Source organism: Algibacter lectus, from assembly GCF_004368925.1.
GTDB lineage: Bacteria > Bacteroidota > Bacteroidia > Flavobacteriales > Flavobacteriaceae > Algibacter > Algibacter lectus.
Genome location: NZ_SORL01000007.1, coordinates 403,700 through 634,385, shown reverse-complemented (window position 1 = coordinate 634,385; position 230,686 = coordinate 403,700). Strand labels below are relative to the sequence as shown.

209 protein-coding genes, 1 other RNA gene and 1 pseudogene (1 of these 211 only partly in view) are annotated in these 230,686 nt (G+C 32.5%); 120 read left to right on the top strand and 91 right to left on the bottom strand.

Features of this window, described 5'->3' with window-relative positions:
• Both miaE and DFQ06_RS03745 read right to left on the bottom strand, forming a co-directional pair.
• Positions 1 to 290, bottom strand: the 5' end (the start) of a protein-coding gene (gene miaE / locus DFQ06_RS03750) for a MiaE family protein (protein WP_042501210.1). The gene continues 292 nt to the left of window position 1, outside the view; only the first 290 of its 582 coding nucleotides appear in the window; its start codon is at positions 288 to 290; the stop codon falls past the left edge of the window.
• A 1-nt stretch (position 291) separates the two neighbouring features.
• On the bottom strand, positions 292 to 861 hold the full coding sequence (locus DFQ06_RS03745) for a DUF4738 domain-containing protein (RefSeq protein WP_133966094.1): 570 nt from the start codon (positions 859 to 861) through the stop codon (positions 292 to 294).
• A gap of 177 nt (positions 862 to 1,038) precedes the next feature.
• On the opposite strand from DFQ06_RS03745, the gene DFQ06_RS03740 reads away from it, so the two are divergent.
• From DFQ06_RS03740 to DFQ06_RS03730, 3 genes are all read left to right on the top strand, one after another.
• Positions 1,039 to 2,226 carry a DUF3095 domain-containing protein gene (locus DFQ06_RS03740; RefSeq protein ID WP_317129987.1) on the top strand — a complete coding sequence of 396 codons (1,188 nt, stop codon included), beginning with the start codon at positions 1,039 to 1,041 and terminating at the stop codon, positions 2,224 to 2,226.
• Between the two features lie 194 nt (positions 2,227 to 2,420).
• On the top strand, positions 2,421 to 2,897 hold the full coding sequence (locus tag DFQ06_RS03735; protein WP_042501204.1) for an Hsp20/alpha crystallin family protein: 477 nt from the start codon (positions 2,421 to 2,423) through the stop codon (positions 2,895 to 2,897).
• Between the two features lie 144 nt (positions 2,898 to 3,041).
• Positions 3,042 to 3,518 carry a hypothetical protein gene (locus DFQ06_RS03730; RefSeq protein ID WP_133966090.1) on the top strand — a complete coding sequence of 159 codons (477 nt, stop codon included), beginning with the start codon at positions 3,042 to 3,044 and terminating at the stop codon, positions 3,516 to 3,518.
• A gap of 438 nt (positions 3,519 to 3,956) precedes the next feature.
• On the opposite strand, the gene DFQ06_RS03725 is transcribed toward DFQ06_RS03730, so the two are convergent.
• The gene (locus DFQ06_RS03725) at positions 3,957 to 4,499 is read right to left on the bottom strand and encodes a DUF4240 domain-containing protein (protein ID WP_159140038.1); all 543 of its coding nucleotides are present in this window, start codon (positions 4,497 to 4,499) and stop codon (positions 3,957 to 3,959) included.
• A gap of 279 nt (positions 4,500 to 4,778) precedes the next feature.
• Complete coding sequence (locus tag DFQ06_RS03720; protein WP_042501193.1) at positions 4,779 to 6,512, bottom strand: DNA polymerase III subunit gamma/tau; 1,734 nt, start codon at positions 6,510 to 6,512, stop codon at positions 4,779 to 4,781.
• Positions 6,513 to 6,912: 400 nt separating this feature from the next.
• Here DFQ06_RS03720 and rnpB point away from each other — a divergent pair.
• Positions 6,913 to 7,256, top strand: an RNA gene (rnpB, locus tag DFQ06_RS03715) — RNase P RNA component class A.
• Positions 7,257 to 7,328: 72 nt separating this feature from the next.
• On the opposite strand, the gene rsmD is transcribed toward rnpB, so the two are convergent.
• From rsmD to DFQ06_RS03700, 3 genes are read right to left on the bottom strand one after another with little or no spacing between them, the layout of a single operon-like run.
• On the bottom strand, positions 7,329 to 7,868 hold the full coding sequence (gene rsmD, locus DFQ06_RS03710) for a 16S rRNA (guanine(966)-N(2))-methyltransferase RsmD (RefSeq protein ID WP_133966087.1): 540 nt from the start codon (positions 7,866 to 7,868) through the stop codon (positions 7,329 to 7,331).
• Positions 7,868 to 8,698 carry a DUF3822 family protein gene (locus tag DFQ06_RS03705; RefSeq protein WP_133966085.1) on the bottom strand — a complete coding sequence of 277 codons (831 nt, stop codon included), beginning with the start codon at positions 8,696 to 8,698 and terminating at the stop codon, positions 7,868 to 7,870. Before DFQ06_RS03705 ends, rsmD begins: the two co-directional genes overlap by 1 nt.
• The gene (locus tag DFQ06_RS03700) at positions 8,682 to 9,419 is read right to left on the bottom strand and encodes a hypothetical protein (RefSeq protein ID WP_174564426.1); all 738 of its coding nucleotides are present in this window, start codon (positions 9,417 to 9,419) and stop codon (positions 8,682 to 8,684) included. The genes DFQ06_RS03705 and DFQ06_RS03700 overlap by 17 nt, the downstream gene beginning before the upstream one ends.
• 130 nt (positions 9,420 to 9,549) lie before the next feature.
• Here DFQ06_RS03700 and DFQ06_RS03695 point away from each other — a divergent pair, with 130 nt between their 5' ends.
• The 8 genes from DFQ06_RS03695 (at position 9,550) to DFQ06_RS03660 (ending at position 16,679) form a co-directional block, all read left to right on the top strand.
• Entirely contained in the window at positions 9,550 to 10,986 is a 1,437-nt protein-coding gene (locus DFQ06_RS03695) for an ATP-dependent DNA helicase (protein ID WP_133966083.1), read from the top strand.
• Between the two features lie 159 nt (positions 10,987 to 11,145).
• Positions 11,146 to 11,712 carry a DUF4126 domain-containing protein gene (locus DFQ06_RS03690; RefSeq protein WP_042503522.1) on the top strand — a complete coding sequence of 189 codons (567 nt, stop codon included), beginning with the start codon at positions 11,146 to 11,148 and terminating at the stop codon, positions 11,710 to 11,712.
• A gap of 105 nt (positions 11,713 to 11,817) precedes the next feature.
• Entirely contained in the window at positions 11,818 to 12,546 is a 729-nt protein-coding gene (kdsB, locus tag DFQ06_RS03685) for a 3-deoxy-manno-octulosonate cytidylyltransferase (protein WP_074935801.1), read from the top strand.
• Positions 12,537 to 13,241: an HAD family hydrolase gene (locus DFQ06_RS03680; protein ID WP_133966081.1), complete on the top strand. Its 705-nt coding sequence runs from the start codon at positions 12,537 to 12,539 to the stop codon at positions 13,239 to 13,241. The genes kdsB and DFQ06_RS03680 overlap by 10 nt, the downstream gene beginning before the upstream one ends.
• A 1-nt stretch (position 13,242) precedes the next feature.
• On the top strand, positions 13,243 to 13,860 hold the full coding sequence (locus DFQ06_RS03675; RefSeq protein ID WP_042503526.1) for a CatA-like O-acetyltransferase: 618 nt from the start codon (positions 13,243 to 13,245) through the stop codon (positions 13,858 to 13,860).
• Between the two features lie 48 nt (positions 13,861 to 13,908).
• Positions 13,909 to 14,991, top strand: coding sequence for an iron-containing alcohol dehydrogenase family protein (locus tag DFQ06_RS03670; RefSeq protein WP_133966079.1), 1,083 nt, complete (start codon positions 13,909 to 13,911; stop codon positions 14,989 to 14,991).
• 1 nt (position 14,992) lies between these two features.
• Positions 14,993 to 15,541, top strand: coding sequence for a 1-acyl-sn-glycerol-3-phosphate acyltransferase (locus DFQ06_RS03665; protein WP_074935805.1), 549 nt, complete (start codon positions 14,993 to 14,995; stop codon positions 15,539 to 15,541).
• Between the two features lie 391 nt (positions 15,542 to 15,932).
• Positions 15,933 to 16,679 carry an NYN domain-containing protein gene (locus tag DFQ06_RS03660; RefSeq protein ID WP_042495309.1) on the top strand — a complete coding sequence of 249 codons (747 nt, stop codon included), beginning with the start codon at positions 15,933 to 15,935 and terminating at the stop codon, positions 16,677 to 16,679.
• An 11-nt stretch (positions 16,680 to 16,690) separates the two neighbouring features.
• Here the strand turns inward: DFQ06_RS03660 and DFQ06_RS03655 are convergent, their stop codons facing one another.
• From DFQ06_RS03655 to gcvT, 6 genes are all read right to left on the bottom strand, one after another.
• Positions 16,691 to 17,665 (bottom strand): Gfo/Idh/MocA family protein, encoded by a 975-nt coding sequence (locus tag DFQ06_RS03655; RefSeq protein ID WP_133966077.1) that lies wholly within the window; start codon positions 17,663 to 17,665, stop codon positions 16,691 to 16,693.
• Positions 17,666 to 17,721: 56 nt separating this feature from the next.
• Positions 17,722 to 18,441, bottom strand: a complete 720-nt coding sequence (locus DFQ06_RS03650; RefSeq protein WP_042495302.1) for a YebC/PmpR family DNA-binding transcriptional regulator — start codon at positions 18,439 to 18,441, stop codon at positions 17,722 to 17,724.
• A 148-nt stretch (positions 18,442 to 18,589) separates the two neighbouring features.
• Positions 18,590 to 18,886, bottom strand: coding sequence for a 4a-hydroxytetrahydrobiopterin dehydratase (locus DFQ06_RS03645; protein WP_042495300.1), 297 nt, complete (start codon positions 18,884 to 18,886; stop codon positions 18,590 to 18,592).
• A gap of 54 nt (positions 18,887 to 18,940) precedes the next feature.
• Positions 18,941 to 19,774: a sugar nucleotide-binding protein gene (locus tag DFQ06_RS03640; RefSeq protein ID WP_133966075.1), complete on the bottom strand. Its 834-nt coding sequence runs from the start codon at positions 19,772 to 19,774 to the stop codon at positions 18,941 to 18,943.
• A 39-nt stretch (positions 19,775 to 19,813) separates the two neighbouring features.
• Entirely contained in the window at positions 19,814 to 20,728 is a 915-nt protein-coding gene (locus tag DFQ06_RS03635; protein WP_042495296.1) for a glutaminase, read from the bottom strand.
• Between the two features lie 3 nt (positions 20,729 to 20,731).
• Positions 20,732 to 21,811 carry a glycine cleavage system aminomethyltransferase GcvT gene (gene gcvT, locus DFQ06_RS03630; RefSeq protein WP_042495294.1) on the bottom strand — a complete coding sequence of 360 codons (1,080 nt, stop codon included), beginning with the start codon at positions 21,809 to 21,811 and terminating at the stop codon, positions 20,732 to 20,734.
• Positions 21,812 to 22,070: 259 nt separating this feature from the next.
• On the opposite strand from gcvT, the gene DFQ06_RS03625 reads away from it, so the two are divergent.
• On the top strand, positions 22,071 to 23,807 hold the full coding sequence (locus tag DFQ06_RS03625) for an ATP-binding protein (RefSeq protein ID WP_133966073.1): 1,737 nt from the start codon (positions 22,071 to 22,073) through the stop codon (positions 23,805 to 23,807).
• Between the two features lie 119 nt (positions 23,808 to 23,926).
• Here the strand turns inward: DFQ06_RS03625 and thrC are convergent, their stop codons facing one another.
• From thrC to thrA, 3 genes are all read right to left on the bottom strand, one after another.
• On the bottom strand, positions 23,927 to 25,219 hold the full coding sequence (gene thrC, locus DFQ06_RS03620; protein ID WP_133966071.1) for a threonine synthase: 1,293 nt from the start codon (positions 25,217 to 25,219) through the stop codon (positions 23,927 to 23,929).
• Between the two features lie 99 nt (positions 25,220 to 25,318).
• Positions 25,319 to 26,239, bottom strand: coding sequence for a homoserine kinase (locus DFQ06_RS03615; protein ID WP_042495289.1), 921 nt, complete (start codon positions 26,237 to 26,239; stop codon positions 25,319 to 25,321).
• A 62-nt stretch (positions 26,240 to 26,301) separates the two neighbouring features.
• Positions 26,302 to 28,746: a bifunctional aspartate kinase/homoserine dehydrogenase I gene (gene thrA / locus DFQ06_RS03610; RefSeq protein WP_133966069.1), complete on the bottom strand. Its 2,445-nt coding sequence runs from the start codon at positions 28,744 to 28,746 to the stop codon at positions 26,302 to 26,304.
• A gap of 343 nt (positions 28,747 to 29,089) precedes the next feature.
• On the opposite strand from thrA, the gene DFQ06_RS03605 reads away from it, so the two are divergent.
• On the top strand, positions 29,090 to 30,643 hold the full coding sequence (locus DFQ06_RS03605; RefSeq protein WP_133966067.1) for an NAD(P)H-hydrate dehydratase: 1,554 nt from the start codon (positions 29,090 to 29,092) through the stop codon (positions 30,641 to 30,643).
• 87 nt (positions 30,644 to 30,730) lie between these two features.
• Here the strand turns inward: DFQ06_RS03605 and DFQ06_RS03600 are convergent, their stop codons facing one another.
• From DFQ06_RS03600 to DFQ06_RS03580, 5 genes are all read right to left on the bottom strand, one after another.
• Entirely contained in the window at positions 30,731 to 31,585 is an 855-nt protein-coding gene (locus DFQ06_RS03600; RefSeq protein WP_042503542.1) for a substrate-binding domain-containing protein, read from the bottom strand.
• 12 nt (positions 31,586 to 31,597) lie between these two features.
• Entirely contained in the window at positions 31,598 to 32,473 is an 876-nt protein-coding gene (locus DFQ06_RS03595) for a nucleoside phosphorylase (RefSeq protein ID WP_133966066.1), read from the bottom strand.
• Positions 32,463 to 33,407 (bottom strand): hypothetical protein, encoded by a 945-nt coding sequence (locus tag DFQ06_RS03590; protein ID WP_042495280.1) that lies wholly within the window; start codon positions 33,405 to 33,407, stop codon positions 32,463 to 32,465. Before DFQ06_RS03590 ends, DFQ06_RS03595 begins: the two co-directional genes overlap by 11 nt.
• Positions 33,408 to 33,410: 3 nt before the next feature.
• Complete coding sequence (locus DFQ06_RS03585; protein WP_133966064.1) at positions 33,411 to 33,740, bottom strand: translation initiation factor; 330 nt, start codon at positions 33,738 to 33,740, stop codon at positions 33,411 to 33,413.
• 69 nt (positions 33,741 to 33,809) lie between these two features.
• Complete coding sequence (locus DFQ06_RS03580) at positions 33,810 to 34,760, bottom strand: isopenicillin N synthase family dioxygenase (RefSeq protein ID WP_042495274.1); 951 nt, start codon at positions 34,758 to 34,760, stop codon at positions 33,810 to 33,812.
• A 133-nt stretch (positions 34,761 to 34,893) separates the two neighbouring features.
• Here DFQ06_RS03580 and DFQ06_RS03575 point away from each other — a divergent pair, with 133 nt between their 5' ends.
• A complete protein-coding gene (locus DFQ06_RS03575; RefSeq protein WP_133966062.1) occupies positions 34,894 to 36,885 on the top strand; it encodes an alpha-ketoacid dehydrogenase subunit alpha/beta in 1,992 nt (663 codons plus the stop codon).
• Positions 36,886 to 36,949: 64 nt separating this feature from the next.
• Here DFQ06_RS03575 and DFQ06_RS03570 read toward each other — a convergent pair whose 3' ends face one another.
• The gene (locus DFQ06_RS03570; protein WP_133966060.1) at positions 36,950 to 37,504 is read right to left on the bottom strand and encodes an ExbD/TolR family protein; all 555 of its coding nucleotides are present in this window, start codon (positions 37,502 to 37,504) and stop codon (positions 36,950 to 36,952) included.
• Between the two features lie 516 nt (positions 37,505 to 38,020).
• Here DFQ06_RS03570 and DFQ06_RS03565 point away from each other — a divergent pair.
• On the top strand, positions 38,021 to 40,384 hold the full coding sequence (locus tag DFQ06_RS03565) for a hypothetical protein (protein ID WP_133966058.1): 2,364 nt from the start codon (positions 38,021 to 38,023) through the stop codon (positions 40,382 to 40,384).
• A gap of 300 nt (positions 40,385 to 40,684) precedes the next feature.
• Positions 40,685 to 41,362, top strand: coding sequence for a hypothetical protein (locus DFQ06_RS03560; RefSeq protein ID WP_133966056.1), 678 nt, complete (start codon positions 40,685 to 40,687; stop codon positions 41,360 to 41,362).
• Positions 41,363 to 41,373: 11 nt separating this feature from the next.
• On the opposite strand, the gene DFQ06_RS03555 is transcribed toward DFQ06_RS03560, so the two are convergent.
• Together DFQ06_RS03555 and mgrA are read right to left on the bottom strand one after the other, a co-directional pair.
• A complete protein-coding gene (locus DFQ06_RS03555; protein WP_133966054.1) occupies positions 41,374 to 42,129 on the bottom strand; it encodes a hypothetical protein in 756 nt (251 codons plus the stop codon).
• A gap of 463 nt (positions 42,130 to 42,592) precedes the next feature.
• Positions 42,593 to 43,606, bottom strand: coding sequence for an L-glyceraldehyde 3-phosphate reductase (gene mgrA / locus DFQ06_RS03550; protein WP_133966052.1), 1,014 nt, complete (start codon positions 43,604 to 43,606; stop codon positions 42,593 to 42,595).
• 152 nt (positions 43,607 to 43,758) lie between these two features.
• Here mgrA and DFQ06_RS03545 point away from each other — a divergent pair, with 152 nt between their 5' ends.
• From DFQ06_RS03545 to DFQ06_RS03520, 6 genes are all read left to right on the top strand, one after another.
• Positions 43,759 to 45,315: a DEAD/DEAH box helicase gene (locus DFQ06_RS03545; RefSeq protein ID WP_074935823.1), complete on the top strand. Its 1,557-nt coding sequence runs from the start codon at positions 43,759 to 43,761 to the stop codon at positions 45,313 to 45,315.
• A gap of 94 nt (positions 45,316 to 45,409) precedes the next feature.
• The gene (locus tag DFQ06_RS03540) at positions 45,410 to 46,516 is read left to right on the top strand and encodes an MBL fold metallo-hydrolase (RefSeq protein ID WP_133966050.1); all 1,107 of its coding nucleotides are present in this window, start codon (positions 45,410 to 45,412) and stop codon (positions 46,514 to 46,516) included.
• Between the two features lie 260 nt (positions 46,517 to 46,776).
• Positions 46,777 to 47,229: a cold-shock protein gene (locus tag DFQ06_RS03535; RefSeq protein WP_074935825.1), complete on the top strand. Its 453-nt coding sequence runs from the start codon at positions 46,777 to 46,779 to the stop codon at positions 47,227 to 47,229.
• A gap of 115 nt (positions 47,230 to 47,344) precedes the next feature.
• Positions 47,345 to 48,259: an EamA family transporter gene (locus tag DFQ06_RS03530; protein ID WP_042503560.1), complete on the top strand. Its 915-nt coding sequence runs from the start codon at positions 47,345 to 47,347 to the stop codon at positions 48,257 to 48,259.
• Entirely contained in the window at positions 48,249 to 49,094 is an 846-nt protein-coding gene (locus DFQ06_RS03525) for a DMT family transporter (protein WP_262481198.1), read from the top strand. Before DFQ06_RS03530 ends, DFQ06_RS03525 begins: the two co-directional genes overlap by 11 nt.
• A 108-nt stretch (positions 49,095 to 49,202) precedes the next feature.
• Entirely contained in the window at positions 49,203 to 50,207 is a 1,005-nt protein-coding gene (locus tag DFQ06_RS03520; protein WP_235833480.1) for a glycosyltransferase family 9 protein, read from the top strand.
• Between the two features lies 1 nt (position 50,208).
• On the opposite strand, the gene DFQ06_RS03515 is transcribed toward DFQ06_RS03520, so the two are convergent.
• Entirely contained in the window at positions 50,209 to 50,973 is a 765-nt protein-coding gene (locus DFQ06_RS03515; protein ID WP_133966046.1) for a M15 family metallopeptidase, read from the bottom strand.
• Between the two features lie 10 nt (positions 50,974 to 50,983).
• On the bottom strand, positions 50,984 to 53,362 hold the full coding sequence (locus DFQ06_RS03510) for a TonB-dependent receptor (protein WP_133966044.1): 2,379 nt from the start codon (positions 53,360 to 53,362) through the stop codon (positions 50,984 to 50,986).
• Positions 53,363 to 53,525: 163 nt separating this feature from the next.
• On the opposite strand from DFQ06_RS03510, the gene DFQ06_RS03505 reads away from it, so the two are divergent.
• From DFQ06_RS03505 to DFQ06_RS03480, 6 genes are all read left to right on the top strand, one after another.
• Entirely contained in the window at positions 53,526 to 54,467 is a 942-nt protein-coding gene (locus DFQ06_RS03505) for a YHYH protein (protein ID WP_074935828.1), read from the top strand.
• Between the two features lie 270 nt (positions 54,468 to 54,737).
• Entirely contained in the window at positions 54,738 to 55,079 is a 342-nt protein-coding gene (locus DFQ06_RS03500) for a cupin domain-containing protein (protein WP_042503567.1), read from the top strand.
• A gap of 32 nt (positions 55,080 to 55,111) precedes the next feature.
• On the top strand, positions 55,112 to 57,343 hold the full coding sequence (locus tag DFQ06_RS03495; protein ID WP_133966042.1) for a nitric-oxide reductase large subunit: 2,232 nt from the start codon (positions 55,112 to 55,114) through the stop codon (positions 57,341 to 57,343).
• 1 nt (position 57,344) lies between these two features.
• Positions 57,345 to 57,746, top strand: a complete 402-nt coding sequence (locus tag DFQ06_RS03490; protein ID WP_133966040.1) for a group III truncated hemoglobin — start codon at positions 57,345 to 57,347, stop codon at positions 57,744 to 57,746.
• 309 nt (positions 57,747 to 58,055) lie between these two features.
• Entirely contained in the window at positions 58,056 to 58,757 is a 702-nt protein-coding gene (locus DFQ06_RS03485) for a hypothetical protein (RefSeq protein WP_133966038.1), read from the top strand.
• Positions 58,758 to 58,760: 3 nt separating this feature from the next.
• Positions 58,761 to 59,873: a tail fiber domain-containing protein gene (locus DFQ06_RS03480; protein WP_133966036.1), complete on the top strand. Its 1,113-nt coding sequence runs from the start codon at positions 58,761 to 58,763 to the stop codon at positions 59,871 to 59,873.
• Here DFQ06_RS03480 and DFQ06_RS03475 read toward each other — a convergent pair whose 3' ends face one another.
• On the bottom strand, positions 59,874 to 60,770 hold the full coding sequence (locus DFQ06_RS03475; protein WP_133966034.1) for an AraC family transcriptional regulator: 897 nt from the start codon (positions 60,768 to 60,770) through the stop codon (positions 59,874 to 59,876).
• A 194-nt stretch (positions 60,771 to 60,964) separates the two neighbouring features.
• Between DFQ06_RS03475 and DFQ06_RS03470 the strand changes: the two genes are divergently transcribed.
• From DFQ06_RS03470 to DFQ06_RS03445, 6 genes are all read left to right on the top strand, one after another.
• Entirely contained in the window at positions 60,965 to 62,470 is a 1,506-nt protein-coding gene (locus DFQ06_RS03470; protein WP_162857620.1) for a BCCT family transporter, read from the top strand.
• 48 nt (positions 62,471 to 62,518) lie between these two features.
• Complete coding sequence (locus DFQ06_RS03465) at positions 62,519 to 63,148, top strand: alpha-ketoglutarate-dependent dioxygenase AlkB family protein (RefSeq protein WP_042495239.1); 630 nt, start codon at positions 62,519 to 62,521, stop codon at positions 63,146 to 63,148.
• A gap of 212 nt (positions 63,149 to 63,360) precedes the next feature.
• Entirely contained in the window at positions 63,361 to 64,035 is a 675-nt protein-coding gene (locus tag DFQ06_RS03460; protein WP_042495237.1) for an NAD(P)H-dependent oxidoreductase, read from the top strand.
• 181 nt (positions 64,036 to 64,216) lie between these two features.
• Positions 64,217 to 64,840, top strand: coding sequence for a MarC family protein (locus DFQ06_RS03455; protein ID WP_042503577.1), 624 nt, complete (start codon positions 64,217 to 64,219; stop codon positions 64,838 to 64,840).
• Between the two features lie 43 nt (positions 64,841 to 64,883).
• Positions 64,884 to 65,480, top strand: coding sequence for a glutathione-regulated potassium-efflux system oxidoreductase KefF (kefF, locus tag DFQ06_RS03450; protein ID WP_133966033.1), 597 nt, complete (start codon positions 64,884 to 64,886; stop codon positions 65,478 to 65,480).
• A 5-nt stretch (positions 65,481 to 65,485) separates the two neighbouring features.
• Positions 65,486 to 67,375: a monovalent cation:proton antiporter-2 (CPA2) family protein gene (locus DFQ06_RS03445; RefSeq protein ID WP_133966031.1), complete on the top strand. Its 1,890-nt coding sequence runs from the start codon at positions 65,486 to 65,488 to the stop codon at positions 67,373 to 67,375.
• Positions 67,376 to 67,424: 49 nt separating this feature from the next.
• Here the strand turns inward: DFQ06_RS03445 and DFQ06_RS03440 are convergent, their stop codons facing one another.
• Positions 67,425 to 68,810, bottom strand: coding sequence for a right-handed parallel beta-helix repeat-containing protein (locus DFQ06_RS03440; RefSeq protein ID WP_133966029.1), 1,386 nt, complete (start codon positions 68,808 to 68,810; stop codon positions 67,425 to 67,427).
• A gap of 308 nt (positions 68,811 to 69,118) precedes the next feature.
• On the opposite strand from DFQ06_RS03440, the gene DFQ06_RS03435 reads away from it, so the two are divergent.
• The 8 genes from DFQ06_RS03435 (at position 69,119) to DFQ06_RS03400 (ending at position 76,868) form a co-directional block, all read left to right on the top strand.
• Positions 69,119 to 69,637, top strand: a complete 519-nt coding sequence (locus DFQ06_RS03435; protein ID WP_317042972.1) for a Crp/Fnr family transcriptional regulator — start codon at positions 69,119 to 69,121, stop codon at positions 69,635 to 69,637.
• An 81-nt stretch (positions 69,638 to 69,718) separates the two neighbouring features.
• Positions 69,719 to 70,813 (top strand): alkene reductase, encoded by a 1,095-nt coding sequence (locus DFQ06_RS03430; protein WP_074935836.1) that lies wholly within the window; start codon positions 69,719 to 69,721, stop codon positions 70,811 to 70,813.
• Between the two features lie 27 nt (positions 70,814 to 70,840).
• The gene (locus DFQ06_RS03425; protein ID WP_133966027.1) at positions 70,841 to 71,266 is read left to right on the top strand and encodes an OsmC family protein; all 426 of its coding nucleotides are present in this window, start codon (positions 70,841 to 70,843) and stop codon (positions 71,264 to 71,266) included.
• A gap of 2 nt (positions 71,267 to 71,268) precedes the next feature.
• On the top strand, positions 71,269 to 72,324 hold the full coding sequence (locus tag DFQ06_RS03420; protein WP_074935838.1) for an NAD(P)-dependent alcohol dehydrogenase: 1,056 nt from the start codon (positions 71,269 to 71,271) through the stop codon (positions 72,322 to 72,324).
• Positions 72,325 to 72,486: 162 nt separating this feature from the next.
• Positions 72,487 to 73,830 carry a DEAD/DEAH box helicase gene (locus DFQ06_RS03415; protein ID WP_133966025.1) on the top strand — a complete coding sequence of 448 codons (1,344 nt, stop codon included), beginning with the start codon at positions 72,487 to 72,489 and terminating at the stop codon, positions 73,828 to 73,830.
• Positions 73,830 to 75,140: a DEAD/DEAH box helicase gene (locus tag DFQ06_RS03410; protein ID WP_133966023.1), complete on the top strand. Its 1,311-nt coding sequence runs from the start codon at positions 73,830 to 73,832 to the stop codon at positions 75,138 to 75,140. The genes DFQ06_RS03415 and DFQ06_RS03410 overlap by 1 nt, the downstream gene beginning before the upstream one ends.
• Positions 75,141 to 75,353: 213 nt before the next feature.
• Positions 75,354 to 75,860 (top strand): peroxiredoxin-like family protein, encoded by a 507-nt coding sequence (locus DFQ06_RS03405; RefSeq protein WP_042503586.1) that lies wholly within the window; start codon positions 75,354 to 75,356, stop codon positions 75,858 to 75,860.
• A gap of 222 nt (positions 75,861 to 76,082) precedes the next feature.
• The gene (locus DFQ06_RS03400) at positions 76,083 to 76,868 is read left to right on the top strand and encodes an Lcl C-terminal domain-containing protein (RefSeq protein ID WP_133966021.1); all 786 of its coding nucleotides are present in this window, start codon (positions 76,083 to 76,085) and stop codon (positions 76,866 to 76,868) included.
• A 37-nt stretch (positions 76,869 to 76,905) separates the two neighbouring features.
• Here DFQ06_RS03400 and DFQ06_RS03395 read toward each other — a convergent pair whose 3' ends face one another.
• From DFQ06_RS03395 to DFQ06_RS03335, 13 genes are all read right to left on the bottom strand, one after another.
• Entirely contained in the window at positions 76,906 to 78,972 is a 2,067-nt protein-coding gene (locus tag DFQ06_RS03395) for a tetratricopeptide repeat-containing sensor histidine kinase (RefSeq protein ID WP_081959092.1), read from the bottom strand.
• Between the two features lie 289 nt (positions 78,973 to 79,261).
• Positions 79,262 to 81,280, bottom strand: a complete 2,019-nt coding sequence (locus tag DFQ06_RS03390) for a tetratricopeptide repeat-containing sensor histidine kinase (protein WP_159140039.1) — start codon at positions 81,278 to 81,280, stop codon at positions 79,262 to 79,264.
• A 341-nt stretch (positions 81,281 to 81,621) separates the two neighbouring features.
• On the bottom strand, positions 81,622 to 82,428 hold the full coding sequence (locus DFQ06_RS03385; protein WP_174564427.1) for a type 1 glutamine amidotransferase domain-containing protein: 807 nt from the start codon (positions 82,426 to 82,428) through the stop codon (positions 81,622 to 81,624).
• A gap of 8 nt (positions 82,429 to 82,436) precedes the next feature.
• Entirely contained in the window at positions 82,437 to 83,597 is a 1,161-nt protein-coding gene (locus DFQ06_RS03380; RefSeq protein ID WP_133966017.1) for an iron-containing alcohol dehydrogenase, read from the bottom strand.
• Between the two features lie 19 nt (positions 83,598 to 83,616).
• A complete protein-coding gene (locus tag DFQ06_RS03375; protein ID WP_042503590.1) occupies positions 83,617 to 84,615 on the bottom strand; it encodes an NADP-dependent oxidoreductase in 999 nt (332 codons plus the stop codon).
• A gap of 11 nt (positions 84,616 to 84,626) precedes the next feature.
• Positions 84,627 to 85,259 carry a nitroreductase family protein gene (locus DFQ06_RS03370; protein WP_042503591.1) on the bottom strand — a complete coding sequence of 211 codons (633 nt, stop codon included), beginning with the start codon at positions 85,257 to 85,259 and terminating at the stop codon, positions 84,627 to 84,629.
• A 20-nt stretch (positions 85,260 to 85,279) separates the two neighbouring features.
• On the bottom strand, positions 85,280 to 85,942 hold the full coding sequence (locus DFQ06_RS03365) for an NAD(P)H-binding protein (protein ID WP_042503593.1): 663 nt from the start codon (positions 85,940 to 85,942) through the stop codon (positions 85,280 to 85,282).
• A gap of 1 nt (position 85,943) precedes the next feature.
• Complete coding sequence (locus DFQ06_RS03360; RefSeq protein WP_133966015.1) at positions 85,944 to 86,528, bottom strand: TetR/AcrR family transcriptional regulator; 585 nt, start codon at positions 86,526 to 86,528, stop codon at positions 85,944 to 85,946.
• A 3-nt stretch (positions 86,529 to 86,531) separates the two neighbouring features.
• Entirely contained in the window at positions 86,532 to 86,897 is a 366-nt protein-coding gene (locus DFQ06_RS03355) for a DoxX family protein (RefSeq protein ID WP_042495191.1), read from the bottom strand.
• A gap of 157 nt (positions 86,898 to 87,054) precedes the next feature.
• A complete protein-coding gene (locus tag DFQ06_RS03350; protein WP_042495188.1) occupies positions 87,055 to 87,954 on the bottom strand; it encodes a DMT family transporter in 900 nt (299 codons plus the stop codon).
• A gap of 94 nt (positions 87,955 to 88,048) precedes the next feature.
• The gene (locus DFQ06_RS03345; RefSeq protein WP_042503596.1) at positions 88,049 to 88,582 is read right to left on the bottom strand and encodes a DUF6933 domain-containing protein; all 534 of its coding nucleotides are present in this window, start codon (positions 88,580 to 88,582) and stop codon (positions 88,049 to 88,051) included.
• A 21-nt stretch (positions 88,583 to 88,603) separates the two neighbouring features.
• Positions 88,604 to 89,680, bottom strand: coding sequence for a cytochrome d ubiquinol oxidase subunit II (gene cydB, locus DFQ06_RS03340; protein ID WP_042503597.1), 1,077 nt, complete (start codon positions 89,678 to 89,680; stop codon positions 88,604 to 88,606).
• Positions 89,681 to 89,682: 2 nt separating this feature from the next.
• Positions 89,683 to 91,017: a cytochrome ubiquinol oxidase subunit I gene (locus DFQ06_RS03335; protein ID WP_074935850.1), complete on the bottom strand. Its 1,335-nt coding sequence runs from the start codon at positions 91,015 to 91,017 to the stop codon at positions 89,683 to 89,685.
• Positions 91,018 to 91,389: 372 nt separating this feature from the next.
• On the opposite strand from DFQ06_RS03335, the gene DFQ06_RS03330 reads away from it, so the two are divergent.
• The 11 genes from DFQ06_RS03330 (at position 91,390) to DFQ06_RS03280 (ending at position 102,279) form a co-directional block, all read left to right on the top strand.
• A complete protein-coding gene (locus tag DFQ06_RS03330; RefSeq protein ID WP_133966013.1) occupies positions 91,390 to 92,721 on the top strand; it encodes a TolC family protein in 1,332 nt (443 codons plus the stop codon).
• 11 nt (positions 92,722 to 92,732) lie between these two features.
• Positions 92,733 to 93,938, top strand: a complete 1,206-nt coding sequence (locus DFQ06_RS03325; RefSeq protein WP_133966011.1) for an efflux RND transporter periplasmic adaptor subunit — start codon at positions 92,733 to 92,735, stop codon at positions 93,936 to 93,938.
• Positions 93,939 to 93,944: 6 nt separating this feature from the next.
• The gene (locus DFQ06_RS03320) at positions 93,945 to 94,688 is read left to right on the top strand and encodes an ABC transporter ATP-binding protein (protein WP_042495179.1); all 744 of its coding nucleotides are present in this window, start codon (positions 93,945 to 93,947) and stop codon (positions 94,686 to 94,688) included.
• 2 nt (positions 94,689 to 94,690) lie between these two features.
• Positions 94,691 to 95,911 carry an ABC transporter permease gene (locus tag DFQ06_RS03315; RefSeq protein ID WP_042495177.1) on the top strand — a complete coding sequence of 407 codons (1,221 nt, stop codon included), beginning with the start codon at positions 94,691 to 94,693 and terminating at the stop codon, positions 95,909 to 95,911.
• Positions 95,912 to 95,945: 34 nt separating this feature from the next.
• Positions 95,946 to 96,905, top strand: a complete 960-nt coding sequence (locus tag DFQ06_RS03310) for a YHYH protein (protein WP_133966009.1) — start codon at positions 95,946 to 95,948, stop codon at positions 96,903 to 96,905.
• A gap of 48 nt (positions 96,906 to 96,953) precedes the next feature.
• The gene (locus DFQ06_RS03305) at positions 96,954 to 97,991 is read left to right on the top strand and encodes a sensor histidine kinase (protein WP_133966007.1); all 1,038 of its coding nucleotides are present in this window, start codon (positions 96,954 to 96,956) and stop codon (positions 97,989 to 97,991) included.
• Positions 97,992 to 97,995: 4 nt separating this feature from the next.
• Positions 97,996 to 98,724, top strand: coding sequence for a LytR/AlgR family response regulator transcription factor (locus DFQ06_RS03300; RefSeq protein WP_162857621.1), 729 nt, complete (start codon positions 97,996 to 97,998; stop codon positions 98,722 to 98,724).
• 43 nt (positions 98,725 to 98,767) lie between these two features.
• Positions 98,768 to 99,514: a hypothetical protein gene (locus DFQ06_RS03295; RefSeq protein ID WP_074935856.1), complete on the top strand. Its 747-nt coding sequence runs from the start codon at positions 98,768 to 98,770 to the stop codon at positions 99,512 to 99,514.
• A 122-nt stretch (positions 99,515 to 99,636) separates the two neighbouring features.
• Entirely contained in the window at positions 99,637 to 99,906 is a 270-nt protein-coding gene (locus DFQ06_RS03290; protein ID WP_042495171.1) for a hypothetical protein, read from the top strand.
• Between the two features lie 145 nt (positions 99,907 to 100,051).
• Positions 100,052 to 100,351, top strand: coding sequence for a hypothetical protein (locus tag DFQ06_RS03285; protein ID WP_042503607.1), 300 nt, complete (start codon positions 100,052 to 100,054; stop codon positions 100,349 to 100,351).
• A 236-nt stretch (positions 100,352 to 100,587) separates the two neighbouring features.
• Entirely contained in the window at positions 100,588 to 102,279 is a 1,692-nt protein-coding gene (locus tag DFQ06_RS03280) for a patatin-like phospholipase family protein (protein ID WP_133966005.1), read from the top strand.
• Between the two features lie 13 nt (positions 102,280 to 102,292).
• Here DFQ06_RS03280 and DFQ06_RS03275 read toward each other — a convergent pair whose 3' ends face one another.
• From DFQ06_RS03275 to DFQ06_RS03260, 4 genes are read right to left on the bottom strand one after another with little or no spacing between them, the layout of a single operon-like run.
• Positions 102,293 to 103,684, bottom strand: a complete 1,392-nt coding sequence (locus DFQ06_RS03275; protein WP_133966003.1) for a TolC family protein — start codon at positions 103,682 to 103,684, stop codon at positions 102,293 to 102,295.
• Between the two features lie 5 nt (positions 103,685 to 103,689).
• A complete protein-coding gene (locus tag DFQ06_RS03270; RefSeq protein WP_042503610.1) occupies positions 103,690 to 105,045 on the bottom strand; it encodes an HlyD family secretion protein in 1,356 nt (451 codons plus the stop codon).
• Positions 105,046 to 105,048: 3 nt separating this feature from the next.
• Positions 105,049 to 106,713 carry a peptidase domain-containing ABC transporter gene (locus DFQ06_RS03265; protein WP_042503612.1) on the bottom strand — a complete coding sequence of 555 codons (1,665 nt, stop codon included), beginning with the start codon at positions 106,711 to 106,713 and terminating at the stop codon, positions 105,049 to 105,051.
• Positions 106,706 to 107,386 (bottom strand): TetR/AcrR family transcriptional regulator, encoded by a 681-nt coding sequence (locus DFQ06_RS03260; RefSeq protein ID WP_042503613.1) that lies wholly within the window; start codon positions 107,384 to 107,386, stop codon positions 106,706 to 106,708. The genes DFQ06_RS03265 and DFQ06_RS03260 overlap by 8 nt, the downstream gene beginning before the upstream one ends.
• Before the next feature lie 277 nt (positions 107,387 to 107,663).
• On the opposite strand from DFQ06_RS03260, the gene DFQ06_RS03255 reads away from it, so the two are divergent.
• The 5 genes from DFQ06_RS03255 to DFQ06_RS03235 all read left to right on the top strand — a co-directional run bounded on the left by DFQ06_RS03255 (position 107,664) and on the right by DFQ06_RS03235 (position 111,785).
• Positions 107,664 to 108,662 (top strand): YHYH protein, encoded by a 999-nt coding sequence (locus DFQ06_RS03255; RefSeq protein WP_133966001.1) that lies wholly within the window; start codon positions 107,664 to 107,666, stop codon positions 108,660 to 108,662.
• Positions 108,663 to 108,747: 85 nt separating this feature from the next.
• A complete protein-coding gene (locus DFQ06_RS03250) occupies positions 108,748 to 109,407 on the top strand; it encodes a DUF6702 family protein (protein WP_133965999.1) in 660 nt (219 codons plus the stop codon).
• A gap of 452 nt (positions 109,408 to 109,859) precedes the next feature.
• Positions 109,860 to 110,420 carry a GNAT family N-acetyltransferase gene (locus tag DFQ06_RS03245; RefSeq protein WP_133965997.1) on the top strand — a complete coding sequence of 187 codons (561 nt, stop codon included), beginning with the start codon at positions 109,860 to 109,862 and terminating at the stop codon, positions 110,418 to 110,420.
• A gap of 145 nt (positions 110,421 to 110,565) precedes the next feature.
• The gene (locus tag DFQ06_RS03240) at positions 110,566 to 110,988 is read left to right on the top strand and encodes an MgtC/SapB family protein (RefSeq protein ID WP_042495156.1); all 423 of its coding nucleotides are present in this window, start codon (positions 110,566 to 110,568) and stop codon (positions 110,986 to 110,988) included.
• Between the two features lie 14 nt (positions 110,989 to 111,002).
• On the top strand, positions 111,003 to 111,785 hold the full coding sequence (locus DFQ06_RS03235) for a patatin-like phospholipase family protein (protein ID WP_133965995.1): 783 nt from the start codon (positions 111,003 to 111,005) through the stop codon (positions 111,783 to 111,785).
• 30 nt (positions 111,786 to 111,815) lie between these two features.
• On the opposite strand, the gene DFQ06_RS03230 is transcribed toward DFQ06_RS03235, so the two are convergent.
• Positions 111,816 to 113,444: a hypothetical protein gene (locus DFQ06_RS03230; RefSeq protein ID WP_133965993.1), complete on the bottom strand. Its 1,629-nt coding sequence runs from the start codon at positions 113,442 to 113,444 to the stop codon at positions 111,816 to 111,818.
• A gap of 195 nt (positions 113,445 to 113,639) precedes the next feature.
• On the opposite strand from DFQ06_RS03230, the gene DFQ06_RS03225 reads away from it, so the two are divergent.
• From DFQ06_RS03225 to DFQ06_RS03200, 6 genes are all read left to right on the top strand, one after another.
• Complete coding sequence (locus tag DFQ06_RS03225) at positions 113,640 to 115,208, top strand: SDR family NAD(P)-dependent oxidoreductase (protein WP_133965991.1); 1,569 nt, start codon at positions 113,640 to 113,642, stop codon at positions 115,206 to 115,208.
• Between the two features lie 62 nt (positions 115,209 to 115,270).
• Positions 115,271 to 115,462 (top strand): cold-shock protein, encoded by a 192-nt coding sequence (locus tag DFQ06_RS03220; RefSeq protein ID WP_042495150.1) that lies wholly within the window; start codon positions 115,271 to 115,273, stop codon positions 115,460 to 115,462.
• 174 nt (positions 115,463 to 115,636) lie between these two features.
• Complete coding sequence (locus tag DFQ06_RS03215; protein ID WP_042495148.1) at positions 115,637 to 116,107, top strand: nucleoside deaminase; 471 nt, start codon at positions 115,637 to 115,639, stop codon at positions 116,105 to 116,107.
• Positions 116,108 to 116,159: 52 nt separating this feature from the next.
• Positions 116,160 to 116,846 carry a GNAT family N-acetyltransferase gene (locus DFQ06_RS03210; RefSeq protein WP_133965989.1) on the top strand — a complete coding sequence of 229 codons (687 nt, stop codon included), beginning with the start codon at positions 116,160 to 116,162 and terminating at the stop codon, positions 116,844 to 116,846.
• A 47-nt stretch (positions 116,847 to 116,893) separates the two neighbouring features.
• Positions 116,894 to 117,358: a nuclear transport factor 2 family protein gene (locus DFQ06_RS03205; protein WP_133965987.1), complete on the top strand. Its 465-nt coding sequence runs from the start codon at positions 116,894 to 116,896 to the stop codon at positions 117,356 to 117,358.
• Between the two features lies 1 nt (position 117,359).
• Entirely contained in the window at positions 117,360 to 118,058 is a 699-nt protein-coding gene (locus tag DFQ06_RS03200) for a YARHG domain-containing protein (protein ID WP_133965985.1), read from the top strand.
• A gap of 27 nt (positions 118,059 to 118,085) precedes the next feature.
• On the opposite strand, the gene DFQ06_RS03195 is transcribed toward DFQ06_RS03200, so the two are convergent.
• Positions 118,086 to 118,520 carry a TlpA family protein disulfide reductase gene (locus DFQ06_RS03195; RefSeq protein ID WP_133965983.1) on the bottom strand — a complete coding sequence of 145 codons (435 nt, stop codon included), beginning with the start codon at positions 118,518 to 118,520 and terminating at the stop codon, positions 118,086 to 118,088.
• Positions 118,521 to 118,646: 126 nt separating this feature from the next.
• On the opposite strand from DFQ06_RS03195, the gene DFQ06_RS03190 reads away from it, so the two are divergent.
• The 8 genes from DFQ06_RS03190 to DFQ06_RS03155 all read left to right on the top strand — a co-directional run bounded on the left by DFQ06_RS03190 (position 118,647) and on the right by DFQ06_RS03155 (position 130,204).
• Positions 118,647 to 119,651 carry an LLM class flavin-dependent oxidoreductase gene (locus DFQ06_RS03190; RefSeq protein WP_133965981.1) on the top strand — a complete coding sequence of 335 codons (1,005 nt, stop codon included), beginning with the start codon at positions 118,647 to 118,649 and terminating at the stop codon, positions 119,649 to 119,651.
• A 237-nt stretch (positions 119,652 to 119,888) separates the two neighbouring features.
• Positions 119,889 to 122,615, top strand: coding sequence for a DUF2339 domain-containing protein (locus DFQ06_RS03185; protein WP_235833478.1), 2,727 nt, complete (start codon positions 119,889 to 119,891; stop codon positions 122,613 to 122,615).
• Positions 122,599 to 123,840: a hypothetical protein gene (locus DFQ06_RS03180; protein ID WP_133965979.1), complete on the top strand. Its 1,242-nt coding sequence runs from the start codon at positions 122,599 to 122,601 to the stop codon at positions 123,838 to 123,840. Before DFQ06_RS03185 ends, DFQ06_RS03180 begins: the two co-directional genes overlap by 17 nt.
• Positions 123,841 to 123,981: 141 nt before the next feature.
• Complete coding sequence (locus tag DFQ06_RS03175) at positions 123,982 to 124,659, top strand: NUDIX hydrolase (protein ID WP_133965977.1); 678 nt, start codon at positions 123,982 to 123,984, stop codon at positions 124,657 to 124,659.
• Positions 124,660 to 124,782: 123 nt separating this feature from the next.
• Positions 124,783 to 125,796: an SPFH domain-containing protein gene (locus tag DFQ06_RS03170; RefSeq protein WP_133965975.1), complete on the top strand. Its 1,014-nt coding sequence runs from the start codon at positions 124,783 to 124,785 to the stop codon at positions 125,794 to 125,796.
• A 4-nt stretch (positions 125,797 to 125,800) separates the two neighbouring features.
• Positions 125,801 to 126,724: an NAD(+)/NADH kinase gene (locus DFQ06_RS03165; protein ID WP_133965973.1), complete on the top strand. Its 924-nt coding sequence runs from the start codon at positions 125,801 to 125,803 to the stop codon at positions 126,722 to 126,724.
• 202 nt (positions 126,725 to 126,926) lie between these two features.
• A complete protein-coding gene (locus tag DFQ06_RS03160) occupies positions 126,927 to 128,246 on the top strand; it encodes a GAF domain-containing sensor histidine kinase (RefSeq protein WP_133965971.1) in 1,320 nt (439 codons plus the stop codon).
• Between the two features lie 290 nt (positions 128,247 to 128,536).
• Positions 128,537 to 130,204, top strand: a complete 1,668-nt coding sequence (locus DFQ06_RS03155) for an NHL domain-containing protein (protein ID WP_159140040.1) — start codon at positions 128,537 to 128,539, stop codon at positions 130,202 to 130,204.
• A gap of 127 nt (positions 130,205 to 130,331) precedes the next feature.
• On the opposite strand, the gene DFQ06_RS03150 is transcribed toward DFQ06_RS03155, so the two are convergent.
• From DFQ06_RS03150 to DFQ06_RS03135, 4 genes are all read right to left on the bottom strand, one after another.
• Entirely contained in the window at positions 130,332 to 132,077 is a 1,746-nt protein-coding gene (locus tag DFQ06_RS03150; protein ID WP_133965968.1) for a thiamine pyrophosphate-dependent enzyme, read from the bottom strand.
• A gap of 86 nt (positions 132,078 to 132,163) precedes the next feature.
• Positions 132,164 to 132,580, bottom strand: a complete 417-nt coding sequence (locus DFQ06_RS03145) for a DUF6789 family protein (RefSeq protein WP_133965966.1) — start codon at positions 132,578 to 132,580, stop codon at positions 132,164 to 132,166.
• A 498-nt stretch (positions 132,581 to 133,078) separates the two neighbouring features.
• Positions 133,079 to 133,939 carry an outer membrane beta-barrel protein gene (locus DFQ06_RS03140; protein ID WP_042503630.1) on the bottom strand — a complete coding sequence of 287 codons (861 nt, stop codon included), beginning with the start codon at positions 133,937 to 133,939 and terminating at the stop codon, positions 133,079 to 133,081.
• Positions 133,940 to 134,465: 526 nt separating this feature from the next.
• The gene (locus DFQ06_RS03135; protein ID WP_042503631.1) at positions 134,466 to 135,764 is read right to left on the bottom strand and encodes a hypothetical protein; all 1,299 of its coding nucleotides are present in this window, start codon (positions 135,762 to 135,764) and stop codon (positions 134,466 to 134,468) included.
• 694 nt (positions 135,765 to 136,458) lie between these two features.
• Here DFQ06_RS03135 and DFQ06_RS03130 point away from each other — a divergent pair.
• The 7 genes from DFQ06_RS03130 (at position 136,459) to DFQ06_RS03100 (ending at position 146,027) form a co-directional block, all read left to right on the top strand.
• Positions 136,459 to 138,612: a VIT and vWA domain-containing protein gene (locus DFQ06_RS03130; protein WP_133965964.1), complete on the top strand. Its 2,154-nt coding sequence runs from the start codon at positions 136,459 to 136,461 to the stop codon at positions 138,610 to 138,612.
• Positions 138,613 to 139,107: 495 nt separating this feature from the next.
• Positions 139,108 to 139,683 (top strand): hypothetical protein, encoded by a 576-nt coding sequence (locus tag DFQ06_RS03125; protein WP_133965963.1) that lies wholly within the window; start codon positions 139,108 to 139,110, stop codon positions 139,681 to 139,683.
• Positions 139,684 to 139,707: 24 nt separating this feature from the next.
• Entirely contained in the window at positions 139,708 to 140,616 is a 909-nt protein-coding gene (locus DFQ06_RS03120; RefSeq protein ID WP_133965962.1) for an SH3 domain-containing protein, read from the top strand.
• 10 nt (positions 140,617 to 140,626) lie between these two features.
• On the top strand, positions 140,627 to 141,652 hold the full coding sequence (locus DFQ06_RS03115; RefSeq protein WP_133965960.1) for a hypothetical protein: 1,026 nt from the start codon (positions 140,627 to 140,629) through the stop codon (positions 141,650 to 141,652).
• Positions 141,653 to 141,689: 37 nt separating this feature from the next.
• Positions 141,690 to 142,052 carry a hypothetical protein gene (locus DFQ06_RS03110; RefSeq protein WP_133965959.1) on the top strand — a complete coding sequence of 121 codons (363 nt, stop codon included), beginning with the start codon at positions 141,690 to 141,692 and terminating at the stop codon, positions 142,050 to 142,052.
• Between the two features lie 185 nt (positions 142,053 to 142,237).
• The gene (locus tag DFQ06_RS03105; RefSeq protein WP_133965957.1) at positions 142,238 to 145,270 is read left to right on the top strand and encodes a ligand-binding sensor domain-containing protein; all 3,033 of its coding nucleotides are present in this window, start codon (positions 142,238 to 142,240) and stop codon (positions 145,268 to 145,270) included.
• Between the two features lie 7 nt (positions 145,271 to 145,277).
• Positions 145,278 to 146,027, top strand: a complete 750-nt coding sequence (locus tag DFQ06_RS03100) for a LytR/AlgR family response regulator transcription factor (protein WP_133965956.1) — start codon at positions 145,278 to 145,280, stop codon at positions 146,025 to 146,027.
• Here the strand turns inward: DFQ06_RS03100 and DFQ06_RS03095 are convergent.
• Entirely contained in the window at positions 146,007 to 146,243 is a 237-nt protein-coding gene (locus DFQ06_RS03095) for a hypothetical protein (RefSeq protein ID WP_133965954.1), read from the bottom strand. The genes DFQ06_RS03100 and DFQ06_RS03095 overlap by 21 nt on opposite strands.
• 159 nt (positions 146,244 to 146,402) lie before the next feature.
• On the opposite strand from DFQ06_RS03095, the gene DFQ06_RS03090 reads away from it, so the two are divergent.
• The 11 genes from DFQ06_RS03090 to DFQ06_RS03040 all read left to right on the top strand — a co-directional run bounded on the left by DFQ06_RS03090 (position 146,403) and on the right by DFQ06_RS03040 (position 156,444).
• The gene (locus tag DFQ06_RS03090) at positions 146,403 to 148,409 is read left to right on the top strand and encodes an ATP-dependent nuclease (RefSeq protein WP_133965953.1); all 2,007 of its coding nucleotides are present in this window, start codon (positions 146,403 to 146,405) and stop codon (positions 148,407 to 148,409) included.
• Positions 148,409 to 150,211 (top strand): UvrD-helicase domain-containing protein, encoded by a 1,803-nt coding sequence (locus DFQ06_RS03085; RefSeq protein ID WP_133965951.1) that lies wholly within the window; start codon positions 148,409 to 148,411, stop codon positions 150,209 to 150,211. Before DFQ06_RS03090 ends, DFQ06_RS03085 begins: the two co-directional genes overlap by 1 nt.
• Before the next feature lie 162 nt (positions 150,212 to 150,373).
• Positions 150,374 to 151,357, top strand: coding sequence for a nucleoside hydrolase (locus tag DFQ06_RS03080; RefSeq protein ID WP_133965950.1), 984 nt, complete (start codon positions 150,374 to 150,376; stop codon positions 151,355 to 151,357).
• A 3-nt stretch (positions 151,358 to 151,360) separates the two neighbouring features.
• A complete protein-coding gene (locus tag DFQ06_RS03075) occupies positions 151,361 to 151,705 on the top strand; it encodes a hypothetical protein (RefSeq protein ID WP_133965948.1) in 345 nt (114 codons plus the stop codon).
• Positions 151,662 to 152,333, top strand: a complete 672-nt coding sequence (locus DFQ06_RS03070; RefSeq protein ID WP_133965947.1) for a phosphotransferase — start codon at positions 151,662 to 151,664, stop codon at positions 152,331 to 152,333. Before DFQ06_RS03075 ends, DFQ06_RS03070 begins: the two co-directional genes overlap by 44 nt.
• A 205-nt stretch (positions 152,334 to 152,538) precedes the next feature.
• Positions 152,539 to 153,417, top strand: a complete 879-nt coding sequence (locus DFQ06_RS03065; RefSeq protein ID WP_042503648.1) for an AraC family transcriptional regulator — start codon at positions 152,539 to 152,541, stop codon at positions 153,415 to 153,417.
• Positions 153,418 to 153,517: 100 nt separating this feature from the next.
• Complete coding sequence (locus tag DFQ06_RS03060; RefSeq protein WP_133965946.1) at positions 153,518 to 154,477, top strand: MBL fold metallo-hydrolase; 960 nt, start codon at positions 153,518 to 153,520, stop codon at positions 154,475 to 154,477.
• Between the two features lie 51 nt (positions 154,478 to 154,528).
• Positions 154,529 to 155,209, top strand: a complete 681-nt coding sequence (locus DFQ06_RS03055; protein ID WP_133965945.1) for an antibiotic biosynthesis monooxygenase family protein — start codon at positions 154,529 to 154,531, stop codon at positions 155,207 to 155,209.
• Between the two features lie 91 nt (positions 155,210 to 155,300).
• Positions 155,301 to 155,930, top strand: coding sequence for an O-methyltransferase (locus DFQ06_RS03050; RefSeq protein WP_133965943.1), 630 nt, complete (start codon positions 155,301 to 155,303; stop codon positions 155,928 to 155,930).
• 7 nt (positions 155,931 to 155,937) lie between these two features.
• Positions 155,938 to 156,138, top strand: coding sequence for a hypothetical protein (locus DFQ06_RS03045; protein ID WP_042495103.1), 201 nt, complete (start codon positions 155,938 to 155,940; stop codon positions 156,136 to 156,138).
• A gap of 129 nt (positions 156,139 to 156,267) precedes the next feature.
• Positions 156,268 to 156,444: an adenylosuccinate synthetase gene (locus DFQ06_RS03040; RefSeq protein WP_133965941.1), complete on the top strand. Its 177-nt coding sequence runs from the start codon at positions 156,268 to 156,270 to the stop codon at positions 156,442 to 156,444.
• Positions 156,445 to 156,468: 24 nt separating this feature from the next.
• Here the strand turns inward: DFQ06_RS03040 and DFQ06_RS03035 are convergent, their stop codons facing one another.
• The gene (locus DFQ06_RS03035) at positions 156,469 to 157,080 is read right to left on the bottom strand and encodes an arylesterase (RefSeq protein WP_235833476.1); all 612 of its coding nucleotides are present in this window, start codon (positions 157,078 to 157,080) and stop codon (positions 156,469 to 156,471) included.
• A gap of 160 nt (positions 157,081 to 157,240) precedes the next feature.
• Between DFQ06_RS03035 and DFQ06_RS03030 the strand changes: the two genes are divergently transcribed.
• On the top strand, positions 157,241 to 157,930 hold the full coding sequence (locus DFQ06_RS03030) for an ABC transporter ATP-binding protein (protein WP_133965937.1): 690 nt from the start codon (positions 157,241 to 157,243) through the stop codon (positions 157,928 to 157,930).
• A gap of 44 nt (positions 157,931 to 157,974) precedes the next feature.
• Positions 157,975 to 160,467 carry an ABC transporter permease gene (locus DFQ06_RS03025; protein WP_133967166.1) on the top strand — a complete coding sequence of 831 codons (2,493 nt, stop codon included), beginning with the start codon at positions 157,975 to 157,977 and terminating at the stop codon, positions 160,465 to 160,467.
• Positions 160,468 to 161,029: 562 nt separating this feature from the next.
• Here the strand turns inward: DFQ06_RS03025 and DFQ06_RS03020 are convergent.
• Complete coding sequence (locus DFQ06_RS03020) at positions 161,030 to 161,380, bottom strand: winged helix-turn-helix transcriptional regulator (RefSeq protein WP_042503656.1); 351 nt, start codon at positions 161,378 to 161,380, stop codon at positions 161,030 to 161,032.
• A gap of 236 nt (positions 161,381 to 161,616) precedes the next feature.
• Between DFQ06_RS03020 and DFQ06_RS03015 the strand changes: the two genes are divergently transcribed.
• The 8 genes from DFQ06_RS03015 (at position 161,617) to DFQ06_RS02975 (ending at position 167,793) form a co-directional block, all read left to right on the top strand.
• Entirely contained in the window at positions 161,617 to 162,624 is a 1,008-nt protein-coding gene (locus DFQ06_RS03015) for a zinc-binding alcohol dehydrogenase family protein (protein ID WP_133965935.1), read from the top strand.
• Between the two features lie 153 nt (positions 162,625 to 162,777).
• The gene (locus tag DFQ06_RS03010; protein ID WP_133965933.1) at positions 162,778 to 163,251 is read left to right on the top strand and encodes a cupin domain-containing protein; all 474 of its coding nucleotides are present in this window, start codon (positions 162,778 to 162,780) and stop codon (positions 163,249 to 163,251) included.
• A 180-nt stretch (positions 163,252 to 163,431) separates the two neighbouring features.
• Positions 163,432 to 164,496: an L-dopachrome tautomerase-related protein gene (locus DFQ06_RS03005; protein ID WP_133965931.1), complete on the top strand. Its 1,065-nt coding sequence runs from the start codon at positions 163,432 to 163,434 to the stop codon at positions 164,494 to 164,496.
• Between the two features lie 54 nt (positions 164,497 to 164,550).
• A complete protein-coding gene (locus DFQ06_RS03000; RefSeq protein ID WP_042503662.1) occupies positions 164,551 to 164,928 on the top strand; it encodes a nuclear transport factor 2 family protein in 378 nt (125 codons plus the stop codon).
• A gap of 51 nt (positions 164,929 to 164,979) precedes the next feature.
• Positions 164,980 to 165,153, top strand: a complete 174-nt coding sequence (locus DFQ06_RS02995; RefSeq protein ID WP_235833472.1) for a hypothetical protein — start codon at positions 164,980 to 164,982, stop codon at positions 165,151 to 165,153.
• 179 nt (positions 165,154 to 165,332) lie between these two features.
• Positions 165,333 to 165,683 carry a putative quinol monooxygenase gene (locus DFQ06_RS02985; RefSeq protein ID WP_133965929.1) on the top strand — a complete coding sequence of 117 codons (351 nt, stop codon included), beginning with the start codon at positions 165,333 to 165,335 and terminating at the stop codon, positions 165,681 to 165,683.
• Positions 165,684 to 165,851: 168 nt separating this feature from the next.
• On the top strand, positions 165,852 to 166,805 hold the full coding sequence (locus DFQ06_RS02980; RefSeq protein WP_133965927.1) for a 2OG-Fe(II) oxygenase: 954 nt from the start codon (positions 165,852 to 165,854) through the stop codon (positions 166,803 to 166,805).
• Between the two features lie 175 nt (positions 166,806 to 166,980).
• Complete coding sequence (locus DFQ06_RS02975; protein ID WP_235833470.1) at positions 166,981 to 167,793, top strand: SDR family NAD(P)-dependent oxidoreductase; 813 nt, start codon at positions 166,981 to 166,983, stop codon at positions 167,791 to 167,793.
• Between the two features lie 248 nt (positions 167,794 to 168,041).
• On the opposite strand, the gene DFQ06_RS02970 is transcribed toward DFQ06_RS02975, so the two are convergent.
• Both DFQ06_RS02970 and DFQ06_RS02965 read right to left on the bottom strand, forming a co-directional pair.
• Positions 168,042 to 168,806 carry a TIGR03915 family putative DNA repair protein gene (locus DFQ06_RS02970; RefSeq protein WP_074935905.1) on the bottom strand — a complete coding sequence of 255 codons (765 nt, stop codon included), beginning with the start codon at positions 168,804 to 168,806 and terminating at the stop codon, positions 168,042 to 168,044.
• Positions 168,807 to 168,813: 7 nt separating this feature from the next.
• On the bottom strand, positions 168,814 to 170,076 hold the full coding sequence (locus tag DFQ06_RS02965; RefSeq protein WP_074935907.1) for a putative DNA modification/repair radical SAM protein: 1,263 nt from the start codon (positions 170,074 to 170,076) through the stop codon (positions 168,814 to 168,816).
• A 158-nt stretch (positions 170,077 to 170,234) separates the two neighbouring features.
• On the opposite strand from DFQ06_RS02965, the pseudogene DFQ06_RS19520 reads away from it, so the two are divergent.
• From DFQ06_RS19520 to DFQ06_RS02950, 4 genes and pseudogenes are all read left to right on the top strand, one after another.
• Positions 170,235 to 170,411 (top strand): annotated as a pseudogene (locus DFQ06_RS19520) (helix-turn-helix domain-containing protein); the annotation flags it as partial.
• On the top strand, positions 170,385 to 170,834 hold the full coding sequence (lexA, locus tag DFQ06_RS19515) for a transcriptional repressor LexA (RefSeq protein WP_394345338.1): 450 nt from the start codon (positions 170,385 to 170,387) through the stop codon (positions 170,832 to 170,834). The pseudogene DFQ06_RS19520 and the gene lexA, both read left to right, overlap by 27 nt.
• Positions 170,835 to 171,038: 204 nt before the next feature.
• A complete protein-coding gene (locus tag DFQ06_RS02955) occupies positions 171,039 to 171,266 on the top strand; it encodes a hypothetical protein (RefSeq protein ID WP_042495083.1) in 228 nt (75 codons plus the stop codon).
• 146 nt (positions 171,267 to 171,412) lie between these two features.
• Positions 171,413 to 172,012 (top strand): DUF6642 family protein, encoded by a 600-nt coding sequence (locus tag DFQ06_RS02950; RefSeq protein WP_042503666.1) that lies wholly within the window; start codon positions 171,413 to 171,415, stop codon positions 172,010 to 172,012.
• An 89-nt stretch (positions 172,013 to 172,101) separates the two neighbouring features.
• Here the strand turns inward: DFQ06_RS02950 and DFQ06_RS02945 are convergent, their stop codons facing one another.
• Positions 172,102 to 173,328: a hypothetical protein gene (locus tag DFQ06_RS02945; protein WP_133965923.1), complete on the bottom strand. Its 1,227-nt coding sequence runs from the start codon at positions 173,326 to 173,328 to the stop codon at positions 172,102 to 172,104.
• A 122-nt stretch (positions 173,329 to 173,450) separates the two neighbouring features.
• Between DFQ06_RS02945 and DFQ06_RS02940 the strand changes: the two genes are divergently transcribed.
• The 3 genes from DFQ06_RS02940 (at position 173,451) to DFQ06_RS02930 (ending at position 178,205) form a co-directional block, all read left to right on the top strand.
• Complete coding sequence (locus DFQ06_RS02940; RefSeq protein ID WP_133965921.1) at positions 173,451 to 175,805, top strand: TonB-dependent receptor; 2,355 nt, start codon at positions 173,451 to 173,453, stop codon at positions 175,803 to 175,805.
• A 99-nt stretch (positions 175,806 to 175,904) separates the two neighbouring features.
• Complete coding sequence (locus tag DFQ06_RS02935; RefSeq protein ID WP_133965919.1) at positions 175,905 to 176,948, top strand: 2,5-dihydroxypyridine 5,6-dioxygenase NicX family protein; 1,044 nt, start codon at positions 175,905 to 175,907, stop codon at positions 176,946 to 176,948.
• Entirely contained in the window at positions 176,949 to 178,205 is a 1,257-nt protein-coding gene (locus tag DFQ06_RS02930; protein WP_133965917.1) for a purine-cytosine permease family protein, read from the top strand.
• Positions 178,206 to 178,569: 364 nt separating this feature from the next.
• Here the strand turns inward: DFQ06_RS02930 and DFQ06_RS02925 are convergent, their stop codons facing one another.
• Positions 178,570 to 180,714: a tetratricopeptide repeat-containing hybrid sensor histidine kinase/response regulator gene (locus DFQ06_RS02925; RefSeq protein WP_133965915.1), complete on the bottom strand. Its 2,145-nt coding sequence runs from the start codon at positions 180,712 to 180,714 to the stop codon at positions 178,570 to 178,572.
• Positions 180,715 to 180,973: 259 nt separating this feature from the next.
• Here DFQ06_RS02925 and DFQ06_RS02920 point away from each other — a divergent pair, with 259 nt between their 5' ends.
• The 4 genes from DFQ06_RS02920 (at position 180,974) to DFQ06_RS02905 (ending at position 184,269) form a co-directional block, all read left to right on the top strand.
• Positions 180,974 to 181,591 (top strand): YqaA family protein, encoded by a 618-nt coding sequence (locus tag DFQ06_RS02920; protein ID WP_074935921.1) that lies wholly within the window; start codon positions 180,974 to 180,976, stop codon positions 181,589 to 181,591.
• A 105-nt stretch (positions 181,592 to 181,696) separates the two neighbouring features.
• On the top strand, positions 181,697 to 181,987 hold the full coding sequence (locus DFQ06_RS02915) for a DUF3817 domain-containing protein (protein ID WP_042495062.1): 291 nt from the start codon (positions 181,697 to 181,699) through the stop codon (positions 181,985 to 181,987).
• A complete protein-coding gene (locus DFQ06_RS02910; protein ID WP_133965913.1) occupies positions 181,987 to 183,231 on the top strand; it encodes a mechanosensitive ion channel family protein in 1,245 nt (414 codons plus the stop codon). The genes DFQ06_RS02915 and DFQ06_RS02910 overlap by 1 nt, the downstream gene beginning before the upstream one ends.
• A gap of 126 nt (positions 183,232 to 183,357) precedes the next feature.
• Positions 183,358 to 184,269, top strand: coding sequence for a M23 family metallopeptidase (locus DFQ06_RS02905; RefSeq protein WP_133965911.1), 912 nt, complete (start codon positions 183,358 to 183,360; stop codon positions 184,267 to 184,269).
• Between the two features lie 43 nt (positions 184,270 to 184,312).
• Here the strand turns inward: DFQ06_RS02905 and DFQ06_RS02900 are convergent, their stop codons facing one another.
• Positions 184,313 to 185,359, bottom strand: a complete 1,047-nt coding sequence (locus tag DFQ06_RS02900; protein WP_074935925.1) for a pentapeptide repeat-containing protein — start codon at positions 185,357 to 185,359, stop codon at positions 184,313 to 184,315.
• Positions 185,360 to 185,679: 320 nt separating this feature from the next.
• Here DFQ06_RS02900 and DFQ06_RS02895 point away from each other — a divergent pair, with 320 nt between their 5' ends.
• Together DFQ06_RS02895 and DFQ06_RS02890 are read left to right on the top strand one after the other, a co-directional pair.
• Positions 185,680 to 186,351, top strand: a complete 672-nt coding sequence (locus DFQ06_RS02895; protein WP_235833469.1) for a phage tail protein — start codon at positions 185,680 to 185,682, stop codon at positions 186,349 to 186,351.
• A 36-nt stretch (positions 186,352 to 186,387) separates the two neighbouring features.
• Entirely contained in the window at positions 186,388 to 188,352 is a 1,965-nt protein-coding gene (locus DFQ06_RS02890) for an Ig-like domain-containing protein (protein WP_133965909.1), read from the top strand.
• A 99-nt stretch (positions 188,353 to 188,451) separates the two neighbouring features.
• Here the strand turns inward: DFQ06_RS02890 and DFQ06_RS02885 are convergent, their stop codons facing one another.
• A complete protein-coding gene (locus DFQ06_RS02885; RefSeq protein ID WP_133965907.1) occupies positions 188,452 to 190,884 on the bottom strand; it encodes a zinc-dependent metalloprotease in 2,433 nt (810 codons plus the stop codon).
• Positions 190,885 to 191,302: 418 nt separating this feature from the next.
• Between DFQ06_RS02885 and DFQ06_RS02880 the strand changes: the two genes are divergently transcribed.
• Positions 191,303 to 192,133 carry a hypothetical protein gene (locus tag DFQ06_RS02880; RefSeq protein ID WP_042495052.1) on the top strand — a complete coding sequence of 277 codons (831 nt, stop codon included), beginning with the start codon at positions 191,303 to 191,305 and terminating at the stop codon, positions 192,131 to 192,133.
• A 120-nt stretch (positions 192,134 to 192,253) separates the two neighbouring features.
• Here the strand turns inward: DFQ06_RS02880 and leuB are convergent, their stop codons facing one another.
• The 6 genes from leuB to DFQ06_RS02850 all read right to left on the bottom strand — a co-directional run bounded on the left by leuB (position 192,254) and on the right by DFQ06_RS02850 (position 198,796).
• Positions 192,254 to 193,312 (bottom strand): 3-isopropylmalate dehydrogenase, encoded by a 1,059-nt coding sequence (gene leuB / locus DFQ06_RS02875; protein WP_133965905.1) that lies wholly within the window; start codon positions 193,310 to 193,312, stop codon positions 192,254 to 192,256.
• A gap of 243 nt (positions 193,313 to 193,555) precedes the next feature.
• Positions 193,556 to 195,076: an alpha-isopropylmalate synthase regulatory domain-containing protein gene (locus DFQ06_RS02870; RefSeq protein ID WP_133965903.1), complete on the bottom strand. Its 1,521-nt coding sequence runs from the start codon at positions 195,074 to 195,076 to the stop codon at positions 193,556 to 193,558.
• 3 nt (positions 195,077 to 195,079) lie between these two features.
• Positions 195,080 to 195,676 (bottom strand): 3-isopropylmalate dehydratase small subunit, encoded by a 597-nt coding sequence (leuD, locus tag DFQ06_RS02865; protein ID WP_042495047.1) that lies wholly within the window; start codon positions 195,674 to 195,676, stop codon positions 195,080 to 195,082.
• Between the two features lie 136 nt (positions 195,677 to 195,812).
• The gene (gene leuC / locus DFQ06_RS02860) at positions 195,813 to 197,207 is read right to left on the bottom strand and encodes a 3-isopropylmalate dehydratase large subunit (RefSeq protein ID WP_074935933.1); all 1,395 of its coding nucleotides are present in this window, start codon (positions 197,205 to 197,207) and stop codon (positions 195,813 to 195,815) included.
• Positions 197,208 to 197,408: 201 nt separating this feature from the next.
• Positions 197,409 to 197,792: an acyl-CoA thioesterase gene (locus DFQ06_RS02855; protein ID WP_042495043.1), complete on the bottom strand. Its 384-nt coding sequence runs from the start codon at positions 197,790 to 197,792 to the stop codon at positions 197,409 to 197,411.
• Positions 197,793 to 197,908: 116 nt separating this feature from the next.
• Positions 197,909 to 198,796 (bottom strand): DUF72 domain-containing protein, encoded by an 888-nt coding sequence (locus DFQ06_RS02850; protein WP_133965901.1) that lies wholly within the window; start codon positions 198,794 to 198,796, stop codon positions 197,909 to 197,911.
• A gap of 151 nt (positions 198,797 to 198,947) precedes the next feature.
• Between DFQ06_RS02850 and DFQ06_RS02845 the strand changes: the two genes are divergently transcribed.
• The gene (locus DFQ06_RS02845; RefSeq protein ID WP_042506795.1) at positions 198,948 to 199,364 is read left to right on the top strand and encodes a hypothetical protein; all 417 of its coding nucleotides are present in this window, start codon (positions 198,948 to 198,950) and stop codon (positions 199,362 to 199,364) included.
• 80 nt (positions 199,365 to 199,444) lie between these two features.
• Here the strand turns inward: DFQ06_RS02845 and DFQ06_RS02840 are convergent, their stop codons facing one another.
• The 15 genes from DFQ06_RS02840 to DFQ06_RS02770 form a co-directional block, all read right to left on the bottom strand.
• Positions 199,445 to 200,842, bottom strand: a complete 1,398-nt coding sequence (locus tag DFQ06_RS02840; protein WP_133965899.1) for a glycosyl hydrolase family 8 — start codon at positions 200,840 to 200,842, stop codon at positions 199,445 to 199,447.
• A 106-nt stretch (positions 200,843 to 200,948) separates the two neighbouring features.
• On the bottom strand, positions 200,949 to 201,632 hold the full coding sequence (locus tag DFQ06_RS02835; protein WP_133965897.1) for a DUF2461 domain-containing protein: 684 nt from the start codon (positions 201,630 to 201,632) through the stop codon (positions 200,949 to 200,951).
• Positions 201,633 to 201,720: 88 nt separating this feature from the next.
• Complete coding sequence (locus tag DFQ06_RS02830) at positions 201,721 to 202,275, bottom strand: hypothetical protein (RefSeq protein ID WP_133965895.1); 555 nt, start codon at positions 202,273 to 202,275, stop codon at positions 201,721 to 201,723.
• A 55-nt stretch (positions 202,276 to 202,330) separates the two neighbouring features.
• Entirely contained in the window at positions 202,331 to 203,239 is a 909-nt protein-coding gene (locus DFQ06_RS02825) for a mechanosensitive ion channel family protein (RefSeq protein WP_074935944.1), read from the bottom strand.
• Between the two features lie 59 nt (positions 203,240 to 203,298).
• Entirely contained in the window at positions 203,299 to 203,805 is a 507-nt protein-coding gene (locus tag DFQ06_RS02820; RefSeq protein ID WP_133965894.1) for a Dps family protein, read from the bottom strand.
• 151 nt (positions 203,806 to 203,956) lie between these two features.
• Positions 203,957 to 204,736 carry a tRNA pseudouridine synthase A gene (locus DFQ06_RS02815; RefSeq protein ID WP_133965893.1) on the bottom strand — a complete coding sequence of 260 codons (780 nt, stop codon included), beginning with the start codon at positions 204,734 to 204,736 and terminating at the stop codon, positions 203,957 to 203,959.
• A 10-nt stretch (positions 204,737 to 204,746) separates the two neighbouring features.
• On the bottom strand, positions 204,747 to 205,340 hold the full coding sequence (hisIE, locus tag DFQ06_RS02810; RefSeq protein WP_042506800.1) for a bifunctional phosphoribosyl-AMP cyclohydrolase/phosphoribosyl-ATP diphosphatase HisIE: 594 nt from the start codon (positions 205,338 to 205,340) through the stop codon (positions 204,747 to 204,749).
• A 42-nt stretch (positions 205,341 to 205,382) separates the two neighbouring features.
• A complete protein-coding gene (gene hisF / locus DFQ06_RS02805) occupies positions 205,383 to 206,138 on the bottom strand; it encodes an imidazole glycerol phosphate synthase subunit HisF (RefSeq protein ID WP_042495030.1) in 756 nt (251 codons plus the stop codon).
• Between the two features lie 65 nt (positions 206,139 to 206,203).
• Complete coding sequence (hisA, locus tag DFQ06_RS02800; protein ID WP_042506802.1) at positions 206,204 to 206,932, bottom strand: 1-(5-phosphoribosyl)-5-[(5-phosphoribosylamino)methylideneamino]imidazole-4-carboxamide isomerase; 729 nt, start codon at positions 206,930 to 206,932, stop codon at positions 206,204 to 206,206.
• 62 nt (positions 206,933 to 206,994) lie between these two features.
• On the bottom strand, positions 206,995 to 207,576 hold the full coding sequence (gene hisH, locus DFQ06_RS02795; RefSeq protein ID WP_133965891.1) for an imidazole glycerol phosphate synthase subunit HisH: 582 nt from the start codon (positions 207,574 to 207,576) through the stop codon (positions 206,995 to 206,997).
• A 73-nt stretch (positions 207,577 to 207,649) separates the two neighbouring features.
• On the bottom strand, positions 207,650 to 208,783 hold the full coding sequence (gene hisB / locus DFQ06_RS02790; protein ID WP_133965890.1) for a bifunctional histidinol-phosphatase/imidazoleglycerol-phosphate dehydratase HisB: 1,134 nt from the start codon (positions 208,781 to 208,783) through the stop codon (positions 207,650 to 207,652).
• A gap of 77 nt (positions 208,784 to 208,860) precedes the next feature.
• A complete protein-coding gene (hisC, locus tag DFQ06_RS02785; RefSeq protein ID WP_133965888.1) occupies positions 208,861 to 209,904 on the bottom strand; it encodes a histidinol-phosphate transaminase in 1,044 nt (347 codons plus the stop codon).
• 71 nt (positions 209,905 to 209,975) lie between these two features.
• Positions 209,976 to 211,259 carry a histidinol dehydrogenase gene (hisD, locus tag DFQ06_RS02780; RefSeq protein ID WP_133965887.1) on the bottom strand — a complete coding sequence of 428 codons (1,284 nt, stop codon included), beginning with the start codon at positions 211,257 to 211,259 and terminating at the stop codon, positions 209,976 to 209,978.
• Positions 211,260 to 211,310: 51 nt separating this feature from the next.
• On the bottom strand, positions 211,311 to 212,168 hold the full coding sequence (gene hisG / locus DFQ06_RS02775; protein ID WP_074935961.1) for an ATP phosphoribosyltransferase: 858 nt from the start codon (positions 212,166 to 212,168) through the stop codon (positions 211,311 to 211,313).
• A 335-nt stretch (positions 212,169 to 212,503) separates the two neighbouring features.
• Positions 212,504 to 213,316, bottom strand: a complete 813-nt coding sequence (locus DFQ06_RS02770) for a prohibitin family protein (RefSeq protein WP_042495022.1) — start codon at positions 213,314 to 213,316, stop codon at positions 212,504 to 212,506.
• Between the two features lie 160 nt (positions 213,317 to 213,476).
• On the opposite strand from DFQ06_RS02770, the gene DFQ06_RS02765 reads away from it, so the two are divergent.
• Positions 213,477 to 214,277, top strand: coding sequence for a universal stress protein (locus tag DFQ06_RS02765; protein WP_133965886.1), 801 nt, complete (start codon positions 213,477 to 213,479; stop codon positions 214,275 to 214,277).
• 74 nt (positions 214,278 to 214,351) lie between these two features.
• Here DFQ06_RS02765 and DFQ06_RS02760 read toward each other — a convergent pair whose 3' ends face one another.
• From DFQ06_RS02760 to DFQ06_RS02715, 10 genes are all read right to left on the bottom strand, one after another.
• Positions 214,352 to 216,385: a VWA domain-containing protein gene (locus tag DFQ06_RS02760; RefSeq protein WP_133965884.1), complete on the bottom strand. Its 2,034-nt coding sequence runs from the start codon at positions 216,383 to 216,385 to the stop codon at positions 214,352 to 214,354.
• A gap of 57 nt (positions 216,386 to 216,442) precedes the next feature.
• Positions 216,443 to 217,189 carry a 3-oxoacyl-[acyl-carrier-protein] reductase gene (fabG, locus tag DFQ06_RS02755; RefSeq protein WP_042495010.1) on the bottom strand — a complete coding sequence of 249 codons (747 nt, stop codon included), beginning with the start codon at positions 217,187 to 217,189 and terminating at the stop codon, positions 216,443 to 216,445.
• Positions 217,190 to 217,405: 216 nt separating this feature from the next.
• Positions 217,406 to 220,375 (bottom strand): M16 family metallopeptidase, encoded by a 2,970-nt coding sequence (locus tag DFQ06_RS02750; protein WP_133965883.1) that lies wholly within the window; start codon positions 220,373 to 220,375, stop codon positions 217,406 to 217,408.
• Between the two features lie 103 nt (positions 220,376 to 220,478).
• Positions 220,479 to 221,354, bottom strand: coding sequence for a succinate--CoA ligase subunit alpha (sucD, locus tag DFQ06_RS02745; RefSeq protein WP_042506813.1), 876 nt, complete (start codon positions 221,352 to 221,354; stop codon positions 220,479 to 220,481).
• A gap of 86 nt (positions 221,355 to 221,440) precedes the next feature.
• Complete coding sequence (locus DFQ06_RS02740) at positions 221,441 to 222,373, bottom strand: UDP-3-O-(3-hydroxymyristoyl)glucosamine N-acyltransferase (protein ID WP_074935970.1); 933 nt, start codon at positions 222,371 to 222,373, stop codon at positions 221,441 to 221,443.
• A gap of 30 nt (positions 222,374 to 222,403) precedes the next feature.
• Entirely contained in the window at positions 222,404 to 222,970 is a 567-nt protein-coding gene (efp, locus tag DFQ06_RS02735) for an elongation factor P (RefSeq protein ID WP_042506815.1), read from the bottom strand.
• A gap of 61 nt (positions 222,971 to 223,031) precedes the next feature.
• Positions 223,032 to 223,817 carry an acyl-ACP--UDP-N-acetylglucosamine O-acyltransferase gene (lpxA, locus tag DFQ06_RS02730; protein WP_074935972.1) on the bottom strand — a complete coding sequence of 262 codons (786 nt, stop codon included), beginning with the start codon at positions 223,815 to 223,817 and terminating at the stop codon, positions 223,032 to 223,034.
• Positions 223,818 to 223,876: 59 nt separating this feature from the next.
• Complete coding sequence (locus DFQ06_RS02725) at positions 223,877 to 225,283, bottom strand: bifunctional UDP-3-O-[3-hydroxymyristoyl] N-acetylglucosamine deacetylase/3-hydroxyacyl-ACP dehydratase (RefSeq protein ID WP_133965881.1); 1,407 nt, start codon at positions 225,281 to 225,283, stop codon at positions 223,877 to 223,879.
• Positions 225,270 to 226,295, bottom strand: a complete 1,026-nt coding sequence (gene lpxD / locus DFQ06_RS02720) for a UDP-3-O-(3-hydroxymyristoyl)glucosamine N-acyltransferase (protein WP_133965880.1) — start codon at positions 226,293 to 226,295, stop codon at positions 225,270 to 225,272. The genes DFQ06_RS02725 and lpxD overlap by 14 nt, the downstream gene beginning before the upstream one ends.
• Positions 226,296 to 226,346: 51 nt before the next feature.
• Positions 226,347 to 227,567, bottom strand: a complete 1,221-nt coding sequence (locus DFQ06_RS02715) for an HD domain-containing protein (protein WP_133965878.1) — start codon at positions 227,565 to 227,567, stop codon at positions 226,347 to 226,349.
• A gap of 131 nt (positions 227,568 to 227,698) precedes the next feature.
• Between DFQ06_RS02715 and porX the strand changes: the two genes are divergently transcribed.
• The 3 genes from porX to tsaE all read left to right on the top strand — a co-directional run bounded on the left by porX (position 227,699) and on the right by tsaE (position 230,522).
• Complete coding sequence (gene porX / locus DFQ06_RS02710) at positions 227,699 to 229,255, top strand: T9SS response regulator signal transducer PorX (protein ID WP_074935978.1); 1,557 nt, start codon at positions 227,699 to 227,701, stop codon at positions 229,253 to 229,255.
• Positions 229,256 to 229,643: 388 nt separating this feature from the next.
• Complete coding sequence (locus tag DFQ06_RS19345; protein ID WP_162857622.1) at positions 229,644 to 229,787, top strand: hypothetical protein; 144 nt, start codon at positions 229,644 to 229,646, stop codon at positions 229,785 to 229,787.
• Between the two features lie 330 nt (positions 229,788 to 230,117).
• On the top strand, positions 230,118 to 230,522 hold the full coding sequence (tsaE, locus tag DFQ06_RS02705) for a tRNA (adenosine(37)-N6)-threonylcarbamoyltransferase complex ATPase subunit type 1 TsaE (protein WP_133965877.1): 405 nt from the start codon (positions 230,118 to 230,120) through the stop codon (positions 230,520 to 230,522).
• Positions 230,523 to 230,686: the final 164 nt, after the last annotated feature.

Sequence of the window (230,686 nt, the reverse complement as noted above, 5' to 3'; positions counted from 1 at the left end):
GGGAAAAATTTTAAAAGCTCAATAACATAGTCGTCACGACGATCGCGTCCTAAAACCCAACCACGTTCCAAAATTTTATCGTGTACCATTTTAAAATGGCTAATTTCTTCTTTTACCAAAGCTACCATTTCTTGTACCAGCTCGGTGTATTCAGGAAAACTAACAATTAACGAAATAGCTGTACTCGTTGCTTTTTGCTCACAAAAGGCATGGTCTATTAATATTTCTTTAATGTTTTTTTCTACAATATTTACCCAGCGTGGGTCGGTTGGTAATTTTAAGCCTAACATATTAAATAGTATTTGAGAGCAAATTTATTTCTTTAATTTCAATTGATCCTAAGGAATTAATTAAAATACTAAAGTCTTTATAAGTTTCGGTTTCTAAAACTCGAAAAGAGGTGTTTAATTGCACATATTGATCTGTAGAATTTTGATAATCAATCCAAACATGTTGCATTATGGCTTGTTTCCAGAATTCCACATTAGCGTAACCTTTAAACAATCTTTTATTTATTAAACCTTCAGTAATTAATTCGCCATGTATTAAAACCCTTAACTCGGCTTCAAAATCTTTATAATGCGTTTCTTTAGCGCTTAGATCTTCATCTGTAGTAAAATTTGATATAAAGTTGTTTTCAAGCGAATGGTATTTTAATTTCACTTCAAAGCCTGTGCTTAAAATGGTATCGGTTACAATTTCAACAGGTTCATTAGGTGTATACTTTACTTTTTTAGAAAAAGATTCTAATAAATTCGAGCTTTGTAAAACATCACGGTTATTGCTATACTTACGCTCTTGTCCATCGAAATGTGCAAAAATAATGGAAATGATAAGTATTAAAAATATAAGTTTCTTCATGTTTTTTTATAGAAATTAATACGACTAAAGACCTTCAAATATACCAAAAAATCAAGTGAATGCTCTAATTGATAAAAGAGTGATTAAATGAAATTTTTATAATAATAGTTGGTTTTAAAATCAGGTATTATTATTCATTGATAAGTGTTACCTTTAAATCGATATATTTAGATACCCTTGATTAATTTGAACAAGAAAAGCAATTTAAATTTCTATAAAAACATTTCTAAAAGCAGTCTGCCATTGGCTGAACTTTTAAAAGATGAAACCTTGTTCTTCAATGTGCCAGAAAACTGGTCTATAGTAGTAACAGATATTGAAAATTCTACAGATGCTGTTGCTCGTGGATTTCATAATGATGTAAATTTAAGTGCCACCGGAAGTATCATTACTGTATTAAATACTTTAAAATTTGTAAATAGTAAGCTTAAAATTCCTTATTTTTTTGGAGGTGATGGTTCTACTTTTATTGTCCCAAATAGGGTTTTAAAACCTATACTGTTGGCTTTAAATAATTATAGCCAGCATATTAAAAGATCGACAGAGTTAAATTTAAGAGTAGGGTATTTAGGAGTTGAAAAGGTTTATGCAAATAATGTAAACTTGAGAATCACTAAACTTAGGCATAATAAATATTTAACCACACCAGTAGTTCTAGGAAATGGCCTTAAATATGCTGAGCAGATTATAAAAGATAGTTTTAAAGCATCGGATATTTATAGCGAAAAAGCAACCAAGCTTAATCTAAATGGTATGGAATGTCGTTGGGACGAAATATACCCAAACAAAACCGATAAAAAGGTAATTTGCTTACTTGTAGATTGTGATGATGAAAGTATCCAAGCTGAAATATATGCTGAGATCATGGCCGAAATTGATGAAGTTTTTGGGACTTTAATTAACCGAAACCCCATTTCTAGTGATAAGCTAAAACTCGATCCGTCTTTAGGGAAAATTAAAAAAGAAATGTATGCTAGAATTGGTAAATACAGCCTGAGATATTTAATTAGTAATTGGTTAATTACTTTAATTGGCGTTGTTTCTTTTAAGTTTTTTAAAGTTGGAAAACTTCAGAAAAAGCGTATTGCTCAATTAACCGATACCATTATGCTCGATGGGTTTTTAAACACCGTAATTTCTGGAACAGAAGCTCAGGTGGAAACCTTAAAAACGTTTTTAAATAGGTTAGAGGCCGAAGGAAAAATAATTTACGGTATACATATAACGCACGCCTCTATAATGTCTTGTTATATAGAAGATCGTCAAGAAAAACACATTCATTTTGTAGATGGTACAGAGGGCGGTTACACCAGCGCTGCTATTATGTTTAAAGAAAAAATGAAAAAGTTCCAGTTAAGACGGTAACATCTGTTTTCTTCTTTTAAAAATGTCAATATTTCATTATTTTAAATGAATTTCTGACAAGTATTCTGAAAAAATGACAGAAATATTTGATAAAAAACCGAAACTATGCTTTTGGTATTTTTTTTGTTTTATACACCTCGAAATCAATAAGGTTTCAAGTTTGAAAAACATGTTTAATTTAAAATTTTGTAATTATGAGCAATTTAGTAAATGTTCCTAAAAACGGAAGTTTAGCAAACACAAATTCAAATGTAAGCTTCCCAAGTAACTCTAATTGGTTAGATGATATTTTTAACAGAGACTTACCTTCTGTATTTACCTCTAATTTTAATACAGGTGTCTCTTTACCAAAAGTTAACATTAAGGAAACTGCCGATGCGTATGTAGTTGAAATGGCTGTTCCTGGGTTGAAAAAATCAGATTTCAAATTAGATTTAGATCATCACGTGTTATCTATTTCTACAGAGAAAAAAGAAACGCACGAAGAGCAGCAAGAAAACTATACGCGTAAGGAGTTTGGTTACTCGGCCTTTAAAAGAACGTTTACTTTACCAGAAACGGTGGACGATGATAAAATTTCGGCCAATTACCAAGATGGTATTTTAAATATTCTTTTACCTAAAAAAGAAGAGGCTAAACAAAAACCAGCGAGACAAATTAAAATTTCTTAACAGTAGAACTAAGCTTTAAGCAAACGGATTATTAGATTATTAGTGAGGCTGAATTTTTTCAGCCTTACTTTATTAAAGCCTTTTTGTTTAGTAAACTATGTCGTTTTTAGATATAAATAAATGTTTAACTCAAAATTTAAAATCATGAAGAAGTGTGTTTTATTATTAGCAGTTGCATTATTAAGTGTTAATTGCAACGGACAAAAAAATAAAGATAAAAAAGTAGAAATTACCGAAATAGAGAAACCAAAAGGATCTTGGAAAGTGGATAAAGAATTTGATGAGAATGGAAATTTAATTAAATACGATAGCATTTACTCTTGGTCTTCTAACAATAATATGGAAGGATTATCGGCTATGGATCGTGATAGTTTAATGCAAAGTTTTAAATCGAAGTTTTTCAAGAATTATTCACGATTTGAACATCAAGGCTTTGAAAATATATTTTCTGAAGATTCTATTTTTAGTAAACATTTCTTTAATGATGATTTCTTCGGAAGTGATTTCGGTACAGACTTTATGGATATAGATCAAATAACTCAAGACCTGTTTTCAAGACAAAAAAAGTTTTTAGAAAAGTATCAGTCTGAGTTTGTTTTACCAGAAGAAGATGAAGAATAGCGAAAGCTATTCTTTATGAGTTAGTTGTTAATACTTGTATTTGACCTTTTAACAAATTCGTTTATGAATTCTTAATTTCGTTTTTTAAAAATAAAGTATCTTTTCTCGAATTTAATCTATATTCTAGAATAAAATCAGTTTCAAGCTCAGGAATAAGGTTTGTTAGTTGAGTATAATAAATTTTCGTTTCATCATTTTTCCATGAGAATTTAGTAGTTCTTCCCCATGAATCAGATATTAACGAATCCTTACAAAATTGTAATTCTACAATATTTGAGCTTTTTGTAGATTTCCAATTTCCTAGTAAGTCATTATTGATGTTTTTTGATGAACAACTAGGTAAAAGAATTATTATTAATACAGTTAGAATTTAGTTTTTCATTTAGGTTAATGATAATTTAAGGCTAGTATTAGCTCTATGCCGACGTTTAATTTTTTTTAACCAAATTTCTCCCAAATTTTAGGAAGCTTAATAGGGTAATCTTTTAATGAAAGTGGAGTTCCAGAAATTTGTAAATCAATATTAATTGTTGGTAATAACTCATTCGTTTTAAGCTTATATTTTTCTTCAATAATATCTCCAATAGTTTCATAAGAAAAACCAATAATTTCCTCTTTAACAATTAATTCGGGGTTTTGACAGGCATATTGAAAATAATTATCTCCTTTTAGAATAAAAAGATTCATCAGCAAAGTTGTTGCTCTAAATTCAGAGGTTTTAAAGATTATTTGTGAAGCAGCAATAATGGTATGACTGATTTTAGAAGAAATAAGTCTATTAAGTAAATTGTCTATTTCTATTAAATCATCTGCGGAATAATTTGTTAATAAAGTTTTCATTACCCCAATTTTGTTGTTATAGTTATTACCAGCTGTTTTGTTAGCTTTATCAACTAACTCCCAAAATTTAGATTCGTTATATTCGTTTAAGTTTTGTCTTGGTTTTATTTTTTTTAATAATTCGGTATATTCGTTTTTCAATTCGTTGTGTTTTTCGATTGTCCTTTGTTTCTTTAAATAATTGAACAACACGATGGTCAAAATAATTAATATTGGTATTAATGGATGCATAAAAATCTAAAAAGGTATTAATTTGAATTAATCAAGATATTGAATTCATAAGGATTATTTTATTTTCACTACAAAGCAACCTCATTCAAACCATAAACTTAACAAATAAAAGCAAGAAAAACCTTATTTAATAGCTTAATATTAAACAAAGTAATTAACAAATAGGATACTGGTAATAGGATGTGAATTTTATAAATCTAAATCGAAAGTACGACGTAAAAGCTCTAGGTTTGGGTTGGCTTCAACAAGTTTTTCGTATTTATCTTGAGGAGTAAAAACATACTTTTTATCCATTACCTCGTTTACGGTAATAACTAAGCTAATATCAAAATTACTTAGTTTAGTTCTAATGTAAGTCATGAGGTCGTATTGACCCTGCATCACTTCTTTTTTATTGGTTTCCGTAGGGAAGGTTAAATGAATATCAGTGCCTTTTAGTTTAGGCTTGTCCATATTTAAAATAGACGATAAATTGTGCTTTCCATCTTTTTTAAGCTTATCTAAGAAGAAGTTCCAGGCTTCCATAAAGGCTTCTTCTGTAAAGTCTTCAGTAGGTAGGTTTTCTTCATCAACAACAACTTCTAGCTGTTTTATTTGATGTTCTTTTTTAGCACGAATACTACTCAAAGATAATCCCGATCGGCGTTTACTACCTGATGCTAAATCTAATTTTATACGGGTATTAATAGCAGGTTTTGCTTCTGCTTTTTTGGCTGCAGGAGCTGTAGTAGTTGTTTCGGTTTGTGAGACTGCGGCAGTTTGAGCACTTGGCTTAACCGATGGAACCGTAACCGGAATAGGAGTAATACCCTTCTTTTTAAAGTAAGAGGCCGGAATTATGTAATGTTTGCTATTTTTTTTTTCTCCATCGAAAGTGATAGAGGCAAGCTGCATGAGACAAAGTTCGACGAGGAGTCGTTGGTTTTTACTGGTTTTATACTTGAGATCGCAGTCGTTAGCAAGATTTATTCCTTGCATTAAAAACTCCTGTGAGGCTTTTTTAGATTGCTCTAAGTATTTTACCTGTGTTTGCTCACCAACTTCTAGCAGTTCTATAGTTGCTGGTATTTTACTTACTAGTAAATCTCTAAAATGCGAGGCTAAACCAGCAATAAAGTGATGACCATCGAAACCTTTAGATAAGGTATTATTGAACTGTATAAGTAAATCGGGTATTTTATTCTCGAGTATTAAATCGGTGCTTTCAAAATAGGTTTCGTAATCGAGTACGTTTAAGTTTTCGGTTACGGCTTGTCTGGTTAAATTTTTACCAGAGAAACTTACCACACGATCGAATATAGAAAGCGCATCACGCATGGCACCATCGGCCTTTTGCGCAATAATATGTAATGCATCGTCTTCGGCTGTTATACCTTGTTCTTCTGCAATGTATTTTAAATAGTTTTTTGCATCTTTTACCGTAATACGCTTAAAGTCGAATATTTGACAACGCGACAATATGGTCGGTATTATTTTGTGTTTTTCGGTAGTTGCAAGAATGAAAATACAATGTTTTGGCGGTTCTTCTAATGTTTTTAAAAAGGCATTAAAAGCGGCCTGAGATAACATGTGTACCTCATCAATAATATAAACTTTGTATTTACCAACTTGTGGTGGTATTCGAACTTGATCGGTTAAGCTTCTAATATCATCTACAGAGTTATTAGATGCCGCATCGAGCTCAAAGATGTTAAAAGCAAAATCTTCGTCGCCAGTTTCTTTTCCATCACTGTTTATCATTTTAGCCAAAATACGCGCACAAGTTGTTTTACCTACACCACGCGGACCTGTAAATAGAAGGGCTTGGGCTAAATGATTATTTTCTATAGCGTTTAACAAAGTATTGGTAATGGCTTGTTGCCCAACTACATCTTTAAATGTTTGAGGTCTGTATTTTCGAGCCGATACTATAAAATGTTCCAAATTTTTGTTGCTATTGAATAAGTAACAAAGTTAAAAATTCAAATTGGATTATTAAATTGTTAAGACGAAATTTAAAGGGAGTTATTAACAACGGCGTTTTTTAGGGTGAATTAAGATTTTTAGATGTATGAAACAAGATGATAAGTTTTGAATATGTCTTGTTTATTGATGCTGTTTTTATCTTTAAGAAAGCTCGTAGTTAACTCAAAACCAAAAACCTTTGGGGCTTGCCCGCGTTAGGGATTGCAGCATTGTTGGAGCTCTTTTTGTGTTGTTGCACCTATTGCAACACAAAAAAGCGACTGCGGAAAGCCCGACCCTTGGGGAACGCCCAAATTTTATTTTGTGTTTTAAGTTTATAATGTTGCATTTTAATATTTGTTTGTTGTAATTTTGGCAGCTAGTAGATCGCCTTATCGCTGTTTTAATTTATTTTAAAATGGAGGAAAGTCCGGACACCGTAGTTCAACATAGTGGCTAACGGCCACCAGCCGAGAGGTTAGGACCAGTGCAACAGAAAGAATGTACAGATTATGCTGTAGTGAAACCAGGTAAACTCTATGTGGTGCAATGTTATGTAAACCAGTGCTTGAGGGTTGAACGCCCGATGCTGGAGGGTAAGCAGCTAAAGTGTTTTGGTAACAAAACACTCAGATAAATGATAAGGGCTTTTTAAGTTTATTTTGGGTTTTACCTAAGGTGGTTTAAAGGGTACAGAATTCGGCTTATAGATTTACTTACCTATAAAAAAACCTTCTTGGCTTGCGCTTCGAAGGTTTTTCTGGTTTAAATTGATTTAGTTTAGTTGTGGTGTTTTTATGCGTTTTCGAAAAAGCTAAACATATTGCCTCCGTAACTTTTGGAGTGGCTGTAGTTGTTTAGTTTAGATAAATCGGTATGTTTTGAGTGTTCTATAATTAATACGCCTTCGGGCAATAACATGTTGTTTTTAAATACCAATTCGGGAATTTTTCCAAATTTATCTTCGTCGAAATTGTATGGTGGGTCGGCAAATATAATATTGCTTTGCAAGGTCGATTTTTCTAAAAACTTAAAGACATCACTTTTAATGGTGTTTATTGGCATATCGAACTGTTCGGCCGTTTTGTTTATAAACTTAATGCATCCAAAATCTTGATCTACACAAGTAATTTGTTCGGTACCTCGTGAAGCAAATTCGTAGCTTATATTTCCGGTGCCTGCGAATAAATCTAGTACGGAAACATCGTCAAAATAAAAGGTGTTGTTCAAAATATTGAATAGCGATTCTTTAGCCATATCTGTTGTTGGGCGAACAGGTAGGTTTTTTGGTGCTAGTATTTTTCTACTTTTATATAATCCTGATATTATGCGCATTAAAAGCTATTTGTTAAAGTGAAATTAGAATGGTTTGTTTTTTGTTTTTCGGTAAATACATAGTTGTTTTTTTTGTCTCCAAAGCTAACATGGCGTATGTATTTATAGGCTATATTGTATAACGCATCGTCTTTAATTACATGGCCAAGTAGAATGAGTTTTAAAGTTTCTGGGTTGTATTTTAGTTGCTCGGCTGTAAAGAGAATGTAATATATAAAATCTTCTTTTGTGGCGTACTCAAAACTATTATAAAATTGAAGTTTACCTTCGTTTACAATAATTATTTGGAACCGATTATGGTTTACGTTTATGTAAAATTTTGGTTCTAACGTATTTTTATCGGACTCTAAAATGGTTTCTATTAAAACAGTAGAGGCGTGTTTGTATGTGAAATCACCAAATAAATCGAAAATATAATTGTTGATATTTACATAGGGAATGTAAACATTTACACTTTGGTTGCGCTCTATGGCATCGAAGGTTACAAAATCCGACTTTAAAATTTTAGAATTAAACTTTAAATAGTCGGCTATGGCGCCTTCATTAAAAATAGCTTTTGGAACTAGGGTAGATAACTCGTTGTCGTGAATGATGTTTACGGCTTCGAATTTATTTTTAAGCATAGGTTCTGTATCAAAACATGCTTTCAGTTCTTGGAGTAATTCTAATGGGTTTAACTTCTTTTTAAAACGTACTTCCTTTAAAGTTGATATGGAATTATTATCTCGATGTAGGATACAAAAAGAAAGTCCACTCAAGCTTATTTGAATGGACAGTTCTAAATTTGTTAATTTGCTAATAATAGCTGTATTGTTATTCGTTATCGCCATAAGTTTTTGGCCAGTTTCCGTTTGTTTTAACTTCGTTCATAGAACCTACTTTTATAGCATCTCCATTAACACCGTCTACCGCAATTACTTGGTTTTCTTGTGCTACTAAATCTGGATTTTGATCGTATAATAGAACTTCTTTTTTTACTGAAGCTTCAAATACAGGAATGTTAATATCGTTTTGGTTAATAAAACCTGCTTTTAAATCGAAGGTAGCACCTTCTTTACCAACTGGTACATTCATCATAGTTTTATAACGATTAGATTTTTTAAATAAAGAATCTCTTACTGATACAGTTCCTAATGTATCAAGAATCATGATATCTTTAAAAGTATCAACACCGTAACGTTTTGTTAACTCTTCATCTACAACACTAGAATCACGACGTTGCGTAATAGTATATTCTGCAGTATCAATAAACTTAATTAAATTATCAAAGCTATCAGTAAATTTACCTGTTACTTGTCTGTGCGCTAATTGAGAATCTCTAATATCCTTTAAACTTTCAATAACAACTACGTAACGCTCGTTTTTTAATTTGTTGAATTTAATTGGCTCGTAAATCGACATGTACGTCTGGTAACCAAAAAAGGCAATTAATGCCCAAAGCACAATATTTAATACAGGCTTTAATTTATTTGGTACAAATTTATCTACCAGCTTAACTAAGGCGATTGTCCCTAAAATCACCGCAACCACAATAAGAATAAATGTCAACATAATACGTTATTTAATTTAAAAAGTTTATTAATCGTTATTTAGCAAATCTACAATTTTTTTTTAATCGTAAAAACCAAAGCGAATAAAAATCATTCTATCTTTGAAGAATTTCTAAAATTATTTTCAATTAATGACAGCATCCGAATTCTATTCCCTTATAAAACAGCAGTTTCCGTTTAATCCAACAATTAAACAAAATATTGTACTTCAGCAATTATCAGAGTTTATCTTTAAAAGTGATAAAAACGCCTTGTATTTGCTTAAAGGCTACGCAGGTACTGGGAAAACAACGATTGTAGGGGCTATTGTAAACAATTTATGGAAGGCAAAAAAGAGTGCTGTTTTGATGGCGCCAACCGGCCGAGCGGCCAAAGTAATCGCTAATTATTCTGGAAAAGAGGCGTTCACTATACATAAAAAAATATATTTTCCGAAAAAAGACGCTGGTGGTGGTGTAAAGTTTGTTTTACAACCCAATAAGCATAAAAACACCATTTTTATTGTAGATGAAGCGTCGATGATTCCGGATACGCCAAGCGAATCTAAATTAATGGAAAACGGATCGCTTTTAGACGATTTAATGCAATACGTTTATGCTGGCCATAATTGTAAGTTATTATTAATTGGTGATACCGCGCAGTTGCCTCCGGTAAAACTGGATATTAGTCCGGCTCTAGACGAAAACACCTTAGCTTTAAATTACAACAAAGAGGTGACTAGAATGGAATTGGACGAAGTGGTTAGGCAAGGTCAAGATTCTGGTATACTAGTTAACGCAACTATACTAAGAGATGTGTTGGCAAGAGAGATGTACGACTATTTTAAGTTCGATTTAAACGGTTTTAAAGATATTGTAAGGTTAGTTGATGGTTACGAAATTATGGACGCTATAAACGACGCTTACAGTGAATTAGGAAACGAAGAAACAGCCATAATTGTACGTAGTAATAAACGTGCTAATATGTATAATCAACAAATTAGAAGTCGTATTTTATTTAATGAAAACGAGTTGTCTTCTGGAGATTATTTAATGGTAGTTAAAAATAATTATTTTTGGTTAAAGCCCACTACAGAAGCAGGTTTTATAGCCAATGGAGATATTATTGAAGTATTAGAAATTTTTAGTATTCAGGAATTGTATGGTTTTCGCTTCGCGGAAGTTAAAGTACGTATGGTAGATTATCCTAAAATGCAACCTTTTGAAACGGTGTTGCTTCTAGATACTATTGAGGCCGAAACACCTTCGTTACCTTACGAAGAGTCTAACCGATTGTACCAAGAAGTGATGAAGGATTTTGAAAATGAAACTTCTAAATATAAAAAATTTCTAAAAGTAAAAAGCAACAAACATTTTAATGCCTTACAGGTAAAGTTCTCTTATGCTATAACTTGCCATAAATCTCAGGGTGGACAATGGAATACCGTTTTTGTGGAGCAGCCTTATTTACCAAACGGGATAGATAAAGATTATTTACGCTGGCTTTATACCGCCGCCACGCGTGCTAAAGAAAAATTATATCTAATTGGTTTTAAAGATGAGTTTTTTGAGGAAGATCCACTTTCTTAGAGCTATTTTTCGAAATAACATAGAGGCACAGTTCTTGATAAAATCAATAATTAGAAACAGATTTATACATTACAGTAGGGTAGCGATCGTCAATGTTTTTTTATTTATATTTAATGATTGATATAATGAAGAATTTCATTTAAAAAGATTTAATTTTTTATGGCAGTAGAAACAATAATAAGTATTTTTTTAGGTATTGGGCTTTCCGCCTCGGTTGGTTTTCGAGTTTTTATGCCCTTGTTCGCTTTAAGCTTAGCTGCTTATTTTGATGTTTGGGAACTTAATGAATCTTGGCAATGGGTTGGTAGTACTGCGGCCATAATAACGCTAGGCGTTGCTACATTGGTAGAGATTTGCGCATATTTTATTCCTTATGTTGATAATTTACTAGATACTGTTGCCGTACCATTAGCCGCCTTGGCTGGTACGGCAGTTATGTTGTCTACTGTTGCCGATTTGAGCCCCGTAGTAACTTGGGCATTAGCTATTATTGCTGGTGGAGGTACGGCTGCAGCAGTGGCCGGAACTTCAAGTACTACGCGTTTAGCTTCCACAGCAACAACGGGAGGTTTAGCCAACCCTATTGTAGCCACTTTAGAGACAGGAACATCGGTGGTAATGTCGGTTGTGTCTATATTTATGCCAATTCTTGCTATTGTTTTAGTGGTTCTTATATTATTCATAATTTTTAAGGTTTATAAGAAGTTTAAGCCCAGTAATCCTTAAAACATTCTATTATTTATCTTATTTTTGGTGAAGATTTAAAGTTTAGTTGAATAATGGCTTTAATGAAAAACTAAAATACAGTTTTAATACACAGTAACATTTCATATGAAAATAATATCAATGATTCCTGCACGCTATAGTGCATCACGTTTCCCGGCAAAACTAATGCAAGACCTAGGAGGTAAAACTGTTATTCTTAGAACTTACGAGGCTACCGTTGCAACCAAACTTTTTGATGATGTTATTGTAGTTACCGATAGCGATATTATTTATAATGAAATTGTAAACCACGGCGGAAAAGCTATGATGAGCAAAAAGGAGCACGATTGTGGTAGCGATAGAATTGCTGAAGCTGTAGAACTTTTAGATGTTGATATTGTTATTAATGTGCAAGGCGATGAGCCTTTTACTGATAAAGAATCGTTAACTAAACTTATTGAGGTATTTAAACAAGACCCTAATAAAGAAGTTGATTTGGCATCATTAATGGTACATATTACCGACGAAGAAGAAATTAAAAACCCAAATACAGTAAAAGTAATTGTCGATCAGGCAGATTTTGCACTTTACTTTTCAAGAAGCCCAATTCCTTATCCACGTGATAAAGATGTTGGTGTTCGATATTTTAAACATAAAGGTGTTTACGCATTTAGAAAGCAGGCTATTATGGATTTCTATAATTTACCAATGCTATCTTTAGAAGCTTCGGAAAAAATAGAATGTATTCGTTATTTAGAATACGGTAAACGTATTAAAATGGTAGAAACTGATGTACAAGGTGTAGAAATAGATACACCAGAAGATTTAGAACGTGCAAAGAAGTTATGGAAATAAATTACGATAACATAAAAGTAATTGGTTTTGATGCCGATGATACACTTTGGGTAAACGAAACTTATTTTCGAGAAGCCGAAGATGAAATTGGTAGGTTATTATCAAAATATGAAACGCCTAATAAAATTGATCAAGAACTTTTCAAAAAAGAAATAAGCAATTTACCCTTATACGGTTACGGTATAAAAGCGTTTACGTTATCGATGGTAGAAGTAGCGTTGGAACTATCGAACTATACCGTTTCTAATAAAACCATAGAAGCTATTTTAAACATCGGAAAAAATATGCTTAATAAGCCTGTGGAACTTTTAGATGGCGTAGAGGAAGTTTTAGAAAATCTATCAAAAAAATATAGACTTATTCTAGCAACTAAAGGCGATTTACTAGATCAGGAACGCAAATTAGAGAAATCGGGTTTAACCCATTATTTTCATCACATTGAAGTTTTAAGTGATAAGCAAGAAGATAATTATTCTCAAATGCTAAACCGTTTAGAAGTGAAGCCTTCAGAATTTTTAATGATAGGAAATTCCTTAAAATCGGATGTTTTACCCTTAGTGAATTTAAAAGCTCAGGCTATGCACGTACCTTTTCATACCACTTGGGCACACGAGCAAGTTACCGAAAAGGAAACCAACGGTAAAGATTACAAAACTATAAATACATTAACCGAACTTTTAAAACTTATTAATTAATTTGAAAGTAATCGATATTAATACTTGGAATAGAAAACAGCATTTCGAACATTTTTCGGGCTTAGCCGATCCTTCTTTCGCTGTAACTATACCATTCAATGTCACCAAGGCATATCAAGTTTCTAAGGAAACAAAAACAAGCTTTTTTACTCGGTATTTGCACGATTGTATGCGTGCCATTAACGCGATAGAAAACTTTAAATATAGAATTGAAAACGGGGAGGTAGTTGCTTATGATGTGATACATACATCCCCAACAATTTTAAGAGATGATAATACCTTTGGTTTTTCATTTGTGACTTATAATGAGAATTTAGAGACATTTTCTAAAAACTTAGACGCAGAGAAAAACCGTATAAAAAGTACAACAGAATTGTTCCCGCCAATTAATGGCCAGGACTGTATTCATTGTTCCGCATTACCTTGGGTCAATTTTATAGCACACAAAGAACCTAATTCTGGGCTTGTAGATAGCATTCCAAAATTATCTTTTGGGAAAGCAACTCTTATAAATGATGAATTAATTATGAATGTGTCCGTGCATGTAAACCATGCCTTAGTTGATGGATACCACGTTGGACTTTTTTCTAAGAAATTTCAGCAGTTTTTAAACCAGTAAAATTTAAATTAATAGTATTTTTACATTTCGTAAAAGAAAACCTAACAAATGAGTTACAAAAACTTTCCAATGGTGCCTAGAGTTATATTTGGCAGAGGTAGTTTCAATCAAATAAACGACGTTTTAGCCCCAAAACGATCTAGTATCCATGCGCCTTTTATTTTCTTAATAGACGACGTTTTTAAAAACAACGCTTGGTTAACATCTAGAATAAACCTTTCTTATGATGACAGAATTATATTTGTTTCATCTAAAGAAGAGCCTAAAACCACACAAGTCGACGAGCTTGTTGAAGATATAATATTAAAATCTAAAGAGCGCCCATCTGGTATTATAGGTATTGGTGGTGGTAGCTTATTAGATTTATCGAAAGCCGTAGCGCTTTTAATAACAAACGAAGGCGAGGCTCACGATTATCAAGGTTGGGATTTAGTAAAAAACGCAGCCATTTATCACGTTGGTATTCCTACAATTTCAGGAACAGGAGCAGAGGTATCCAGAACAACTATACTTACAGGCCCAAAACTTAAATTAGGAATTAATAGTGATTTCACCCCCTTCGATCAAGTACTTTTAGATCCAGAACTAGCCAAAGATGTGCCAAAAGACCAGTGGTTTTACACAGGTATGGATTGCTATGTACATTGCGTAGAGTCCTTAAATGGTACGTACTTAAATGAGTTTAGTAAAACTTACGGAGAAAAATCTTTCGATTTATGTAAAGAAATATTCTTAGATGGAGATTTATCTGAAGAAGAATCTCAAGATAAATTAATGATGGCTAGTTGGCATGGAGGTATGAGTATTGCTTATTCTCAGGTAGGCGTTGCACATGCTATGAGCTATGGTTTATCGTTTTTACTAGGTGTAAAACATGGTATTGGTAACTGTTTAGTTTTCGATCATTTAGAAGAGTTTTATCCAGAAGGTGTTGCCATTTTTAAACAAATGAAAGCAAAACACAGCATAGAATTGCCAACAGGTATTTGTGCTAAATTAACCGATGAGCAATTTGACACCATGATTCGTGTGGCATTAAGTTTAGAGCCACTTTGGGAAAATGCTATAGGTGAAAACTGGAAAGAAACTATAACGCCAGAAAAATTAAAAGGAATTTATAAAAAAATATAATATGCAATGGCTAGCCAAAGTTATCTATTTCAAGGTCTTAGGCTGGCAAATTGTTGGTAACACAAATTTCTCAAAAGATACGGTTAAAAAAGCGGTCATTATTGCCGCACCACACACCAGTTGGCACGACTTTTACATTGGCGTTTTATTGCGCGCTGTAATTCAAGTTAAAACCAATTTTGTTGGAAAAAAGGAACTGTTCGTATTTCCAGTAGCTTGGTTTTTTAGAGCCTTAGGAGGTGCCCCAATTAACCGTCAAAATAACGAGAATAAGGTAGATGCTATAGCCAAACTTTTTAAAGAAAAAGAAGAGTTTAGAATGACGTTAGCCCCCGAAGGTACAAGAAAAAAAGTAGATCAATGGCGAACTGGTTTTTACTATATCGCTAAACAAGCTAACGTTCCGATAATTATGTTTACGCTAGATTTTGAAAATAAGCAAAACAAAATTTCAGAACCATTTTATCCAACCGACAATGCCGAAGCAGATTTCGAAGAGCTTAGAGCATTTTTTAAAGATGTAAAAGGAAAAGTATCCAAATATTCATAAGTCATTAAAAATGGCATAATATTTGAAATTAATAGTTTAGTTGCGAATCCTGAAACATAAAGTAAACAATTGTTTGTCCCTAAAAAGAAACAGAATTTTCAACTAAAACTCCAAAAGCTATGTCTCTCAAAGAATATAGCTTTTTTTTATTCCTAATTTTAGCATGTTGTCTGTAATGGCGTTCCCCAATGGGCGGGCTTTCCGAAGTCGCTTTTTTGGGTTGAAATAGGTGCAACAACACAAAAGAGCTCCAACAATGCTACAATCTCTAACACAATTTATCTGGTAACAATATGCCAAAATAATGGCTAGTTGTTTTTTAGGAAAAATTCAACAAAAAATAATAAAAAGAAAATATAGAATCTATTATATTTTTTTATCTTTAATAATTATGATAAAAGACACAAAAATTGCCGTTCTAATCGATGGCGACAACATACCATCTAGATATATTTCTGAAATGATGGAAGAAATAGCCAAATATGGCACACCAACAATTAAGCGAATTTATGGTGATTGGACCAAACCGCATCTTTCCAAATGGAAAAATGTACTTTTGGAAAATGCCATAACGCCAATACAACAATACGGCTATACAACAGGGAAGAATGCTACAGATTCAGCAATGATTATTGATGCTATGGATATTCTATATTCTGAAAAGGTAAACGGTTTTTGCTTAGTATCATCAGATAGTGATTTTACAAAATTAGCAACCCGATTGCGCGAAGCTGCCATGGTAGTATATGGTATGGGCGAAAAGAAAACACCAAACCCTTTTATTGTGGCTTGCGATAAATTTATCTATCTAGAAATCCTAGCAAAGGATAGCGATGAAGATGAAGACACCAATAAGGACAAGAAAGGAGCGAAGCCTAAAAAGGAAAACTTATACAACATAACACCAAAAATTATTAAGTTGTTAAAGAACTCTGTAGACGATGCTGCAGACGATGATGGTTGGGCATTTTTAGGAGATGTAGGCTCTCTAATTCTTAAAAAGCAACCTAACTTCGATTCTCGAAACTTTGGTTTCCAGAAGTTAACACCACTGTTTAAATCTCTACCACAATTTGAAATGGAGCAACGTGATCAAACTAACGGACGATTTAAGTTGATTTACGTAAAAAACAAATAGTAAAGTAGTATTTAGAGCTTATCTAAAATTTTATCCATTACCCAACTGGTATGCAATGCTGTTTTTCCTGTAGAAGGGTGTGCAGTCAATTCATTGAACAAAACCGTTTTCATGTTTTCCACATGTGGTGTTTGTATATGTTTTGGGTTTTCAATAATCAACGATTGGGTTTTAGATTCGCTTTTTAGTACAATGGGGTTTTCATGAAATACAGAGAATTCAATGGTGCCTTTACTACCATAAATAGTAACATGATCTACATGATCACTACATCCAAAATTCCAGGTTCCAGAGCCTGTAATACCGTTTTTGTGTAACCAAGATGCGGTAACGGCATCTTTGGCAGAATATAAATTTTGTTGGTTTAAACTAAAGCCTTTGGCATTTTCAATATCACCGAGAAAGAAGGCGAATAAATCTAATCCATGGCTCGCTAAATCATCAAAATAACCTGCGGGTGCAATTTTGGAATCTGTTCGCCAATTATCTTTTTTCAATAAATCGGTTTGGTTTGCAGGTTTGCTTAAATGTGCCGATATATGCCTAACATCTCCAATAAAGTTATTGTCTAACCATTCTTTAACTTTTAAAAACCGCGGTAAAGATCTGCGATAATAGGCTACAAATAGTGGAATGTTTTTTTCCATAAAAGCATTACATATTTCTAAACTATCAGCATAACTTGGGCTTAGTGGCTTTTCAATACAACATGGTTTTCCAGCGGCAGCAACCTTTAAGGCATAAAGTTTATGGCTATCAGGTGGCGTTGCTATATAAACGGCGTCAATGCTACTATCATTAATAAGTGCATCTGCATCTGTATATGTTTTATTGATGTTGTGACGCTTAGCATAATCTTCAAGTTTTTCTCGATCACGACGCATCACGGCTTCAATATTAAAACCACTTGTAAGTTTGTAAGCAGGTCCGCTTTTAACTTCGGTTACATTCCCGCAACCTATAATTCCCCAGTTTATTGTTTTCATATAAAAAGCAAAAAAAAGAGAACCGTTAAGTTCTCTTTAATATATTAAGTTGAATATTACTCAGCACTTTCTTCCATGGTATGATATACGTTTTGTACATCATCATCTTCTTCAAGTTTTTCTAAAAGCTTTTCTACATCGGCAGCTTCATCTGCAGATAGAGGTTTAGTAACTTGTGGAATGCGTTCAAATCCAGAGGATAAAATTTCAATTTCTCGAGATTCTAATTCAGCTTGAATGGCTCCAAAACTTTCAAAAGGTGCGTAAATTAAAATACCATCATCATCGGCAAATACTTCTTCTGCGCCAAAATCGATAAATTCAAGTTCTAATTCTTCAGGATCTAATCCTTCCGCATCAATTCTAAAATTACAAGTATGGTCGAACATAAAAACTACAGAACCAGAAGTACCTAAGCTACCATCACATTTGTTAAAATAGCTACGTACATTAGCAACTGTTCTAGTATTGTTATCTGTTGCAGTTTCTACTAAAATAGCAATACCATGTGGTGCATAGCCTTCAAAAAGAACTTCTTTATAATCGCCTTGGCCTTTTTCACTTGCTTTTTTAATGGCACGTTCTACATTATCCTTAGGCATATTTACAGCCTTAGCATTTTGTATTACAGCACGTAAACGCGAGTTACTTGCAGGATCGGGTCCTCCTTCTTTAACCGCCATAACAATATCTTTACCAATACGTGTAAAGGCTTTGCTCATAGCAGACCAACGTTTCATTTTTCTTGCTTTTCTAAATTCAAAAGCTCTTCCCATAATTACATTCTTTTAGTTGATGTGATCTTAATGCATCTGGATATTTTAGATGTACCAACTTCACTATTATTGTTATATTTCCGCGAAAGCGAAAACACGTCTATTATTTTAATCGCACAAAGTTAAAAACCTTCAGCAGAAATACAAATTATTCCTCATCTTCAGGTACTACAATGCTATCTATAGCTTTGGCCAGTTTAAAATCTTTGGCTGTTACACCATCTGCATCGTGTGTAGAGATAGAAATATTGAGCACGTTGTAAACATTACTCCAATCTGGATGATGGTTTAAAGCTTCGCATTCAAAGGCTATACGGCTCATGGCGCTAAAGCAATCTTTAAAATTATCGAATTCAAATTCGGCGTGAATTGCATTTTCATAATACTCCCAATCTGGGTATTGAAGCAATCTTTTTTCTATATCGTCTTCGGAAAGTTTCATCATTATTTATATGTTTTTGAAGAGACTAAATTAGTGATTTATTTACGGATAATATGCTCATTTTTTTAATTCTGATAAAATATCCTGACTCACCAATTGTAAGTGTTTTGGTAGCTTGTTGAATTTTGGTAAAACAGCTAAATAACGCTCATCATTGGTTGTAAAAACTTGTTTGTATTTGGCTTTATGTTCTAGATGAAGGGTTTCTATAATTTCTTTTATAAAATCGTCGTGATGTACTAAATCATTACTTCCTAGGTGGAAAACACCCGATTTATTCCGGTTGATGATGTAATGAATTTGCTGTGTCAATTTGTTATCAGAAGTGACATTCATTACTAAATTAGGAAAAACTTCAATAGGTTCATTTAAATCTATAAGTTGAAGTATTTCTGTTAACCTTGGGGCATGTGGACCAAAAACCATAGGTAACCTTACAATAGCCACTTTCTTTTTTGGTAGGCGCAGTAGCATGTTTTCAATTTTAATTTTGAAGTGTCCATATATACTATGACTAAGCGTTTTATCTTGTTCGTAACTTGGGTATTTGCTGTAGGCATCAAATACGTTTGCCGAAGATAAAAAGATGAGTTTGGTGTTTTCTAATAGTAAATACTCGGCCAAGTGCCGATGAAGCATAACTTGTTTAGAAAAATCGCCACGAAGTGCTGAAATTATGATAGTTGGTTTTACAATATCTAGAATTTCGTAGATATCATCTTCTTCATAATTATAATGAAAAAACTGACGATTTTTTTCTAAGGTTTTGTTTGATGTATTATAAGTGCCCGAGGTTCTGAAATAGGGAAAAAGCTCTTTATAAATGGCGCTTCCTAAAAAGCCACTTACTCCTAAAATTAGAATTCTATGTTTACTTTCTCGCTTTATCATACATCAAACTTCTTAAGCCATTTCTAAGTTAATAGTAACTTAGAAAATGGATAACTTTGTTTTAGTCGTAAAAGCCTCTAAAGCCAACATGCCAAGTTTAGAATTTCCTTTTTTATTGAGTCCTGGAGACCATGTTGCAATAGTAAAATTATCGGGCAAAAGTGCTACAATACCACCACCAACACCAGATTTACCTGGTAAGCCCACCTCAAAAGCGAACTCTCCAGCCTCATCGTAAAATCCACAAGTAAGCATTATGGCATTTATACGCTTTGCTTGAGTTTCGGTAAGGCGTACTTTATCTAACATACAGGTGCCTTTATTTGCCAAAAACGAAAATGTTTTTGTTAGTTGGCTACACGTCATTTCTAAAGAACATTGTTGAAAATAAAAATCTAAAACATCGTTTACCGGATTGTCTAAATTTTTAAATGATTTTAGAAGATTGGCGGCAGCATAATTTTTAAAACCTGTTCGTTTTTCAGAATCTGCAACTGCTTGGTTATACTCTATAGTTTGATCGTTAGTTAAATCGCGTACGTAATTTAAAAAATCTTCTTTTGGGTTTTCTAAATTTGAAAGTAGAATATCTGCTATTACAATAGCTCCAGAATTGATAAATGGATTTCTAGGAATACCATTTTCAATTTCCAATAAAGCCAATTGATTAAAAGGGTGGCCAGAAGGCTCGACATCCATACGTTTCCAAATATTTTCACCAATTAGCGACATGGCTTTAGATAGTGCCAAAACTTTAGAAATACTCTGTATGGAAAAGGGTTTATTAAAATCGCCTGCACCATAACTTTTACCATCGGAAGTGCGTAAATGAATTCCGAAGTTATCCTTACTAATATGGGCTAACTCCGGAATATATGTTGCCACAGCACCTTTATCGGGTGCTTCTGTAGCGTTTTTTTGAATGCTTTCTAAAATAGCTTGAAAATCTAGCATAGACTATTTGTAAAACGGTAATTTAACTACTGTTGCAGGTACCGCTTTTTTTCTAATTTGAATATTTATTTTACTGTTTACATCGGCAAAAACCGTTGGCACATAACCTAAGCCAATACCTTTACCCAAACTAGGAGACATGGTTCCAGAAGTTACCACACCAATTTTGTTACCATTACCATCAACGATATCATAATCATGACGAGGAATGCCACGCTCGTCTAATTCGAAAGCAATTAATTTTCTTTCCGATCCGTGTTCTTTTTCTGCTTTTAAAGCTTCTGAGTTTGTAAAGTCTTTGTTGAATTTTGTAATCCAACCTAAGCCAGCCTCAATAGGAGAGGTGGTATCATCAATATCATTTCCGTAAAGGCAATATCCCATTTCTAAACGTAGTGTATCACGAGCAGCTAAACCAATTGGCTTAATACCGTAATCTGCACCAGCTTTAAAAACGTTATCCCAAACTTGTTTTACTTCGCTGTTTTTACAATAAATTTCAAATCCGCCACTACCTGTATAACCAGTAGCCGATATAATCACGTTTTCAATACCTGCAAAATCTCCAACTACAAAGTTGTAAAATTTAATGGCAGCCAAATCGTGACTTGTTATAGCTTGCATAGCTTCAATAGCTTTTGGCCCTTGAATGGCTAATAATGAATAATCTTCACTTAAATTTTTCATTTCTGCCCCAACATCGTTTTTAGATTGAATCCAATTCCAATCTTTTTCAATATTACTTGCATTAACAACTAAAAGGTAAGTTTCTTCTTTTATTTTATAAATAATTAAATCGTCTACAATACCACCATCATCATTTGGCAAACAGCTATATTGTGCTTTTCCTATAGTTAATTTAGAAGCATCATTACTCGATACTTTTTGAATTAAGCTTAGCGCATGTTGACCTTCAATTAAAAATTCACCCATGTGAGATACATCAAAAACACCAACGCTGGTTCTTACCGTTTCATGTTCAGCATTTACACCTTCATATTGAACAGGCATATTATATCCTGCAAAAGGTACCATTTTAGCTCCTAGAGCTTCGTGAGTTTGGGTTAAGGCTGTGTTTTTCATTAAGGTTGTGTTTTTATGATTTTATAAAAATTAGTGAATCGTTTCAGAAAACAAATGTATTGAAAAAATATAGATTTACTTTTAATCTATTCTGATGATATATTAAAACCTATAATAGAGGCTGTATTGATAATTATTTCAAAAAGAAAGGAATAGATTATAGATTAAAAGCATTATTGATTAGTTTTTTTGAAAAAATATTTTACCAAACTTGCATTTAATCGGTAAAAGCGTTTCTTTTGTCTGTAGCAATTTCCAAATGGAACCAACAATAAGGACTCTTAATTTTAAAGATTTAAAGCGTAAAACTTTTTTTAAGCACGCTATCCGTATTTATTTATCTACTACATTCTTTACTGCTGCTTATACTTTTTTAAACTATTATCAAGGGTTAACGGCCTCTGCTTTATTGATTGTGTTACCACTCATTAGTTTTTTTATTAGTGTTTATGTTTTTGTAATACGTCGTAATTATATAGCCGGTCCTTATATAGTATATATTACTTTAGGAGGCGCATTGGTGGGTTTATCTTATTTAGAAGGTTTAATGTCTGGTTATTACTGGTTTCAATTAGTTATGCTTTTTTGCTTACCATATGTTATTAGGCATGAAAAGTATTTCCAAAAGCATACCAATATTTTATATGCGCTAATTATATCATTAATGATTATCTCTGTGGTGGTATCTCCTTTATATTCTAATTATTATGATGATTTAACTAGAAGTGAAGTACATTATAAATTTGTTTTAAACTCATCAGTGGCTTTTATTTTGATTATGATTTTCTCGCTGCAAGCGCTTGGCCAAAGTAAATCTTTCATTAAAAAAATATTTAGTGATAAAGAAGAGGCTGAGAATGAGAAAGATAGAAGAACGCGAGTGTTGTCTAACCTGGGACACGAATTACGTACCCAAATTAATAGTATAAATGGGGTTACCCAACTAATTTTAGGTAATGATAACAATGATGTTACGACAAAAAAGTACTTTGAGATTTTAGATTATTGTAATGATAATATGCTGTTATTGGTTAATGATATGTTAGATATTCATAAAATTGAATCGGGGCGTTTTGAGTTGTCTAAGGAACCAAAAGAGCTTTACGATTTTTTGAATAAAATTACTATTGCTTTTATTAATAAGGCAGAAGAGAAGAATTTAAAGCTTCATACTTATATAGATGAAAAATTAAAAGATGTTGTAGTTAATGTAGATGGAAAACGTTTCGCTCAAGTTATACATAATTTGATATCGAATGCTATTAAATTTACAGAACAAGGAAAAATCACATTTTCAGCTGAAGTTGTTGAATTGAATCAAGAACAGGTATCCATACATTTTAAGGTGGAAGATACAGGTATTGGTATTGCACCAAGAAATTTAAAGAAAGTATTTGAAAGTTTTCATCAAATTAAGAACGAGAAAAATCCGGTATACGGAGGAACAGGTTTAGGTTTAGCTATTTCTCAATCGATTATATTAGCTATGAATTCTGAGATAAAAATAGAAAGTAGAATAAATAAAGGTACGCGATTTCAATTTCCTTTAACTTTGGAACGCGTTGAATTAACTCCCAAGAAAGTGACAAACAAAGACACATTCAATGATGATTTTTCATTGAATTCAACTATATTATTAGTAGAAGATAATATGGTGAGCATGATGTATGCTAAAAAACTATTAGAAAAGCATGTTCCGAAAATATATAAAGGAACAAATGGACTAGAGGCAGTTGAAAAAATAAAATTGCATAAAGATATCGATCTTGTGCTTTTAGATTTAGAGATGCCTAAAATGAATGGTTTTAAAGCTATTGGTCATATTAAAAAATATAGACCAGATGTAGTTGTTATTGCCTTTACAGCAAACATACCAAGTACCGAAATTATTGATAAATTGGATACTTTAGGTTTCGATGATATATTATCTAAGCCTTTTAGCAAAGAAGACGTTTTTTCAATTTTGAAAAAGTATGATAAGGTTTTAATGGCCTAATCTGATACATATCTATTTAATAGCAGGTCTTTAGTCATAAAAAAAAACGGTTTTACAATCAAACACTCGAAAGTGTTTAAGTTTGTAAAACCGTTTTTCACGTTTATTTCTTTAAAGTTTTAGCTCAATAAGAAGTCTTTTAAATCATTATAAGTTGCAATTGAAACAGCAACTTTTTCGCGTCCCATAACCGATTGTATTTGCTCAGGAAGTGGTTGTTTTTCTTTTATAACTTTTTCTACAACATCTAAGAATTTTGTTGGGTGAGCAGTTTCTAAAAATACGCAATGTGCGTTAGGGTTATCTTTCAAGTAGTTTTTAGAACCTAAATATCCAACAGCTCCATGCGGATCTGCAACATAATTATATGTATTGAAAATTTCTAACATCGCTTCGCAAGTTTCATCATCTGAAAAACTATAAGAAGAGATGTTTTCTTTTAAAGCACTAAAGTTATTTTTATAAATTTCCTGTATACGAATAAAATTACTTGGTGCACCAACATCCATAGCATTACTAATAGTTTGTACTGATGGTTTTGGCTCGTACTTTTCAGAATCTAAATAACGAGTAACCACATTGTTTTCGTTATTAGAAGCAATAAAATGCTTAATAGGCAAGCCTAATTGTTGTGCCATCATTCCGGCACAAACATTACCAAAATTTCCACTTGGCACAGAAAACACAATGTTTTCGTGTGTATTATGTAGTTGCTTGTAAGCAAACATAAAATAGAAAAGTTGTGGTAACCAACGTGCCACGTTAATCGAGTTGGCCGATGTTAGTTGCATTTTGCTTGTTAAGGTTTCGTCTAAGAAAGCTGTTTTTACCATAGCCTGGCAATCATCAAAAGTGCCATCTACTTCTAAGGCTTTTATATTTTGCCCTAAAGTGGTTAGTTGCATTTCTTGAATATCACTCACTTTTCCGCTAGGGTAAAGTATCACAACATTTACGCCTTTAACGCCTAAAAAACCATTAGCAACAGCACCACCAGTATCTCCCGATGTAGCGACTAAAACGGTAACCTCATTGGTGTTGTCTTTGTTGAAATAGCCTAAGCAACGCGCCATAAATCGAGCACCAACATCTTTAAAAGCCATAGTTGGCCCATGAAATAACTCTAAAGTAGATATATTATCATTAAGCTTAACCACAGGGAAATCGAAAGACAAAGTTTCTTCAACTATAGTTTTTAAAACACTTGCAGGTATTTCTGGTGAAACAAATTGTTTAATAGCTTCAAAAGCAATCTCAGTATGCGATAAATTATCAATATTATCGAAAAATGACTTTGGTAAAGGTGTAATACTTTCAGGGAAGTACAAACCTTTATCTGGCGCTAATCCTTTTATAACCGCATCTTTAAACGATGTGTTTTCTGCTTCTTTATTTAATGAGTAGTAATTCATAATTTATGAAAACCTGCTTAAGCAGGAAACTATTTATTATTAATTTATATTTCTTAAGTGTGATTTTAATTTGTGTCGAAAAGAGGAACTAAATCAAACTTATACTATTTTAACGCCTTCTGTGTTAATTTTAGAAACGTGAATATCAAATTCAATTCCTGTTTTTGCATAAACATTATTAATGGCTTCCTTTATGTTGTTTGCTGTTTCCAAACCTTTGCTCAATGAAAATATTGATGGTCCAGAACCTGATATTCCACAACCTAATGCGCCTGCTTGTAATGATGCCTGTTTTACATCATTATAATGCGGTATTAACTTGCTTCTGTGTGGTTCTACGATAACATCATGTAACGAATCTTTAAGTAAATTGTAATCATTAGTATGCAAGGCATGTACTAAGCTACCCACATTGGCCCATTGGGTTATAGCATCGCTAAGTGCTACTTCTTTTGGAAGTACGGCACGAGACTCTGATGTTTTAATTTCTATCTGAGGATGTATAATGGTTGCGTACAAATCGCTGGGTGACGGAATTTCTAATATTTGAACAGGATTAATACTCTTCACTAAAGTAAAACCACCAAAAAGAGCAGGAGCGAGGTTATCAGCATGTTCGCATTTGCTTGCAATAGCTTCACCTTTAATAGCAAAAGCTGTTAGTTCTGTTTTATTAAACGGACGCCCTAAGAGTTCGTTCATTCCAAAAACACTACCAACGGCACTTGCAGCACTGCTTCCAATACCACTACCAGGTTTTATATTTTTGTAGATTTCAATTTCAAAACCAAAATCGACATCAATCGCATTGTACATGGCTAAAGCCGAAACGCCAGCAACGTTTAACTCAGTTTCATAAGGCAAATCGAAACCAACAATTTTAGTGATAAAAACTCCTTTTTTATCGGTTTTTCTAATCACCATATCGTCGCCAACACTATCTAAACAGAATCCTAAAACATCGAATCCGCAAGATACGTTGGCAACGGTTGCCGGTGAAAATATTTTTATTTCGTTCATTCCAAAAGTTCTTTTGTTATTTCCACGAAGGTGGAAATCTCATCAAGTAATTATTTGCTTATTTAATCGTTTCCTATTCTAATTATATCTGCAAATAAACCAGAAGCAGTAACATCTGCACCAGCTCCAGCACCTTTAATAATCATAGGTTGTTTTGGGTAACGTTGTGTATAAAACATAACAATATTGTCGCTACCTTCTAAATTATAAAATGGGTGTCCTTCAGGAATTTCTTGTAAACCAACACTTGCTTTACCGTCGTTAAATTGCGCTACATATTTTAATTGGCAATTGTTCGCTTTTGCGGAAGCATATAACTTTTGGTAATGTGCTTCGTCTGCAATTAAAGTTTGATAAAAATCATCTACAGAGTCACTTTTCAATCCAGCCTCCGATAAGAAAGATGTGTTTTCAATATCTTCTAAATTCATTTCAACACCACTTTCTCTAGCAAGAATTAAAATTTTTCTAGCAACATCTACACCACTCAAATCAATTCTAGGATCTGGTTCAGTATAACCTTCAGCACCAGCTTTCTTTACAACATCGTAAAACTTAGTTTGATCGGTAAAGTTGTTAAACACAAAGTTTAAACTTCCTGATAATACAGCCTGAATTGAATTTACTTTATCTCCAGAAGCAATTAAATTATTTAAGGTGTCAATAATTGGTAAACCTGCACCAACATTAGTTTCAAATAAATAAGGCGCATTGTATTTTAAAGATAATTCTTTAAGTAATTTGTAGTTTTTAAAATCACTAGAACATGCAATTTTGTTACACGCTACTACACCAATACTTTGGCGTAAATAATTAGCATAAAGGTTTGCAACATCTGCATTTGCTGTAACATCAACAAATATGCTATTACGTAAATTTAATGCTTTAGTGTTTTCAAAGAAACCTTTCAGAGTAGCTTGTTCGCCATCTTCTAGTTGATCTTTCCAGTTTTTTAAATTGATACCTTCTTCATTAAAAATCATCTTTCTAGAATTTGATAATCCAGCAACACGAAGATTAATTTTAAGGTTTTCTTTTAAGTATTTCTTTTGTTGTTTTATTTGTTCAACTAAACGCTCACCAACATTCCCAACACCAGTAATAAATACATTTAATTGTTTAGTTTTAGATTCAAAAAACTGCTCATGTAATGTGTTTAGAGCTTTCTTAACATCGCTTTCTGCTATAACAGCCGATATGTTTTTCTCTGAAGCCCCTTGAGCAATAGCACGAATATTAATGTTGTTTTTCCCTAAAGTACTAAACATTTTTCCGCTTATACCTTGGTGGTTTTTCATTTTATCACCAACAAGCGCAATAATAGAAAGACCGGTTTCAACAAAAATTGGGTCTATTTTTTCTAATGCAATTTCGTTTTCAAAAGCAGCATCAATTGCTGTTTTAGCGCTATCTGCTTCTTTTTCGTCTATACCTAAACAAATAGAATGCTCTGATGAGGCTTGAGTGGTCATGATGACATTAATTTTTTCTTGAGAAAGCGTTTCAAATAAACGTTTAGAAAACCCAGGAATACCTACCATACCGCTACCTTGCAATGTCAATAAGGCAATATTGCTTATGTTGCTAATTCCTTTTACAGGAGTAGACTCTTCAACAATTTCATTAGAAATGACTGTACCAACAGCTTCTGGTTCCATGGTGTTTTTAATATGAATAGGAATCCCTAAACTTAACACAGGTTGTACCGTTGGTGGATATAATACTTTAGCTCCAAAATGCGATAATTCCATCGCTTCTTGATACGAAATCTTAGAGATCGGGTAGGCCTGTTTTACCATTTTTGGATTAGTGGTGTACATACCGCTAACATCTGTCCAGATTTCTAATTGATCTACTTTTAGTGCGGCAGCAACAATAGCGGCCGTAAAATCCGATCCGCCACGTCCAAGTGTTGTTTGTTCTCCTAATTTAGATTTTGAAACAAAACCAGGTAAAATAGTGATATTTTGAACTGCCGTTTTAAAGTAATCTTGAATATTAGCATTTGTGATTTTAAAATCAACTTCTGCTTTTGTAAAGTTAGAGTTAGTAACAACTAGCTCCTGAGAATTTTTTCTATCGGCTGATAAACCACGATTTTTCATAGTTTCAGCAATAATAAAAGAAGATAGTTTTTCACCAAAACTTACAAGTTTATCCGATGTTTTTGGCGACAATTCATTTATTAAATAGATGCCGTTTAGTAAATCTTCTAATTCTTGAAATTCATTATCAACCACTTTCGTGATGTTTTCACCGGTACCCAAGTTTAATTCATTTATAATACTAAAATGAATATCCTTAATTAAGTTTAGCGTGTCTTTATAGCTAATGTCTTTGTTTTGAGCTTGCTTACCTGTTAAAAGTAATTTATCTGTAATACCACCAACGGCAGATACAACACAAACAACAGCATCTGTTTTGCCATGGTTTTCTAAAATACTAATAACTCTATTTATGTTTTCTGAAGAACCTACAGAAGTTCCTCCAAATTTTAAAACTTTCATGTTTTAATGAATTGAAAAATTAAAAAAAATATTTTTGATTATGCGATTTATAAAATCGCATATATTGCCTGAAGAATATATAATTAGCAACCCCAAAGGGTTGTAATGTTTGTAGTTGTAGCCAAAATAGTAGCCGTTCCTTTTGTAGAAAAAGAAGTTGTAGCATTTATATTTTGGTTGAAATGAATCATTATAGTTATATAATATGTTTCAAAAGTATTACTTTTAGCCTTATAAAAAAACTAAAACAAATTTTTTATAGAATTCTTATATAGTAGCGATTTTCATAGAAAAAAATCGACAAAGTTTAAGAAGGATTGAAAAATCAATAATAATACTATTAATGAAAATATTTTCAAAAGAGCAAATTTACGAAGGCGATAAACTTACAGCCGAAAAGCAACAAATTTCATCAACCGATTTAATGGAGCGTGCAGGAAGTCAGATTTTTAATTGGATCGATTTACGTATGCAAGGCGCCCAAGTACCAATACACGTTTTTTGTGGTATAGGTAATAACGGTGGCGATGGTTTGGTTTTGGCCAGACATTTAATTTTAGCCGGTTACAACGTAAATACTTTTGTGGTAAACTGCAGTGATAAACGATCTAAAGATTTTTTAATTAATTACGATCGTATTAAAAATGTAACAAAAAAGTGGCCAACACTTTTAAAATGTAAAGAAGATTTTCCAGCAATAGAACCACAAGATATTATTGTAGATTGTGTTTTTGGAATTGGTTTAAATAGGCCTGTAGATGAATGGGTTAAGAATTTATTTCTTCACTTTAGAGGGTCTAAAGCCTTTACTTTGGCTGTGGATATTCCTTCAGGATTATACACAGATAAAGCTGTTACAGATGAAGATGCTGTTGTACATGCTGGCTATACGCTTAGTTTTGCTTCACCTAAACTTGTTTTCTTTTTGCCAGAAACGGCTAAATATACGGTACAATGGGAAGTTTTGGATATTGGTTTAGATCCTGAGTTTTTATCGACTACACAAACAGAAGTGCAATTAATTGGTAAGAATGAAGTATTACCTAACTATATACCTCGCGAAAAATTTTCTCATAAAGGGCAATTTGGGCATGCTTTAATTATTGGAGGTAGCTATGGTAAAATAGGTGCTGTTTCTTTAGCGAGTCGTTCGGCACTTTCGGCAGGAGCAGGTTTAGTGACTGCTTATATTCCAAAATGTGGTTATAACGTTTTACAGACTGCTTTGCCAGAAGTTATGGTAATTACAGATGCTGATGATGAAAAAATTACAAATATAGCATTTGATATAGAACCAACCGTAATAGGTATTGGGGTTGGTTTGGGAACAGATACTAAGTCTCAGAAAGCTTTTGAAGCCTTTTTGAAAACCAATAAAACGCCACTTGTTATAGATGCTGATGGTATTAATTTACTAGCTAAAAAGAAAAGCTTACTAAAACAATTACCAGAAGAAACTGTTTTAACTCCGCACCCAAAAGAATTAGAACGTTTAATAGGTAGTTGGGAAAACGATTTTGATAAGTTAGAAAAAGTTAAAGCCTTTTCTAATAAATATAAAGTTATCATAGTGGTTAAAGGTGCTAATAGCATTACTGTTTTTGATAATACACTTTATGTTAATACCACCGGAAATCCAGGATTGGCTACAGCCGGAAGCGGAGATGTGTTAACGGGTATTATTACAGGTTTAATTTCTCAAGGTTATCATCCTGTAGTAGCATCAATTTTTGGCGTGTACTTACATGGCAAAGCTGCAGATATTGCTGTTGAAGATTATGGTTACCAAAGTTTAATTGCTAGTTATGTTATTGATAATATGGGGCAGGCCTTTATCGATTTATTTAAACAGCCAGAACTACCGGAACAAGTAGAAGCAGAGGAGCCAAAACCTTAAACAACCTACCTATACCAAGATTTCTAATAAATAAAAAAGTTCATTTAAACATTTGTCTAAATGGGCTTTTTATTGCTTTATAAGTGATTATAATTTGTGTGTTAAGGTTTCGTAATTCACTATTTCAGGAATAATATTTAATGCAAATAATTCCTTTTGCACATTATTCAGTGTCTTTTTGTCTATTAATTCCTGAGACCACTCTGTAATGCCTAACCATTCTTGAACATCGTCTAATTGTTGCTCATAACGGTTAGCTATAGTTTTATCTATACTTGGGATATCTTTAAACTCTCTAGTCGTGTTATTAATTATATCAAGAATTGTTTTTAATTCGGCTTCATTATTTTTTATAAAATCTTCACGAACTGCAATTACAAAACAAGGCCATGGAGACGGACAATTATCAATTCGCCTAAAAATACCATTATCTACTAAAGGTTTAGTCGTGAATTTTTCCCATAAAAAGTAATCGCCTCTACCTTGAGTTAAGCCTTCTACAGCACCATCAAGATTTTTTATCACTTCAAAATCAAGATCTTTTTCTAAATCCCAGTTGTGGTTTTGTGCATTTATATATGCCATTAAATGAGAACCAGACCCATAACGGCTAATAGCTGCTTTGGTTCCTTTTAAATCTGCTACGGTTTTGTATGTAGAATTTTGCGCGACATGCACGCCCCAATGTAATGGTGTTTGCACAAATGTTTGCACAATTTTACTAGGGTTTCCAGCAATGATATCTTTTACAATACCCTCTGTTAATATCACGGCAATATCAATATCTCCATCGCGCAACGCTTTACACATGGCGCCAGTGCCTCCATAATAATCGTGCCAACGAAGGTTTATGTTTTCATCTTTATACTCACCTTCTTTCAGGGTTAAATACCAAGCTAAATTAAAGTGTTCTGGCACACCGCCTATATTTACTTTTGTCATGATTATGAGGTGCTAAACAATTATTTTATCTAATGAAAATTGAATTAAACTATTAACGATTTTTTCAGGGTTTTCGCTGAAGGTACCGTTTGCTCTATTCGCGATAATAGCGTTAAGTGATACTGCACGATGCCCCAATAGTTTAGATAAACCGTAAATGGCAGATGTTTCCATTTCAAGGTTGGTAATGCGGAAATCGTTGAATTTGAAACTATCAATTTTGTTATTCAATTCTGAATCTCGAAGCGGTAAACGAAGCACACGACCTTGAGGACCATAAAATCCGTTAGCCGTAACTGTAATACCTTGATGAAGCTTTACATTTTCATCTTTAAACTTTTCAGCAAGTTCATTACTTTTTTCAACAATAACAGGTGTCGATTTGTTTTTATCCCAATCGCTATGTGCAACAAAAGCATCCTCAATATCAGGATGCGAAATGTGTTCTGTTTGATAAGCATGAAGCATACCGTTTATATCCATACCGTGAGAACTCATTAAAAATGAATTAACAGGAATATCACTTTGTAAAGATCCTGAAGTTCCTATTCTAACAATATCTAGGCTAACCAAATCGTTATTAATTTTTCTAGTTTCTAGATTTATGTTTACTAAAGCATCTAGTTCATTTATAACAATATCAATATTATCGGCACCAATACCTGTAGAAATTACAGATAAACGTTTACCTTTATAAAGGCCTGTTTCTGTTTTAAACTCACGTTTATGAGTTGAAAATTCAATTGAATCGAAATGCTCGGTTATTTTTGAAACACGATCTGGATCACCAACAAAAATGATGGTTTGTGCTATATTTTCGGGTTTTAAATTTAGATGATAAACACTACCATCTGGATTTAATATAAGTTCAGATTCTTTAATTGGCATTCGATACAGTTTTTACTAGTTTGTTTAATGGTTTACTAAATTGAAAATCATACTTTTTAACACCGCCAAAATACATTTCACTATCAATTTCTTTTGAAAAATTATGCTGACTTAAAAGTGCCTCGTAACCATCTCGGTTTAGAGTAATACTATTTTCTTCATCAATTAAAAATACGCTCAATTTATCAATAAATCTGGCCAATTGTAAATCACGATAGCCGTAATAACCTTGATAGTTTAAAGCATAACCCAATAAATGATGTTTGGATTTAATAGTATTGTCTCTAACAATTTCAAGAATGTTACGTTCTAAAATGTTTAAACCATCTTTAGAGTTTGGAAAGCGCTCTAAATGGGCTTTTAAACAATTACTTAAATATTTAAAACTCGAGCTTTTTACAATAAATGGTTTTAATAAATTATGGTCTTTTCCGCAGTAAATACCCCAAACGGTAGTAGCCATATCTATATCATCTTCATTTAAATCAACTTTATTTTTGTATTGGTTTATAAGTTGAGATGTATTTAATTCGGTTAATCCGGTAAGGCTTTTATTACCAGGAATGCGACCGCTACAAACTAAAGATATAGGAAGTTTTATTTTTTTCTGATGAATAAGGCTAATTACAGCCAGCATGTTGATATGCGAAAACAAATCGTAATCGAACCACAAGATAATTTCCGAATATTTAACTTCCGCATCATCTAGTTTTTCTAGTTCAATATCTACTTTCTTTAAATCTAAATCCACATCATAAAAATCATGTAAAAAGGTTTTTCGAACTTCTATCGATTCTTTACAATGAATGGTTTCTAATGTAGGACCTTCACAAAATAATTCTTGCCAAGTTAATTGTTCTCCTGGAATTTCTAATTCCGTTAAACGGCCAGACAGATGTCCGCTGTTTGTAATATGCAGTAACTGTTTGCTCATAAATTAACCTCCAACGCGTTTTACGTTAAACCCTTTTTCTTTTAACATGCCCATAATTTTATCTCTGTAATCGCCTTGGATAATAATTTTATCGTCCTTAAAACTACCACCAACACTTAGTTTCGTTTTAATTTCTTTTGCTAAAATTTTAAAATCTTCGGTAGCGCCAGTATAGCCATCTAAAATAGTAATAGGCTTTCCTTTACGCTTTTCATATTTACAAAGTATGGGTTCGTCTTGCATCCATATATCAGATGTGTTCTGCTCACTTTCGGGAGTTTCTTCTTCAATATGTTCTGGAAACAGGTTTTTTAATTGGTCTTGTAAATCCATAATTTATTTTTGGGTGGAAGTATGAGTCGTAGTCATTGATTTTTCAACTAAAAACTACAACTTAGGTATTTACTTTTTCTTTAATCCTAATTCAATTAAGCGTTCGTTTAGAAACTCTCCGGCTGTAATATCATCAAATTGTTTCGGGTTATTTTCGTCAATACAACCTTCTAAAACATCTAATTTCATGGCACTAACTGGGTGCATAAAAAAGGGAATAGAATAACGAGATGTTCCCCAAAGTTCTTTAGGTGGGTTTACAACACGGTGTATAGTCGATTTTAATTTATTATTAGTGTGTCTTGAGAGCATATCTCCAACATTAATCATTAACTCATCATCTTCAGCAATAGCATCAATCCATTCACCTTTATGGTTTTGTACTTGCAAACCACGACCTTGAGCACCCATTAAAAGGGTAATTAAATTAATGTCACCATGAGCAGCAGCTCGAACAGCTTCTTTAGGTTCTTCTGTAATTGGTGGATAGTGAATTGGGCGCAAGATAGAGTTCCCGTTATGTATGTAATTATCGAAATATGTTTCTTCTAAATTAAGGTGTAAAGCCAAAGCGCGTAAAACGTACTTGGCTGTTTTTTCGAGCATTTGGTAAGTTTCCTTTCCTATTTTATTAAACTCTGGAAGCTCTTCAACTATTACATTTTCTGGGTATTCCGCTTTCAGTTCGTCATTATCATCAACATACTGTCCAAAATGCCAAAATTCTTTTAAATCGCCTTCTTTTTTACCTTTTGCACTTTCTTTTCCGAAAGAGATGTAACCACGTTGTCCTCCAATTCCTGGAATTTCATATTTACGTTTAGTTTCAGTATCTAACTCAAAAAAGTTTTTTACTTCTTGGTATAAATTTTCAACTAAAGTATCATCTAGAAAATGCCCTTTTAAAGCAACAAATCCAATTTCTTCATATGCTTTACCAATGGCATCTACAAATTGTTGTTTTTTGTCGATATCGCCAGAAATAAAATCTTTTAAATTAACGCTAGGTATAATATTCATTATAAAATAATTTTAATCAATGTAATACAAATGTACAAAAACATTGGGGAGTTTAGTAATCTCTATTTCATATTCATATTTCTGATAATTATTGATAAATACGTTATATTTACTACAATAAACTGATTATATTATGACTTCAGGCCAATTTAATTATCAAAACCATAATTTAGATAACGTAATTCTATTAGCACTTTACAAGAATATGCTAAAACCGAGGCTAGTAGAAGAGAAGATGCTTGTACTGTTAAGACAAGGGAAAATCAGTAAATGGTTTTCAGGAATTGGCCAAGAAGCGATTTCTGTTGGGGTAACTATGGCTTTAAATTCTAACGAATATATTCTGCCAATGCACCGCAATTTGGGAGTTTTTACAACAAGGGAAATCCCGCTAAGCCAATTGTTTGCGCAATGGCAAGGTAAAGCTTCTGGTTTTACAAAAGGACGAGATCGCTCGTTTCATTTTGGTACGCAAGACTATAAAATTATAGGCATGATTTCGCATTTAGGCCCACAATTAGGTGTTGCCGACGGGATTGCTTTAGCATCTAAGTTGAAAAATAAAAATGAAGTTACAGCTGTTTTTACAGGAGAAGGCGGAACGAGTGAAGGCGATTTTCATGAGGCTTTAAACGTCGCTTCGGTTTGGGAATTACCCGTTTTATTTTGTGTTGAAAATAATGGTTACGGATTATCTACACCAACAAACCAACAGTATAATTGCGAAAATATTGCCGATCGCGGACTTGGGTATGGTATGGAATCGCATATTATTGATGGTAATAATATTATTGAAGTTTATTCTAAAATGAACACAATAGCAGAGAGTGTTCGTCAAAACCCAAGACCTGTTTTAATCGAATTTAAAACCTTTAGAATTCGAGGTCATGAAGAGGCGAGTGGTACAAAATATGTTCCAAATGATGTGTTGGATATGTGGTCTGAAAAAGATCCGATAACTAATTTCGAGTTATTTTTGAGAGATAGCAATATTTTAAATGAAGAAGAAAATAAACGGTTAAAAGCAGATATTTTAAATGAAATTAATAAACATTTAGATATAGCATATAGTGAAGATGAAATAATACCAAATGAAGCTAATGAGTTAAACGATGTATTTCATTCTTTTGAAAATAAAATAGTTAGTAGTTGTTCTGGATTTAAAGAAATACGTTTTATTGATGCGGTTTCCGAAGGTTTAAAACAAAGTATGCAACGTGATAACAGTTTAGTTATCATGGGGCAAGATATTGCAGAATACGGTGGTGCGTTTAAAATTACCGAAGGTTTTATTGGAGCCTTTGGAAAAGATAGAATACGGAATACACCCATTTGCGAATCAGCTATAATTGAAACCGCTTACGGTTTATCTATTGCGGGAATTAAAAGTATTGTAGAAATGCAATTTGCCGATTTTGTGAGTTCTGGTTTTAATCCTGTTGTTAATTTATTGGCAAAATCGTATTACAGATGGGGACAAAATGCAGATATAGTGATTAGAATGCCATGTGGTGGCGATGTTGGAGCAGGCCCATTTCATTCGCAAACCAATGAGGCTTGGTTTACTAAGACGCCGGGATTGAAAGTGGTTTACCCAGCATTTCCATATGATGTTAAAGGATTATTAGCTTCATCCATAAACGATCCAAATCCGGTGCTATTTTTTGAACATAAAGGCTTGTATAGGAGTATTCGTCAAGAAGTTCCAGTAGATTATTTTACACTTCCAATAGGGAAAGCTAATTTAGTGAAAACAGGAAAAGACATTACTGTTATTAGTTATGGAGCAGCCGTGCATTGGGCTTTAGAAACTTTGAAAAAGAATCCTCAAATTTCCGCCGATGTTATTGATTTAAGAACATTACAGCCTTTAGATTTAGAGGCTATATTTAATTCAGTTAAAAAGACAGGGAAAGCTATTATTTTACAGGAAGATTCGTTGTTTGGAGGTATTGCTAGTGATATTTCAGCACAAATTATGGAGCAGTGTTTCGAGTATTTAGATGCGCCTGTAAAGCGTGTAGCGAGTTTAGATACGCCAATTCCGTTTTTAAAAACTTTAGAAAATCAGTATTTACCAAAAAATAGATTTGAAGCCGAGTTGATAGCAATTTTAAAGTATTAATATAAAGAATATTGAGTTATTCTGTTGCCGCAAAAGAACTCAATATTCAAACTAGTAATAATTTTTACTTCGTTTCGGCTTCTGATAGGATAAACGGGTAAGCTTTTTTAACCTTCTGTAAATCTTCTTTACTCAAATTATCAACCGATTTCTGTAAAACATTAGCAGCGTAATTGCTTCTTAATTCAAAATAAGCTTTAGATAATTCATTTTGAACCGCCACAAATTGCTTGTAAGTAGTTTGTTGTCCGTTTTGAAGTGAAACCACAGCATCTTCTGGATTGTCCGATGCATTGGGGAACTTATTCCCATTGCAATACAAACAAGTACCGTCACCGTTATTATCCAAAAAGGCTTTTGTAGCCTCTTTTAAATCGGCTAGATTAACCTTTTCATTTTCAACCATAATTTCATCATTATTATTAATAACAATGCGTAAAATGTTGCGCTCATGTTTTAAGCTTTCACAATCTCCCGTTGGGCATTCGGCTGGCAAAACCCGATTGATTCCTGCATCGGAGGAAATAGTTGCGGTTACTAAAAAGAAAATTAGTAGTAAAAATGCAATGTCGGCCATGGAGCCTGCATTAACTTCTGGTGCTTCTTTTGAATGTCTCATAAATGTTAAAATTTAAATGTTAATATGAAATCAAGACACACAAAAACAATACCATAAAACGAAAAGAACTACTACAAAAATAAGATAGCAGTAGTTCTTTTAACTTCTATTCATGGAATACAAGAGGTTTTAAATCAGTTTATAACGTGTGGGTTTAATGCGAATGTCCTTCCATGCCTCCGGATTTTTTTAATAATTCACCTTTTAAATAATGAGAGCAATCGGTAACGATGTTAATGTTAAAATTATTGTTTTAAATAGTATTGATGTTTGTATGAGAGAAATTATAGCATTTTTTAATTTTGACATTAAGCGCAACATCGTTAATGAAAAAACTTAAAAAATAGAGGAGTAAGAAAGCTTTAAAGTTGAGAGAAATCTATGAGATTTTCGATATAGATTTTAATAATATAAAATCGTAAACGTAAAATATAAAAGCAATTTAAAATCAAACATTATCATTACAGCTTATATTTTTTCTGTAAATTTGTGTCAGTAATTTCGCAAATCAACTTTATGAAAAAACACTTTCTTTTACTTTTATTATTTCTTAATTTTTTTTCAACAGTTTTTTCACAAATTAAATCTTCTGAGGATATAATAAAAAAATATGACGAATATTTTGAATTGGAGCGAGAAACAATTTTTACGCATTTCAATAAATCCAGATTTTTTGAAGGAGAAGAAATTTGGTTTAAAACCTATATTTATAACAATAACTATCAAATACCTTTCGAGAGTACAACTAATATTTATGTTAGTATTTTTAATGAATCAGGAAATATTATTACTTCAAAACTTCTTTACGCCTCAAAAGGTTATGCCAATGGAAATTTTTTAATTGAAGAAAAATTCACTCCCGGAATTTACTTTGTAAAGACAAGCACTAATTGGATGAAAAATTTTAAGGAAGATTTGTCTCACGTTCAAATGATTGAAATTATTGGTGATAGGCAAGAAGATAATGTAAATTTAGTAAGTGAAAGTAAATATGATTTACAGTTTCTGCCAGAAGGCGGCCATATTGTTGAAGATGTTAACAATACTATTGGTTTTAAATTATTAAATAATAAAGGAAATGGAGTTGCAATTAAGGAAGGAACTGTTTTTGATGAAAACAAAAATATAATTACAACTTTTAAGAGCAATCAATTTGGGTTAGGGAAGTTTTCATTAAATGCCAAAGCAAGCACTAATTACAGCGTTAGCATTTCTCTAGCAACTAGTGAAATCATAACAAGACCAATTGGAATAATTGAGAAAAAAGGTGTCTCTTTTAAAGCAGCTGTTACAAATAACGATAACGTAATAATCGCTTTAGAAACCAATAATTTTACTATACGGGATTTAATAGGTAAATCTTATTATTTGTTAGTACATAGGGGAGGACAAATAATAAAATTAAAAATTGATTTTGTAGAAAATCAACTAAAATATTTTCTCAGGTTAAAGAAACCAGAATTATTACCAGGTATTAATATACTTACTTTAGTTAATGAAAATTACAAACCCGTTGCTGAGAGATTGGTGTTTAATAATTTAAAAACACCAATTAAAGAAATCATGGTAGAAGGTATAGAAACTCAAAAAGATTCGAGCACGGTGAAACTTAGAACAAATATCAACACAGAGATTAATCCGAGTTTTAGTGTATCAGTTTTACCTGCATCAAATGAATCATATAACAGTCAATCTACAATAATGACATCATTTTTATTGACTCCTTATATAAATGGAAATATAGAAAACCCGTATTATTATTTCAGTAATAACGATCACAAGACGCTATATGATTTAGATTTATTATTATTAAATCAAGGATGGAGCAGGTATAATTGGGATGACATCTTCAAAGCGCCACTAAGCGTTAATTATGTATTTGAAACAGGGTTCGTGATAAAGGGAAGTCTAAATAGTTATAAACAAAAAGCAGGAGATTTGATAGTGCTATCTTCATCAGAAAATCAAATTCATGAATCTGGCATTATTGAGAATTCAACTTTTACTTTTGAAAATTTATTCTTTGCGGATGACACAAGTATTAATTTTAGTTTAAAAAACAAAAACGGAAAATTAACCAAGCCATTTGTATATGCCAACATATTCCCGAAAAGCATTAATGATAACTTACAAAATTTAAGTGCTTATAAAAAAAGTATATTAGAGATACAGCAAATAGACGAAACAGGTAATAATCTCAACTTAAATTTTAAATTAACAGAGCTATTAGACACCATAGTTTTCAAAGTTCGACCTAAAGATGAGATACCTAAAAACAAGCCACTTATATCGATGCATGGCGCAAAATATATCAATTTAGTTGAGTTTGATTTTCAAAATGAGCCTATAGTAAGTATAATTAGAAAAAATGGATTTGATGTTGTTACTACGTTTGATAATGTGTTTATTAAGACAAGACGAATAGTACCTGGAAATTCAGTACCGTCTGTTTATATCGACAATATGCCATTGTTTGATGATTTTAAAACATTGTTAAATCTAAGAGTTTTAGATTTGGAAGACATGTATATTAGTCGCATGCCAAACCCAGGTGATTCACCAGCTGGAACCATCAAAATTTTCACCAGAAATGGTCAAGGTTTAAGTACTATTGGAGATGATTATCAGACGATAGACAATCTTTTTGGTTTTTCGATACCTAAAGAATATTATCAGCCCAATTACATAAATACCACTTCTAATACGTTCTTAAAGTTTGGAACCATTCATTGGATACCAAATCTTACACCTAATGATGAAGGAGAATTAACTTTTAAAGTGCCAAATTATGGTTCTGATAATGTAAAAATTTATATTGAAGGTATGTCTGCTGAAGGTTATTTATGGTCTAAAGTAGAATCTATTAATTTAAAAAAATAGCTTATACTCTTCAAAAAAACAAAGGAGCTTCTTTGGCGAATTAGTTTTATAAACCATTTAATATTCTTATAAATATAACCTTGCTTTGTAGAACTAGGTTCAATTTTAATCAAAATTTAATATTTTGTCGCTAATAATCATGTAATAATAAACGTTGAAATGTTTTAGGAACGGTTATTGTATTAATTTTTTCCTAAATAGAAACGGGGATAATTGCGATTTAAATGATAACAATTATCTTTGAAACATAATGAAAACAATTTTTGTTTCCTATTATAATTAAAAGACGCCGACAAACCAATGAAGTTTCATTTTTCATTTTTTATATTTTTAGTTTTTACTATCTCTAGCTTTGCTCAAATAGATAGTAGAAATAAGTCTACGCCATTTCCTGTTATTGAAAGCAAAAAAGATTCTTTAAAAGCCGAAATACCAAAACCATCTACACCTATTGAAGCCAAAGCAGACCCTTTAAATGGTTTGAATGCACCAAGAGTTTCAGTAGATTTAAGTATGCCTAAAAGACAATTATCTATGTTTCCGGAGGAAGAATTCGGAAATCCAGGCGAGCTATATACTAAAAACTTAGACCGACAAGCCAAATCTGTATTGCCAGATGGTTATGGTGAAAATAGTGGTTTAAAAGAAGATGCTTTTTGGGGCGATTACCATACAAAATCGTTATCGGTACAGATTAAGTATAGAGATCACAGTGCTATTGATGGCGATTTATTGCGTGTTTATGTTAATGGTGATGTATTGAGATCTAACGTGTATTTAGGTAGGAGTTTTAGTGGTTTTACTTTGAAGTTGGAAGAAGGATCTAATAAAATTGAATTCTTTGCTATAAACACAGGTTCTTCTGGACCAAATACTGCTGAGTACCGTATAGTTGACGAAACTGGTGCTGTTATAGCTAGCAAAGTTTGGGCGTTAGAAGCAGGAGTGAGAGTTACTGTGGTTGTGGTTAAAGATTAGACGAGGATCTTTTAATTATATCTTCTTTTAGTAACCAAATATTCCTCTCCATTTACCGTTTTATACTTTTTAGTCCAAAGACCTTTTTTGTTGTATTCATATCTAAAATACTCATATTCATATAAAAGTGGTCCGCCAGTAATTTGAATGGGAAACTCTTGTTTTGGTTCAAATGCTCTATGAATTTCAATTACGTTATTATGCTCGTCGTATTTGTAATTAGTTATAGATTTTTCATTCTCAGGCTTAGGAGAAATATCACTATTTTGATAATCACTGGAAGTAGTAGATTTGATAATGTTTCCTACAGTATCATACACAAGTAGTTCTCTAGTGAAGGGTTTAAGCAAAACTAATTCCTCTGTTTCAATCAGTTTTGGTTTTCCGAATTCATTGAAATCGGAATATTTTTCAGTCTTTCCAAAACTATACTCTCTTCTTATTAGCAAAGAGTCTTTATATACCAATTTTATATTTGAAACATTATTTTCATTTTCTTTATTAATATTATAGTTGTTAATTTTTTGCTCAATGTTTCCAAATTCATCATATTCAAATTCTATTCGGCTTCTTAATTCACTTCTATAATAATTTTCTTGTATAGTAATTAGTCCATTAGAAAGGTAGTATTTCGTTTTCCATTTCTCCTTTTCTACGTTGCTCTCAATATAAGAATTGTACTTGCTTAATAATTCCTTATCGCTTTTTTGAGCAAAAGAAATATTAAAAAATAAAAGTATTATAATGAATGGAAGTAGTTTTTTCATTTTGATAATCAATGCATTTTTATTCTGTTGGATTTATGTTTTTAGTCTCTATAATTTACTTTCTAAAAACAACCATTATTCTTTAAACTAAACAAATTTGAACCCATTGTTTTTCAATTGGCAATTTTAGTAACCTACTTATAAAAGGGAAGCCTGATTTCCAAACTTTTAAGCTATCTTGATTCTTAAAATCAATTAAATATTTCCCTTTTTCTAGAACATCAAGAGTCATGATTTTTTTTGCTCTTTCCCCATCTTGATAAGATTGTACGCGCCATTGTGTAACTTTTGGGTTAATTACTCTTCCCGTTAAAGTATTTGTAAGAGAAAAAGTAAAATCGTCAACAAGAACATCCCAACCACATAAACATCAAAAGTGCCAGTATAAAGTTCAATTTCAATATCTGATTCGATTATTCTTATTGGCTTAATCATATTTTCAGTATTAAAACACTTCGCCTTTTTAAGAAAGCACCTCTTCAATACGTTTTAATTCTTCCTCTGTAAATTCTAAATTATCTAAAGCCTTTACATTTTCTTTTAATTGATTTGCAGAACTCGCACCAATTAATACCGATGCCACTTGCTTTTGCCTTAAAATCCAAGCAATAGCCATTTGCGATAGTTTTTGTCCGCGAGATTCGGCAATTTCAGCAAGTTTTTTAATCTTTTCAATATTTTCGTTTACAGTTTCAGTATTTAAATACGTTAAATCTTTTGCCGCTCTCGAGTCTTTAGGAATACCATTTAGATATTTATCGGTAAGCATACCTTGGGCTAGTGGTGAAAAGGTAATACAGCCAACACCGTTATCTTCTAAGGTATCCAAAAGGCCATCTTCAACCCAGCGATCTAACATAGAATATCTTGCTTGGTGCAATATAAAAGGCACATTATATTCGCGTAATAATTCGGCTGCACGTTGTGTTTCTGCTGGCTGATAATTAGAAATACCAACATATAAAGCTTTCCCTTGTCGAACAATATCAGCAAGCGCTCCCATAGTTTCCTCTAAAGGTGTATCAGGATCTGGACGGTGATGATAAAATATATCTACATAATCCAAATTCATACGTTTTAAACTTTGGTCTAAGCTCGAAATTAAATATTTTCTAGAACCTAAATTACCATAAGGCCCAGGCCACATATCGTAACCTGCTTTGGTTGCGATGAACATTTCATCTCTATAATTTTTAAAATCATTTTTAAATATGGTACCAAAGTTTTCTTCGGCAGAACCGTAAGGAGGGCCGTAATTATTGGCTAAATCAAAATGCGTAATTCCTAAATCGAAAGCACATCTTAACACTTCTCTGGCATTTTGTATATTATCAACAAAACCAAAGTTATGCCATAAACCTAAAGAGATGGCAGGCAGCAATACTCCGCTTTTTCCAGACCTTTTGTAGGTCATGGTATCATATCGTTTTGGGTTTGCTAAATAGCTTTGAACTCCAGACTTATCGTTAATTTGCATATTCTTATTTTTTTGATACTGTAAATGTATAAATTACTTTTTATATTTAGTAGAAAGCAGTGAAATCAAACTTCATTTAAAATTTTCATCAAGAACATACCATAAAAACCCTTTAAAGGTGTTATTTTTGCAGCCACTTTAAAGAATATTTCATGTCCGTTTCCAAAACCGAATTAGAAGAAAGAAAAGCAGGGAAAGATTTATATAGCTACCAAAAAGGTGCTATTGACAAAATTTTCACAAGTTTTGAAGAGTCTCCAGCCGATTACCATTTACTATATCAACTTCCAACAGGAGGAGGGAAAACAGTTATATTTTCAGAGATTGTTCGTCAATTTTTGAAAACTCACAAAAAGAAAGTGTTAGTAATGACGCACAGAATTGAATTGTGCCGTCAAACATCAAACGTACTTACAGAGTTTGGTGTAAACAACAAAGTGGTTGATAGTAAAGCCGATTTAAGTGATCAAGCCGATTATAGTTGTTTTGTAGCTATGGTTGAAACCTTAAATAATCGTTTAAATGATGATAAACTTGATATCTCTGATATTGGTTTAGTTATTATTGATGAGGCACACTACAACTCGTTTACTAAGTTGTTTAAATTCTTTAGCCAATCGTTTATTTTAGGAGTTACAGCAACACCTTTAAGTTCGAGTATGGAATTACCAATGACCGATAATTACGATGAGTTAATTGTTGGAGAAAGTATAGAATCGCTTATTGAAAACGGGTTTTTGGCGCGTGCCGAAATGTTTTCGTATAATGTTGGTTTAACCTCTTTAGTTGTTGGTGCCAATGGTGATTATACCGTAAAATCTTCTGAAGATTTATATACAGCCAGCGATATGCTTTCTAAGCTTGTACAAGCTTACGAAGAACGTTGTAAAGGCAAGAAAACGCTTATTTTTAACAATGGTATTAATACCTCATTACATGTTTACGATTCGTTTAGACGTGCCGGTTACCCAGTAGCTCACCTAGATAATACAAACACGAAAAAGGAGCGTGCCATGATACTAAAATGGTTTAAGAAAACGCCTGGTGCTATTTTAACATCGGTTAGTATTTTAACCACTGGTTTTGATGAGCCTACTGTAGAAAGTATTATTTTAAATCGTGCAACAAAATCGTTAACACTTTACTACCAGATGATTGGTCGTGGTTCTCGTATTTTGAAAGATAAAAAATCGTTTTCTGTAATCGATTTAGGAAACAACTTCCACCGTTTTGGTGCTTGGGGAGAAGATTTAGATTGGCAACGTATTTTCCGTTCACCAAACTACTATTTAGATGCTATTTTAAGTGATGATGAATTAGAGAGTAATTTTAGATATGAAATGCCGGATGCCTTGCGCGCCGAGTTTGCAAACTCTAAAGATGTGTATTTCGATATTCAGAAAACGTATGTAAGTTCTATTAGAAATGGAGAATCTTCTAAAGTTGTTTTAGAGCGTTCTATCGAGCATCATGCAAAAATTTGTATCGAGAACAGTGAAGATGTTTACGATGCATTAGGCTTAGCCAAAATGCTTGGAGACGATATCGACTTTCGCATACAGCGCTATACCAAGTGTATTAGTAAAAGTACATTTAACTTTGTAGAGTGGCTAAAAGGGGATTATCGTAAAAAGCTAAATGCTTATTTACGTTCTAATTTTGATGAAGTTTTTGAGGAAATTCACGGACATCCACCAATAGAGGAATAATCATTTAAACTTTAATAGTTTTTTCAAACCATTATTTGTTTTCTGAAACTTTTAAACCTTTTTAGGATTTAAATGTCTTATTAGAAAATATCTAATGATGACTAAATATATCCCTATTTTAATTTTCTGTTTAAGTTTTCAACTTTTTTCTCAATCTCAAAATGAGTTAAAAGCCACCATTATTGGTTCGGGTTCACCTAAATATAATACGGAGCGGGCAGGACCTTCTGTTTTAATGTCTTATAAAAACACGAATATTTTAGTGGATATGGGAAATGGTACTCAAGGTAATTTAGATAAATTACAGGTAAAAAGTAAAGATTTAGATGCGCTTCTGTTTACACATCATCACTTAGATCATAACGAAGAGTTCACGCCTATTTTTATTAAAACCTTACTTGCCGCTGGTCAATTTAAAGTCGTCGGACCTAGGCCAACAACCGATTTGGTAAACAGTGTTTTAAGTAATTACGAAGAAGATATTGCTTATCGGTTATCTAAAAAACAACGTACTTTTAGTGATGTTGCCAATAATTTTACTGTAAACGAATTAGAAGGTAATCAAAGTTTTACTATTGGCGATATTGAAATCTCTTGTACACCAGTAAACCACACCATTGCAACCATGGCTTATCGTTTTGATGCTGGTGGAAAATCTATTGTTATCTCAGGAGATTTATCTTATTCTGAAAGTTTACCAGCATTAGCAAAACAAGCCGAGTATTTAATTATAGATTCTGGAGGCGCTATTGAAGAAGGAAAAGCTAATAACAGAACAGGTAAAAGCAAAAACAGAGGAAATAAAGAACACGCCCATGTAAATTTAGATGAAAGCTCTCGTATGGCAAATGAAGCTCAGGTTAAAAACTTAGTATTAACGCATTTAAATTTCAATAATGTAGATGAAGTGGCCACAAGTAAAGCTCTAAAAGAAAACTATAGCGGATCTATTTTTTATGCTGAAGATTTAATGACGTTTCCAAAAGCTGAAAACAATACTAACACACCAACACAAATTACAAAAAAGGCAAAAAACAGTCAAGCACCTAATTTCGAAAAAATGCTGAAGCGTTTAGATACAAATAAAGATGGTAAAATAGCTATAACTGAATCAAAAGGAAAACTAAAAGAAAATTTTGACAAAAGAGATGCAAATAAAGATGGTTTTATTACAGAGAACGAGTTTGGAAGAGGGAAGTAGAAGTTTCATTTATTTTAGAATTTCAAGCTTATCTGAATGCTTTTTAGCTCTATAATGTCTGTTTAAACCTGTTGAAAGAGTAAAACAATAAGAATCCATTAGCTGATAATATCTAAAAATATAGAAAGAATAAGGTTTGCTTGATTCTAACTATTTTTATTTGAATATATTTTTAATCCTCTGAATATTATCGCATCATAAAAATAAGCCGTATCTTTACCCTATATTAATATACAAAAAAAAGTAGGATATTTTAAACTATGGCAAAATCGCAAGTCACATTTAACAAAATTGAAAAAGAAAAAAAACGCTTAAAGAAAAGAGAGGAAAAGCAAAAAAAGAAGGACGCTCGTAGGGCAGAAGCTAAAGAAAACCCACAAGGCATCCAGTTTGCTTATGTAGATTTTAACGGAAATTTAACCGATACGCCGCCAGATCCGGCAATGCGTGAAAAGGTTGAAGCCGAAAGTATCGAATTGGGAATCCCTAAAAAGGAAGACCGTATTGAAGAAGAACCAGTAATTAAAGAAGGAAAAGTATCATTTTTTGATCATTCTAAAGGTTTTGGTTTTATTATCGATAGCGTGAATCAAGAGAAATATTTTGTTCATGTTAGCGGTTTATTAGACGATATTGAAGAAAACGACAAAGTAACTTACGATCTTGAACGTGGTCAAAAAGGTATGAATGCCGTTAGAGTAAAGAAAATATAATACATTCGTTAAACAGCTCTTTGTAAGGAGCTTATTGCGTTTTATTTAAAGTAAATTTTAAAATAATCCTCAACAGTTTTACTGTGAGGATTATTTATTTTTAAAAAGGTTTTTAATGGCTGTTTCTCGTAAAACGATTTCCATTGTTTTGGCATTTTTTGCTATTTACGTAATTTGGGGTTCTACTTATTTACTTAACAAAATAGCGGTAACAGAATTGCCGCCTTTCATGTTAGGCTCTATGCGTTTTATAACAGCTAGTATTCTTATTTTTATAATTGCTAAAATTTTAAAATTTGATCTTTCCATAACAAGAAGACAATTAATCAATGCCATTATTGCTGGTTTTTTGTTTCTAGCTTTTGGAAACGGTGTTGTTGTTTGGGCGCTTCGGTATGTGGATAGTGGGTTTGCTGCCCTAGAAATTTCGGCGCAACCACTTGTTGTGCTTCTTTTAATGAGAATTTTACAAGGTAAAAAAATATCAACAATGTCTTACATTGGTGTCGCCTTAGGCTTTTTAGGGATATTTCTATTGGTAAGTCAGAAGCAAATCATTAACAAAGACGGACAAATATTAGGAATGATCATGATTTTTATCTGTATGATTAGTTGGGCTTATGCCTCTATATTTGTTGGGAACGCCAATTTACCAAAAAACTTTTTTGTGAACACAGGCTATCAAATGCTTTCTGGTGGTGTAATTCTAGCCATAGCAAGTGTTTGTTTTGGAGAAGAGTGGACATCGCCAACAACTTGGAGTACGCCAGTGCTTTGGTCTATGCTCATGCTTGTTATTTTTGGTAGTATTATCGCTTTTACAGCGTTTAATTATTTACTAAAAGAAGTTTCACCAGAAAAGGTGTCAACGTCAACTTATGTAAATCCAGTTATAGCCTTGTTTTTGGGTTGGTTTATTTTAGATGAAAATTTAACCACACAATCTATTGTTGCTGCCGCTATACTATTAACTGGTGTCTATTTTATAAATTCGAAACGTAAATTTAAACCCCGATCTCTTGGACGTTAAAAAAGCTATACAATTCATGCTTATTAGCACGCTAGCCTTTGCTTGCATGAATACAACGGTTAAATATTTAAGTAATTTTAGTGCCTTTCAAATTGTTCTGTTTCGTTCTGTAGGTTCACTGTTTTTTACATTTGGATTCTTATTAAAAAACAAAATTTCATTGGCAGGTAATAATAAAAAATTATTGATTTTACGAGGGGTAGTAGGCGTAACATCAATGAGTTTATTTTTTATGGCTACCAAATATTTACCTATAGGTAGCGCTGTATCCTTAAGGTATTTAGCACCTATTTTTGCTGCTATTTTTGCTGTGTTTTTACTCAAGGAAAAAATTAAATTAATCCAATGGTTCTTTTTTGCATTAGCATTTGCTGGTGTTTTGGTATTAAAGGGCTTCGATAAAGAAGTCAGTGGTTACGGGCTTTTGTTAATCTTTATTTCGGCTATTTTTAGTGGTTTTGTTTATATTATATTGAGTAAGATTGGTAAAAGTGAACATCCAGTAGTCGTGGTTAATTATTTCATGATTATTTCAACCTTAGTTGGTTTGTTTGGCTCTATAAACAATTGGGTTATGCCAATAGGTAAAGAGTGGCTTTTACTTGGAATACTTGGTGTTTTTGGTTATTTCGGACAGGTTTACATGACGAAGGCTTTTCAAATGGCTTCTACAAGCCAAGTAGCGCCTTTAAAATATATTGAAGTTGTTTTTACCTTACTTTTCGGGACTTTTATTTTCGGAGAGGTTTACACTTTTTGGAGCTTACTTGGTATTGCTTTAATTGTTGGCGGGCTTATTTTAAACATTAGATATAAAGAGAAAAACAAGGCCTAATTGTTTTTTTGCCAAGCTCTGCGCTTATTTGTAATTTTACAATCTTATTTTTAGATAATTTAATAGATGACTTTTAAAACACGCGTAAACAAAGTAAGAAGAAGAGTAATGCGTAACATTACCAAAAATGTTGGCAGTTCTTATACTGAACCTCAAAAGGGTTCACTTAATATAGAAGATATTAAACGCGTTTTAATTATTCGTCCTAATCACCGTTTAGGTAATCAGTTACTGTTAACGCCATTGGTACAAGAGGTTTTAAATAGCTTCCCAAACTGCGAAATAGATTTATTTGTAAAAGGAGGTGTCGCCTATCCTGTTTTCGAAAATTATAAGCAGGTTTCTAAAATTATTCAATTACCAAGAAAACCATTTAGCAACCTTTTTAAATACGCTAAAAGTTGGGCTTCTATTAAATCTAATGCTTATGATTTGGTTATTAATGGTGATAAAAACTCATCTTCTGGGCGTTTATTAACGAATTTAGCTAAGGCAAAAATTAAAGTATTCGGTGATGTAAACGAAAGTATACAGAACACATATAGCGATCATTTACATATTTCTAAATACCCTATTTATAATTTAAGGTATAATTTACACCGTTTAGGTTTCGCTAGAAATGATAGTCCAATTCCTGTTTTAGATATTAAATTAACAGATGCTGAAATAGCAAAAGGAAAAACTATTTTAGATGATATTATTAAGAATGACAAGAAAACCATTTGTATTTATACCAATGCTACGGGAGATAAATGTTATTCTGAAACGTGGTGGGAAACTTTTTATGAACGTTTAAAAACTGAATATCCAGATTTTAATATCATTGAAATGCTGCCTATTGAGAATATTTCAAAGATCAATTTTAAATCTTTAAATTTTTATAGTCAAGATATTCGTGAAATGGCTTGTATTATGAGTAATACAAGTGTTTTTATTGCAGCAGATAATGGTGTGATGCACTTGGCTAGTGCGGCTTTAACGCCTTGTGTCGGCTTCTTTTCTGTAACTAATGAAAATATCTATGCACCTTACGGAAATGGAAGTGTGGCTATTAATACAAACCATACTGATATTAACGATTGGATTAAATCAATAGATGGTATTTTAAGATAAATTAATCTTTAGAAATTCCGTTAACGTAATATTTTATAACATCTAGTTCTTGGGCTTGTTCAAATCCTTTGAAGTCAATAATATCGGCGTAACTAATATTAGCATTATAAAACTCTAAATAAGTTTCAGCTAAGGGCATGTAAGACCAATGCCATTTTTCCTTATTATAGCCGGTTCTACCATGTGTTTTTTCGGTGTAGACCTGCTTAAAACCATACGCTTTGGCATGCTTTAATAGCCAATTGTAAATTTTTAAACCTTCACCTTTTTCAAAATATCTATTGTTTAGGTTATTCAAATCCATGTCTGTTCCCCAATGATGGCGTGATGATGTTGGCATGGAGCTATATTCCAAAATTTTTAAAGCACGTACATTTGGTTCTAAGCTTTCGTATTTTTTCCATTTACGCTCCCAAATACTTTTTTGCTCGTAAAAATTTCGTGTACCAGAAATAATTTTCAAGTTAATACCATCTTCCTTAGCTTGTTCGTACATGGCCTTAAAGGCTTCATAACAATTTTTATTCAAGTAAATTGTTTTAGAGGAATGGGAAGCGTTTACTTTTTCAAAAGCGTCATGCTTGGTGTAATTGAATTTTCCGAGAACAAAATCTTTGGTAATCATGCTGTCTATTTTTTTCTTCGGAATTTCCTTAACAATAGTTTTTACTATTTGCTTATCAACTAAAACAGGTTGTTTTTCATCTTTACAAGAGTGAAGTATGCACAATATCATTATAAAGGTAAACAATACAAGGTTCTTCATATAAAATAATTTAATGTCTACGCCCAGAAAACTCCATGGCTTCACCTTTTCCAAAACCGTAGCTTACACCAAAAGTAATAAAACGACCGCGTTTTCGGCTGTTGTATAAATAAAACTCTGCTTGTGAAGTTTCCGATTGATTTACACGTGAAGCAAAAACATCTCGAACGCTCATATTTAATATTACTTTTCCCTTTAAAATCTTCTTTCGAAGACCTAGATCGGCATAAAGATTATCATAGGTTTCACCTTGTAAACTTTTAAATTTAGATTGGTAATCGCCAGACATTTCTAAATCGAAATCTAGAGGTAGTTTAAATTTTGTGGTTAAACTCGTCGTCCATCGGTTACCTTTAAAATCGAAAGACTCAGATTCGAAAACACCTTGTCTGTCAAAGAAATTTATATTGAATTCGCCACTTAATGAAAACCAGTTTATAGGATTGTATTTTCCGTTAAATTCAAAACCAGTAGTGTTACTTGTTCCAATATTTTCAGGACGTGAAATACTTACGTCATCTTCATATTCGGTAATGTTTTCAATAACATCGGCGGTATAACGGTTGTATAAACTGAAGTTTAAAGAGGCTTTTTCTATTTTATGAATACTGGTTAACTCATAAGAATTTGTATATTCCGGTTGTAAATCTGGATTTCCAGTAGAAATATTGAAGTTATTTCTAATATTAGAAAACGGATTTAACGATCGTAAATTTGGCCGATTAATACGTCGTGAATAACCCGCTTGTAAAGAAAAATTATCACTAACAGTATAAGACGTATGCGCGCTAGGGAAGAGGTCTGTATAATTCTTGGAGTCCTTCTCATCGGTGGTTTCCAATAGGGTTTCAATTTGTGTGTCTTCTAAACGAATACCCATTTTAATACCCCATTTTTCACCTTCATAAGCAGCGGTAGTATAAACAGCAAGTACATTTTGGTCAAAATTAAAAATATTTGTTAAATCGGTGTTATCGACCCAAACACCTTCTTCAAAATCGCTAACAGCAAAATCGTTTGAGACTTGATTAATAACATATTGAGAACCTGTTTCTATAGTGTAATGCTCCAAAAAAGGATGCACATAATCTAATTTAAAAGTATAGTCTTCCAACTTGTAATCGGTTCTTGTATTTTGAAGTTCATCGGGCAAATCACCAATGCTAGTTGTATTATTAAAATTAGACGATTGATCTTTTCTAAAAGAACTTCCCAAAGCGCTAAAAAGTAAACTTTGATTTTCGTGACGTTTAAAATCCTTTTTATATTGCAATTCATAACGCAATTTTGGATTGGTAGCCTCAGTTTTTTCATCACGAAGCCAAGCATCGGTAACACTATTGGAAGCATCTAAACCAGTATAGTGTTGTTGAGAACTTTGATCTTCTACTTCGTAAGCGTAAGATCCTGAAAGGGTAATCACGTTTCTGTCGTTAATATGATAATCGGTACCTATTAAAATATTACTGAATTTTTCGTCAAACTCACTATCTCCAATACTGTTTATTTCTGTATTGTTTACCAAGTCGCGGTTAATGCTTTCAGTTTCTCCAGGGTAAGTACGCAAGCCAAAACCTAACTGACTAAATAGATTAAACTTTTCGGTTCTACGGTTTAAGCTCAACCCGAAACTGTTACTATTTGGCACTCCAACATTTAATGACGCTGAACCATTTAAGCCTTTCTTTTCAGATTTTTTAATCACAATATTTATAATACCAGAAGTACCTGCGGCATCATATTTAGCTGATGGATTAGTAATAACTTCTATTTTTTCAATCATATCGGCAGTAATAGTGCCAAGCGCATTACCGTCGGCACTAGCTAGTACAGAGGGCTTCCCATTAATTAGAATTTGTACACCCGAATTTCCGCGTAAGCTAACCTCGCCTTCAATGCTCACATTTACAGAAGGCACATTATTTAAAACTTCTAGTGCACCGGCTCCTGTAGCACTTAAATCGGAACCGACGTTAAACACACGTTTATCTAATTTAAACTCGGTTTGTGATTTTTCTGCTCTTACCAAAACTTCACTCAAAGATTCTAAATCTTCCGAGAGGCTAATGGTTTTTAAATCAATAATGTTATTTACTATATTAAAAGTTTTAAACGTTTTGGTTGTAAAGCCTAAAAAGCTCACTTCAATGTAAAAATTATTAGCTTTCACATCTATGGAAAATATACCTTTTTCGTTAGTTATTGTTCCGGTTAGAGGTTTCTTAGTTTCACTATCTAATATCGATATGGTAGCGTATTCTATAGTTTGCTTACTTTCTGTTTCTATAACTTTTCCTTTAATTTCTATAGTTTTATTTTGAGCGTTACCCAAAATACTTCCTATAAAAAGGAAGAAATAAAGTATGTGTTTTAAACGGTTTAATATCATTAAATGAGTTATTTGGCTATCTTACAAATATAAAATGCATCGCTTTCTTTTTATGTTAATTTTGAAGCTTTTTTCTGAGGAATTTTAAAATATTTAGAAAAAAAAGACTCATTGGCGCAAGTATTTAAGTTTTTTCTTATCTAAATAAAAAAACAGTGTAAAAATGAATTATAAAACTACTTTATTAATAGGTGTAATTACTTTGTTTTATGGTTGTCACGCCCAAAAAAGCAATACAACTACAGAACAAAATGAAACTGAAATCTCTAATAATTATTTTGGAAATTATAACATTGACAACAGTACATATGGCACGAAAACCACAATGTCTATAGAGGACGATTACCGGGTAATGACAACCAATGCGTTGCCAAACCACGCGACAGGAGAGTACCCTAGACAGGGAAACCCTAACACCATTTCTGCACAAAAAAAATCTTATAAAATTCCTTTGAAACCAACCTTTACAGGTGTAGCGAAATGGGTGAGAGAACCAGGTGTGGCTCTAAATGGTGTAAAGTTTGAACCAGAAACGGCAGAAATGGTAATTTGCGATAGTGGAGAGAATTTTAGAGTTGAAGCTGTACAAGATTTAATTAATTTAGGTTTAGATTTTAATAACGCACACGTTCAACCTACAGGAGAATATCACTATCACGGTATTTCGGAAGCGCTAGTAGAAGCTTTTGATTCTGGAGAAGATTTGGTGCATCTTGGTTTTGCCAAGGATGGTTTTCCTATTTATTATTCAAAAAGTGGAGCGTTTAAACCTAGTTTTCAAATAATAGACGGAATTTATTCTGCTACAGATTGTACGTATTCTAATCCTAAAACAAGTATGGATGTAGAGTTAGAAAATGATGAGTTTGATGGTACGTTCGTTTCAGATTGGGAATATGTTAAAGGTTTAGGGGATTTAGATGAGTGTAACGGTGTTTATGTTAATGGAGGTTATGTATATATGGTTACAGATTCATATCCATATGTAGGTCGTTGCTTAATGGGAGAATTTGAGGAAGAAAGACATCCTGCTGGGCCTCCTCCAGGACAGGGTGGTAGAGGACAAAGACCACCAAGAGGGCAAGGGCAAAATCAAAGACGATAAAAAAATATTATATTTTAAGAGAGTAGGAATTATTTCAATATGAAATGGTTCCTTTTTTTTGTTTAGATTTTATAAGAGAAGAAATAACTAATATTTTAATAGCGGATAATTTTGTCTTTTATTAAAATGAACTATCTTTGCGAAGTAAAGTAATCATACAATTATCTATAATTGGGATTAAATAAAAGATAAAAAGGTCTTTTAATCCATTATAGAGAAAAAGATTAAAAAATACAACAGCACATTACTAACACTTTAAATGAAATAATTATGAAAACAGCATCACTTACAGAAGCACTTATTTATACCGAAGATAAACCAAGTATAAGCTTATTATTAAAAACAGATACCACAAAAGAACTTAGAATTGCTTTAAAAAAAGGACAACTAATGAAGGAGCATAAAGCGCCATACCCAATAATAGTTGAAATTTTTGAGGGTGAAATAGAATTTGGAGTAAACGGAGAACAAAAGATATTGAAAAAAGGAGCGCTCATAGCCTTAGACGCTAATGTGCCGCACGATTTAAATGGATTGCAAGACTCTATAGTTAGACTTTCCATTTCTATTGCAGATACCGTAGAACGTGTTGAAGACGTCGCAAAACTATAATTATTTCTAGAAACTAATAAAAATCAATCATAATGAAAAAAGTTTGGATCGCATTTTCCAGCGTCGTAATACTATCCTTTATCGCATTAATTTGGGTAGGGACAGAAGTTTATCAAAAACAACCGCCAATCCCTAAAACCGTTATCATACAAGAAACCGGCGAAACTGTATTTACTATAGAAGATATACAAACAGGACAAAACGTTTGGGAGTCTATTGGAGGTATGGAAGTCGGTTCTATTTGGGGACACGGTAGTTATGTTGCTCCCGATTGGAGTGCCGATTGGATCCATAAAGAAGCCGTTTTTTTACTAGAAACTTGGGCGCAAAGAGACTTTAATACAAGTTATGAAAGTTTAGGAGTTGAGCCAAAAGCAGCCCTGAAAGCACGTTTAATTAAAACTATAAAAACAAACACGTATAACCCATCAAATAAAAGTGTTACGATTACAAAAGATCGGTACAGCGCTATTGTAGAAAACGCAAAACATTATGCTGATATTTTTTCGAACGGACACGAAAAATATGCTATTCCAGAAGGTGCTTTGGTAGACGTTGAAAAGTTAGGACAATTAAATGCATTTTTATTTTGGACCTCTTGGGCAGCAAGTACAAATCGTCCTGAAAAAGATTACACCTATACATCCAACTGGCCACACGAGCCATTAATTGGTAATACTATTACTGCCGATTCTCAAATTTGGTCTGGATTTTCAGTAGTGCTTTTACTTCTTTTTATAGGGATTTTAACATATTACTACCTTAGAAAACATGAAAAAGGTGATGCTATTGTTCACCCAAAACAAGATCCTTTAGATACACTTGTTCTTGTAAAATCTCAAAAATCGGTTTTAAAATACTTCATTGTGATTTCATTATTGATTGCCTTACAAGTTATTTTAGGTGCATTAACTGTGCATTACACTGTAGAAGGTCAGGCCTTTTTTGGTATGGATTTATCTAGTATTTTACCATATTCTATTACCAGAACTTGGCATACACAATTAGCTGTATTTTGGATTGCTGCCACATGGTTAGCTACAGGTTTATTCTTGGCACCAATGATTAGCGGTAAAGAAATGAAATTTCAAGTATTTGGAATAAACTTCCTTTTTGGAGCTTTACTCGTTATTGTTTTAGGCTCATTAATAGGTGAGTGGTTAGGTGTGCACCAATTTTTAGATTTAACAACAAATTTCTTCTTTGGTCATCAAGGTTACGAGTACATGGACCTCGGTCGTTTCTGGCAAATATTTTTAGCCATTGGCCTTGTATTATGGGTAATTATGGTGGGCAGACACGTGGTTTTTGCTATTAAGAAAAACGACGATTCTAAACATTTATTAATCATACTATTGATTTCTGTAATTGCCATTGGTATGTTTTTCTTTTCAGGATTAATGTATGGTGAAAACAGTAGTTTACCAGTAATTAACTATTGGAGATGGTGGTTGGTTCACCTTTGGGTAGAAGGATTCTTTGAAGTTTTTGCAACCGTAATTATTGCTTTTATTTTCTTAAGAATGAAGATTCTTTCAGCCAAAACAGCTGGACGAGCTTCTATTGCATCGGCAACAATATTTTTGGCAGGTGGAATTATTGGAACACTTCACCACTTATATTATTCGGGAACACCTGTACAAGCTATTGCTTTAGGAGCCACGTTTAGTGCTTTAGAAGTAGTGCCGTTAACATTAATGGGCTTTGAAATTCGCGAAAACTGGAATATTTTAAAAGAACACGATTGGATGCAAAAATACAAATGGCCTATATTCTTTTTCATCGCTGTTTCTTTTTGGAATATGGTAGGTGCAGGTGTATTTGGTTTCTTAATAAATCCTCCAATTGCCTTGTATTATATTCAAGGTTTAAATACTACAGCAGTACACGCACACACCGCATTATTTGGAGTTTACGGTCTACTAGGTATGGGATTCATTATTATTTGTTTACGTTTTTATTCCGATCGTGTTTGGAATTCTAAAAAACTAAAACGTGCCTTTTGGTTGCTAAATATTGGTTTAGTTGCCATGGTTGTTTTTAGTATGTTACCTGTTGGAGTTATACAAGCATATACCTCAATAACAAAAGGGTATTCGTTTGCTCGTAGTGCCGATTTATTATACTCTCCAACGGTACAAACTTTAAAATGGATGCGTATGATTGGTGATGTGATTTTCTCTGTGGGGATATTTTATTTCTGTTGGTTTACCATAGGAGAAACTATTTATTGCTTAAAAAGAAAAACTAATACTTTAAAATAGAATGAAGAACATAGAAAACAGAGGAGACGTAAATAAACTAGTATCCGAGTTTTATACCATAATTAGAAAGGATAATATGTTAGGCCCTATTTTTAATCATCATTTAACTGATGAGCAATGGCCGACACATATTGAAAAACTTACCGATTTTTGGGTTACTAATTTGTTCGGGGAAGTCTGTTTTAAAGGTAACCCAAGCAAAGCACATATTGAAGTTGATAAATACTTAAATCATGGTATGAATCAAAACCATTTTAATCGATGGCTACAACTTTGGGCTGCAACGATTGATAGTTTGTTTATTGGTGCATTAGCAAAACGAGCAAAAGAAGCTTCGGAACGAATGGCTATTGGACAATTTGCTTATGTTTACAAAAATAGACCAGAACATTGTAAATTTTAAACATTTGAGTAAAAACTGATTATTTAATTAATGTTCCTAGTAAAAACGGGTTCTTGAATTCAATGCTTAACTTATAAAAAACTAAAATCTAATTAATTGATTTGTGGTTTAATACGGTAAAAGTTTTGAGTTTTAGAATCCGTTTTTTATAAAAATTAAAATTAAAGCTACTCAGCATTGGCGTCATAGAACTACTTTTTTTGCATTATAAAGAAATAATTAACTAATAAGCGGTTTTTTATTAATAAATTCGGTGTAATACATTTTTTATCGTTTAAGTTTGTGTTGTGTAAGTTAAAATTAGTTAAAATGAAAAATTTAATCTCTCTATTGTTCTTTTATAGTATATGTTCTTTCTCTCAGGTAGGTATAAATACAGTAACTCCAGATGCATCATCTGTTTTTGATGTTACTAGTTCTAATAAAGGTATATTAATTCCAAGAATAGCCTTGTCCGCTACAACTGATGTTACGACTATAACATCACCCGCAACAAGTTTATTAATTTATAATACAGCAACTGTATCGGATGTTTTACCTGGGTATTATTATTGGGATGGAGTGCAATGGACTAAACTACTAACAAATAATGCTATTGACACAAAATGGGATACGCTTGGTAATTCAGGAACTGATGATACCGTCAATTTTATTGGAACTACGGATGATGAAGATTTAGTTTTTAAACGAAATAATGTTTTTGCTGGGGTCATAGATGCTTCTAATACTGGGTTTGGGGTTAACACTTTATCCTCTGTTGTTATAGCAAGGCGCTTAACTGCAATTGGATTAAATGCGTTAAGCGCTAATGCCAATGGTTTTGAAAATACTGCAAGTGGTGCAGATGCTTTATCTTCAAATACAACTGGAAGTTATAATACTGCTACCGGTGCAAATGCACTATCCGCTAACACAACAGGAGCTTACAACACTGCTATGGGATTAAATTCACTTACGGCAAACACAACGGGTCTTCGTAATACAGGTGTTGGTTCAAACTCATTATATTGAAATTTGGGAGGTAGCAATAATACAGCATTAGGGCAAAGTTCTCTTTATAGCAATGTGTCTGGTGCTAATAATACAGCGTCAGGAACGAGTTCACTTTTTAGTAATATTTCAGGAAATGGTAATACAGCCATAGGATTAAATGCGCTTTACAAGAATGAAATAGGATCTAATAATACCGCAATTGGGGTAAATTGTCTTTACGATAATATTTCGGGAAGTAGCAATACTGCCATCGGAATAAATTCACTTATAAATAATATAGATGGAGATAATAATTCTGCAATTGGTTTGGGTGCTATGCAAGGGAATTTAACAGGAAGTAATAACATAGGGATTGGCCCAAACAGTTTAAGGTTTAATGATTCAGGAAATTTTAATGTAGCCTTAGGTGGTAGTGCTATGTTTGATAATTCAACAGGAATTGGAAATTGTGCTATGGGACAATCTTCATTGCAAAATAACACAATTGGAGACTATAATACAGCAATAGGGTATAATGCATTGAACCAAAGTTCAGAAGGGAATAATAATGCTGCAGTAGGTTTCCAAGCTCTTAGGTTGAATACAACAGGTAGTAACAATACCGGAATTGGTTATAGATCTTTAGATAACGTAACAACAGGTAGTAATAACACCGCAATAGGTTATTTGTCTTCAGTACCAGATCCAACAGGTGATAATCAGGTTAGAATTGGTAGTACTACAATAACATATGCAGGAGTACAAGTAGCTTGGACGATAACCTCTGATAAACGTTGGAAAAACACTATTGAAGATTCAGATTTAGGATTAGATTTTATAAACAAACTACGTCCAGTATCTTACTTAAGGAATAATGACAAGAGCAATAAATTGGAGTATGGTTTTATTGCTCAGGAATTACAAGAAACATTAAAAAATAGTAGTTCAAAAATAAACGGAATTATTACAGAAGATACCGAAGGTATGCTAAGTGTAAGATACAACGATTTAATGGCGCCAATGGTAAAAGCTATTCAAGAACAAACAGAGGAGATTAAGGTGTTAAAGTCCGAAAATGACGCTTTAAAATTAAGACAAGAAGCTATAGAAAAGGAGTTGAAAGAAATTAAAAGTTTGTTATTAAATAATAAATAACTAAGCTCTAATACTAGAAGCGCAAGCACCTCGCTTAAGTAGCATATATTCACCATTATTTTTAAACTCACGAATAGAAGTGCCTGCATAACGTTTAAAGGTTTTAGAAAGATGACTCACATCTGTAAAGCCTAATTCGTCTGCAATTTGAGTTAATGTAAAATCTGAGTTGAGTAAACGTATTTCTACTTGTTTTAGCTTTGCTTTGATTATATATTCTCGCAATGGCATGTTTACTTGTTTTTTGAAAAATTCACTAACATATGTTGGAGACATCATAAACACATCAGATAAGTTTTCAACTTTCAGTAATTCTGTTTTGTTAAGATTTTCGTTAATATAGGTTAGCATTTTAGTAATTCTATCATCCGAATTATTTTTAGGCAATTCAAAATAACTACTCTTTTTAATATTTCGTATTAGTAACTCCAAAACACTAGTCATTAAGCTGGTTACAAGATTTATAGACGATTCTCCATAATTTCTAGATTCTTGTAAAATCATACTGATTAAGCTTTCTAGATGGTTTCTATCTACATCATTCTTAATAATATCTCCTGGTAATTGGTTGTAATTTGATAAGATATAAGAGGCTTCTTTAAACCATTCATTTCTATCAATAGTAATGCGATTTATGTTTTTAAAGAATGAATCTGTGAATTTCAAAAACACAAACTTTGTAGGTTGTTCAATAGAAAAAGAGTGACATTTTAAAGGTGGTAATAAAAAGATACTCCCTTTATTATACTGATGCTCGTTGTAGTTAATACATTGTGTGCCTTGACCTTCCTTTATCAAAACCAATTCGAAAAAGCTGTTTTTTACAGGGCGCTGTTTCCATTCTGTTAATTCTATTTCTTGTATTTCAAAAGGTTTATAAGCTTCAATTACTTCCATTTCAGTATGATTTATTGAGAATTCTATTCAAATTTAGCTAAAAAAGAACTACGAATGTGTATTTTCATACTTCAAACCTTTATTTATACCATATTATCCTTTTGATATACATTTCCAGCCGACGTCTCACTGAAATCAAGCCATATTTAATCACATTTAAATACTAATCTCTATTTTTACAAAAAAGCTATAATTTGATTTTAAAATATTTTAGAAAACATACCATTTTATCAGTTTCAATCAGCATCATATTTACTTTTACATTAATCGTGTTTTTTGCTACTGAAACGAGCTATAAAGCTATTGAAAGCACTTCTTTATGGGTTAGAAACTACTTTGGCTATTTTTACTTGTATTTAGGTTTTGGCTGTGTTTTAGCGCTATTAATTATAGCTTTTTCTAAATATGGGAAAATAAAATTGGGAAAACCATCATCCAAACCAGAATACTCGTTATGGTCTTGGACTGCTATGCTGTATAGCGCAGGAATGGGTTCCGGAATTTTATTGAGAGCTGTGCAAGAACCGGTTTTTATGCATCAGAACCCACCGTTTAGTTCTAATTTATCTGCGGAAACAGTAGCTCTAGAGTTTACGTTTTATCAATGGGGACTTACAGCTTGGGCATTTTATGGCTTATTTGCAGTTATAGTTGGTTACGCCTTACATGTTAAAAAGAAAAAAGTAAGAATCAGTTCGACCATTGAAGATTATTCTAAAAGTAAAACACTTAAAAACAGTGTCGATATTATAACCATTATTACAACGGTGTTTGGGCTAATTGCCGCAATTGGCTTAGGAACCACACAAATTAATGGTGGCTTAAACCATATTTCAAATCAAGATTTCGGACTAACAACAACCATAATTTTATGTGTGCTTATTTCTGCAATTGCTTGTTATTCGGCTTGGCAAGGTGTTAATAAAGGCATTAAAATATTTTCTAAATTAAATATCATTGTCACTTTCGCGATTTTGTTATTTATCTTTTTTACAAGCGATATAAAGGCTATTTTAATAGCATTTGTTACTTCAACCTATAATTACATAATCGATTTTGTACCTATGAGCTTAGCGCTTGGGGATTACAATCCGGGTTTAGATTTTTTAACAGGTTGGACCTTTTATTATTGGGCATTTTGGTTGGCTTGGGCACCGTTTACAGGAATATTTATTGCACGTATTTCTAAGGGGCGTAGCATAAGGCAATTGCTACTGGGAGTTTTAATTATTCCATCATTAGGAACCTTTTTTTGGTTTTCGGTTTTTGGAACTTCGGCTTTTCAGTTAATAGAAAGTTGGGGGGCTTATAACAACGAGTTTGGCAATGTGTTTTCCTCAATTTTTGTATTTTTTGAACATTATCCGTATGCCACATTTTTAAATATAACATCTATTGTTTTATTGATTAGTTTTTTAATTACTTCAGTAGATTCTGCGGTATTTGTACTGAGTATGTTTACAGATAAAGGCGCTAAAAACCCGAGTAAAACACATCGTGTTATTTGGTCTGTTTTTATTTTATTAGCAACCATTGCTTTAGTGCTTTTAGGTAATATTAAAGCAGATATAAATGTATTAGAAGCTGTGCAGCGCTTGTTAATTATCACGTCGCTGCCATTTTCGTTTTTCATAATAATTATGCTTATCTATTTTATAAAAGACATTTTGCAGCATAACACGATAATTGATAAAACATAACTGTTAGTTTTTACCATTTTTTACGATTAAACTTTAAAGGAATGAATCATGGATTTATTTAAACAACCCAACTTATTTTCTACAAATGAAATTATAAAAACGGAATTTAATCTTCCCGGAGCGGAGGTTATATTATTTGAAAATTTTTTCTCTGTAGAAGAAAGTGATCGCCTTTATCACAGCTTAATAGAAAATACCATTTGGGAACAGGACCAAATGACTATTTACGGAAAACAGGTAGATTTACCTAGGTTAACGGCATGGTATGGATCTGAGGATGAACTTATGGTTTATGCTGAAAGTGAAAGTAGAATGGTGCCTTGGAATGCTGATTTACTATTTATAAAAGAACGAATAGAGCAGGAGGTTGATATTAAATTTCAACGTTGCTTACTTAATTATTATCGCGATGGAAATGATAGTGTAGATTGGCATCAAGATTATGAAGCCGATCAACGGAAAAATACCGTTATAGGTTCTGTAACTTTTGGTGAAACTAGAAATTTTCAGTTAAAACACGCCACACGCAAAGATTTAAACCGTGTTGATATTCCTTTAGAACACGGAAGTTTCTTAATTATGCAAGGCGCTACGCAAGACAATTGGAAACATAAAATACCAAAAACCTCTAGAAAGATTAGACCCCGAATTAATCTAACGTTTAGATGGATTGAATAAATTTAAAGGTAGTAATAAAGGGTTTGTTCTTATTTTATGGTACAAATAGAAGTCCATAAACATGTTTAAAGCATCAATTTTATCGAAAAGCATCCTTTTTCTTGTTTAAAACCTCGATTTATACCTAATTCACCTTTTTTTATACTTCAAATTAAAACTTAAACGCGCATATATTTGCACAAACATTAAAACATCAATTAAAAAAATATAAAATGAGTACGCCAAACATTGCAAAAGAAGATATTTTAAACGCATTTAATTTTAGACATGCTACTAAGGAATTTGATCCTACTAAAACGGTTTCAGATGAAGATATTAATTTCATATTAAAAACCGCTCAATTATCACCAAGTTCATTTGGTTTCGAACCTTGGCATTTCATTGTAGTTCAAGATAAAGAATTACGCGAATTATTAAAACCAGTAGCTTGGGGAGCACCTTTAAAATTAGATACAGCAAGTCATTTTATTTTAGGTTTAGCCATGAAAGCGCCTATGGTAAAGCATGATGCAGATTATATTATGCACATGATGAAGGATGTAAAACAGTTACCTCAAGATGTTATAGATATGTATTCTACTTTTTATAGAGAATTTCAAGAGCGTGATTTTGATTTAGATAGTGATAAAAAATTATTCGATTGGTCTTCTAAGCAAGCTTACATCGCTTTAGGAAATATGATGACAGCTGCTGCTTTAACAGGTATTGATAGTTGCCCAATAGAAGGTTTTCATCAAGAAAAAGCAGAAGCTTTATTACAAGAAAAATTTGGTGTAGACACAAATAAATATGGCTTAGCTTACATGGCAGCCTTTGGATATAGAAAAGAGGATCCAGCGCATGGTAAATCTAGAAGGAACTTAGATGATATTGTAACTTGGAAATAAGTCTCTAATTACCAAGTTTGTAATAATCAATTTTGTTAAAATGCTGAAATTAATTTTTTAATTAATCTCAGCATTTCTTATATTAAACCAATTCGTAAAATAAATATTAAAAATAAATTAAAATTGATTTGGTGAAACAGAAGTAATTCAAGTTCTTTCCAGATTAAAATTTTCGCATTAAATGGATAACCTAATTACCTTTGCAATAACCGTGTTTACTGGTTTTTTTGCTATTACTAACCCTATTTCAAACATGACTGTTTTTGTATCCTTAACACAAGGTGCGCATAAACAGACCAAAGATGCCATCAATAAAAAGGCAAATATCATTGCTTTTATAATTGTTGTGGTGTTTATTCTTTTGGGAAAATATATTTTTGAACTATTCAATATTAGTATTCCTGCCTTTAAAATTACAGGTGGAATTTTAATATTTTTTATAGGTTTCGAAATGTTACAGTCTAAACAATCGAATGTAAAGAGTTTAAACGATGTCCATATTGAAGAAGATATTGCCGTTTCGCCATTAGCAATACCAATTTTAGCAGGTCCAGGAACTATTGTAACAGCCATGAACTTTGTATCAAACGCTGCACCATTACAAATGTTTATGGTGATTCTTATTTTTGGATCTATGAGTTTAATAACCTATTTCACTTTTAAGTTAAGCGACCATATTGTTAAGTTTGTAGGGTATAATGTTATTTCTGTAATAGGAAAAATAATGGGTTTAATAATTGCCATTATCGGGACAGGTATGATTATTCAAGGTATTAAAATTTCTTTCGATTTAATATCGAACTAGTTCTTTAACTTTAAATGCTGGAAAGCAATAAATTGATAGTCATATGAAAAAAATATTAATTTTGTTTTCGCATCCAAAGTTTGAAAAATCTAGGGCAAATACAATACTTGTTGATCATGTAAAAAATAAGGAAGGCGTTACTTTTCATGATTTATATGAGAAATATCCTGATTTTCACATCAATGTTAAAGCTGAAAAGGAACTACTAGAACAGCATGATGTTATTATTTGGCATCATCCGTTTTATTGGTATAGTTGTCCGCCTTTAATGAAGCAGTGGATCGATATGGTTCTAGAATTTGGTTGGGCTTACGGTCCAAACACTAATGCTTTAGAATCTAAAACCTGCCTAAATGTAATTACTACAGGAGGCTCTAAGGAATTATATTGCTCTCAGGGTTCCAATAGTTTTACAGTAAATCAATTCTTAAGGCCTTTTGAACAAACAGCTAATCTGTGCGGTATGACTTATTTTCCGCCTTTTGCCGTTATGGGTACACATAATTTAGACGATAACGCCTTATCAAATCACGCTAAACAATATAGCGATTTAATCGATTTATTACAGCAAGATTACACCTTAGGAGATTTTAATGGCTGTGCTTTTTTAAATGATATACCAGAACTAAATAACGCTTAATTATTATGACAGGAAGTATCCTTTTTGAAGCCATTGTATTTTTAGCAGGAGCCATTATTTGCGTATCTATCGCCAAACGTTTGGGCTTAAGTTCCGTTATTGGTTATCTGCTTGCCGGTGTTTTAATAGGGCCTTATGTTTTTGGTTTTATTGGTACTGAAGGTGAGGATATTATGCATTTTGCTGAATTTGGCGTTGTTGTGATGCTATTTTTAATAGGATTAGAAATAGAGCCAAAAAACTTTTGGAACATGCGAAAAACCATTGTAGGCATGGGAGGTATACAAGTAGGAGGCACCATGTTACTTTCCTACATTTTATTTACTGTTTTAGGTTTCGAATGGAAAGTGGCTTTAGTTATTTCCATGGCCGTAGCATTATCATCTACCGCAATTGCTATGCAAACTATAAAAGAGAAAGGTTTAATGGAAACCACTTTTGGATCTTCGTCATTTTCTATTTTATTATTTCAAGATATTATAGTTATTTTCATGTTGGGTTTTATTCCGTTATTATCTAATACAGATGCTAGCGCTTCCGCGGAAAACGTGAGCGACCATACCAACTTATTAGATGGTTTACCATTAGGTTTACAAACTTTATCTATTATTTTATCGGTAGTTGTAATTATAGTCGCAGGCCGTTATTTAATAGTACCTATGCTTCGTAAAGTTGCCAAAACTGGTGTTAGAGAATTATTGATAGCTGCAGCTTTTTTAATTGTTTTTGGTATTTCACTTTTAATGGAATTTGTTGGATTAAGTCCTGCTTTAGGCGCTTTTTTAGGTGGTGTTGTATTATCCAATAGTGAATTTAAACACGAGCTAGAAAGTACCTTAGAACCTTTTAAAAACTTAATGCTAGGCTTGTTTTTTATGGCTGTAGGCGCATCAATCAATTTTATTGTTATAGCAAATAGTCCTTTAGAAATTGGTGGTATTTTGGTTGCTATTATTATATTAAAAGGTATTGTATTATATATTACAGGCCATATTTTTAAACTGAAATTAGATCAAAAACTACTGCTTACTTGCAGTTTGGCTCAAATTGGAGAATTTGCTTTTGTATTACTATCATTTGCTTTTGGATTAAATATTTTAGAACAAGAACAAATGGATATGATGTTGGTAATAACGGCACTTAGTATGTCTTTAACGCCAATTATTGGTATTGTTAACGAACGTTTTATACTCCCAAGAACAGGCACAAAAGAGTCTGTAAAACGACCAATGGATCATATCGCGAAAACTCAAAAAATTATATTAGTAGGTTTTGGTCACTTCGGAAGTACTATTGGGCGTTTTCTGCGATCTCATGGTGTAGAAGCTACTATTTTAGATCACGACTCTAACCGTGTTGATTTTCTTCGAAAAATGGGATTTGAGGTTTATTATGGTGATGCTACACGTCTCGATTTATTAGAATCGGCAGGTATTGCAGAGGCTAAAATTGTTATTTGCGCTACCAATAAAATCTCGGTTTCAAAAGCCATTGGTAAAATTATAAAAGAGAAATATCCACATGTAGAATTCATGATTCGTACTAAAAATAGATATGATGCTTATGAACTACTTAACCTTGGAAATGAAAATATTTACCGAGAATCTTTAGAAACTTCACTTACGTTGGCTAAAGATGTTTTGAGTAAAATGGGCTTTAGAAAATATACTTTAAACCGACAAGTTCAAAATTTTATTAAGTATGATGAGGATAGTTTAAGACGTTTATCGCAAGAGCCTAAAGACGAAAAAAACTATATATTCAAGGCTAAAAAAGAACTTGAGCAACAAGAGAAATTCTTAAATGAAGATTTTAAACGCGGCATTGTAGAATACGATAATCACTGGGATAGCGAACATATTAGAAAGGTTTTAAACAAAACTAAAAAAGGATAACTTTTCTTTAAAAGTTATCCTTAATTTTAAATCTTTAATTTTTATCGATTTACCAGCCATCTAGCACACATTGCATGGTATAAGGCTCTGTTTCATCTAGAGGTAATTCTTCTAAATTATCTCCCAAATAGTTTCCGCTAGCAAAACCTGTGGCGTTTTTAAAACGGTAAGACCAGCAATATCTCAGGTTGGTGAATTCTTCAGAATAAGTAACAAGATTATCAATTAAAGTAACATTTTCAAAATCTGAAAACGCTACAAAATATCCTAAAAATTGGTTGCGTCTTACATCGGCATCCGAGCTGTTATACATGTACATGCCACAGTTATTCATTATGTTTTCGTGTATGTAAGTGGTTTTGTTGTGGCCTTTATCACCACCGCTAGAATATTGAATATAACCTAACCTGCCATTAGCAGAACCACTAACCATGGTTACCGTATTACGTGCAATAATATTATGGGTTTTATGCCAGCTTACTATTGGGCCATCGGTATATTCGCTATCGTCACCTTGCTCCATAATATTATCGAGAATATATACGTTTTCTCCTGTTGCATTTACTATATCGCCTCCAGAATTATGATGAAAATAATTGTCTTCTATTAAAATATCTTCGTCCACACGACCTGGACCTTCTATGTCAATGCCAAATTGTGGCGAGGTTCCGTTAATGTGGTGTATTTCATTATTAGTTATTTCAATACGCACACCACCAACAATAGAAATTCCTTGGCGTCTATTATTATAAATGTTGTTGTTAATAAAAGTTACATCGTTAGAATCGAGAACCAAAGATCCGTCGCCTGTTACATCATGGATTTCCATGTTTTCTATTAACACATTATTGTTATCCCAAATGCAAATACCATGGCCTTCATCATGAGCGGTGCTTCCATCATCACGAGTTGTAAAAGTGTGCGAATCACGTTCACCTTTTATTTCGCCATCTCTTACAATTATATTATCGCCGTTTAAGCGTAAAACGCAATAATTCCATTTGTTATTGGCATCAATAGATAGCACAGCATTTTCACTAAAAACAAACTCAGTATTATCATATATTTCTATGCCACCGTAATAAATATCGTTAATGTCTTCGCCAACCAAATAATTGCCATTTGGTAAAATAACGCGAGTATAACCTTCGTTATGTGCCCAATCTATGGCTGCTTGTAAATTTTCGGTAGTTTTAATAACATCCGAATTTGTATTCGGAATATCCCAAAAATCCAAATCGATTGTGTATTCTGTTATAAAAGAAATTTCAGGTAACTGCGCATTAAAAGTTTTAATAGGCAAACCTTCTTCATCTAAATCTTCTTGATTTACGGGTTCAGTTTCATCATCTGTAATGCCTTCATATTGATCATGTCCACAAGAACTTACTAGAATAAAAATTGAGAATAATAGGTAATAAGGTAAGGTTTTCATTAATTCATTTTAAAATAATAATACATATTGAACAAATTGATAAAGCATATTTTTGATTATTAATAAGCATCAATTTAGTCTAAACAAGAAAACGAATGTTATTTCAGAATAGTATAAAATGCTTAATTTTTCGATAAACGACATATTCTTAAATCATGTCATTTATAAAATCTTAAAAAACAAACTGTTCCAATCTAAAATAAAAAAGGCTATTTCATTCATATAAAACAATCATTTTAGCATCTTTGTATATGCATCAATCTATAACAAAACACATACAAAATCATATAAAGCCAACAGTTGCGGATATGCAATTATTTTACGCGGCTCTAAATGAAATTTCTGTTGCTAAAGGTCAGTTTTTACTAAAACCAGGCACTACAGTAAAACATGAATATTTTGTAGTTAAAGGCTGTTTAAAAGGTTATTATATAGATGAAAAGGGCAGTAGACATATTATTCAGTTTGCTGTAGAGAACTGGTGGATTGGTGATTTTGATGCCTTTTACAACCAAGTCCCATCGAGATTATATATTGAAGCAATTGAAGATTCTCAGTTATTATCTATCAATTATGGTAGCCTTCAAAACATATATAATAAAGCGCCAATTTTCGAACGTTATTTTAGAGTTTTGGTTACTCAAGCTTTTATTTCTCAACGTAAACGCATTTTATCTACTTTAGAGAAAAACACTAAAGAACGATATATAGAATTCTGTACATCGTATCCAAATATTGAAAACCGAGTTCCTAATTACGACATCGCAAATTACTTAGGTGTATCTCCAGAAAACCTTAGTAGAGTAAGGAAACAGATGAAAAGTTAAAACTTTCTTAATTGATATAGGTCAATGAGATTGGCAAACATGTCTTGTAACTTTGTTGTAAGTAACAATTTACATTACAAGATGAGCAAGCAACCTTTATTAGTACCATATAACAAGAATATAAATCTTAAAAACAGAGTCGTAATGGCTCCCATGACGCGTAGTCGTGCAAATAACGAAGGTAAAGTAGCAACTGATGAATTACAAGGCTTGTATTACGAGCAACGTGCTTCGGCAGGTTTGATTATATCTGAAGGTTCTCAGGTATCTGAGCAGGCCGTTGGATACATTAATACACCAGGAATCCATACCGATGCCCAAGTTGAAGGCTGGAAAAAAGTAACAAAACGTGTGCACGATAAAGGCGGAAAAATCTTTATTCAGTTATGGCACGTTGGGCGTATGTCGCATCCAGATTTTCATAACGGAGAATTACCGGTTTCGGCGTCAGCCTTAAATCCGCACGCAAAATCATTCACTCCAGAAGGTTTTAAAGACACTGTAGCCGCTAGAGAAATGACTATTGAAGACATTAAACAAACGGTTAAAGATTTTCAAAATGCAGCAGCAAATGCTGTAAAAGCAGGTTTTGATGGTGTAGAGATTCATTCATCAAACGGGTATTTATTTCACCAATTTTTTAACGGAACATCTAACAAAAGAACAGATGAATACGGCGGAAGTTTTGAGAACAGAACTCGTTTTTTCTTTGAAGTTCTAGAGGCTATGAAAGAGGTTATTCCGCAGGAAAAAATAGGTGTTCGTTTTAATCCTTCTTTAGATGGATTGTTCGGAATTACGATGGATGAGGAAACCATTCCAACGTTCGAATACATTATAAAAAAACTAAACGATTACAATTTAGCATACGTACATTTATCTGAACCTTTTACAGATGTATCTGAAATTCCTTTTGCTGTAACCGAAATAGCGAAACATTTTAGACCCTTATACAACGGTACTTTAATGATTAACACCGCTTTCGATCAAGAAAAAGGAAATAAAGTGCTAGAAGATGGTGATGCCGATTTAATAGCTTATGGTAAACCTTTTATCTCAAATCCAGATTTAGTAGAGCGTTTTGAAAACAATTTGGAATTAGCCGAATGGGATCAAGAGACCTTTTACACAACCGGAGCAAAGGGCTATACCGATTATCCAAAAGCTTCTAAATAATTAGAAGTTTAACTTAAAACACACAACATGAAATTTACAAGAAAAGCAAATGCCGAATGGAAAGGAAGTGGTAAAGACGGACAAGGAAATATCTCTACAGGAAGTAAAGTTTTAGATAAAACACAATATTCATTTCGTACACGTTTTGAAGATGGTGAAAAAGGAACAAACCCAGAAGAGTTAATTGGTGCAGCACATGCAGGCTGTTTTGCCATGCAATTGAGCTTTTTGTTAAACGAAAATAATTTTACAGCAACAACTTTAGATGTTGATGCTACCGTTAATTTTGAAGATGGCGCTATTACAAAAGTTACCTTAAATTTAGTAGGTGATGTGCCTGAAATAGATGCTGAGCAATTTCAGCAAATAGCACACAAGGCGAAAGAGGTTTGTCCAATATCGAAGTTATTAAATACAGAAATAGAACTTAAAGTAACATTAAAAAAATCATAATAATGGCAACTACAACAGTAAAAGCATATGGTGCAACAGCATCAACAGAAGATTTAAAACCTTTAGATATAGAAAGAAGATCGGTTGGAACCGACGACGTAAAAATTGATATTACTTACTGTGGTGTTTGCCATAGTGACATTCATACAGCAAGAAACGATTGGAAAGGTTCTACGTATCCAGTAGTTCCGGGGCACGAAATTATTGGTCGTGTTGTAGAAGTTGGTAACGGTGTTAGTAACTATAAAGTTGGCGATTTAGTTGGTGTAGGTTGTTTGGTAGATTCTTGTCAAACCTGTTCTTCTTGTGAGCAAGATTTGGAGCAGTTTTGCGAAAAAGGAGCAACTTGGACTTACAACAGTCCAGACAAACACATTGAAGGCGCTCAAACTTACGGAGGTTATTCTACATCCGTAGTTGTCGATGAAAAATTTGTTTTAAGTATTCCTGAAAATTTAGATGAAGCAGGAACGGCTCCTTTATTATGTGCAGGTATTACAACATGGTCGCCATTGAGCCACTGGAAAGTAAAAAAAGGAGATAAAGTTGGTGTTATTGGTCTTGGCGGATTAGGACACATGGGCGTTAAATTTGCACACGCTTTAGGAGCGCATGTTGTTATGATTACAACGTCTCCAGAAAAAGGTAAAGATGCTAAAAGATTAGGAGCTCATGAGGTATTGGTATCTAAAGATGCCGAGGATATGAAGAAACACCAAGGGAGTTTCGATTTTATATTAAACACCATTCCTGTTGGTCATGAAATGGATCCATATTTAGGATTGCTTAAAATTGATGCTACTATGGTTTTAGTTGGAGCTGTAGAACCTTTAAAACCTTTCCATGGAGGAAGTGTTATTGGTGGACGTAAACGTATTGCTGGTTCTTTAATTGGCGGTATTAAGGAAACTCAAGAAATGCTAGATTTTTGTGGAGAGCATAATATTACTAGTGATATCGAGATAATTGATATGCAAGATATCAATAAAGCTTACGAGCGTGTAACAAGCAACGATGTAAAATATCGTTTTGTAATTGATATGAAATCGCTTAAATAATAGCGAATAAGTTTATAAATATTAAAACAGCATCTTTTTAGTTTAGATGCTGTTTTTTTTATGTCTAAATATTTCTCTTCATTTAAATAAACGTTGTTAAATCGAAACATTTAAATGAATAAAACCAGCAAAACTCTACTATCTTTGCACAAAATATAATTTATGTCACAATCATTTTCTAGTTTAGGTATTCACGATGCATTGCAAAGCAGTTTAGCAGCATTAAATATAACTGTACCAACCGATATTCAAGAAAAAGCCATTCCGGTAATTTTAACTAAAACCGACGATGTTGTTGCTATTGCGAAAACAGGAACAGGGAAAACAGCAGCTTTTGGATTGCCATTGCTTCAATTAATAGATAGTGATAAAAGCAATATACAAGCGGTTATTTTAGCCCCAACTAGAGAATTAGGACAACAAATTTATAACAATTTAGAGTCTTTTAATTCAGAAGAACTTAAAGTCTCTATAGCGGGTTTATTTGGAGGAATTCCTATAAAACCTCAAATTGAAAAACTTAAAGCAACTACACATATTATAGTCGCAACACCAGGACGTTTAGCCGATTTAATTGAAAGAAACGCAATAAACGTTAAAGAGATTAGCTATTTTATTTTAGATGAAGCTGATGAAATGGTAAGCGCTCATAAAGAAGGTGTAGATGCAATTATTAAGGTTTTGCCTAAAAATAGAAGAACCCTATTGTTTACAGCAACTATGCCTGGTACTATTAAACAATTAGTGCAAAATAGTTTATCAAAACATGTGGTAACTATTGAGGCTAATATGGAAACTACAGGCCATCAAGGTATAGATCACCAATATGTGGTTGTTAAACCTATTGAAAAACTAAATGTTTTAATGCATTTTTTAAATTCGAATGAAGGCCAACGTGGTATCATTTTCTGTAAAACTAAAGCGGCAGTAAATAAACTTGCTAAAAATTTAGCTATAAATAAATTCTCTTCAGGAGCCATACACGGTAGTTTATCGCAAGGTATTCGTGATCGTATAATGGGACAGTTTAGAGAAGGACACATCAATATTTTAGTAGCTACAGATTTAGCTGCTCGTGGTATTGATGTTAAAGATTTGGCATTTGTTGTAAATTATCATTTACCGGATACTTATGATGCTTATGTCCACCGTAGCGGACGTACAGCTAGGGCAGGAGCTACTGGTTTATCATTAAGTGTTATTCAGGAAGATGAAGTGCAAGATATTCCAGAATTTGAAGAAGAATTAGGAATTAAGTTTAAAGCTTACCAAAAAGCAGATGCTAAAAGTATCGAAGAGAATAACGGGTTAATTTGGGCTAGAAAAATATTTAAAACTAAGCCAAACCGAGATATTCCAGAAGATTTTAAAGCCAAGGTGAAAACTATTTTTCATCATTTAACAAAAGAAGAATTGGTTGATAAAATTTTAGCGAATTACATTGCCGAAAACAATACAATAGTTGAAAAACCAGCAGTGGTAAAGAAGAAAAAGAAAAATAAGTAATGGATAATTTTAGAAAAACTAAACAACATATTTTAGATAAACTAAAAATTAAAGCCCTTAATTCCATGCAGGAAGAGGCGTTGTTATCTATTACCAATGTTGAAAACACCGTGCTTTTATCGCCTACCGGAACAGGTAAAACACTTGCGTTTTTATTACCAACCATTACAGCTTTAGATAAGACCTGCGAAAACGTACAACTCTTAATTTTAGTACCATCACGTGAGTTAGCTATACAAATTGAGCAAGTGATTCGCACCATGGGTTCTGGTTTTAAAGCGAATGCCGTTTATGGTGGTCGTAATTTCTCGAAAGATAGAATAGATTTAGCACATACGCCAGCTATTTTAATTGGTACACCTGGTCGTGTTGCCGATCACTTACGTCGTGAAACGTTTATAATTGAAGATATTAAAACATTAGTTTTAGATGAATTTGATAAATCTCTAGAAGTTGGTTTCGAGAAAGAGATGAGTGAGATTATCAGTAATCTACCATATATTCAAAAACGAATTTTAACTTCGGCAACTCAAGATATTGAAATCCCAAAATTTGTTGGATTAGAAAACGAATTGGTGATTGATTATTTAGATACGAAAGTTTCTAAACTAGAAATTAAAAAAGTAATATCTCCAGATAAAAATAAGCTTCAAACTTTAGTCGATTTATTAAATCATATAGGAAATAAACCAGGCATTATTTTCTGTAATTTTAAAGATACTATTCAATATGTAAGCGATTTTTTAAATGATAATAAAATTGCTCATGGGTGCTTTCATGGCGGTATGGAGCAAATAGATAGAGAACGTGCTTTAATAAAATTTAGAAACGGAACTCATCAAATTATTATTGCTACCGACTTGGCTGCACGTGGATTAGATATTCCGGAGCTTAACTATATTATTCATTATCAACTTCCTTTAAAAGCTGAAGAATTCACTCATAGAAATGGTAGAACCGCGCGTATGAATACAGAAGGTACAGCCTATGTATTACAATGGGAAAAAGAAACCACGCCTGAGTTTATTGAAACTACCGAAACCGTAATACCAAAAGGAAAAACAGCTAAAATTACAAATCCATGGAGTACACTATTTATTTCTGGTGGTCGAAAAGATAAAATATCAAAAGGCGATATTGCTGGTTTACTTTTTAAACAATGCCATTTAGATAAATCTGAAATTGGTGTTATTGAGTTAAAGCAAGATTGTGCCTTTGTTGCGATACCTAAAGCAAGAGCTGAAAGTATTATTGATAAAACTAATAACATGAGGTTGAAAAAAAGAAAAGTACGTACATATATTATTTAATAATACATGTTACTTCTAATAATTAAAAAGCTGCTATATGCAGCTTTTTTTGTTTTTCTAAATGCGTAAATGTTATAAGGTATTCCTGTAATTATGTAACAGCGTGATTAAGATAGCCGGTATCTTTACATTAAATAATTTTATAAATATTATCTGTAAAGGTTGTTGTCTAAAAACGACAAACCTTATAGTTAATGAAAACAAAAAAACGCAATGATTAAACCAAGAGAAAAAGCACCAGAATTAGAAGTACAATTAGTTAATGGTACCACATGGAAATTAAGCGAACAGTCACCAGAAAACTTCACATTAGTTTTATTTTACAGAGGTAAACACTGTCCTGTTTGTAAAAGTCAGCTAGAAGATTTACAAAAGAAATTAGATAAATTCACAGAGCGTGGCGTTAACGTTATCGCTATAAGCACAGATACAGAAGAAGTTGCAAAAGCAACACATGAAGCATGGGATATTGCAGATATACCTTTAGGTTATGGCATATCTATTGAAGATGCCAGAAAATGGGGCTTATTTATTTCAGAAGGCATTAAACAAGAACCAAAACATTTTGCAGAGCCTGGATTGTTTTTAGTAACACCAGAGCAAATAGTTTACTGGGTATCTATACAATCGATGCCTTTTGGTAGACCAAGTTTTAATGATGTTTTAGGTGGTATTGATTATATATTAAAAGCAGATTATCCTGCAAGAGGAGAGGCATAAGCTTTAATAGTATATCGTTTTCTTTATTAGAGATTAATTTCTCAATAAATAGGATTGATATTTAAGTTAGTAATTTTTTAGAGAGAAAAGACTGAGTGTAAACTTGGTCTTTTTTTTTTTTTAAATTTAACTTATTTCTAATAAAAGCACACTTAATCATCATAAAAACAATGTCTTAAGTTGAAATGTATAGAATAAAATATTAAATTTAGCGGTAATTAATTGAAAACTAATAAATTTATGCAGGCTGTTTTAGATTATTTTCAATCGCTAGACTCATTTAGTGTTTTTTCACTTCTTATTGGAATGTTGGCGTCGTGGTATATTTCTAAACACTTTTTTCTAAAAAAGAAACCCTCCTTAATTCAAGATGCCAAACGGCATAAAACTACCAATTATGGAAGCTATAGAAATGTTGCTAAGGAAACAGAATCTACAATTGTAAATAGCGAATATTTTGGATCTTGGGCTATAAATGCCAATGGTACGGTAACAGATAACATAAATAAACTAACATGGATTAGGGCGCCTTGGGGAACTATTTGGGATGGAACTGATTTTGTAGGAAATCCAATTGCCATAAAATGGCGTGATGCAAGCGATTTATTCGGAAAAGGTATTTTTATTAAAAATCCTTTTCCAGTGCTAACGTTAACACAAAGACCAACTAATTTTAAAGAGAACTATACTAAAGGAAGTTGTAAAGTGTTTTTCGCTGGTTATGATACTTGGCGCTTACCAACAGCTGCAGAACTCGATACACTTCAGTTTAATATTTCACAAGAGTTAAATCACGATTTATCCAAATTATACGCTAAAGAACGTTCAAATTTAAAGTCTAAATTATTTCCTTTTTTAACCGCATTCACTAAACAAGATATTTTAAAATATAAATTATGGACAGCAGATATGGCAGATGTACATTCTGCATGGTCTCACCATGGGACAACATTAGATGATACTAAAATCGATGAGCAGTGTTATGTACTTTTTGTAAAAGATTATTAATATCGATGTTTTTAAAGATGATGCTTGAGAAATACACCTATAATTTTTCTCCTTTAGGAAGCGTAAAATAAAATGTAGAACCTTTTTCTATTTCACTTTCTACCCAAATGGTTCCGCCATTGTTTTCAACCATTTCTTTACAAACACGTAGACCTAAACCAGTTCCTTTTTCGTTTTGAGTTCCATAGGTTGTAGATGTTTCTTTCTCAGAAAAGATATTAGTTAGCACATCTTCACTCATACCAACGCCATTATCTTTAATTTGTATTTGCCAAAACTCATTTTGTTCGATGGCTGCAACGGTTATCGTGCCATGCGCTCGCGTAAACTTTACAGCATTACTAATTAAGTTACGAATAACGATATCTATTTGATCTCTATCAGACCAAGTAATTACATGGTCTTCAACTTTATTTATGGTTGAAATAGATTTTACATCAGCCTGTTTAGAAAGTAATCGTAAACTATCTTCTACTAATGTGTTTACATTAATAAAGTCTGGCTTGGTAGATAAGCCATTCATTTGACTTTGTCCCCAAGTTAATAAATTGTTTAGAGTAAAAGCAATAGATTCAATGTTTTCGCCTATTTGCGGCATAAAATGCATAAATTCTGTTTGGCTCACTTTACTATTATTAAATAAATCTAAAAGTGATTTAAATGAATTTATAGGACCTTTTAAATCGTGAGCGATAATAGAGAATAGTCTAATTTTAGTATTATTAGCTCCATTTAAATGTATTTCATTTTTTTTAAGTGCATGCGTATTTTCTATCAGCTTTTGGTTTAAGCTATTTTGAATTTTATTATTCCTTTTAAGAATAACGATGATAATAGTAAAGGCTAATATAATTAATATTGAAAAGTATATATAACTGCGTTGCAAGAGATTCTTTTGTTCATTATCAGAGATATATTTTTCTTTTTCTTGTTCAAATTCTAAGTTCGATTTAAGGATGCTTAATTCCTTAATATTATTTTTTTTGTTAATAGTGTCAGAGATTGCTTTAAATTCTTCTAGATAAGTTAAAGCTTGTCCAAAATCTTCGTCTGCTTTTTTGATTTCATATAAAATTTTTAGAATTTCATCTCGGTTCTCTAAATTATTAAGGTCTTTAGATATTTCTAGTGCTTTTACCGCATAAGATGCTGCTATTTCGTTACTCCTAAGCCCATAGTATGCTTTAGATAAAAGCAGGTAAAGTGGTATTTTATATCTGGTTTGATCGATGTTTTTATGGAGTACTTCACTTTTATTCAACCAAAATAAAGCATGATCATATTCATTTTTTTTAAGGAATATTGTGCCTTTTATTTCATAAACATAGGTTAACCAACTGTTCTGTTCAAGATCTTCAAAAATAGTAATGGCTTTATTTACAGGTTCTTTTGCGTTTTCTATATTTCCAATTTCAATATATGAAAAAGCTAAGTTTGATAGTATGATACCTGTTAATCTTTGATCATCATTTCGCTCATTAACATCCAAAGCCTTTTTTAAAAAGGACACAGCTTGTTCGTATTCTTTTTGAAGACTGTATAGCACAGATATATTTATATAAAGAATAGGTAACCATTTGTCATTTTGGCTGTCTTTAGCAATTTCAATGCCAGTTAAAAATGTTTTTAAAGACTTGGCATATTCATCTTTGTACATATATTCTTTGGCCAATTCACTGTAAGAATAGAGGGTTAGATCGGTATCATTAATCGCTCTGGCCTTTAAATTGGCTTTTATAAAATAGAATATAGCATCATCTTGTTCTCCTATGTCTGAATAGTAACCACCTTTAATAATATAGCCTTCAGTTTCACCTTTATCATACTTAATGGCTTTACTTAGTTTAATGGTTTGGTTGGAGATAATTAGTAAACTATCTAAGTTGTACTGGTTGTATTCTCTTATTAATTCATGTAATAAATTTATATATGTTGTATCTTTTTCAAAATGAGGTGTTTCTTGTATTTTTTTAATATCCCTTTGTATTTCTTTTTTAAGTCTCTCTTTTGAGTACGCAGAGAAAGCATTAAACAACGTAAACACAGCTATGAATATGAATATATGCGGAAGGTTAAGTTTTTTTATGTGTAATACATTTGGCATAGGTAAATTTGATGAGCTTCTTTGTAGGGTTTTAGGGTTTGTTTTGCAATATAGTTTGGAAAATAGAACGCGCCAATGATATTATAATATTTATGTATTTTTCGCACATTAATTATCGACAAAATACTTATTTAATCGATTAAGTGTGGCTTTATTCAGTTGAAATGTTAAAAATGTACATGAAATATAGAAGTCTATTTGATAGAAAACAGGTTTGTTTATCTTTAAAAGAGAAATAACATTTTGAATAATTTAGAATATAAGAAGCGCAACCATAGAAAGAAGAAGGTTAAACTTTTTTGGTTTTGGGAAGTGTAAAGGAAAATATAGAACCTTGGTTTATTTCACTTTCTACCCAAATACGTCCGCCATTGTTTTCTACCATCTCTTTACAAACACGAAGTCCCAAACCTGTTCCTTTTTCATTTAGTGTTCCGTAAGCAATTTCTGTTTCTTTTTCGGTAAAAACGCTAGTTACAGCATCTGTATCCATACCTACACCATTATCCTTAATTTGTATTTTCCAAAATAGATCTTCTTCAACAGCGCAAACTGTTATTGTACCATGCTCACGTGTAAACTTAACGGCATTACTTATTAAGTTACGAATAACGACATCTATTTGATCTCTATCAGACCAAGTGATAACATTGTTGTCAATATCATTTATGGTTGCAATAGATTTTACTTCGGCCTGTTTAGAAAGTAAGCTAAAACTTTCATCAACCAATTTTTTAATAGAAATAAAATCTGGTTTGGTAGATAAACCATTCATCTGGCTTTGTCCCCAAGTTAATAGATTGTTTAAAGTAAATGCAATAGAGTCTATGTTTTTACCAATTTCTGGCATAAATTCCATGAATTCTGTTTTACTCAACTCTCTGTTATTAAATAAATCTAAAAGTGATTTAAATGAATTTATCGGCCCCTTTAAATCGTGTGCAATAATAGAAAATAATCTAATTTTAGTATTATTTGCTTCATTTAAATGCGTTTGATTGTTTTTAAGTGCCTCTGTATTTTCTAATAATTTTTCATTTAACCTATTTTGAGTTTTGTTATTCTTTTTTAGGATAAATATGATAATTGCAAAGGCCAAAATAATGAGAATAGAGAAGTATGTATAACTAAGTTGTAAGGTATGCTTTTGTTGACTTTCTGAAATATATTGTTCTTTTTCTTGTTCAAATTCTAAATTAGATTTAAGTATTCTTAACTCTTTAATATTGTTATTTTTGTTTATCGTGTCCGATATCGCTTTTAACTCTTCTAGATAGGCGAGTGCGTTTTCAAAGTTGTCATCTGCTTTTTTTATTTGGTAAAGTACTTCTAAAGTGAGATCTCGCTGTTCTAAAGTATTTAATTTCTTAGAAAGATGAAGCGCCATTAAAGCGTAATCTTCTGCCGTATCATAGTCTTTAAGGCCTAAATAGGTTTTAGCTAAATTATTGTACAAAGGAATTTTATATCGACCTTTATCGATATTAGCGTGAATTTTTTCACTTTTACTTAACCATTGCAAAGCTTGATTATATTGTCCTTTTTTAGTGTGAATAGACCCTTTTAATTCATAAGCATAAGCAAGCCATGAATCTAATTTTACTTTTTCAAAAATAGAAATGGCACGATCAATAGAAGTAGAGGCACTATCTAAATCTCCCATTTCAATATAGCAGGCCGTTAAATTGTTTAAAGTTTTGCCTACTTGTACTTCATCGTTGCTGAATTCGTTTATTTCAAGTGATTTAGATAAGAATGAAATGGTTTGCTCATATTCTTTCTGAACGCGATATATGGCCGATATATTTAAATAGCATTTAGATAAATATACTTCATTATTATATATTTTGGCTATTTCTATGGCGTCTAAGTAATGCTTTAAGGCATTCGCATAATCTTCCTTATACTTATATTCTGCTGCCAATTTAATTTTAGACTCTAATAACAAATTGGTTTCAGAATTAATAATAGCGAGCGAAACAGATTTTTTAAAATACGAAATAGCACGATCTTGTTTCCCTATATTGGAGTAGTATAAACCTTCAATTATATATCCTTGAGCTTCGCCTTTCGGGTAGCGCATAGATTTACTTAATTTAATAGATTCATTCGAAATAACAAGTAAGCTGTCTAAATTGTATTGTGCATATTGCATACCCAATTGATACAGTAGATTCACATAAGTAGTATCTCGTTGAGATTTATTAGTTTCCTTGTGTTTTCTTATTTTTTGTTGAAGACTTTTCTTGATGTCTTCCTGCGCACTGGCAGAATTACTAAAACCAGAAGCAGTGAAAATAACCCACAAAAATATACTGCAAAATTTGAAATGATGTATATTAAAATAGGCTTGCATGGGTATGGGGATACTTTTTTTAGATTAGGGTAATTGGTTTTTAATACAAGATAAAACCTAAATAAACGAGAAAAAATATTAAACGTACTTTTAACGGTTTTTTATATGTTAAAACAGTTAAAAAGCATATTATTTAGATGAAGTGCTATTTTTAATCGATTACAAACGGTTTATCTCTTTCTGGCTAAGTGGGAGAATTTAGCTCATTCTAACTGAAAGGAGTAAAACATTTAAATCAAAAAAGGTTGTCCAAACCATGGACAACCTTTATAATATATAATGATGGGTCTAAATTATTTTAAACTCTCTAATAATTTTTCTGCAACTAATTCTGAAGATGCTGGGTTTTGACCCGTAATTAAATTACCATCTTGTACTGCGTATGGTTTCCATTGGTCTAAATTAGAATACAATGCTCCATTTTCAATAAGCATATCTTCTAATAATAATGGTACAACCTCTGTTAATCCAACGGCTGCTTCTTCTGAGTTAGAAAACCCTGTAACACGTTTTCCTTTTACTAAAGCTGTTCCGTCTTCATTTTTTACATCTTTCAATACAGCTGGTGCGTGACATACAAAAGCGATTGGTTTTTCTTGACGATCAAAGGCTTCAATTAAAGCAACCGATGTTTTATCGTTAGTTAAATCCCATAAAGGACCGTGACCACCTGGATAAAATACCGCATCAAAATCGTTAGGATTCATATTGGCTAAAACCTCAGTGTTTGCAATTTTTGCTTTTGCATCTTCGTCTTTATTATAGCGATCTGTAGAAGCTGTAGCAGCATCTGGAGAATCACTACTTGGGTCTATTGGAGCCGCTCCACCTTTTGGCGTAGCAATAGTAATTTTTGCACCTTTATCTAATAATGTGTAATATGGGCTAGCAAATTCTTCTACCCAAAATCCTGTTTTTTTCCCTGTATCTCCTAATTTGTCGTGAGATGTTAATACAAATAATATTTTCATGTCGTTTTGTTTTTTTAATTCTGTTTTTACTTCTGAAACTTTTTCAGAAGTTGTTTCTTGTCCTACGTCTTTACAACTCGAAGCTGTAATTATTGTAAGTGCTATGGCTAATGTTTTTAAAGTCTTCATCAATAAAATTAGTAAGCCATTTTTACAATTTTTTCAACTTTATCTGGCGATAAACTTTGGTGTTCACCTAAGCCTAACCAACCACGATCTGTAAAACGTTTAGAGATTTCTTCGGCAGTGCCTTCGTAATCCTTAGTGTAATCGGATAATTTAGTATCTATGCCTAATTCATTAAAAAACGCTTCCGTTCTTTCAATAGCAGCATATGCTTTATCGTCCATGCTACCTTCAGTAATATTCCAAACGCGCTCACCGTATTGAGCTAATTTTTCTTTTTTAGCTTCAAAATTATACTTGTAATGGCTTGGTGCAATTACAGCTAAAGTACGTGCATGATCGATACCGAATAAAGCCGTTAATTCGTGCCCCATGGCGTGTACTGCCCAATCGTTAGGAACTCCTTTTTGTATTAATCCGTTTAAGGCCATTGTACAACTCCACATAAAGTTAGAGGCTGCTTGATAATCTGTAGGATCTTTTAAAACCTTTGGAGCAACTTCTATAATGGTTTGTAAAATACTTTCAGCAAAACGATCTTGCAATAAAGCACCAACGGAATACGTCATGTATTGCTCTAAAACGTGTGTAAAGGCATCGGTTAAACCGTTTACCAATTGGCGTCTTGGAATAGAGGTAATCACTTGCGGATCTAAAATTGAAAACTCAGGAAATAAACCAGGACCACCCATAGCTAATTTTTCCTTTGTTTCTTTTCTAGTAATTACAGCACCAGAATTCATTTCAGATCCTGTAGCTGGCAAAGTTAAAACGGTTCCAAAAGGCATACCTTTTTCGGTTCTAATATTTTGGCTTAAAATATCCCAAGGTGTATCACCTTTAAATAATGCTGCAGCCGATAAAAATTTGGTACCATCTATTACAGATCCACCACCAACAGCTAGTAAATAGCTAATGTTTTCATCTTTAATAACCTTTAAAGCATCCATTAACACAGCATACTCAGGGTTTGCAGGAATACCTCCAAACTCAATAACTTCAACCTTTGTTAAAGCTGTTTTAACCTGATCGTAAATACCGTTTTTCTTAATACTTCCGCCACCATAAAGCAATAATACTTTAGCGTCTTTCGGAATTTCATTTTCTAATTTTTCAATAGAATCTTTTCCAAAAATAATCTTGGTCGGATTTTTAAATTCAAAATTGTTCATCTTCTTTCTCTTTAATTTTTTAAATTTTCACTATCATTTTTCCTTTGTTTTTACCTTCGAATAAATCGATAAAAGCATTAGGAATATTATCGAAACCATCAACAATAGTTTCAGTGTAAGTTAATTTACCTTCTGCTAACCATCCTGATAAATGTTTCATAGCTTCTGGGAATTTTTCAGCATAGTTAGAAACAATAAAGCCTTGCATTAAGGCACTATTTTTAACTAAAAATGGTTGTACACTAACGCTTTTTGGTAATTCTGTTTCATTATAAACCGAAATAGCACCACATATAATCATACGTGCAAAACGATTGATGTTGAATAAAACAGCATCCGAAATAGGCCCACCAACATTATCAAAATAAATATCGACACCATTTGGCGCTAAAGCTTTAATGTCTGCATTAATATCTTTGCTTGTATTGTAATTAATACCAGCATCGAAACCAAATTTACTTTTAAGCATCTCGATTTTCTCGTCGGTTCCAGCAATTCCTATAACGTGAAGTCCTAGAATTTTTGCTATTTGCCCAACTACAGAGCCTACAGCTCCAGCAGCACCAGAAACCACAATAGTTTCTCCTGCTTTAGGTTTTCCTATTTCGTTTAACCCTAAATAAGCCGTTAAGCCCGTCATTCCTAAAACACCTAAATAAGTACTTAATGGTGCTTTATCGCCATCAACTTTTAAAAGGCCTTCACCTGTAGAAATTTGTTGTGTTTTCCAACTTAACAATCCAGAAACATAATCACCTTCAGCAAAGTTTTTGTTTTTAGAGGCAACTACTTTTGCAACCACTCCAGATTGTACGGGTTTATTAAGTTCAAAAGGAGGTACATACGATTTTGCATCGCTCATACGTCCTCTTAAATAAGGATCAACAGATACATAAGCAGCTTCTAACAAGATTTCTCCTTCGCCAACTTTTAATTCAGTATCGTCACTAACAAATTCAAAATTTGAAACTGTCGGTTTTCCTTTTGGTCTATTGTTTAATAAAATTGTCTTTGTCATTTTTCTTTTTTTTATTCAATTACAGTCACTAAGTCTTCCATAGGTTTTCTAACCTTTACAAGATTTACTAACCAATCTGCATCATCTTTTCTATAACCCATTGGTAATAAAACGGCACTACGTAAACCTTTTTCACGTAAACCTAAAATTTGATCTACAGCATCGGCATCAAAACCTTCCATTGGGGTAGTATCTACACCTTCGAAAGCAGCAGCAGTAAGCGCTTCTGCGAAAGCAATGTAGGCTTGTTTTGCGGCATGATTAAAGTTTTCTTCCGCATCTTTTTGAGGGTAAGAGTTTAAAAGCATTTTACGGTAATCTTCCCAACCTTCGTTTTTAAAACCACGAATATCATTGGTTAAATCGAACATATAGTTAATTCTTTCTGGAGTATATGTGTCCCAAGCAGCAAAAACAAGTAGGTGAGAGCAGTCTGTTACAACAGATTGATTCCAAGCTACAGGCTTAATTTTCTCTTTAACATCTTGGTTTTTTACTACAAAAATTTCAAAAGGTTGTAAACCGCTAGATGTTGGTGCTAAACGAGCTGCTTCTAAAATACGTTCTACTTTATCTTCAGCTATTTTCTCGCCATTCATCGCTTTTGCAGCGTATCTCCAGTTTAATTTATCTAATAATTCCATATCTTAAATTTATTTTTTAGTTATTGTTTTGAAATTTGTTTTATATCGTTTGAAGTTATAATCACTTCGGCATTACTTCTGTTATTTGCTAATTTTATCATCGCTGTTGCAATGGTTTCGGCATCTATAATTTTATACTGTTTTAACTTCCCTATAAATAAGGGTTCAATTACTTGGAAAACAGCCAGTCCAATTTTTTCTAATAGTCTATGTTCTTTTCTTTCGCCACCAATTAAAGATGGTCTTAACACAAAAGTGTTTTTTATATTTCGTTTTAAAACATCGTGCTCCATTTGGCCTTTTGTTTTATTGTAAAACACATTACTGCTTTCATTAGCACCCATAGCTGATATCACTAAAAACGTAGGTATGTTGTTTTCTTTTGAAAGCTTTGCTGCCGTTACCGGAATACCATAATCTATTTTTTTATAGAGTTCTTTATTTGGTGTTTTCTTGGTAGTTGTACCAATGCAACAATAGACTTCGTCTGCTTTGAAATCGGGTTTAAAATCTTCCAGGTTTAATAGATCTCCTATAAATTGTTCTACCTTATCAGGTAATCCTTCTTTTTTAGAACGAGAAAACAGTTTGATGGTTTTATATCTATCATCTTCAATTAATTTATGAAGAATAATATTCCCTGTTAAACCAGTTGCGCCAAGTATAATAGCTGTTTTATTCATGTTATTTACAAACTTTTATACTGCTCCAGGCAGATTGATAAGCTTCTTCTAAATGTTCTTTATCTAATTGAAACACGCCACGCTTTTGTATCATCATTAAAAACGATAATGGGTTAATAGCATAAGCATATAAAAGATAATCTGATAATGGTTTTATAACGCCTTCCTTTTTACCACGTTCCCACAAATCGAGTAGGGGTTGCAAGTGTTTTATACCTTGTTGGCGACTTGCTTCATCAATCATAGGCGAATTATCACACTGTGCTAAAAACATAGCGTGTTCACATTCCTTTAGTTTAAAATCGGCAATACGTTTCCATATTAATTCAAAGCCAGCTTCAACACTCATGTTTTCATCATAAGTTTCAAAAGCATACTTTGTGTATTCCGCTTTTACATCTATATAAGTCTGATTTACTAAATCTTGTTTATTTTCAAAGTATAAGTAAATAGTTGCAGGCGAAACATTGGCCATTTTAGCTATTTTACTCATAGGTGTTGCATGGAAACCATCGTTGTTTACCAACTCTATGGTTGCTTTTACCAATGCATTACGTTTATCTATACTTTTCTGTAGCTTAGCCATAATTTATTGATTTTTTGTAAATTTATAAGCCAACGCAATTAATACAAGTTGCAATGGCAATCTAATTAATGCGGCTTCATGACTACCAATTGCAGGGTTTGCAGAAAACACATCCCAAACATGTATTGGTAAAAAACATATCATTAATACAAAAATACCGCTAGCCGCTGTGCGTTTGTATTGTGGTATAAGTAATAATATACCTAGCATTACTTCTATAACTCCCGATGCGTAAATAATAAATGCTTTGTACACCAGAAAATCTGGAACAAAGGCTTTGAAAAAGTCAACATTAACAAAATGTTGAGCACCTGCATATATCATAAATATGGCAAGTAATACTCTTAAAATGTTCCAAAAAAGTTTCATCTCTATGTTTTGTGAGTACAAATATATGTAAAAAATGAACGTTCATTCTTTTTTTAACAAAAGTTTATATTCAATAGTTGAAAATTAAGATGAGTGACGTTGTTTTACCGCTAAAACTATTGTTATAAGATGTTTAGAAATATGAAATATATTTATACTATGAATACAGAATAAGAAAAACACCTAGCATAATGCCAACAAGTGGTACTAATTTCTTGCGTTTATTCTGTTCTTTGAATATTAAACCACCAACAACCACGGCAATTATAATCTGACTTCGCTTAATAGCGGAAAGTAGCATAATTAAAGCTTCAGGATCTTGCAGTGCTTTAAAATAGAAATAATCTGCCGATGTTAAAAGAATTCCAACAGCCGGTATAGTCCATCTCCATTTAAAGGCTTTTCTTTTGTCTGCAAAAGGAAACCAAGTTATCGATAGTATCACTAAAAGGATTAAAATAACATAAAAGCTAAACCAAAATAATAAGGTTTGTGGATCTAGAAATAAACTTTGTATTAAAAATTTATCGTACAATCCACTAGAGGCTCCTAAAAACGTAGCTGCTATAATGGCAAAAATCCATTTGTTTCGTTTAAAGTTAATACCTTCTTTTTTTCCAATTTTGGAATAGAGCATAACCGAAAATATAATAAGAAAAAAGCCTACCCATTGTAATCCGTTAGGTTTTTCATCATAAATAAGAATAGCGCCTATAAACGTGAAAAACGGACCTGCAGACCGAATAGGAGTAACAATGGTTATTGGTAAATGTTTTAGAGCTTGATATGCTAAAACCCATGAGCTTGCCATAATAGCCGATTTTATAAAAATAAACCCATGTGTTTGCCACGGAATAGGTTCTATAAAAAAGCCGAGCCCTTTAGTGAATTCAGGATAATAAATTGAACCAATGAAAAATGGCAAAAGAAAAATAAAACTTGAACCTACCGTACCTAAAAGCACCGGAAACACTTCATTGCCTTGAACGGCATGCTTTTTACATAAGTTGTGTAACCCTAAAAATAACGCGGCTAAAAGCCCTAAATACATCCACATCGCGCGAAGATAATTTAATCTCTAATTCTACAATAAAAAATATAAGATATCTTGGCGTTATTAATTGCAATACAAACTTAAAATAAGGAGTAATTTATAATTGTATAGATTCAATACATTGTTCCATTTCGCTTTTAGCATAAGTGAAATCTGCCATTTTTTTACTTTCTCCAATATGGATAGGTATATTATTCATACGGCTTGTTAAATCTTTAATAGGCATAGCTTCTAAGCTATTAAATTCATCTTTCCAATACTCTAAATGCGAAAGCCTATCGTTTTGAAAGCCTGTAGTTTTTCTGTCATTATCAGTCCTAAAAAAGGTTATTTCACCAATAAGTGAATTTACTATTTCAAAATCTATAATAATACCATCATAGATTAACTGCGTATAAAATGCGTTCTTAAAAATGTCTGAAATATTTTTTAAATCCTTCGCTTTTATATCTGTTAAAATTATAGAGTATTGTGTTTTTGCATTAGCCACAAGCCAACACTTTTTTCTATTAACATGAAAAATAGTAGCATTCCATTTTCCTAACAAACCTAAGTTTTTTATCGGTTCTGTTTTAATTAGTTTTTTAATTAATTTTTCTAATTTAATAGATGTATATATTGGGGTTTGCATAATCTATAAATATTTTAAAATTTAATGTTCTCCATAACCAACATCGTCCATTTTTCCTCTAAAGACTTTATATTGAATAAACATATATACAGCCACTAACACAATAGCGATAGCAAACCAATATACACCAACAGATAAACCATACTCATCTGCTGCTACGTTATAAAGCGTTAAATCTGGATTAATATCATTTGTTGAAGGCAATACTTTAGGGAAAATTGACGATACGGTTGTGGTTAAACCTCCAAATAAAAATAAAGATGAAAATATAAAGCCATAGCCATCTTTCTTAAATGATTTAATTTTGAACAAACCCAATAACCCTGTTAATGTTATAATAGGGAATAACCATAACCAAGGGTATTTAAAAAAGTTGTGAAATGGTTTTGGTTCTATTAAATGCCAGATTAAAATTGAGATAATTACTAAAACTAATAGTACAATATTTAAGTTGAAAATCACCTTTCTAAGCTTGGTGTTTAAATCGGAATTGGTTTTAAAAATAATCCAATTTGCACCATGGATTGCTAAAGATACCACACCAATAACACCTAGTAAAAGTGTAAACCAATCGATAACACCTAAGGCTTCTGCATGTGGACTAAATGTTGGGTTCCAAAGTGGTAAAAAGAAAAAATGTGCTTCGTGCGTAGATACACCATTTACAACATTACCTAAATTAACACCACGAACTACGTTACCTAGAGCAACACCAAAAAACAAGGCCAAAAGCAAACTAGATATTCCAAAAGCTTTATCCCAAATGGCTTCCCATATGCGGTTGTGTATTTGTCCGCGTAACTCTAAACCAATAGCTCTAAAAATTAGTAACCATAAAATCATAATTAAGGGTAAATAAAAGCCACTAAACGATGAGGCGTACAACGTTGGAAATGCAAAAAACAAGATCCCACCAGAGGCGATAAGCCAAACCTCGTTGGCATCCCAAAAAGGACCTATAGCGTTAGTTATTGCTTTTTTATCTTTTTCTGTTTTAGCAAAAAACAAATGAATAATTCCTGCTCCAAAGTCGTAGCCATCCAAAATGACATAAACAGCCAACATGGTCATTAAAACGATATACCAAAATAATTCCATAATTAATGTGTGTTGTTAAGTTGTGGACCTTTGTTAATTATTTTTCCGGCTAGCATTAAAAACAGCAAACCTAAAAGCAAATACAAACCAATAAAACCAAGTAGTGTAAATAACGTATTTCCTGCCGACACGGTTGGTGATGCACCATCTGCGGTGCGCAGCAAGTTATACACTAACCAGGGTTGTCGGCCTAATTCTGCAGTATACCAACCTGTTGTATTGGCGATATATGGAAAAGGAAGCATAAACATAAGTGCCCACAGAATCCATTTTGTAGTATATAGTTTTTTTCTGAAAAGCTGTACGGCCGCCAATAACATTAAACCTATAAAAATAGTACCTAAACCAACCATAATATGATAAGCATAATAAAGCCCAGGTATGTTTGTTGGGTGTGTGCTTTTATCAAATTCATTTAAACCTTTAATCTCCGCATTCCAGTCTTGATAGGTTAAAAAGCTTAGAATATTTGGAACGGCTATTTTATTATCTAGTTTTTGCTCGAGCATATTAGGTTGTCCAATTAAAACAATTTCCGAGCCGCCTTCTTCGGTTTCAAAAATTCCTTCCATAGCTGCAAAGGTTACCGGTTGGTGTTTTACAACGTTTTTAGCTACTAAATCTCCTGTTGGGAATGCCACTAAAATACTAGATACTAAACCGAAACCAACACCTGTTTTTACAAAGAGTTTTCCGAATTCGCTGTGTTTATTATTCAGAATATAGAATGCGCCAATGGCAGCTACAACAAACGATGCCGTAATTACCGATGCTAATTGATTATGGAAATAGGATGGTAATAACCATGGATTTGAAAATAGGGCACTGAAGTTGTTTAGAACAAATCGGCCGTTTTCCAAAATTTCATAACCCACGGGATGTTGCATCCAGGAATGCGTAGCAATAATTAAATAGCCGCTGGCCCAAGAACCTAAAAAGACTAAAAACCCAGTAACAAAATGGAGTTTATGCCCTAGAAGCTTTTCACCAAAAATAAAAAGTCCTAAAAACGAAGATTCTAAAAAGAACGAAAACATGCCTTCCATAGCCAGAGTTTGGCCAATAATACCACCGGTAAGCTCCGAGAATTTCGCCCAATTCGTTCCAAACTGAAATTCCATTGGGATTCCGGTAACCACACCCATAGCAAAGTTTAGCGCGAAAATTTTCATCCAAAACTTGGCAGCGTCGTTATATTTTTCAATTTCTGAATAAAGATATTTCCCTTTAAAGTAAACCACTATAAGCGATAAGCCCATAGTTAATTGCGGAAATAAGTAGTGAAAGGTAATGGTAAAAGCAAACTGCATTCTATCATAAAAAAGCATGTCTTCCATAAAAGCAATAATTTGTATGTGTTGCCGACGAAATTATTCGATTTTAATATAAAGCACGGTAACTTTTGTTACAGATAAAAGTTTCAGTAAAAAATATAAAATCGCTAATTCATCAATTAAATTTACTGTAAACAAAGTTAATGATTACGGATTGTTTCCTTGGTATAATATCCGTTAAATAAAGCCCTTAAATCAAGTTTTATCAAAAGTTCAAAGGCTTTTATCTATATTTCAATTATCTGCAATAGTTATAAAAATCTCGTCGATAGAATAGGGGTTTTGGTATAGTTAATTCCATCAAACTTCTATTACTATTTTATAAGGATGTATTTAGTTTCATTTTTGAAGTGTAAAACAAAAACACCTTAACAAATGAAATTATATATTATTATCGCAAGCTTTCTATTTGCACAGATTTCAATAGGGCAAGAAACACCTAAAGACGTTAGCTCGAATGTGTGGTCTTTAGAAGATTGTATCAATTATGCTATAGCACATAATATTAGCGTAAAAGATGCTTCTTTAAATACAAATCTTGCCGAAGTAGATTATAGTAAAGCAAAATCGTCTAGATTACCAGACTTATTTGGTAGTGCGTCTCAAAGTTTTTCTAACGGAAATACTATTGACCCTATTACAAGTAGTTATGTTACCGATCAAATACACAGTACTAATGTGGGTATAAACAGTTCTGTAACGCTGTTTAAAGGCAGCCAAATAAGTAATCAAATTAAGCAGAATAAAATTCTTTTAGAACAAAGTATTTTTTTAGAAGAAGAAGCAAAAAACAGCATTGTTATTAGCCTTTTAGAAAACTACTTGCAAGCACTATTTAGTAAAGAAGATATTGCTATTGCCGAATCTAATTTAGAAGCCTCTAAAACAGAAGTATTGCGAGCAAAAGCACGTTTAGATGCAGGAACTATTGCTTTAAGTGATTATACAGAAGCACAGAGTCAAGTAGCTACTAATCAATACAATTTAATTGCAGCTAAGAACAATTATCAACAGTATATTATTGATTTGAAACAACTATTAGAGCTAACACCAATGGACGATTTAGAAATTGAGTCTATTGACGAAAATATGGATCTAATAAACTTAGAATTAGATAGAATTTCCATATATAACAACGCCTTAAATTACTTGCCAGAAATAGAAGCTAGTAAGTTAAATGTAGCAGCAAAAGAGAAAGAACTCGATATTGCTAAAGGAGGATATTCGCCAACATTATCACTTTCCGGAAGTGTAGGTTCTGGTTATACAAGTATAAACGATAATACATTTTCCGATCAGTTTGATGTTAACTTTAATCAGAAGTTAGGCTTATCATTAACCATTCCTATTTTTAATAGAAACGCAACAAAATCAGCAGTACAATCGGCTACCATAAATATTGAAAAGGCTGAAATTCAGAAACAAATTACTGAAAAAATTCTTTACAAGAAAGTAGAAACGGCTTACCAAAACGCATTATCTGCACAAGAACAAATTATAGCTGCGGAAGCTTCCAAAGAAGCATCAGAACAAAGTTACAAACTAGCTCAGAAGAAATATGAATTAGGCGATTTAAGCACAACCGATTTAGTAATTAGCCAAAACACGTACACTAATGCACAGCAAAACTATTTGCAAGCAAAATACCTAAATATTTTATATCACCAATTATTACAATTTTATCAAGGAAACGATATCAAACTTTAATCTAAAGGATCATGAAAAATAAAAAAAACATTATAATAAGTAGCATTGTCATTGTAGTACTCGCTATTGTAGGATATTCATTTATAAAAGCTGACGACGCTATTATCATTGAAGCTAAAACAATAGCAGTAAAAAAAGCTAACGTCACTACCATGGTTACCGCAACCGGAACTATGGAACCTATTACACAAGTTGAGGTTGGTACACAAGTCTCTGGTGTAGTAGAAAAGATTTATGTGGATTATAACAGTGTGGTTACGGAAGGACAGTTGATTGCTGAATTGGATAAAACTAATTTAAACGCAGCAAAAACGCAAGCACAAGCAGCTTATGATAATGCGGTTAGCCAAAGAAACTACACGCAAACGATTTACGACAGACAGAAAACGTTATTTGATAATCAAGTGATAAGTAAATCAGATTTTGATGATGCTACTTTCAACTATCAAACAGCAAAAGGAACGGTGACACAACGTTATTCAGATTTACAACAAGCCAGAACTAATTTAGGTTATGCTAATATTTATTCGCCTATCGATGGTGTGGTTTTATCTAGAGCTATTGACGAAGGGCAAACGGTAGCAGCAAGTTTAAGTACACCAACGCTATTTACTATTGCTCAAGATTTAAAAGAAATGCAAGTAGAGGCAGATGTAGATGAGGCAGATATAGGACAAATAAAAGAAGGACAACGCGTCACTTTTACAGTCGATGCTTACTTAGGAGAAACCTTTGAAGGTGAAGTCACACAAGTAAGATTAGATCCAACTGTTACTTCAAATGTAGTGACGTATACAGTTGTAATTAAAGCAGATAACCCAGATTTAAAACTGAAGCCAGGATTAACAGCAACTATTTCAATTTACACATTAGAATTAAATGATGTATTAACTGCGGAAGCTAAAGCCATCAACTTTAAACCAGAAAAAGAAGTCTTTGCAAGCTATAATTTACAACACCAATTAGAAACTAATAACACTGAAAGAACTAAAGAAGGAACGACACTTTGGGTATTAGGAAACAACGGAGAAATTACTCCTAAAGCAGTAACGCTTGGTGCAAGCGATGGTGTAAATGTACAAGTGTTAAATGGAGTTTCTGAAGGAGAAAAACTTGTGTATAGTTTAAAAGGGGTTTCAAAATCGGAGGCTAGTGTTTCCGCTAAAAACGAAAGTCCATTTATGCCACAAAAACCAGGAGGTAACAGGAAAAAATAGATAATCATGAGTAAAGCAATCATAAAAATAGAAGATTTAAAACGAGAGTTTACCATGGGAACCGAGACGGTTCATGCATTAAGAGGTATTTCGTTTGATATTAAAGAAGGAGAATTTGTGACTATTATGGGATCTAGTGGTTCTGGAAAAAGTACGATGTTAAACATTTTAGGATGTTTAGATCAACCAACGTCTGGAACCTATGAAATTGATGGTGTAAGAGTAAAAGACTTATCTAGAAATGAATTGGCAACTATTCGAAATGAAAAAATAGGTTTCATTTTTCAATCTTATAATTTATTAGCAAGAACATCGGCTATTGAAAACGTAGAATTACCACTGTTATACAACAGTAAAGTATCTACAGAAGAACGCAGAAAACGTGCTATTGAAGCTTTAGAGAAAGTAGGATTAGGCGAACGTTTACATCATACACCAGCACAACTTTCCGGAGGACAACAGCAGCGTGTTGCTATTGCCAGATCACTAGTTAATAACCCTGTAATGATATTAGCTGATGAGGCGACAGGGAACTTAGATACACGGACATCTTACGAAATCATGTCCTTATTTCAAGAGTTAAACAAACAAGGTATTACGATTACATTTGTTACGCACGAGCCAGATATTGCTACGTTTAGTAGTAGAACCATTGTATTAAAAGATGGTGCGGTTATGAAAGATTATAAGAATGAAAACATTCAATCTGCAGCAAATGAATTGGCCAAATTACCTAAACAAGACGATTAATTATGAGACTATTAAATTTATTTAAAATCGCTACAAAAGCCATCATCCTTAACAAAACAAGAACCTTGTTAACCATGCTTGGAATTATTATTGGTGTGGCATCTGTAATCGCTATGTTAGCCATTGGAGAAGGTTCAAAAGAAAGTATTCGTACTACTATTTCTGCTATGGGTTCCAATATGATTACTATAAAAGCAGGAGCCGACACAAGAGGAGGCGTGAGACAAGAAGCTAGTGTTATGGAATCGCTTACTTTAAGTGATTACAAAGCAATAAAAGCACAATCCAATTTACTTAGTTACAGTACACCTGTAGTAGAAGGAAAGGGGCAAGTTATTAATGGTTCTAACAACTGGCCATCTTCAATTTACGGCGTAAATCCAGAATATTTAAGCATTAAAGTAGTCGATTTACAAAGCGGAAGTATGTTTACAGATGCAGAAGTACAAACCGCTGCTAAAGTCGCCTTAATTGGGCAAACTGTAGTAGATAATATCTTTCCTGATGGTCAAGAACCAGTAGGACAAATGATTCGTTTTAATAATATTCCGTTTAAAGTTATTGGTGTTCTGGAAGAAAAAGGAGAAAACACCTTTGGGCAAGATCAAGACGATGTGGTTATTGCGCCTTACACCACTGTACAAAAACGTATTTTAGCAATCGATCATTTAAATCAGATTATGGCATCTGCGATTAGTGAAGAAGAAGCGCCAAATGCGGTAATAGAGCTCTCTAGTATTTTACGCGAGCAACATAAATTGGCAGATAGTGAAGATGATGATTTTCACGTACGTTCTATGGAAGAACTAATTTCCACCTTTAGTTCTACTAGTGAAATGCTAACTATCCTATTGGTTGCAGTGGCAAGTATCTCATTATTAATTGGAGGAATTGGGATTATGAATATTATGTATGTTTCCGTAAAAGAGCGTACCAAAGAGATAGGTTTACGAATGGCTGTAGGAGGAAAGGGCTCTGATATTTTAATGCAATTTTTAATAGAAGCTATTTTAATAAGTATTACAGGTGGAGTTCTAGGTGTATTATTAGGACTTGGAGCAACGGTGTTCATAGAAAAATTCTTAAATTGGCCTACAAGCGTGGCTATGTATTCTATTGTGATTTCTTTTGCCGTTTGTGCTGTAACAGGTATCTTTTTCGGATGGTATCCAGCTAGAAAAGCATCGGCTTTAGACCCAATCACTGCTTTGCGTTATGAATAAAGACTCGGAATTCTAATAAATAAAACTGATAAAGATGAAAACCAATAAACGTTTAAAACCTTTCTTACTTTTAGCATCTATTGCTGTGTTGGCTTCCTGTAAAACCAATAAAAAAGCAGAGCAAATAGATGGAGTTAAAGTAGTTTCTGTAAATCCAGATTATTTTATTGCAGATAATATTATAGGTGAAATTACTCAGAAAACAGTGGACTTAGACGGAACACCAACGTTGTGTTATGTGTTTAAAACCAACTCAAGACCATCGGAACATCAAATGGGGCCATGGTGTCCAAGACATATCGATGATGCTAAAGAAAAAGGTGGTATTTGGTTTAAAGATGGAAACGTGTATGATGTGGATGGCCATTTTATTGCGGAGCTAGCTGATTTTTATGAAGATGATCAATGGAAAGTCTTTAGAGAAGATGGTAGCGTAAAATATACAGCAACACAAGAAGAATGCGAAGGCGCAGCCAAACCTGATGTAGAAGAAGCCTACCAGAATTACTGTGTAGAATGCCTCCCTAGATATTATAAAGATCAAATAACAACCTTTACTATTCCTGTTACTCCAGTATATACAGATAGAGAGCAACGATTAGGAAGAGGTGGTCTTGGGGTTGCTTTTAATGGTGTTAACTTTGATCCGCCAGCACCAACACATGCAATATTAGCAGCGCATACTATTGCTCCCTTAGATGACCATGGTGGTCATGTAAACCCTCATGGAGGTTATCATTATCATGCAGCAACTGGATCTACAAAAGAAGTTAAACAAGCAGATGTGCATTCGTCAATGATAGGTTACGCAATAGATGGATTTGGTATTTATGCGCTTTTAGATGAAAACAAGAATCAGCCAACAGATTTAGATGATTGTGGCGGTCATGTAGATGAAACACGTGGTTATCATTATCATGCAGGAGAACCCGGAGGTAACGAAATTATAAAATGTTTACATGGTGTTCCTGGTAGCGTTCATGTTCAGGAGTAACAATTTGTTTCAGTAAAAAGTAGAATAATAAAAGTAAAGAAAGAGTTAATGTATAAGAACAAAACAATAACGGTAATATCACATGTGCTAGTTTGGTTAACATTATTTTGTTTGCCTTATTTGCTATCATCTGGTGAGGAACAAGAAATGAATAGGGTAATTGCCCATTTTTGGATTCCTTTATTTTTTTCTGCCATTATATTTTACTTAAACTTTTTTGTTTTAGTAGATCGTTACTTGTTCCCCAAAAAAACAGTGGAGTTTATTCTGCTAAATATCCTAATTATAGCATTCTTTTTATTTTTAAAAGAATACATAGAAGATAATTATTTTCAGGATATTTTAAAAAAGCGTCTCGCAAATGCCGAGAGAACCGAACCTCCTTTTAAAATGGCTATTTACATACAATTGTTATCGTATTTAGCACCTTTGTTCTTTTCAGTAGCACTAAAATCCACTAGACGTTGGGTTAAAACTGAAGCCGAACGCAAGGAAGCTGCTAATTTCAAATTAAAGTCGGAGTTACAGCATTTGCATTATCAATTGCAACCACATTTCTTTTTTAATTCGTTGAATAACATTTATTCTTTAGTTGATATTTCTCCCGATCAAGCAAAGTCTTCCATACACAGTTTGAGCAAGTTGATGCGTTATATGTTGTATGAAACTAACTTAGAAGTGGTTCCGCTTAGTAAAGAAATAGATTTTCTTAAAAAGTATATCGATTTAATGAAGTTAAGAGTATCGGATAAAACAAGTGTTAGCTATAGCTTTCCTGTTAAAGAAACAGGTATACAAATTGCACCTTTGTTATTTATTTCATTGATCGAAAATGCCTTCAAACATGGTGTTTCGGCGACTAAACCAAGTACTATTGATATTAGCATGACTTGTGATAATAATACCGTTTTATTTTCTGTTGAAAACCATAATTTCCCGAAGAAAACAGACGATAAAAGTGGCTCTGGTATAGGGCTTCAGAATTTAGAGAAGCGTTTAGAGTTATTGTATTCAGATAAATTCAATTTTAAAACTATTTTAGAAGATGATCGCTTTTTGGTTACCTTAGAAATTAAAACCAACTAAACGTATGAGCAATATAAAAATCACTTGTGTTATTGTAGACGATGAGCCTATGGCACTTAATTTAGTTGAAACTTATGTGCAAAAAACGCCTTTTTTAGAACTAAAACAAAAATGTAGTAGTGCTATTGAAGCTATGGAGTTTATAAAAGAGCAACCTGTAGATTTATTGTTTTTAGATATACAAATGCCAGATTTAACAGGTATTGAATTTTCAAAAATGTTACCAAAAGAGACACGTGTGGTTTTTACAACTGCATTCGATCAATATGCTTTGGAAGGTTTTAAAGTGGAGGCTTTGGATTATTTATTGAAACCTTTTGATTATGCTGAATTTTTAGCTGCAGCAAATAAAGCAAATCATTATTTCTCGTTGTTAAAAGGAACACTGCAAAACGAAGTTTCCGAAGTAAAAGAATTTCTTTTTGTAAAATCGGAATACAAACAATTACGAATTAAGCTTTCGGATGTCCTATATTTTGAAGGGTTAAAGGATTACATTAAAATTTGGTTAAAGGATAATCCGAAGCCTATTTTAACCTTAATGAGCTTAAAATCTTTGCAAGAAGAATTACCAGAATCTCAATTTTTACGCGTGCACCGTTCTTTTATTGTGTCTTTAAAAAACATTGAAGTTATTGAGCGTAGTCAAATCATTATTAACAACCAGCGCATTACGGTTTCTGAGCAATATAAGTCTGCTTTTTTAGAATTCGTAAATAGTAATTCTTTATAATTTATAGGGCAAATTTCACCTATATATTTCCAAATAATCATCCATGAAACTATTCCGTAAATTAAGAAGAAACCTAATAGCCTTCGGTAAGTTCAAATCTTATTTGGTATATGCTATTGGCGAAATTATACTAATTGTAATTGGTATTTCAATTGCTTGGAAAATAAACGATCTTAATGATATTAGAAAAAATAATATTGTAGAACAGAAAATTTACCAGAACTTAAATGAGGAGTTAAACACTAATTTACATCTACTAAAAGGTTTAATAGACGAGTATCCTAAAACAATAATTTATTTAGAAAACACCTTAAAATATGTTGGCAAAGCTCCCAACGAAATTACTCAAGGTGCTAAAGACACTATTATAAATATTCAACACAAAGATGTTAGTTTGCTTGACAACTCTGTAAATTCTATTGTAAATACTACTAAATTTGAGATTATTGAAAGTGACGATCTTAAAGATTTAATAGCTGTTTACCCAAGTAAAATAAACGGATTTAAGGATCAAGACGATAAAATTAAAGCGATAATTAGCGATAGATTAAAACCTGTTTTAGAAAAGCACATTTCTCTTATTGATTTGCTCCCTAAAGAAAATGCAAATTATCGGCATATTAAAGAATTTGGTAGCAAATCAGATTATATTACTCTGCTCAATAATAAAGAGTATCAAAACAGTATAATAGATCGCTTATTACAAACGCAAATACAGCTCAACAATGCTAAAATGCTACGTGGTAAAACTAAAATATTAATCACCAAGTTAAAAGAGGAACTAGAATAATTTCTTCTAAAGTCTATCATTTCTATGTTCTGATAAGTTGATCAGGAGCATGTTTTTTTTATTTCTAACAAACAGATAATCAGTTGTTTTAAATATACTATTCTCTTTATTGGGAATTTTCTTTGTTTGAATTTAAATTTTTAGCAGATCAAACTATAGAGTTTACAGACCCTGGTTACTTAACAAGTTCTTATTATGAGTTGAATGGTGATGCATTAATTATCGAAACCATATACACATTACCTTCTGGTAGCAAACGTAAATTTACAGGCAACTATCTATATTCTGAAATTGATGGTAATTTTACAGGTACTAATTCATTTATTTCTTACGATGAAGATGAAAATGACACGAATTGGACTTGTGAAGGAACGGCTAGTGTTTTTAGATAAGTGATAAAGAAAACGAAATTAGTAGCTAAAACTATTTCGTCTAAAAATCTACTTGTTTAAAAGATGAAAATGCGGTGTTGGTATATTCCTTTTCTCAAAAGCCGTGTGTAGTAATATATTTGTTCAAAATAAATTAAAACCTATTATGAAAAAAGTAATACTATCGCTAGCCGTTGTTGCAAGTTTAACAAGTTGTAACAGTGTAAAAAATATGGATACATCTAGCATTACTAGTGCAGCAACTTTATTAAGTTCTTTAAGTTCAAACTCTACAGTGCAACAAATATCTAGCTTATTTACCTTATTGGATGCCAATAAAGATGAAGCCATTAGCTCTACAGAAGCAATCGGCTCTGTTTCAGAGAACTTTAGCACATTAGATGTCGATAACGATTCTAGTTTAGACCTATCGGAATTAACAGGATTATTAGCGCTTTTAAAATAAAACGCACATTATAAAATTATCTATTTTGCTTTTGCAATATAGAATAGTAAACCTTTCATAACTATTGATATTATTCAATTTTTCTGAGAGGTTTTTGCTTTTATATTATTAAACAGGAAAGAATTTATAAGCGTAAAATTTAGATAATTCAGAAATAAAACACAATCAAGTGATTTTACTTACAAATAGTTTTAAATCTATAACTATCTTTAAAGCGGAAAGACACAAAACAGATCATGGCACAAGAATTAGATAAAAAATCAGAATTCACTCCTTTTGAAAACATAGGACTTTGCTTTAGTGGCGGCGGTTATCGTGCTACTTTTTTTGCTTTAGGTGTGCTGGCTTATCTCGATCATGTTTCTTATAAAAATAAATCCTTATTAAAATCGGTTAAAGCGCTAAGCACAGTGAGTGGAGGCACGCTTACAGGTGTTGGTTATGCCAAAGCAGTACAAATGCCTAATTATAATTTTAAAGCTTTTTTTAAGCAGTTTTACAATACGTTTACACCAGAAAACGATGTGTTATTAGAAAGCGCTATTGCTAAGTTAGAAAATGATACAGTTTGGAAAGCTAATCCGTATAAAAACAGATCGCTAATAAATGCTTTTGCTCTAACATATTCAGAAATGCCTGTTTTTGAAGGCGCATTTGGTAAGTTTGAAAAAAGCAAAATAAAACAACTAGAACAAGTATGTTTCAATGCTACCGATTTTTCGTTTGGATTAACTTATCGTTTTCAAAACCGTGGGTATTTTGGAAATAACCCGCTTTACAGAAACAATCAAAAAGAAATTAACGCTTTACGAAATGAGGTTGAATTAGGAGATGTTATTGCCTCGTCATCATGCTTTCCTGTTGGGTTTGAGCCGTTAGTGTTCCCTGACGATTATTTTAAAGATCACAGCAGTTCTTCATATAAAAACTTAAAAGGTTTAGATACATTTATCGAAGGTGTAGGTATTATGGATGGTGGTATAGCCGACAACCAAGGTATTGGTAGTATGATGCTTATTAACGATAGAATGAAAGGCAAACTAGACTTAATTATCGTGAACGATGTAGGTAGCTTTAAAATGAAACCTTGGAAACAAGATGCTACTAAAATTGAAAAGAAATCGACCGCCAAACGAGTTATAAATAAGGTGTTGCAATATTTTTCCATTAAACCTATTTATTGGACTATTCTATTGGTTGGTTTAGCAATTTTACTTTTGAATAATATGAAGATTTTTGGGCCAACAGGTTATGTGGGTTGGTATATTTTAGGAAGTGCACTTTTTGGTATGGGGTTGCTTTTAACTATTTTTGGCCTTGTAGCATCATCAGTAAAAATAGCTGTACTTTCTAGGTTGAAACATCTATTTAATAAAAATATTCCCGAAGCTTTGCTTGATGATATTCTAACCTTTGAAAAACTGGACATTAGCTTAATACAAGTGATGCTATATAACCGCGTAACATCTGCTATGACCATGATAAACGATGTGTTTTTAAAACAAATGCGTCGCGTTAATTACGATTTATTCTATTCTAAAAACGAATTAAAAAACAAACGTATTACAGCAACGGTTTATAAATTGAGTGGTAAAAAATCGCCATACATGAAAACGCCAGCTTATAATAGAGGTATAAAAGCACCAAGTAAAAACTTAGAAAGTGTTTGCCTAACAGCTTCTGAAACGCCAACTACATTATGGTGGGATAAAAAAGATATTGTGAAAAACAGAATGCAAACATTAATTGCTTGTGGGCAATTTACTGTGTGCTACGAACTCATGGAATATATTTTAGAACTTAGAGCAGATCCTGATAGCAACATAGCCGACTTTACTGAAATAGATAAGTTGTATGATGCTTTAAAAGCCGACTGGGTATCATTTAATAAAAAACCACTTTGGTTGGTGGAGGAGTTGTGTGATTAAAGCATTATTAAAACTATTCTAAATTATTTAAAACTCGTAATAAATTCGATTTACTGATAAATAATTGATACTCCACATCGATAGCTTTTAGTTGGCTTTCAATGAGTTTAACTTCTCTATAATTTACTAAAAATAGAGAACCTTCACCTAAACTAAATTTACGTTCTTCACTCTTAACAAACGCCTTGTAATCTACTACAATATCTTGCAATAAATCGTATTGCGTGTTATACGAATCTATTTCTTGTATGGTGGCATTTACTTTATTTTTTAAGCTCACTTTGGTTGCGGAAATATCAAAACCTATATCCTGAAGTTTCAATTTAGCGAGTCTTAAATCGGCACGTTCTTTTCTTAAAAACAGAGGAAAGCTAATGTTTAATCCACTCTTATAATTTGCAGTATTAAAACTATTTACATTCTCATAATCGCTCGACAGAAAGTTATATTGCAAATCTATTTTTGGCAATAAGTTGTTTGTTTTTAAACGCTTATCAACCGTTAAAATTTCTTGTTTTATCTGAAGACTTTGTAGTTTTGGATGATTTGCAATTAATTCATCAGTACTATTTAAAACCGAACTATTCAGTACTACATCAATTTTATCAATGGTAGTTGTATCAGGAGAAATGCCTTCTTCTAACTCTAAAGGAATGTTGTTTTCTAACCACAAATAATTAGAAAGTTCTAAAGCCGATTTTATATAACCAATTTTAGCTTTTTCATAATCTAGCTTTCTACTTTTAAAATTAATATTAGCCTCTAGCGTATCAATGGCAGGTTTATCGCCCGCAAAAAAACTGCTTTTAACATTCTTTAACCGGGTATCTGCATTTACCAAATAATCGCTGTAAACCAATTTTGCTTGGTAGTTTTTTAACCAATTAAAATAAGTAGTAATAGCATTATACAAAATGTCGTTAATAACAAGTTTTTGTTCCGCTTGAGCGTATTTTAAATACAATTTAGACTGTTTTAAAGTTGCCATACGCTCATTGGTTAATAAGCCTTTTGCTAATGAAACAGATACACCTGCGCTATATAAACCATCGTCTGGCGTATTGTATTCCGGGTTTAAATACGTACCATCATTGTTTTCATAATTAGCTTTAAGCTCAACGCCATACCACGTTGGAATTTTAAAAGTGCTATTTAGCTTATCATAATAAGTCGTGGATTTAAACTTTTTACGATTATAATCAACTTCTAATTTTGGATCGAAAGCACCTCTAGATTTCAATAACTTAGCCTCACTTTCCGTAGTGATTAGTTGAGCCTGCTTCACTATAGGATGGTATTTTTTTACATACCCTAAATATTCTTCTAATGATAGCACAGTATCGTTTTCTTGCGAAAAACCTACGGAAGACATTAAAAACAGTACAATAATTACAAGTTTATGCATTCAGTTTATTTTTTATCTTTAGAGTATTCAGTTTTACTATCTGGCTTATAGAAATCAGGAGGGAAGCTATTTATCTGTCTCCAAAGTTCAAACCAAATTGGTACATCATTAAGTAGTGCTATACTTTTTGCTCCAGAACCTACACGAATGGCTTCTGGCCAAGCTACATCATCAGCATCTGGTTTTAGTAATACACGGTATTTACCATTGCTACTAATATAATTTTCGATAGCTACAATTTTAGCGCCATAAGTACCATAAGATACATTTGGCCATCCGCTAAAAACGATAGCAGGCCAACCATCAAACTGTACACGTACATTTTCACCAGTGTGTATTAAAGGTAAATCAATTGGGCGTACATACATTTCAACAGCTAAATCGTAATCTGCCGGCATAATACTCACCAATTGCTCTCCTTCTTTAAAGGTTTCACCAATACCAGCTTTAATGGCCTTGTTAATGTAACCATCTTGTGGAGCCGTAACAAATAATAAACTAGTACGTTTGGTATAATTTGCTAAACTTGTTTCTAATTTAGAAACTTCGGCTTCTGTGTCATATCCGCTAGATTGCGCAGTATACAAACCACTTTGAGCTTTGGCCAACTTATCGCCATAAGTTGCGCTAATAGTCGAGATTGCAATTTGCGCATTAATCAATTCATTTTTAGTGCTTAAATACTTGTTTTGTTGTGAGATAAGTTTAGCATCTGCTTCTTGCAGTTTTGCTCGTTTTTCTTCGACATCTTTAACCGCTTTCAAGCCTTCTTCTTGTAAGGATATAGTACGCTCGTATTGAATTTTTGCAATATCGGCTTTAATTTTTGTCGCCTCGAAATCCATACTATCTGTGGTGACTTTTAAACGAGATTGCAACAATTTGTTTTTGGCAGATTCTAGCTTTAATCGACGTTCTTGCTGTAAAGCAGAAATTTGATTACCTAAAGCAACTACCTTGTTTTTATAGGCTTCAACAGAAGATGATTTTACACTAAGTTGATCACCAGTTCGTTCTGCTAAACGAGAATCGAAATAATCACTTTTTACTTCGGAAATACGAATAATAGTATCTCCTTTTTTTACAAAATCCCCTTCTTGTACAAACCATTCTTCAACACGTCCTGGTATTTGAGACTGTATAGATTGAGGACGTTGATTAGGTTTTAAAGTGGTTACTAAACCGGTACTCGATATATTTTGAGTCCATGGTAAAAAGACAATCACTACAATTAGTATTGAAAATACCTTTAGAAACTTTTTAAATCGTTTATGGTATTGTACGGTAAAAATTTCTTTTCCAGATTTAAAGCTTTTTATGTCTATATATTCTGAAACTTTATTGTTTGTTATATTTAACATAGCTTACTGTTTATTGATGATAACTCCATTTTTAAGCACAATTTGCTTATTACATTTTTCTTCCCAAAAGCCGTTGTTACTTACTACAACCAAACTCCAAGGACACTTAGGACTCGCTAATAAATCGATAAGTATTTTAGCTTCATCTTGATCGAAATGATCTAGCGGATTTTCTAGAATTAATAACTTTGGCTGTTTAACTAATGCTCTAGCAAGTATTATTTTTTTAGAAATTGTGTAAGCCATTTGCTTACCTTCTGGTTTTAAAATAGTGTTTAATCCTTTAGTTTGCTGTTGTAAAAAAGATGTTAAATTTAAACGCTCTAAAACCTGGTAAATAGTATCATCACTAATATCTTTATTTCCAAAAGTGATATTTTCTCTTAAAGTGCCTTCAAAGGGAGATTCTTCAGATAATGATAACCCTAAATTAGAACGATATTCATTTTTAACCAAACTCTGTAGAGATAGGTTGTTTACATAAACATACCCGGAAGATGGAGAAATTAGTCCCGCAATAAGCTGTAATAAACTAGATTTTCCAGAACCACTTTCACCTTTAATTAAAATTTTATCTTTAGGTGCAATGGTGAAAGATACATCGCTTAAAATAGGTTTGTAGCGGTCTTCAACTTGATAAGATACATTTTGAAACTCAATGGTTAAATCGGCATCTTTTTTAACAGCTTCACCTTTTTGAGCCTCTAAAGACATATCAACCACTTGGCCTAGTTTCTCAATAGACGTTAAAACATCGTAAAAAGATTCTAAACCTCTAATTAGTTTTTCAACCGAATTTATAATTAAGATGATAATAATTTCTGCGGCTACAAATTGCCCGATGTTCATACGTTGGTCTAAAACTAAGAAACCACCAATTAATAATAAACCTAGTGTTACTAATACTTTAAAGCCTATTAATTGTATAAACTGGAGGACCAAAACCTTAAAGTGTTTCTCTCTAGAGTCTAAGTAACCAGCTACTAAGTCGTCACTTTTATCTATAGCTAAACTTGTTTTTCCTGAAAGTTTAAAACTTATAACCGTTCTAGAAATTTCTTGCAACCAATGCGCTACTTTGTATTTGGCTTTAGATTCTTTTAAACTCGTTTCTAAACCGCGTCTAGCCGTATATTTAAAAACAACATAGATAAGAACTAATAATAGTAAACCAAAAATTATAAAAAACGGATGGTAAAATGAAAGTAGAAGCAAGGCGAATATAATTTGTAATAACGCCGAAGGAATATCTACTAAAATTTTTGATAATCCTTTTTGAATCGTTAACGTATCAAAAAATCGATTAGCCAATTCCGGAAGATAATATTGGCGTAATTCCCTCATTTTAATCTTCGGAAAACGATAACTTAATTCTATGGATGCACGTGTAAAAATACGTTGCTGTATTGTTTCGATAATACGCATTTGCATGAGTTTAAGCACACCAGAAAAGGCTACACCAGAGGTTACCAACATGACTAAAACCACCCAAGATGTTGAGATTTGGGCACCTTGTAGTAAGTTAATAATAGCTTGAATTCCTAACGGAAGCGATAAAGCTACCAAACCATCGAATACAGCATAATATGCAATTTGGTAAATATCTTTACGCTCTAAACGTAGTAAACCTATAAAGCGTTTCCAAGGTGATAAAGTAGTATTATCCATTTTTTATTAATGTTTTTAGGGCTAAATCTGTGAAAAAATCAGTTTGGTTTTTATCTCCATCATAATTAGAAATGGATTTAAAATGTTTTTTTATAAAATGTTGTTTTAACGAGCCAACTATGATAGTAGAGGAAAGACTTAATGGATAATCATACGCAGAGTTGTAAGTTATTATAATATCTGATAAGCGATGCACCACACGTTTAAAAGGAAGAAAAAGACCTTCTTCATTTTCTGTATCTACATCTTTAGTAAGATACGATTTTGAATTTTCTTCTATCACAATTTGATTAAGTAATACTTCGTTAATATGCGTGTATTTATCATCCTGCTCAGTGGTTTTGGTAACAATCTCAATGGCCTTTTTTAATTTCTCTTCAATATTAGTCATGCTGTAGGTTTCCAAAACTAATTGATATTCCAACCAACTCCAATACCACGACGTTAAATAAAGTAAGACTTTGTGTTTACTTTCAAAATAGCGATATATAGAACTTTCGTTAGAACCTATTTCTTTTCCTAATTTTTTAAAATTAAAATGTTCAAAGCCAATATCTTCAATAAGAATAATGCTATGTTCAATAATTTTTTTTCCTAAAGTAGAAGATTCTGGGTCTTTTAAATAAATACCTTCTGGCAGTTCAATTTTAAATTTCAACAGTAAATCTTTCATAATTAAAACTTATTTACGCAAATATAATAGTAATACTATCATTTTTGCAAATTCTAATTACTAATGACACCATAGAGATTTACTATTTAAGCATAAATAAAGCCGTGTTAAATGAGCAAAATCAATACTTAATAGCTTTTTTAACTAAAACACATCTAATATTAAGTTAATGTTAAGTTTCACAAAGTTTTCATAAAACGAGTATTTAAGCACAAGTTAAAACAGAAAACACAATCTAAAATAACATATAACAATCAATAATAAAAATCTTACGCTCATGAAAACAAACAAAATAGTATTAAAAAGTTTTATCCTTTTTTGCATGATTATTTTATCATTTACAGCGTGCAATTCCGATGACAGTAGCACGACAGATTCCGAAACAACAGAAGAAAGTGATGATTTAGTTTTAGACGTTGATGCATCACTATTTTTAACAAACACATCGGCAGTAACAATCACTACTGTACCTTGTACTTTATCAGATGGTACGAGTACCAATTGTTACGAAATAGTTGCAACCAGTGCACCATCTGATCACGAAATGGGGCCGTGGTGTCCAGGTAATATTTCCGATGATGCTTCTGCAGGCGGAATTTGGTTAGAAAGTGGTGAAGTGTATGATGTTGATGGCGATTTTATAAAAAATATGGCCGATTTCTATAACGATACCACATGGCATATGTACGACGAAAACGGTGATATTTACACAACCGAAACCGAGGATGATTGCGCAAATGCCGCAAACCCTAATGTAGGTGAAGCATATGAGAATTTTTGTGTGGAGTGTTTACCTTCTTACGTTACCGATATTACGCAAACGTACTTAATACCAATTACACCTATAAAACAAACCGCACCGGTTAATTTTAGCGGTGGTTTTGGTCCTGGTGCATCAGGTCCATCACAACGAGGTGTTGCTTTTAATGGCGTTGTTTTCGATGCTCCAGCACCAACCGATGCTATTTTAGGTGCTTACACTTTAGCGCCTTTTGATGATGCTGGCGGACACATTAACCTGGCTGCAGGATATCATTATCACGCGGCAACTGGTGTTAGTACTCAAATAGCACAAGAGGATGCGCACGCCGCCATGATTGGTTATGCCTTAGATGGTCATGGTATATATGCACAACTAGATACCGACGGAAACGAACCTACAGATTTAGATGCTTGTAGAGGCCATAGTGATGAAACAAGAGGTTACCATTACCACGTAGATGCAGCTGGAAACAACAATTTTATAGATTGTTTATACGGTGCTTACGCCATTTAAACCCATTAATTAATACGTGCTGTTTTGTAAATGGCACGTATTTAAATCGCTTTCGCGGAAATTAATATTGCAACACTTACTTATTATGAAAAAATTAGCCTTAATTATACTTTTCTTGAGCTCATCTAATTTAATGCAAGCCCATCAGCCCGATATATCGACCACTATGTTGGTAGAACAAGATAATCAAACTTGGGTATTACAAATTAGCGCATCGTTAACAGCATTCCAAACGGAAGTCCGTAAACAATTTGCCAATACGCCTTATAAAACACCCGAAGAGTTTCAGGAGATGGTTTTGGAACACATGAAAAACAACATAAATATTACTATTAATAACCAGAATGCTGCAGTAAAATTAACACATGGTGTTGTAAAACTAGGTCACGAAACTAAAGTCGTTTTCCAAGTAATGGGCGTTCCAGATGATATAAAACAAATAGAAGTAAGCAATACTGCTTTTAGCGATATTAACCGAAGCCAAAGCGCTTTAGTATTATTAAAATCTGGGTTTAATAAAGAGCATTTTGTTTTAAATAAATCGAATAATTTTTCAATAAAGTTGAAAACAGAAGGAAACACCTTTGTAAAACAAATCGATAATCAAGCTTCTTTTTTATCAACTAAAATATTACTAGGCCTATTTTTGACTGCCTTGATTGTGTTTCTTATTCAGAAAATAAAAAGCAAAAAACATATTCCTGTGCCTGTGCAAGATGCAGTGCTCAGCATTGTAAGAGATTAAGTTCTTTGCATGAAGGTTTAGGATGAAATTTATTATTATTATTATTATTATATTTAACTGCAGTTATGATATAGTTAGCAACATTTGAAAAAAAGTTTATATAAAATTTACAATTCCGAAAAACGAACATAATTCTGAACTAGATGGAGTTTTTAAACGAAATATAAAAAAATGATTATCAGTGTTTTAAGTTCAATTATTCCTAAAGGAAATCTAGATTTTGAAACCAAATTGATTGAATTCAAAACTTAATAGCTTGGATAAGATGATAGAATTAAATATTTAAAAGAACAAAGTTGATTATAGTGGTCCAAATCGAGAAAATGTAATCTATTTTACGGACAAATCTAACGAACAGAAAATTGTATAATTAAGTAAAAAAACAAATAAATGTAAAATAGTTGATGATGGAATTGAACAATCATTAATTTTATACGAAACTAAATTATTAAATGAATAACAAAGATTTTTTTTCTAATGAGCTAATAATCGAAAATGATTTTCTTGTTTTACGACCACTAAATAAATCAGATATAAGTAAAATTAGAACAATTAGTTTTACTCAAGAATTGGGAGAGTTTGGTGCCAGAGTTAAAAATGACAATGATTTATTAGAATATTTCAACTATTGCTTATCTGCAAAATTAAACAGAGAGTTATACCCTTTTATTATATTAAAAAAAGATGACGAAAAACCAGTTGGTATAACAATGTTTGGTAATATTGATTTTCATAATAGAAGATTAGAAATTGGATGGACCTGGATTGCTGAGAAATTTCAAGGAACTAGAATAAATAAGATTTGTAAAAAACTCCTTTTAGATTATTGTTTTAACAAATTATTGTTTAGAAGAATTGAATTTAGAATTGATGTAAAAAACATTAAATCGCAAAAGGCAGTAGAAAAACTTGGAGCAATAAAGGAAGGCCTGCTTAGAAATTATAATATTAAATCTTACGGGGAGAGTGAAGGAACTTATGTTTACAGCATTTTGAAAGAAGAATGGACGTAAATACCTAACTATTTTTATAATTAAGCACCAATGCTTTGGACTACCTAGTAGTTGTCTATAAATTAAAAACGTATTTATTAGAATCTAAAAATAATTCCTATTTTAGATTCTAATAAAACCGCAACCTTTCATATACAAACACAACATGACAGTTACAGATTTTACATTACGCCTTGCCGTGGCTGCTTTAGCAGGTTTAGCGATTGGTTTCGAAAGACAATTACGTCAAAAAACAGCTGGATTAAAAACCAATATGTTAGTCGCTTCTGGAGCAGCTATATTTGTTTTACTATCATACATGATTAAAAATGAAGATGCTACCGTAGATGTTACTCGAATAATTGCTCAGGTTATTACAGGTGTTGGATTTTTAGGTGCAGGAGTAATATTTAGAGAAGGCGCCAATGTACATGGTTTAGGTTCTGCCGCAACTATTTGGTGTAGTGCTGCTATTGGCTGTATTTCCGCCACAGGTTTGTATAAAGAAACCGCGATTTGCACAACACTCATTCTTCTTATTAATTTAACCATAGAACCACTAGACAAATGGTTAAAAGGTAGACGATAAAAAAGAAATCATTAATGACGCAAAAAGTAACTTCAACTAATAAAAAAATAGGACTTGTACTTTCTGGTGGAGGAGCAAGAGCTTACGCACACATTGGTGCACTACACGCCTTAAATGAACAAGGAATTTACCCAACACATGTATCTGGTTCTAGTGCCGGAGCTATGGTTGGTGCTTTGTATTGTAATGGCTACACGCCTTTAAAAATATTAGAATTAGCTAAAAGCCACGAGTTTTTACAAATTTTCAAAATAGGATTGGTCAATAAGGAGTTAACGGAAATGACACGTTTAAAATCTTTTCTAAATCAATATTTAACCGATGATTTTAATAGCTTAAAAACACCTTTATCCATTTGTGCGTCTAATATAAATGTAGGAGCTTACGAAATTCGCTCGTCTGGAAAGTTAATAGAGTTTATTGCTGCATCTTGTGCCATTCCGTTATTATTTAAACCTATCAAAATTAATAATCAGTTGTATGTAGATGGCGGATTACTAAATAATTTACCTGTAGAGCCCTTGTTACAAACCTCAGAAAAAATAATAGGTGTAAGCGTTAATGAACACGAACATAAAGATCATGTTAAAGGTACCTTACAAATTACCCAGCGCTGTTTGCAGTTGGCCATTTGGAGTAATATGCAAGAGCGCATAGACAAATGCGATGTTTCAATACGTATTGATAAACATTTAAATTATAACATGTTTTCTATTAGTAAATCGCAGGAATTGTTCGATATTGGCTACAAACAAACTATTGACAAAATGGATAGTATTTTAAAGGCTATAAGCTGAGTTTTAAAATACGTTTATTCATTATTTGTACTACTCCATAAACCCCTTCCAAATAGTACTAGTCTGTATTTTGCTTTTGATTTGGTCTTTACTAAGCTCTTTTATATTTGGCACCTTAACATTAAAAGGCGCAGAAGTTAAAGTAATTTCATCAGCCTGATTATCTGCAACATTAGTTTCAAGTTGCGTTAAAAACTTCACAACACGTTCTTTCCCTAATGCAGTAGCAACATCCATCATCATGGTGTTTATTTCAGTTTCATAATTATCACAATTAATTAAAGCACCAAGCATATTAATTAAACCAAACTCGCTAGTTGCAAAACCATTATAAGCATAAGCTTCAGTAAATAATAAATCTTCTTTATCGGTTTCTATATCTTTTTTGTTATCAGATACAAAAGCAAAACCTTCCACAGATTTCACATATTGTATGGCTCCAAGGGCCATAGGATATTCCTTATTGGCCATAATAATATCCAGCTTGTAATGCAAAGCAAAATGGCGAATATTTTCTACAGCTTTCTTTTGTTTTTCATCTAAAGTTTTAATGCTCGCTTTAATAGAAAAAGCTTCGTTTACAATGTACTCTAACTCTTTAAGAGCCTCATTAAACGTATCATTTTCAAGATGCGAAATAAGGCTGATTGCTGTAGTTTGGTAAGTGTCATCTTTAGAAAAAGCCTCGGTATTACCAATAATTAATACTGCTTTTATAAAATCATTTATAGCATTGGCATGATGAAATATATTATCATCAATTTTAAAACTAGCTAATTTCTTAATGGGCTTAATTGTTTTAGAAGATAGGCCAGAGGCTGTTTTTTTAGAAACGGCATTTTTCTTTAAACTTTTGTAAAAATCAGAACTTAAAATAGTAGCTCGGCAAGAACTAGGAGATTCTACAAAGGGCGAAAACTGGATCGTTTTTCCATTAAAATTATACTTCAAATTATATCCTTCACCTTTCTGTATGGTTTTAAGCATAGCTTCTAATTTTGGTAAAAACACGATAGCATCAATATAGGGTTCGTATTCTTTTAAAGTTTTGGTTACGTGGTCGCCAAAACTTTGCTGGTTCATCAGGTTATGTAAAAGGTGAAGCACAGCCATATCGTAATTTTTGAGCTTAAAATGAGCTTCCGATACATCGAACTCTATTCTTAAAAAGTCTTTATTTATAGTCGTTACGCTGGTTCCTGTAGGTGCATGTGTAAACATAGCTTTATTGTAAAAAGCAATAGCCTGTTTGTAGTTTTCTGCTGTAAAATAAATATCTGCCAAAGCATGTGTAGCTACGTGATGCATATTGGCCATCTCTTTTGTGAAGTGAAATGGTGAATAATATTTCTTGATGGTTGCTTCGCTTAATTCGAGCTCATCGGCTATATATTTTAAAGTGGTTTCGTAGTTTTTAATGTTATAGCGATCAAATGTTTTAGGTAACTTTTCTGCTATTTCTAAAAAAGTGGTATTATTGGCATATTCTTCGGTAGTTGCTAAAAATTTAATGTTTTCTCGCATCATATCTATGGCATGATTATGATACATACTAGGTTCTTCTGATTGGCTCCATGATACGTAACTATATAGAAAACAAAACAGTAATGTAGTTTTAATACATTTTAGGTTTAAATTTGATGCAGAAAACAAACTCATTTGTATGATTTTTTTTCAAAACTATAAATAATATGTCAAGAAACAGGCTTTTTTGGGTGCAAATAAGTTCTGAAAATCTCCAATAAATCACTTAAAATATTAACAAATCATTTCAGTAAATCTAGACTTAGGTATCGTTATCTTTGCACGAATTATTTTTTATATCAACCCTATTGCGATATATCACTTTTATATATGCCAGAAGAAGATAAACAAGGCCAGACGGCTAACCACAAGATTGTTTCTCCAGAAGAAATAGATCAATGCATTGCCATTTTAGAGCAACTAAATGCAGATACTAACCAAATGTTTGAGCTTCCAGAAGCGCAACGTAACTCGCTGTTTAAAGCTTCCGGCTTGTTATCTCGTCCAAATCGCGATGAGTTCCAGCGTCGTAGAAAAGATGCTAAAAAAGCGGCAAAGCGTAAAATGATTGCTAAAGATAAGCATGCGCGAAAATCTACAGGTATTCGTTCGGCAAGAGAATCAGCTTTATTTGTAGCGCCTAAGTTATTAGCTGCAGCAGCCATTTCTGAAGATACTCCAGAATTAGAATCGCCTAGAAACTGTTACGTTTGTAAAACGGTATTTACCAAATTGCATCACTTTTACGATACCATGTGTACGGAATGTGGTGATTTAAACTATGCCAAACGTTTTCAAACTACCGACTTAAAAGGTCAAGTAGCTGTAATTACAGGTTCGCGTTTAAAAATTGGTTATCATATTACATTAATGTTATTGCGCTCTGGTGCAACGGTTGTAGCTACTACACGTTTTCCGGCAGATTCTGCTATTCGTTTTTCTAAAGAAGACGACTATAAACAATGGAGCGACCGTTTACATATACATGGCTTAGATTTACGCCACATACCAAGTGTTGAAATTTTCTGTAACTATATAGAGCAGAAATACGATCGCTTAGATATTTTAATAAACAACGCCGCACAAACAGTGCGTCGTCCGTCTGGGTTTTATTTCCATTTAATGGAAAACGAAAAACTACCCGTAGACCAATTACCAAAATTAGCACAAACCTTATTAAACGATCACGTAAGCTGTTTGCAAGAACTTACAGATTTAAGTGTAAACACAGCTAAAACGAGTAAAAATAATGTATTGCCAGTAACATGGCACGGTCCGGAACCAGGTATTGGTTTGCGTAATTCGGCCGAACTTTCTCAAATACCTTACAGTTTTGATAACTCGTTACAAACCTCAGAGGTATTTCCAGAAGGAAAATTAGATGTCGATTTGCAGCAAGTAGATTTACGTAAAACCAACAGTTGGCGTTTAAAATTAGGTGAAATAGAAACTACCGAAATGGTAGAAGTACAACTTGTAAATGCCGTAGCACCTTTTGTGTTGTGTAACCGTTTATCAAATTTAATGATGAAGGAAAACACAGGAAAAAAACACATTATAAATGTTTCGGCCATGGAAGGGAAGTTCCATAGGTTTAAAAAACAAGACAGACATCCGCATACAAACATGGCAAAAGCAGCCTTAAATATGCTAACACATACCTCGGCAGCTACCTTTGCAAAGTCGGGAATTTACATGAATGCAGTCGATACTGGGTGGGTAACCGATGAAGATCCGGCCGAATTATCGAAGAAAAAGGTAGAAGTTCACGATTTTCAGCCTCCGCTAGATATTGTTGATGGAGCCGCGAGGGTAATGGATCCGCTTATTGACGGCATTAATACCGGAAAACATTGGTCGGGTAAATTTTTAAAAGATTATTTTCCTATAGATTGGTAGTCCTTATCTATAAATTGGCACTACCTTTACACAAGTAATTATAAATACAATACTATATTATTATGAGTAAAGGAACAGTAAAGTTTTTCAACGACGCTAAAGGATTCGGATTTATTACAGAAGAAGGTGTAGACAAAGATCATTTTGTACACATTTCAGGTTTAGTAGACGAGATTCGTGAAGGCGATGTTGTTGAATTTGATTTACAAGAAGGAAACAAAGGACTAAATGCAGTTAACGTAAAAGTTATCTAAATATATACTTAAAGTTTTTAAAAAGGCCCATCAATTTATTTTGATGGGCTTTTTTTGTTTAAAATTTTGAAAACTCATTAAGAACATTAAATTCTTTAATCCATTAAAATAATCTTAAATCTCCATCAATAAAACAGCAAATAATCTGTACTTTTCGGAAAAATTAGAAGAACGATGTGCAAAGAAAAATTTATGCAGGAAGCTGTAAATGCAGCTTTAAAAGGAATGAACAACAATGAAGGTGGCCCATTTGGCTGTGTAGTTGTTAAAGACGGAAAAATAGTTGGTCGTGGCAATAATAAAGTAACCTCTACCAACGACCCTACAGCACATGCCGAAGTTACGGCCATTAGAGATGCATGTAAAAACTTAGACTCTTTTCAACTAGATGGTTGCGAAATATATACCTCTTGCGAGCCTTGCCCTATGTGCTTAGGCGCTATTTATTGGGCGAGACCAGATAAGGTTTACTACGGAAGTAATCAAGTAGACGCGGCTAATATTGGTTTTGACGATGAGTTTATCTACAAGGAAATTCCGTTACCATACGAAAAAAGAAGTATTCCTTTTGAGCAATTAGCTCGTGAAATCGCTTTAGAGCCATTTAATGAGTGGACTAAAAAAATGGATAAAACGGAGTATTAGATAAGTTTGAGGGAATTACAATTCCGTTGAAAAATTAATTTAAGTATTTCTAATGGTAAATTTAGAAGATCAATTAAAAAATCCAGTTTGGTATTCATTAAAAGAAACACATAAGAAACTTGCTGTGGTTTCTGATGGGGTACAATTTTATCACCACGAGGTTTGCCCGTTTGGGGCTTTTTTCGATGAAACAAAAACGGCCGAAGTTTCAAGTGAGTATGTAAAAAAATCAGATTCATTTTTCTTTGTTTCAGAAAATCAGACCCCAATAATAGACAAAAACAACGTGGTCTTAGATAGAAAAATCGACGGCTGTCAAATGGTATTAAATCAACTATCAGATGTTGAAATAACAGAAGATATTGTATTGCTAGATGAAAGTTATATCGAAGAAATTTACAATTTAGTTTGGTTAGTTATGCCTGGTTATTATAAAAAGCGAACCTTTGAAATGGGGAATTATTATGGCATAATCAAGGATGATAAATTAGTAGCAATAGCTGGCCAACGTATGCAAACCGATCTTTTTATAGAAGTTAGTGCTGTAGTAACACACCCTAACTACACAAGAAAAGGATTTGCTAAACAACTTATAGCGCACAATACAAAAGAAATTCTGAAAGTAAATAAACAACCTATTTTACACACAAATAAAGGTAACTTAGCGATTCCGCTTTATCAAAAATTAGGATATGAATTAACTCGCGATATGAACTGGTGGTTGTTTCATAAGATATAATTTTAAAAAACAGGAACTTCACTACAATTTAAAAAACGGATATTAAAATGGATAATAAGGAAATAATAGAGAAGTTTTACACATCATTTTCTAATGGGAATTTTGAAGGCATGCTAGAATGTTATCATAAAGATGTTGTATTCGAAGATGCTGTATTTGGAAGGCTAGAAGGAGAAAGCGCTTTTAAAATGTGGGAAATGTTGCTTTCACAAAAAAAAGGAGATACTAAAATTAGCTTTAACAATATAGAAGCTAATGCTGAAACCGGAAAAGCAAATTGGGTTGCAGAATATTTTTATGGAGAGAAAAAAAGAAAAGTTATAAATGAAGTTAGTGCTGCCTTTAAATTTAAAGATGGTAAAATTATAGAACATTTTGATACTTTTGATTTATGGAAGTGGACCAAACAAGCCATGGGAACTCCGGGATATTTATTAGGTTGGACATCTTATATGAAAAGTAAAATTCAACAAACCACTAACAAAAGGTTAGCTGCGTTTATGAACAAATAATATGAGATTCTTAATAATTGTACTGCTGATTTCTAATTCTACTTTTGCCCAATATTGGGGAGGACAAGAGATTTCTGAATCTGATTTAGTGCCTTGGGTTCCTAAATTTGAAATGGAGTATCAAGGCTCATATCATTTTGGTGAAAGCGAAATGGAAACGAATTTAAATTTATTTTTTTCTGGAGGCTTCATAATTGGCCAAGTAGAAAATGGCTCTTGGGTAGATGATACAAACCAATGGAAAAGTAACTACATCAATCTCACAAATATCAAAATTGATAAAACAGGCAAGTTTTCTAGCGATCAGCATACTGGGCAATTTGTTCATTATAAAACTGAAAACGGAGCGCTTTATAAAAGTTTAAAAATTGATAATCCTTGGTCTAGTTGGATTGAAGACAGCAAGTTTGAAATAGGAACAAAATCTGAATTAATTTTAAAAGAGTCTTATTCTGGAAAATACATAGAAGCTTCGTATAAAAAATTACAACCTGCTGAATTACATGCTATGCATCCTGACGACTTGCAGATTATGAGAAATGAAATATATGCACGCTATGGCTATATTTTTATTAAGAACGGGAAAATGGATCTTTACTTTAGAAATCAAGATTGGTACAAACCAGAACACAAAAATGTAAATAATTTTTTAAGCGATTTAGAACGTTATAATATTGGTTTAATTAGAAGCATCGAATAATAACAAATGCCTCAATAATTTCAATCTTCACAAAGAAAGACTTTCTAAAGCATAGAATAAGCGATTCTTGGCATTATCTTGCGATCCAAAAATAGAACGAAACAGTTCGCCTTTTTCCGAAATAAGCAACCATTGTGGTGTGCCTTCAGATTTGAATTGATCGTAAACCTGATGATGCTTATCTATATAAATAGGAAATGGATTTTCACCACTTGTAAATATACTTTTAATAGACGCTTTTGTGCCTTCTCTATTTACAAAATCGGCATGTATACCAGCAACCTGAATCGATGGGTATTTCTGTTGAAACTCATAAGCCAAAGGTATAGCACGGCCCGTGCAACCCAAACAATCATTGTTATAAATAATGATTAGTAAAACCTTGTTTTTATACAGCTCCATTAGGTCTGTGGCCACACCATCTAGGTCTAAAACATGTATGCTTTCTATTTCTGTATTCATCTTTAAATTCCAGATTAAGGTTTCACAAATTTAGGAATTTCTTAGGATAAGTTTTTTATTTAAAGAAGTACTTTTGTGCTATTGAATTTTCCTCAAAGAACACTTATTTCAATAGATTATTAGCACATGAAAACACAACATACAAAGTATTCCATTTTAGATCTTGCATTAGTTTCTCAAGGGCATACACTTAAACAAACATACAACGACGCTTTAAGTTTAGCGCAACATGCCGAAACCTTTGGATATACTCGCTATTGGTTAGCAGAACACCATAACGCACACAATATTGGTAGTAGTGCCACATCGGTTTTAATAGGCTATGTCGCTCAAGGTACCAACACGATTAAAGTGGGTTCTGGAGGTGTAATGTTACCAAACCATTCACCTTTAATTATAGCTGAACAATTTGGAACCTTGGGGTCTTTATACCCAAACCGTATTGACTTAGGTTTAGGTAGAGCACCTGGAACCGATAGAGAAACCGCACAAGCCATTCGTTCGGATTTTATGGATGCTGCACATGCCTTTCCTAACGAATTAGACAAAATACAGACTTATTTCTCTAAAGAAAATGCGACGTCTAAAGTGCGAGCTACAGTTGCCGAAGGCGTAGAAGTACCTATTTATATTTTGGGTTCTAGCACAGATAGCGCACATCTGGCTGCTAAAAACGGATTGCCTTATGCTTTTGCGAGTCATTTTGCAACGACACATTTATGGAATGCCATAGACATTTACCGTAAGGAGTTTAAACCTTCTAAAGATTTAGAAAAACCTTACGTTATGGCGGGTGTCAATATTATAATTGCAGATACTGATGAAGAAGCACAGCGCTTATTTACATCATTAATTCGTATGATTGTCGGGATCTTTACCGGAAAACGAGACTTTGTACAACCACCAACAGAAATGACGCCAGATTTAGAGGAGATTATTAAAAATCCGCAGGTTCATCAAATGTTGAAGTATTCTTTTGTAGGAAGTAAATCTACTGTAAAAGCTCAAGTTAAAACCTTTATGGAGCAAACTCAAGCAGACGAAATTATTGCTGTTACTAATATTCATGATGTGAAAGATAGAATACGATCTTATGAGTTGTTTTCTGAAATTATGAAGGAATTGAATTAAAACTGAAAATTAATGTGTTTTCAACTTTTGGAATAAGCAGGTTATAAAGCAAAATAGGAGCGAAGCGTCTTTTAATTGAATTATGAATCTATGTTTTAGATCACATTTTCGTTAAAAGACGCTTTTTGCTTATTAAATCTATATATTTTATTCTTCTTTTTATCTAAAATATATAATCTTAAAGATAAGTATTACATTGCGTACTATTATTTGTAGCACTTAATACATCCAACCCCTATGGAATATACTCTTTCAGTTATAATTATACTTTTATTAATCTTTCAGAATACTAAATATAGTAGAGAAAGAGAACGATTAAAGGGAGATATAAATGATTTAAGGGATAAATTAAGCGGAATTCAAAAACTATTATCAAGAGAACGTTTTGAGCATTCCACTCAAGAAGAACCTATTCATGATAATGCTTTTGAGCAATATGCTAAAGAAGAATATGTTGAGGAGGATGTTCCTGAAACCGTTATACCACCAATTAAAACACCTGTAGAATTCCCTGAAGTTGTTGAAAATGCAACGGAAGAAGAATACTTGCCAACTTATGTTAGTGTTACTAAATTGAACACTAAAGATGTTGATATTATTAAGAATATTTTAGCTACTGCAAAAGTGTCTCAAGACTCTGAAACTTTACATAGATTAAGAAATAAAATGGTTGATGTTCTTGGCATTAATGAGGTTAAGGAAGCTAGTGATTTGGAGTTTATTAATACGTTGTTAAATGATTACAAGTTTTACAACAACGAAATTATAGATCATGAAGCCGTTGAAACTTTAGAAAACGCCGACACTGAAACCACTTTCGAAAATCAAGATACTACTTATGTGGCATCTGCCGCTCCTTTACAAAAGGAAGAAAGCGAGCCTGCTCTGCCACTTTGGGATCGTTTTAAACAGAAAAATCCAGATTTAGAAAAGTTTATTGGCGAAAACCTAATCAACAAAATTGGTATTTTAATTCTAGTTTTAGGTATTAGCTATTTTGTAAAATACGCCATAGATAAAGATTGGATTAACGAACCTGCTCGTGTTGGTATTGGTATTCTTGCTGGTAGTTTAGTGCTGTTTATTGCACATAAATTACGCAAAAAATATGCACCATTTAGTTCTGTGCTCGTTGCAGGTGCCATTGCTATTTTCTACTTTACTATTGCCATTGCGTTCCATGAATATAAATTGTTTGGACAAGAAGTTGCGTTTGCTATCATGGTAGTGATAACTGCTTTTAGTTGTCTCATTTCATTATCATACAATAGAATGGAATTGGCTGTATTATCACTTATTGGCGGTTTTGCCGTCCCGTTCATGATTAGTACAGGTAGCGGAAATTATGTTGTATTGTTTACTTATATCGCCATTTTAGATATTGGTATATTAACATTGGCCTATTTTAAAAAATGGAATCTATTACACATTCTGGCGTTTATATTCACCATATTATTATTTGTTGGTTGGGTCACTAAAGATTCACTGAGCTTAGAGCCACATTATTTTGGTGATTTAGTTTTTGGTTTCATTTTCTACTTAATATTCTTAATAATGACTACTATAAATAACCTACGCAATAAGGGTAGTTTTAGTGGTATTCAATTGGGGATGTTAGCAAGTAACAACTTTGTGTTTTACGGTATTGGTATGTTTATTTTATCTCAATATAAACCAGAGTTAAGAGGTTTATTTACAGCCTTTTTAGCTATAATGAACATGGGCTATTCGCTATTATTATTCAAAAAATTCGGTTTAGACAAAAAAGGCATTTATCTATTAATAGGTTTAAGTTTAACCTTTATAACTTTAGCAATTCCTATTCAATTTTCAGGAAACAACATTACCATGTTCTGGGCAATTGAAGCGGTTATGCTAATGTGGTTGGCTCAAAAATCTCAAATTAAAAGTTACCGTTTTGCATCTGTTATTGTACAAGCTTTAATGATAGGTAGTTTGGCTATGGACTGGGAAGTTTACACTAATGCAGAAGATTTCAATATTGTTCTTAATCCTGTATTTATTGCAGGGCTATTAGTGGTATTATCTCTTGTTGCGGTGCACTTATTATTACGCAAAGAGACAGAGAAACTAGAAAAATTTGGTTTAGTTTTCAATCCGGTTATTTATAAAAAACTAATCCGAATTGTTGCCGTAGTTATGGCTTACTTTGTTGGATTGACGGAAGTGGTCTATCAAGCAGATCAACACTATATGTTTAATGGCTTATTATCAATTTGTTTACAGTATCACTTTCTATTTACTGCTGTGTTATGCTTTGTTTTATACCGAAACAGAACAACCGTTAATGATAAAATAATTAATGTTTTAGCTATTTTTAATATAGTCATATTTACTTTTGGTATGGCAACATTACCAATGCAAGAAATTGAAGAATATATACTTTATGGCGATACTTACAGGATATCTTATTACATGCATTTTGTTGGTTTAGCTTTTATTATGTATTTCTGGTATTTGGTTTACAACAGTAATAAAACACAAAAAGTGTTTACTATTTTCAATGGAAAATTCACCGTTTGGATTGCCGTATTTGCTTTAGTACTTTTAGCGAGTAATGAAGTAATTTTACAAGGACTTCACCTTATGGATTTCTCTGCAATGCAAGACCCACAAGTTAATAAGTATACTATATTTTCAACTGGCCAAAATAAAATAATAAAAACAGGACTTCCCGTATTATGGGGTGTTTTAGCCTTTGTATTATTACTTTGGGGTATTAAAAAACAATTAAAACTTTTACGAATTATTGCGCTAACCCTTTTAGGACTCACCATTGTTAAGCTTTTTGCTTATGACATTAGTAACGTATCTGAAACAGGAAAAATTATCGCTTTTATACTATTAGGAATTCTTATTTTAATTATTTCATTCATATATCAAAAAATAAAAGTTTTGGTTATTGATGATGAGAAAACAACAGAAAATGAAGACATCGATTAAACTACTTTTAATGTTTTGTGTTACTTTGGCTTTTGGTCAAAAACACGCCGTAGAAGGAGAAATAAAACCTGTAACAGAAGCTGGATTACATTACATCCCTGTGCCTTATAATTTTCGCACGCATGCTACAGCCAATTTACGCGATCTAAGAATTTTAGATCCTAAAGGGAATCAAGTACCTTATTTTTTAAAATCGGTAACGGCTTTTAAAACAACTCAGGTTTCAGATTTTACAGAATTTGTTATTGCTTCAACATCGCAAGAAACCGATAGCAGCTCTACTTATATATTTGAAAATCCAGATAAATCTATTAAACAAGCCGTGTTTTTAATTGCAAATTATCAAGGTTCTAAAAATTACAAACTAGAAGGAAGTAACAATAAAACAAAATGGTTTGGTATTGTAAACAACGGTCAATTGGATAATTTAAGTCATCCAGAAGATACCCAAGTTTATAAGGTTATTAATTTTCCTTTAGGGGCTTATCGTTATTTAAAAGTGGTTTTTAATGATAAACATTCGTTACCAATAAACCTTTTAAAAATAGGGAAGGTGAGTGCAGAGAAAGAAACTATATCGCCAATAAAAATGGATGATATTCCTGTAAAAACAATTTCTTTTTCAGAGGAAAACAAAAAAACACAAGTGCATATTACTTTTGAAAGACCAGAAGTAATCCACCAAATGAAACTGAATATTACAGGGCCAGCACTTTATAGTCGTAATGCCACGTTGTATGCTTTAAGGTCTCGTGAAGAAAAACGCAACATCGAAACATATAGAAAAGTTATTAGCTCGTTTTCATTACGTTCAGATAAAGATCTTGTTTTCGATATTCCGCCAATGGTTGAAGGTGAATTATATTTAGAAATTGAAAATAAAGACAATCCTAAACTTCAAATTAGTAGCATTGAGTTTATGCAAAAACCTGTGTATATGGTTGCTGATTTAAAGCCTCAAACCACATATAAAGTTACAGCCGGAAACAAAGTACTTAATTTTCCAGATTATGATATTTCGGAAGTTGCGAATACCTTAAAAAAGACTTTACCTTTAGCAACTATAACGTCATTAAAGACTATAGAGCCTGCTAAAGAAGCTGTAACACAAACGTCTTTTTGGCAACAACCTTGGTTCATGTGGTGCTGTATTGGTGTAGCAGGATTATTTATTGGCATCTATGCTTCTAACTTAATAAAAGATTTAAATAAGAAACAAGTATAATTAGAACCCGTTTCTTTTAAGAAAGTAAATTTGTGGAATGAAAATTCTATGGGTTTACTTTTTTTTTGCTCTAAATTCTAGTCTCAAAGAGGTTATTCTAAATACCTTTAATTTCATATATTTGTGTACAAAATACACATAATGAGTAAGCAATCTATTAAACTCTCTGTTGATGCCGTTGTTTTTGGATATGAAGAGGGCAACATTTCCGTATTATTAATAAAAAGAAAATATGCTCCTTTTAAAGGTAATTGGGCAATTCCCGGTGGTTTTGTTTTAAACAATGAATCACTAGAAGACGCTGTTGAAAGGGAGTTATTTGAAGAAACAGGAATTAAAATTAACTATCTTGAGCAGTTATACACGTTTGGAATGCCGGATAGAGACCCAAGAGGTAGGGTTGTTTCCATAGCTTATTTTGCGTTAGTCAGACCTGATGCTTTTAAAATTGCCGCATCTACAGATGCGGAACAAGCACAATGGTTTAATATCAATGAACTTCCCGAATTATCTTTTGATCATAATGAAATTCTAAAAGCTGCTATAGAACGGTTGCAAGGTAAAATAACTTATGAACCTTTGGGTTTTGAGTTATTAGATACTAAATTTCCTTTTTCAGATTTAGAGAAATTATATTCCACATTATTAGGTAGAGCGGTAGACAGACGTAATTTTCGAAAAAAAATTATTGGTTTAAATGTACTTGATGAACTAGATGAAAAATCATCTAAAGGCTCTGGGCGACCAGCCAATTTATTTCAATTTAATCAAAAACGATACTTTCAGCTTAAAAAAGAAGGAATAATATTCGAGATATAAATAATTAAAAAAAAGAACTTTAGTTTATTTGTGTAAAAATAACACAAAGTTTATTAGGTTTAGAATCTGTTTCGTTTTACATTTGTGTTATAATTACGCAAATACTAATTTAAACTCATTATTATGCTAGGAATTAATTATATCAAGTTCGACTCAATGAATTATGTAATTCATTATCAAAACGGAAAAGTAAAACAAGAGGGCCGAGGCTTATCATTCTTTTATTTCTCTCCAAATTCTTCAATTGTATCTATACCTGTGCAGAGTAATGATTTTCAGTTTGTTTTTAAAGAAACCACAAAAGATTATCAAGAAGTTACTTTACAAGGACAAATAACATATAAAATACAAAGCCCAAAACAAATAGCAGAAACATTAGATTTTACTGTTAATAATAAAAAACAGTATTTAAAAAATGATTACGAGAAGATTCAACAAAGAATAATAAATGAAGCACAGACAGCAAGTGCTTCAATTATCCAAAGATTAAACTTAAAGGAAGCATTAAGACAATTAGAAGATATTGAAAAGGAAATATTTTCTAATATTCAAAAATCTAAGACAGTACAAATGTTAGGTTTAGAAGTCCTAAGTGTTAATATACTCGGTGTAACTCCAAACCCAGAAATGGCAAGAGCCTTAGAAGCACAAACTAGAGAATCTCTTCAAATTGAAGCTGATCAAGCCGTTTATGAGCGAAGAAATTTTGCTGTAGAACAGGAAAGAATAATTAAAGAAACAGAGTTAAATACAGAAATTGCTATTGAAGAAAAACAAAAGCAAATTGTAGAAAAGAAAATGGAAACAGATGTTGTAAAGCAAGAAAATGGGCAAAAGCTAAAAGAAATGGAAATGAGGTCAAATATTGCTTTAGAAGAACAAAAGAAAAGCCTTATTGATATACAAGTAACTAACGAAAAGAAAGAGGCAGACGTTAAAGAATACGTATTAAATGCCAATTTGAAACCTTATAAAGAGTTAGACTGGAAAACCCTTATGGCTATAGGAAACAATGGTAATGATGCTGGAAATAATATTGCTTTAGCATTTAGAGAACTAGCTGAAAATGCAGATAAAATAGGAAACTTAAATATTTCTCCTGAGTTGTTAGATTCAATTGTAAGAAGTAAAAAATAACACAATGAAATTTGAAAGAGTAATAATCATTACAGATAAAACTAGGCTTGAGCAGTTAATCGAAAGGTTTAACTCTAAAGCACAAGCTAAGTTTTATATTGAAAGTTCTGGTGGAGATTTTAATTTTTTCGAGTTAGAACATAATATTTTTTATGAATCACTAAAAAAAGTTAAACACTCAATTTCCGAAATACTTAAGTACAAAATTATTCATCGTTCGTTTTTACCAACTTATATTTTTACCGAGCAGGATTTAGTTTTAGTTATCGGGCAAGATGGTTTGGTTGCAAATACCGCTAAATACGTTAGTAGTCTACCAATTATCGGTATTAATCCTGATATTAAACGCTATGATGGAATTTTATTAAAACATTCACCAGACCATTTAAAGAGTATATTAAAAGATGTTATAAAAGGGAATTATAACACAAAACAAGTTACAATGGCTAAAGCTGTTTTGAATGATGGGCAGGAACTTTTAGCTTTTAATGATTTTTATATTGGAGCGGATTCTCATGTTTCTTCTAAATATAGTATAGAATTTAACGGTGATAAGGAACAACAATCCTCAAGTGGTATTATAGTTTCAACAGGAGCTGGTTCTACAGGTTGGTTAAGTTCTATTTTTAACATGACGAATATTATAAGCGAATATTACAGTCGTGATTTAGCAGACTGTGGAACAACACTAGATTGGAATGAGAACAAACTTATTTTTGCTGTAAGAGAACCTTTTTTAAGTAAAATGTCTCAAACTAACATTGGCTATGGAATTATAACAAAAAATAAGACTTTAAAAATTGAATCACATATGCCTTCAAAAGGTATTATTTTTAGTGATGGTGTGGAGTCCGATTTTTTAAACTTCAATTCCGGAAGTAGTGTAGAAATTAGTATTGCAAATGAAAAAGCTAACTTAATTATCTAATATCGTAATCATTATAAGCCTTATGTAATAAATACGAGGCTTTCTTAATTTATCACAATAAGCTATTCAGTGTAAAATAGCATCTTATCTTTTATAGAAATAAACATAAGCTTCCTGAACTTATATTTTAATAAGAAGATTCTAAATATTATCTTAGTCAAGTAATATAGACTACGTTTTATTTTAAATCTTAATAAGTCGAATGAAAGCAGAACACCAGGATCACGCAAAATCAATTTCAGAAACAGGTTTTAATCAAGAAGAAAAAGATAAAATTATAGAACGTCAACTGCGTTTTCAAGACTTATTAATTAATATTTCTACTACATATATCAATTCAGATTTATCGGATATTGATCAGCTTTTAAGAAAATCACTCAAGCAAATTTGCGAGTTTGTAGAATCGGATAGAAGTTACATATTCTCTTACGATTTTGTAAACAATACCACCTCCAACACCTATGAATGGTGCGCAGAAGGCATAGAGCCGGAAATAGAGCACTTACAAAATATACCTTTAGATCATATTACACAATGGCTAGAGGCTCATAAAAAAGGGGAAGCTTTCTTTGTTGAAGATGTAAGTTTATTGCCCGATGATGGCGAGTATGGTTTAAGAGCCATTTTAGAACCACAGGGGATCAAAAGTTTAATTACTATTCCGAAAATAAAAAACAACGAACTTATTGGCTTTATTGGTTTCGATTCGGTTAAAAAGATTAATAAATACAACGATAAGGAAAAGGAAATTCTATTTGTTTTTGCAAACATGTTGGTAAATGTTAAGCAGCGAAAAGAGTATGAAGACCAAATAAAAGAGCAAGAAAGAAAAAAAGAAGAGTTACTTAAAAGTTTATCGCAACAAAATGTGGAGTTAAATGAGTATGCTCACGTGGTATCTCACGATTTAAAGGCGCCATTAATAAACATACACACCTTGGTGGGGTGGTTTATGTACGACCATAAAGATAAAGTATCCAAAGAAGACATGAAACCACTAGAGCAAGCCCTGTTTAATGTGGAAAAAATGGACTTTTTAATTAAAGGAATTTTAGATTATTCTACAGTAGAACGTTTAGGCTCTGAAGATAAACATGTTGATTTCAATGAAATGATCGACGAGGTACTTCAAACCGTTTTAACACCAAGTGATACTACCATTACGGTTCAAGAAAATCTACCAACTTTGTTTGGAAACACATGGAGATATAAGCAAGTTTTCCAAAACTTAATTCAAAATGCTATTAAATATAGCGATAAAGACCACGGCATTATTGATGTTGGATTCTCGGAAAAACTAGAGCATTACGAGTTTTATGTAAAAGATAATGGTATGGGAATTAAAGCAGATTATTTCGATAAAATTTTCAAAGTCTTTACCAAACTAGAAAGTACAGGTGCATCATCTGGTATTGGCCTTTCTATTGTTAAAAAGATTATCACATATTACAATGGTTCTATTTGGCTAGAAAGTGAAGAGGGAATTGGTTCTACGTTTTTCTTTACTCTGCCTAAAAGTTAATCGTATTAGTTTATTATCAGTGTTTTAAATAGTTCCTTCAAGGTTATCAATAATCATATACCTTAAATTTATCTTTTTCAATAATTAAGATAAATCAATAACACGATGCCAATTTGTTTCAAATTCATGGCATTAATTACTTGCCCCAATTTCAAAAATCTTCTAGTAATTTAACTAGTTTCTTATAAATAGTCTTATATTCACCACTTTTAATCGTTAATATTCGTATTTAATCGATTAAAATAATAAAAATGAATATTAATTTTAACTAAATTATGAAACCCCAAGACATGAAGAAACACTTAATTTCAAACCTACTATTAGTCTCTGTAGTATTCGTCCTTTTTGGATGTACTAAAGATGAAACAGAAAAAGAAGAAGAAGCTCCAGACACTGAAATTGTTATTATTGTTGAAGATTTTGCAACTGCCATAGACGAAAACGAAGAAAACGAAACCAGTTTAGGTACCATAACAGCAAGTGCAAACGAAGGTGATATAACTTTCAGTATTAAATCTCAAACACCAGATGGCGCAGTAAGTATTAACCCTACTACTGGCGAACTTTTAATTGCAGATAACACGGCATTCGATTATGAAGCAAATACTGAAATTACTGGAGTTATAGAAGCTAAAGTAAATACAGAAACCGAAGATATTAACTTCACTATCACGATAAATGATGTTTTAGATTCTAGCTTAGTCATTACTTCCGATTCAGCTTTTACTATTGAAGAAAACGCTGCTTCTGGTACAGTTATCGCAGTAGTAACTGCAACAACAGATAGTAATGAGGCATTAGTCTTTAGTATGGAAAGTGTAACCGTAGATGGTGCTATCGAAATCGATTCTTCTACAGGAGAAATGAGAGTTGTTGATAGTAGTTTGTTAGATTTTGAAACCTTACCGGAAATAATAACCACTATTGTAGTAACCTTAGAAAATACAGATATTATCTTTGCTCAAGAAATAACAATTGGTTTAATCGATGTTATAGAAGCTTTAACAGCGAGTACGTTTGCAGGTTCTACTGAAGGGTACGTAGATGGAGATATCTCTATAGCAACTTTTAACAGACCAACAGGAATGGCTACCGATGCTGCTGGAAATATTTATGTTACCGAATATGGAAACCACACCGTTAGAAAAATTACACCAGCTGGTCAAGTTTCAACTTTAGTAGGTGGTTTTAATGGTTTTGCAGATGGCACAGGAACCGATGCTAAATTATTCCGTCCAACAGATATTATTATGGGTGTAGATGGTTTTCTATACGTTGCAGATAGCTGGAATAATAGAATACGTAAAGTAAGTTTAGCCGGAGTAGTTACTACTTTTGCTGGTGGCTCTTCTGGCTTTGTAGATGGTATGGGTAACGCTGCTAAATTCAACAAGCCATCTGGTTTAACTACAGATGCTGACGGTAACATTTATGTAGCCGATCTAGAAAACCAAAGTATCAGAAAAATTACAACAGCAGGTGTAGTGAGTACGCTAGCAGGAGGAACCGAAGGTTATAACAATGGTACAGGTAGCAGCGCTCAATTTAAAGATCCAAGAGCCATTGTATTAAGTAATAATAACGAATTAATGGTTACCGATCAATTTGGTCGTACTGTTAGAAAAGTAACTTTAGCTGGTGTTGTAACTGTTTTTGCTGGTAATGGTGTTTCTGGTTCTAGCGATGGTGTTGGAACAAGTAGCAGTTTTGGTGTGCCAAACGGAATTACTATCGATAATGATGGTAATTTATTAGTTTCGGATAGATCGGAACATAACATTAGAAAAATAACTCCAAATGCAGAAGTAACAACTATTGCGGGTACACGTTCATCAGGTAGTAATGATGGTGTTGCTTCTCAAGCAACATTTTACAATCCTGCAGGTATGTTAGTAACCGCAGATGGTACTATTTATATTGCAGATTATGATAATCACAGAATTAGAGTTCTAAAATAATACAGAACCTTAATTTATTTCATATTAAAAAACCTATTAAAGCTCATGTTTTAATAGGTTTTTTCTTTTTAATATATCTTGTGCCAAACAACCACTTTTTAGCAGTTAAATCTATTCTATTTAAAGTTTAATCGAAATAAGACTGCAATTCCTTTTTCAAGTTTTGCCACTGGTCTTTATCTCCAGTAATTACTTGTCCGACTTCTTTTAACTTAGATGTTCCAAAACCAATAGCTTCTTTAACACCTATATGTGGTGGTAAAGACAGCGCACCACTACTAACTACAGCATCAATAATAAATGGTTTTTTACTATGTTTTGCTTGTATTATAGCCGCATCAATATCTTTGGCATGTTCTACGCGCACACCATCACCACCACAAAGTTTGGCATATTCAGCAAAATTCATATTCGTTTCATGCAAAGCATCTAAACTGGCAGCAAGACCAACTTGTTCCATTTCTAGCTTTACAAAACTAAGTTCGGAGTTATTAAAAATCAATACTTTTATAGGGAGTTCATATCGAACAGCCGTAATAAAATCTTGCATCGCCATATTAAAAGCGCCATCACCACTTAAACACCAAATCTCTTTATCCGGATTTGCCATTTGTGCTCCAATAGCCGAAGGCAAACCAACTGCCATAGAACCATGATTAAAAGAACCAATTAAACGTCTCTGTTTATTAAACGAAATATGATGCGCTGCCCAAATAGCCGAAGTTCCAGTTTCTACGGTAAAAATAGCATCGCTAGAAGCATGTTCATTTACTAAATCGGCAAATATTTGTGGGTGCAAAGGTTCATTTTCACGAGTAGGCGAGGCCTGTTCCTTCATATTATGTCTCCAATTATTAAAACTCTCTTTTAGTTTATCCATAAATTGAGAATCTTCCTTTTGATTTATCTTCGGATTAAGCAGCTCTAAAAATGATGAAATATCACTCCAAACACCCAAAGTAACGGCTGTTCTATTTCCTATATTTTCTTGTCTAATATCAACCTGAATGGTTTTCGTATCATGCGGAAGAAAATCGATATACGGAAAATCCGTTCCCAACATCAATAGTAAATCACACTTCATCACGGCATTATAACCCGATGGATTTCCAATTAAACCTGTAAGTCCCACCACATTTTCAGTATCATAATCAAATACATCACTAGCACGCAAACTGTGGGTAATGGGAGCGTTTAGCCGCTTAGATAAAGCAATTACTGCCTCTCGACTTTCACGGCAACCATCACCAGCCAATATACCAACTGTTTTGGCATTATTTATTAAATGTGCCGCTTCTAAAATGACAGCTTCATCGGGAACTAAATTCGATTTATATTTTAGTATTGGGTGTATAAATTGATCGTTTTCAGCTTTCATTTCAGCAACGTTAGCCGCCAATTCAATTCTACAAACCGAATTGTTAGCCATAGCAATTTTAATAGCACGTTGTATTACCATAGGCGCTTGCTCGGGCGTTTCAATAATAGCCTGATAATCGCAAACATCATCAAAAACCTTTTTTAAATCTACCTCTTGAAAAAAGCTCGTTCCTTGTTGTTTTTGGTTTATTTGTCCGGTAATAGCAATAACGGGTGTGCGTTCTTTTTTAGCATTATAAAGTCCGTTAATTAAGTGCAACGCACCAGGACCAACAGTTCCTGCACAAACCGCTAAATTATTTGAGGTTTGGCTATGACCAAAGGCAGCGAAAGATGCATTACCTTCATGTTTCATTCCTATCCAATCTACGCCATCGCGCTGCTCTATTGCTTTTACAAAAAAGTTAAGGGCATCGCCAGTAACTCCGTATACTTTCTTTACGCCAACACTCAATAAAATATCAAGTAATTGTTCTGATACATTTTTAGACATAATTTAATATTTTTAAGTTTATATTTTATTTACCAATACCACTTTGGCATTCGTAAACCAGATTGTTATACAATTCCAAATTGGGATTATTTCCCTATTATTTTTACGGTTACAATACCAAACACAATATGGCCAATAAGCATAGCAATTAATCGCATAGGTATGCTGCCATCCATAGGTGGCATTTCGAAAACCATCCCCATTAATTTCATACCAATTTGGGCAACCACCACAGCAGCAATACCAAATACAACACCTTTTATCCAAGTGTTTTGTATATTAACACTCGGTGCAAAAACATAGCTATAACCAAAAGCTAAGAGTATACCCATTGCAAAGTGTAAAATCCAGCCTTCTACCACAGAAACAATTAATGCGCTCGATAGTATTTTCCAAGGTGCCATTTCGGGCATTCCTATATTTGGTGCCATAAGCATAATAATAGTCATGGCTGCCGTTGCTATAATACCTGCGAATACTGATTTTGAAATAGTTTTATTCATTGTAATTCTAATTTTAAAAATTTATGATTCTTTCTTCAATGTGATTTTAATAATGAATGCTGCGTTTTGAGTGAAGCTAAAGACGAAACCAAACAGGCTCTTTTATTAAAGCATTGATTATAAGGTGCAAAGTAACCGAAGTTCGAGATACAGATTGCCTCGTACAATTTCATTATTACCTCATTTAAAAAGGATAATCCATGTTCGTTTTTTTATAAGATGTATGTATATAAAGTAAAATAACAGCATTAAAGCTATAGTTCTAACGGAAAAACATGGTAGAAAACCATGATAGATCTATATAAATTAATAGTTTATATATATTGAGTCAAGTAGCTTAAAATCAATTTTTTAAAATGTTTTAAGTATTAAAAAATCACTATCTTAAACAAGAGGACGAAAATCAGCAAAACCCTGACCGAAATCTGGCCATAAAAAAAACCTTGCTCTAATTAAAGAACAAGGTTTTTTTTTATAATGTTTTAAAAGAGCAGACTACTATTTATCTGCACGTTTTTTAAACTTATAAGTAATACCAAAGTTAATTCCGAAAGAAGAATATGGCACCTTTTGTGATAGTTTTTTAGAATCATCGGTATTGGTATTCGATAAATTATCGACATAGGTTGTTTTTCTTACCGTGCCATCTGGCAAGTTATCTAGCGAGTAAAAACTCTCTACAGCAACCGTTCCATCAGGCAGTACAATATTGGTATTAAACTCAGCAAGTTCTGAGTCTTTACGCTTTAAACTAATACCGTAATATTCGGCCTCTACAAACAAACTGAAATTAGAATCTAAATCGAATTTATATCCCAAAGCACCAACAAAACCTAACGGAAAATGCCCGTGGAAATCCTCAGTGTAATTCGTTTCAGAATACGATCCCTCTGGCACACCAAATGCATCTGCTTCAGCTTCCGAAAACACCGCTTTTCTATACACCACAGCTTCCGTTTTTCCGCCTAATTTTAATAAGGCTCCAAAACGACCGTAAATGTTATTGGTGAATTTATACACCACAGACGTTGATGCTCCAAAAGCACGCGCTCTAGCCACCGCATTTACATCTGTATTTGGCGTATTAACCTCCGATACCGTTTGGTCTGTACCTTGTAAATACCCAAAACTTAAATCGGCACCAAAAGACTCATTAAAAAAGTAAGTTCCTCTTATCTGAACATTGGCTCCCTCGCCATAACTCCCGTAAGAGTTTCCTGTTTCCGAAACGTTTACCGTTTCTCCTAATTTCATCCCTGCACTCGCAAAGGCGTAACCTGTACTCACCGAAACCTGAACTTGGGCATAAGCCAAACCGCTCATTACAATAGCTGTAAGTGCTATGATTGAATGTTTCATAATGTATAATTTAGATTAAAAATTCACAAAAAAATGATTGAAGATTATGACTTAAACATTAATCTAAAAAGCACTTATTTATATAAATACTTAGAAGTTATAAAATGATGTCATAATTTACAATCGCTGACAAATATACTTTTTTTATAAGATTAGTTAGGTGTATTAAATATAAAGATTATTGAGCCAAATAGATAATTCATTCTGTTAATTTTATTAACTATTCTTCTCTGAATTAGTATAGCTTAGTAATGAGTAATTTAGAATATCTTTATACTATTATACCGATATATAACTTTAAAACTAAGATAACCGATTAACAAAGTATTCTGGAGTATACTTTAGTTAGGGAATTAAAGTTTATTCTACATAAATAATGGCGTGTTTTTTATGTGGTTGAGTAGGAGGGAAGGCTTAAATAGAATATTACTAATTTTGGCGTATAAAAAAAGTGATACTTCCATTAATAGAAATATCACTTTTTTTATTTAAGAAGAGAACCAATCTTCAAACTATAAACCCAATATTAATTTGAAGCTATAATTTCATCAATTTTCAATCTAAAATCAAGATTTTTTGCGTCTTGAGAATTAATAAATGTTTCAGAATCTGAACCTTTAGAATATACATTAAAGAATAAGCTGTTACCGTACCAATTCTCTAAATCTTCATTGTTAGGTTTGTTTTTTATAAAAATATTTCCGTTACTGTTATTGAAATACATTTCACTAAACTTTAGCTTATTCAAGTTTTCAGTAGATAACTCAATTTCATTATCTAATATTACAGCTGGATTAAATCCAGAAATAACACTTTTACTCATATTTAAAGATGCATCTTTAGATACATAGATACCTTCTTTTACTAAGCCTATTTCAATAGCTGAAGCTAAATCGTTACTTAAATTAATTATCGATATGTTCTTAGCAGTAACCAATGTGGATTTTTTTGAATAATCTACTTCTTCTTTTCTGTTATAAGATGAAATAGACATAGATCTAGATTCTTCTGAACCTGAAACATAAGGAGAGCGTATAGCTAATGAGTTTGTTATGTTACATTGAGTACCATAATTAAAATCAAAATCATTACCATTACTTCTATAAGAAACCATTTTATCTAAATTAACGACTCCTCCAATAACATTAAAAGAATTTCCTTTACAGTAAGTCACCATAACGTTTTCCAAGACAGTTTCGCTTCCTACACCAGCCAAAGTAATACCGCTAAAATAACCATTATCTTTAGTTCTTTTTCCTGCGTACTCTATTCTTACATATTTCAAAACACCTGAATTACTTCTAGCATTTTCTCCTCCATAAAGAGCATTTTGATTGGATACTTGTTGAAAACCATATTTTACATTAGATACACCACCCACTTGATTAATAGGAGCATCACCAAGAATAAATAATCCACCCCAATCACCACTTTTCTTAATATCTTTACTTGACGTAAAAACAATAGGATCTGTTTCTAGACCTTCAGCAATTAAAGTTGATCCTTTACTAATAATTAGAGAACCATTAGATTTAGAATCTCCCATTATAATAGTACCTGGTTCTATAGTAAGTGTTGCGTTTCCTGTTACAAAAACATTTCCTACTAATAAATAGATTTCTCTTTTAGTTAACTTAGTATCTTCAGTAATGTTACCAGTTAAAATTTGACTAGGTTGACCATAATCATTTGTTTTAGGTTTGAAATCTGTCCAATAACTAAGCCAGTTATCATTACCGATTATTCCTTTTTCTTGCTGCGCATAGATACAGCCTACGAATAACATAGTTATAAGTATTAATGTTTTTTGGGTTAAGTTTTTCATAGTTTTTATTTATTCATTACAACATAATCAAGATTAATACCAAATTCAGAATTAATCTAGAAAACAACTTTATCATGATTTGAGGGCCTAATGATAAAATTTTTAAGCGTAATAATTAGAGAGATATTTAAAGTTGTTCTATTTATAAGACACCTTTAAATTTAATAAGTCACAATTTTTATTTTATATTTATTATTAACTGGCACAAAAATATTTTAAATTATTGAGAAGTGCTTTTAAAATTAGTTGAACGGTTGTAAAAAAAAGTTTAATAGATAAACGGTCATTAAAAAAAGCATAATAAATGTGTTTTATTAAAAGTTATACTTTAATAAATTTTAAAAAAAAAGGGGGTTATAGTGTTTTTTTCTTGAAATAAAATAACACTAACCTATTTGTTAATAGCTATCTAATAAGTTAATAAGTGAAGGATTACTTTAATAAGCAGATAATAATATTAGAACAATTATGCTCTGTTAGATAGCAATCAAATTACTTTCTTAATTATTTAATATTTACATTTTACTCACCTTCTATTATGGGTATAATATCAAAACTTTGATAAATCATTTTTTCAATATAGCGATGTTACGAATTCTAGATTAACCCCAACGAATTCTAAAACCCACTTAGATTAGCATGGCTTCTCTTTTAGATTTGATGTATAAATAACAACAATCTAAAAAATAAAACCATGAAATACTTAGTTACACTCTTACTTTTTTGTTCCATCTCTTTAGGTTTCGCACAAAATAACGATAGTCCATATTTATCAGTTTCAACTAAAAATGCTGTAATTCCTTTAAAATCATCTAAAACAGAAGTCGAAATTTCGGGAACTATTGCGCACGTTAAGCTTATACAAGTGTATCAAAACAAAGGGGAATCGCCCATAGAGGCTAAATATGTTTTTCCGTTGTCTACTCAAGCCGCAGTTCATAAAATGCAGATGACGATTGGTAATCGTACTATAAATGCCAAAATATTCGAAAAGCAAGAAGCTCAAAAAGTATATGAAACGGCTGTAAAACAAGGGAAGCGAGCAGCTAAACTAGACCAACACAGACCTAATGTTTTTCAAATGAATGTGGGGAATATAATGCCCAGTGATGAAATTACTATTGCTATCTATTACACCGAATTATTAGTTCCTATTAATGGCACCTATCAATTTGTAGCTCCAGCAGTAGTTGGTCCAAGGTTTACAGGAGAAAATAAACAATCAGAAGATACCTTTAACACACCATATACATCAAAAGGATTGGCAAGTACTTTTGATTATGATATTAAAGTATCACTAAATGCTGGCATGATTATTCAAAATATAAATAGCAGCAGCCACCAAGTAAATATTAATTATCCAGATCCAAAAGTAGCAGAAGTATTTTTATCAAAAAGTAATAAAAACCCAGGAAATAGAGATTTTATATTAAACTATAATCTTCGTGGCAACAGTATACAATCTGGTTTATTGTTATATGAACATGGCGATGAGAATTTCTTCGCCTTACAAATGGAACCAACAAACAAAATTAATTTTAAAGATATTCCATCTAGAGAATACCTCTTTATTGTTGATGTTTCGGGGTCAATGAATGGTTATCCTTTAGAAGTTTCAAAAGAACTCATGCGTAATTTACTTTGCGATCTTAGAGCTACAGATACGTTTAACGTTCAGCTGTTTGCTTCTAGCTCTACTGTTTTCAGTACAAATTCAGTTGAAGTCAATGAAAAAAATATAGAAGCTGCTATTCTTTTTCTTTCTGAAGGACAAGGCGGAGGCGGTACAGAATTACTCAACGCTTTAAAATTAGCATACAAATTACCGAGAAAAGACTCAAGTAGTGCGCGTTCTATGGTTGTAATAACAGATGGCTATGTAAGTGTAGAAAAAGAAGCTTTCGAGCTTATTAAAAACAATTTAGACCAAGCCAATGTGTTCACTTTTGGTATAGGCTCTAGTGTAAATCGATATTTAATAGAAGGTATGGCAAAAGTATCGAATAGCGAATCTTTTATAGCAACCTCAAAAACAGAAGCTTTAGAAACAGCAAAAGCTTTTAAAAATTATATAGAAACGCCTTTATTAACACAAGTAAAGCTTAAAGCAAAAGGTTTTGAAATCTATGATATGGCTCCAAGTAGCATTCCAGATGTTTTTGCAGCTAGGCCAGTTCTTGTTTATGGAAAATACCATGGTAAAGCAGAAGGGAGTATTATAATTACCGGTTACCAGGGCAAGAAAAAATTTAAACAAGAATTCCAGGTGTCTCGAAGTAATTTAAGCTCTAAAAACAAAGCCTTACGTTATTTATGGGCAAGAAAACGAATAGAGGAACTAGACGATTACAATAAATTATTTTCTGATGATGTAAAGCAAGATGTTATAGACTTAGGAATAAAATACAACCTGGTAACCAATTACACTTCTTTTGTAGCTGTCGATGAAACCATTGTTAATGAAGACGGTACATTAAAAACGATAAAGCAACCACTTCCTATGCCTAAAAACGTAAGTAATTCAGCCGTTGGAGCAGAAGCAGAAGTCTCTAAAAAAACCATGTTTAAGAAGTCTTTTTCTATTACAATGAATGAAAACCTATTGAAAACTGATAAAAGAAAAATTAAGATGGAATTTAAAGCATTATACAGCGCTTTAGTAAGTAAATATTTAAAACAATATGAAAGCCTACGTATTAAGTTTAATGCTGAAGGTGAAATTGTAGAAATTGAAGTTCTAGAACATGGTAGCTGGGTTTATGCGTCATCTATTTTTAAAGAATTTACGGGTTTATCTGTAAAAACATTAAATGTGAATAGAAGTATAACTTTAACCTTAAAAAGATGATAAAAACCGTTTTAAAAATAGCAGTTGTATCATGTATCGCGTTAAATATTTATATGATTTTAGTGAGATGTCACTACATTGATTTTTATTTAAATACTGAATCAGTACAAACCCGAGATAGTGTGTATAATTTTAAACAACAAAACACAAAAGCGGATGGTAAACTTGATTTAGAATATCAATATGAGGAATTTGTAGAATGATAGTTTAACGATTGATCTTTTTTAATTGAAGTTGTTATTCTGAATAGAAAATAAAACAATTATCACCCTATAATTTCAAAAAATAGAACAACCTGTAAGGCTTAAAAACTTTGCAGGTTTTCTTTTTGTTGGCATAGATAAACTTGAGGGAAATGGTAATCCAAATAAGTATAAACCATCAAATAACAACGAATTCTAGTTTATAGCTAACGGATACTAGAAGCGACCAAATAAACCCTTAGTTCTCCCTTAATTTTGAGGTATAGAAATATAACAACCTAATATATATACCATGAAAAATCTAATTATTCTTTTAATCACAGTAATCAGTTTTCAGTTTACAAACGCGCAAGAGTTTAATAAAACAAACAAGTATACTGTTGCAAATAGAATGGACACCAAGCAGCAAGAATATGCTACAGCACTGTTCGATATTGTAGCAACAGATGATGCTTCTATGAAAATAGCAACTTTAAGCATTCTAGATCTTGATCTTTTTGAAGATGTTACTATTACATTATTAACAGATCCTAACCTGGATAGCATTAATGAAATTATAAAAGTAGACATCAATTATAGCACATGTTGCTACCATGCCGAAACTCATTATTACATGATAACGGATACTAACGAGTCTATTTCATTACCATATATAGAAAACGAATTTTGCGAGAACACAACAACAGAAGTTCAATATATATTCCCAGTACAAAAACTTGGTAAAGAAGCTATAATACTTAAAACAGAGGTCAACTTTACAGAAAAACACACTATTAAAGATCTTAAAATTCTACAAAGTTTTGCGTGGAATGATGATGACTTTAATGACAACGAATCAGTAGCCTATTCAGGCATTGACAATAATTAATATTAATCTTTAAATTTATTCAAAATGAAAAATGTAAAAAACAGTATCCTAGGATTATGCCTAGCAGCAATGTCAACCATGTTTGGCCAAACAGAACCACAAGTAAATTTCGCAACAGCAACACCAAGTGCTACAGTAAGTAAAGTCGCTTACGAATACTTACTTGCAGACCACGTTTACTTACGTGAAAATCCATCTATAAAGGGAAAGGCAGTAGCATTATTACCTATTGGAACCAAAATGATTATAGAAGAAAAAAGTGAACGTGAAGATACCTTAGATGGTATTAAAAGCAACTGGTATCGCGTAAGTATTGGTAACGACTCTGGCTGGGTTTGGGGCGGTTTAATAGCTCAAAAAACCTTTGGTAGTGAAGCAAGCCACAACGTTAAATTTGCTTATGGCTTTGAAAGTGCTACCGTAAATGAAGCAGGTGAAATTGAACAAAAACATCAATTACGAGCTTTTAAAAACGGTGTTCAAATAGATAAAATTGTTTTCAACGGACATCAATCTAAGGCTTTAGAAATAAAAAATATTGGAAACAAAGGGTTGTTTAATGTTGAAGATATTATCGCTCTTGATATTCCTGCTACTGAAGGAAATGAAAATAAAGGCAAAATGTACATTTTTTGGAATAACGGAAAATTTACAAACGTAGCCAGTTTAATTGATCACTGCGATACATCTTATAGTAAAACCGAATCTTTTGTTTTCCCATCGGATATGGAAGGTGTAAAAAGCAGATTGGTTTTAGAAACTTTTATTACAGATTTTAAAACAATAGCTAAAAATGAAACCGCTAAGGAAGATAAAAAACTAATTATTAGTGAGTATAAATGGAATGGATACAAATTAGTTAAAGTTGAGGATACGCCAGAAAGCACGGAAGATTTAGTAGCTAGTGAGCATTTAAACCCTATTAATTTCTAAAAAAGTATTAATGAAACTATATCCAATATTAATCTTTTTAATTCTAATATTAGGCTGCAAGAAGCCGTTTTCGCAAACACCGGAAACGGCACTTGCTTTGCCAATAGAATTTACAGAACAGACAGAATCTATTGTTTTTATTGCTGGCTTTGATGAAGGTGATAATACCTATTACACCAATGCAAAAAACTATTTTGAAGCACAAGATATACAGGTTGTAGATCATTTGTTTTCAATAGAAGAAATCATCAGCTTTCTTAATAAAACTGCTGGTAAAACATACGATAAAATTCACATTGTAAGCCATAGTAATCCTTGGTTAGGCATGTCTTTAAAAACAACAAGAAAAGGTGAACGTATTACAGTAGAAACCTTATCTCAATCCAAAAATAATATGCCCGTTTTAAAATACGGTATTAATAATTCTACCGAAATTGTTTTTCATTCCTGTGGTTTAGGAGAGAATAAAGCACTTTTGCAGGCGTTAAAACAAGTTTTTACAACAGGAGAATCACCAAAAATAATTGCGTCTTCATATTTTAATGTATTTGGAGGTAAATATGCAGGACACTATTTAGCGAAACCTTATTACGGATATTACCCAACAGCCGAATCTCCAGGTCCAGCAGCACTATCAAAAGATTTTAAAGCGAGTTATCCAGAAACTAAAATAGATTGGTTTACAGCATTAAAAACAAGAAAAGAAACAGGTTTAGGTGGCATTTATAGTTACAAGTTTAATATTCCAGTAGAATGGGAGTTTACTTTTAATGATAAATCAGAAATACCAAGATTTAGTGATAGAGATGCTATTATGGATTGGGTTTCCGAGTCTTCAGAAATGGCAACTATTTTATTCAACCTAAATATTCCTATAGAAAAATACCGTTGGAAAAGTGAAATCCGTGGCAATAAACTTCTTATTAAAGGAAAAACAACAGTCCTTTGTGTGTTACAGCCCATTTTACAGAAAGATGATGCAACAGAATATAGAAACACAGCAATAAACGATACTAGTTTATACCAAATGCTATGAAAACACAACCGAATTCACTCTTAAAAATTAGATAAAAATGGATCCAAAAAAAATATTTAAAACCATATTAGTATGGTTACCGTCAGCAATAATAACATTATTCTTTATACCGAATGCTTTAGATAAAATATTGCATCCTAGTGAAATGAATAAAATTATCACAAACAGCACTATACTTGTCATAGCGGGCATTTTTCTATTAATAGCGACAGCTTTATTTTTGTATAACAGAACGATTGTAATCGGAACCATACTTTTAGCGTTTTACATGACGCTTATTGTCTGTATCCATATGTACAAAGGAAAACCCTATGAAGTTGCAATTCTAATTGTTATGGCTACCATATTTGCAGCATATATTAGAAGTCCGTTTACTTTTCAACAAAAACGAAATTATTAAATTGAATAAAACGAGATACTAGAAAAATTTAACCAATTCAATTAAAAATGAATAAGGGTTTAATATCTAAATGGAAGGAAGTAAACATAAAAAAAGTTTATATTTAACCGAAAATTTAGTCATCGACAAATTTAAATTTTAAGCGCTTATAGCAAGTAAAATATCCTTTATAACAATATCCCCATTTGAATAAACACACAACATACGTCCTATTATTTCTGCTTTTTATAAGCCCTTTTATTGGTGCTCAAAACAGTCAATTAAGATCGTATTCTATAGAAGATGGTTTACCACAATCTCAAGTATACGATATTGTTCAAGATGAAATAGGTTACTTATGGTTAGGCACACAAGGAGGCGGACTTTGTAATTTTGATGGCACCAATTTTTCTATTTGGAATGAGAATGATGGACTGCTTTCCAATTATATCCATGCCTTATACACAAGTAATGATAGCCTATATATTGGAACAAATCTCGGGTTATCTATTAAAATAAAAAACAACTTTTCAAACTTTAAATGTCCGCAAGTCAATCATTTTTATAAATCAGAAAAAGGACTTTATCTAGGAACAAAACAAGGGATTTACAGTTATTCTAATACTGAAAAACTTAAAAAACTAAGCATACACACAGACATCGATTCTAGTATCGTAAACGCTATTGTTTTCGACGGTGCTTTTTATTGGATAGCAACGAACACGGGACTTTGGAAAACAAATAAGCTAGAGGGCGCAACACTTCAAATAGAAAAAATAGAAGAAAACAATTTCAAATCTGTAGTTTATAACAACCATAAAATATTTGCAGCAACTTATAGAGATGGTATTTTAATACTAGATCAAAAAAATAATGAATCGCCTATTTTATTACGAGAACCACTCGGTATTAATTCCATGGAAATTCATAATAAAAATGAATTATGGGTAGCAACAGATAATGATGGCATAAGCATTATAGATACCCAAAATTATTCTGAAAAAAGAAACATAAACAAATCCAAAGGGCTTTCGGTTTCTCATATTAGAAAAACGTTTACCGATAGACAATCTAATATATGGATAGCCACATCTGGTGGTGGTTTCTATAAATATTTCCAAAATAATTTTCAACATTTCGATGCATCATCGGGCTTAAAAGGCAATCGTATTTATGCTGTACATCATGCAAAAAATAGCCTTTGGATATCGAGTTCCGAAGCTGGTTTAACACAAATAGATACTTTAGGCATTCATCATATACCTAAAATTAAAGGGTTTTCGAATATAAAAATTAAAACCATAACTAGTGACGATCATGGTAATATTTGGGCCGGATCCGATGGTAATGGCGTACTTTTAAGAACCACGAAAACAGTAGATAGTTTGGTTCCCGATTATAGCGATTCTTTAAATGTTGTTACAAAAGTATTCACCAAAACAGTAATTAAAAACAAGGTTCTAAATTCAGAAAACGGTTTTCCTTTCGATTGGATTCGTAAGCTTGTTAACGGACAAAGCACCATGTGGGCAGCAACTTATTCTAGTGGTATTATACAGTTTAATTACGATAATGAAAAGGATAGTTTAGTTATCAAAAATAGATATGGTAAAAAATCTGGCATCACCGATTTATACATAAAAGACATCGCATTAGATAACCAAAACAGATTATGGTACGCCACACAAACAGGTCTTTTAGGTTATATTCAAAACGACAAACACACGGCTTTAGGAGCCGCTTTAAATCAGCAAACCACAATAAGAACCTTATTATTTCATCAAGATAAACTGTTTCTAGGAACTGCCGGAAAAGGCATTTGGGTTTCAGAAATTAGCGATAACACTCCAATTTTTAAGCCTTTAAAAGGAGCTAAAAAAATGTCTTCAGAAAATATATATCAATTAATATTTGATAATCAAGGCTATTTATGGGCAGGCACAGAGCGCGGTGTAGATAAAATTCAATTAAACCAAGATAACGATATTGAAGACATCTATCATTTTGGAAGAAACGATGGTTTTCTAGGTATAGAAACTTGTTTAAATGCCGTAGATAAAGATGAAAAAGGCCACCTTTGGTTTGGTGCGCTTTATGGCTTAACCGAATACATACCAAGTGCTGCCAGCAAAAGTACTTTAAAACCCGAAATCTATTTTAAAGATGTGCAAGTTGCTTATAAAAGTGTCGATTCTATCAACCTAAAAGCTTGGACCAATACAAACAAAGTCCTAAAGTTAAACCCCAACCAAACCCAATTAAGTTTTACCTATAGAAGTGTGGATATCGATCATCCAAATCAAATAGAATATCGGTCTAAATTAAACCAAAACGAGTGGAGTCCGTGGTCTAAAGAGAACAAACAAAACTTTGCAGGTTTAGCTTATGGCGCGCATCAATTTTCTGTACAATCTAGAAATTACAGATGGGAGGAAAGTACACCAATAAAATTCAACTTTTTTATCGATAGTCCGTTATACAAAAAAGCGGAGTTCCAATGGGCTGTAATAGGCTTCGCAATCTTACTTTTATTAATTCTAGGTTGGCTATACATTAGAAGAATAAGATTAAAAAACAAAGCGGATAAAGCACAATTACAAATAAAAAACGATCTGCTTACTCTAGAGCATAAGGCGTTGCAATTACAAATGAATCCGCATTTTATCTTCAACGTGTTAAATGGTATAAAAGCCATGGCCATTAACAAACCAGATAAAATGAATGCCACAATAAATAGTTTTGCAACCTTACTTAGAGAAACGCTAAATAACTCTAGAAAAGACCAGATTACTTTAGGGCAAGAAATTAAAACCATACGCCATTATATTACTGTAGAGCAGTTAATGGCAGCAAAACCGTTTACGTTTACAATTACTAGTAACTGCGAACTCGATCCAGAAGAAATTCTTGTGCCACCCATGTTAATTCAGCCTTTTGTAGAAAATGCTATTCGCCATGGTATTTTAAAAGGTAACAAAGCAGGAGTGCTTCAAATTGAATTTAATACTACCGAACATTATTTGCATTGTACAGTGATCGATAATGGTATTGGTATTTTTAAATCTCAGGAAACAAAAATAAAAACAGACCATCAATCTATGGCGCTTACCGTTACAAAAGAGCGTTTAACATCCATTTCTGGCGAAAATGCACTGCAGATTACCGAAATAAAAAATGATGACGGTACTATCGGCGGAACAAATATTACCTTTAAAATTCCTTTATTAACAGATTATTAGAGAACCTATGCTTACAGCCATTATTGTAGAAGACATGATTGATGCTTTACAGCTTTTAAAAAGCGATTTAGAAACCAGGCATCCCGAAGTTGAAATTATAGCCACCGCACAAAGTGTTGTAGAAGCAGCAAAGGTTTTACGTAAAAAACAACCCGATATTCTATTTTTAGATATTATGTTAGGCGATGGAACTGGTTTTGATATCTTAGAGATTTTCCCCGATTTAAAATCGAAAATTATCTTTGTAACCGCCAGTGATGAGTTTGCTATTAGAGCCTTTAAATTTGCTGCTATAGATTATGTTTTAAAGCCGTACGCTTACGAGGAATTGGATTTGGCTGTAGATCGTGCTAAAGAGCAAATACAACCTAATAAAGAACGATTAACCATTTTAAAAGAAACACTTTCTGCTCCAGAACAAAAGCCCGATAAAATATCGTTACACACACTAGATAAAATTATTATTGTGAGTTTAGATGATATTATCCGTTGTGAATCTGATAGTAACAATACCATTTTTCATCTTCAAGACAAACGTAAGGTGTTTGTAACTAAAACGTTGAAGTATTTTGCAGATATGCTTAAAAGCTACAGTTTTATCAGAATTCACCAAAGTCACTTGGTTAATTTAGATTATGTTAGTGAATACATAAAATCTGATGGTGGTTATTTAATGCTGAAAAACGGCGAAAATGTGCCAGTTTCTGTTCGGAAGAAAACCGAGATTATTGAGATTTTAGATACGATGCATAGGTGAATAGTTAATTTTTTTTATGACACTTTTGCCTTTAATTTCAATCGCGGGCACACATACTTTTTTTGCTTGAAAATAGGTGAGGAGTGGTGGCGTTTGTTTTGGAACTTTAGCCAAAATGTTGTGTTCTGAATTTGGCGTTAAAGAAACTTTGATCATTCCTTTATTTACAAGAAAATAAAAAATTCCTTCAGAAGCATAAATTAAATAATTTTTCATAATCTTTAGAAGAAATACAGTCTGTTTTTAAAAAGGTAATTCGAATAGATTCGGAATTTACTTATTAGTTAATTACTAAAATTCTTTATATTGTCGTGAAATTAATGATGCTATCAATGATATTAAGATGGTATATTAAATCACCTATTTATCAAATTTATGTTTTTAGAAAAACTCAATATTAAAAATTTTAGAGGAATTAAAGAATTAAATCTTAATTTCAATAGTAGTGTAAATATAATAATAGGAGAAAACAATGCTGGAAAATCAGCAATTATAGATGCTCTTCGTATTTGTTTGAGTATAGGTAAACAATGGAAAGATATTGGTGTTAAAAATGATGAAGACTTTCACATTAATGTTAATGAATTAAATGCCGCCTTAGAACCCATAGAATTTGGTTTAATATTTAAAATAGAGACACCGCGAGACAGAGAATATTTTCAAAGTTTACTTTGGCAAAACCCAGATAATCCGGACGACCTTAATTTGCAAATACAAGCCAGGTATTCATTAGAAACTAATCCTAAAGGTAATCAAGTATTAAGATGGGATGTTTGGGGAGGACAAAATCCTGGGCAAAGAATAAAACCTGAAGAGGCACAACTTCTATTTTATTCCTATCTAGAGCCGTTAAGAAATGCAGAACTAGAATTAAGACCTTATGCTACAGGTAATAAAGTTACTTCTTTATTTAAAGAAATGACTAAATACACAAAAATTAACGAAGATGGAGAGGATGAAGAGGTTGAGTTAAATATTGATAAAAAAAATCAATTAGCAACCACTCTTCAGGATGTAATTCAAGACGAAGATTGGACTGGAGTTGTGAAAACTGGAGAAAGTTTTGTAAATGAGCATTTAGAAAAAGCCGATATTAGAAAAAAGGAATCTAGAATACATTTAAAATTATTGGAATATAAATATGATAATATAGTTAAAGGTGTATTAACTAGAAAACCAGTTTATCAAGAAGAGATATTAGATGGAGATTACAACCAACAAAAATATTTTGATATTAGTCAAAACGGTTTAGGTGAAAATAATTTAATTTTAGCATCATCTGTGCTTGGAGATTTAAAAAACAGAAGATCTGAAGAAATAGAACATTATTATGCACTTTTAATAGAAGAGCCAGAGGCTCATTTACATCCGCAAAAACAGAATTCATTTTTTAATTATTTGAATAGTTTAAAAGACTTAGGAGTACAAATTTTTATTACCTCACATTCTCCAACTATTACAGCAAAATCTGATTTAGATAATTTGTTAGTTCTACAAAAACAAGATAATGTAGTTAGTAGTTTTTCACTTAAAAATTCTGATTTAAGTCTTAAGAATAAAAGCTATCTCAGTAAATTTTTAGATGTTACTAAATCTCAAATCTTTTTCTCTAATGGAACAATTATGGTTGAAGGAATATCAGAAGCTTTACTACTTCCTGTATTTGCAGAAATAATGGGAGAAGAATTAAATTTAGATAAAAACGGAATTGAATTAGTTAATATAAATGGGGTTGCATTTGAACCTTTTGCAAAACTTTATAACTCTGATATTTCAAATAAGCGTTTGTCAGCTTATAGTTCAATTATAACAGACAATGATAAAGGTTTAATAGCTGCAAAAGATTTGAAAAATGATAAACATGATATAGATACTACTAAAGCTAAACTAATTTTTAATAAGCTAAAAGAGTTAGAAATTGTTGATACCAATAACCGAATAATAAACTTCAATAATGATGTAGACTTTGAAATTGAAGGTTATAAAACAGAGTCAATTCATGTTAAAGAAATTTTAAATCATTTGAATGATAAAATATCGGATAGAGCCTCAAAGGCTAATGATTTAGAAGGTGGTAATTTAAAAGTTGTTTTAGCTGAAAATACTTTTGAGTATGAGTTAATGGTTACAAACCGCAATAATGCAATTACAATGTTATCAATTTATAAAGAGATGCATCCAAAAACAACATTTATTGCTGAGGAAGAATCTTTACATAATAAAGCATTAGATTTATTGGAAAAATTGAAATCTAACAAAGATAAATCTGAGTTTGCTCAACAATTATCATTTAAATTAGAAACAATAGATTCATTACGAAATTCTTTTGTGGTGCCTGATTATATTCAAAACGCTATTAATTGGGTAATAAATAGAGAATAATGTACAAGCATTTATCTGAGAAGCAAAAAAAAATACTAGATTATAAGCAAGGTACAGTTGTAGTAAAAGCGTGCCCAGGAAGTGGTAAGACTTATTCTGTTTCTGCTCGAATTTCTAAGCTATTAAATGAAAACGAATTTAAAAGAAAAGGAATTGCCGCAATATCATTTACAAACATAGCTTGTTCCGAAATCGAAGAAAAGCTTAAAGACGATTTTGGTATATATGTTCCTTTAAAGCATCCTCATTTTATAGGAACTATTGATAGTTTTATAAATTCATATATATTTCTTCCATTTGGTCATTTAATTATGAAATGCTCAATTCGTCCTATACTTGTAGGTGAACCGCATTCAAATTGGTCGCATAAATCATACGAAAGAGATTACAGTCAATTCTTTGATAAAACAAGTTTTGGTTTAGATAATAAGCTAATTAGGCTTGCACCACCACAGGCATTTTTTTTCCCATGGAATTATTATAACAAACAAGGTAACGTGAATGGAAATATTCAGAATATAATTGATTCTAAAAGGAAATATTTCGCTCAAGGTTATGCGAATCAATCAGATGCTAATTATATCGCTTTAAAAATATTAGAGAAATATCCGCTTATTGCAACTAATGTTGCTAATCTGTTTGAATATTTTATTATTGATGAAGCACAAGACACTAATGAAATACAGATGAGAATTCTTGATATATTAAAAAAATCAGGGACAAATAATATAATGTTGATTGGAGATAGAGACCAATCTATTTTTGAATGGAACGATGCAAAACCAGAGCTTTTTGATGAAAAATTTGACGAATGGGAAAGTATTCTACTTGATGAAAACCGAAGAAGTTCACAAGCTATTTGCGATTTTACAAAGAATCTATCATCATTTGACAAATCTGAAGCTGTAAATGAAGAAGTAGCTGATTATGATTTGGCACCTCAGATAATAGGCTATAAGCTGCCTAAGAAAAAAAATAAAAAAGACCCAACAATAATAAGTCAAGAAGAAAGCAAATCAAGTTTTGAAAATATTTTATCAGGTTTTTTAAAATTATGTAGAGAAAATGATATCGAAATTAATAAGAAAAACGTGGCCGTATTATATAGAGGTAAAAGCAGCTCCAAATATTTAGGTTTAAATCTTGATATTTCAACTTATGAAAATATTCCGTGGATAGACAAACAATATCACGTTAGAAATATCATTTTAGGAAAGCATTTAATAGATACTCAAGATTTTTTCAAAGGTTATAGACTTTTAGAAAAAGGGTATTTTGAAGCATTATATAGAAAAACAAACCGTAATTTTTATTGTACGGATGATTTTATAAAGACTCAAATTGAGCTTAATGGATTTATGAAGCATAGAGATACTATCTTCAATTTTATTAATAAGCTTTCGGAAACTAATGATAAAACGTTTAATCAATGGATTGTTGAATCCAACAAAAAAATAGAAGATATTGGAATAGTTATGAATATTAATGTAGAAAATGGAGATGTTTTAATAGACGATTATTATGCAAGTAATTTAAATTCAGATAGTATACATCCATTTTATTATGGTACAGTTCACTCCGTTAAAGGAAAAACTTTCGAAGCTGTATTATTACTTCTTGGTAAAAGGGCAATTAGAAACTATGTAAATATTATAAATGCACCTGATTTTAATGCTTTACCAGACAATTGTAAAGAGGAGTTGAGGATAGTTTATGTTGGAATAACTAGACCACGAAAAATATTAAATATGGCTGTTCCTGACTCAGATGTAGAAGTTTGGACTAACAAAATGAATAATTAATTTAGACGAAAAATATTATTGAATTTTCCAGCTGTTACATACAAACGAACCCAATCCCCAACCAAGTAATGTTCCATCACTTTCTACGACCAAAGGCTGCATCAATCGTATAGTTTGTACTTTTGTAAATACAAATTATTTCAGCAATTATAGAAAGCCTTCATGCAACAACAACATAATAAACTCAATATATTTAAGAGCGTAAATTTCAATAAAGGGATTTACGTTTCTTTGTTTCAATTAATACTTCTAGTTTCCGTTTTTACTCAGGTTACAGCAGGCGCACAGGTAAAAGACAGCCGTTTACCCATCATTATTGATGCCGATACCGCTAATGAAGTAGACGATCTTTATGCTATAGTTAGAGCCATTAAAGAACCGAGTTTTAATGTTTTGGGTATTACTTCGGCACAGTTTCATACATCGCCATTAGCAACCGAAAATACGGTGCAAGAAAGCCAAGATATTAACGAAAAGATACTGAGTTTAATGGGGAACTATAAAATTCCATTACCCTTAGGAAGCAATGTGCCGATAATGAATAGTAAAGAACCTGCGAGTTCTCCGGCATCAAACTTCATTGTTAAAATGGCGCATACATTACCTGTGGGCGAAAAACTGAATGTGGTTATTTTAGGATCGAGCACCAATGTGGCGAGTGCTATTTTGGAAGATCCATCGATTATAGAAAAACTAAAAGTGCATTATCTTGGTTTTTGGCATACCGTGGAAACCAACGCGTATAACAAAAAGGAATTCAATACAGGCAACGACCCCAAAGCGGTGGATATTCTTCTAAATACTGAAGGTCTAGATTTAAGTATCATGACGGCCACAACCAGTCAGCACCTTGTGTTTACTAAAGCAGAAGTCGATGCGCAATTAAAAAATAAAGGTGGTATTGGTGATTATTTAATAAACCGTTGGGACACGTTCGAGCGTTGGTGGACCAAAGACGATCCGGAAAAGAAAAGCTGGATTATGTGGGATGTTGCTATTATTGAAGCGCTAGCACATCCGGAATTATCGAAAATTGAGACCTTTTTAACACCTCCAGAAAACACAGCTCGTTTAATAAACATCCATACAAAAATAGATGTAGACCTTATGAAAGCGGATTTCTGGCAAAGCCTAAATAAAAAATAACCTATGTATTTAGATATTAATAGTTCCATTTTAGATTTTGAGACGTCTTTAAATACCATGGGGTTTTTAGACCTAAAACAAGAACGTATTCTTTCTATAGAAAAACCTGGTGAGGGCAACATGAATGTGGTGCTTAGAATCCGTACCAATACGCGGTCTTTTATTGTAAAACAATCGCGTCCGTTTGTTCAGAAATATCAAGATATTACGGCACCTATTGAGCGTATCGATGTGGAGTTTCAGTTTTACAAAGCGGTTACCAATAAGGTTATAGCACCCCATATTCCTAAAATACTGGCTTATAATGCAGAAAATTATTTGCTTGCTTATTCTAGAAGATTTAGGTGATTGTAAAGATATGTCGTATCTCTATGAAGATAGAACAATGCAGAGCTTGCAACTGCATGAACTTATAGATATTGCTGCGCAAATTCATAAATCGAAACCTACGGCATATCCTGAAAATATGGCCTTGCGTTTGCTTAACCATCAACATATTTTTGTTTTGCCTTTTTTAAAGGATAGCGATTTTCATTTAGATACCATTCAAAACGGGCTTCAGGAACTGGCTTTAATTTACAGACATGATGCCACTTTAAAAACAGAGATTGCAAAGGTTGGCGAACAATACTTATCTAAAGGCGATACGCTTTTGCACGGCGATTATTATCCGGGAAGTTGGATGACGAAAGCAAACCATACCTATGTGATTGATCCGGAATTTAGTTTTATGGGTTTTGCCGAATTTGATATTGGCGTTATGGCAGCACATACTATTATGATCACCATGAACATCGATTGCTTAGAAAGCATAAAAAATAGATATCTCGAAAAGTTGAATGCAGGATTGCTTGCCAAAGTTGCCGGAATAGAAATTATGCGTAGATTAATTGGTTTGGCACAATTGCCTTTAAAAAGATCGATTGAAGAAAAAAAGTCACTTTTAGAAATGGCACGAACGCTTATTTTGAATTAGAGATATCTAGATTTAATATTTTCAGTAAAAACATCGAATTTCGTCGTTCGCTGAGAATCGCGTATTTGAAAAAACTTTAGTCCTTGTACAGAATATTCAATTTATGCGAAACATGAAAAATAGCCGTTTTTAGTTCCTAAAAGAGAAAAATATTCGAATTTGGTATCTCGCGGAAATAAACTTACTATTTTCATACATTTGTAATATGACACATGATTTACCTAAAATAGAATTTAAATCAGCTTTTGAATTAGATATTGAAGTCATGACCTTTGCCGAAACTTTTGAAAAGTTAGGTTTATCTACAAGTCATGATCCGTTTTCATCACATAGAATTTTATTTCATCTTATCATCATTGTTACCAAAAACACTTATGAGCATGTTGTCGATTTTAAATCTTACACCTTAGTTGAGGGAAGTTCTATCTTTATTTCTAAAAATCAAATCCATCATTTTAATAAAGAACTGATAAACGCGGAAGGCTATTGTATTATTTTTAATAGTTCGTTTGTAGATAAATCACATTATTTATTAAGCACTTTAAATTTAAATCGGTTATTTAATTACCATATTGAAACACCCGTAATTCACCAAAGTAAAACCGATCATGATAACCTGATTAGTACAGCACATAATTTGCGTAATGAGTATATGTTCTCTAATGGTTTTGGCAAGTCGCAAATATTAAGTAACCTGCTTAATGTTTTACTACTTAAGGCAGAACGGACCAAAGAAAACCAATCTGTTAAAGACATTAATATGCATTGGTTAGAGAAATTTACCGCATTTAAAGATATACTTGAAGATGAATTTGCAAATACTAGAAGTTCAAGATATTATGCTTCAAAATTATTTATTTCTTATAAGTTTCTAAACGATATTGTTAAGACGCTTACTGGCAAGACTGTAAAAGCGTTTATAGACGATTTTGTAATTATTGAAATTAAGCGCTACCTAGTTACAACCTCACTTTCTATTAAAGAAATAAGCTATAAAACCGGCTTTGAAGAACCTGCAAATATGGGTAAGTTTTTTAGAAAAAATACGGGCTTTACACCACTTAAATTTCGAAATAAAACATAAATACAAGGTTACACTTTTACCTTTTTTATCATCATTTTGATTGGCTTAATACTGCGGCGCTAATGCATCTTTGCAGTATAATTATTAATCTAAAAATAAAATGATGAAATCTTTCAAATTAAAATTTATGGCCATTATTGTTTTGGCTATCACTATTGTCTCTTGTAATAATGATGACGATTCTAATGCTCAAAAAACAGTTGATTTTGGAACTGCACCGTCAAGCTCCATGATAACTTTGGGCACTGTAGATGTTATTACAGAAAACACAGTAAGATACCACACGCTTAATTTTGATACCGCTCCATACACAGTAACTATTGTAGAAACAGAAAATACTGTTGTTTTAGTAGATTTAGGACCTGCACCAGTTTTTGCAGACGAACTAAAAGCTTATGTAGATGCTATTAATAAACCTGGCGCTGTAATAATTACTCACAACCATGGCGATCATTATGGTGGTGCTGGAAATTTTGCAGATTTAGATTTTTATGCTGAAAGCACTGTGGCTGCACAATTAAACAGTACAGCAGACTTTACAAGCTTGCATCCTAATGCGGTTATTGGGGTGAGCGATTTTCAAGAAATAGGCGATTTAACTTATGTTTTTGATAAAGTATCTAACGCAGAAACTGGAGAAAACGGTTATGTTTATAATGCTGCGCATAAAGTTCTTTTTGCTGGAGACCTTATTTACAATCTATCGCATCCATATTTAAGAGAATACACGCCAAATAGTGGTGCTGATGAAATTGATAACTGGATTGCTGGTTTAAATGTATTGAAAGCCAACTTTGCAGATTACAACCATATTTTTGTTGGTCATAATGGTTCTCGTGCTGATGTTGAAACGTCTATCGACGAAAACATCGACTATTTACAAAATGCACAAGGCCTTATAAAAGGTACACAAACTACTACTGGGGGTGGCACAGCGACAACAAACCAAGAGATAATTGACGAGCTAGAAGTATTGTACCCTAACTATTTAGATGGTGGTCTTTATTTATCGTTACCTGATGCGTTCTTCCCTGGAGATACAGGAGCAGATTGGTTTTAATACCAAACACCAAATTTATTACCCCTACATTAAATTTAAAACACATTAATTATGAATATTAAATTAATAGCATTTGCAATAATAGGTTTACTAGTTAGTAGTTGTAGTAATACAAAATCTGTTTTAGAAGTAACAACCTTTAAAACAAAATCACTAAACAACATATCTGTTTTTAATAAGCTTGATGCTGAAGTTGAGACTAATTTTACAGCAAAACAACCAGGTTTTATTAAGCGCCAAAGCGGAATAAATGAAAATGGAGAATATGTTGTTTTGGTATATTGGGAATCTCTTGAAAACGCTAAAGCGTCTATGGAAAAATTTATGGCTGATCCCTCTGTAGCCAAATATGCTTCTATGATTGATGGAGTTTCCATGAAAATGTCACGCTATCATATTGAAGATGGTTTTAATGCGGCTCACAGTAATTTTGTTGAAGTAATGTCTTTTAAAACTAAAGCAGATATCGACATGAAGGCCTTCGATAAAACCAATAAAAACGTAGAAAACGGATTCACATCTAAACAAGATGGATTTTTACAACGTGTTACTGGTGTAAATGAAAATGGCGAACAAATTGTTGTAGTGTATTGGGATAATAAAAGCCATTCTGATGCCGCTTTACAACCTTTTATGAACAACAAAATTTCTAAGGAATTTATGGGCATGATGGATCAATCTTCAATATGGATGGGGCGCTATCAAAAAATTAAACCAGAGCTTGAATATTAAAGAGCATCTGAAAATTGTAAACACATATTGATTAGTAGCATGAAGGGATATCAACTTGGCTTTGGTATTCCTTCTTTTTAAAAGAAAAATTATGATAAGTTCACAACAAAATCAAATAAACACCACCATAAACGGGCTCTTTGAAGATTCTAAATTCGATGTGGTAAACATTATGAAAGGTGTGGCAAAAAGCGTTTTTAGACCCATGCAACCTTTGGATTTTAAAGATGCCTATTTGTCTATTACAAAAACACAAGGTGAAGGCTTGATAAACTTAATTGAAGATAATAACCTTAAAAACATTGTTGAGTTTGGAACATCCTTCGGGATTTCTACTCTGTATTTAGCGCAAGGTGTACTTGAAACAGGTGGACGCGTTATCACTACAGAGTTACTCGAATCGAAAGCTAAAAAAGCCATTAGTAATTTTAAAAGCGCAAGTGTACACAACCTTATTGATGTTAGAATTGGAGACGCCATGGAAACCTTAAAAAATCATGACGAACCTATTGATCTATTATTGCTAGATGGTTGGAAAGACTTGTACTTACCACTTTTCCAGATGCTGGAACCTAATTTCCATAACGGTACATTTATCTATGTCGATAATGCAGAAATGGCCGAGTCTAAAGCCTTTTTAGAAGTGATTAGTCAAAATAAAGCATATAAATTGCAGTCTCTATTTGGAGAAAAAGTAGTATTAATAACAGTTAAAAAATAAATATATTATGAGTCAAGTATCAAATTGCCCAACATGTGGAGGTAAATCAAAAATAAAAGAAACAAATGGTGTTACCACTTATCAAGCACTTCAAGATGAAGAAGTTTTGAAAAAAGTAGGACAATTAAAAAAAGCTATGGAAACATTTAAAGCTAAAGCAGAAAAACTTGAAAAAGAACTAGAAACTTTAAAGAACAGTCAAAAATAAGAAGCTTACAAAATAGAGTAAGATGTAAGTTTTCTGAACTTTATAACGTTTCAGATAAATAAAGGTAGTTGGCTTTTAGATTGGTTAGCCGTTTTTAAATTCTTAAATTTGGGTAAAACCCTTAAAAACATGCTAACACTATTTAACACATTGATTTTACAATTGCCCATGGGAACACCAAACCCCGACGACAACCAACCATTAGATTTATCTGATCCGTTTGAGTTGATTGTGTTTATTGTTTTACCCGTTTTAGCGGTTTTCTTTTATATACTTTGGAGAAAGAAACGAAAGGATAAAAACTAGTTTAATAAATAAAATAGCGGTTTATTATTTAAGGATAGGTTGTAAAACCTCCCACACATTCTTAGCCAATATTTTATGACCTGCTTTTGTAGGATGAATGCCGTCCGATTGATTTAAATCTGGAATACCGCCAACATCTTCTAATAGAAAAGGCACTAAATGTAAGTTGTTTTCTTTAGCTAAATCGGGAAACATGTTTTTAAACGCTGTAGTGTAATCTTGTCCCATATTAGGCGGAATTTGCATACCAGCTAAAACAATAATAGTCTCTGGATACTTGGTCTTTACTGCATCTATAATAGTTTGTAAGTTGGCTTTAGATTGGTCTAAAGGCACACCACGTAAACCATCATTAGCACCCAATTCTAGAATAAAAACACTAGGTTCTTCGTTTAAAACCCAGTCAATTCTATTTTTTCCGCCAGAAGTGGTTTCACCGCTAACACCCGAGTTTACAATGTTGTAATCCAAACCCAAAGCATCTATTTTATTTTGAATAATACCTGGGAATGCATCATCAACATCTTCCAAACCATAACCAGCTGTTAAGCTATCTCCGAAAAATACTATTTTTTTAGAGCTTGTGCTTTTGGTGGTTTCAACTTCAGTTTCTGTCGCAGTTTCAGCTGAATCCATAGTATTTTTAGAAGCATCTTGTTTACAAGACAATAAGAATAGTAGTACGTAAAAACAACAAAATTTTAAGAAAACCTTTTGAGTTCTATTGTTGATATTTATTATCAATTGTCTATTTTTCAACATCGGGATTTTTTAGTAAAAACATTAAATAAGCGTCATGTCAAATATATTAAAGATTAATGATTTAGAGAAAACTTATACCAGTGGTTCTAAAAAATTAACAGTAATTAGCAATATCTCTTTTGAAGTAGAACAGGGGAGTGTTTTCTCTATTGTAGGACCTTCAGGAAGTGGAAAAACCACGCTTTTAGGTTTGTGTGCAGGTTTAGATTATCCAACCTCAGGAAGCATAGAATTATGCGGTACGGCTTTGCATGATTTAAATGAAGATGAACGCGCCGCTTTACGAAATAAAGAAGTTGGTTTTATTTTTCAGAATTTTCAATTACTACCCACTTTAACGGCATTAGAAAATGTGATTGTTCCTTTGGAATTGCAAGGCGAAAAAAACGCTTCTAAATTTGGTATTGCTTTATTAGAAAAAGTAGGTTTGGGAGATCGTTTACATCATTATCCATCGCAATTATCAGGTGGAGAACAACAGCGTGTTGCTCTGGCGCGTGCTTTCTCTAACAAACCGTCTATTTTATTTGCCGATGAACCTACAGGGAATTTAGATGAAGAAACTGGTGAAAAGGTGATTCAGTTACTCTTTGAACTTAATAAAGAAGCCGGAACCACTTTGGTGATTATTACCCACGATTTAGATTTGGCAAACCGTACGCAACAAATTTTAAGATTGAAAGGCGGTAAGATTATTTCAAACGAAAAAACAAGCGCGATTTAATGAGCAAGATCTATTCAAAACCGAATTTTCAATGGCTTTTAAAAATGGCTTGGAGAGATGGAAAAGCCAGTCTTTCTAGGTTATTGCTTTTTATGGCTTCCATAATATTGGGGATTGCTGCAGTGGTTTCCATCCAATTATTTAGCGATAATTTAAAGCAAAATATAAAGCTACAATCGAAAGCCTTAATGGGTGCCGATTTTGTAATTGATAGCAAACAAAAACCTACCGAAAAAACACAAGCCATTATAGATTCTTTAGGTGCAGATGCATCTGAAGTTAACTTTGTGTCTATGGCCGCTTTCCCTAAAAATAACGGCACAAAATTAGTAAAAGTGAGAGCGATTGAAGGCGCATTTCCTTTTTACGGAAATATCACAACCACACCAAAAGATGCAGGTGCTACTTACCAGAACTTAGGTGGCGCATTAGTTGATGCCACATTACTTTTACAATATAAAATAATACCTGGAGATTCTATTAAAATAGGAGAGTTAACCCTACCTATTATTGGTGAATTAAAAGCCATTCCGGGTAGTACAGCTATTTCATCTTCTGTGGCGCCAACCGTTTTAATTCCGTTTCGTTTTTTAGATGAAACCGAATTATTGCAATTAGGAAGTAGAAAAGAATATCAATACTTTTTTAAAGATCCGAAAGCTAATTTAGACGATTTAAAGAAAACATTAGAACCCGTTCTTGAAGCGGAAAACGCAGATATTGACACACATATTAGCACGAGCAAACGTTTAGGCAGACGCTATGATAATGTGAGTCGATTTTTAAATTTAGTCGCTTTTATAGCGCTTTTATTGGGTTGTATTGGTATTGCAAGTTCTGTGCATATCTATATTAAAGAAAAGCTAAAAAGTGTTGCTGTTTTAAAGTGTTTAGGCGCTTCTAGAAAACAAACCTTTTTAATTTATTTGTTGCAAATTATTAGCATTGGACTTATTGGAGGTTTAATAGGCTCAGGAATAGGAACGGCATTGCAATATGCATTTCCTTATATTTTACAAGACTTTTTACCTTTCAGTGTTGAAATTTCTATTTCGGCGCAGCCTATAATTATGGGGGTTACTTTAGGGATTTTAATGTCGGTTTTATTTGCTTTATTACCTTTATTAGGGACTTGGTATGTATCGCCTTTAGAGGTTTTAAGAGGCTCGGAAGATAATCTTCAAAAACCTAAAAAAGCGAGAATTGCCGTTATGTTCGCCATTGCTCTTTTTATCTTTTTGTTTGCGTTTTGGATGCTAAAAGATGCCTTAAATGGATTATTTTTTACCGTCGGAATTTTTATCACAGTTGCTATTATGGCTGGGATAGCGCAGATATTTATTAAATTAATTAAAAAATATTTCCCGAGTTCTTGGGGTTATACTAAACGTCAAAGTTTATTGAATTTATTCCGACCAAACAACCAAACCATGGTACTGGTATTAGCGATTGGACTAGGGACATTTTTAATAAGCACGTTGTATTTTACCAAAGATATTTTATTGGCTAAAACCACTATAGAAAACAAGCAAAATGATGCCAATATCATTTTAATGGATGTTCAAAAAGAACAGGAAACGGCGCTTTTAGAGACTTTTAAAAGTAAAGGCTTAGAGGTGATTAATAACATACCAATTATTACAATGCGCATGCATAGTATTCGTGGTAAATCGGTAAATGAAATTCGCCAAGACACCACCATTAAAATGCGTAAATGGATTTTAAACCGAGAGCTTAGAGTAACTTATAGAAATGCTTTGGTAGATACCGAAGAAATTTTGGAAGGTGAATGGACAGGTAAAAAGGAACATGGAAACCCCATCTATATCTCAATAACAGACAATATTGCTAAAGATGCTAATTTGAAAATAGGGGATGCCGTTGTTTTTAATATTCAGGGTGTGCTTAAGGAAACCGTTGTTGGTAGTATTCGTAAAGTGGATTGGAGCAGTATGAAAATAAATTTCAATATTTTATTTCCGGTGGGTGTTTTAGAAAATGCACCAACTTTTAATGTCATGACGACGCATGTACCAGATGAAGAAAGTTCGGCTGCCTTGCAAAGCGATTTGGTTCAGAAATTCCCGAATGTTACTATTTTAGATTTACGACAAGTGTTTACCATTGTTGAAGATATTCTAGATAAAATATCATGGATTATTAATTTTATGGCCTTTTTTAGTATTCTTACTGGTTTTATTGTACTTATTGGTTCTGTTAGAAATAGCAAATACCAACGCATAAAAGAAAGTGTGTTACTGAGAACTTTAGGAGCAAAAAGTAAGCAAATTTTACAAATTACGGCTCTAGAATACGTTTATTTAGGTGTTTTAGGAAGCTTAACAGGAATTTTATTGGCTTTTATTGGTAGCCAATTATTAGCCACGTTTTTATTTAAAGAACCGTTTGTACCATCGGTAATTCCGTTTTTGGTTTTTCTGCCAAGTATTACGTTTTTAGTTGTTTTGGTTGGATTAAGTAACTTAAAATCTGTATTAAAAAGTCCACCTTTAGAGGTGTTGAGGAAGGAAGTATAATTTTAATAAAAGTAAACTACCGCCGTATTATTGTGCTCATTTTACAAAGCAACAATATGAGAGAAGCGGTAGAATACAAAATATATATTTAGTATCCCATTTTGCTAAGAATCACTTTTAATTTGGTTTATTTCATTCTAATGTACTGTACATTAAAAGTGACAGGGATTTCTTATCTGAAATAAAAGTAATATTTAATTCTAGCTTAAAACTTGTGTTTCGCTAAGTTGAGTTTTAATTGTGGTGAGTGGCGGAAAAGTGTCGACGGTTACTGACAGCAAATTGATGTTTTGAAGGTTATTTCTTAACGCAGATCATGAAGTGCACTCTGATTTTCTATTAAAAATAAACTTAATAGATAGTTTTAGCCCTGATAGCAGCGGCATCCTTTTTTGTGTTATTTAATAGGACTAAACGTAGGTTGAAGAAAAAGGTTTAAGATGAAGAGAAACTTTAAGGCTACCTACAAAAAAGATATAGCGGATAGCAGGAAATAGCTTATAAAAAAAGCATATAAATGTAGGAGGAAAGTGTAATATTTACGAAACGTTAGTTTTAAAAACTAAACTTTAAGTACAGTTGCACCATTTTGCTCAACAACCGAAACGCCCCATTCTGCAATAGATTTAATTAACGGAATTAAAGTTTTTCCGAAATCGGTTAAGGAATACTCCACTTTTAAAGGCGGTTTAGAGGTGTATACTTTTCGCTTTACAATGCCATCTTCTTCCAAATTCTTTAATTGCAAGCTCAGCGTGCGCTCTGTAACTGTTGGCATTTCTTTTCTTAATTCATTGTATCGAAGTGTTCCATCTATTAAATGAAATAAAATAACGGTTTTCCATTTGCCTCCAATGATGCCCATGGTTAAACTTGCACAACATGGGTATTCTTTTCCTTTAAATTGATACATAATAAATGATGTTATTCTTGTTTACTGGGTACAAAGATATAATACTATACTTAATTAAACAACTATACTTTTTATAGTAAAATATTTAATATCTAAAACATTATAAGTCAATTGATTATAAATTATATTTTATACTATACTTTTCGACCGTTATTGCGAGTTTGAATAACTATATTTACTTTTGTCACTATAAAAATTATAGTATAATATATTTCAATTTAAAAAAATATAAAATTATGAAAGCAATAGGATATAAAGAGAATCTTCCAATAGAAGATGTTAACTCATTACAAGACATAGAATTAAATACGCCAAAAGCTACGGGAAGAGATGTTTTAGTAGAAATAAAAGCCATTTCTGTAAACCCAGCAGATTATAAAGTACGTGCAGGAATGCCAGTAGAAGGTGACGATTGGAAAGTTATTGGATGGGATGCTACCGGAATTGTAAAGGAAGTTGGTGAGGATGTTTCTTTATTTAAAGTTGGTGACGAAGTTTGGTATGCAGGAGATTTTACACGTCAGGGGAGTTATGCGCAATACCAAGTTGTAGACGAACGTATTGTTGGTAAAAAACCTTCTAGTTTATCTTTTCCTGAAGCTGCTGCTTTACCATTAACAACACTTACAGCTTATGAAATGTTGTTTGATAGATTACAGGTTTCAAAAGACGATGCTAGCAAATCCATTTTAGTTATTGGTGCTGCTGGAGGTGTTGGCTCTATATTAGTGCAATTGGCTAAAAAGCTAACAAAACTGAATATTATTGGTACGGCTTCTCGTGAAGAAACTACAGATTGGTTAAAAGAATTGGGAGCAGATGCTGTAATAAATCACAGAAATAAATTAAGTGAAGAGTTTGAGAAATACAACCTTCCTGCACCAGATTATATTGTGAGTTTAAATGCAACTGAACAGCATGCTGATGAGATTGTTAAGGTAATAAAACCACAAGGAAGATTTGGTTTTATTGACGATCCAAAAACGTTTAATATTATGCCGTTTAAATTAAAATCGGTTTCAACACATTGGGAATTTATGTTCACACGATCTATGTTTCAAACCGAAGATATGATAGAACAGCACCATATTTTAAACGAAGTTTCTAGTTTAATTGACAACGGAACAATCAAAACTACTTTGGGTGAAAATTTCGGAATTATCAATGCAGAAAACCTTCGTAAAGCACATGCATTCTTAGAAACAGGAAAAGCAAAAGGAAAAATAGTATTAGAAGGATTTTAGTTTAATAGCGAACTAAAATTTTAATTACATCGTCACTTCGAGTGAATTTTGAGTCACGAGACATTAGTGTCGAGAAGTTTATTAACTGTAATGGTTCTCGATACAAAATTCTAGAAGAGAATTTCACTCGAACGGACAAAAAAAAATATAAAAATGAATTTCAAATCCATTATAGCTGCATTAGCAGTAACAACAATACTTGTAGGTAATACAGTAAATGCACAAGTAACCACTAAAGATTCTATAGCCACTTCAAAAGTGCAACATTTCAATTTTGACGACATGGAATCAGAAACTATTGGAGAAGGAATCAAACGTAAATGGTTTCATGGTGAAAAAGGACAGATGACCATTTTTAATTTAGAAAAAGACGCTCATATTCCTTGGCACCAACATCCAAACGAACAGATTACATACATTATGTCTGGAAAAGTAAAAATCAAAACCATTATTGATGGTAAAGAAACGTTTGTAGAAGTTGGAGCAGGAGAAGTGATTGTGTTTCCAGAAAATGTACCGCATGAGTTTTGGGCTTTAGAAGAAACCGTAGATTTAGATATACATGTTCCTGTGCGTGAAGATTGGTTATCCAAAGAATTACCAGAGTATTTAAAAAAGAGCAAGTAAAACTTTAAAATAACGTCACTTCGAGTGAATTTTGAGGCACGAGAAATTAGTATCGAGAAATTTATTAACTTTAATGGTTTTCGATACAAAATTCTGAAAAAGAAATTCACTTGAACTGACGTCATAATTATATTCCATATGAAAAATATTAGTTTCTTATTAATTTTAATCACGTCAGTTATGTCCATAAAAGCACAAAACACAGCAGGTGAAACCGAAGTTTTTGCAACTACAGCGCAAGCAGTTGGTAATATTACGTTTACTGATACTGGTAATTTAGTTTATAGTCATCATCCTTTTTTCTCACCAGAAAATAGAGTGATGATCATGGATGCCAAAACAAAAGAAAGCAAACCTTTTCCTAATAAAGCGTGGAATACACCACGAACTACAGACGATAATTATTTAAGTAATGTACTAGGTATTAGAAACGATGAAAACGGAATTGTTTGGATGCTAGATATGGCGCAACGTGATAATGTAACACCTAAAATAGTGGGTTGGAACACAAAAACCAATCAGTTAGAACGTATTTATTATTTACCTAAATCTAGCGTACCAAAGCACTCGCAGCCAAATGATATGGTTGTTGATACTAAAAACGGTTATTTTATAATTGCAGATGAAGGTATTGGAAATGGAGGAGATGGTACAAATGCTGCATTTATTATTGTAGACATGAAAACGGGTAAAACACGTCGTTTATTAGAAGGTACACGCACAACATTACCAGAAAACACACCAACAGTAATTAACGGTAAACATTTAGCGGTTAACGGTAAAGATTTGTTGGTAGGAAATGATGGTATTACTGCCGATGCTAATTTTGATTACATTTATTATGGTCCGTTAAACGGAACTAAAATTTACAGAATTAAAACGTTAGATTTAGTAAATGAAGATTTAACGGAAACAGAATTAGATGGCAAAATTGAAACTTATTCTGAAAAACCAAACAATGGCGGAATGAGTATTGATACAGCAGGCAATATTTATTTAACCGCTTTAGAAACCAACAGCGTCGCAGTGGTCTTAGCTAAAGATAAAAGCGCAAAAACCATGGTAAAAGACTCTAATATGGTTTGGCCAGATGGTGTAAGCTACAATCATGTAGATGGGTATATGTATGTATCTGCAGCGCAAGTCAACAGAGGTGCTGTCTTTAATGATGGCAAAGATGTCTCTACTAAACCATTTTACATTTTCAGATTTAAACCAATAGTAAAAGGTGTATCTTTTAGATAAATAAACGATGACCTTTAGGGAACTGAGGTCTTCAATAATGAAAAATCAAACCTTATGAATTTAGAACAAAACAAGCAAAATGCCATTGCCTTTTATAAAATGGCTTACGAAGGGAATCCTAAAAAAGCTATAGCACTTTATGTTGGTGACACCTATATTCAGCATAACCCAGCAGTTGCTAATGGGACACAAGGATTCATTGATTATTTTGAACGTATGCAATCAGAATTCCCTAATAAGTCCATAAACTTTGTTCGCAGCATTGCTGAAGGCGATTTAGTCTCCCTACACACGCATCAAATTTGGCCTGATGATGACCAATATATTACCATGGATTTTTTTAGGTTTGATGAAAATGGAAAAATTTGTGAGCATTGGGATTCTATTCAGCAAATCCCTAAAACATCTGCTAATAAGAATACGATGTATTAAGTCTGTCTAGTAAATATTTTTACTTTTTAAAAACGAATATCAAAAGTTGTTATGCCAAGAACTATCATCGAGAATATTGTTATCGCAGAATATATAAAGCAAACCTTTTTTGACTTTTGTAATTATACAACCATTCGTTTTTTTGAAATAGTGTATTTTGAAGAAGGTACAGGAACTATAAAGATTAATGGAAAAATGGTGAACTATAGTCCAATGGAAAATTAACCAACGGAAGAGAATATAATAATCCGTATCATTTTTTATTTCAATTTTCTGATGGTAAGATCCTTAGAATAAAAGAATACATGGACACATTACACGTAAAATCAATATTTGTAGACTAATAAAATTTAGTATGAATGCCTCTTGTGTAGGAGGCATTGTTTTCAATTTAATATCACATTATGAAACTTAATAATAACATAGCTTGGACGGTAGATGGCAAAATAATAAACAAAACCAAATACAAGGAAGCCATGGAAAAAATAACAGCAGCTACATTTAAAGAAGAAGGTTCGCTTAATCACGAGTGGTATGTAGCAGAAGATCAGGAAAGCATTCATATTTATGAACGTTACCAAGATGCAGATGCCGCTTTGGCACATCTAAAAGTATGGTCTCAATTTGCAACTCTGTTTTTAGAAAGCGCAACAATGGATAGCTTTAAAGTTTATGGGAATGTAACTCCAGAATTAAAAAGCGCAGTATCTGGCGCAACTAGTATTATGAGTCGTTACGGCGGATTTGTAAAATAATTTCAATAAAATAAAACCTTGAAATATACCTAAACAACCGTGTTTACTACCAAAAAAATAGTACTATCTAAGACTACCTTTGTAGTCAGATTGATTAATAGATAAACAGAAATAAATAAAAACCAAAATATCCTATTGCGACAGTTTTTGGTAAAAAATATAAAAACAATGACAAATAAAAATATATTAGCACAAGCTCGTGCGCTTACGTTACCTTCTCGTGAAGCCTCGTTAAATCGTGAAGCTTCCGTCTCACATTTTTGGAATAGTAACCGAAATCTACTTGAAGAGGCATGGACAGAATGGGAAATTGAAAACAAGGACGATTTACTAGTTCCTGATGAGACGTTGCTAGATCCACGATTACAAAAGGCAATTAAAGATGCTTGGGAAAATCCAGAAAAAGAAAATGCTGTTGCCGATTTATGGGAAGAAATTAGTCCAGGTATTTATGTTGCTCAGTTTTTTAACCCAGAACGCTTAGCTGAATTTCGTAAATATTTAGAAGCTGTAGTAAATTCACAAATTCCTAAACGAGCACCATACGGAATACAATTAAATCGTTATGGAATTATGCTTGATCCACGCTCAGAAGGCTATCTTGCAGCACCGAATTTTCAGGCATTTTATAACGATATTATGGACCGTTATATGCGTCCGATTGCGCGTTTGTTACTAGGTACTTATGGCTATGATAATCAAACATTTGGTTTTTCAATTCAGTACAATCCAGAGAAAGACAAGGATTTAAATGGTCACACGGATGCTTCTGCTGCTACTTTGAATATCAACATTAACTTACCCGATGAAGCATTTACAGGTTCGCAAGTTGATTTTTACGATAAAACCACAGGAAAAACAGTACAAACTACGTTTGAATCAGGGAAAGCAATAATTCACAGAGGCGATGTAGCGCACGCTACGCACCCAATTATCAGTGGACAACGCAGTAACTTGGTAGTGTGGTTATACGGAGACCGTATGCAAATTCCAAGAGGTGGAGCTAGTAGCTACGGTAGTGTCGATAACTCAGAGTCTAAAGTTGTTACATCTGAAAGTGTTAATGCTCGTGAGCGTTGGACTGTGCCAAAGAGTCCCAAAGACACCTTTGCACCTTTTTAAAAAGACTAAAAATCATTTATCTTTCTTTAGGCAATGATTATATGCAAAAATAGCTACTGGGCTATTTATTAGAATTTTATAATAAGATAAAAAAAACTAGAAAATGTCACCGTGAGCAAAGCCGAAAGGTTTTATAGTTAGCATCTGAACTCAAGGTGATATTTTAATAAAAAAAATGATGAGTAAAACAATAATAGTAACAGGAAGTACAGACGGCATTGGAAAGTTAACTGCTTTTAGTTTAGCCGAAAAAGGACATACGGTTTATGTACATGGAAGAAATGCAGTAAAAGTAGACGCGGTTGTTTCAGAAATAAAAACAAAAACAAACAATCAGAACATACATGGTTTGGTTGCAGATTTTTCCGATTTAGAAGCTGTTTCCGAATTAGCAGAACAAATAAAAAAGAATATTCCTAAGATAGATATACTTATAAATAATGCAGGGATTTTTAAAACGAAAGAAGTTCAGAATAAAAATGGATTAGACATTCGTATGGTGGTGAATTACTTAGCACCTTATGTTATGACAAATGCCATATTAGAAAACATAAAGCAATCTGAAGCACCACGAATTATCAATTTAAGTTCTGCGGCACAAGCACCAGTTTCTGAAGCTGTTTTAATAGGGAAGGAGCATGACTCTGCAAATAGCACCTATGCGCAAAGTAAATTAGCATTGACGATGTGGAGTTTTAATTTAGCAAAACAAGAGCCTAAAATTACGGTTATAGCAGTTAATCCAGGGTCGTTATTAAATACTAAAATGGCAAATGAAGCCTATGGTCAACATTGGTCTCCAGCAGAAAAAGGAATGGATATTTTATTAGATTTGGCATTGTCTGATGAATATAAAAATGATTCGGGTAAGTATTTTGACAATGATAAAGGGGATCCAAAAGGATACTTTTCTCCAGCGCATCCAGGTGCTTATGATGAAGCTAAAATAAATGCGTTATTAGTTTTAACGAATAATATTATTGAATAGTTTAAAGTAGGTGAGAGGGTTCAGTTATTTTACTTCTTTACTCAATTATAAAAGTAATCAGTGATTATTGGACTAGAAACAACTCTAACAGATAGTTTAGCCCTGATAGCAGCGGCATCCTTTTTTGTGTTATTTAATAGTGTTAAAGTGAGGTTGAAGAAAACGGTTTAAGGTTAAGAGCAACCTTGAGGTTATCTACAAAAAAGATATAGCGAATAGCAGGAAATAGCTTCTAATAACTATTGTTTTTATTGCTTTTCGCTTAAATATTTCCAGTAGCGTTTGGGTACATGTTGAATGTGGAGTTTCATGTTTTTTCGCGACTTGATGTTTGTGCTTTTAAAATAGTCTTGCCACAGTTGTTGAAACTCTAATTCAATAGGTGCGAAAAATTCTGTTGATGTTTTAGAAGGATCAAAATTACGATCGAGTTCGAGGCTAATAAGTTCTACGGACTCTAAATTGTAATAAATGCCATATTTTCGGCTTAAGTCGTAAATAAGCCATTTTTGATCTGCATAGCGTTTTTCAAAATGTCTTTTTATTAAAGGTAAAACATTGAAATCGGGTTCTATATTTGCAAAATAAATACCGTCTTTGGTGAGTTTAAACCTTACAAAAGCTTCCATTCTATGTTTTTCTCGACTTACATTTTTAGTGAGTTTTGAAAGTTGTAAAATATGAACGTTTCCAAAATCTGAGGCAACGTTGTTTTTAGATTGAAATACATATAAAATAGCTTGGTATATAGTGTTTTCTACGGTTGGTTTTTCGCTTAAAAAGGCATAGTAAAAGCGTTGCAACTCATTGGCAGACATTTTCTTTTTTAAACCCGCCCAAACCCGGTTTGCTTTATCTGGTTCAGTATTAACCAAATCCCAATTCCCGAACATAGGCTCCTGGAAATGCTTTTCTTTAACGATAGATACTGCTTTTAATTTCATCTCATACGCCATAAAAACGCAAGTTAAAAACCCATCGAATGTGCCATCGTAAACTAAAGTCGTTTCCATAGTAATGCTATCCAAAGAGGTTTAATTGGTTGCTAAGCATTGATGTGTACTTGCTTTTAGAGTTTTGCAGTATTAAACCTTTAATTTTTTCTGGAGTGAGATCACGCTTTTCAAATTGATTTGAAGCACAGACCATAAAATATTGCGCCCGATTGAAAGCAACGCCAATAGCTTTTAAATGATCCCAGTTAAGTTGCCTGTAGCGCCTTGCATTTAAAATTTTAAAAACCGATTTCATGCCTAAACCAGGAATTCTAGCAAGCATGCGTTTATCGGCTTTATTGATATCTACGGGAAATTCATGCATATTACGCAGTGCCCAACCCAATTTAGGGTCGATATCTAGATCTAGACTTTGGTTTTGTTCGTTTAAAATTTCTTCAATATTAAAGCCGTAAAAACGCAGAAGCCAATCGGTTTGATACAATCTATTTTCTCGCAACATCGGGACAGGTGTGCCAATTTGCGGTAATCGCGTATCGTAACTAATGGGGACATAACCCGAATAATAAACCCGTTTTAAATTAAAGTTTTTATAAAAATAATTGGATGTGTACATGATTTGCATATCATTCTCGCCACTTGCTCCAACAATCATTTGCGTGCTTTGTCCGGCAGGAGCATATTTGGGTGTGCTTCTTATTATTTTCTTTTCACTTTTATATTGAATGATTTCATTTTTAACCTTTTCCATGGGTTTTATAAAATCGGCTCTATTTTTATCAGGTGCTAAAAGTTTAAGGCCTTTTTCGGTTGGAATTTCAATATTAACGCTTAACCGATCGGCGTACAAACCAGCTTCACGCATTAACTCATCGCTCGCTCCGGGAATGGATTTCAAATGAATGTAGCCATTAAAATTCTCTTCTAATCTTAATTTTTTAGCCACAGCCACTAAGCGTTCCATAGTGTAATCGGCACTTTTAAAGATACCCGAACTTAGAAACAAGCCTTCAATATAATTACGTCGGTAAAAATTCATGGTTAAATCCACCACTTCCTGAACCTTAAAAGCAGCACGTTTAATGTCGTTACTTTTACGAGTAACGCAATAGGCACAGTCAAAAATACAATGGTTGGTTAGTAAAATTTTTAATAAGGAAACACAGCGACCATCTTCTGTATACGTATGACAAATTCCGGAAGCCGAGGCATCCCCTAATCCTTTGTTTTTATTAGTTCTGTTACTCCCGCTAGAGGAGCAAGAAACATCATACTTTGCAGCATCTGCAAGGATATTTAGTTTTTCTTGTACACGTTGAAAAGACATTAGTAGGTGTTTAATTTGAAGCCCAAAGATACAATCTAATCAAATATAAAATGAATAATTTTGATAAAAAACCTCATATTAGTTATAATCAATATCTCATTATATGATATATAAATATTTATTGTTTAAATTCGTACTCTGAAACCAATGGTTTAATTATGAATCGTATTAAAGAAGTATTAGAAATAAAAGGCATAAAGCAAACTTGGCTCGCTACAAAGCTCAATAAGAGTTACAATATGGTGAATTCTTATGTGCAGAACAGAAGGCAGCCTAGTCTAGAAATGCTTTTTGAAATAGCAAATCTATTGCAAGTTGAAGCCAGAGAATTACTGGACGCTAACCCATTGGTATCAAAAGAATCGAGCAGTAGTGATACTGTGGAAATCCCGTTGATTGGTTCCGTAGCTTGTGGCTTACCTATTTATGCTGAAGAAAATATTGAAGCAAAAATTTCCATCTCTAAGACATTGGTTAAAAATGTAAGTGATTATTTTCTTTTAAGAGCTTCTGGTGATTCTATGAATAAAAAAGGTATTACTAGCGGAGATTTACTGTTAATAAAACAACAGCAAGTTGCTAACCATGGCGATCTGGTGGTTGCTTTAATTGATGATGATGCTACCGTAAAGGAGTTTATAGATAATGGAGATACTATTGTATTAAAACCACATTCTACAAATTCGAAACATCAACCTATAATTCTAACTACGGATTTTAGAATACAAGGTATTGTTGAAAAAGTAATAAAATTATAATAGGGAAGAGGCTTATAAAAGAAAAGCCTGCGCTATTAATTAGTAAAAAAAACATTTTTGAGCATTGAAAACGCTCATTTAATATGAAATTTTATTTCTATTATAACTTAAATCAATATTAAAATAATTATAATCAATTGTATATATCCTTAATGTATCTTTTGTTTAATTATATTTATATAGAAATAAACAAAATGCAAAACTATGGAATTGATTAACGAAGCAATTGAGTTTGAAAACGCGAAAATGAGTAACATGTCTACAAGTGACAGAGTAGTTGCATCGCGAGAAGCAAAGCGTTTAATACTCGCCTTAAACGAAATTTACAAGAAGTCTAAAGATACTAGCGTAATGGATATCATGAAGCGCTTAACTGAAAAGAAGAAAAAAATTGAAAAACGTTTGAAAGGTAGACCTGAACCTGCTTTTTAAATTATTAAATTTAAAGTAATCGTTACAAAATTGATACCCTATTGTAGAAATTCTACAATAGGGTATTTTAATTTTATAATAATAATAATAAGAGTAAAAGATTTATATTAATTTTGTGTTTTAAATACCTTCATAAATTCTGAGATTTGTTAGAAAAAAGACAACAATTACCCCAAGAACAATTAATAGATACCGATTATTTCATTTACTGTTTAGAAGCGGTTGAAGATGTAGAAATCGATACCGTTACTGAAGCTCAAAAAAAATTAGATCAATTAACCACGCAATATGGTGTAGCTAGTATTTATAATACTTGCGACACCATTGAAGGATTAGAAGACAACTTAAACGCCTTGGTTTTAGGTGATCATAATTTTAAAGACTACGAAATAATTTACTTGGTTATTACAGGTGAAGCAAATAGTATTTGTTTAAACGACTATTACTATAGTTTACAAGAAATTGCAGAAATTTTTGAAGGACGATTAGATGGAAAGATTTTACATTTTTCCAACGCAAAAGTTTTAGATTTAGACGAAGAAGAAGCTCAATACTTTATAGATATCACTGGAGCAAGAGGTATTTCAGGGTACGGTAATGCCTCTAATGGAATTACTAGCTCAAGTCTGGATATTGCATTCTTTAACCTATTTAACGAAGATGATAACATGCTAGATGTTGTGGAAGAATTACATCAAAGACATTACAAACTTTGTAAACTACTTGATTTTAGATTGTATTATTAAGGTGAGGGGTTTTTAACATTATATCATTTTCTTTATTTTTTCTTGACAAATGTTTCTCGACGATGTTAATGAAACTTGTATGGAATAACTTAATTCTGTGTATAGTTTACAACCAAAGTTCCATTTATTAGTCTGTTTTCATTATCAATACCACTAAAAACACCTTCTTGTGCACCACTTGCATCTTTCAAAAAATAGGTTTTAATATAGATATTTACACGCTCCAGTGCTATAATACCCGAAAAACCAAACCGGAAATTTATCACAGAGCCTTTATTAATTAATTCAAAACGGTCTTTTTCAATGTATACATTTTCGGTTAAAGTAATAATCTGATAATTTGTTGGTAAAATTTTAAACTTTAAAGTCTCTTTAAAACCAGTGTCAAAATTAAAAGTTAAGTCATAAGTTCCTGCCAATTTGCCATACAAAGAGGCGTATGGGCTTTTATTTGATAATTCTAAGGCGTTTCTGGCAACAATACTATTATTAACAATGCGCTTGTTTCTAATTTCTAAAGCAATATATGGCGGAATAAACGCCGATTTAGATTCTTCTTCCATAATCTGTTTGCTTTCACATTTTTCAAGAATGGAACGTCCTGCAACAGAATTAGTGAAAATATCGAAAGTACAATACGTACCTATAAGATAATTTAGGTGTGAAGGTGATTTATGACCTATATAATAAATCTCGCTGGCACCATCAATATACCTTTCTCCAGAAAGTGTATTGGTTTTTTTGGTAATGGTATCTCCCTGACGTTTTATACTTCCATTACTATAATGTTCTCTAAAAGTACCATCATCTAAAGGATATATAAAAATATGTTGAATGGTTTTCCAGTTATTAGATATGATGGTTTGGCCTTTTAATATAGTGTCGTCTTCACCAAAATAGTAGTTAACGTAGTAATAGGTGATATCCTCGGTATCCTTATAAACTAAATCATATTGCTTTTCATATTCAATATCAGATGTTTTATGCGCATCCAAAAAAAGTTTAAAATCTTCATAACCTAAATAAAGTAAAATAATGTCTTTGTAATATTGGTTAAGCTTAATTAAGAGCTTACCTTTTTCAAACTGCCTTGATTTATCATAGAGGTATTTTCCGTTAATAAACTCCGATCCAATATCTTCAAAATCTTGCTTCAGGTTCGGTTTTGTATCATTATAAGCACCATAACCGTATAATTGTAATGCTTTAGGAAGTTTAACCAGTTGATGCTTATTCATAAAGGTTTCATGAACCTTATCAAGCATTATTTTGAAGTATTCTGAGGTTAAAACTAGTGATGATTGGCTCGTTTTCATAAATTCCTATTTATTCTTTGAAATTATTAAAAATATTTTTAATAATTAAAATTAATAATAATTAATATTTGAAAATTACTTTTATGGAAACGAAACAATGCTTTTAACTAATAATTTATAAAATGAAACAGACTATATTATTGTTATTTCTTTTGATAACAACGTTATCCTTTTCGCAAATTACCGTATCAGGTAATGTAATAGATAATAATGGAGAGCCGATAGCAGGAGCCAATGTGATTGTAAAAGGGACTTCTAAAGGGGTTATTTCAGACTTCAATGGAAACTTCCAAATTAGCACAACATCAAACAATACTATTTTGGAGTTCTCATTTCTTGGATTTGAAAATCAAGAGGTTAAAGTGGATGGAAAAAGTAGAATAGATATTATCTTAATTGAATCTTTAGAATCTTTAAATGAAGTGACAATTCAAGGGTTCTCTGGCGTTATTGGTAAATCTAGAAAACGTACAGAAAACATTCAAACTACAGCGGAATCTGTAACAGCTTTAAATAGTGAAGGTATTGAGAGTGCAGGTATTACAGATGTGAGTTCATTTTCGGCTTTGGTACCCAATTTAAAATTTAATTCGGCACAAGCGGTAGGTTTAAACTTTATAACAGTGAGAGGAATTCCTCAGGTTAGGGGAGGCGATGCACCTTTAGCTTTTGTTATAGATGGTGTAACTATTCCAGATCCAAGTTTGTTAAGTCAGGAGTTGTACGATTTAGCTTTAGTAGAAGTCGTTAAAGGACCTCAAGGAGCATTATATGGAAAAAACGCTATTGGTGGCGCCATAAATATTTATACAAAAGAGCCAACAAATAAAATGTCTAATCGCGTTAAATTTGGCGTTGGTAATGGTGGGAATCTCCAAGCACAATTTGTGTCTTCGGGAGCTATTAAAGAAGATAAAGTCTTCTATCGTTTTTCTACACAATACAAAAATTTTGATGGCCTATTAACCAATGAATTCCTAGATAAAAAAGTAGATTTCTCTGAAGATTTTAATATCAGAGGTCAAATAAAAGCAAGGGTTACAAATAATTTTACAATAGGAGCAACCTTTCAACATTTTAATATAGATGGCGGTGCCACTTATTATTCGGTAAATCCAATTGGTACAGATGGAGAATTTACAGGAGGTGTTCTTAATCCAAATCCTTCGGAAGGAGATAATGTTATTGTATCAGATGTTTTAGGACGTTCTGATATGAAAAATAATTATGGAAATATTAAGATGGATTACAATCTAAAAGGAGCAAACCTGCAAAGTATTACCTCTTTTAATAAAGTAGACCGCTCTACAATTGGTGATTTAGATTTTTTAGAACTTGATGGATTAACACAAGGTGAAGAAATTACTACGAAAACATTTAATCAGGAATTAAGGTTAAGCAATACAAATACCGACACCAAATTCGATTGGAGTTTAGGTGGTTTTTATCAGAATATTAAAAAAAATGTATATCAAAACGGAACCACAGGAGTTGATTTTGGTGGTCCTGATGCATACGATACTGCAGATTATGTGAATGAAACGAATACCATAGCTTTATTTGGATTTGGCGATTATAAAATCACAGATAAGCTAACTTTTTCTGCCGGTTTTAGATACGATATAGATAAATTTAGTCAAGTAGACGATTTATTTGTTACCAGTTCTGAAAGAGACAATAATGAATTTCAACCTAAAGTATCATTGTCTTATCAAGCTTCAAAAAAGGTATTGTTATATGCCAATTATGGTAGAGGTTATAGAAATGGCGGTTACAATGCAGACCTTACCGATTTATTTAATAGAGAATTTGACGATGAAACATCAGACAACTACGAATTTGGTTTCAAAACAACCACATGGAATGATCGTTTAATCTTTAATGGCTCTGTATTTTCTTCCAAATTAACCAATCAGCAACAATATATTTTAGACCTAAATACTTTTATTGCTGGAGTCTATAATTATGATGAAACCAAAGTTTTTGGGTTCGAGTTCGAAACGCGTGCGCGCTTAACAAACTACTTAGATGTTTTTGCAAGTTTTGGATCTTCTGATGCCGAAATTGTGGAAGGTGGAACTACTGGAGGAACAGATGGAACTACAACAGACAACTCAAATTATAATGGCAACAAAACACCGTTTGTCCCTGTAAGTACCTTTGGGATAGGTTTAGAATCTTCATTTAACATTACCGATAGCGTCAAGTTTAATGGATTTATAAACCTTGATACAACAGGAAAAACATACTATCATGAAAGTAATTTAGCAAAGCACACAACAGATGCTTATTCTTTATTAGATGCCAGAATAGGGTTTTCTTATAAAAACTGGAAGCTTGATTTTTGGGGCAAAAACTTAACAGATAAGCAGTATTACCAAGAATTTTCACCAGGAGAATTTGTTGGTAGTCCGGATGATGTGGCGTGGAGAGGAAGACCATTATCTATTGGAACAGCAATTTCTTTGAGGTTTTAAACTAAGAAATAAAACCGCTAAGTATATTATTTTATACAATATTAATTATGTTGAATTAGTAAGGGGGAATGCATTATTCCCTCTGTTTTTACAAAAATCATGATAGAAAAATTACAATCAAAAATAGCAAGAGTATCCAAAATATTAATAGAAGATATGTTTCAAGTAAAACCCGGAGAAACAGTCGCTATTACAGCAGATTTACCGTCTGATAGAGCTATTGTAGATGCCTTTGCGGCAGCTACTTCTGTAGCCGGAGGAATACCAATGATTATATTGGTACCAAGAGCAGAACAAGAAAGTCAGGCAGGAATGCCTTATTGGCCTTCAGAAGCTTTAACAGCTGCTTTATGTAAAGCCGATGTTTGGATTGAAGCAAATTCTATGGTGCTATTGTATTCCGACATTTGGGAAACTGCAATGCGAGATAACAAAAAACTACGCTATTTAATTATTGGAAATAGCTCTATAGAATCATTGGATCGCATATTTACAGGTTTTGATATTCAATCATTAAAACAATTACTTACTAAAACACGAGAAAAAGTATTAGCTTGTAACACTGTTAAGATTACAAGTAAAAATGGGACTAATGTGTCTTATGACATTGATTTAAATTATGCTTTTGATATTGATGATGGCGATTATTCTAAACCAAAATTTGGAACAGCTCCAGGTTTTGTAAACATTGTTCCTAAAATAGGAAGTATGAACGGAAACATTGTTTTTGACTTTTTACAGAACGGAGAACAAGGAAGTCCCTTAGAATTTGTTATGAAGCATAGTGAGATTGTTGATGTAAAAGGGGAGAAGGAAGCAGCAGAAAAATTTAAAACATACTTAGGCTCTTTTAATGATTCAAATATGTATAAAATATCTCATAATATGCTAGGTTTGAATCCTAAAGTAACTACATTAAGTGGAGATGTAGCGGAAGATGAACGTATTTGGGGAGGCGCTGATTTTGGTTTTGGACATACAAGTCCAATGGATATGCCGCCATTAGGGCAAGTTGCAAAATCTCATTTTGATGGTGTAGTAACAAATGTGAGTGTTTTTTTAGATGATATTCAAATATTTGATAATGGCGTAGTTTGTCATCCAGATTTAAAACCATACACTCTTAATCTTTTAAAAAATTAAATGGAAGATAATAATAATCAATACGCAACCACAAAAGTTCAACCAAAAGACTTTGTATCAGGTTGGGTTGTTGGTTTCATTATTGCGAGCACAGGATTATCAGTTTCTACACTATTTTTAGGTTCAGAAATTGCACTCAATCTAGGCCTTAAGCAAGCGCTTATAGCATTTGGTGTTTCTACATTTGTGTTAACTATAATGTGTATGGCAACCACATTAATTGGTAATCGATCTAGGTTATCAACGTACATGATACTACATTTTAGTTTTGGAGAATATGGAGCTAAAATTGTCAATTTTATTTTCGGTGTTACATTAATTGGTTGGTTTGCAGTAGCCATAGAGTTATTGGCAATTACCATTTATGATACTTCAATTAGTACTTTTAACTTTGTTGTATCAAAGGCGCTTATCATTATCGTAACTAGTCTATTTATAACCATTACAACAGTTTATGGCTTACGTAGTATTGAAAAGCTTGCCAATTTTTCTATTCCAATTTTAACAGCGTTTTTAGGGTATGTTTTTTACCGCTCTGTTGCAGATTTAGAAAGTCTATCGCAACTTTTCGACTATGTTCCAAAAGAAAATTCAATGACTCTTTTTGAAGCAATATCTATTTTAATAGGTGCTGCGGTTTTATTTCCTGTATTAATGGCAGATTTTTCTAGATTTATAAAAACAGATAAACAAAGTTTATTTTCAGTATTGGGTTTAACCATTGGTACACCTTTGGCCTATATGCTTAGTGCTGTACCATCTATTCAAACAGGTGAAGTCGATATTATTAAAATAATGGAACAATACAACTTGGTAATTCCTGCGTTTTTATTATTGTTTATAGCGACTTGGAGCACCAATGCTACTAATTTATATTCCGCAAGCCTAACGTTTTCTACAATCAACAAAAATTGGACGTTCAAAAAGGTAGCTATTGCATCTAGTTTATTCGGAACTATATTGGCATTGCTAGGTTTTGCTACCTATCTTTTTGATTTTCTTGAATTCTTAGGAATTCTAGCACCATCAATATCTTCAATATATTTTATTCATTTCTTTTGGATTAAAAAGCAGAAGTATAATCTAGAAGATATAAATAAATGGGAATTTCCAGCATTAATAAGTTGGATACTAAGCTCTATTATTACTGTTTTTACGTATTTAGAGGTTTTTCAATTAACACATGCATATTTTATAGATTCATTTGTTCTTGGTGGATTAATCTATGTAATTTTAGAAAGGAAGCGCATTTTCTGAAATTTTAGATTTGGCGAGCTTTGGATAACTATTCGCTGATATTTATTATTTTAATAAATCGAGCTCTTGGTAGCGGCTATTTTACATAACGGCTAATTATAGATACAATAGTATAAAATTATAGCTTACGAATTTTAACAAAGATCATCACGTAAAACAGCTGTTACATAAATGCAGATATAGACCTAAAGGCACTATATCTGCATTTATGTAAAATAGAACAGAAACAGTTCTATTCGCCGTTTTAAGCATATAATACATTTGTACTATAATTAATATTATGTAAAATAGAATATTTTGAACCATACTCTAGTATCTTTCAAACTACACATAAAATATAGAAAACACGAATAACGAAATCCTGTTAAGCCACATTCATTTGTATAATATCTTTAAGTTGAGCTTTACCAATAGGTTTATTAACAATACCATTCATGCCAACGGCCATGCATTGTTCCTTAACTTCACTAATTTCTAAAGCCGTTAACGCAACAATATTACAATCTGGTTTAAAAGATTTTATAGTTTTAGAGGCTTCAAAACCATTCATTAAAGGCATATTGATATCCATAAGTATTAAATCGAAATCGTCCGTTTTACAGCGTTCTACAGCTTCTAATCCATTATGTGATATAGTGCAAATGTGCCCAATAGAAACAATAAGTTTATTGGTAATCATTTGGTTTATTTTATTGTCTTCTACAACTAAAACCTTTAATGGCTTCTTTCTATTATGTAAAGTACTTTTAGCAATAACATCCGGCGTAGCAATTTCACAAGGAATTACAAACGAAAATACACTACCCAAACCAAGTGCGCTATCTAATTTGATTTTGCCGCCTAAGGTTTCTACATGGCTTTTCACAATAGATAAACCAAGACCAGAACCAAACGATGTATTTTCTTCTATGGCTTGTTTAAAATTTTCGAATATTAACGTATGGTTTTCATTAGCAATACCAATACCAGTATCTTCAACTTTAAATTCTAAATAGTCGATATCACTATCTGTATTTACAAGGGCTACGCTAACATCTATTCTTCCTTGATTTGTGAATTTTATAGCATTAGAAATTAAGTTATCTAAAATTTCGGTAAGTTTTAAGCTGTCTAAATAATACAAATTATCTATAGCAGCCGGCATATTTAAAACCAATTCATTATCTTTTTCTTTAGCAGAATAATTAAGTGAATTGATAAGGTCGCTTATTAAAACTTGTAGATTAATAATTGTTTTTTTCTCCGCTACCCTATCCGATTCAATTTCGGTAATTCGTAATATTTTATTAACCAATTCGTGTAATCTATTCCCAGAAAACTGTAAGGAATTAATTAAGTTCTTGTGTTCTACACCTAAAGTTTTATCATCGGCTAACATTGAAGTTATCCCCATAACACCGTATAAAGGTGTACGTAACTCATGACTTATATTACTCAGTAATTCCGATTTTAAATTCGTTAAATGTTCGGTTTTAGATCGTACAGCTTCAAGATCTTTTCGTCTTTGTTTATCTTTAAAAGAATGCACAAGAAAAAGCATTAACAGAAAAAATAAAACAAATGAAACTACAATAGCCGTAATAATATTATTTCTAGAATTAGAAGTTTCGGTTTCTAATTGCGCCTGTGTAATTTCTTTTTGATATTCACTAAATTTAAACTGCGCATTTAGATCTTCTAATTTTAATCGTTTTTCGGTGTTAAAACTTAAATCCTTATAAAACTGCTTATTTTTTAACGCCTCTATTGCCGCCGTATAATTGTTTTGGGCTTCAAATATTTCATATTGTAAATTGTAGCTATCTATCAATTCAGGATATAAATCTTCTTTTTTAGCAATTTGAATAACTTTTTCTAAGTACGTGTTAGCGGTATCAAATTCCAGTTTCTGTTTATTATAAAGTCCTTCTAAGTAATATAATGTTGCTATATAAACAGGATCGTCAATATCATTATCAGTTAAGGTTTTAGTAGCAGACTCTAAATAAGGTAAGGCGTCGTCAGTTTTGTTAAAATCTAAAAACAAACCCGCCATGTTTAAATGCCAAGCAGCAATATTATCAGGGTTACCATGTTTTTCAGCATAAACAAAGGCCTCGTTATAATGTTTAATAGATTTATCTAAGGTGCTTTCATCTTTAGAATAAACGCTTCCTAAACCGTTTAAGGCCGAAGCAATAATGTAATCGCTTTCTAATTCTCGACCAAATTTAAGCGTTAGTAAAAAGTATTTTTCAGCACTTTCATCATCATTTAGCATTTGATATGTAGTTGCCAAACTATTATAAGCCCGAGCTTGCTTTTCTATTGTATTAGAAATGTTTGCTAATTTTACAGCAATAATAGAGTACTCTAAGGCTTTTTCGAAGTTAGATCCAAAATTTTCTTTACGAGCCAAATCTATCAATACACTTATGCTATCGCCCACCTTTTTTGTTTCATTTTGAGGTTGACCATAGCTAAATATAAAGCTAAGCATTAATAAGATGACAAATAAAGTTCTATTCAAGCTAAATTTATTTAATTTCCTTGGTTAAGGTATCGATATAATTTATGAAATGCAAAATACCGACATATTATCTTACGAACCAATTAATTATCGGTTTTTGTACGCTTATTAATTATTTAACACATTTCATCCGTTTTTCTCATCATTATTGGCATAATTGTTGAAATTATAAATGTTAAAGTACTGTTATGTAACGTTTAGCTTTAGTCTACGACTAAAAAAATAATCTTATATTTGCTAGCCCAAAATTTTATCAAAAATGAAACCGGATCCAAAATCAAAAGCGAAGAAATCTAAATTCAAGCTTTTACATCAATACTACTCTTACACAGGGTTTTACAGCTTTGTTTGGCAAGCAGTAAAGAAGGCTTTACCGTATATTATTGGTATTGTTATTTTGGTATATGTGGTGAATCATTTTTTTGATATCAACAAAACACTAACGCATTTAACAGAAATACTTCCGGCTTACGGTGTTTTAAGTTTCTTTTTTGTTTCAGAAACACTTTTAGGCTTGGTACCACCAGAAATTTTTATTGCCTGGGCAGGTAAAATGTATAGTCCGTGGTTTTATTTAGGTGTTTTAGCTGTTTTATCTTACGGTGGCGGTTTAGTATCTTATTGGATGGGACGTACTATTACTAAAATTCCATCGGTACATAATTACATTGAAGTAAAAATGGAAAAGCAACTTAAAAACTCAAAAAAATGGGGTGGCTTTTTAATTATGGTTGGAGCTGTATTGCCTCTACCCTTTTCTATTGCTTGTTTGGCAGCCGGAATTATCGAATTTCCGTTTAAAAATGTCATGCTTTTTGGTTCGCTTAGATTTATCCGTTTTGCGCTTTATGGCATTCTTATTTTTAGTGCGCTTTAATAGGGTTTTGCTTTAACGAATTTCACCTTCTATTTATCTTATTTTTAACGATTATTATGAAGGGATTACAACTTTAGAACCTTATTTTTGCTGAAAATTTACAGTATGTTTTCATTATTAAATATTTTCAGAATTGTAGCCTTTTTAGAAGGTGTATCTTATCTTCTTTTATTATTTATTGCTACTCCAATTAAATACATCTCCGGTAATCCTGAATACGTAAAACTTTTAGGAATGCCTCACGGAATGCTTTTTATTGTCTACATTATTTTAGCTTTTTTAATTAAAAGTGACATGAAATGGACTAGCAAAACATTTTTAATTGTGCTTGTAGCTTCTGTTATTCCTTTTGGAACTTTTTATGTTGAAAGTAAACTTTTAAAACCAACGGTTTAATGAGTGGTTTAAAACATAAACTTTATGACTATTTAATTTTAAGTGGTTTTACCGAAAACTCTGCCAAGTATCTAAATATGCTTGCGCTATTAATTGCGCTATTAATAGCCGTGTTTATTATAGATTATGTAACACGAAAAATACTAGTAAAAACCTTTGCTCAGTTTGCTTCGGTATCTAAATCTAATTTTGACGATTTATTGGTTGCCAATAAGGTGCCTCGCAACATAGCGCACATCATTCCGCTACTTGTGGCTATTAGATTTGTGCCTGAAGTATTTGGGGATTTTCCAACTTTTGAAGATGTTTTTGAGCGTGGCTTAGAAGTTTTTGCCATTATTTTAATCCTTTGGATTGTTAGAAGCTCACTTAATGCTTTAAAAGACTACCTAAAAACCTTACCGCGTTTTAAAGACAAACCTATTGATAGTTACATACAGGTTTTCATGATTTTCTCTTGGCTAGGAGGTATAATGTCGGCCATTGCCATTTTAACAGGTATTGAATTTATAAAATTTGTTACCGGTTTAGGCGCTATTTCTGCAGTAATTATACTTGTTTTTAAAGATACTATTATGGGCTTTGTTGCTAGTATTCAGGTATCTATTAACGATATGGTGCGCATTGGCGATTGGATTACTTTTGAAAAATACGGAGCCGATGGTGATGTTATCGAAATTAATTTAGCCACTGTAAAAGTGCAAAACTTTGATAAAACGATAACTACGATACCAACTTATGCTTTAATTTCCGATTCGTTTAAAAACTGGCGTGGGATGACGAATTCTGAAGGGAGACGTATTAAACGAGCGCTTTATATTAAGCAAACTGGTGTTAAATATTTAAGCGATGCTGATGTTGAAAAACTAAAAGGTATCCATTTAATAACGTCTTATTTAGAAGGCAGACAAGCAGATATCAAAACTTACAACAACGCGAATAACGTTGATAAAAACCTACTATTAAACGGACGTAACCTTAGTAATTTAGGTGTTTTTAGAAAATATATAGACACTTATTTAAAGCAGCACTCTGCGGTAAATAAAGATATGATGATTATGGCTCGCCAATTGGCACCAACTACCCAAGGTATTCCATTAGAAATTTACGCTTTTAGTAGCGATAAACGTTGGGAAAACTACGAGTATATTATGTCGGATATTTTCGATCATCTTATAGCAGCTCTACCCTATTTCGATTTAGAAATTTTTGAGTTGCCAAGTCATGGCAGTTTTAAAGCTTAGACTAACAAAGACAATATTTTATAAACTATATATTGCTGCGTAACCAGTAATTTCACTTAAAAAAAGTAAAAAAACGCTATTAGATTTTAAAAAATTTAATAGCGTTTTAAAAGTTATTATTATTTCATGAAAAAAGTTATTTCTCTCATATATTTACTTGGTGTTTTTCAATCTTTAACCGCTCAAAATAAAACCGAAATAAAACAAAAACTAGACTCTTTAGCCAACGTTTACACGGAATACAGACTAAATAATCAGTTACAAAAAAAACGATTTGAAGCCACAATTACTTCAGAAAAATGGGATAGTATCAATTTCGATCCTTATAGAAATAACATTAAAATACAACCTTTCGAAATTACATTTTCAGATAGTACCTACACCTCACCTATCGATGGTAAAAAAGTCATTACATCGCGTTATGGTTGGCGAAGAGGTCGTGCCCACCAAGGTATAGATATTGATTTAGTTACCGGAGATTCTGTTCGCACTATGTTTGATGGTATTGTAAGGTTTGCAAGATATAGCTCTGGACATGGACGTATTGTAATTGTACGTCATTATAATGGCTTAGAAACAGGTTATGCCCATTTATCGGAATATCAAGTAAAAGCCAATGATACCGTTTCTGCCGGAGATATTATAGGTATTGGTGGTAAATCAGGAAATGCAAGAGGGAGCCATTTACATTTAATTACAAGTTATAAAGGCAATTACATAAACCCAGAATATTTATTCGATTTCTCGGAAAGTAACGCCGTTAGAAACGAAAATTTATGGGTGACTAAAAAATGGGTAACGGCTCAATATCATGGTTCTAAACGACAAACTGAATTAGAACTTCTAACCACTAAATCTTTAGCAGAGGCTAGCCATAAAGAAGATAACAGAAAAAAAATACACGTGGTTAGGAGTGGTGAAACACTATCTGGTATTTCTGATAAATATAGAATTTCTGTATCTAGACTTTGTAAAACGAATTCCATAAGAAAAACGAGCCTCTTAAAAATAGGACAAAAACTAGTTGTTAGTCTATAATTACTTAAAAAACAACTTGTTTTTTAATAGAGACACACCTTTTTTATCGTCTTAAAATCATTGGTTTTTTAAGCTTAGAAGCTTGATAATAAAAAACGCTATCAATTTTATAGGTTTCAAACAGTTCTGCTGCACCTCTAATTTTAAGCTTATCTCTTATATGTAATAACCAATCGGCGCGATCTACTTTTACGCTATCTAAAACCACATTGGTTAGGTTTGCTCCTTTTAAATTTGCTCTAATTAAAAAGGCTCCTGTTAAGTTAGCACCTTCTAAATTGGCATTAATTAAATTTACATCGTCCATATCTACGTGCGATAAATTGGTGTTTTTTAAGCTGGCATTTTGTAAATCAACATTCATTAAATCAGATCCAGATAAGTTGGCTTCATTCAAATTAATATCCCTTAAAGTAGCGCCTCTTAACTTAGCATTCATTAATTCCGATTTAGTAAAATCACTTTCCTGTAAAATTTCATCTACAAAAAACGATGACGAAATTTTACTTTTACACAACGAAATAAGTAACTGTCCACGCTCTGGACTAATAGGCTCATCAATAAGCTTATCGCCTACCATGTATCTATACGGTTTCATGGCGCGGCTTAAGCCAATAATTCGTCCTGCCAAAGTATTAGAAAGCCTAGAAGAACTGCTATTTTTTAATTCGCTATTTACATCACTTAGAACCTCGCCCATAATAAACATTTGAGTAGAACGACGAGACGCCTCAGCTAAATGTGTTTGAGTTTCTATTTTACTATTCTGAATTTTTAATAAATTGTTTTGGTAAAACATTAAAGTTGTTGGCAAAATAGCCAACAATAAACCAATAACGCCAATTCGGGTAATACGCCTAATTAAACTCGCTACAAGGTTAGATGTGGTTTCTATTGATATTTTATGTTGCTGATTAAATTCGTTAATAGAATTATAAATACTCTTTTTAAGATTTTTACCAGCAATTAGAGTACCAACAAACTTAAAAATACCGCGCTTATTAGATCGTTTTTTTTTAGAATCTAGTTTTTCGAGACGTGCCTTTAGGCGTTGATTTTCTCGTAATAAGTCGTCAATATGTTCACTCATTTTTAAGTTTTGGGGGTTAGTTATTTTTCGGTAGAAAACAAATTTACTGCTTTAAATTTAATTGAACTTCATTTCTGTTTTCGCAGAGTTTATTGTTTTTAATAAGTAGTCTATAAATGCTTCCTTTATTATTAGTTAAAACCTTTCCCTGCCAATATAAATAATCTTTTTATCAAAAATCGACACAAACATATTTTCATCGACGAAATACACTTTTAAATAGGTGTATCTACGTATAAACACGATTAAGTACGAATTTAAACGATTTAACGCAATCTGTTTCGCTATGTTTGTCGCTTATTAACCATAACCAAATTTAAATGATGAAATTAAAAATTAAAATTACCGGATTATTCCTAATCTGCTTACTATCTACATTTAACAGTTTAGCCCAACAGGAAACTTTTCTTGGGGAAGTAAAAATGTTTGCAGGTAATTTTGCTCCCCGAGGTTGGGCACTTTGTCAAGGACAGTTATTACCAATATCACAAAACGATGCATTATTCTCAATTTTAGGAACTACGTACGGCGGAGATGGCAGAACTACTTTTGGCTTACCAGATTTGCGTGGTAGAGTTGCTATGGGACCTGGTAATGGACCTGGCCTAACGTCTCGTAAAATTGGACAAGAATTTGGTACAGAAAATCAATACTTATCAATACTAAACATGCCGGCCCACAATCACGTAGCTGTTGTTACAGGAGGAAATGTTGCTGCTAATGTTGCTTTTAGCGCCAATAGAGCGGTTCGCTTCACACCTCAAGAAGGAGATGTACCGGCGGCAGCTAATTATCCTGATGGATTAACTGCTAAATCTGTAAAATCATTTGGACCAGCTAGTAATATAATTAACGGTCAAATCATACCAAATACACTTCCTACGGTTACCACAGGAATGGCAGGTAGCGGTCAAGGTTTTTCTATTGTACAACCAACACAAGTGATTAATTATATTATTTGTACAATTGGAACATTTCCTATAAGATCATAAAACAAAGAATAGATATAAACATTTTAATTTAAACACATGAAAAAAAATACTCTCGTTTTTAGCATAATATGTATGCTGTTTTTTAATATAAATCTATTTTCTCAAACAACTTTCGATTGGGAAACGGCGATCACTAATGGAGTCTCTGCTAGTCAATCCGTTAATGGTATTACAGCTACGGTTACCAACTCTAGCAATGATGTTGACATAATTAATGGTAATGGATTTGATGGTACTACAGATAATGTTGCATACTCAGTAACGGGATTAGCAACTAGTTTTACGGTCAATTTTAATACTGCTGTTGATATGACAAGTGTTTTTGCTTTTACCGGTGATGATTCATATCTAGGTGGAACATGGACATTTACACCTTCCGGTGGAACCAATTCAGCTGTAGACGCTTATATTGGTCAATTTTCAGGGTCAACTGTACTAGTCAATTGGACTGGAATTACTTCTTTTACAATTACTGGTTCAGGCGGTGGACACCCTTTTGCTATTGATAATATTGAACTCCCTGCTGCCTGTTCAGAGCCAAATATTTCTTCTTTAACGTATTCCCCTGGAACCATTTGTAACGGAACTTCTGTTACATTAAATATAATTGGAGATTTAAATGATGCAACAGAATGGAAAATTTACACTGATTCTTGTGGAGAAACTTTAGTAGGATCAACAGCAACATCTTCGTATTTACTTGGAGAATTGTCTACCACAACTACATACTACGTTCGAGGTGAAGGTGGTTGTATTAGTGGAACATCTTGTGAAATGATAGAATTATTAGTTACCCCTTTACCAACAGTAACCTTTACAGCTCCTGAAGATCTATGTTTGGATGCTGGCATTCAAGCTGATTTAGGTGGTGGAACAGCTACTGGAGGTGTGTATTCTGGTACTGGTATTACTGACGATGGTAATGGAATGACTTATTCTTTTGACCCAGCTGCCGCTGGTGTTGGAATTCATACTATAACATATACGTTAACCAATGCTAATGGATGTACAAATGCTGTTAGCGACGATATTGAAGTTACTAATACCGATGCCCCTAGTGTTGATATTATTACTGTTGGTTTAACAGGAGATTGTGCTGAATTGAGTACTGGTTTCACTAAAACAGATATTCTAAATGGTAAAAACGTTTATATATCTAATTTAGACAATTTTCCTCTTGCAGTTGGTTTTGACGGCACAAAATGGGTTTTATTCGCTATGGACATTGAAAATACAGGATTTGAAAACACGAGTGTTCCTGCGGGGTTAACTCCTCCACTAACAGGATGGGTTCCAACTCAATGTTTTGACGGCACGATGGATATCTACCTAGGAGCATATGTTTGCCACGGAGGTACTATTGCAGACTTATCATTGCTTTTCTCTGAAGATAATATAAAAATTTATGTTGATGCTACTACAGAAACTCCTCTAGCAGAAACAGACTTAGTCATAAATGGAAATCAATACTATATATCAAAAACAATTAATGGTTGTGAAAGTGATAGATCTGTGATTGAAGTAACCGTAGGCTCTGAAATTAATAATGAGGCAACATTAAATGCGGGAGTAATAACAGCAACACAATCTAATGCATCATACCAATGGTTTGCTTGTACTGGTGAAGGCGATGAATATTTAGATGGTGAAACAGGTCAAAGTTTTACAGCTACGGAACCTGGAGATTACAAAGTATGGGTTTCTGTTTTAGGCTGTTCAGTAGAATCTATATGTATTACCGTATCTACTCTAGGAACAACGGAAATTACTGATAATAAATCTAATTTTTCAATGTATCCAAACCCTAGTTCTAGCCAAGTGAAAATTAAATCTAGTTTAGGAGGTCAATTTAAAATTATTAATCAATTAGGACAAACTGTAAAATCATTCAATGCAACAGCAACCATTGAAACTACAGTGTTTGTTGGGGACTTAAGCGAAGGTATATACTTTGTGCAAGGCACCGATGGCGCTTCTGAAAAGCTAATGATTAAAAAATAGTTAGTATACATTTTAAACAAGCATAAAAAAAGCGTGAATTCTAGTTTAGAATTCACGCTTTTTTCTTTTAATAATGTTAAGTTTATTAAAGCATCGCTCCTACTTAGGATCTAAAATAGTATTAATACGCTCTAAACAATCTTTATAGTGGTATTTTGTTGTAGTGTCAGTAGAACGATAAGATGCGTTAATAACAATCTTTTTTAACACAGATAATTCTCCTCTTGCCAAAGCTCTAACATCTGACGGTTCTGTCATTAAAAAAGCCATACGCTCAATATATGCACGTTGTAAATTACGACGATAGATATCTACATTTTTTGTCGCGTTAGCTTCTATCCAAAGTCCTTTACGAACATCTTGTAGTAACTCTAAAGCAGAATAATTGTTTGCGTCTATAGTTTCATGATCAATTAAACGTTCTAAAATCTCGTGACTCAATAATTTATTTAAAAAACTACTTTGGTATTTACCTAAACGCGCTGTGTAACCTTCATAATCTGTTCGGCTTAAAAGTTCTTTTTGAACTAACCAACTCGGTGTTGTAAATGCATTTTCATGTAACCATTGTACGGATGCTTTTTGAGTTTCTTTAGGTACAGCTTCAAACGGAATACCAGACTGGTTCGGGTTAATTAAATTCTCATGTACACCTCCAACATTGGTTAATACATGACTGATATAACGACGCCACGCTCCAAATAACTCATCATATAACTCCTCTAAATCATCGTAATCATTAGTAACATCACTAGTCCATTCTGGTAAATGAATAGAAACATATTTTAAGTTTTTAAGCGCATAAGTACTCGCTTTTATAGCATCGTTTCCTATATCTTCTGTTTGTGATGTAGGGTCAAAACGGCTTCTTTGTTTTCCGAAGATATATTTTGGATCACCAGCTTTTTCAAGAATCCAACCATCTAGAGTTATTAGTTCTGCCTCTGGAGTATTGGCCTCTGGAATAACACGGTATCCCCAGTTAATAGCATAATCATCATAAGCTCCTAATTTTCTAATAAATCTAATATTTTCATCACCAGGTTGGGCAATATAATTATAACGCGCATAGTCCATAATAGTAGAAGCAATGCCGTTCTTTTGTGTAAAATCTCCATTTCTATAGCTTTCAACATCATAAGCTTTACTTGCACTCATATTATGCGGTAAACCTAAAGTATGCCCTACTTCGTGAGCTATTACCATTTTCATCATTTCACCAATATCTTCTTTCGGTGTATTTAAAGTTCTAGCCGCAGGATTAGCCGCGCCCGTTTCAATTAAATATCGATTTCTATACGATCGTAAATGGTTATGATACCAAATAATGTCACTTTCAATAATTTCTCCTGTCCTCGGGTCCGATACGCTTGGTCCCATAGCGTTTCTAGTTGTGCTCGCTACATAACGTATTACAGAATAACGAATATCTTCTGGACTAAAATCTGGATCTTCTTCTTTACTTGGCGGATCTTTAGCTATGATGGCATTTTTAAAACCAGCTTTCTCAAAAGGACCTTGCCACAGCTCTACGCCTTCTTTAATATATTTACGCAAGTTTTCTGGTGTAGCCGGATCTAAATAATACACAATAGGTTTAATAGGTTCTACTAATTCACCACGAGCATAAGCTTCTGGATCTTTAGGTTCCATACGCCATTTACGAATAAAAGTTTTAGTATCAGACTTTAATGCTTCACTGCCATAGTCTACGTGATCTAGAGTAAACCAACCCACGCGGTCATCTGAAAAACGAGATTGCATAGGTTTTTCTGGTAACAAAATCATAGATTGATTCATTTGTAAGCTTATAGACTCACCACTTCTAAAAGATGGTGGTGCAGATGCATTGTAAGTCATATCTTGTACCACTTCAATATTCTCAGGAAAACTCTTAACACTGTTTATAAAACTTCTAGAAGCGTCTAAATTTTTTACCTTATATTCACTACGCATATAGGACGGTAAACCACTTATGGCTTTAACATCACTAGTATAAAACTTAGTAACATCTACAACTATTGCTGTAGAATCTTTGCTAAACGCACTAATGTCAAAAGCAAATAATGTAGGTTCGTAATTATTAGATTTAACCGAAATGCTAATTGGTAACTCTTCATTAGCTACCGAACTATAAGATTTCTCTTTAATCAGTATTTTATTTTGAAAGCGCTCCCATGTTACTAAACGCGAATTGGTTTTAGTTCCCGCATTAACATAGCCATCGCCCATATTGGTTGGCAATTTCGAAATTCTACTTACTAGAAGCATATCTTTCCCTAAGTGTTCCATAGGAATTTCAAAAAAATACGATTCTCCAACTTGGTGTGTTTTAAATAAACCATCATCTGAAATGGCACTTTTAGTAATTACCTCGTTGTAGGGTTTTATTTTTCCCTCTTTTTTCTTTTCAGGAGGTTTAGATATTTCACTTTTATCTTTTTTATTCTTTTTCCGTTTAGATTGAGCGTAGTTGCTTGTAGAAGCCAAGCACATTATTAATGATAAAGTTACAAGTATTATTTTTTTCATAAGGAAAGAGTTAGATACATAATCTTTAAAAATAAAAAATTAATACCATTAGCACTTTTTTTTCACAAAATTTTAAGGCAAATTAATATTACAATTACGGATTTATTATTTTGAAAAGCTTTTAGTTAGAATTTAATATTAAAAAGCAAAACATTTACTAGTTTATCATGACTAATATTTTCGAGTTTCTCACAGCAACTCCTCCATATTTCCATATTACATCATTCAAGTAAATAACCTGTCATCACTTTAAAAACCAATAAGTTATTAAATTAAGTTAGAAACAATATAAATTTCTTACTAATTCTCATTTCTATAATACTTTATATAAGGATTACTTCTCTATCACCCCCAATTTTATATCTTTGCATTTTACGCTATAGTCAACACTATAGACACTTTATAAATTTAAAGATGAATGAATAAACATTTAAATATAAAAACAATTTGCTTTGTAGGTTTAGCCTATATATTGTGTTTTCAGGTAAAAGCACAAGGTGTAGATTTTTTATTTAACGAAGAGTTAAACACTTTAATGACTCAAAAAGAAGGCGGTTCTCCTTATACTTTTGAAATAATTAGTGTTGTTTATACAACTGTAGGTGAAAAACCAACAACTAAACGTTTAACAACTTTCTATAAAAAAGCTTTAGCATTTACTAACAAAGCCAAAGCTGATAGCACACGAATAGCTAACCTAAATAAAGAATCAAAACTTACACCTGCCGTTAAAAAAGAAATCGCAGATGTTAACAATCGATTAAGAATAGCGCGAAGAACCTTAAAGTCAGTAAAAAAATATGAAATTGTACCAAGCCAAGTTTCTGTTGGAAAGTATAATAAATATAAAATAAGAAGAAGTGTTTTTAAACCAGAAAACATCTTTGTAGGTGCATTTAAAAATTTAGGTTCATTTTATGTTACTAAAAGTATAGATGGCTATAATGAGAGAGACTTAATTTCTGTTGCTAACGCGGAAAGCAATAATTTAACAAGTGAATACTTTCTTTTCGAAAATCAATTTGTTCTAATTGAAAATATTCAAACCAAGGTTGTCTATATGGTTTACCCAGATTTTTTAGAGAAATATGCCATTAATAAAATAGCAGCTCAAGAAAAGTATAAGGGTAAAATTAGTTTACCTAAAAAGGAATACATCCATGATTACGATAAAAAGATAGACTCTATAATTATAGATTATAATTACAAGGAATATAGTCGATCTATAAATATTAAAAATAAATTATAAAGATTGGATGTTCCAAAATAAATATGCGATACATATTTAAAACCTAAAATAATTATATAAAAAAAACCTGTTAAGAAATTTCTTAACAGGTTTTTTTTATATAATTGAGGTATTAACTCTCTAGATATTTGCAGCTAAAAAGTCACCAACTTCTTTAGTACCGTAAGCTTTTCCGCCATCGGCTAAATCTTCAGTAACAATACCTTCAGCTAACGCTTTGTTTACAGCATCTCTAATTACTTTTCCTTCTTCTGGTAAGTTAAAAGCAATTTCAAACATCATGGCAGCAGATAAAACCATGGCCATTGGGTTCGCAATATTTAATCCAGTTGCTTGTGGGTAAGATCCGTGAATAGGTTCGAATAAAGCAATATCAGATCCCATAGATGCCGATGGCATTAATCCCATAGATCCAGAAATTACAGAAGCTTCATCTGTTAAAATATCACCAAACAAGTTTTCAGTAATTAATACATCGTAGCTATTTGGCCATTGTACCAAACGCATAGCCACTGCATCAACCAACTCGTAACTTACTTCAACTTCAGGATAATCTTTTTCCATAGCCTGAACAGTTTCTCTCCACAAACGAGATGTCTCCATAACGTTAGCTTTATCAACACAACATAATCTTTTAGAACGTGTCATTGCTAATTCAAAACCTTTTTTAGCCAAACGTTGTACTTCAACACGTGTATAAACACAGTTATCAAAAGCCGTTTCACCACCATCTCTTCTACCTTTTTCTCCAAAATAGATTCCACCAGTTAACTCACGTAAAAACACTAAATCTGTTCCTTCAATACGCTCTTGTTTTAAAGGTGATTTATCTAATAAAGACGGAAACGTAAACGTTGGTCTTAAATTAGCAAATAAGCCCAATTGCTTACGCATTTGAAGTAAACCATTTTCTGGACGTACTTTTGCCGAAGGATCATTATCAAAACGAGGCAAACCAATAGCTCCAAATAAAACAGCATCCGAAGCCAAACAAACTTGGTGTGTACTGTCTGGGTAAGGTTCTCCAACCGCATCAATAGCAGCAGCACCTGTTAATGCTGGCTTCCAAGTTATTTCATGTCCAAATTTTTCCGCAACCGCTTCACTAACTTTTTGTGCTTGCTCCATTACTTCAGGTCCAATACCGTCACCTGCTAAAACTGCAATATTAAATTTCATCTTTATTAATTTTAAACTTTAAATTCTATTTATTTTTTTTGGCGTTTCTTTTTGCTCATGCCTCCGAAGTGTAGTACCAAAATAAGTTTTGAAGTACACTTGTCAGCATCGAAAAACGTCGGGCTTTCACTACTCGCTTCCTCCTAGCGTCGTCGAGCTCAAACAAACCGTTTAATCCCTAACGCGGGTCTGTCTACAATGTTTCTGTATAGCGTTAGCAGTTTCAGTTTACAATAAACTCATTTAGCTCACCACTATATTCATCATCTTTTCAGTAGCCTTAATTGCCGAAACTGTTTGATCGGAATCTAAACCACGTGTTTTAAATTCTTTTTCAGCACTTTTCCATGTAATAATGGTTTCACAAAGTGCATCCGAGTTACTTCCAGGTGGTATACGTACTGCATAATCCACTAATTTAGGTAACTTTAATTGTTTCTGTTTAAAAACACTTTTAATGGCATTCATAAACGCATCAAATTGGCCATCGCCATGAGCACTTTCTTCAAAAACTTCGTCGTTTATAGTAAGTGAAACCGTAGTTGTAGGTTTTAAGCCCATAGCATGCGTTAGCACATATGCGTTCACTTTCACTTTTTCCTCATAACTTCTGTCTAAAACATCCGAAATAATATAAGGTAAATCCTCCTTAGTAACGACTTGTTTTTTATCGCCCAACTCAATAATACGTTGGGTTACTTTTTTAAGATCTTCACCATCAAGCTGAAGTCCTAATTCTTGTAAATTCTTCTGTATGTTGGCCTTTCCAGACGATTTCCCTAAGGCATATTTTCGGGTTCTCCCAAAACGTTCAGGCATTAAATCACTGAAATATAAATTGTTTTTATTGTCACCATCTGCATGTATTCCAGCCGTTTGCGTAAATACATTGGCGCCAACAACAGGCTTATTAGCAGGGATCATAAAACCAGAAAATGTTTCTATAAGCTTGCTAATAGTGTACAAAAAGGTTTCGTTTACACCAATTTTAACCTCGGGCATAAAATCGTTTATAACAGCAATAGTACTAGCCATTGGTGCATTTCCTGCTCGTTCGCCCATACCATTAATTGTTAAATGCAAACCATCTGCTCCGGCTTTTAAACCAGCCATAACATTGGCAACACCTAAATCGTAATCGTTATGTGCGTGAAAATCAAAATGTAAACTCGGGTATTTATCTTTAATTTCTTTTACAAAATTAAAAGATTCCTCTGGTGTTAATACGCCTAAAGTATCAGGAAGCATAACGCGCTTTACAGGTTGTGTTGATAAAAACTCTAAAAATTCAAAAACATAAGCTTTAGAGTTTCGCATACCATTACTCCAATCTTCTAAATAAATATTAGTTTCAATACCGTGTTCTGTGGCTTGAATAATATTTTCTTTAATTTCTGTAAAGTGCTGATTTGGAGTTTTTTTAAGCTGATGTGTTAAATGGTTTAACGAACCTTTAGTTAATAAGTTTTGAACCTTTGCTCCTGCTTCTAGCATCCAATTAATAGAGATCCCTTTATCAACAAAAGTTAAAACTTCAACAGCATTTAAATAGTTGCTTTCCTTAGCCCAAGCTGTAACATCCTTAACCGCCTGAAGTTCACCTTGCGACACACGTGCCGAGGCAATTTCAATACGGTCTACTTTTAGTTCTTCTAATAAAAGTTTAGCTATAGTGAGCTTTTCAGAAGCAGAAAACGACACGCTCGAGGTTTGTTCACCATCGCGCAATGTCGTATCCATTATTTCAATTCTTTTTACTTCCATTTTCTAGAAAGGACGCGATTCAGTAAATGCCTCTATCTCGCTTTTCATGTTTTGTAAATAGTCGATATCATCAAAACCATTTAACATATTGTCTTTCTTATAACCATTAATATCAAAACTTTCTTTCGTTCCAGAAGAAAGTAATGTAATAGTTTGTGCTTTTAAATCAATTTCAACTTCCGTTTTTGGATCTGCATAAACAGCTTCAAAAATTTCATTAGAAAATTCTGGGCTAATTTGCACAGGTAATACTCCAATATTTAAACAGTTATTTTTAAAGATATCTGCAAAGAAACTAGATACTACACAACGAAAACCATAATCGTAAACCGCCCAAGCAGCGTGCTCACGAGAAGAACCAGAACCAAAGTTCTTTCCTCCTAATAAAATTTTTCCTGTGTAAATTGGGTTATTTAATATAAAATCTTCTTTTGGTGTATTATCACCATTATATCTCCAGTCACGGAATAAATTATCTCCAAAACCGTCACGAGTGGTCGCTTTTAAAAAACGAGCTGGTATAATTTGATCAGTATCTACATTCTCTATTGGTAACGGTACTACGCTACTCGTTAATGTTGTAAATTTATCGTATGCCATTTTTTTAATATTCAGTTTGCCAGTATTCAGTGGACAGCAAGCTGCCATAAACTGACGATTATTTTTTTATTCTTTTATAAAATCAACATATTGTTCAGTTTATTAACTTAACAACTGTTGACTATACACTGCCAACTTATAGTAAATCTCTAGGGTCTGTAACTACGCCTGTAACTGCTGCAGCTGCTGCAACTAACGGGCTCGCTAACAATGTTCTAGATCCTGGTCCTTGACGACCTTCAAAGTTTCTGTTTGATGTACTTACCGCATATTTCCCAGCAGGAACTTTATCATCATTCATTGCTAAACAAGCAGAACATCCTGGCTCTCTTAATACAAAACCAGCTGTTTCAAAAATATCTAGTAAACCTTCTTCTTTAATTTTAGCTTCAACAATGTGAGAACCTGGTACTAACCATGCCGTAACATTATCTGCTTTTTTGCGTCCTTTTACAATAGAAGCAAATGCACGGAAATCTTCAATACGTCCGTTAGTACAACTTCCAATAAATACGTAATCGATTTTCTTACCGATCATAGATTCATTTTCTGCATAACCCATATAAGCTAAAGACTTATCATAAGTAGACTTTCCTCCTTCTACAGATTCTGCAGATGGTATATTTTTAGAAATTCCCATACCCATTCCCGGATTTGTTCCGTAGGTAATCATTGGCTCAATATCTGCTGCATTAAATACTAATTCTTTATCGAAAGTAGCATCTTCATCAGTTTTTAAAGTTTTCCAATAGGTCATTGCTTTATCCCAATCGGCTCCTTTTGGAGTCATGGCACGACCTTTAATATATTCAAATGTTTTTTCATCTGGAGCAATCATACCACCACGTGCACCCATCTCGATAGATAAGTTACAAACCGTCATACGACCTTCCATAGTCATGTTTTCAAAAACATCCCCAGCATACTCAACAAAATATCCAGTAGCACCAGAAGTTGTTAATTGAGAAATAATGTATAAACCAACATCTTTAGGCGTAACACCTTTACTTAGTGGCCCATTAATGCTAATACGCATTTTTTTAGGTTTTGGTTGCATTATACATTGTGTAGTAAGCACCATTTCTACTTCTGAAGTACCAATACCAAAGGCAATAGCTCCAAAAGCACCGTGAGTAGATGTATGAGAATCTCCACAAACAATAGTTGCTCCTGGAAGTGTAATACCGTTTTCTGGTCCTACAACGTGAACAATACCATTATTTTGGTGACCTAATCCCCAGTGACTAATACCGTATTGATTAGCATTATCTTCTAAAGTTTTTAACTGATTAGCAGATAACGGATCTTCAACAGGTAAATGCTGATTAATTGTTGGTGTATTGTGATCGGCAACAGCAAATGTACGGTCTGGGTACAATACACTTAAGCCTCTACTTTTTAAACCTACAAAAGCTACAGGACTTGTAACTTCGTGAATTAAGTGACGGTCTATATAAAACACATCTGGTCCATCTGCAATGTTTCGCACAACATGCGAATCCCACACTTTGTCAAATAATGTACTACTCATAAAAAATTTAAATTTTTGTATTAAAATAGCTTTAAAGCTATAAGAGTAACAAATTTAGAGTTTATTACAGTATTTCAAAACTTTATAGTCCTTAGTTACTTTATTTTTATAAAATCACCAACGGAACCGATATAATTTGAATTTAATGCAATGAAATCTTAAAAATGATTATAATTTTTAAAAGAATATTAAGGCTAGATTTTATAACCTATCGGCTACATATTCAATTTCTGTTTTACCATGTGGTAATGCTTTACCATCAGGCCCAATATTAACCATTACAATGTTTGAAATTGTTATAATAGTTTCTCGCGTCATTTTATTTCTAACCTCTGCTCCTAACACCAATGAAGCCCTTCCAAATTTTACAACGTCGATACCAATTTCTACAATATCACCTTGCTTTGCCGACGATTTAAAATCAATTTCACTCATAAATTTTGTTACCACTTTTTGGTTCTCTAATTGAATAATAGAATAAATAGCAGCTTCCTCGTCGATCCACTCTAATAAACGACCGCCAAACAATGTACCGTTGGCATTTAAATCTTCGGGTTTAACCCATTTTCTAGTATGAAATCTCATATTTTATATCTTTAATTTTTAGTTCTTTTTATAAAATAAAGGTACTCTAAAAATCAGCATTAAAACAACCATTTTAATTACTCTTACTTATTCTAGTATGTGTTTTTATTATTAACTTAAAATAAGGATTGCTGTTTTTCTTCATTCGGAATATTTAAAGCATATCCTAACTTTTCGTTAACCTGTTTTATAAAATATGCTGAAAGCAAAGGCGATTCTTCTTCAATGTTTTGATGAATGAAAAAATCGACTTCTTTAACACCTTGTTCTTTCCAAAGTTTTAAACGCTCAATCCAATCGTCTAATCGTTCATAATCCGAAGGATGATTAGCTCCAACATAGCGCACAAAAGCTGTAGAATTAGTTAATCGCATGTGCATTAAATCGCGACGCCCAGCGGTATCTACAATAACATTAGAAATATTAAAGTCTTCTAAAAGTTGATACAAGGCATCCGCAATCACTTTGTCGTTATACCAATCGCTATGCCTAAATTCAATCGCTAAAGGAATGTTTTTAGGCCAGTTTTTAGCAAAAGCAACCACTTTATCAAAATCTTTAGGAGTGAAATTACTATGCATTTGTAAAAAAACAGTGCCTAGTTTTTCTTTTAAATGCGATGCATTGTATAGATATTGATCAACGACGCCTTCAACATTTTGTAGGCGTTTGTAATGACTAATTTCTTGATTCAACTTCGGAAAAAACTTAAACCCTTCTGGTGTTTTATTATACCAGGTTTCAAATTGTTCCGCAGGAAAAATGCGATAAAATGTAGCGTTTAGTTCTATAGAATTAAATTGCGAAGCATAATATTTAAGTTCATCTTTTGTACCACGAGGATAAAACCCCTTAAGATCTCCCCTATTCCATTTTGCACAACCTACATAAATATCTGGCATATTATCATCCTTTACCGTATTTAAAATGCGCTTAGTATCTATATGATCTTGGGGTAAGGTAAAATCAATAGTATCAGGATTTGTAACACTGCCAAATTTCATGTAAAACGTTGTATTAATGCGGTTTAAAAAGATGTAAAATAATGAGATTATAAAGATAAAAATATTAAATGTTAATAACCTCGTGAATAATTAAAATACACAAATACTATTACAGCCCTAATAATTTCTACCTTGAGTAAAAATCAAAACTATGAATTCAAGAGACTTTAATTTGAAGAGTATTCGTCCAGAGATTTTAACAGCAACCATTAATGATGCTATGAGCAGCGAGGAGCGTTTCCAAAACCTAGTACTTCGGCCATGCATTAAGATGCAAAACGATTTACTTGTTGCTGCTTTTAGAAATTACATTATAAAGCATAAATCGGTTTTTTATGGTTTAACACTCGATAAACGTATGGAATATATTGAAAATGCCATTCAGAAAAACATGAAATTCAGAAACTCTCTAAAAGGCATGATTATCGGTGTTTTTACTGTGGAAGAATATTTAATTTATACCGAAAATTCATCGGCGCTAAACAAACGCATGATGAATATTGTAAAAGATAGACTTTTAAGCAATATTCAACTTTTTGATAAACCGGAATTACTAACTGCTGTTTAACTAAATTTTAAGCGTTATCTTTTTATTTATTTTAAAATGAAATAGATAAAATGTAATGCCTTTTGTTTTGGAAACGTAAATTAGGTTTTAATTATTTTTAAGTTTTCTTTGTTATCGATATTTAGAAAATAAATTCCGGCTTTAAAATTACTTAAATCTATTTTTACGCTTAAAGCATTTTCGTTTTTAGATAGTAAAAGTTGACCGTTAATAGAATACACATTTATATTTCTGTATCTTGATGTTGTAAATGAAATGTTTAGATCATTTAAAACGGGATTTGGATAGAAACTAAAAGAGTTTTGAGTATCAGCTTCAGTACCCAAAGTATTGTTTGAAATTGCATTATACATGTTTCCTGATAATGCAAACATATAAATAACTCTTAAAGTAGCTCCAAAATAGGCATTTGTAGGTTGGTTTTTTAATTCGGAATAACCATTATTTACAAAATTTTGATTAGATGCAGACATCGCTGCTGCGGCGTACGCTCCTGTAAAAGTGGGGTCTTTATAAGATATATCTATAGCAACGCCTTGTTGAGAATAGCCTGGGTAAATTTGATTAAAACCACCTTGAGCATTTACAAAATCATTACATAAAGAAGCGTAATTAAGAGCTTTCGAACCTCCATACCATATATAGTCTAAAGCTATTCGCCAAGGTGTTCTAGCCGCATCATAATAATAAGATTTCCCTTCATCGTAAGCCCAGGACACTTCATTTGAATATGTTCCATCAGCCTTACACCAATCTGAAACTAAATTATAAAATGCATTGTTGTTAGATAAGTTGGCATTTAAAATATCATAACTTTTATCGCTTACAGCCTCCCAAAAAGCAACATCATTAGAATAAGTTCCAAAAACCTTAAAATATCCAGGTGATAAATAAGAGGGATTGGTATTACTCGACCCGCCCCAAACATCTCCAGGTTTTAGAACGTAAGTACCATTTTCTATTTCGTGATTTTTAATGGTATTTATTAAAGTTAAAGCATTTTCTTTATAATCTAAATCACCTAAACTGCCCCATTTTTTGTCTGCAACAATTAAAGCGTAAGCGACATCTAATTCTGCATCAGATGCTCCGTTAAAACCAATAACGGTTGAACATTCACTAATTTTCCAGTTCATCACACCATTATTATTAGAGAAATCTTTATAATAAAGCCATAAACCATCGAATAATTCCTTGTCATTGGCATAAACAGAAAGCAACATACCGTATCCAATTCCTTCAGATACAGTTTCTGATGGCGTATCAAATTTTATACGGTAGCGTCCATTCACGCAAGTTTCTGCAAAAGTATTTCTCCAGGCAAGGTAGGCATCATAAATATCACTAGACCCTATGTTTGTAGGTTGAACTCCATAACTATAATCAGAATTAACAAAGCTAACCTGATTTATTTGTGAAAAAGAGCTAAGTGATGTTATTAAAATAAAGCAAATTGATAGTAAGTTTTGGTTTTTCATATGTTTAGGGCTTTTAAATAAACATATACGCCTAAACTAATAAAAAAGATTATGTTTTTCGAATTGAATCAAAAAAATGAATACTCTCCTTATCTCACCTAATTAATCAATCTTCTATTAATATAACTCCATTTAAATCAGTAGTTAATACATCGCTCATATAATCAAAATACGGACGAATTATTTTAAAAGCAGAACTTACTTCGTTTATAAAATTAGAATCTAAAACTTCGGCATCGGTATATTTTTTAATAAAAATATATTGTTTCTTCTTTATTAAATCGATCGCCTTATCTTCTTTATTAAACCCGCGTGGTGCCGTTTTCACTTCGTCACCAACAAAGCCTCCCCAAGTTGTTTTAAACGTTTTATCATTAATAATATCACGAATCTCAGAATCGTCCATTTCGAATTCTTTTCTAATTCGCATTAAATCGGCCGGAGCTGGATCCCAAAATCCGGTCGCTATAAAACTCTCGTTATTTGGTTTAATCTGTACATGATAACCACCACGCAATCTAGGTTTTACTCTATGGTAAGAACCGCTAAAATGCGTTTTATATGGAAGTTTATTTTTAGAAAACCTAACATCTCTGTAAATTCTAAAAATTTTCAGTTTATCGATTTCATCATGTGCATTTAAAGCTTCTAAAAGCGCATTATAAAATACTTTTATATCTTTTTGAACGGATTGAAACTCTAGTTTATGCTCTCCAAACCATTCGCGATTATTATTTTTTTCTAATTTTTTTAAATATGTAAAAGCCGCTTTCGGCACAGAAACACTCATATATATTACTTTCCTTTTATTGAACATCTAAAATACAAAAAGTCCCGAATGAATCGGGACTTTTATTAATAACTTACATGGTTATTCATTATAGTTTTACTGGTTTGTATGAAACCATTTCTATACGTTCAGAATTGGCATTGTAATATTCTACAACAAACTCACCTTTCTCGGTTAAGTAACCAATACCGTTATATGTTTCTCTTTTTACAATATAACTCCCAGGATTTTTTGTGCTCCACGCTTTACCAACAACCACAAATTCATTATCATTATTATCAAAAATAATATTGAATCCGCCGTAACTAGGCGAAAATTTAAAGCTTTTATCATTGCTTATATAGTGTATCTCTTTAGATAATAAATCGTAATCGGGATCTAAATCATCATCTACCATCACCATGGTCTCAATCTTTTTAGTTGTTGCAACACGTTGTTGATCTACCTTTTCTTTATCATCCAAAGCCAATTCCACGTTAGATGTTTCTCGAGAAATAACTTTAAGTTTACTTTCCGTAACTTCTTCGCCATTATTGTATTTAACCGTTTTTTCAATAGTTTCTTGTTTTACTTCTTTGGGTTTTTCTTGTGCCATGGATGTACCACAAACCAGCAGTACAAACATGTATATATAATTTTTCATTGTTTTTATTTTTAATAATTTGAATTAATAATTTATCACGGATGATAAATCCACTCTAGTTGTTAGAGAATTCATTCTGCTTAGCTACTTGCTCTCCTTCTACAGATAATTTGTTATCAAATTGTAACGTTCTAATAGGGAACGGGATGTTAATTCCAGCCTTATCGTAAGCTTTCTTAATTGCTATAATAGCCGATGTTTTTGCTCTATATTTTTCAAGTAAACTTTCAGAATCAATCCAAAATCTACATAAATAATTAATAGAACTTCCTCCAAATTCTTCATAATAAAACTCAACATCATCTGCGCTTTCTACTTGGTCAAAAGTTTCTGCTATAGTTTGTTTTGTTAATCTTTTTACTTCTTCCAAATCAGATTCATACCCAACACCACAATTTAATGCGACACGCATTCTGGTTGTTAAAGAATAATTTTTTAAAGGATTTTCTAAAATCATTTTATTAGGAAGAATCACAATATTATTATCGGCTTCCTTTATAACAAACTCTTTTAAATTTATATCCATTACCTCTCCAGAATGGCCATTGGTTTCTACCCAATTTCCAATTTGAATTTTCTCTCTAAACGAAAGAGATATACCAGCAACCGTATTACTTAGCGTATTTTGTAATGCTAAACCAATAGCCAAACCAGCAACACCTGCTGTAGCTAATAACGAGGTTAACGTTTTACTTAAATTAAGTATCCCTAAAGAGATATATAAACCTATTAGCACTACAACTACCGCAGCAATCCGAGACATCATTTTAGAAACAGAGTCTTGTTTTACTCTTTTTGAAATAATTTTATACGTAAAATTATTAACATATTTCGCTACAAAATATGCAGCTACTGATACTAAAATTGCTAGTGCTATATTTGGTAAATAATGTATTATGGTTGCAAACCAACCCTCTAATTTTGTTACAAGGCCATCAAAAGCCTCACTAAATGCTGTATCCATTTTTGTAAATATTTTTTTTTATGATTTATTAATTAATTTTTAAGAAAAATTAACAAAACTTAAATAGCCTCCGCAGATTCAGGATGTGCAATTTCAGATGGCTTTTTTGTCCACGCCTCTAACATCCAACTTGTTTTTTCAAGTTCACGAATGTAAGCACCAATTAAATCTGCAGTTCCTTCATCGGAAGCTGTTTCTGCTTTTTCCATTACTTTCCCCATTTGTTCTAAAAGTAATTTGTGATCATTTAAGGTTTCTAAAACCATAGCACGATCGGATTTTAGTACGGCCTTTTCCTTTATAGTTGAAGATTTAAGATAATCTTCCATTTGGCTCATTGGGTGATAACGCAGCGTTAAGATACGCTCTGCGATTTCATCAATTTTAATACGAGCATCATTGTACATATCTTCAAATTTTTCATGTAAATCGAAAAAATTTCTTCCAACAATATTCCAATGGTTGCTTCGTAATTTTTGATAATAAACGTGGTAGTCAGCTAATAAAATATTCATTTCTACCACCACGGGTAATACTTCTTCATCGTTCATTTTTAAATAGCTCATAATTTATTGTTTGTGTTCCCACTCAATATAAGGGCTATATAAAAATTGTCAAGTGCTTTAACAGGCTTTAACGGTATTAAGATTTATTTAACTTAAATTATGTTAAATAAAACCCAAAAAGTTAAATTAATTAAGAAGAAAAGATTATAAATTAATCTATAAAATCGATGTTTTTTAGAATTAAACCAGATGCCGGAGCGATATAATTCATTTTAATATCATTATCAGGTTTTAAACTATCCTTTATGTCTTGAAGTGTTAATTTACCTTTACCTAAATCTATAAGCGTTCCCATCATTAAACGAATTTGGTTTCGCATAAAACCTTTGCCTTGTACGCGTAGAATATAGGTTTTTTCAGGAAAATAATTAGCAGTATATAGTGTGTTTTCTACCAATTCACACAGCATAATTTCACGTGTGTAGATACCATTATCGGTAGGTTTGTAGCAGTACGTTTTTAAATAATTCTCACCTTCGAATAATTTCGCACCTTCTTTCATTAGCTCAATATCCAACTTATCAAGAATAGTGGTCATTATAGGCGCACAGAACGGATGACATTTTTCGCCATGAGCAAATAAATATAAATATTCTTTAATTTTAGAATTCTGAATAATATTGAACTTCGCATCAACTTCCTTAATATCTAAGGCGCGAATATCTTGAGGCAAATTACGATTAAAGAGCTCTAAAAAAGCAGATAGATCTTCAATAGGTTCAAATAAAAACAACTCTATTGCTGCACATTCTGCAGACACCATAGCATCTGTTCTACCAGAACTTAAACTTTTAAAACGTTTACCTTCTAAAATAAAATTAAACGTTCTATCTACCATTAAATGTAACGTTTTCACGTCTGGCTGTTTTTGCCAACCATGAAAACGATAGCCCAAATATTGAATGGTAATTAAATAAAAATATTTTTTCAAAAGGAACGGTTTACTTGTGTCTGCCTACTAATTCCTTTTCAATATCTTTTAACGTGAAGCCTTTAGCTTGAAGCAACATAAGGTAATGAAACATTAAATCAGCAGATTCGTATAAAAACAACTCATCGTTATTATCCATAGCCTCAATAACCGTTTCTACAGCCTCCTCGCCTACTTTTTGTGCCACTTTATTAATGCCTTTTGCAAACAAACTCGCTACATAAGATTTTTGAGTATCCTTATTAGCAACACGTTCGGTTATAACATCTTCTAAAGTTGAAAAGAACCCGTAATTAGATTTGTTTTCTTCTTTCCAACACGTATCAGTTCCGGTGTGGCAAGTTGGTCCAACAGGATTTACTTGTATTAAAAGAGAATCGTTATCACAATCGTTTTTAATATCGACTACATTTAAAAAATTACCACTTTCTTCACCTTTAGTCCAAAGACGTTGTTTGCTTCTGCTAAAAAAAGTAACTGTCTTAGTTTCTAAAGTTTTCTCGTAAGATTCAGCATTCATATACCCCAACATCAAAACATTTTTTGTTGTTGCATCTTGAATAATTGCAGGCACTAGTCCGTTACTGTCGTATTTAATAGTCATAATAAATTTTTATAGGTTACTGAATTAGATTCAGTATGACGACTAAAGTCGTACTTCGATATTATTTGCTTTTAATTCTTTTTTTAATTCAGGAATTGGAATTTCACCAAAGTGAAAAACACTAGCAGCCAAAGCTGCATCCGATTTTCCGATTTCAAAGGTATCAATAAAATGTTGAACATTACCCGCACCTCCCGATGCTATTATTGGAATATTCAAGCTTTCTGATAATTTAGCTAAAGCTTCATTAGCAAAACCGTTTTTTGTACCATCGTGATTCATTGATGTAAATAAAATTTCACCTGCACCACGTGTTTCAACCTCTTTTGCCCACTCGAATAAATCAATATCCGTTGGAATACTTCCGCCAGCTAAATGCACTTTCCATTGTCCGTCAACTTGTTTAGCATCGATAGCGACAACCACACACTGACTTCCAAATTTATTTGATAACTCGTTTACTAATTCAGGACGTTTTACTGCCGATGAATTTATAGATACCTTATCTGCACCACAGTGTAAAAGCTCGTCTACATGCTCTACAGAAGAAATCCCACCACCTACTGTAAACGGAATATTCACTTGTTCTGCAACACGTAAAACCATATCTAACGTGGTGCCACGACCTTCTAAAGTCGCCGAAATATCGAGAAAAACAAGTTCGTCTGCACCAACATCGGCATATTGTTTTGCCAATTCTACCGGATCTCCAGCGTCACGTAAATCGACAAAGTTGACACCTTTTACAGTACGACCGTTTTTAATATCTAAGCAAGGAATTATTCTTTTTGTAAGCATTATTTTTAATGTTGTTGGTTTTTAGTTGATTGCTGTTAATAAGTAACTAACCTTTTAAAAACGGATTAGGATTTATTTAAAATGAAATCCTCTAATTGTTTTAAGCTTATTTTATTCTCGTAAATTGCTTTACCGATAATTGTGCCTTCGCAGCCTAATTCGGCTAATTTTGGTAATTCATCAAAGGTTGAAATACCTCCACTTGCAATTAATTTTATATTTGGAAGCTGTGATAACATTTTTTCATACAAATCAAAAGATGGACCTTCTAACATCCCATCTTTAGCGATATCGGTACAAATAACATACTGCACACCATCTTTTTGATAATTTTGAACAAAGGGAATTAAATCTTCATCAGATTCTTCCAACCAACCACTAATAGCAATCTTTTCGTTATTGGCATCTGCTCCTAAAATGATTTTATCTGAACCAAATTTGGATAACCAATTTTTAAAAATATCAGGTTGTTTTACCGCAATACTACCACCAGTAATTTGTCCAGCACCAGATTCGAATGCAATTCGTAAATCGTCATCCGTTTTTAAACCACCACCAAAATCAATTTTTAAACTCGTTTTAGAAGCTATTTCTTCTAAAACTTTATGATTTACAATATGGCTAGCCTTAGCACCATCTAAATCTACTAAATGTAAAAACTCAATACCATGAGCTTCAAACTGTTTAGCGATTTCTAAAGGATGCTCATTATATATTTTTTTAGTGTTATAATCACCTTTTGAAAGTCGTACACATTTGCCGTCTATAATGTCTATTGCTGGTATTATTCTCATTTTTTTTGGTTACTTGTTGTTGGTTATTTGTTTTACTCCGTTGTAATTACCTAGGATGTAAACTAAAGATCCAAAAAGTTTTGTAAAATTTTAGCGCCTTCGGTTCCACTTTTTTCTGGGTGAAATTGTACACCATAGAAATTATTGTGTTGTAAAGCCGATGCATAATTTAAGCCATAATCGGTTTTTGCAATAGTTTCATTACAATGCTCAGCATAATAACTGTGCACCAAATACATGTACTCGTTTTCTTTTAAACCTTTGAATAAATCGGATTTTAAATCTTTAATCACATTCCAACCCATGTGCGGTACTTTTACAGAATGATCAAAACGTTTTACATCTGTTTGAAAAATGCCTAGTCCTTTGGTATTACCTTCTTCTGTGGTTTTACACATGAGTTGCATACCTAAACAAATGCCTAAAACAGGTTGTTTTAAAGTCGGAATTAAATCGGCTAAACCACTTTCTTCTAACATTTTCATGGCAGAACTTGCTTCTCCAACACCTGGGAAAATAATTTTATCGGCTGCCAAAATTTCTTCGGGATTGTTCGATAAAATAGCATCGACACCTAAGCGTTTAAAAGCAAACTGTATGCTTTTTATATTTCCGGCTCCGTAATTTATTATAACTAATTTCATTTTTTTGTTGTTCGTTTTTGATTGTTTATCGCATGATTATACTAATAACCATCCACTAAAAACCAAAACCATTTTATAACATCCCTTTTGTACTCGGCAAAAACATTTTGTTGGAATCGCGTTTAACCGCCATTTTCATTGCTTTTGCGAAGGCTTTAAAAATACCTTCAATTTTATGATGTTCGTTTAATCCTTCCGCTTTTACATTTAAATTACATTTAGCACCATCGGTAAACGATTTAAACAAGTGGAAAAACATTTCAGTTGGCATATCACCAATTTTTTCACGTTTAAATTCCGCATCCCATTCTAACCAGTTTCTACCACCAAAATCCACCGCAACTTGCGCTAAACAATCATCCATTGGTAAACAGAATCCGTAACGCTCAATACCTAATTTATTACCTAGAGCTTTATTGAATAATTCACCTAAAGCAATCATGGTATCTTCAATAGTATGGTGTTCGTCTACATTTAAATCACCATCTACTTTCACTGTTAAATCCATGGCACCATGACGTCCAATTTGATCCAACATATGATCGAAAAACGATAAACCTGTATCAATATCATTTTTACCAGACCCATCTAAATTCAACTTAATATAAATTTTAGTTTCATTCGTGTTTCTTGTAATTTCTTGAACGCGATCTTCTAATTTTAAAAAATTATAAATAGCTTCCCAATCGTTACTTTCCAAAGCTATATAAGGATCTAGCGCGTCACGCTTCACCGTAATTTCATCGGTTCCTAAATGCGTTTCATCATTAATAAAAATGCCTTTAGAGCCAAGGTTTTTAGCCAACTCTATATCCGTTAAGCGATCCCCAATTACAAATGAATTTTCTAAATCGTAATCATCGGAAAAGAATTTGGTTAATAATCCGGTGTTTGGCTTTCTTGTTGGTGCATTATCTTTAGCGTAAGTTTCATCGATATAAACTTCTTTAAAATCGATGCCTTCATTTTTGAATGTACTTAATACAAAATTGTGAATTGGCCAGAATTTTTCAGAAGGATTATCGGGTGTTCCCAAACCATCTTGGTTGGTTACCATGATAATTTCGAAATCTAATTCTTTACAAATTTTACCTAAAAATTGAAATACTTTCGGATAAAAAACCAGTTTTTCAAATGAATCTACTTGTTCGTCTGCCGGCTCCTTAATTAAGGTGCCATCACGATCTATAAATAATACTTTTTTCATATAACTTGTTATAACCCTGAATTTATTTCAGGGTCTTTTAATTAATCATGATACTTTTATAAGTTCCTGAAACGAGTTCAGGATTTCGAAATTAATAAAAGATTTTTTATTAATTCCTCATTCTCCTCTTTAGTTCCAACGGTAAATCTCAAACAATTTTCACAGCCAAACTGCGTGGTCCTATTTCTAACAACAACCCCTTTTTCTACCAATTGATTGTAACGTTTTGTTGCATCATCCACTTTGGCTAATATAAAATTAGCATCCGATGGATATATTTTTGACACAAAAGAAATAGTTGCTAAATCTGAAATTAATACAGCGCGTTCTTCAAGAATATCTTGTATTTGTTTTTTAGCTAAATCCTTATTATTCAAAAGCTCAATGGCTTTTTTCTGACTTAATTCATTAACATTATACGGTGGCTTAATGGTGTTTAAAACTTTAAGAATTTCTTCGGAAGCATAACAAATTCCCAATCTAATTCCAGCCATACCATAAGCTTTAGAAAGCGTTTGAGTAATGACTAAATTAGGAAACTCTTCTAAACGAGTTAACCAACTTTTTTCAGTTGAAAAATCAATATATGCTTCATCAATAACCACTAAACCTTTAAATGTTTTCAGTAATTTTTCAACAGACTCCGTTGAAAAGCTATTCCCTGTTGGATTGTTTGGAGAGCATAAAAACAGGACTTTACTATGTGCATCTGCAGCTTCCAAAATGGCATCAACTTTAGGTTGAAAGGTTTCCGATAAATTAACTTTACGAATTTCAACAGCATTCAAATTCGCTAAAACCTCATACATACCATAAGTTGGCGGTAAAGAAATCACGTTATCTTGATGCGGCTCACAAAAGGCTCTAAAAATTAAATCGAGTACTTCATCACTTCCATTCCCTAAAAGAATATGTTTTGCTGAAACCCCTTTAATTTCTGATAAAATGGCTTTCACCCCTTTTTGTTGCGGATCAGGATAACGATTTACACCGTTATTATACGGGTTTTCGTTAGCATCTAAAAACACCATAGCATCACTGTTCCCTTGAAACTCATCTCTTGCAGACGAGTACGGCTTTAATGCTTTTATAGTTGGCCTTATTAAATTTTGAATGTTCATTATTGTGCTACACTGCATTTATCACAGCGTCTAATTATTTGTGTTTTGCTGAAACAAGTTCAACAACTTATTTATTTTAAATCTTTTAATCGAATAGAAACAGCGTTCTTATGAGCTTGTAAACCTTCTGCTTCTGCCATTAACTCAATAGTTTCACCGATATTTAAAAGTCCTTCTTTAGATATTTTTTGAAACGTCATTTGCTTTAAAAAACTATCTAAATTCACACCCGAATAGGCTTTACTAAATCCGTTAGTTGGTAAGGTATGGTTGGTTCCTGACGCATAATCTCCTGCACTTTCCGGTGTATAATCGCCAATAAAAACAGAACCAGCATTACGAATACCATCCACATAAAAGTCGTTAGCTTCAGTACAAATAATAAAATGTTCTGGGCCGTACTCATTTATCATTTCTAAAGCAACCTCATGATTTTCAACATAAATCAGCTTAGAATTAGCAATCGCTTTTTCTGCAATCGCTTTACGCGGAAGTACTTCTAATTGCTTCTCAATTTCAACAGAAACCTTTTCAATAATATCATTTGATGTTGAAACCAAAATAACTTGACTGTCCGTACCATGCTCAGCTTGACTTAGCAAATCTGAAGCAATATAAGCTGCATTTGCACTCTTGTCGGCAACAACCAATAACTCACTTGGTCCCGCAGGCATATCTATAGCCACACCGTGTTTGGTAGCTAATTGCTTAGCTACGGTTACAAATTGATTACCGGGTCCGAAGATTTTATAAACCTGAGGTATACTTTCTGTTCCAAATGTTAAGCCAGCAACAGCCTGAATGCCACCAACTTTTATAATTTTAGTAACACCACATAGATTTGCCGCAAACAAAATTTCTGGCGCCAACTCCCCTTTTTTATTTGGAGGAGAGCATAAAACAATCTCTTTACAGCCCGCAATTTGTGCTGGAACTGCCAACATTAAAACGGTTGAAAACAAAGGCGCCGTTCCTCCTGGAATATACAAACCTACTTTTTCAATAGGTCTTTTTTCTTGCCAGCACGATACACCGTTTGTTGTTTCTACTTCAACTTTCGATGTTTGCTGTGCCCTATGAAAAACTTCAATATTTTGTTTTGCTTTTTTAATAGCATTTTTAAGTGGTTCTGCAACTGTTTTTACAGCCGCTTCAATCTCTTCGGGAGATACAATATTCGACTCTAAATCTACACCATCAAAACGAACAGTATATTCTTTTATAGCCGCATCACCTCTAGCAACGACATCTTGAAAAACACGTGTTACAGTGCCTTCAATATCATTAACCGTTTGGGTTGGACGTTTTAAAATTTCCAACCAATCGATTTTATTTGGATTGTTTATTATTTGCATACTCTTACATTTTGAGATTTCCGTTTTAACAGAAATAGAAAAACAAATTAATTAAAGCACCATTTTTTCAATTGGACAAACTAAAATACCTTGTGCGCCATTTGCTTTTAGGCCTTCAATAATATTCCAAAAATCGTTTTTCGGGATTACCGAGTGTACAGAACTCCATCCTTCTTGCGCTAATGGCAATACCGTTGGACTTTTCATTCCTGGTAGTAATGAAATAATAGCGTCTAATTTATCGTTTGGTGCATTTAAAAGCACATACTTAGAGTTTCTTCCTTTTAAAACCGATTGAATTCTAAATTGAATGGTATCTAAAATAGCTTGCTTTTCTTCACTTAAAACTGGCGAAACCGCAAGTACTGCTTCCGAAGTTAAAATCGTTTCAACTTCTTTTAAATTGTTTTTAAACAGTGTACTTCCACTAGAAACAATATCGCAAATAGCATCGGCTAAACCAATATTTGGTGCAATTTCTACAGAACCATTAATAATATGAAGGTTTGCTGTAATACCATTTTTCTTTAAATACTGTTGTACTGTATTTGGGTAAGATGTTGCAATACGCGTACCATCTAAGTCTTTAACACCATTGTAATCGGCGTCTTTTGGCACAGCAATACAAACGCGGCATGAAGAAAAACCTAATTTTTCAACCACATTAATGCCTTCTCCTTTTTCAATTAAAACATTCTCTCCGATAATAGCGGCATCTACAACACCATCTTTTAAATATTGAGGAATGTCTCCATTTCTTAAATAAAACACTTCTACAGGAAAACCTTTAGCCGAAGCTTTCAATTGGTCTTTACCGTTATCGATAGAAATACCGATATCTTTTAGAAGCGCCATTGAGTCTTCATTTAAACGTCCTGATTTTTGTACTGCAATTCTTAAGTTACTCATTTTATTTGGTTTATGAGTTTGAAACAATCTCGTTGGTTTTAAAAAAATAAACCCGCTTGATTGGCTCAAACGGGTTTAAATATATGTTGATTTTATTCAATACATTTTCACTTCGCCTGAGAGCAAATTTGAAAATGATGATGGATTTGAATAAAAGTCATGTCTTTTGTTTTTACAACGTTACAAATATGCAAAATATATGTTTAAAACGCCAAATTATTCAGAATTAAATTTTCAATATTTATACTTTCCTTAGTTTTATTTAAAAAAGATTAATTAATCTTCAAAATAAGGTTTAATATACTGAGTTGTTTAATCCATACTGCTCATTTTAATTATTGATTTCCTAAAATAATAGGTAATCCACTATCACCAGAACCAATAATAATAGTTTTACTGTTTGGAGATTCAGATAATTTTACTGTAGCTTCAATACCTTTATCCTGAAGTATTTTATCTGTAAGCGATGCACTTAAAATTCTATTTGCATCAGCCTTACCTTGCGCTTCAATAATTACTTTTTCTGCTTCTTTTTTCGCGGTAACTAATCTAAACTCGTATTCTAAAGATTCTTGCTCTTGTTTAAGCTTGCGCTCAATAGCATCTTTAATAGTAGTTGGTAGTTTTACGTTTTCTACAAGCACACGTTTTACATTTACAAACTGACCATCTAACTCGTTTCTTACTTCTTCCAAAATCTCTAATTCAATAATATCCCTTTTACTAGAATATAATTGCTCTGGCGTATAACGCCCTACAACACTTTTTGCTGCCGCATTAATCGCTGGGTTTAAAAGCTCACGGATATAATCTTCACCTTTTGTTTGTATTAAATTACCTAAGTTTTTAAACTCTGGCTGAAACCAAATTGTTCCGCTTACAGTAATATCTAAACCATTTACAGAAAGTACATTCATGTTTTCTGAAATAGATTGCTGGCGTACCTTTTGAACAATCATATCGTTCCATGGTGCTACAATATGGAAACCTTCACCATAAGTATGTTCCGTATTAACACCACCTCCTAAAGGCTCAAATAAAACACCACCTTCACCAGGACCAATGGTTACTAAAGATTTTGATACAACTATAATTAGTACAATTATTCCAATAATAAAGGGAAATGCAATTTTTGGTAATTTTTCCATATTTAATTTTTTATTTAGTTCTCAAAGATAAGGTATTTAAACAGGTTTAACGAATTAAAAACCAATTATAGACACCACAAATCAAGTGTTAAAACTATAGCTAATTCCTTCTAAAATTCTTAATTTTAATCTAGATTTTACACCCTAAAACTATAATATTATGAAAACAATTATCATATCATCCGATTTCTCGGAAGAAGCACAAAATGCAACCTTATACGCCATACAAACCGCTAAAAAAGTTAAAGCTAAACTGGTGCTTTTTCATTTACATATTTTATCTATACATGTTGTGCAATCTAGATTGCCTTACAAAAACATATTACAATCTATAGATTACGCAAAAACCAAAATAGAAAACCGTGCTAAAAAACTTTCTGAAACTTACGGTATTGAAATTAAGGTGGATTTCGCCATGGGAGAATACTTTAAACAACTGCAGCGCTCTATTGAAGAACATCATGCCGATATGATTATTATGGGTATGCATACAAAAACCATAGAAGGCGATTTATTAGGCAGTACAACCTCTGAAGCAATTAATAAAATTCAAATTCCTATTTTGGCTGTGCCAATAAAAGCGAAATTTACAAGTATCGATAAAATATTATTCGCTTGTGATTTGGATAAAGGATTAACATCTAATATCTTAAAAGAAATTAAGAAGACTACTAAAAAGTTTGATGCCGAACTGAGAGTGTTTCATGTAAATAATAAAATATCAGAATTAGAAAGCAACGTTGAAATTTTAAAACCATTAGAGGAAGTCTCATATTATTACAAAAACGTGCAATCTGAAGCTGTTATAGACGAAATAAGAAACGAAATGCTAGAATACAAACCCGATGTCCTAATTATGGTGCCTTACGAGTACGGCTTCTGGTCTTCGTTAATTCATAAAAGTAAAACACGTATTATGTCTTCTGGATTAGATATTCCATTATTATCAATACGAGGATAATACATCTCAAAGTTTTAATATAAAAAAAGGAGTGAAACTTCAATTAAAATGAAGGTTTACTCCTTTTTTTTCAATTAAATGAGACCTTTATATTTACGTAAAAACCACTCTGCAGAAAGCGCCAATGCAATAATAGCCAATAAGTACTTCCAATCTATTAACGGACGACTCGTGTTATGGCTTTTTTGAATAGGCTGATAGCGATCATCACTTAATAAATCTGTAATTAAACCTTCATGGTTATCAATGAAATAACTCTCACCATTACTATTTACAGCCAATTGTTTTAATTTTTTAGAATTTGCATTTAAAAATTGCTGCTCCACATTGTATTCTAGAATTTGAAAACTACCAGATTTCGATAGGTTTTCTTTTGACGTACGAACAGTAAAACTATATTCTGTAGGCGGTAAACTACTTAAATCTACTTGATAGTTATTATTTTTAAGAATAAAAGGAAACGTTTTTTCTTCTTTTGAAAGCTTATCAATTAGCTTTATCTGAAGACTTTCGCGCGTATCGAAAATAAAATTCTTGTCAAAAAACTCAGCTTTAATAACAATATTTCCACTTCCATTATAAAAAGATTCATAATCAACATTTAAACGATTTCTCTTTTTATTTGAAGCTAAATATTGAATAATCTTCCCAAGGAAATCATCAAATTCATTAAACGATTTTGAATTTAAAAAACTCTGCGAACGCCATTTCCAGATATTCTCACCAAAGAGAATAGCTTCTCGCCTTCCTCCTGTTTCCAACGTTACAAATAACGGTTCTTGAGTTGAAATACCATTAACATTTTTATATAAAATAGTTTCAAACGGCACCGAAAAAACAACCGATCCATAATTTGATTTTAATGGCGGAAACGATTCAAAATTAATATCATCTAATAAAAAAAGCGTGTAATTTAAATTTAATTGAGCCTGATAATTTTCTGTTTGATCTGTTATTTCATGATCGTAAGTTGTATTGTTTTTATTCAGAAAATCTAAATCAGTATTACTTCCTTCTATTATAAATTTATTCTTGTTTTCAGCATTCAACTTAGTAATCACCTCTTTAAACTTATTATTCGGCTGATACAATATAACTAATTGAAAATCATTTATTTTTGAAATAAATTCATTTGGCTCAAAAAACGAAACTGTACTACGCTCATTACTTTCTATACTTTTTTTAAGACTCCCCAAATCTGGATGCGAAAACGTAGAAACTACAGCAATATTGGTTTTTTGATCGATAACTTCTACAGCGAAATTCTTGTAATTATTAACCTTATTTTTTTCGTTTTCTATTGGAACTAAATATGCTTTATAAGCACTAACCCCTACTAGAGAAGCTGGTAAATTAAAATTAAGAAGTGCTGAATTGTTGTTTTTTGAAAAAGATACATTTTGAGAAAACACGGTAATATTACCTTGCTTTACAACAAACTTAGAAGTTACATTAGAGTTTCCGCTGTAAACCACAATGGCTTCTACCGGAAATTTATTTTTTAAATAAGCATACTTATTAACGTTTAACTGCTGGATTTTTAAATCGACATACGTAATAGTATCACCTAGTATTATTGAGTAAACAGGCTGCTTATAAGTATTGCTCGCGAACTCATAATCGTTCCCTAATGTTTGATTTCCATCGGAAATTAAAACTGTTGGTGCATTACTTGTTTTATAAATTTGCGACAACTGAGTAAAGGCTTCATTGATGTTCGATTGCTTTTCTGTAAAAGTAAGAGAATCGGAAGCTTTAAAGGTTTCTCCAAAAGTGTAAAAGGAAAGATTAAATTTGTTTTTTAATTCTGAATTTTCAGAAATTGTTTCAACTAAAGTTTTAACCTTTTCACTTTGATTAAGATGTTTTATAGAATTCGAATTATCTACAGCGATAACCAAGTTTGGCTTTTCTGTAGTAAACGTAGTTTGGTTGAATTTTGGATTTATTAATAAAATAAGAATTGAAAATATACTAATAAATCGCAAAAAAGCGAAAAGCATGTTCAATTTAGACATGCTTTTCCTTTTATTGATATACTGAAACAGAGCTAATGAAAGCGCTACTATTCCAGCGAGTATAATGTATAATAGAGTTTCTGAACTCATTAAAATTTTTGATGTGTTTTGATGAAATTCCCTCTTGCGAGGAAATGGAAAATAATTTTAAGTTAGCATTCCGCCATCAACATTTAATGTTTGCCCTGTAATATAGGCAGACATATCACTCGCTAAAAACACACAAACATTTGCGATATCTTCTGGAGTTCCTCCACGTTTTAATGGAATACCTGCTCTCCATCCTTTCACGACTTCTTCATCTAATTTAGCTGTCATTTCAGTTTCAATAAAACCTGGAGCAACGACGTTACTTCTAATGTTTCTTGAACCTAACTCTAAAGCTACAGATTTAGAAAAACCAATAATACCAGCTTTTGATGCCGCATAATTGGTCTGCCCAGCGTTACCTTTAACTCCAACAACAGAACTCATGTTAATGATAGAGCCTTTACGTTGTTTTAACATTGTACGTTGTACCGCTTTCGTCATGTTGAAAACCGATTTTAAGTTCACCTCAATTACAGTGTCAAAATCATCTTCACTAATACGCATTAATAAATTATCTTTAGTGATACCTGCATTGTTTACAAGAATATCAATACTTCCAAACTCAGCAACTACATCTGCCGCTAATTTTTGAGCATCGTCAAAATTTGCAGCATTACTTTGGTAACCTTTAGCTTTTACACCAAGTGCAATTAAATCTTTTTCTAATGCATTAGCTGCTTCTACAGACGAACTGTATGTAAACGCTACATTTGCACCTTGTTGTGCAAAAACTTCGGCTATACCTTTCCCAATACCTCTACTTGCACCAGTAATTATGGCCGTTTTTCCTTCTAATAATTTCATGTATTTACTTATTATTTTTACTTGCCATTTTTTTAAGACTCTAAATAAACAGGTTTTAACCGCTTATTTGCTTCTAAAATGGATTATAAATTTTTAGTTGATTTCTAACTCTGTCAATGATTATTGTTAACCTTTAACCAAAATCAAATATAAGAATTCCTATTATAACTGCACATAAAAAAAGCCGATAGGTTAAAAAACTTATCGGCTATTTGTTTACATTTTTAATTTTTCTGTCTTTTCATAATTAAACAGATAATCTACATCCATTTCTTGGACTTTACCAAGCTCTTTTAAAGCTTTAAAATCGATGTCTTTTTTATTTCCTATAACCATTACATTATAGTTTTCACCTTTTATATTACTATTAAAAAAGTTGCGTAAATCTTCAATAGTCATATCTTTTATGGTATTATACATTTCCTCTCGGTTATCATTCTCAATACCACGTTTTTTCAAACTTTCATAATTCCAGAAAATATTAGATTTAGTAATACGCTGTGCTGCTATTTTCTTTAGAGTTGCCTCTTTAGCTGCATTAAACTGTTTCTCAGCTTCAGGCATATTAGTCATTAAATCCATCATGGCACTTACAGCCTGTGGCATTTTGTTAGCCTGCGTACCCATATATGCCATAACGTAATTCGCATTTTCTTTTTCATCAGCCATTTGGTAACTAGAAAAAGCAGAGTATGCTAAAGATTTAGATTCGCGTATTTCTTGAAATACTATGGACGATAATCCGCTACCAAAATAAGTATTGAATAACGTTGAAGCTGCAATATTTTCTGCTTTAAAAGGTTCTCCTTTTGCTAAAAATAACATTTCCGACTGTACCATGTCGAAATCTACAAAGTAAACATTTCCACCTGTTTCTTGTTCTTCATAAACTAAAGCTTCTGGATACTCTTTTAAATCTTCAGGAATGGTATGACTTGAATTAAGAGCCGCTACAGCTGCATCAACATCTTTTCCATAATAAAAAACACGTTGATTGTAGTTCTTCATATCCTTAACAATATCAACCAATTCTTTAGGGTCAATAGCGTTTAACTCATCAGTTTTATAAATATTTCTTAAACGAGATTTTTCGCCATATTTACCATAACTCATTAAGCCGTTCCAAAGAATACTTCCTTTTTGTCCTTTACTATCTTGACGTTCTTTTATAATAGATTCTACGTATTTTTTATATGCATCCTGATCTGGAACCGCGTTATTCCATAAGTGTTCTAAAAGTTCTAACCCTTTTGGTAAATTTTCTTTTAAACCGTTGAGACCTACATAAGTTTTATCATCTCCAGCAAAAACATAATAACTTACTCCAAGCTTGTAAAACTCCTTTTTTAGCTCCTCGTTGCTATACTTAGCCGTTCCCAAGTAATCCATGTAATTAGCCGCTAGCTTTAGTTTTTTATCGTTATCGCCACCCATATCGAAAATGATATTTAAATCGAATAAATCATTCAATTCATTTTCAATGTAAGATACCCCAATCCCGTTAGTGGTTTCTGTAGTTTTAATAGCCGTTTTGTAATCTATAAATTTGGGTTTTAAATCCTCAGACTCCATACTATTGAAAGCGGTTAAAAACTTAGAACTTTTATCTCTATTTAAATGAACCGGGGTAATACCTGGGTTTTGAACCTTAACAATATTAGAATCTTCACCTTGACGTTTGTAGGTAACCACATAATTGTTTTGGTAAAATTTGTTGGCAAAATCTACCAATTCTTGTTTCGTTACCTTTTTTAAATCGTTTAAAAACTTCACTTTACTAGCCCAATCTTCATGATGAATAAAGGCGTTATAATATGCAGAAGCCAAAGCTGTACTGTTTTCGTATTGTTTGGTTTGACTCAGTTTTAAGTCGTTTACCACAGCATCAATCATCCAATCATCAAACTCGCCTTTCTTTAATTTTTCAATTTGTTCTAATAAAAGAGCTTTAACATCATTCAAAGACTGTCCTTCTTTTGGCGTCCCTGTAAATTGGTGGTAACCATAATCATTTAAAAATGTTGGAGAACAACTAGCATTTTGTACAACCTGCTTCTGGTTTAAATTTAAATCTATTAAACCTGCGTTTCCATTAGCCAAAATCATATCTGCTAAGGTTACAAATTTTTGATCTTCACTCCCAATGCCATTAGCTCTAAACGCTATAGATACATTTTCAGCTGTTGGGCCAAAAACTTCTTTGGTTACCGGAGATGTAAGTGCGTCTTCTTTTGGTAAAACTGGGTGAGTAACTTCTTTATTTTCAAATGCACCAAAAGCTTTATTAACTTTTGCTATGGTAGCATCAAAATCTAAATCGCCAACTAAAACCATAGCCATATTATTAGGCACATAATACGTGTTGAAGTAATTATGAATATCTACTAAAGATGGGTTTTTTAAATGCTCGGCATTACCGATTGTGGTTTGTTGACCATAAGGATGATTAGGAAATAAGCCTTTCAACATAGCATAATATCCTTTTCTGAAATCACTATCTTGAGTTCTATTGAATTCTTCAAAAACAGCTTCTAATTCTGTATGAAACAAACGTAAAACCAGCATACTAAAACGCTCACTTTCTACAGTTAACCATTTATCCAATTCATTAGCAGGAATTTTATTTTTATAAACCGTTTCTTCAAACCAAGTATGTGCATTAGTTCCTGTCGCTCCTAAAGAACTAATCATTTTATCATACTCATTTGCAACACTATAGTTAGATGCTTCTAGAGAAACTTCATCTATCTTTCTGTATAGTTCTTCTTTCTTATCAAGATTCGTTTCTGCGCGATGCGCTTCATATAAATTAGAAATAGAATCTAAATATACTTTTTCCTTCTCCCAATCTAGCGTACCTATTTTGTCCGTACCCTTAAACACCATGTGTTCAAGGTAATGAGCTAAACCGGTAGATTGCTTAGGATCGTAATTAGAACCAGCACGAACAGCAATATAAGTCTGGATTTTAGGTTCATCGGTATTTTTACTTAGATAAACTTTTAATCCGTTTTCTAAGGTGTAAAGTCTTAAACCGGTTGGGTCATTTTCGGTAATTTCATAAGAAAACCCATTAGCATCTGTATGCGCTGTTGTAGCAGCAGCAACTTCTGAGTTTTGATCTGTTTTACAACTAAAGCAAATAGCTAAAATTGCTAACACAAAAAGTGTTTTAATTTGAGTCATAGATTGAAGTTTTTAGATTGTGTGCTTAAAATTAAGCATAAAAAAAACGTTAACTTAAATAAGTTAACGTTTTTTCAAATGAATTATATTTGAGTTTCAGTAATTATTTACCTAAAACTTCTGCAATTTTCTTTCCAATTTCAGCAGGAGAATCAACAACGTGAATTCCACATGCTTTCATAATTTTCTTTTTAGCTTGTGCAGTATCATCACTACCACCAACAATAGCTCCAGCGTGTCCCATTGTACGACCTGCAGGTGCAGTTTCACCAGCGATAAAACCAACAACTGGTTTTTTACTTCCACTAGCTTTATACCAATTAGCAGCATCAGCTTCTAATTGACCTCCAATTTCACCTATCATCACAACAGCTTCAGTTTCTGGATCGTTAATTAATAATTCAACAGCTTCTTTAGTAGATGTTCCAATAATCGGATCTCCACCAATACCAATAGCTGTAGTTATACCTAAACCTTGTTTTACAACTTGGTCAGCAGCCTCATACGTTAAAGTTCCTGATTTAGAAACAATACCTACTGTACCTTTTTTGAAAACGAAACCTGGCATAATACCAACTTTAGCTTCACCTGGCGTAATAACACCTGGACAGTTAGGGCCGATTAAACGGCAATCTTTACCTTTTATATAAGTAGATGCTGTAATCATATCAGCAACAGGAATACCTTCAGTGATTGTAATAATAACTTTTATTCCAGCATCGGCAGCTTCCATAATGGCATCGGCAGCAAAAGCTGGCGGTACGAAAATAATGGTAGTATCTGCTCCTACTTGCTCTACTGCCTCTAATACAGTATTGAAAACAGGTCTGTCTAAATGTGTTTGACCACCTTTTCCTGGTGTAACACCACCAACAACGTTGGTTCCGTATTCAATCATTTGGCTGGCGTGAAAAGTACCTTCACTACCTGTAAAACCTTGAACTATTATTTTTGAATCTTTGTTTACTAAAACGCTCATAGAAGATTTTTTATCGTTATTTTATTTACTTAACAAAAGTAATTTTTTGAATTCTATTTTTAAAGTAAAAACCGAATTACTTTTTGTTATTTTTTTATTGATTTTAATATTTCTGGAATCTTTCTAATATAGGCTAATTCCTTAAATTTTTCTCTAGCTTCACCCGCAGGTGAACCAAAATATGCTTTGTTCGCATCGGTTGAATGTCCTAAGCCAGATTGCGCAAAAAGCTCAGTACCTTTTGCAATAGTAATTCCGCTTTTTACACCTGCTTGTCCCCAAATTACAACTTCATCTTCAACAACCACACAACCCGCAATACCTGCTTGTGATGCAATAAGGCATTTTTTCCCTAAAACGGTATCATGCCCAATTTGAATTTGATTATCTAATTTAGATCCGTAACCAATACGTGTATCAGCTGTTACACCTCTATCTATAGTACATGCAGCTCCGATATCAACATGGTCTTCAATAACCACACGTCCGCCCGATTTTAATCTATCATAACCATCAGGACGTTTTTTATAATAGAATGCATTTGCACCTAAAACAGTTCCTGAATGAATGGTAACATGATCCCCAATTACGGTATCATCATATATACTAACATTGGCATGAATTACGCAATTTTCGCCTATTTCAACATTATGCCCAATAAAACAATTTGGTTGAATTACTGTGTTTTCTCCAATTTTAGCGGACCCTGAAATAGCACTGTTAGCCGACTGAAAAGGCTTAAAGTGATTGGTTAAAGTATTGAAATCTCTAAACGGATCGTCACTTACTAATAACGCTTTCCCTTCTGGACAATCTACCTTCTTATTAATTAAAATAATAGTTGCTGCTGAGTTTAAAGCTTTATCGTAATATTTTGGATGATCTACAAAAACAATATCACCTGCTTCTACAACATGAATTTCATTCATGCCTAGAACAGGAAAATTTAAATCCCCAACAAAGTCACAACCAATAAGATCTGCAATTTGTTTTAAAGTATGTTGTTTTGGAAATTTCATAGGTTTAGACAGCTATTACAAAGAATTGTTTTACTCTTTTACACGTTCTTTGTAAGTTCCTTTTGCTGTTTCAACTTTAATTTTATCACCTTCATTAATAAATAAAGGTACATTTACAGTTGCTCCAGTTTCTACGGTTGCAGGTTTTGTAGCATTAGTTGCTGTATTACCTTTAACACCAGGTTCCGTTGCTGTAATTTCTAAAACAACACTTGCTGGTAAATCTACAGAAAGTGGTGAGTTATCTTCAGTGTTAATTAATACGGTTACAACTTCACCTTCTTTCATTAAACCAGGGTTATCTAAAGCTGCTTCTAATAAACGAATTTGAGTATAATCTGCTTCATTCATGAAATGGTAAAACTCACCATCATTATATAAATATTGAAATTTATGAGTTTCAACACGAACATCTTCTAATTTATGACCTGCAGAAAATGTGTTATCTATAACCTTTCCGCTTGTTACACTTTTCATTTTAGTTCTTACAAATGCTGGACCTTTTCCTGGTTTTACATGTAAAAATTCTACAATTTTATATATATCATTATTGTATCTAAGACATAAACCGTTTCTAATATCACTTGTAGTTACCATAATTTAATTTTGAAATTTAATATTTGTTTTAATCTCTTTTTTGAAAGATTAAGTAATCGTTTTAATTTGCTTTGAAGTATCCCTTCATGATACCTCTATGAGAATTTTTGATAAACTGAAGAATTTCATCACGTTCTGGAGTTGCTTCCATTTCTGCCTCAATAATTTCAGCAGCTTGCGTATTGTTATAATTCTTCTGATATAAAATTCTATAGATATCTTGAATTTCTCTAATTTTTTCGGTGATATAACCTCTTCGTCTTAATCCAACAGAATTAATACCCACATAAGAAAGTGGCTCTCTTGCTGCTTTTACAAAAGGAGGTACATCTTTTCTAACTAAAGATCCGCCAGTTACAAAGGCATGATTACCAATAGATACAAATTGGTGTACAGCCGTCATACCTGCTAAAACCACATAATCACCAATAGTGATATGGCCAGCAAGCGTACTATTATTAGAAAAAATACAATTATTTCCAACAATACAATCGTGGGCAACGTGGCAATATGCCATAATTAAACAATTATTACCAATAACTGTTTTCATTCTATCGGTAGTACCTCTATTTATGGTTACACACTCACGAATAGTGACATTGTCGCCAATTTCAACAGTGGTATCTTCGTCGTTATATTTTAAATCTTGAGGAACTGCAGAAATTACAGATCCTGGAAAAATATTACAATTCTTTCCAATACGTGCACCTTCCATAATGGTTACGTTACTACCTATCCATGTGCCTTCACCAATAATAACATTGTTATGTATGGTAGTAAAAGGCTCTATGACCACGTTTTTTGCAATTTTTGCACCTGGATGCACATATGCCAATGGTTGATTCATTTGTAAGTTTTTAGTTTAGTCTTAATAAGTTAAAGCAGGAATTCCCCACTTAGACCTACTTATTTTACTTTTGATATTTGAGCCATTAATTCTGCTTCTGCACAAAGCTTACCGTTAGAATAAGCATAACCTTGCATATGACAAATACCACGACGTATTGGTGTAATTAACGAACATTTAAAAATTAATGTATCGCCAGGAACAACTTTTTGTTTAAACTTAACTTTATCCATTTTCATGAAAAATGTTAAATAATTTTCTGGATCTGGAACCGTATTTAATACTAAAATACCGCCCGTTTGCGCCATAGCTTCTACTATTAAAACACCTGGCATAACTGGAGCGCCTGGAAAATGACCTTTAAAGAACTCTTCGTTCATGGTTACATTTTTCTGAGCGATTACATGACTATCAGACAATTCAAAAACCTTATCGATTAATAAAAATGGCTGACGGTGAGGCAACATATCCATAATTTGATTCACATCCATTAAAGGTGTTTGATTCAAATCTATTTTAGGAACATTGTTTCTACGTTCAATTTTAATAAGCTTAGACAATTTTTTAGCAAACTGCGTATTAATATAATGCCCAGGTTTGTTAGCAATCACTTTTCCGCGAATGCGTGTACCAACTAAAGCTAAATCTCCTAAAACATCTAATAGTTTATGGCGAGCCGCCTCATTTGGGTGATGTAATGTTAAATTATCTAAAATACCGTTTGGCTTAACGGCAATATTATCTTTCTTAAAAGCTATTCTTAACTTCTCCATAGTTTCTGGAGATAAGGCTTTATCAACATAAACAATAGCATTGTTTAAATCGCCACCTTTAATTAAGCCATGCTCTAAAAGCATTTCTATTTCATGAAGAAAACTAAATGTTCTTGAGTTAGAAATATCTTCTTTAAAATCTGAAATTTGATTTAAAGTTGCATTTTGAGTCCCTAAAATTTTAGTTCCAAAATCGACCATAGTCGTAATTTGATAATGCTTTGCAGGCATAACTAAAATCTCGCTACCAGATTCTTCATCTGTATATGAAATAATATCTGTTACCTCATACTCTTCTCTAAAAGCATCTAACTCTACAATTTCGGCTTTTTCAATAGCTTCCACAAAAAACTTAGACGATCCATCCATAATTGGAGGCTCGGCTGCATTTAATTCAATTAAAGCATTATCGACATCTAACCCAACAAAAGCAGCTAAAACATGCTCTGATGTTTGAATTGATACTCCGTTTTTCTCTAAACATGTACCACGTTGTGTACTGGTTACATAGTTGGCATCGGCCTCTATTACAGGTGCGCCTTCTAAATCTACACGTTTAAAACACAACCCAGTATTAGCTGCAGCTGGTTTAAAAGTTAAGGTTACATTTTTACCTGTGTGTAAACCAACTCCTGTTAAAGTAACGTCTTTTAGAATGGTTTTTTGTTTGATCTCAGTGTTAACTATTCCCATTTATTTTTTCTAAATCATTTATATTTTTAACAATCTTAGGAAGATTTTTAAAGTGAACATACGACTTATTATAATCGCTAATAGCCAAAGCTGGTGAGCCTTGGAGAATTTCATTATCTTTTACATGTCTAGCAATACCAGACTGTGCTTGTATTTTTACATTGTTACCAATAGTAATATGGCCTGCAATACCAACTTGCCCACCAATTTGGCAATGTTCGCCAATATGTGTTGAGCCAGCAATACCGGTTTGTGCGGCAATTACAGTGTTTTTACCAATTTCTACATTATGTGCAATTTGAATTTGATTATCCAATTTAACACCTTCTCTTACTATGGTTGAGCCTAATGTTGCTCTATCAATAGTTGTACCTGCGCCAACATCAACAAAATCTTCTAGAATTACATTCCCTATTTGTGGAACCTTATTGTATCCGCCATTCTCATTTGGAGCAAATCCAAATCCGTCGGCACCAATAATAGCTCCAGAATTAATAACACAGTTTTTACCTATAATAGTTTCTGAATATATTTTGGCTCCTGAGAATATAATAGTATTGTCACCTAACGTTACATTATCACCTATATAACTATTAGGGAAAATTTTTACATTATTTCCAATTACCACATTATCGGCAATATAACTAAAAGCTCCTATGTATAAGTTTTCACCGTACTTAGCAGATTCCGAGATAAAAGAAGGCTGCTCTACACCTATTTTATTAAGTTTTACCGAATTGTAATATTCTAGTATTTTAGAAAATGCCATATAAGCATCGTCTACTTTAATAAGTGTGGTTTTGAGATCGTTATCTGGTTCAAACGTTTTATTTACAATAGTAATAGACGCTTGTGTTTTATATATATGTGCGGTGTATTTAGGATTGGCTAAAAAGGTTAAAGAACCTTCAAACCCTTCTTCTATTTTTGATAGTTTAGAGACTTCAGCTTCCGGGTTCCCGACAACTTCTCCCTCTAAAATACCCGCTATTTGTTGTGCAGTAAACTTCACACTAAAGATTTATTGTTTTGTTTAATTTTTGGCAAAAATAGGAAAAATGTGTTAAACTTTAACCTTAGGGTAACATATATAATATTTGGTAACCCGTTTTGATAGTGCTTTTAAATTAAGCTGGTCGGATGCTTTTACAATATCTTCTATTTTCCCTGACTTATGCAAGATGTTAATTCCTTGCGTTTCTAACTGATATGCTTGGTTAGAAATACTTCCTGTAAACACAAAGTAGTCAGCCTCTTCTCTAGTTATATTATGCTTATTTACAAAGAGTTTAATCTGTTTTTCTAACGTTGTTTTCTTAACAGGTTTATTCTTTAACTTAATTTTTAAAAGATTCCTATTAATAATCATTTCGCATATATTTCGTAAAACAAAATCGTCATTAAATTGCCAAGCCTTCATTGCTGAAATAATATCGTAATCATCCAATTGAGAAAACACGTTTAACACTTCATCATTAAAATCATCAATAGAAATTTCATTTTTCAGAAAATACTGCAATGGTTTGCTCGCTTCTAGCTCTACTCCTTTTAATGTTAACTCTTTGGCGCGTTTTAAAACACGTATTAAAAGTTGCTCGGCCACAATACCTGTTTTATGCAAATACACTTGCCAATACATTAAACGGCGTGCAATTATAAACTTTTCTACGCTGTAAATCCCTTTTTCTTCAACAACAAGTTTATCATCAACCGCGTTTAACATGGTTATTAAACGTTCGCTATTAATGTTTCCTTCGGCTACACCGGTATAAAAACTATCCCGTTTTAAATAATCGGCACGATCCATATCAAACTGACCAGAAATTAGCTGATACATGAACTCACGATGATAATTTCCCTTGAATATTTCAATGGCCAGCGTTAAACTTCCGTTAAATTCTTCATTTAAACGCTCCATAAAAAGCATTGAAATTTCCTCGTGAGACACGTTATTTACAATACTATGCTCCATGGCATGTGAGAACGGACCATGCCCAATATCGTGCAATAAAATAGCTATATAAAGCGCGTTTTCTTCATCTTCTGAAATGCTAACCCCTTTAAAACGAAGTACATTAACCGCTTGTTGCATTAAATGCACGCAACCAATAGCATGATGAAATCTGGTATGGTGTGCGCCCGGATATACCATATATGACAAACCCATTTGCGTAATTCTACGCAAGCGCTGAAAGTATTTATGTTGAATTAAATCGAATATTAGCGAATTTGGAATAGTAATAAATCCGTAAATTGGGTCGTTTAATATCTTTAGTTTGTTCAAACTTTAAGTTTTTACAATTATTATTTACAAATATAGGTATATGATATGAGCCACACTAAAATTTTAGCGCTCGTGAATATCAATGATATCTTAATATTTTAAACTTTACAAACCGTTACAAAAACATACAAATGAATACAATAAAAATACTTTGGGTAGATGATGAAATTGATTTACTAAAACCACATATTTTATTTTTAGAAAAGAAAAACTACCAGGTTACTAAATGTAATAGTGGATCGGAAGCTATTGATATTTTAGATGATGAAAATTTTGATATTGTATTTTTAGATGAAAACATGCCAGGTTTAAGCGGCTTAGAAACGTTACACGAAATTAAAGAGAAACGCGATAGCCTTCCGGTAGTAATGATTACTAAAAGTGAGGAGGAATACATTATGGAAGAAGCTATTGGTAACAAAATAGCAGATTACCTAATAAAACCTGTGAACCCCAATCAAATTCTACTGAGTTTAAAAAAGAATTTAGATCACTCTAGGTTAGTTTCAGAAAAAACAACATCTAATTATCAGCAAGAATTTAGAAAAATTGCTATGGATTTATCCATGGTAAATAGTTACGAAGAATGGGTTGCACTTTATCAAAAACTAGTGTATTGGGAAATTCAGTTAGAAGACATTGAAGATGTTGGCATGTTCGAAATTTTGGAATCTCAAAAAAACGAAGCCAATGCTCACTTTGGAAAATTTATAGATAAGAATTATGCGGATTGGTTTGAACCGAATACTGATGCGCCCATTATGTCGCATACGCTATTTAAAGAAAAAATTGCTCCTGAAATTAGTAAAGAGCAACCAACTTTATTGGTTGTAATTGATAATTTACGCTACGATCAATGGAAAGTTTTCGAACCAATAATTAACAACTATTATAAAAAAGAAAAGGAAGATGCCTTTTTCAGCATATTACCTACTGCTACACAATATGCGCGAAATGCTATTTTTTCTGGCTTAATGCCAAGCGATATGGAAAAGCTTTTTCCTGAATATTGGAAAAACGATACAGATGAAGGTGGTAAAAATTTATTTGAAGCGGAATTTTTAGAAACTCAATTAAAACGCTTAGGCCTTAGTAATTTAGAGCATGAGTATTACAAAATAACCAACTTAAAATCGGGAAAAAAATTAGTTGATAATTTTAAAAGTTTAAAAAAGAACGATTTAACGGTAGTGGTTTACAATTTCGTAGATATGCTTTCACACTCTAAAACGGAAATGGAAGTTGTAAAAGAACTAGCCTCTAATGATAAAGCTTATCGCTCCTTAACGCATAGTTGGTTTAAAAACTCACCTTTACTCGAAATGATTCAGCAAGCGCAACAAATGGGCTTTAAGCTTATTTTAACCACCGATCATGGCACTATAAATGTAAAAAACCCATCTAAGGTTATTGGCGATCGCGATACTAGTTTAAACCTGCGTTATAAAACAGGACGAAGTTTAACTTACGAAAACAAAGATGTTTTTGAGGCAAAAGATCCTAAAGAAATCCATTTACCATCTATTAACATGAGTAGCTCGTTTATTTTCGCGAAAACTGATATGTTTTTTGCTTACCCAAACAACTACAACCATTATGTAAGCTATTTTAGAAATACATATCAACATGGTGGCGTATCGTTAGAGGAGATGATTATTCCATTTGTGGTATTTAATCCAAAAAAATAAACCCTACATCCCCTTAACGAGAAGAATGTCATAAATACATAGCCATTTTAGTTTTTAAATTATAAAACTGAAATGGCTATTTTTAGTATAAAAAACATACGTTTGCCTACTTAGAGTCCATTTTGTCAAGGCTTTATATAAATTTAGAAGCACCATGCAGAGTGAAAAAAGTGTAAGAAGCTAATTCTCCAAACTACTATAAACTCAATGAGAATAGCTAGCAGTTGATTTTTTTATAAGAAAAATCACCTAACAACTATTTTTTTACGGGAAAACCGTATCAATTTTTTAAAAAAAACACGTTTTTAACATAATTTTAACATTTTAGTATCATTTACATCTCTCTCTTTCTTTAGATTTGGAATATAATTATTTAAATCCCTATAGAATGAAAACAAAGAATTATTTAATCGCAGCGGCGATTTTCGGAGGAATGTTATTTACAGCTTATGCAGCGAATTCAATTGAACAAGATGAGCAGCAAACCGCTAAAATTCAAAGAAGTGCGATTCGCGTACCGACGCACGGATAAAAATTTTTAATTATAGTTTTACTATAATTTTACAATTAATATTCTTCAAAAGTGCTCTAGATGGTAAAACATCTTGAGCACTTTTTTTATGTTCATAAATTAAAATATAAAAACACTAAGTTAACTATTATAATAAAGCTTGAATAATTATGTAAGGCATTTCATAAATACCTATATCAAAACCAAGACTAGACTGATTCGGATTAGAAAGAATCATACTACGTTTTACAAAAAAATATGTGCGAGCAGCGATAAACACTAATAAGTTTAACATATTTTTTGGTGTTTTTAAATTATATTCCTTAATATTGTTAAGTTAAAATTTTCGAATTGAATATAATTTATACAATAGACGAGGTTGAACAAGTTGCAAAACAACTTATTAGTTATGCATCTGGTAGAACCCTATTATTTTACGGCGATATGGGTGTTGGTAAAACAACATTAATCAAGGCCATTGTAAAAACTTTAGGTAGTAACGACGATGTTAGCAGTCCTACCTTTTCTATTGTAAATGAATATAAATTGAATGAAGAAAAAATTTTTCATTTTGATTTGTATAGAATTAATGATTTAGAAGAAGCCTATAATTTTGGTATAGAAGATTATTTGGATTCTGATAATTGGATAATTATTGAATGGCCTGATATTATAGAACCAATTTTATCGGGTGATGAATGCGTTATAAAGTTATCAATTCAATCGGAAAATAAACGTCAATTAATAGCAGAATAAACAGTATCAACCCTAACAACTATAGCTAGTAATACGCTATAACAACCAAAAAAGTTCCTAAAAAATAATGTTTTACGGGAAACCCACAGCGGGAATTTTTAAAAACAATGTTTTTAACATAATTTTAACATTTCAGTAGGATTTACAACTCGGTCTTTATTTAG

Bases quoted from the DNA above. Each gene is read 5' to 3' on its own strand.
- DFQ06_RS03745 (WP_133966094.1), bottom strand. From the start codon at position 861: ATGAAGAAACTTATATTTTTAATACTTATCATTTCCATTATTTTTGCA.
- DFQ06_RS03735 (WP_042501204.1), top strand. From the start codon at position 2,421: ATGAGCAATTTAGTAAATGTTCCTAAAAACGGAAGTTTAGCAAACACA.
- DFQ06_RS03730 (WP_133966090.1), top strand. From the start codon at position 3,042: ATGAAGAAGTGTGTTTTATTATTAGCAGTTGCATTATTAAGTGTTAAT.
- rsmD (WP_133966087.1), bottom strand. From the start codon at position 7,868: ATGCGCATAATATCAGGATTATATAAAAGTAGAAAAATACTAGCACCA.
- DFQ06_RS03705 (WP_133966085.1), bottom strand. From the start codon at position 8,698: ATGGCGATAACGAATAACAATACAGCTATTATTAGCAAATTAACAAAT.
- DFQ06_RS03700 (WP_174564426.1), bottom strand. From the start codon at position 9,419: ATGTTGACATTTATTCTTATTGTGGTTGCGGTGATTTTAGGGACAATC.
- DFQ06_RS03695 (WP_133966083.1), top strand. From the start codon at position 9,550: ATGACAGCATCCGAATTCTATTCCCTTATAAAACAGCAGTTTCCGTTT.
- DFQ06_RS03690 (WP_042503522.1), top strand. From the start codon at position 11,146: ATGGCAGTAGAAACAATAATAAGTATTTTTTTAGGTATTGGGCTTTCC.
- kdsB (WP_074935801.1), top strand. From the start codon at position 11,818: ATGAAAATAATATCAATGATTCCTGCACGCTATAGTGCATCACGTTTC.
- DFQ06_RS03680 (WP_133966081.1), top strand. From the start codon at position 12,537: ATGGAAATAAATTACGATAACATAAAAGTAATTGGTTTTGATGCCGAT.
- DFQ06_RS03670 (WP_133966079.1), top strand. From the start codon at position 13,909: ATGAGTTACAAAAACTTTCCAATGGTGCCTAGAGTTATATTTGGCAGA.
- DFQ06_RS03665 (WP_074935805.1), top strand. From the start codon at position 14,993: ATGCAATGGCTAGCCAAAGTTATCTATTTCAAGGTCTTAGGCTGGCAA.
- DFQ06_RS03660 (WP_042495309.1), top strand. From the start codon at position 15,933: ATGATAAAAGACACAAAAATTGCCGTTCTAATCGATGGCGACAACATA.
- DFQ06_RS03655 (WP_133966077.1), bottom strand. From the start codon at position 17,665: ATGAAAACAATAAACTGGGGAATTATAGGTTGCGGGAATGTAACCGAA.
- DFQ06_RS03650 (WP_042495302.1), bottom strand. From the start codon at position 18,441: ATGGGAAGAGCTTTTGAATTTAGAAAAGCAAGAAAAATGAAACGTTGG.
- DFQ06_RS03645 (WP_042495300.1), bottom strand. From the start codon at position 18,886: ATGATGAAACTTTCCGAAGACGATATAGAAAAAAGATTGCTTCAATAC.
- DFQ06_RS03640 (WP_133966075.1), bottom strand. From the start codon at position 19,774: ATGATAAAGCGAGAAAGTAAACATAGAATTCTAATTTTAGGAGTAAGT.
- DFQ06_RS03635 (WP_042495296.1), bottom strand. From the start codon at position 20,728: ATGCTAGATTTTCAAGCTATTTTAGAAAGCATTCAAAAAAACGCTACA.
- gcvT (WP_042495294.1), bottom strand. From the start codon at position 21,811: ATGAAAAACACAGCCTTAACCCAAACTCACGAAGCTCTAGGAGCTAAA.
- DFQ06_RS03625 (WP_133966073.1), top strand. From the start codon at position 22,071: ATGGAACCAACAATAAGGACTCTTAATTTTAAAGATTTAAAGCGTAAA.
- thrC (WP_133966071.1), bottom strand. From the start codon at position 25,219: ATGAATTACTACTCATTAAATAAAGAAGCAGAAAACACATCGTTTAAA.
- DFQ06_RS03615 (WP_042495289.1), bottom strand. From the start codon at position 26,239: ATGAACGAAATAAAAATATTTTCACCGGCAACCGTTGCCAACGTATCT.
- thrA (WP_133966069.1), bottom strand. From the start codon at position 28,746: ATGAAAGTTTTAAAATTTGGAGGAACTTCTGTAGGTTCTTCAGAAAAC.
- DFQ06_RS03605 (WP_133966067.1), top strand. From the start codon at position 29,090: ATGAAAATATTTTCAAAAGAGCAAATTTACGAAGGCGATAAACTTACA.
- DFQ06_RS03600 (WP_042503542.1), bottom strand. From the start codon at position 31,585: ATGACAAAAGTAAATATAGGCGGTGTGCCAGAACACTTTAATTTAGCT.
- DFQ06_RS03595 (WP_133966066.1), bottom strand. From the start codon at position 32,473: ATGCCAATTAAAGAATCTGAACTTATATTAAATCCAGATGGTAGTGTT.
- DFQ06_RS03590 (WP_042495280.1), bottom strand. From the start codon at position 33,407: ATGAGCAAACAGTTACTGCATATTACAAACAGCGGACATCTGTCTGGC.
- DFQ06_RS03585 (WP_133966064.1), bottom strand. From the start codon at position 33,740: ATGGATTTACAAGACCAATTAAAAAACCTGTTTCCAGAACATATTGAA.
- DFQ06_RS03580 (WP_042495274.1), bottom strand. From the start codon at position 34,760: ATGAATATTATACCTAGCGTTAATTTAAAAGATTTTATTTCTGGCGAT.
- DFQ06_RS03575 (WP_133966062.1), top strand. From the start codon at position 34,894: ATGACTTCAGGCCAATTTAATTATCAAAACCATAATTTAGATAACGTA.
- DFQ06_RS03570 (WP_133966060.1), bottom strand. From the start codon at position 37,504: ATGAGACATTCAAAAGAAGCACCAGAAGTTAATGCAGGCTCCATGGCC.
- DFQ06_RS03565 (WP_133966058.1), top strand. From the start codon at position 38,021: ATGAAAAAACACTTTCTTTTACTTTTATTATTTCTTAATTTTTTTTCA.
- DFQ06_RS03560 (WP_133966056.1), top strand. From the start codon at position 40,685: ATGAAGTTTCATTTTTCATTTTTTATATTTTTAGTTTTTACTATCTCT.
- DFQ06_RS03555 (WP_133966054.1), bottom strand. From the start codon at position 42,129: ATGAAAAAACTACTTCCATTCATTATAATACTTTTATTTTTTAATATT.
- mgrA (WP_133966052.1), bottom strand. From the start codon at position 43,606: ATGCAAATTAACGATAAGTCTGGAGTTCAAAGCTATTTAGCAAACCCA.
- DFQ06_RS03545 (WP_074935823.1), top strand. From the start codon at position 43,759: ATGTCCGTTTCCAAAACCGAATTAGAAGAAAGAAAAGCAGGGAAAGAT.
- DFQ06_RS03540 (WP_133966050.1), top strand. From the start codon at position 45,410: ATGATGACTAAATATATCCCTATTTTAATTTTCTGTTTAAGTTTTCAA.
- DFQ06_RS03535 (WP_074935825.1), top strand. From the start codon at position 46,777: ATGGCAAAATCGCAAGTCACATTTAACAAAATTGAAAAAGAAAAAAAA.
- DFQ06_RS03530 (WP_042503560.1), top strand. From the start codon at position 47,345: ATGGCTGTTTCTCGTAAAACGATTTCCATTGTTTTGGCATTTTTTGCT.
- DFQ06_RS03520 (WP_235833480.1), top strand. From the start codon at position 49,203: ATGCGTAACATTACCAAAAATGTTGGCAGTTCTTATACTGAACCTCAA.
- DFQ06_RS03515 (WP_133966046.1), bottom strand. From the start codon at position 50,973: ATGAAGAACCTTGTATTGTTTACCTTTATAATGATATTGTGCATACTT.
- DFQ06_RS03510 (WP_133966044.1), bottom strand. From the start codon at position 53,362: ATGATATTAAACCGTTTAAAACACATACTTTATTTCTTCCTTTTTATA.
- DFQ06_RS03505 (WP_074935828.1), top strand. From the start codon at position 53,526: ATGAATTATAAAACTACTTTATTAATAGGTGTAATTACTTTGTTTTAT.
- DFQ06_RS03500 (WP_042503567.1), top strand. From the start codon at position 54,738: ATGAAAACAGCATCACTTACAGAAGCACTTATTTATACCGAAGATAAA.
- DFQ06_RS03495 (WP_133966042.1), top strand. From the start codon at position 55,112: ATGAAAAAAGTTTGGATCGCATTTTCCAGCGTCGTAATACTATCCTTT.
- DFQ06_RS03490 (WP_133966040.1), top strand. From the start codon at position 57,345: ATGAAGAACATAGAAAACAGAGGAGACGTAAATAAACTAGTATCCGAG.
- DFQ06_RS03485 (WP_133966038.1), top strand. From the start codon at position 58,056: ATGAAAAATTTAATCTCTCTATTGTTCTTTTATAGTATATGTTCTTTC.
- DFQ06_RS03475 (WP_133966034.1), bottom strand. From the start codon at position 60,770: ATGGAAGTAATTGAAGCTTATAAACCTTTTGAAATACAAGAAATAGAA.
- DFQ06_RS03465 (WP_042495239.1), top strand. From the start codon at position 62,519: ATGGATTTATTTAAACAACCCAACTTATTTTCTACAAATGAAATTATA.
- DFQ06_RS03460 (WP_042495237.1), top strand. From the start codon at position 63,361: ATGAGTACGCCAAACATTGCAAAAGAAGATATTTTAAACGCATTTAAT.
- DFQ06_RS03455 (WP_042503577.1), top strand. From the start codon at position 64,217: ATGGATAACCTAATTACCTTTGCAATAACCGTGTTTACTGGTTTTTTT.
- kefF (WP_133966033.1), top strand. From the start codon at position 64,884: ATGAAAAAAATATTAATTTTGTTTTCGCATCCAAAGTTTGAAAAATCT.
- DFQ06_RS03445 (WP_133966031.1), top strand. From the start codon at position 65,486: ATGACAGGAAGTATCCTTTTTGAAGCCATTGTATTTTTAGCAGGAGCC.
- DFQ06_RS03440 (WP_133966029.1), bottom strand. From the start codon at position 68,810: ATGAAAACCTTACCTTATTACCTATTATTCTCAATTTTTATTCTAGTA.
- DFQ06_RS03435 (WP_317042972.1), top strand. From the start codon at position 69,119: ATGCAATTATTTTACGCGGCTCTAAATGAAATTTCTGTTGCTAAAGGT.
- DFQ06_RS03430 (WP_074935836.1), top strand. From the start codon at position 69,719: ATGAGCAAGCAACCTTTATTAGTACCATATAACAAGAATATAAATCTT.
- DFQ06_RS03425 (WP_133966027.1), top strand. From the start codon at position 70,841: ATGAAATTTACAAGAAAAGCAAATGCCGAATGGAAAGGAAGTGGTAAA.
- DFQ06_RS03420 (WP_074935838.1), top strand. From the start codon at position 71,269: ATGGCAACTACAACAGTAAAAGCATATGGTGCAACAGCATCAACAGAA.
- DFQ06_RS03415 (WP_133966025.1), top strand. From the start codon at position 72,487: ATGTCACAATCATTTTCTAGTTTAGGTATTCACGATGCATTGCAAAGC.
- DFQ06_RS03410 (WP_133966023.1), top strand. From the start codon at position 73,830: ATGGATAATTTTAGAAAAACTAAACAACATATTTTAGATAAACTAAAA.
- DFQ06_RS03405 (WP_042503586.1), top strand. From the start codon at position 75,354: ATGATTAAACCAAGAGAAAAAGCACCAGAATTAGAAGTACAATTAGTT.
- DFQ06_RS03395 (WP_081959092.1), bottom strand. From the start codon at position 78,972: ATGCCAAATGTATTACACATAAAAAAACTTAACCTTCCGCATATATTC.
- DFQ06_RS03385 (WP_174564427.1), bottom strand. From the start codon at position 82,428: ATGAAGACTTTAAAAACATTAGCCATAGCACTTACAATAATTACAGCT.
- DFQ06_RS03380 (WP_133966017.1), bottom strand. From the start codon at position 83,597: ATGAACAATTTTGAATTTAAAAATCCGACCAAGATTATTTTTGGAAAA.
- DFQ06_RS03375 (WP_042503590.1), bottom strand. From the start codon at position 84,615: ATGACAAAGACAATTTTATTAAACAATAGACCAAAAGGAAAACCGACA.
- DFQ06_RS03370 (WP_042503591.1), bottom strand. From the start codon at position 85,259: ATGGAATTATTAGATAAATTAAACTGGAGATACGCTGCAAAAGCGATG.
- DFQ06_RS03365 (WP_042503593.1), bottom strand. From the start codon at position 85,942: ATGAATAAAACAGCTATTATACTTGGCGCAACTGGTTTAACAGGGAAT.
- DFQ06_RS03360 (WP_133966015.1), bottom strand. From the start codon at position 86,528: ATGGCTAAGCTACAGAAAAGTATAGATAAACGTAATGCATTGGTAAAA.
- DFQ06_RS03355 (WP_042495191.1), bottom strand. From the start codon at position 86,897: ATGAAACTTTTTTGGAACATTTTAAGAGTATTACTTGCCATATTTATG.
- DFQ06_RS03350 (WP_042495188.1), bottom strand. From the start codon at position 87,954: ATGTGGATGTATTTAGGGCTTTTAGCCGCGTTATTTTTAGGGTTACAC.
- DFQ06_RS03345 (WP_042503596.1), bottom strand. From the start codon at position 88,582: ATGCAAACCCCAATATATACATCTATTAAATTAGAAAAATTAATTAAA.
- cydB (WP_042503597.1), bottom strand. From the start codon at position 89,680: ATGGAATTATTTTGGTATATCGTTTTAATGACCATGTTGGCTGTTTAT.
- DFQ06_RS03335 (WP_074935850.1), bottom strand. From the start codon at position 91,017: ATGGAAGACATGCTTTTTTATGATAGAATGCAGTTTGCTTTTACCATT.
- DFQ06_RS03330 (WP_133966013.1), top strand. From the start codon at position 91,390: ATGAAATTATATATTATTATCGCAAGCTTTCTATTTGCACAGATTTCA.
- DFQ06_RS03325 (WP_133966011.1), top strand. From the start codon at position 92,733: ATGAAAAATAAAAAAAACATTATAATAAGTAGCATTGTCATTGTAGTA.
- DFQ06_RS03320 (WP_042495179.1), top strand. From the start codon at position 93,945: ATGAGTAAAGCAATCATAAAAATAGAAGATTTAAAACGAGAGTTTACC.
- DFQ06_RS03315 (WP_042495177.1), top strand. From the start codon at position 94,691: ATGAGACTATTAAATTTATTTAAAATCGCTACAAAAGCCATCATCCTT.
- DFQ06_RS03310 (WP_133966009.1), top strand. From the start codon at position 95,946: ATGAAAACCAATAAACGTTTAAAACCTTTCTTACTTTTAGCATCTATT.
- DFQ06_RS03305 (WP_133966007.1), top strand. From the start codon at position 96,954: ATGTATAAGAACAAAACAATAACGGTAATATCACATGTGCTAGTTTGG.
- DFQ06_RS03300 (WP_162857621.1), top strand. From the start codon at position 97,996: ATGAGCAATATAAAAATCACTTGTGTTATTGTAGACGATGAGCCTATG.
- DFQ06_RS03295 (WP_074935856.1), top strand. From the start codon at position 98,768: ATGAAACTATTCCGTAAATTAAGAAGAAACCTAATAGCCTTCGGTAAG.
- DFQ06_RS03285 (WP_042503607.1), top strand. From the start codon at position 100,052: ATGAAAAAAGTAATACTATCGCTAGCCGTTGTTGCAAGTTTAACAAGT.
- DFQ06_RS03280 (WP_133966005.1), top strand. From the start codon at position 100,588: ATGGCACAAGAATTAGATAAAAAATCAGAATTCACTCCTTTTGAAAAC.
- DFQ06_RS03275 (WP_133966003.1), bottom strand. From the start codon at position 103,684: ATGCATAAACTTGTAATTATTGTACTGTTTTTAATGTCTTCCGTAGGT.
- DFQ06_RS03270 (WP_042503610.1), bottom strand. From the start codon at position 105,045: ATGTTAAATATAACAAACAATAAAGTTTCAGAATATATAGACATAAAA.
- DFQ06_RS03265 (WP_042503612.1), bottom strand. From the start codon at position 106,713: ATGGATAATACTACTTTATCACCTTGGAAACGCTTTATAGGTTTACTA.
- DFQ06_RS03260 (WP_042503613.1), bottom strand. From the start codon at position 107,386: ATGAAAGATTTACTGTTGAAATTTAAAATTGAACTGCCAGAAGGTATT.
- DFQ06_RS03255 (WP_133966001.1), top strand. From the start codon at position 107,664: ATGAAAACAAACAAAATAGTATTAAAAAGTTTTATCCTTTTTTGCATG.
- DFQ06_RS03250 (WP_133965999.1), top strand. From the start codon at position 108,748: ATGAAAAAATTAGCCTTAATTATACTTTTCTTGAGCTCATCTAATTTA.
- DFQ06_RS03245 (WP_133965997.1), top strand. From the start codon at position 109,860: ATGAATAACAAAGATTTTTTTTCTAATGAGCTAATAATCGAAAATGAT.
- DFQ06_RS03240 (WP_042495156.1), top strand. From the start codon at position 110,566: ATGACAGTTACAGATTTTACATTACGCCTTGCCGTGGCTGCTTTAGCA.
- DFQ06_RS03235 (WP_133965995.1), top strand. From the start codon at position 111,003: ATGACGCAAAAAGTAACTTCAACTAATAAAAAAATAGGACTTGTACTT.
- DFQ06_RS03230 (WP_133965993.1), bottom strand. From the start codon at position 113,444: ATGAGTTTGTTTTCTGCATCAAATTTAAACCTAAAATGTATTAAAACT.
- DFQ06_RS03225 (WP_133965991.1), top strand. From the start codon at position 113,640: ATGCCAGAAGAAGATAAACAAGGCCAGACGGCTAACCACAAGATTGTT.
- DFQ06_RS03220 (WP_042495150.1), top strand. From the start codon at position 115,271: ATGAGTAAAGGAACAGTAAAGTTTTTCAACGACGCTAAAGGATTCGGA.
- DFQ06_RS03215 (WP_042495148.1), top strand. From the start codon at position 115,637: ATGTGCAAAGAAAAATTTATGCAGGAAGCTGTAAATGCAGCTTTAAAA.
- DFQ06_RS03210 (WP_133965989.1), top strand. From the start codon at position 116,160: ATGGTAAATTTAGAAGATCAATTAAAAAATCCAGTTTGGTATTCATTA.
- DFQ06_RS03205 (WP_133965987.1), top strand. From the start codon at position 116,894: ATGGATAATAAGGAAATAATAGAGAAGTTTTACACATCATTTTCTAAT.
- DFQ06_RS03200 (WP_133965985.1), top strand. From the start codon at position 117,360: ATGAGATTCTTAATAATTGTACTGCTGATTTCTAATTCTACTTTTGCC.
- DFQ06_RS03195 (WP_133965983.1), bottom strand. From the start codon at position 118,520: ATGAATACAGAAATAGAAAGCATACATGTTTTAGACCTAGATGGTGTG.
- DFQ06_RS03190 (WP_133965981.1), top strand. From the start codon at position 118,647: ATGAAAACACAACATACAAAGTATTCCATTTTAGATCTTGCATTAGTT.
- DFQ06_RS03185 (WP_235833478.1), top strand. From the start codon at position 119,889: ATGGAATATACTCTTTCAGTTATAATTATACTTTTATTAATCTTTCAG.
- DFQ06_RS03180 (WP_133965979.1), top strand. From the start codon at position 122,599: ATGAAGACATCGATTAAACTACTTTTAATGTTTTGTGTTACTTTGGCT.
- DFQ06_RS03175 (WP_133965977.1), top strand. From the start codon at position 123,982: ATGAGTAAGCAATCTATTAAACTCTCTGTTGATGCCGTTGTTTTTGGA.
- DFQ06_RS03170 (WP_133965975.1), top strand. From the start codon at position 124,783: ATGCTAGGAATTAATTATATCAAGTTCGACTCAATGAATTATGTAATT.
- DFQ06_RS03165 (WP_133965973.1), top strand. From the start codon at position 125,801: ATGAAATTTGAAAGAGTAATAATCATTACAGATAAAACTAGGCTTGAG.
- DFQ06_RS03160 (WP_133965971.1), top strand. From the start codon at position 126,927: ATGAAAGCAGAACACCAGGATCACGCAAAATCAATTTCAGAAACAGGT.
- DFQ06_RS03155 (WP_159140040.1), top strand. From the start codon at position 128,537: ATGAAGAAACACTTAATTTCAAACCTACTATTAGTCTCTGTAGTATTC.
- DFQ06_RS03150 (WP_133965968.1), bottom strand. From the start codon at position 132,077: ATGTCTAAAAATGTATCAGAACAATTACTTGATATTTTATTGAGTGTT.
- DFQ06_RS03145 (WP_133965966.1), bottom strand. From the start codon at position 132,580: ATGAATAAAACTATTTCAAAATCAGTATTCGCAGGTATTATAGCAACG.
- DFQ06_RS03140 (WP_042503630.1), bottom strand. From the start codon at position 133,939: ATGAAACATTCAATCATAGCACTTACAGCTATTGTAATGAGCGGTTTG.
- DFQ06_RS03135 (WP_042503631.1), bottom strand. From the start codon at position 135,764: ATGAAAAACTTAACCCAAAAAACATTAATACTTATAACTATGTTATTC.
- DFQ06_RS03130 (WP_133965964.1), top strand. From the start codon at position 136,459: ATGAAATACTTAGTTACACTCTTACTTTTTTGTTCCATCTCTTTAGGT.
- DFQ06_RS03125 (WP_133965963.1), top strand. From the start codon at position 139,108: ATGAAAAATCTAATTATTCTTTTAATCACAGTAATCAGTTTTCAGTTT.
- DFQ06_RS03120 (WP_133965962.1), top strand. From the start codon at position 139,708: ATGAAAAATGTAAAAAACAGTATCCTAGGATTATGCCTAGCAGCAATG.
- DFQ06_RS03115 (WP_133965960.1), top strand. From the start codon at position 140,627: ATGAAACTATATCCAATATTAATCTTTTTAATTCTAATATTAGGCTGC.
- DFQ06_RS03110 (WP_133965959.1), top strand. From the start codon at position 141,690: ATGGATCCAAAAAAAATATTTAAAACCATATTAGTATGGTTACCGTCA.
- DFQ06_RS03100 (WP_133965956.1), top strand. From the start codon at position 145,278: ATGCTTACAGCCATTATTGTAGAAGACATGATTGATGCTTTACAGCTT.
- DFQ06_RS03095 (WP_133965954.1), bottom strand. From the start codon at position 146,243: ATGAAAAATTATTTAATTTATGCTTCTGAAGGAATTTTTTATTTTCTT.
- DFQ06_RS03090 (WP_133965953.1), top strand. From the start codon at position 146,403: ATGTTTTTAGAAAAACTCAATATTAAAAATTTTAGAGGAATTAAAGAA.
- DFQ06_RS03085 (WP_133965951.1), top strand. From the start codon at position 148,409: ATGTACAAGCATTTATCTGAGAAGCAAAAAAAAATACTAGATTATAAG.
- DFQ06_RS03080 (WP_133965950.1), top strand. From the start codon at position 150,374: ATGCAACAACAACATAATAAACTCAATATATTTAAGAGCGTAAATTTC.
- DFQ06_RS03075 (WP_133965948.1), top strand. From the start codon at position 151,361: ATGTATTTAGATATTAATAGTTCCATTTTAGATTTTGAGACGTCTTTA.
- DFQ06_RS03070 (WP_133965947.1), top strand. From the start codon at position 151,662: ATGCAGAAAATTATTTGCTTGCTTATTCTAGAAGATTTAGGTGATTGT.
- DFQ06_RS03065 (WP_042503648.1), top strand. From the start codon at position 152,539: ATGACACATGATTTACCTAAAATAGAATTTAAATCAGCTTTTGAATTA.
- DFQ06_RS03060 (WP_133965946.1), top strand. From the start codon at position 153,518: ATGATGAAATCTTTCAAATTAAAATTTATGGCCATTATTGTTTTGGCT.
- DFQ06_RS03055 (WP_133965945.1), top strand. From the start codon at position 154,529: ATGAATATTAAATTAATAGCATTTGCAATAATAGGTTTACTAGTTAGT.
- DFQ06_RS03050 (WP_133965943.1), top strand. From the start codon at position 155,301: ATGATAAGTTCACAACAAAATCAAATAAACACCACCATAAACGGGCTC.
- DFQ06_RS03045 (WP_042495103.1), top strand. From the start codon at position 155,938: ATGAGTCAAGTATCAAATTGCCCAACATGTGGAGGTAAATCAAAAATA.
- DFQ06_RS03040 (WP_133965941.1), top strand. From the start codon at position 156,268: ATGCTAACACTATTTAACACATTGATTTTACAATTGCCCATGGGAACA.
- DFQ06_RS03035 (WP_235833476.1), bottom strand. From the start codon at position 157,080: ATGGATTCAGCTGAAACTGCGACAGAAACTGAAGTTGAAACCACCAAA.
- DFQ06_RS03030 (WP_133965937.1), top strand. From the start codon at position 157,241: ATGTCAAATATATTAAAGATTAATGATTTAGAGAAAACTTATACCAGT.
- DFQ06_RS03025 (WP_133967166.1), top strand. From the start codon at position 157,975: ATGGCTTGGAGAGATGGAAAAGCCAGTCTTTCTAGGTTATTGCTTTTT.
- DFQ06_RS03020 (WP_042503656.1), bottom strand. From the start codon at position 161,380: ATGTATCAATTTAAAGGAAAAGAATACCCATGTTGTGCAAGTTTAACC.
- DFQ06_RS03015 (WP_133965935.1), top strand. From the start codon at position 161,617: ATGAAAGCAATAGGATATAAAGAGAATCTTCCAATAGAAGATGTTAAC.
- DFQ06_RS03010 (WP_133965933.1), top strand. From the start codon at position 162,778: ATGAATTTCAAATCCATTATAGCTGCATTAGCAGTAACAACAATACTT.
- DFQ06_RS03005 (WP_133965931.1), top strand. From the start codon at position 163,432: ATGTCCATAAAAGCACAAAACACAGCAGGTGAAACCGAAGTTTTTGCA.
- DFQ06_RS03000 (WP_042503662.1), top strand. From the start codon at position 164,551: ATGAATTTAGAACAAAACAAGCAAAATGCCATTGCCTTTTATAAAATG.
- DFQ06_RS02995 (WP_235833472.1), top strand. From the start codon at position 164,980: ATGCCAAGAACTATCATCGAGAATATTGTTATCGCAGAATATATAAAG.
- DFQ06_RS02985 (WP_133965929.1), top strand. From the start codon at position 165,333: ATGAAACTTAATAATAACATAGCTTGGACGGTAGATGGCAAAATAATA.
- DFQ06_RS02980 (WP_133965927.1), top strand. From the start codon at position 165,852: ATGACAAATAAAAATATATTAGCACAAGCTCGTGCGCTTACGTTACCT.
- DFQ06_RS02975 (WP_235833470.1), top strand. From the start codon at position 166,981: ATGATGAGTAAAACAATAATAGTAACAGGAAGTACAGACGGCATTGGA.
- DFQ06_RS02970 (WP_074935905.1), bottom strand. From the start codon at position 168,806: ATGGAAACGACTTTAGTTTACGATGGCACATTCGATGGGTTTTTAACT.
- DFQ06_RS02965 (WP_074935907.1), bottom strand. From the start codon at position 170,076: ATGTCTTTTCAACGTGTACAAGAAAAACTAAATATCCTTGCAGATGCT.
- DFQ06_RS02955 (WP_042495083.1), top strand. From the start codon at position 171,039: ATGGAATTGATTAACGAAGCAATTGAGTTTGAAAACGCGAAAATGAGT.
- DFQ06_RS02945 (WP_133965923.1), bottom strand. From the start codon at position 173,328: ATGAAAACGAGCCAATCATCACTAGTTTTAACCTCAGAATACTTCAAA.
- DFQ06_RS02940 (WP_133965921.1), top strand. From the start codon at position 173,451: ATGAAACAGACTATATTATTGTTATTTCTTTTGATAACAACGTTATCC.
- DFQ06_RS02935 (WP_133965919.1), top strand. From the start codon at position 175,905: ATGATAGAAAAATTACAATCAAAAATAGCAAGAGTATCCAAAATATTA.
- DFQ06_RS02930 (WP_133965917.1), top strand. From the start codon at position 176,949: ATGGAAGATAATAATAATCAATACGCAACCACAAAAGTTCAACCAAAA.
- DFQ06_RS02920 (WP_074935921.1), top strand. From the start codon at position 180,974: ATGAAACCGGATCCAAAATCAAAAGCGAAGAAATCTAAATTCAAGCTT.
- DFQ06_RS02915 (WP_042495062.1), top strand. From the start codon at position 181,697: ATGTTTTCATTATTAAATATTTTCAGAATTGTAGCCTTTTTAGAAGGT.
- DFQ06_RS02910 (WP_133965913.1), top strand. From the start codon at position 181,987: ATGAGTGGTTTAAAACATAAACTTTATGACTATTTAATTTTAAGTGGT.
- DFQ06_RS02905 (WP_133965911.1), top strand. From the start codon at position 183,358: ATGAAAAAAGTTATTTCTCTCATATATTTACTTGGTGTTTTTCAATCT.
- DFQ06_RS02900 (WP_074935925.1), bottom strand. From the start codon at position 185,359: ATGAGTGAACATATTGACGACTTATTACGAGAAAATCAACGCCTAAAG.
- DFQ06_RS02895 (WP_235833469.1), top strand. From the start codon at position 185,680: ATGATGAAATTAAAAATTAAAATTACCGGATTATTCCTAATCTGCTTA.
- DFQ06_RS02890 (WP_133965909.1), top strand. From the start codon at position 186,388: ATGAAAAAAAATACTCTCGTTTTTAGCATAATATGTATGCTGTTTTTT.
- DFQ06_RS02885 (WP_133965907.1), bottom strand. From the start codon at position 190,884: ATGAAAAAAATAATACTTGTAACTTTATCATTAATAATGTGCTTGGCT.
- DFQ06_RS02880 (WP_042495052.1), top strand. From the start codon at position 191,303: ATGAATAAACATTTAAATATAAAAACAATTTGCTTTGTAGGTTTAGCC.
- leuB (WP_133965905.1), bottom strand. From the start codon at position 193,312: ATGAAATTTAATATTGCAGTTTTAGCAGGTGACGGTATTGGACCTGAA.
- DFQ06_RS02870 (WP_133965903.1), bottom strand. From the start codon at position 195,076: ATGGAAGTAAAAAGAATTGAAATAATGGATACGACATTGCGCGATGGT.
- leuD (WP_042495047.1), bottom strand. From the start codon at position 195,676: ATGGCATACGATAAATTTACAACATTAACGAGTAGCGTAGTACCGTTA.
- leuC (WP_074935933.1), bottom strand. From the start codon at position 197,207: ATGAGTAGTACATTATTTGACAAAGTGTGGGATTCGCATGTTGTGCGA.
- DFQ06_RS02855 (WP_042495043.1), bottom strand. From the start codon at position 197,792: ATGAGATTTCATACTAGAAAATGGGTTAAACCCGAAGATTTAAATGCC.
- DFQ06_RS02850 (WP_133965901.1), bottom strand. From the start codon at position 198,796: ATGAAATTTGGCAGTGTTACAAATCCTGATACTATTGATTTTACCTTA.
- DFQ06_RS02845 (WP_042506795.1), top strand. From the start codon at position 198,948: ATGAATTCAAGAGACTTTAATTTGAAGAGTATTCGTCCAGAGATTTTA.
- DFQ06_RS02840 (WP_133965899.1), bottom strand. From the start codon at position 200,842: ATGAAAAACCAAAACTTACTATCAATTTGCTTTATTTTAATAACATCA.
- DFQ06_RS02835 (WP_133965897.1), bottom strand. From the start codon at position 201,632: ATGAGTGTTTCTGTGCCGAAAGCGGCTTTTACATATTTAAAAAAATTA.
- DFQ06_RS02830 (WP_133965895.1), bottom strand. From the start codon at position 202,275: ATGAAAAATTATATATACATGTTTGTACTGCTGGTTTGTGGTACATCC.
- DFQ06_RS02825 (WP_074935944.1), bottom strand. From the start codon at position 203,239: ATGGATACAGCATTTAGTGAGGCTTTTGATGGCCTTGTAACAAAATTA.
- DFQ06_RS02820 (WP_133965894.1), bottom strand. From the start codon at position 203,805: ATGAGCTATTTAAAAATGAACGATGAAGAAGTATTACCCGTGGTGGTA.
- hisIE (WP_042506800.1), bottom strand. From the start codon at position 205,340: ATGACTATTAAATACGACAGTAACGGACTAGTGCCTGCAATTATTCAA.
- hisF (WP_042495030.1), bottom strand. From the start codon at position 206,138: ATGCTTACAAAAAGAATAATTCCTTGCTTAGATATTAAAAACGGTCGT.
- hisA (WP_042506802.1), bottom strand. From the start codon at position 206,932: ATGAGAATAATACCAGCAATAGACATTATAGACGGCAAATGTGTACGA.
- hisH (WP_133965891.1), bottom strand. From the start codon at position 207,576: ATGAAATTAGTTATAATAAATTACGGAGCCGGAAATATAAAAAGCATA.
- hisB (WP_133965890.1), bottom strand. From the start codon at position 208,783: ATGAAAAAAGTATTATTTATAGATCGTGATGGCACCTTAATTAAGGAG.
- hisC (WP_133965888.1), bottom strand. From the start codon at position 209,904: ATGAACATTCAAAATTTAATAAGGCCAACTATAAAAGCATTAAAGCCG.
- hisD (WP_133965887.1), bottom strand. From the start codon at position 211,259: ATGCAAATAATAAACAATCCAAATAAAATCGATTGGTTGGAAATTTTA.
- hisG (WP_074935961.1), bottom strand. From the start codon at position 212,168: ATGAGTAACTTAAGAATTGCAGTACAAAAATCAGGACGTTTAAATGAA.
- DFQ06_RS02770 (WP_042495022.1), bottom strand. From the start codon at position 213,316: ATGGAAAAATTACCAAAAATTGCATTTCCCTTTATTATTGGAATAATT.
- DFQ06_RS02765 (WP_133965886.1), top strand. From the start codon at position 213,477: ATGAAAACAATTATCATATCATCCGATTTCTCGGAAGAAGCACAAAAT.
- DFQ06_RS02760 (WP_133965884.1), bottom strand. From the start codon at position 216,385: ATGAGTTCAGAAACTCTATTATACATTATACTCGCTGGAATAGTAGCG.
- fabG (WP_042495010.1), bottom strand. From the start codon at position 217,189: ATGAAATTATTAGAAGGAAAAACGGCCATAATTACTGGTGCAAGTAGA.
- DFQ06_RS02750 (WP_133965883.1), bottom strand. From the start codon at position 220,375: ATGACTCAAATTAAAACACTTTTTGTGTTAGCAATTTTAGCTATTTGC.
- sucD (WP_042506813.1), bottom strand. From the start codon at position 221,354: ATGAGCGTTTTAGTAAACAAAGATTCAAAAATAATAGTTCAAGGTTTT.
- DFQ06_RS02740 (WP_074935970.1), bottom strand. From the start codon at position 222,373: ATGAAATTTCCAAAACAACATACTTTAAAACAAATTGCAGATCTTATT.
- efp (WP_042506815.1), bottom strand. From the start codon at position 222,970: ATGGTAACTACAAGTGATATTAGAAACGGTTTATGTCTTAGATACAAT.
- lpxA (WP_074935972.1), bottom strand. From the start codon at position 223,817: ATGAATCAACCATTGGCATATGTGCATCCAGGTGCAAAAATTGCAAAA.
- DFQ06_RS02725 (WP_133965881.1), bottom strand. From the start codon at position 225,283: ATGGGAATAGTTAACACTGAGATCAAACAAAAAACCATTCTAAAAGAC.
- porX (WP_074935978.1), top strand. From the start codon at position 227,699: ATGAATACAATAAAAATACTTTGGGTAGATGATGAAATTGATTTACTA.
- DFQ06_RS19345 (WP_162857622.1), top strand. From the start codon at position 229,644: ATGAAAACAAAGAATTATTTAATCGCAGCGGCGATTTTCGGAGGAATG.